Genomic DNA, 226,203 nt, shown 5'->3' on the forward strand with positions numbered 1-226,203 from the left:
CCGCTCTCGGCGGACAGCTTACGCACCGAAGGCGCGAGCGGCGCATCCGACGGCGGCACCTTGGGCGCAGCCGGTGCGGGAGCGGCGGCAGCGGCCGCCGCAGCCGGTGCGGCGGCCTTGGCGGGCGCAGCGGCAGCAGGCTTGGCCGCAACAGCGCCGTCATTGATCTGGCCGAGCAGCGCACCGACGGCGACGGTCTCGCCATCCTTGGCGATGATCTCGCCGAGCGTGCCGGCGACCGGCGCGGGCACCTCGATGGTGACCTTGTCGGTTTCCAGCTCCACCAACGGTTCGTCCACCGCGACGGCCTCACCGGCCTTCTTGAACCAGCGGCCGATCGTGGCCTCGGTCACGGATTCCCCGAGCGTTGGAACGCGAATTTCAGTCATGGTCTTTTCCCCGATAACCTTGCGGTCGTAAAACTTGTCTCGCCACCGCCGCCAAAGCGAACGATCCGGCACTCCGTGACGACAGCGCTTGTGCTGGATGACGGGATACCGGATGCCCCGCTTTCGCGGGGCATGGTGTTCGTGAAGATCGTTAGTTCAGTGCGTCGTCGAGCAGCGCCTTGAGCTGCGCCAGATGTTTCGACATCAGGCCGGTGGCGGTCGCCGCCGACGCCGGACGGCCGGCATAGCGCGGCCGCTTGTTGGCTGCGTGGATCTGGTTCAGTACCCATTCCAGGTAAGGCTCGATGAAGTGCCAGGAGCCCATGTTGCGCGGCTCTTCCTGGCACCAGACCACCTCGGCATTCTTGAAGCGGCCGAGCTCCTGCACCAGCGCCTTCAGCGGCACCGGATACAGCTGCTCGATACGCATCAGGTAGATGTCGTCGATGCCGCGCTTCTCGCGCTCCTCGTACAGATCGTAATAGACCTTGCCGGAGCACAGCACGACGCGACGGATCTTGTCGTCGGGCACCAGCTTGATCTTCTCGTCCGGCAGCATCTGCGCGTCATCGTACAGGATGCGGTGGAACGTGGCGTTCTCGCCGAGTTCGTCGAGCCGCGACACGGCGCGCTTGTGACGCAGCAGCGATTTCGGCGTCATCAGGATCAGCGGCTTGCGGATTTCGCGATGCAGCTGGCGCCGCAGCGCGTGGAAGTAGTTCGCCGGCGTGGTCGGATAGACCACCTGCATGTTGTCCTCGGCGCACATCTGCAGGTAACGCTCGAGGCGCGCGGAGGAGTGCTCCGGTCCCTGCCCTTCGTAGCCGTGCGGCAGCAGGCAGACGAGGCCTGACATGCGCAGCCATTTGCGTTCGCCCGAGGAGATGAACTGGTCAAACACCACCTGCGCACCATTGGCGAAATCGCCGAACTGCGCTTCCCAGAGCGTCAGTGCATTCGGCTCGGCGAGCGAGTAGCCGTACTCGAAGCCGAGCACCGCCTCTTCCGACAGCAGCGAGTTGATGACCTCGTAGTGGCCGGTATCCTCGCCGCCGAGATGGTTGAACGGCGTGTAGCGGCTCTCGTCCTCCTGGTCGATCAGGACCGAATGGCGCTGCGAGAAGGTGCCGCGTTCGGAATCCTGGCCGGACAGGCGCACATGATGGCCTTCCTGCAGCAATGTGCAGAACGCCAGCGCCTCGCCGGTCGCCCAGTCGATGCCGACGCCGGTGTCGATCGCCTTGGCGCGATTGTCGAGGAAGCGCTGGATGGTGCGGTGGGCGCGGAAGCCGTCCGGCACCTTGGTGATCTTGCGGCCGATGTCCTTGAGCACGGCGACATCGACCCCGGTGACGCCACGGCGCGCGTCTTCTTCCTGATCGGCCGACTTGAACCCGGCCCATTTGCCGTCGAGCCAGTCGGCCTTGTTCGGCTTGTAGCCGGCACCGGCTTCGAGCTCGGCGTCGAGCCGTGCGCGCCAGTCGGCCTTGGCCTTCTCGACCTCGCCCTCGGTCAGCACGCCGTCGGCGACCAGCCGCTTGGCGTAGATCTCCAGCGTCGACGGATGCGAGGCGATCCGCTTGTACATCACCGGCTGGGTGAACGCCGGCTCGTCGCCCTCGTTGTGGCCGTGGCGACGGTAGCAGAACATGTCGATCACGACCGGCTTGTGGAATTTCTGCCGGAACTCGATCGCGACCTTGGCCGCGAACACCACGGCCTCCGGATCGTCGCCATTCACGTGGAAGATCGGCGCGTCGATCATCTTCGCCACGTCGGACGGATAGGGCGACGAACGCGAGTAGCGCGGATAGGTGGTGAAGCCGATCTGATTGTTGACGATGAAGTGCAGCGAGCCGCCGGTGCGGTAGCCCTTCAGGTCGGACAGGCTGAAGCATTCCGCCACCACGCCCTGGCCCGCGAACGCCGCGTCGCCGTGCATCAGGAGCGGCAGCACCGAGATGCGCATGTCGGGCGGATCGCCGTGCTGATCCTGCTTGGCGCGCACCTTGCCCATCACGACGGGATCGACGATCTCGAGATGCGACGGATTGGCGGTCAGCGACAGATGGATGTTGTTGCCGTCGAACTCGCGGTCCGAGGAGGCGCCAAGGTGATACTTGACGTCGCCGGAGCCTTCGACCGAGTCCGGGTTGGCCGAACCGCCCTTGAATTCATGGAACAGCGCGCGGTGCGATTTGCCCATCACCTGGGTCAGCACGTTGAGACGGCCGCGATGCGGCATGCCGACCACGATCTCCTTCACGCCGAGATTGCCGCCGCGCTTGATGATCTGCTCAAGCGCCGGGATCAGCGATTCGCCGCCGTCGAGACCAAAACGCTTGGTGCCGGTGAACTTGGTGTCGCAGAATTTCTCGAAGCCATCCGCCTCGATCAACTTGTTGAGAATCGCCCGGCGTCCCTCCGGCGTGAAGCTGATCTCCTTGTCCGGTCCCTCGATGCGCTCCTGGATCCACGCCTTCTGCGCGGCGTTGGAAATGTGCATGAACTCGACGCCGAGCGTCTGGCAATAGGTGCGCTCGCAGATCTGCACGATCTCGCGCAGCGTGCCGTATTCGAGGCCGAGCACGTGGTCGAGGAAGATCTTGCGATCGAAGTCCGCCTCGGTGAAGCCGTAGGAGCGCGGGTCGAGTTCCTCGCGGTCGCGCGGCGCTTCGATGCCCAGCGGGTCGAGCTTGGCGTGGAAATGGCCGCGCATGCGGTAGGCGCGGATCAGCATCAGGGCGCGAACCGAATCGCGGGTGGCCTGATTCACGTCGGTGTCGGAGAGCGCGGCGCCCTTGGCCTGCGCCTTGGCGGCGAGCTTGGTGCCGACCGCCTTCTCGACCTGGGCCCAGTTGCCGTCGAGCGCCGAGGTCAGCTCATCGCGCGGCGTCACCGGCCAGTTGTCGCGGCCCCACGAGGCGCCCTCGGCGTTCTTCTGGACGTCGGTCGGGGCGTCCTTCAGGCTCTTGAAGAAATCCTGCCATTCGGCGTCGACCGACGACGGGTCCTGCTCGTAGCGGGCGTAGAGGTCGTCGATGTAGGCGGCGTTGGTACCCTGCAGGAAGGATGAGAGAGCAAAAGCGGCGTTCGCGTCTTGGCGAGACATGGGGCAGTCCTGGTGATTTTTTTCGGTTCGCGCGTGGAAGACGGCGCAAGTGCCGGTCTGAGAAGAGCGCCGGCTGGGTCGTTACCCTTTACCCTATCTAAGACAGATATTCCTGCCTAAAAGAACCAAGAAATGAATATATTTTCATATTTTATTGATCCGCCCAATCGGCGGTAAGACGCGCAAAAAAGCGCGGTTCCCGGAAGGGAACCCGCCGGAAACCGCGCCATAACCCGAAGGGAACCTCGCCGGAAGGCGGTTACTTCAGCATCTCTGCGAGCGTGTGCCCGAGCCGCGCCGGCGACGGCGACACCCTGATGCCGGCCGCTTCCATCGCCGCGGTCTTGGAGCCGGCGTCGCCCTTGCCGCCTGAGATGATCGCACCGGCATGGCCCATGCGGCGGCCGGGAGGTGCCGTGACACCAGCGATGAAGCCAACCATCGGCTTCTTGCGGCCGCGCTTGGCCTCGTCCTTGAGGAACTGGGCGGCGTCTTCCTCGGCGGAGCCGCCGATCTCGCCGATCATGACAATCGACTTGGTCTTCTCGTCGGCCAGGAACATCTCCAGCACATCGATGAACTCGGTGCCCTTGACCGGATCGCCGCCGATGCCGACCGCAGTGGTCTGGCCGAGGCCCTCCTGGGTGGTCTGGAACACCGCCTCATAGGTCAGGGTGCCGGAGCGGGAGACAATGCCGACGGAGCCGGGCTTGAAGATATTGGCCGGCATGATGCCGATCTTGCATTCGCCGGCGGTCATCACGCCCGGGCAGTTCGGCCCGATCAGCCGCGACTTGGAGCCCGACAGCGAGCGCTTGACACGCACCATGTCGAGCACCGGAATGCCCTCGGTGATGCAGACGATCAGCGGGATCTCCGCATCGATCGCCTCGCAGATCGCATCCGCCGCGCCCGGCGGCGGCACATAGACCACGCTGGCATCGGCACCGGTCTTCGCGCGCGCTTCCGCGACGGTGTCGAACACCGGCAGGCTGAGATGGGTCGAGCCGCCTTTGCCCGGCGCCACGCCGCCGACCATCTTGGTGCCGTAAGCGATCGCCGCTTCCGAATGGAATGTACCGTTCTTGCCGGTGAAGCCCTGGCAGATGACCTTGGTGTTCTTGTCGATCAGAATGGACATGGGATGCTTTCGCGAGACGAGCGGTGAAGGGTTTCAGTGAACACGCCGGTAGACGCCGGTGAGCACGTCGGCCCACCCTTCCGCGTCAGGCGAGAATTGGATTTTCATGTTGTAGGTGTTGTCGTCGACGACCTCGTAGACATGACGGGCGTTGCCGCGCAACGAACCACGCACCAGGATCAACGACTTGCCCGCCCAGCCGCCGGACGCCGGCGACGGCGGGTAGTAGCCGAGCGAATCGTGCCAGAACAATTTGTAGGCCCGATCGTCGCGGTCGTAGGTGAAGACGCCGTGGGTGGCGAAGCTCTCCTTGCCGTCGCGGGTCTGCACGCTGTCCTGGATCAGGTAGAAACCGTTGAGCGCGATGCGCGCGACGACATGCGAGCTCGCCGGACCGCCCGCGGTCCAGCGCGACGGATAGACCATCTCTTCGCCATTCCACTCGCCCGCGAAAACCGCGAGCTTGCGGTGTTCATCAAGCGGTGTCGGAGCGTCGAGATGACCGGCCATCGTTAGCCTCCCTTGACGGCTTTCACGATTTTCTGTGCAGCGTCATCGAGATTGTCGGCGGGCAGGACGTTGAGGCCGCTCTCGCGGATGATCTTCTTGCCCTGCTCGACATTGGTGCCTTCGAGGCGCACCACCAACGGCACCTTGAGGCCGACCTGCTTCACCGCGGCGACCACGCCCTCGGCGATCACGTCGCACTTCATGATGCCGCCGAAGATGTTGACCAGGATGCCCTTCACGTTCGGATCGGCGGTGATGATCTTGAACGCGGCCGCGACCTTCTCAACGCTGGCGCCGCCGCCGACGTCGAGGAAGTTCGCCGGCTCCATGCCGTAGAGCTTGATGATATCCATGGTCGCCATGGCGAGGCCGGCGCCGTTGACCATGCAGCCGATCGTGCCGTCGAGCGCGACATAGTTGAGGTCGAATTTCGACGCCTCGATTTCCTTGGCGTCCTCCTCGGTCTCGTCGCGCAGCGCGACCACGTCCGGGTGACGATAGAGCGCGTTGCTGTCGAACGACACCTTGGCGTCGAGCACGCGGAGCTGGCCCTGCTTGGTGACGACGAGCGGGTTGATCTCGAGCATCGCCATGTCCTTGGCGGCGAACGCTGTGTAGAGCTGACCGGTCAGCTTCTCGGCCTGCTTGGCAAGATCGCCCTTCAGCTTCAGCGCATCGGCGACGGTGCGACCGTGGTGCGGCATGATGCCGGTGGCGGGATCGACCGAGAACGAGACGATCTTTTCCGGGGTCGAATGCGCGACCTCTTCGATGTTGACGCCGCCTTCGGTCGACACCACGAAGGAGATTTCGGAGGTCTCGCGATTGACCAGGATCGAGAGATAGAACTCCTTGTCGATCTCGGAGCCTTCCTCGATGTAGAGGCGGTTGACCTGCTTGCCGTGCGGGCCGGTCTGCACCGTGACCAGCGTCGCGCCGAGCATCTGCTTGGCGAACGCGTCGACCTCGGCGACCGATTTGGCGATCCGGACACCGCCCTTGTCGCCCGCGGATGCTTCCTTGAACTTGCCCTTGCCGCGGCCGCCGGCATGGATCTGGCTCTTCACCACCCAGATCGGGCCGGGAAGCTGCTTGGCCGCCGCGTCGGCTTCGTCAGCCTTCAGCACCGGCACGCCGCGCGAGATCGGCACGCCGAATTCATGCAGCAGAGCCTTGGCCTGGTATTCATGGATATTCATGGATCGTCGCTCCCAAACCCTCGTGCGGCGAACTTCACGTCAGCCTTAATCTGGCATACCATATACCAAGGCTCGTGCAACTAGAAAATTCGCCGGAATTTCATCACCTTGCACCCGACAGGCAATCGAAATCGCCTATCGGGCCATTGCTAACTCAGATTACTTGCCGAGCAGATCGGGCGCGATCTTCTTGCAGGCATCGACCAGGCCCTGCACCGCGCCGACCGACTTGTCGAAGGCTTCGCGATCCTTGCCGGCCAGCTCGATCTCGACGATGCGCTCGACACCCTTGGAGCCGATCACCGTAGGTACGCCGACATACATGTCCTTCACGCCGTACTCGCCGTTGAGATAGGCGGCGCAGGGCAGCACGCGCTTCTTGTCCTTCAGATAGCTCTCGGCCATCTGGATCGCCGACGCCGCCGGCGCGTAGAAGGCGGAGCCGGTCTTGAGCAGATTGACGATCTCGGCGCCGCCATTGCGGGTGCGATCAACGATCTCGTCGATCCGCGCCTGCGAGGTCCAGCCCATCTTGACGAGGTCGGGCAGCGGAATGCCGGCAACGGTCGAGTAGCGGGTCAGCGGCACCATGGTGTCGCCGTGGCCGCCGAGCACGAAGGCGGTGACGTCTTCGACCGAGACGTTGAATTCGTCGGCCAGGAAGTAGCGGAAACGCGCGGAGTCGAGCACGCCGGCCATGCCGACCACCTTCTTGTGCGGCAGGCCCGAAGCCTTCTGCAGCGCCCACACCATCGCATCCAGCGGGTTGGTGATGCAGATGACGAAGGCGTCGGGGGCGTACTTCTTGATGCCGGCGCCGACCTGCTCCATGACCTTGAGGTTGATCGACAGGAGATCGTCGCGGCTCATGCCCGGCTTGCGCGGCACGCCCGCGGTAACAATGCAGACCTTGGCGCCGTCGAGCGCGTCATAGGAGTTGGCGCCGACCAGATTGGAGTCGAAACCGTCGACCGGCGACGACTGCGCGATGTCGAGCGCCTTGCCCTGCGGCACGCCCTCGGCAATATCGAACAGCACGACGTCTCCGAGTTCCTTGAGGCCAACGAGGTGCGCCAGCGTTCCGCCGATCTGTCCGGAGCCAATCAGAGCAATCTTGTCGCGTGCCATGGGAAATCAGTCCTTTGAACTGGGTGCAGGAGGGAGGGAAGTCGGTTGCAAGGGTGGTTATCCCTTTCGAATGATCCATTCAAGTCGCGGCCTGCCCGATTGCGGGCCCTGCCTGGAATTCGATCAGGCATGCCAGCAACATCCGTCCCGGTGACACGGAAAGTTGCTCCGAACCGCACCGCGCGCAAGACCGAATTTCGAGGCTGAATTTCGAGGCTGAGTGTCAGGTCTCGACCAGGCCGGTCGACGAGCCGCTTGCGGAGGAGTCCTTCCGGCCATGCGGCAGCGCCAGATAGGATTCCGAGCTCATTTCGATCAGGCGCGAGGAGGTGCGCTTGAATTCCATCGCCTCGATGCCGTCTTCCGCAAGGTACAGCGACACCGGATCGGCCTCGGCCGAGGCCATCAACTTCACGGCATTGTCATAGAGCGTGTCGATCAGCGAGATGAAGCGCTTGGCGGCATTGCGCTCGGCGTAGTCCATCACCGGAATGTGGTCGATCAGGATCGTGTGGTAGTCGTGCGCGAGCCTGAGGTAATCGGACGCGGCAAGCGGCTTCTCGCAGATATCTGCGAAGGCAAAGCGTGCGACGCCGTGCGACGAGCACGGCACAGTCAGCAGACGCTTCTTGATCTCGATAAGGCGCGCCTTGCACGGCGCGTTGCCGGTCATCTTGCGCCACGCCGCATTGAGCGCCTCGCGAGCCGCGTCATCCGCGGGCACCAGCCACATCTTCACGCCGACGAGCTTCTCGAGCCGGAAGTCGGTGCGCGCATCGAGCCTCAGCACATCCATGTGGTCTGATATCTGCGCGATGAACGGCAGGAACAGCGCGCGATTGAGCCCGCCCTTGTAGAGGTCGTCTGGCGCAACGTTCGACGTCGCGACCACGACGGTGCCGAGATCGAACAGCTTTGCGAACAGCCGCCCGAGGATCATCGCGTCCGCAATATCGGTGACGTGGAATTCGTCGAAGCACAGCAGCCAGGCCTCGTCGAAGATCGCCTGCGCGGTGAGCCCGATCACGTCGCCGTCCGCGATCTCGCCGCGTGCGATCTGCTGACGATAGCCGTAGATCCGCTCATGTGCCTCGGCCATGAATTCGTGGAAATGCGCGCGGCGCTTGTGCTCGACCGGGCTCTGCTGGAAGAACAGATCCATCAGCATGGTCTTGCCGCGGCCGACCTCGCCATGGACGTAGAGGCCGCGCGGCGGCTTGTCGTCCTTGTCGCCGCCGAACAGCCGTCCGAACAGGCCCTGCTTGCGCTGCGGCTTGTAGCTCGCGAGCCGCTCGTCCAGCGCGCCGAACGCTTCAGCGGCGCGTGCCTGCGCAGGATCGGCCTCGATCGCGCCGGAGGCGACCAGGGCGTTGTAGTGTTCGAGAAAGGTACTCGGCGAGGTGGACAGCATGGGCCCACCTTACGGCCCTAGTGCGCGGAAAAATGCAAGTCGGGAATTGTGCCAACGGCCATGCAGGCAACGGGTATGCAAGCGCAAGCCCTTGCATACCACGGCCGACCGCACGGGCCGCTGCCTGACACCTCAAGCCGCGGTCTGCGATGCCTTACGCGCAGAGCGCGTAGGAATCCTCGACCACGTAGGGGCCGCCGCCTGTCGACGCCCGCGACGAGAACAGCACGAAGCGGTCCGCCATGAAGCTGCGGCTCGGGAAGTAGCCGCGCACGGACAGATAATCCGCGACGTCCTGGCTCGACGCGTCATGCAAACGCGCGAGCGTGACATGTGGCGTGAATTTCCTGCCCTCGGGATCGAGCCCCATCCGCTGCATCATCCGCTCGAGCTCGGCCTGCAGTTCGATCAGCGGACGGCTCGGCTCGACGGCGGCAACCACCGCGCGCGGCTTGCGTCCGCCGAAGCTCGACAGGCCTTGCAGTTTGACCTCGAACGGCTTGCGGTTCACCCGGAACAGCATCGTTGCGATCTCGTTGGCCCACATGCCATCGATGTCGCCGATGAAGCGCAGAGTGACGTGATAATTTTCGGGATCAATCCAGCGTGCGCCGGGAAGGCCGCCACGCAAGCCGGAGAGGGTTTGGCCGATTTCGGCCGGAATTTCCAGTCCAGTGAACAGACGCGGCATCGCAATAATCCTCGATGCTTGGCGCGAGTTTTGGGAGCCCGCACCCTGTAACAGACCCCGGTGACGAATCACCGATGCCTATTTGTACCCGAGATATGTGACTCTGCGAAGCATGACCGGTTAACAGCTCGTAAACCTACGGACACGCCACGGCTCACTGCCAGCGATTCAGCTGCGTTGCCCTGATAATGCGCCGAGAAATGCCTCCACCGTGGGCAGCATGTTGTTCACGACGATGTCCACGCCCGCTGCCGTTGGATGCATGCCGTCGGCCTGGTTGAGCTTGGCATCGGCAGCAACCCCATCGAGGAAGAATGGATAGAGCGGCACGCCGAGGGATTTAGAGAGCTCCGGATAGATCGCATTGAACTTCGCTGCATAGTCGCTGCCATAGTTCGGCGGCGCCAGCATGCCGCACAAGAGCACGGCGATCTTGCGCGCCTGCAACTTTGTGATGATGTCGGAGAGCGCTGCACGCGTGACCGCGGGATCGATGCCGCGCAGCGCATCGTTGGCGCCGAGTTCGACGATCACCGCATCGGTTCCGTCAGGCACCGACCAGTCGAGCCGCTCGCGGCCGCCTGAGGCGGTGTCGCCGGACACCCCGGCATTGGTCATCTCGACCTTTATCCCCTTGGCTTCCAAGGCCTTTTGCAGCCGGACCGGGAACGCCGCCGGGCCCGGAAGGCCGTAACCGGCGCTCAGGGAATCGCCCAGGACCACCATTTTGACCGGTTTTGCCGAACCTGCCGCGGGGCCCTTCTCCGGCCCCCCCGTCTGCGCGTTTGCCGCCGTCATCAAGCCCATAAGCAACACGAGTATGTGCACGAAGATTCTCAACCGGCCCTCGACCGCAGCCGCGGAAGTGCCATATGACCGAACCATGGACAGTCTCATCGAATCCTCTTCACTGACCGACGTCGAGCCGGACACCATTGCCGTCAGGAACGTCAATCTCTCGCTCGGCACCGGCGCGGCACGGGTTCATATCCTCAAAGATATCAGCCTTCGTGTGGCAGCGGGTGAGGCCATCGGCCTGATTGGCCCGTCGGGCTCGGGCAAGTCGACCTTGCTGATGGTGATGGCGGGGCTTGAACGTCCTGACAGTGGAGAAGTGGTCGTCAACGGCACCTCGTTCAATGCCCTCGATGAAGATGCGCTGGCGCGCTTCCGCGGCCGCCAGGTCGGCATCGTCTTCCAGTCGTTCCATCTGATCCCGACCATGACGGCGCTGGAGAACGTCGCCGTGCCGCTCGAGCTCGCCGGCAATCCCGATGCCGCCGCACGCGCCGCGCAGGAGCTGCAATCGGTCGGGCTCGGCGAACGCCTGCATCACTATCCGACCCAACTGTCCGGCGGCGAGCAGCAGCGCGTTGCCATCGCGCGCGCGCTGGCGCCCGATCCCGCGATCCTCGTCGCCGACGAGCCGACCGGAAATCTCGACGAGACGACGGGAAAGCAGATCGTCGATTTGCTGTTCACCAAGCACGCCGAGCGCGGCATGACGTTGGTGCTGGTGACGCACGACCTCGCGCTGGCGCAGCGCTGCGACCGCGTCGTGCGGCTGCGCTCCGGCCGCATCGACGGACAATCCACGACATGAGCATTGCGTCCGAAGTCGCGATCCAGGGTCGCGCGTCGTCGCTTGCCTTCCGATATGCGCTGCGCGAATTGCGCGGCGGCCTGCGCGGCTTCTACGTGTTCATCGCCTGCATTGCGCTCGGCGTGATGGCGATTGCCGGCGTCGGCTCGGTCGCCGCGAGCCTCGGCGACGGCCTGTCGCGCGAGGGGCGCACGCTGCTCGGCGGCGATGTCGCGTTCTCGCTGATCTCGCGCGAGGCCAAGCCCGACGAGGTCGCCTATCTGCGCACGCGCGGCGAGGTTTCGGTCGCAGCTACGCTCCGCGCGATGGCGCGCAGCGGCGAAGGCAAGCTGGCGCTGGTCGAGCTCAAGGCGGTCGACGGCAAATATCCGTTGCTCGGCGAACTGACGCTCGAGCCGAACATGCCGGTCGCCGATCTGCTTGCCGAGCGCGACGGCGTCTATGGCGCGGCTGCCGATTCAACGCTGCTGGCGCGGCTCGACCTCAAGCTCGGCGACCGCGTCACGATCGGCAGCGCGACCTACCAGATCCGCAGCGTGGTGGCGGCCGAGCCGGACAAGCTCGCCGGCGGTGTCGGCCTCGGCCCGCGCTTCCTGATCAGCGAAGCGAGCCTGCGCGCCACCGACCTGCTGCAACCGGGCAGCCTGGTGCGCTGGATCTACCGGGTGAAGCTGCCCGACGGCGCCAACGACGATCGCGCCACCACCGCGCTGATCGACGGCGCGCGGGCTGCGGCGCCGGAGGCCGGCTGGGAGGTCCGCAGCCGCAACAACGCCTCGCCGCAGCTTGAGCGCACCATCAACCGCTTCACCCAGTTCCTGACCCTGGTCGGCCTTGCCGCGCTGCTGGTCGGCGGCGTCGGCGTGGCCAATGCCGTGAAGAGCCATATCGACCGGCGCCGCGACGTCATCGCCTCGTTCAAGGCGCTCGGCGCCACCGGCCGCGACGTCTTCACGATCTACTGCACGCAGGTGGTGGTGCTGGCCGGGATCGGTTCGGTGATCGGGCTCGTGCTCGGCGCCACGCTGCCCTTCGTCATCGTCGGCCTGTTCGGCAAGCTGCTGCCGCTGCCGGTGGTGCCCGCGCTGCATCCCGACGAGCTTGCGCTTTCCTTCCTCTACGGCCAGCTCACCGCGCTGGCGTTCGGGCTGTGGCCGCTCGGCCGGGTGCATGACGTGCCGGTCGCGGCGCTGTTCCGCGAGACCATCACCAGCGAGTGGCACCGCCCGCGCTGGAGCTATCTGGCGCTGATGGCCGTGGTGATCGCGCTCCTGGTCGGGGTTGCGATCGGACTTGCCTATGACAAGCGGGTCGCGACCGTCTTCGTCGTCGCCTCGATCGCGGTGTTCCTGCTGTTGCGCGGGATCGCCGAAATCCTGATGGCGGTGGCGCGCCGGCTGCCGCGCAGCCGCATCACCATGCTGCGGCTTGCAATCGCCAACATCCACCGGCCGGGCGCGCTGACGCCGTCGGTCGTGCTGTCGCTGGGGCTCGGGCTCGCCGTGCTCGTCACCATCACCCAGATCGACGGCAATCTGCGCCGGCAATTTTTGGCCGCGCTGCCGGACCGGGCGCCGTCGTTCTTCTTCATCGACATCCCCTCCACCGAGGCCGACCGCTTTGCCGCCTTCCTGGCGCAGATCGCGCCTGGCTCGACCGTCGAGGACGTGCCGATGCTGCGCGGGCGCATCGTCGCCGCCCGCGGCGTCAAGGGCGACCAGCTCAAGCCGTCAGTCGATTCGGAATGGGTGCTGCAGAGCGACCGCGGCCTGACCTACACCGGCGAGATTCCCAAGGGCTCGAAGATCGTCGAGGGCGAATGGTGGGGGCCGGACTACAGCGGACCACCGCTGGTCTCGATGGAGAAGAAGATCGCCGACGGCCTGGACCTGAAGATCGGCGACGAGATCGTGGTCAACGTGCTCGGCCGCGACGTGGCGGCGAAGATCGCCAACCTGCGCAACATCGACTGGCAGGGGCTCGGCATCAACTTCGTGCTGGTGTTCTCGCCGAACGCCTTCAGGGGCGCGCCGCACAGCCACGTCGCGACCCTGACGGAGCCGCATGCCGACAACGGAGACGATGCGCGCATCATCAAGCAGGTCGCCGACGCGTTCCCGATGGTGACCAGCGTGCGGGTCCGCGAGGCGCTGGAGACGGTCGGCAGCGTGGTCAGCAATCTGGTGCTGGCGATCCGCGGCGCCAGCGCGGTGACGCTGATCTCGGCGATCCTGGTGCTGGGCGGCGCGCTCGCCGCAGGTCACCGCCACCGCGTCTACGACGCCGTGATTCTCAAGACGCTCGGCGCCACGCGGGTGCGGCTGCTCGGGGCCTACGCGCTAGAGTATCTGATGATCGGTTTTGCAACCGCTTTGTTCGGGGTGATCGCCGGTTCGATCGCGGCCTGGCTGATCGTGACGCGACTGATGACGCTGAGTTTCATCTGGCAGGCCGGTAGCGCCGCGCTGGTCGTGGTCGCCGCGCTGATCGTCACGGTTGGGTTGGGGCTGGCCGGAACGCTGCTCGCGCTGAACCAGAAGCCGGCCTCGGTGCTGCGGAATTTGTGACAATTTGTAGCGGCACCGAGGCCGTTTTTCCCTATACTGTTCGCTCAGAGCGACATTCGGCCGCGCGTGGAAGCTTGCGTCGGATGTGTTAATTTCCCACATACCAATCGAGCCGGATGGTCGTCTGAATGACACGGAATTAATGTTCCGCAAACCGAGCCATCTGAGATAGATTTACGACCGGCGCCGCAAATCCCTTGCGCTCCACCGGGACCAACCACGGGAATTCGACCATGTCGGACCTAGACCGCAATTACGCTTCTCCTTTCGGCCGGGCCGCCGGGCGCATTGACGCTGCGGCCGTCGACGCCGGTCTGCGCGCCTACATGCTGCGCATCTACAACTACATGAGCATCGGCCTCGCCATCACCGGCCTGGCCGCGCTCGGCGTCTACATGGGTGCGGTGACCAGCGACCAGTCCGCCGCCGTTGCCAAGTTCGGCAACGCCTATCTGACGCAGTTCGGCTACGCGATGTTCGTGAGCCCGCTGAAGTGGCTGTTCATCCTCGCCCCTCTTGCGATGGTGTTCGTCATCTCGGCAGGCATCAACCGTCTGCAGCCCGCGACCGCCCAACTCCTGTTCTGGGTGTTCTCGGCACTGATGGGCCTGTCGCTGTCGTCGATCTTCCTGGTGTACACGCACACCTCGATCGTGCGCGTGTTCTTCATCACCGCGGCGACGTTCGGTGCGCTGAGCCTTTACGGCTACACCACCAAGCGTGACATGAGCGGCATGGGCTCGTTCCTGTTCATGGGCCTGATCGGCATCATCATCGCGAGCTTGGTCAACCTGTTCCTGGCGAGCTCGGCGCTGCAGTTCATCGTCTCGGTGGTCGGCGTGCTGGTGTTCGCGGGCCTCACCGCCTGGGACACCCAGCGGCTGAAGAACGACTACATCTACGGCTACGCCTCGCAGGGTGGCGTGATGGCAGAGCGCGCGGCAATCACTGGTGCGCTGTCGCTCTACCTGAACTTCATCAACCTGTTCACGCTGCTGCTGCAGCTGCTCGGCCAGCGCGACTAAGCGCCTCGATCGAGCCGATTGATCCAAGCCTTGTAGTAGAAGCCCCGGCCATGCGGCCGGGGCTTTTCTTTTGAGCGCGGCAAAAATACTCTCCGCACCATGTCCAATCCGGAAATCAGGCCGACCGCCGAGGCGGACCTGCCCTCGATCACCGCGATCTATGAGCAGGCGGTGCGCTTTGGCACCGCGACCTTCGAGCTGATCCCGCCCGACCTCGCCGAGATGACCCGCCGCTACAAAGCGCTGATCGATGGCGGCTACCCCTATTTTACAGCCGTGCTCGACGGCCGCGTCGCCGGCTATGCCTATGCCGGCCCCTACCGGCCGCGGCCGGCCTATCGCTTCACGGTCGAGAACTCGGTCTATCTGGATCCTGCGCTCCATCGCCGCGGCGTCGGCCTCAAGCTGATGGAGCGCCTGATCGCCGAATGCGACGCACGCGGCTTCCGGCAGATGATCGCGGTGATCGGGGATTCGGCCAATGCCGGCTCGATCGGACTGCACCGCCGCTGCGGCTTTGAGATGATCGGGACACACCCGGGCGTCGGCCTGAAATTCGGCCGCTGGCTCGACACCGTGATGATGCAGCGCCCGCTCGGCGAAGGCGGTGCGACGGTGCCGGCGGATTGAGCGACAATCCGTAGCCAGGATGGAGCGCAGCGCAATCCGGGATAATCTATCTTCCCCTTCCCCCTGAAAGGGGGAAGGTCGGGATGGGGGTCAGCCACGGGCGACGCTGTGTGCGGAGAGAGCAAATCCCCACCCGCTTTGCTCTGACGAGCAAAGCGACCTCCCCTTTTCAAGGGGAGGTGGGGCTAGACCAGCGACAGCTTGCGGTCGATCACGAACAGCACGCGTTCGAGTTCATGGCCGCGGCGCAGGATCAGGCCCGTCGCCGAAATCACGCTGTACATGCCCTGCTTGCGCGCAAGCCGGGGATCCTTCTCGATCCGGTAGATCGGCATTTCGGACGCGCGCCGAAACACCGAGAACACGGCACGGTCCTTCAGGAAGTCGATCGCATAGTCGCGCCACTCGCCGTCGGCGACCATGCGGCCGTAGAGATTGAGAATGCGGTTGAGCTCTAGTCGATTGAAGGTCACGCGGTTGGGCTGCGGGATCGCGGCGGCGGGGCGCGCCGCGGCGCGGTTCCCGCTCGGATCAGTGTCCTCCGAGATCAGACTCATCGAGCGCCTCCTGTCATCCCAGTGACGATCATGGTCCGAAAGCCGGTCCCCCCTTTTCGGGATCGTCACAACGCTGACATGATTGCGCTAAGCGAGGGGGCCTGCAAGGGGCCATTCGCGATGCAACCGGGTCTTAACCACGGTCTGACGCGGCGGATTATCCGGAAAACCAGAGAGTCACGGGAACGTTAGCGGAATCATATTGCTGCCCCACTTCCGCCCATCGCCCGCCCCGCTGCCCTGCGAAAAGAAAATCCTGCGTTGGCCCGGTCCTTTCGGTTCCGGATTCCTCAGCCCCCAGCCCCCCGGGGCCGTCGGGATCGGGCCTGTTCGCAGGGGAGTTAATCCCAACACTGGGCCAACGAAAGTTGGTCCTTTTTGTTTTTGGGAGCCTGCTCGAGGCACGCGCGATCGAGACGGGCCCAGAGGCTCACCGCGTTCGCATCAGAATATCTCTGGATTGCAGGTCGGCCGCCTCCCGCGTGGGCTGCATGACAAGCTGCGTGTCCCCCAATGGCGCGACCGACGGAAGCTGGCGCCGCAAGGCGCTAGCGAAGCGAGGTGAAAGCGGCGCCGAGCATCGGGCCCGGCTTGTCGCGATTGCCGTCCTGGACGTACACCGCCGCGGCATCGACGCCATCGCGCGTAATGTTCTCCAGCGGCACGGTCCAGCTCCCGGACGAACCGTTCCAGTCACCGACCTTCAGGAGATTGCGCACCACGTTGTGGTAGGTGATCTCCTGGCCGCGGTTCTCGCCGCGCGCGATCGAGATCGGCACCGACTTCGAGATCGAGCAGATCCAGACTTCGCCGCGCGACACTGCGGGCGACTTCGACGCGGCCACCGAAACGTTGATCTGCTTGCCGGTCAGCGTCAGCGTCACCGGCACCGACATCACGCTGCCGCTCATCTCGGTGTCCTTGATGGCGCTCTCGATGCTCGCCCGATCGCTGCCGATCACGTGCGCGGAGCCGTTGATCACGGCCTGCGGCGTGTAGACGTCGCGATCGCCGCGCATGTGCGAATAGGCCTTCTGGCGCGCGCTGAAACGGGAATCGGCCAGCGTGTCCTTCCAGCCGAGATAGTCCCAATAGTCGATCGGCATGCTCAGCGCGATGACGTTGGGGTCCTTGGCGAGATCGCCGATGATCTTGTCCGCGGGCGGACAGGAAGAGCACCCCTGCGAGGTGAAGAGTTCGACGACAGCACGCGGATCGGCGTGAGCGGGGCGGATGACCGCAACGATCGCGCAAATACCAAGAGCGCTGGACCATCGCGAGATCGAATTATAGGCCATCATCGCTGTCATACTGCGAACCAGTCGTGATGATTTCCATCCGTAATTGTACGGAGCATGAAGCCTGTCCCTGAACTTGCGTGCCCCAAAACGCGAGAAAGCGGCCTTGTCATAGGCCGCCTTCTTTTTAGTCGCCACTCACTAAGCGGTGAGGCACCGATCACAAATCCGCGTTAGAGCATGATCCGGAAAAGTGTGAAGCGGTTTTCCGAACAGATCATGCTCAAACAAAGGGCCTAGGTGGTGTGGACACTAGCGCATCCATAGAACGATGGCTGCGAGAGTGACGACGGCCCGGTAGTTCCGGGCCGTTTTTTCGAAGCGGGTTGCGACGCGGCGGAACTGCTTGAGCTTTGAGAAGCAGCATTCGACGAGATGACGCTGGGCATAGAAATGCTTGTCGAGTGGATATTTGAGCGCGCGTGACGGGTTGTTGGGGATCACGGCGAGCGCGCCTTTGGCGGCGATGGCTTGGCGCAAGTGATCGGCGTCATAGGCCGTATCGGCCATGACGACCTCGGCGGATAAGCCTTCGATCAATGCGGCGGCTTGCGGTGCATCGCCCTTCTGACCTGCGGTAAGCGTGAACCGCACCGGACATCCCAAGCCTCGAACGGCCATATGTATCTTGGTGCTCAGGCCGCCGCGCGAGCGGCCGATCGCTTGATCTTCCGCTTGATCTTCAGACCCCCCTTTTTGGCGCCGGCGGCGTGCTGATGCGCCCGAACAATGGTGGAATCGACGATCAGATATTCGAAGTCCGGATCATCGGACATCGCCTCGAAGATCCGCCACCAAACACCCTTGATGCTCCATCGACTGAAGCGCCGGAACACGCTGTTCCAGTCCCCAAACACCTCCGGAAGATCGCGCCAGGGAGACCCCGTACGCACGATCCACAGCACACCTTCCACGAACATCCGGTTGTCGCGCCCGGTGGAGCCCTTCTGATCGGGGCGCCCTATGATCAGCGGCGCTATCCGCTCCCACGCCGCGTCGCTCAATACCAAACGGTCCATCACACCCAAGGCGGCCTCCCCAAAAGCAGCCTTGAATCTGATTTGCTCCTAAAAGGGAATCCTTAGAGTCCACACCACCTAGGCCGCGAGTTTGCGCAGCACATAGTGCAGGATGCCGCCGTTGCGATAGTAATCGAGCTCGTCCAGCGTATCGATGCGGCAGAGCAGCGGGACGTCCCGCTTGGCTGCGTCGCCGGAGACGATCTCCGCGGTCAGGATCTGGCGCGGCTTCAGGTCGCCCTGCAGCCCGCGGATCGTGACCTTCTCGTCGCCCTTCAGGCCGAGCGAGGACCACGACGTGCCGTCCTGGAAGGTGAGCGGGAGCACGCCCATGCCGACCAGGTTGGAGCGATGGATGCGCTCGAAGCTCTGGCAGATCACCGCGCGCACGCCGAGCAGGCGCGTGCCCTTGGCGGCCCAGTCGCGCGACGAGCCGTTGCCGTATTCGGCGCCGGCGAACACCACCAGCGGCACTTCCTCCTGCTGGTACTTCATCGCCGCGTCGTAGATCGACATCTGCTCGCCGTCGGGCCAGTGCTTGGTCAGACCGCCCTCCGGAATATTGCCGTCGGCGCCCTTCAGCATGAAGTTCTTGATGCGGATGTTGGCGAAAGTGCCGCGCATCATCACTTCGTGGTTGCCGCGCCGGGTGCCATACTGGTTGAAGTCGGCGGGACGCACCTGGTGCTCGCTGAGGAACTTGCCGGCGGGCGAGGTCAGCTTGATCGAACCGGCCGGGGAGATGTGGTCGGTGGTGATCTTGTCGCCGAACATCGCCAGGATCCGCGCGTCGACCACGTCGATGACCGGGTCCGGCTGCTTCTTCATGCCTTCGAAATAGGGCGGGTTCTGCACATAGGTCGAGCTCATGTTCCAGCGATAGGTCTCGCTTTCCGTGGTCTTGATCTTGCGCCAGTTGGTATCGCCCTTGAACACGTCGGCGTACTTCTTCTTGAAGATCGTCGCGGTGACGTACTTCTTCATGAAGGTGTTGATCTCCTTGGTGGTCGGCCAGATGTCCTTCAGGAACACCGGCTTGCCATCCTTGCCGATGCCGATCGGCTCGACCGCCAGATCCTTCGTCACGGTGCCGGCAAGTGCATGCGCGACCACCAGCGGCGGCGAGGCGAGGTAGTTCGCCTGCACGTCCGGTGAGACGCGGCCTTCGAAGTTGCGGTTGCCCGACAGCACGGCGGCGGCAACGATGCCGTTCTCGTTGATCGACTTCGAGATGTCTTCCGGCAGCGGGCCGGAATTGCCGATGCAGGTCGTGCAGCCGAAGCCGACCAGGTTGAAGCCGACCTTGTCGAGATCGGTCTGCAGGCCGGAATTGGCGAGATATTCCGCCACCACCTGGCTGCCCGGCGCGAGCGAGGTCTTCACCCACGGCTTGGCCTTCAGGCCCTTGGCGGCCGCCTTGCGCGCCAAGAGGCCAGCGCCGATCAGCACGCTCGGATTCGAGGTGTTGGTGCAGGAGGTGATCGCCGCGATCACGACGTCGCCATGGCCGAGATCGAAGTCGCGGCCCTCGACGGCGAAGCGCTTGGATTCACCTTCGGGCTTCTTGTACTCGTTGACCAGCGCGGTGGCGAAACCGGTCGACACTGCCGGCAGCGCGATGCGGCCTTCCGGGCGCTTCGGTCCGGCCATCGACGGCACGACGTCGGCGAGGTCGAGCGTCAGCGTGGTGGTGAACACCGGATCGGCCGACTTGGCGGTGCGGAACAGACCCTGCGCCTTGGCATAGGCCTGAACCAGCTTGACGCGGTCGGCCTTGCGGCCCGAGGTCTTCAGGTAATCGATGGTCGCGGCATCGACCGGGAAGAAGCCGCAGGTCGCGCCGTATTCGGGCGCCATGTTGCCGATGGTCGCCTTGTCAGCGACCGACAGGAAATCGAGGCCCGGGCCGAAGAACTCCACGAACTTGCCGACCACGCCGAGCTTGCGCAGCATCTGGGTGACGGTCAGCACCAGGTCGGTCGCGGTGACGCCTTCCTTGAGCTGGCCCTTGAGCTTGAAGCCGACCACCTCAGGCAGCAGCATCGACAGCGGCTGGCCGAGCATGCAGGCCTCCGCCTCGATGCCGCCGACGCCCCAGCCGAGCACGGCGAGGCCGTTGACCATCGTGGTGTGCGAATCGGTGCCGACCAGCGAGTCCGGATAGGCGACCTCGAAGGTGCCGGTCTTCTTGCCGACCGTCATCTTCTCCTTCTTGGTCCACACCGTCTGCGCGAGATATTCGAGATTGACCTGGTGGCAGATGCCGGTGCCGGGCGGCACCACCGAGAAGTTCGAGAACGCCTTCTGGCCCCACTTCAGGAACTCGTAGCGCTCCTGGTTCTGCTTGTATTCCTCGGTGACGTTCTTCGCGAACGCCTTGTTGTCACCGAAGAAGTTGACGATCACCGAGTGGTCGATGACGAGATCGACCGGCACCAGCGGGTTGATCTTCTCGGCATCGCCGCCGAGGTTCTGCATCGCGTTGCGCATCGCCGCGAGATCGACTACGGCCGGGACGCCGGTGAAATCCTGCATCAGCACGCGCGCCGGGCGGAAGGCGATTTCGTGCTCGAGCTGGCGCTTCTTCAGCCACTTCGACACCGCAACAATGTCTTCCTTCTTGACGGTGCGGCCATCCTCGTTGCGCAGCAGGTTCTCGAGCAGAACCTTCATCGAATAGGGCAGCTTCGAAATTCCCTTCAGTCCGTTCTTCTCTGCCTGGGGCAGGCTGTAATAGACGTAGGACTTGCCGCCGACCTTCATGGTCTTGCGGCATTTGAAGCTGTCGAGCGAGGTCATGCGAGGAATCCCAATTTTCAGTTATACCCGGCAAGGGTAACTAAACACCGGCGAACGACACTGGCCGAGGGATGGCCTGGATGGCTTGCGGCCGCCGATTGTGTGTGCTGCATCAAGTTCCGGGCTTATAGAACCTTTCTAGAAGCACCGCCACACCGACAAGCGTGCGACAGCGTTGCGCGACCCAAAAATTCTCACGCGGTAGCGAAAGATTTCAGAGGGCTGTGACAAGACGAACCATGCAGCTCTCCGGACGAAATCTGAAATGCGTGCGCGGCGGACGCGAGGTGTTTTCCGGCCTCGATCTGTCGGCCACAGCCGGCGAGGCGCTCGCCATCACCGGCCCCAACGGCGCGGGCAAGACCTCGCTGCTGCGCGTGATCGCCGGGCTGCTGGTTCCCGCCGAGGGTTCGATCGCGCTTGAAGGCGGCGACGCCGAGCTCAGCCTGCCCGAACAGGCCCACTATCTCGGTCACCGCGACGCCCTGAAGCCGGCGCTGAGCGTGGCGGAAAATCTTTCCTTCTGGCGGGATTTCCTCGGTGGCGAGATCCGGGACGCCGGGGGCTGCCTTGCCGCCGTGGCGCTCGATCACGCCGCGCATCTGCCGGCGGCCTACCTCTCCGCCGGCCAGCGCCGCCGCCTGTCGATCGCGCGCCTGCTCTCGGTGCGGCGGCCGGTCTGGCTGTTGGACGAGCCGACATCGGCGCTCGATGCGGCCGGACAGGAGCTGTTCGTCGGCCTGATGCGCGATCACCTCGCCAGCGGCGGCCTGATCGTCGCAGCGACCCATCTGCCCCTCGGCATCGCCGCGCGCGACCTGCGGATGGGAGGCGCGGCATGAGCGCGCGACGCCTCTTGTCACTAAGCACAGGTCTCTCCGTCCCCTCCCCCCTTGCGGGGGAGGGTCAGGGAGCGGGGTGCCACACGACGCGCTCTTTCCGCCTATCCCTAAACGACGCTGGACCGAGATTGCACGAGCGAGGTGTCTATCAACGATCTCGCCCGGGGCCACCCCTCTCCCCAGCCCTCCCCCGCAAGGGGGGAGGGAGCGCAGCGAGCACGCCGCACGATGTGGATTCACGCGGCGACCACCGCGGAGGCGCGGCATGAGTGCGCTTGCCGCATTGATCCGGCGCGACATCCGTATAGCGCTGCGCGTTGGCGGCGGCGCGCTGATCGGGGTCTTGTTCTTCCTCACCGTCACGGTGCTGATGCCGTTCGCGGTCGGGCCGGATCTCGCGCTGCTGTCGCGGCTCGGACCTGCCATTCTCTGGCTCGGTGCGTTGCTGGCGAGCCTGCTCACCCTCGACCGGCTGTTCACGGCCGACCACGAGGACGGCTCGCTCGACCTCATCGTGATGAGCCGGACGCCGCTGGAACTCGCCTGCGCGGCCAAGGCGCTGGCGCATTGGATCGCCGCCGGCCTGCCGCTGATCATCGCGACGCCGGTGCTCGGCCTGCTGCTCAATCTCGACGGCACGGCGACACTTGCCGTCGCGGCGACCCTGCTGGCGGGAACACCGGCGCTGACCTTCACCGGCATGATCGGCGCGGCATTGGCGGTGACGCTGCATCGCGGCGGCCTGCTGCTCGCGGTGCTGGTGCTGCCGCTGTCGATCCCGGTGCTGATCTTCGGTGTTGCGGCCTCCCAGGCCGCGATATCGGGGCCGCTGCCCTTTGGAACACCGTTCTCGATCCTCTGCGCGCTGTCGCTTGCCAGCCTGGTGATCGGCCCGTTTGCCGCCGCCGCGAGCCTGCGGCACGGGCTGGACTGAAATGGGCAAGATCAAATTGGGCCAGATCAAATCTCGACGAGAGCAGTTCGGCCGATTGCCTGCGACACATCGGACGACTATCAGGGTGCCATGACGCTCACCGACCTCGCCAACCCGACCAAGTTCCTGGCGCTGACCGCACGGATCCTGCCGTGGCTCGTGGGCGTGACCGCGATCCTGCTCGCGGTCGGGCTGTACGGGTCGGCCATGGCGCCCGACGACTATCAGCAGGGCGCCACCGTGAAGATCATGTTCATCCACGTGCCGAATGCGTGGCTGTCGATGTTCGTCTGGGGCGTGATGAGCGTGGCCGCGCTCGGCACGCTGGTGTGGCGGCATCCGCTTGCCGACGTCGCGGCGAAGGCCGCTGCTCCGATCGGCGCCGCCTTCACCTTCCTCGCGCTGGTCACCGGCTCGCTATGGGGCCGGCCGATGTGGGGCACCTACTGGGAATGGGATGCCCGCCTGACCTCGGTGCTGATCCTGTTCCTGATGTATCTCGGCCTGATGGCGCTGTGGCGTGCGGTCGAGGACCCGTCGCGCGCGGCGCGGGCCGCAGCCGTCCTGACCCTGGTCGGCGCGATCAACATCCCGATCATCAAATTCTCGGTCGACTGGTGGAACACGCTGCATCAGCCGGCCTCGGTGTTTCGCGCGGGCGGGCCGACGCTCGACAAGGCGTTCCTCTGGCCATTGCTGGTGATGGCGATCGCGTTTTCGCTGCTCTTCATCACGCTGCATCTGGCGGCGATGCGCAACGAGATCCTGCGCCGGCGCGTGCGCAGCTTGCAGATGATGCAAGCTAATCAACGGGCGGCGTGACACGATGTCGCTTGGTCCCTACGCCTCCTTCATCGTGACGTCCTATGCGCTGGTCGCGGCGGTCGTACTGCTTTTGATCGTCTGGATCAGCGCCGATTATCGCCTGCAGCAGGCCCGCCTCAGGGAGATCGAGGCCAGCGGCGTCACGCGCCGCTCCGGCCGCAGCGCGGCGGACATCCGATGAGCGAGCAGGCGACAAACGGCCCGCCGCAAACCCGCCGCCTGCTGGTGGTGCTGCCGCTCATCTTTTTCCTCGGGCTCGCGGGGCTGTTCCTGCTGCGGCTCTATGGGGGGGATCCCTCGAAGATCCCGTCGGCACTGATCGGACGGCCCGCGCCGCAGACGGCCCTGCCCGCGCTCGACGGCCTAGTGCGGGACGGCGCGGCCGTGCCAGGTCTCGATCCCGCCGCCTTCAAGGGCAAGGTCAGCATCGTCAATGTCTGGGCGTCGTGGTGCGTGCCCTGTCATGATGAAGCGCCGCTGCTGACCGAGCTCGGCAAGGACAAGCGCTTCCAGATCATCGGCATCAACTACAAGGACTCGCCGGAGAATGCGCGGCGCTTCCTCGGCCGCTACGGCAATCCGTTCGGCATCGTCGGCGTCGACGGCAACGGCCGCGCCTCGATCGAATGGGGCGTCTATGGTGTGCCCGAGACCTTCGTGGTCGGACGCGAAGGCACGATCGTCTACAAGCTGGTCGGTCCGGTGACGCCTGACAACGTCAACACCGTGCTCAAGGCCGAGATCGAGAAGGCGCTGCGCGCGAACAAATAATCGCGTCGTCATTCGGTGGATGCGCGAACAGATTGCGCGCGAAAAGCTGCGACAAAATAATTCGACACGTTTATCTGCGGTTCATTTCGCGGCCATGGCAACGCCATGAACGCAGCCCCAACTCACTGGCGTTGACATCAACGTTCCTCTGGAGGGGACATATGCGCAAGACCACGCTCGCTTCACTGCTCGCCACCGCGCTCACGCTCGGCATGATGACGGCCACGCCGTCGTTCGCTCAAACCCCGCAGCCGGCCGCGCCCGCCGCAAAGTCCGAGACCAGGATGGCTCCCGCGCCAAAGGCGGCCGCCCCCGAATTGAAGACGACGGGCATGGCGAAGGACGACCTGCTCGACATCAACAGCGCCAGCACCGACCAGCTCGACGCGCTGCCCGGCGTCGGCAAGGCCTACTCGGCCGCGATCATCAAGGGCCGCCCCTACAAGGGCAAGGATGAACTGGTGCAGAAGAACATCCTGCCGCAGGCGACCTACGACAAGATCAAGGACAAGATCATCGCCAAGCAGAAGAGCTGATTTCTGAGGAGCTGATCTCTAAGGCCTCGGACGCAGCGCGGCGCAATCGCCCGCGCTGCGTTCGGAGTTACTTCCGCAGATCGCCCGCGTCCGCTTCGCTGGTCTCCAGCGAGACCGGCTCCAGATGATAGCGCTTGGTCAGCGGCATCTGCGCGATGGCGAATATCATGGTCAGCGGCGTGACGCCGAACACCTTGAAATTCACCCAGAAATCGGTGGTCTGCGTCCGCCAGACGATCTCGTTGAGGATTGCCATGCCCGCGAAGAACAGCGCCCAGCGCATGGTGAGGATGCGCCAGCCCTGCGGCGTCAGATTGAACATCTGGTCGAACATCACGGCGATGAAGGAACGCCCGAACAGCAGCCCGCCGCCGAGCACGGCCGCAAACAGGCCGTAGATGATGGTCGGCTTTACCTTGATGAAGGTCTCGTCGTGCAGCACCAGTGTCAGGGTGCCGAACACCAGCACGACCGCGCCGGTCACCAGCGCCATGATCGGCACGTGTTTGGTCACCACATAGGACGCGATCATCGCCGCGACAATCGCCACCATGAACGCGCCGGTTGCGACGAACAGATGGTACTTGGCGTTCGCGACAAAGAACACGAGCAGCGGCCCGAGTTCGGTCGCGAGCTTGAACAGCGGATGTGGTTGGGTCTTGTCCATCAATTCAGTCCATTGAACTCGTGTCTTGGCCATCCTTCGAGACGGCGCTCCGCGCCTCCTCAGGATGACGACCTTTCGTATCCCACCGTCATCCCCGCACAACGGCTTTGCCGTTGTTGCTGGAGGAGCGCGCACTTGCGCGCGTCTCGAAGGATGAATTACTCGATTCCAGCAATTGCCTTGGCAAAATCCTTCGCCGTGAAGGGGGCAAGATCCTCGACGCCTTCGCCGACGCCGATGAAATGCACCGGCAGCTTGTGCTTCTCCGACAGCGCGACAAGGATGCCGCCGCGCGCGGTGCCGTCGAGCTTGGTCATCACGAGGCCGGTGACGCCTGCCGTACGATGAAACGCCTCGACCTGCGACAGCGCATTTTGTCCCACCGTGGCGTCGAGCACGAGCAACACGGCGTGCGGCGCCGACGCATCGACCTTCTTGATGACGCGCACGACCTTTTCGAGCTCGTTCATCAGCTCGGACTTGTTCTGCAGCCGGCCGGCGGTGTCGATCAGCAGCACGTCGCGCTGCTGCTCTTTCGCCGCAGTCAGCGCGCTGAAGGCGAGGCTTGCCGAATCCGAGCCCTGGGCGCCGGCGATGACCGGCGACTTGGTGCGCTCGCCCCAGACCTTGAGCTGCTCGATCGCCGCGGCGCGGAACGTGTCGCCGGCCGCGAGCATGACCTTGCGGCCCTCGGCGGAAAATTTCGCGGCGAGCTTGCCGATCGTCGTGGTCTTGCCGGAGCCGTTGACGCCGACGACCAGGACGACGAATGGCTTCTTCCCGGCATCGATCTCGAGCGGCCTGGCCACCGGTGCCAGCACCTTCTCGACCTCGGTCGCGACAACCGCCTTGACCTCATCGGCCGAGATCGCCTTGTCGTAGCGGCCCTTGCCGACCGCCTCCGCGATCCGCACCGAGACCTCGGTGCCGAGATCGGCGCGCAGCAGCACATCCTCGATGTCATCGAGCATGGCGCGATCGAGCTTGCGCTTGGTGACGAGATCGGCGACCGCCGTCCCCAGCGCACCGGAGGTGCGCTTCAGGCCGCCTTTCAGGCGCTGCCACCAGCTCTGTTTTGGAGTTCCCGCAGTGGTATCGTTCATGGCGCGGACGTGTTAGCCGTTTCGGCCCATAAACGAAAGTCTCGACGAATTGATTGATGTTCCCCAATTGACCGCGGAAGAAATCTTGGGCCGCGTGCTCCACCGCGACGGACTGATGCTGGTGATCGACAAGCCGGCGGGCCTGCCGGTGCATCGCGGCCCCAAGGGCGGGGCCAATCTGGAGGCCTCGTTCGACGCGCTGCGGTTCGGCCTGCCGCGGCCGCCGGTGCTGGCACATCGGCTGGACAAGGACACCTCCGGCTGCCTCGTGCTGGGACGCCACCGCAAGGCGACCGCCTCGCTCGGGCTGTTGTTCAAGCACGGCAAGATCGCGAAGACCTACTGGACCGTGGTCGAGGGCGGGCCCGCCGAGGACGAAGGCACCATCGACATGCCGCTCGGCCGGCTCAACGCCGAGCGCGGCTGGTGGCAGAAGCCGGATCCGGACGGGCAGAAGGCGATCACCAACTGGAAGGTGCTGGGACGCGGTCAGGGCCTCGCCTGGCTCGCGATGGAGCCGGTCACCGGCCGCACCCATCAGCTGCGGGTGCATTCAGCGGCGATGGGCTGGCCGATCGTCGGCGACAACATCTACGGCAACGGCCCGCGCTTCGGCGAGCCGATCCTGCACCTGCACTCCCGCGAAATCGGCATCCCGATCTCGCGCAACAAGGAGCCGGTGCATGTCGTCGCGCCCGCGCCGGACCACATGCACGAGCGGCTCAAGAGCTGCGGCTGGAACGGGCAGTGACCTCCGTGATTTTACGGACAAGTATCCTTTACGGAACATTCAGGCCCATCCGGTAGTCCTGCAGGCGGCTTAGAAAAAGCGCGCCACCACGGCTCAGGACGAGCAATGCTGAATGCTGGGCAAGGGATTGTCGACGAGGTCGAGGCCGCGATACGCGCCGGCTCCGCCGAAAAATGCATAGAAGCGGCGAAGCGCGTCACCGGCCTTTTCCTCGCCTCCGCCGGCAGCTTCAACAGCGAACAGGTCGAGCTGTTCGACAATGTGCTCGAGCGTCTGGTGAAGACCATCGAGTTGCGGGCGCTTGCCGACATCAGCGCCCGGATGGCGCTCACCCACATCAGCGAGCAGCTCGCACCGGTCACCCAGGCACCGCCCGCGATCATTCGCCGTCTCGCGAGCAATGACGAGATCAGGATCGCCCGGCCGATCCTGCAGGAATCGTCGCGTCTCAACACGGAAGATCTGGTCGAGATCGCGAAGACCAAGAGCGAGCTGCATCTGCTCGCGGTCGCCGGCCGCTGGTGGCTGAAGGAAGTCGTCACCGACGCGCTGTTGGCCCGTCGCTTCGCGAGCGTCAGTCACCGCCTGGTCAGCAATCCCGGCGCCAAGGTGTCGGCGGACGGGTTCGCAATCATTCTCGCGCAGGCCGAGCACGACCCGGTGCTTGCGGTCCAGACCGGTATCCGCGCGGATCTGCCCCCGGAGCTCCGTGTTCAGCTGCTGCACGATGCAACGGAAGAGGTGCGCAGCCGTTTGCTGCAACGCGCGCCCTCGCATCTGTTCGAGGAGATCCGCCACGCGATCGCCGCGGTCGCCGCCGGCGTCGAGCGCGAGATGTCGCGGGCCCGGGACTTCACCGCAGCCAAGCGTCACGTCGCAAGGCTGAAGGATTCCGGCGAGCTCAACGAGGCCGCCCTGCTCGGCTTCGCCAGGCAGCGAATGTATGAAGAAACCATCGCTGCCCTGGCGGAGCTTGCGCAGGCCAGCATCGAGGTGATCCGCCCCCTGATGCAAAGCCTCCGCAGCGAGGGTCTGCTGGTGCCCTGCCGGGCCGCGGGGTTGAGCTGGGAGACGACGGCCGCGGTGATGGAATGCCGCTATTCGACCGGATCGATGGGGCCGGTCGAGCTCGCCAACGCGAAGAGCCAGTTCACGCGAATAACGCACGCCAACGCCGACCGCATGCTGCGGTTCTGGCAGGTCCGCGCATCGCAGCCGCCAAAGCCCGGCGAACGCAGCCGTTGACATTCTCGCGCACAGCGCCGGGACTGATTCAGATTCGACCTGTCAAACAGCGAATTCAGTGTCATCACCCGCGCATGCGGGTGATCCAGTATTCCAGAGACGCCCGTTGTTGAGCCGAGAGGCCGCGGCGTACTGGATCGCCCGGTCGAGCCGGGCGATGACAGCGCGGGTGCCACACACACGATCGTCGTCCTGGCGAAAGCCAGGACCCATAGCCACCGCATTTGACGATCAACGGGATCGTCGCTCCCAGCGTCGCGCAACAATTATGATTTGGGGTAATGGATCCTGGCTTTCGCCAGGACAACACCGAATTTGTTGCACGGTCTGTGAGTGATACTTCCGCATTCTCGCGACATGATTTGCCCGAGCTTTGCATTTCTTTCCGCCCTCCCTCGAACAGGGGGCGCAGGGAAAGCCGGGTGCCGATCGCACCCATGGGCCCTGTGCAACAAAAAGCACAGGGGTAGGGCCACAGGTGTAACCGGAGCAATCCGGCTTTCCCTGCGCGATGGGTTTCGGTCTGAGGCATGCTGTCATTTTGCTGGGAACCGTCGCGATGCGAAGTTCATGCGCGGAAGCTCGCCGGACTCGGCCGTCATCGACGGCTTTTGACCCATCGCGTCATTTCGCGGCGACGCCGCACTACAATCGCTTTCGGACTGAAGCGGATACAGAGCCACGCTCACCAATCCGGATTTAGAGGTACGCGTCCAAGGTCAGTCGACCCCGAACTACCTGCAGCTGCCGACGGCGCACAGCCATATTGCCGCTGTCGAACGGCGGATACGCCATCGCGTCCTGTAACAGTAGCGCGCGAACCCGCCATCTGAAGCGGATTTAACCGATGAGCCCTCTTCATCCGCACTTTGACAGCATCTTCTGGAGTATTGCCTCAACCGGCTGCGGCGAAATCCCAAGTTCGACAAGGCCAGGCATCTCCGGCGACGACACGGTATCGATCTGCATCAGCTCCACCTGATTGCGCGTGAGAATCGGGTCCGGGAGTATTTCGGAAGCCCATGCCAGGGCGTGCCAAACGGCGAGCGGGATCGGGACCAGGATGGGCGCAAGGCCAGCCTGACGCGCGATGATTCCGACCAATTCTTCGTAGGAATAAGCGCGAGGGCCGCCACACTCGAAGATCGTCGGTTGCGTCTCGGCTCGCTGGATGATCCGGACAGTCGCCTCTGCCACATCTTCCACATAGGCCGGCTGCAGTTTCATCGAGCGCGGCCGAACATCGGATAGATCGGCAGCCGGCGGAGAAGGTTGAGGATGGTCGTAAGAAACGCATCGTCCGGTCCGAACATGACGGCGGGCCGAATGATATGTGCGCCGGCAAACGTAGCCCTGACCACCAGTTCACCTTCGCCGCGCGCTCGGATGTACCGCGATTGAGACGCGGCATCGGCGCCGATGCCTGACAAGTGAACGAGTCTTTTGACTCCGGCCCGGTGCGCTTGGGCCGCTACCCGTTGGGCGGACTCGACATGAACGGAATGAAACGTCTCACGTCCGTGCTCGACGTATAGGCTGACGGTGTTGACAGCGGCGTAAGCGCCGGCAAGCGCATTTGCGACAGACCGTTCGTCGTGAATATCGGCCTGGACGAACAGAAGTTGGGAATCATGCGGGCCAAACTGACTGCGCCCGCGATCTGGATGCCTTGACGCGATCCGGACGGGAAACTCGTGATCGCGCAGATGCTGAACGATGCGGCGGCCGAGAAAACCGGTTCCGCCGAATACGGTGACGGTGCGACCGTTCGTTGCCATCCTTTGATCTTTGCCCGAGAGACCGCGCCATAGCCCGAGCCGAAGCTGACGTCAGGGCGATGGCCGTCTGTCGGAACAATACCCTCTCGCAGCGACGGTTGGAATGCAGGCCGCTTCGATCCGCTATTGGACGGAAGCCGGGAGCAAAGGTCGAGCGAAACTGAGTTCGTGGCCGTCGGGGTCAGCCAGGTGGAAGAAACGCTCACCCCATTCGGCATCGCGGGGCACAGTCGCGGGCTGGTAACCCGCCGCGAGCGCGCGTTCGTAAAGTGCGTCAACATCGGTGACGTAGAAGATGACCCGACCCCACCAGGACCAGCGTCGTTCGGCAGGTTGGTCAGTGAGGTTGAGGTAGCTCAGACCGGCTCGAAAGCTAGTGAACGACGACCATTCGCCGCCATGCAGGACCTCAAATCCCAGGGCTCGGTAGAATCGGACAGCTCGTGGCATGTCATGGGTGCCCAGCGTGAGCGCGCTGATCCCCTCGATCATGGCCAAAACTCCCCTGTTCCATCTCCCTACGCCTTTGAAGTCGCGGCGCAGAGATTAACCTCTCATGTGTGTCGAACGGTGAGCAAGTCAACGCCGAGCGCCCCTTTCCTTGCGTCGCCGCTTACGGCGAGCGGTAGATGCCCCAAACTGCTCGAACCGAAAGCGCTGACGCTCTAAACTCTCCATCGCGTCGGCCAAACATCAAGTCCAGGCGCCCACACAACCAATCGATCCCAGCGGCACCCGCGAAAAGGAGCGGAGCATGAAGGGCGATAAAGACGTTATCGAATACCTCAACAAAGCGCTGCGACACGAGCTCACCGCGGTGAACCAGTACTGGCTGCACTACCGCCTGCTCGACAATTGGGGCTACTAGGTGCTGGCCAAGGCGTGGCGCAAGGAATCGATTGAAGAGATGCAACATGCAGACAAGCTCATCGAACGCATCATCTTCCTCGATGGATCTCCCAATATGCAGACGCTGGAATCCCTTCATATTGGGAAGACCGTGAAGGCCGTGCTCGATAGCGACTTGCAAGCCGAATTGTCGGCGCACTCCCTCTACGCTGAAGCTGCGAGCCATTGCCATCAGGTCAAAGACTACGTGACACGGGATCTGTTTGAGCAACTCATGCACGATGAGGAAGAGCATATCGATTTTCTGGAAACCCAGATCGAACTCGTCGCGAGGATCGGCCTCGAGCTATATGCCCAGCGTCATATCGGAGAGCTCGACAAGGACTAAAGTGCCAACGACTGCTTTTGGCCCAAAGCCGGCATGAACTCACGTCGGCTCCACGCCCTCCTTCGAAGGTAAGGCGGACATGGCGGTTTTAGGAAGACGACGCGCTAGATAGCGTCGCCGCACGACCCAACGAGGCGCGCACCGTCATGACCCGTCACGGCGAGCCGTCGCACCGTGCCCGGCACATCATCATTGATCGCGACCGGCAGGAAGTGCTCGGTGCGGCCCTGCCTGTTGCTTTCGATCAGCACCTTGCGCGTCGCGCCGATCTCCGCGGCCAGCCGCCGCCGCAGCGCGGCTTCGCCGGCCGCGCGCAGCCGCTTGGCGCGCTCTTTGATCGCCCCGCCTGCGACCTGCGGCATCCGCGCGGCCGGCGTGCCCGGGCGTTTCGAATAGGGAAACACGTGCAGGAAGGTGAGATCGCATTGCTCGACCAGATCGAGCGAGCGCGCGAACATCTCCTCGGTCTCGGTCGGGAAGCCCGCGATGATGTCGGCGCCGAGCGCGATATCCGGCCGCAGCCGGCGCAGTTGCGCACAGAAATCGATCGCGTCCTGCCGCGAATGCCGGCGTTTCATCCGCTTCAGGATCATGTCGTCGCCGGATTGCAGCGACAGATGCAGATGCGGCATCAGCCGCGCGTCGGCGGCGACGACATCGAGCAGGTCGCGGTCGGCCTCGATCGAATCGATCGACGAGATCCGCAGCCGCTTCAGCTCGGGCACATGGCGCAGGATCTGCCGGGTCAACTGGCCTAGCTTCGGCGTGCCCGGGAGATCGGCGCCGTAGCTCGTGAGATCGACGCCGGTCAGCACGATCTCGGCATGGCCGCGCTCGACCAGCGTGCGGACCTGATCGACCACGGCGCCCATCGGCACCGAGCGGGAATTGCCGCGGCCGTAGGGGATGATGCAAAAGGTGCAGCGATGATCGCAGCCGTTCTGCACCTGCACGAACACCCGCGGCAGGCCGCGTTCGAATCCATCGAGCAGATGCGGTGCCATCTCGATCACCGCCATGATGTCGGCGACCGCGACTTTCTCGCTTCCGCCGAGATCGAACGCAGCGCGGGTCGCCTGCCAGGCAGCGCCGCGCATCTTCTCGTCATTGCCGACGACGCGATCGACCTCGGCCATCTCGGCGAACATGTCGGCCTGCGTCTGCGCCGCGCAACCGGTGACCACGATGCGCGCCGCAGGGCGCTCGCGCTTCAGCTTGCGGATCGACTGGCGGGCCTGCGCCACCGCCTCATTGGTGACGGCGCAGCTGTTGATGACGATGGTCTCGGTGAGCCCGGCCTGCTCGGCCTCGCGGCGAATCACTTCGGATTCGAATGCGTTGAGGCGGCAGCCAAAGGTGACGACATCGACGCCCATGCCCGATCTCATGATCGATCCCACGCCCGGTCAGGCGACGCTGGCGAACAGCGCCGGATCGAAGCGGCCCTCATATTCGAAATCGGCGGTGCCGGTCATCAGCACGTGATCGTCGCGCTCGCGCCATTCGATGCCGAGCTTGCCGCCGGGCAGCGTGATCTCGACGATGCGGTTGGCGCGCTTCAGCCGCGCCGCCGCCACCGCCGTCGCGCAGGCCGCCGAGCCGCAGGCCCTGGTCATGCCGGCGCCGCGTTCCCAGGTGCGGATCGTGATGTGGTCGCGATCGACGATATGGGCGAGCGTGATGTTGGCGCGCTCCGGGAAGATCGGATGGCTCTCCAGCAGCGGCCCGAAACGCTCGAGGTCGTAGGCATTGACGTCGTCGACCCAGAAGATCGCATGCGGATTGCCCATCGAGACCGCCGATGGCGAATGCAGCACCGGCTTGTCGATCGGCCCGACCTGCAGCTCGATGTAGCGGGTGTCGCGAAATTCCTCCGCCAGCGGAATGTCCTGCCAGCCGAACCTCGGCGCGCCCATGTCGACGGTGTAGAGATCGGGCGCCGGACCCTGCCAGCAATTGAGCAGGCCGGCGCGGGTCTGGAACGTCGCCGCGGTCTGGCCGGTCTTCTCAAAGATCTGACGCACCACGCAGCGCATGCCATTGCCGCAGGCGCCGGCCTCCGAGCCGTCGTTGTTGTAGATCGAGATGAACGCTTCGGTGCCGTCGAGCCGCGGCGGCTGCAGCACCATCAGCTGGTCATAGGGAACGCCGGCCGGCGAGGCCACGGCGCGCGCCTCCTCCGCCGAAACCTGTGCCTTGGAATCGCGCAGGTCGACGACGACGATCTCGTTGCCGATGCCGTTCATCTTGGCAAATGCGTGATTGGCGAGCGCGCTCATCGATTTTCCCAAATTCTGCCCGGTTATATGGCGACTGGTGGTCCATTGGCCAGTCGGAATGGCTCCGTGACACATCTGTCATGGGACGAATGCAGAACTTGCGTGTTAGGAATATCTCACCTCGCGGGCCGCGCGCGCCGGGACAGATCGAGCGGCCGTTTGAGGATGGGGATGGAGAATACCGAATGAACCGTATCAGCACGCTCCGCGCGGCCCTGGTCGCGCTGCTGCCCTTGGCCGCGATCGCACTGGCAAGCCCGGCGCCCGCCCAGTCGCCGGCCGCCTCGCCCGCTCCGGCAGCCAGCCCGAGCCCGACCCCCGCCCCGGCGCCCTCGGCCACGCCCGTCCCGCCTCCGGCCGAGACCAAGTCGCCGGCCGACAGCCCCGCCGCATCGCAGACCCCGGCGCCGCCACCGACCGCCCCGGTGCAGACCGCCGATCCGTTCGGCGAACCGTTCACGCTGGAGCCGAAGAAGGTCGTGATGCTGAAGGGCACCGCCAACTGGGATTCGGCCTTCGACGCGCTGATCGAGGCGTTCAAGCAGCTCACCGCGCTGCTCGACAAGGGCGGCATCAAGGCATCGGGCAATCCCATGATCGTCTACACCTCGACCGACGACACCGGCTTCACCTTCATCGCCGAAATCCCGGTCGATCAGGACGTCAAGAACCTCGGCAAGAACATGAGCATGGGCAATTCGCCCGACGGCAAGGCGCTGAAGTTCGTCCATCGCGGTTCCTACGACAACATGGACAACACCTATGAGGCGATCACCAATCACCTCGACGACAAGAAGCTCGAAGCCAAGGACACCTTTATCGAAGAATACATCACCGATCCGCTGAAGACCGCGGAGGACAAGCTGGTGATCAATGTTTACGTGCCATTGAAGTGAGACCCATGCCCCATCGCCTGCCCTTCGCTGCCATCCTCGTCGCGACCACGCTGCTGGCCGCGCCCGCACTCGCCAACGACGACTTTCCGCCGGCGATCTCGGTCACCGGCGAAGCCACCGTCTCGGTGGCGCCGGACCAGGCTGTGATCGACGGCGGCGTGACGACCGATGCGAAGACCGCGCGCGAGGCCGCCGACGCCAACAACATTGCGATGGCGAAAGTGCTCGGCGCGCTGAAGGGCGCGGGCATCGACGAGAAGGACTACCAGACCTCGCGGCTGTCGCTGCAGCCGCAATTCGCCAACCGCACCTCGTCGTCCCCGACTGCACCGCCCAGCATCGTCGGCTACCGCGCCAGCAACCGCGTCACCATCAAGGTGCGCGACGTCGCCAAGGTCGCCGGCGTGGTCGACGTGCTGGTCGGCGCTGGCGCCAACGAGATCGGCGGCATCAACTTCGTGGTGTCGCAGGCCTCGAAAGTGCTCGACGAAGCGCGCGACAAGGCGATCGCCGACGCGCGCCGCAAGGCGGAAATCTACGCCAAGGCCGCCGGCGTCACGCTCGGCGAACCGATCAGCATTTCCGAGGAGGGCAACGCGCCCGTGCCGATGTACCGCAAGATGGCCGCGCCGATGGCAGCCTCCAGCGCGCCGGTCGCGCAGGGCGAGGAAACCCTGTCCGTGAGCGTCAGCGTGTCCTGGGCGATCAAGGGGAAGTAATAAGTTCCCGTCGTCCCTGCGAAAGCAGGGACCCATAACCACAAATGCGAATTGTGGAGGCAAGCTGGGACCGCAGCATCGCCCAATATTTCGCATTTGTGGTTATGGGTCCCGGGTCGCGCTTCGCTTGCCCGGGACGAGGCTAGATCTCGAACACCTGCCCGGGCTTCAACGTCAAAAACTTCTCGCGCGGCACTTTTGCCGCGTCGAGCGCTTCGCCGAGGGCGGTCGCCGGTGCGTCGATCGCCTCGTCGGTCAACTGGAACGTGCCGTGGTGATGCGCCAGCGCCTGCGCGGCGCCGCAATCGGCCAGCGCCTTCACCGCGTCCTCCGGATTCATGTGCTGGTCGCGCATGAACCAGCGCGGCTCATAGGCGCCGATCGGCAGGATCGCGAGCCTTAAGGGTCCATGCGCGTCGGCAACCCTGCGGAAATGCCGCCCGTCGCCATAGCCGGAATCGCAGACGATGTAGAGTTTGCCGGCCGGCGTCTCCAGCACGAAGCTCGCCCACAGCGCCTTGTTGCGATCGAACAGGCCACGCGCCGACCAGTGCCGCGTCGGCACCAGCGTCGCGGCAAGGCCATTGCCGAGCTCGACGCGCTGATGCCAGTCGAACGCCTCGGCTTTGATCGCAGCATCGGATGCGCACATCGTGACGTCGTTGCCGAGCGGCGTGATCACGCGCGGCGCAAACGTCGCCGTGAGCTTCGACAGCGTCGCGACATCGAGATGGTCGTAATGGCCGTGCGACACCAGCACGACGTCGATCTTGGGCAGCTTCTCGAAGGCGATGCCGGGATCGTTGTGCCGCATGGGACCTGCGAAGCTGAACGGTGAGGCGCGCATCGACCACACCGGATCGACCAGGATGTTGAGACCGCCGGCCTGGATCAGCCAGCTCGCATGGCCGACGAAACATAACCGCACCCCACCGCCATCGACGCGCGGCGGCGGCGTATCGGCATAGGGGCTCGGCGCCCATTCCGGCCAGACCGCGCGCTGCCGCCTGCCCCCGAACTGCCAGCGCAACACCTCGCCGAGCGATTTCGGCGGCGAGCCATCCGGATCGAAGAAGTGCAGTCCGTCGAAGTGATCGGAGACGGGGCCGTCATAGGTTTTCATATAGGACATCCAGATCGAGGGCACGCCGATCGCCGCGGCAGCTCCGGTCAAGGTTGCGAGAAGGCGGCGGCGGGTGATGATGGGCAAGCGGGTTCCCAAATAGGAGGCGGGCGCGGCTTATATGGGTGGCATCGACGAATTCGGAACCAACCCGACAAAATGATGTGATTTCAGCGCCTTACTGTCGATGCCGCGCCGATCGCGGCGAAACTTTCCTTGACTTTGCGCCCCCGGCAGCGTTTAACGCCGCTACTTTCTCGGAAAGATCCGTCTTTTCGACCCGCCGACTGGTCCTGGAGACCAGAGGCCAACGCCCGACAGCGCGATGCGCCCTCGGGCGCGAAAAGTGTTTGGACCTTCGTCTTAGCAGGTTGCCAAGGCGGACTATGTGGTCATCACCCGCGAAAGCGGGTGATCCAGTATTCCAGAGCAGCTCGGATTGAACCGGGCGGCCGTGGCGTACCGGATACCCCGCTTTCGCGGGGTATGACGAGAAACGGGTGACGCGCGCTTACGAGCGCAACGAAGGACAACGGCATTGTTCGACAATCTGTCGGAACGGCTTGGTGGCATTCTCGATCGTCTGACGGGGCGCGGTGCGCTGACCGAAAAGGACGTCGATGCCGCGATGCGCGAGGTGCGCCGCGCGCTGCTCGAAGCCGACGTCGCGCTCGAGGTCGTCCGCAGCTTCATCGACCGGGTCCGCGAGCAGGCGATCGGCGCCACCGTCGTCAAGTCGGTCACGCCCGGCCAGATGGTGGTGAAGATCGTCCATGACGAGCTCGTCGCCACGCTCGGCTCCGACGGCCAGACCATCGATATCAACTCCGTGCCGCCCGTCCCGATCATGATGGTCGGTCTGCAGGGCTCCGGTAAAACCACCACCACCGCAAAACTCGCGCGGCGCATGGTCCAGCGCGACAAGCGCAAGGTGCTGATGGCCTCGCTCGACGTCTATCGCCCGGCGGCGATGGAGCAGCTCGCGGTGCTCGGCCGCGACCTCGACATTCCGACGCTGCCGATCGTCGCCGGCCAGATGCCGCCACAGATCGCGAAGCGCGCGTTAGAGGCCGGCAAGCTCGGCGGCTATGACGTCGTGTTGCTCGACACCGCCGGCCGCACCACGCTCGACGAAGACATGATGAAGGAGGCGGCCGAGATCAAAGCCGCCGCCAACCCGCATGAAGTGCTGCTGGTCGCGGACTCCCTCACCGGCCAGGACGCGGTTAACCTCGCCCGCGCGTTCGACGAGCGCGTCGGCCTCACCGGCATTGTGCTGACAAGAGTGGATGGCGACGGCCGCGGCGGCGCCGCGCTGTCGATGCGCGCCGTCACCGGCAAGCCGATCAAGCTGCTCGGCACCGGCGAGAAGACCGACGCGCTGGAAGACTTCCATCCGAACCGCATCGCCGGCCGCATCCTCGGCATGGGCGACGTCGTCTCGCTGGTCGAGAAAGCCGCCGCCAATATCGACGCCGAGAAGGCCGCGCGCACCGCCGAGCGCATGCGCAAGGGCCAGTTCGACCTCAACGACATGCGCGAGCAGCTGCAGCAGATGGCGAACATGGGCGGCATCGGCGGCCTGATGGGCATGATGCCCGGCATCGCCAAGATGAAGAACCAGATCGCGGCGGCCGGCATCGACGACAAGATCATCAAGCGCCAGGTCGCGGTGATCGACTCGATGACGCGGCAGGAGCGCAAGAATCCGGACATCCTGAAGGCCAGCCGCAAGAAGCGCATCGCGGCCGGCGCCGGCCAGAGCGTCGAGCAGGTCAACAAGCTCCTGAAGATGCACCGGAACATGGCCGACATGATGAAGGCCATGGGAAGCGGCAAGCGCGGCCCGCTCGCCGGCATCGCGCAGGCGATGGGCTTTGGCGGCGGCATGAAGCCGCCCTCGGCCGAGGAGATGAAGGCGCTCGCCGAGAAGATGCAGGGCGGCGCCGGCGGTGGCCTGCCCAATTTGCCGAAGGATTTGCCGGTCGGGCTGCGCGGCGGCCTGCCGAACGTGCCGGGCCTGACCGGGCTTTCCGGCAAGCCGACGCTGCCGGGCCTCGGCGGCTTCCCGGGCAAGAAGAAATGAGGAATTCGTCGCGACGGCTCAAATGCGGCCGGCGCAACGCGGAATGCCAATCAACCGAACACATCGACCTTTGAAGGAGAACTAAATGTCCGTTGTTATCCGCCTCGCTCGCGCAGGCACCAAGAAGCGTCCGGTCTATCACGTCGTCGTCGCCGACTCGCGCTTTCCGCGCGATGGCCGCTTCATCGAGCGTCTCGGCCACTTCAATCCGCTGCTGCCGAAGGACAACGAGGCGCGGCTGAAGCTCGACATGGACAAGGTGAAGGCCTGGCTCGCCAAGGGCGCGCAGCCGTCGGATCGCGTCACCCGCTTCCTCGACGCCGCCGGCGTCGTCAAGCGCACCGCGCGCAACAACCCGGAAAAGGCCGTGCCGCGCAAGGAGCGCAAGGCGCAGGCCGAAGCCGCCGCCAAGGCGTAAGCTGAACGGCTGCTGCGGTGACTGCACCGGTCTGTGTCGCCCGTATCGGCGCTGCGCATGGTGTGCGCGGCGCCGTCCGGCTATGGACCTTCACCGAAGACCCGCTGGCCGTGAAGGATTACGGCCCGCTGATGACCAAGGACGGCACGCGCCAGTTCGAGGTCACGCATGCGCGCGAGGCCAAGGATCATCTGGTGGTGACGCTGAAGGGCGTCGCCTCGCGCGACGATGCCGAACGGCTCAACGGCCTCGAGCTCTACATTCCGCGCGACCGGCTGCCGGAAACCGACGACGGTGAATACTACCACACCGACCTGATCGGGCTCGCCGCGGTGACGACATCGGAGCAGCCGCTCGGCAAGGTGATCGCGATCCATAATTTCGGCGCCGGCGACATCATCGAGATCGCCCCGCCGCAGGGCGCGACAATGCTGCTGCCTTTCACCAACGCCGTGGTGCCATCAGTCGATCTCGCCGGCGGCCGCGTCGTGATCGAGCTGCCGCAGGAAATCGACGGCGACGATCCGTCGGCGGCATGATCAAGAGACATTTTCAACCCGTCATCCGGCCCTGCTGCTCGAGCCAGTCGCAGAACACCGCGCTGTGCGGATCGTTGCTGCGCCCCGCCGGAAAATACGCAAAATAGCTCCGCGCCGGCAGGCTGATCGCCGGAAACGGCGTCACCAGACGCCCGGCCGCAAGATCATCCGCAATCAGCGCGGTCGGTCCCATCGCAACGCCGAGTCCGTCGAGCGCGGCCTGGATCGTCAGATAGAAATGATCGAAGGTCAGCGAGGCCGCCGGCTCCAGCGCGGATTGGCCGGCCTCGGTGAGCCAGTCGCGCCACAGCCGCGGCATCGACGTGACGTGCAGCAGCGTATGCCGGGAGAGATCTGCGATCTCATGCAGCGGCAATTGCGCTGATAGCGCCGGACTGCACACCGGCAGCCGCCGCTCCGACACCAGGAAGCGCGACGAAAAGCCGTGGAAGGTGTCGGGCCCACCGCGGATCACGACATCGAATGGTTCGGGCAGCGCATCCACCGGATCGTTCGATGTGGCGAGGCGCACCTCGATATCAGGATGCTCGGCGCGAAACCGGCTCATCCGCGGCAACAGCCAGCGCAGGCTGAAGGTCGCGAGCGCATTGACGCGCAGCACCGCGACAGCCGCATCGCCGCGCCGCTCGCGATGCTGCTGCACGGCTGCGGAAATCCGGTCGAGCGCGGGCGCGAATTCCGCCAGCAAGGCCGCGCCGGCCGGCGTCAGCACCACACGGCGGACCGATCGCCGGAACAGCGCCGGCGCGCCCAGCCATTCCTCGAGCAGCCGGATCTGCTGGCTGACCGCGCCATGGGTCACGCTGAGCTCGGCGGCGGCTTCCTTGAAGCTGCCGAGGCGTGCGGCGGCCTCGAAGGCGCGGACCGCATTGAGCGGCGGCAGGCTGCGGCGTGGGACGAACATGCTCCCTCATTACTAGATTTTCTAACGTATGATCCGATTATTACTGATTTGTGACAGCGGCCGATCGAGCGCATATTGCGCAGCAAGCTACTCACACATCTTCATTTTCTGAGACTGTGCTCCAATGCACCCCCGTTCTATCTTTAGATTTTTTCGCTCCGGATGGCGACAATGAGCGCCTCCGCCGAACTCGACGCATCCCGCCCCGAGCACGTCCGGGCGACGCGAACGCTGTCCGTGACCGGGCTCAACCACGCCCTCCACGACGGCTACACCGACCTGATCTACGTGCTGCTGCCGGTCTGGCAGGCCGAATTCGCGCTTAGCTACGGACTATTGGCACTGCTGCGCGGGCTCTACGCCGGCGCCATGGCCGGGCTGCAGATTCCGGTCGGGCGCATCGCACAGCGGATCGACGGCAAGATCATTCTAATCGCGGGCACGGCGCTGTCGGCGCTTGGCTACGTGTTTGCCGGGCTCTCCGGCGGCGTCATCGGACTTGGTCTCGCGCTCGCGCTCTCCGGCGCAGGCTCGAGCACGCAGCATCCGATCGCATCGGCCGCGGTGTCGCGCGCCTATGGTTCGGCGGCACGCGGGCCACTCGGCATCTACAATTTCTCCGGCGATCTCGGCAAGGCGGCGATCCCGGCAGCGACCTCGATCCTGCTGGTGATCATGTCGTGGCGGCACACGCTGCTCGTGCTCGCCGTGGCCGGCCTGCTCGTCGCGATCTGCATCGCGCTGTGGATGCCGTCGGTCGGCAAGGGCGCCGAGCGCAAGGCGGCCGCTGCATCGCGCCGCGCAAGCGCCGGCGGCGGCTTCATCTGGCTGCTCGCGATTGGAATCCTCGACACCGCGGTTCGGATGGGCTTTCTCACCTTCCTGCCGTTTCTGTTGCGCGACAAGGGCGCCGCGCTGCCGACCAACGGCCTCGCGCTGGCACTGGTCTTCATCGGCGGCGCCGCGGGAAAATTCACCTGCGGCTGGCTCGGCGAGCGGGTCGGCACGCTGCGCACCGTGCTGATCACCGAAGGCGGCACGGCGGCGCTGATCGCGGCGGTGCTGATGCTGCCGCTGGCGCCGACCATGATGCTGCTGCCGCTGCTCGGCGTGATGCTCAACGGCACCTCATCCGTGCTCTATGGCACGGTGCCCGAACTCACGCCGGCACATCAGACCGAACGCGCCTTCGCGCTGTTCTACACCGGGACCATCGGATCCGGCGCGATCGCGCCGGTGCTCTACGGCCTGCTCGGTGATGCGCTCGGCCCGACGCTCGCAACCGCAGCTACCGCGATCACGGCGCTGGCGATCTGTCCGCTCACCATCGCGCTGGCGCGGCATCTTCGCGACGAACCAACGACGGCGTGACGCATAACGCGCTTAAGCCCGGGCTACCGTCTGTCTTCTCCTTCCCCCTGAAAGGGGGAAGGTCGGGATGGGGGTCAGCCGCGGGCGACGGTGCAAGCTGACAGAGCTGATCCCCACCCGCTCTGCTCTTGCGAGCAAAGCGACCTCCCCTTTTCAAGGGGAGGTTGGAGCTATCGCCCGGATGGAGCCAACGGGTCGCGCGAACGCGCGCCCGATGACAGGCTCCGCGCAATCTGGGCCGTCTTCCGAGGAGAGTCGTTGCTTGCGTGATTCCCGGATTGCGCTTCGCTCCATCCGGGCTACCTAAGCAATGGTCTCACGGAGCATCCCAATGACAACCATGCACAAGGCCTGGCGGTTGCACGCCCACAATGATCTTCGCTTCGAGGATGTCGCAACGCCCAGCCCCGCGCCCGATGGCGTCGTGGTGCGGATCGAAGCCGGCATGGTGCTGTCGTATACCAACAGGCTGCTGTCGGGCGCATTGCCTTACAGCCTGCCGCCGATGCCGTTCGTGCCCGGCACCAACGCGATCGCGCGTGTCGTCGCCACCGGCGAGAACGTCACGCATGTGCAGAGCGGCGACCGTGTGTTCCTGAGCCCACATCTGCGCGGCGACGTGCCGGATCGCGATCCGCCGCAGATCCTGATCGGCCTCACCGCGACGGTGACGACGCCGGAGGCGCTCGCATTGCAGGCACGCTGGCGCGACGGCGTGTTTGCCGAGATCGCGCACTGGCCGGCCGCCTGCGTCACGCCGCTTGTCAATCTCGATGACAGACCGGCGACCGAGCTGATCGGGTTGGCAAAACTGATCGTGCCGTTCGGCGGATTGCAGCGCTCCGGCCTGCGCGGCGGGCAAACCATCATCGTCAACGGCGCGACCGGCTATTTCGGCTCGGGCGGCGTGATGCTCGCGGTCGCGATGGGCGCGGGCCGCGTCGTCGCGGTCGGACGCAAGCAGGCCGCGCTCGAGCAGTTGCGCGACGCGTTTGGTCCTCGCGTCATTCCCGCTGTCGTCACCGGCGATGCCGCAGGCGATCTTTCGATCATCCGCCGCGCCGCCGGCGGCAGCGCCGATGTCGCGCTTGATTTGCTCGGCGCCGCCAGGAGCACCTCGACCACGCTGTCCTCTCTGCGTGCGCTGAAGCGCGGCGGCCGGATGGTGCTGATGGGTAGCGCTGACGTGCCGCTCGAACTCTCGTTCCGCGAGATGCTCGCCAACGACTGGGAGGTGGTGGGGCAGTTCATGTATGACCGCACCGCGCCGGTCCAGCTCGCCGGCCTCGCCGCCGAAGGCCTGCTGGATCTCGGCAGGATCAACGTCGCGACCTTCGGGCTCGCCGACTTCCGCCGCGCAGTCGACGCCGCCGCCATGATGCAGAGCCTCGACCTCACGGCCGTGGTGCCGTAACCAGAGGCCATGACATTCCAAGCGACACCATGGCGCGCGACCGTGCTGACCCTGTTCCCGGACATGTTTCCGGGACCGCTCGGCGTCAGCCTGGCCGGCAAGGCGCTGGCCGGCGGGCTGTGGGCGCTGGAGGCGCGCGACATCCGCGCGTCGGCGACCGACAAGCACCGCAGCGTCGACGACACGCCGGCCGGCGGCGGTCCGGGCATGGTGCTGCGGGCCGACGTGCTGGCGGCGGCGATCGACGCCGCTGCCATTGCGCCTGACCGCCCGCGCCTCCTGATGAGCCCGCGGGGTCGGCCATTGACCCAGGAGCGGGTCGCGGAGCTGGCGGCCGGGTCCGGCCCCCTGATCGTCTGTGGCCGTTTCGAAGGCATCGACCAGCGGGTGATCGAGGCCCGGGGGCTCGAGGAGGTCTCGATCGGCGATTACGTGCTGTCCGGCGGCGAAATCGCCGCGATGGCGCTGATCGACGCCTGCGTCCGCCTGCTGCCCGGAGTGATGGGCAAGCAGGCCTCGGGAACCGAGGAGAGCTTCTCCGAGGGACTACTGGAATACCCCCAATACACCCGCCCGCAGGAGTTCGAGGGCCGCCAGATCCCGGAAATCCTCATTTCCGGTGATCACGCCAAGGTCGCGGCCTGGCGGCTGGCCCAATCCGAGGCCCTCACGGCGGACCGCCGGCCGGACCTCTGGGCCCGAAAGGCCGGCCAAAAAGCCGCTCCGCCACGGACAAAAAACACGACAGACGGGTGACAAACCCTGCGCTTTGCCTTATAGGCACGGCCTAATCCGCACACGCGCAGGATAGATGGACGTTTGCGCAGCCCGCATAGGCTGGGCGCGCCGCCGATGGAGATTTCGATGAATCTGATTCAGCAGCTCGAAAAAGAGCAGTTCGACAAGCTCGCCGCCACCAAGGTCATCCCGGAATTCGGACCCGGCGATACCGTTATCGTCAATGTGAAGGTGGTCGAAGGCGAACGCACCCGCGTGCAGGCCTATGAAGGCGTCTGCATCGGCCGTTCCGGCCAGGGCCTCAACGAGAGCTTCACCGTGCGCAAGATCTCCTACGGCGAGGGCGTCGAGCGCGTCTTCCCGGTGATGTCGCCGATGATCGACTCGATCAAGGTCGTGCGCCGCGGCAAGGTTCGTCGCGCCAAGCTTTATTACCTGCGCAACCTGCGCGGCAAGTCGGCCCGCATCGTCGAGAAGCAGGACCGCCCGACTGCCGTCGGCGAGTAATTCACCCCGAAAGGGTTGTGTGACCGAAAGCGCGGGGCCTGCCCCGCGCTTTTTTGTTGCGGCATACCTATCTAATGGACAGGCCCGCGCATCGATCGATTGTCGCGGGCGCAAGCCCTGTGTTAGAAATTTAGAATGGTTCCGGATCAAGCAAGCCAGCCCTGCCAGCGCGTCGTGATCGACGATCGCTCGCGGCTGCCCGGTCGCTTCTTCGGGCGCTTTGCGACGTCGGCAACGTCAGAGCTTACGCGCGCAGCGTAACGCTGCCTGGACGCTTTCGCCTGCTCGCGCGCCGCGGCGCGCTCACGCCATTCACCACTGAATTTCTTCTGGAGCACAAGCTCATGTCCAAACCGACCACGCTGTACGACAAGATCTGGAACGACCATCTGGTCAACGAGGCCGACGACGGCACCTGCCTGCTCTATATCGATCGCCATCTGGTGCACGAGGTGACCTCGCCGCAGGCGTTCGAAGGCCTGCGCGCCGCCGGCCGCAAGGTGCACGCACCGGAGAAGACGCTCGCCGTGGTCGACCACAACATCCCGACCACCGATCGGTCGAAGCCCAATCCCGACCCCGAGAGCATCGAGCAGATGCGGGTGATGGCGGAGAACGCCAAGGAATTCGGCATCGAGTATTACAACGAGTTCGACAAGCGTCAGGGCATCGTCCACGTCATCGGCCCGGAGCAGGGCTTTACGCTGCCCGGCACCACCATCGTCTGCGGTGACAGCCACACTTCGACGCATGGCGCGTTCGGCGCGCTCGCGCACGGCATCGGCACCTCCGAGGTCGAGCACGTGCTGGCGACCCAGACGCTGATCCAGAAGAAGGCCAAGAACATGCGCGCGGTCGTCGACGGCAAATTGCCCGACGGCGTGACCGGCAAGGACATCATCCTGGCGATCATCGGCGAGATCGGCACCGCCGGCGGCACCGGCTATGTGCTGGAATATGCCGGCGAGGCGATCCGTGCGCTCTCGATGGAAGGCCGTATGACGGTCTGCAACATGTCGATCGAAGGCGGCGCGCGCGCCGGCCTGGTGGCGCCCGACCAGAAGGCGTTCGACTTCCTGCGCGACCGTCCGAAGGCGCCGAAGGGCGCGGCCTGGGATGCCGCGATGCGCTACTGGGAGACGCTGCGCTCCGACGAGGGCGCGCATTTCGACCATGAACTGCGGCTCGACGCCGCCAAGCTGCCGCCGATCGTCACCTGGGGCACCTCGCCCGAGGACGTCATCTCGGTGACCGGCTTCGTGCCCGATCCCGACAAGATCGCGGACGAGGCCAAGCGGCTCTCCAAGCATCGCGCGCTGAAATATATGGGCCTGACCGCCGGCACCAAGATCACCGACATCAAGCTCGACCGCGTCTTCATCGGCTCTTGCACCAACGGCCGCATCGAGGACCTGCGTGCCGCGGCGAAGATCGCCGAGGGCAAGACCGTCAACGCCCATGTCAACGCGATGATTGTGCCGGGCTCGGGCATCGTGAAGGAGCAGGCGGAGGCCGAAGGCCTCGACAAGATCTTCGTTGCGGCCGGCTTCGAATGGCGCGAGCCGGGCTGCTCGATGTGCCTTGCGATGAATCCGGACAAGCTGAAGCCGGAAGAGCGCTGCGCCTCGACCTCGAACCGCAACTTCGAGGGCCGCCAGGGCTTCAAGGGCCGCACCCATCTGGTGTCGCCCGCGATGGCCGCCGCTGCCGCGATCGCCGGCCACTTCGTCGACGTCCGCGACTGGCGGTAAACGAAGTTTTCGTCTCAAGCTCGAGCCGTTGTGGAAACGGCTCGTTAACGGGGCGCACGCACACTGGCTCCTTGCGAGGACAAGCTTCGCGGGGAGTCGGACGTGGCTGACGACAAGCGCGAATTCGTCGACATGATCAGCGAGGCGACGCGGCAGAAGCGCCGCCGCGCCGCGCCACGCATCATCGATCCGCCTCCCGAAGTGAAGGAGACCTCGCGCCTCAGCCACTGGCCGCCGGAGCGCTGGACGCAATGGCGGATCGAAAACCTGACGCCGTGGAAGATCAAGCCCTGGAGGCTGAAGAATTGGGACTAGAGCATTTTCAGTTCTGATTGGATCAGAACTGAAGCTCTAGATTCTTGCGTCTTCTTCACGCGAACCGGCCTCCACTTCGCTCGAAAACGCTCTAGGTGCCTTCGCGCGAAAAGTGTCCTGACAAAACGGCCGCCGTTTGGCGCCCGCTGTCATTTCAGCCTTCACCAATAGCCATACGGCCGCCAATGGTGACGGTGATGCCAATACGGCCGGCAGATCCGGCGCGGCCCGTAATAGGTCCAGACCACCCGGCAACGGCGGTGATGATAGTAGGCCGGATAGTAGTAGGACGATCCATAGAAGTAGCGCCGGGGATGGAAGTGCCGGCGGTAGCCGTAGCGGTACCCGCCGCCATAGAAGCGGTGGTAGCCACCGTAGTGGCGATGGAGGCCGCCATGGAACGCCGGCGCGGCGCGGAAGCCGCCGCCATGAAAACCTCCGCCGCCGTGACCGCCGCCACCGTGGCCGCCGCCACCGCCATGCCGGACCTGGGTCGTCATGGCATCGGCCGCAGACTTCGCCGCGGGCACGGTGCCCGGGCTCGCCAGCGACAGCGCTTCGGCGCGTTGCTGCGCTGAAATCGACAGCGCGAAGACCGCGGCCGCCGCCACACCGAGACGGCGCACCAAGCCACGCCGCAAATACCCTTCCCTCATCTTCAGAACCTCCCTGACAACAGCAATCACACCCACGCTGCATGGCAGCCGGTTGCATTGCGTTCATTGCGGTCGCTCCCGCCGCAACGCTAGAAATCCCTGAGTGAATGCGTCATGAACGCGCAAAACGGCGCGACGAAAAGTCCGGGAGCAACGCAAGTGACCGTCTATGTGATCGTGCAACTCAAGATGACCGATCGTGCCGCCTATGATCGGTATCAGGCGCGCTTCTTCGACGTGTTCAGGAAGTTCAACGGGCGGCTGCTGTCGGCCGACGAACAGCCCGCGGTGCTCGAAGGCACCTGGGATCGCGACAAGCTGGTGCTGATGTCGTTCCCTGACGAAGCCGCATTCCGCGCCTGGTCGGAATCGCCCGAATATGTCGAGATCTCCAGGGACCGCAAAGCGGGCGCGCAAGGCACCGTGCTTCTCGCCAAGGGCTTTGCGCCCTGATGCCGTTACCCGCTACCGGCGTGAACCCTTTGCTAAGGGTTGGTGGCTAGGGTTAACGGACAATCAATCAGAAAATTCAGGACGACTTCGGTTTCCATGGCGCGGACAGCAGGACAAGCCGTGGCATCGCGCCCTCACACGTGCCTCATCGGCCGGGTGAGCCGATGGAAGCAGCAGCATTATCGTGGGACCGGAAATGACCATCAAGTTTCAGAATTTGCCCATCATTGCCAAGATCGCGGTGCCCGCGGCCATTATCGCCCTGGTCGCGATCGGCATCGTCGTCCAGGCCTCGCTCGCGCTGAGCCATTTGTCGGCGACCGCGTCCGACCTGGTGGATGGCAACGCCCGCCGCGTGCAGTACAGCCTCGAAGCCGAGAGTAACTTCAACAGCGCGGCCGTCAGCGAGAAGAATGTCATCCTCAGCGCCGCCGACACCAAGGCGATCGCCTCCAACATCGAAGCCTACAACAAGGCAACCGATGCGACGCTTGCCGCCGTCGACCGCCTGGCGTCCGTCACATCGGACGCCGGACAGCAGCAGCTGATCGACACGCTGCGCCGCGCGGTCAAGGACCGCCGCGAGGCCAGCGCAAAGGTGTTCGAGCTGGTCACCGCGGGCAAGCTGGAGGACGCCTTCGCCTACTCGCGCAATGTCGCGGCCAAGCATCGCCAGACCGCGATGGAGGCGGTCGCCAGCCTGATCGCCGCCAATGTGAAGGGCATGCAGGCCGCGCGTGACCAGGGCATCGCCACCGCCGACCAGACCCGCCTCGTGCTGCTGTTCGGCGCCGCCGCCGGGCTGCTCTGTGCCTTCAATATCCTCGCCTGGATCGCGTTCAGCCAGATCGCGCGGCCGCTGTCGCGCATGACGGAGGAGATGACGAAGCTCGCCGAGGGCGATCTCGACATCGCGGTGGTCGGCGATGACAGGAACGACGAGGTCGGCGGCCTCGCCAAGTCGCTGCGCGTGTTCAAGGAGAATGCGATCACGGCGCGCCGCCTCGAAGCCGAACAGCGCGAGGAGCAGCTGCGCAAGGAGGCCCGGCAGCGCGCTGTCGAGGGCCACATCGCGACCTTCGACAATCAGGTCTCGGAAGCGCTGAACGCCCTGACCGCGGCCTCGACCGAAATGCACGCGACCGCCGGAAGCATGTCGGCGACCGCGGAGGAAACCAGCCGGCAGGCGACGTTCGTTGCCACCGCATCCAACGAGGCCTCGGCGAACGTCCAGACCGTCGCGGTCGCAACCGAGGAACTGCACGCCTCGATCAGCGAGATCACCCGCCAGGTGACGCAGGCGGCCCAGACCGCAAGAGCGGCGGTGGACGAGACCGATCGCACCAACGCGACCATCGAGAGCCTGGCCGCGGCTGCGCAGCGGATCGGCGAGGTGATCTCGCTGATCCAGAACATCGCGTCGCAGACCAATCTCTTGGCATTGAACGCAACGATCGAGGCTGCGCGCGCCGGCGAGTCCGGCAAGGGTTTTGCGGTGGTCGCCAATGAAGTGAAGGCGCTTGCCACCCAGACCGCCAAGGCGACCGAGGACATCTCCTCGCAGATCGCGGCCATCCAGCAGGAGACCGGTCAGGCCGTCGCCGCGATCCGGGCGATCGGCGGCACCATCGGGCGGATGAGCGAAATCGCGGCGGCGATCTCCGCCGCTGTCGAGCAGCAGAGCGCTGCTACCCGCGACATCTCGAAGAACATTCAGGAAGTTTCGCGCGGCACCAGCGAGGTGTCGGCGAATGTCGGCAGCGTCAACGAAGCCGCCACCGAGACCGGATCGGCGGCCACGCAGGTGCTGACGGCCGCCGACGATCTCAGTCAGCAATCCGCAACGCTGCGCGGCAACGTCAACGCATTCCTGGACAAGATCCGCGCGGCCTGACCGGATCAGGCAGCCTCTCACTGCAAAGGGCGGCGCCGGGCGATCGGAGCCGCCCTTTCTGTTGGCTCTGCGCAGTCGCGCGCGAACCGCGGCTCACCAGAATGGGCCGAATCCGAAGCCGAAGGTGAACGGCGCCGGCGCAGCATACGGATATGGCCGGTAATAATAGGGCCGCGCGTAATAATAGGAGCCGTACGGACGGTAATAGGAGTAGGAGCGATAGTACGGCCGGTAGCTGTGGTGATAATGATGCCGATGGTAATAGTGATGATGGCGCTGCGCGCTGAAGTCAGTCGCCTTGCCTGCGTGCCGCTGTTGCGCGGCGGCCGGCGGCTTGGCTGATGCCGCAGCGGTTGCCGATGCCGGCGCCGTCAATGCGAAGGCACAAGCGACCGCGGCAACACCGATCCATCTCATCATGATCAACTCCTGCAGATTGCGATTGATACCATCTCGCGCGCGCGAATCTGCCGGTTTGATGGCTGCAAACGACAACAGGCCCGTTGCTCACGGGCCTGTGTCTCAACTGCGCTGATACGCCGCGCGATCAGCGGTGCCAGTGGCGACGATGCCCCCAGCCACGGTGATGTCCGCGACCCCAGCCGCGATGCCAGCCCACTTGCGTGGTTGTCTGATTCGCGTTGTCCTGAACCTTTGCGGCCGTGCCTGGCGTCGCCAGCGACATCGCATTTGCGCGCTCGGTTGGCGCCGCCAAGACCAGCACGGCACCGACAGCCGCGAGCCCCAGAACCTTCATCACCTTCATGAGTCTTCTCCTTGATCCCTTGATGTCACGTCTAGCAACGACGCCTCGCGTTAGCGCGCGAATCGACCGCCGTTGCCGCGACGCAGATCGCAAGCAGAGTGCGGATGACGTGAATGGGATGTGAATGACTGCGCCACGATTGTGAATGCTGCTGGCGCGCTCAAGTTCCGATGCGTCGCGCGAATTTTCGCGCTCACACGCAAAACCCGGCACAGACTATGGTCGTATCTCGCGTGCTCTCTGTTGCAGGAGGTTGCCGTGACACACACAGGCACACGCAGGCGATTGCTTCGAACCGCGCTTGCGACGCTCAGTGGTTCCATTATGCTCGCCGATGTCGCGCTCGCCTCGCAGGGACCGGGCGGCGGCATGGGAACGGCGAGCCATCTCACGCAAATGCTGATGGCCGTTGTGGTCTATGGAACGACGGGGGTGATCGCCGCTACTGCTGTGATCAGCGCGGCACGACGGCGGATGCGCAGCTAGAGCGTTTTCGAGCGAAGTGGATACCGGTTCGCGTGAAGAAAACGCGTAAAAATAGTGAGCTAGAGCTTCGGTTCTGATTCATCAGAACCGAAAATGCTCTAGCCGGGCCGCCAGAAGCAGTTCATGCGCGGGGTGATCACGGTGCCGCTCGGCCGGTGCTCCTGGACATAGGTCGCGGTGCAGTCGCGCACGGCGTTCGGACCGGGATTGTAGCGCGGGATGACATCCGGTTCCCAATGATCGGGCCGGGACCGGTAGATCGGCACGCGCTTCAGCCGGCGGCGCTCGACGACCCGCTCGCGCGCCACCGGGTCCGCCTGACCGATGCGCGCTTCAGCCGCCGCGCTCTGTGCCTGCGCCTCTCCCGCCGGAAGCGAGAGCCCGACTGCACCAGCCAACAACACTGCCGCCACGATCCGTTTCATCACGCCCACCCAAGCCCCATCCTTGAGCCCCACTGTTGGGCCGCACGGTCTCCCATTGCACCGCCAAGGTCAACTGCGCTGGCGCCGCCTGAGGCACTCGCGCTAAAGGAGTGTCATGTGGACCACAGCCAAAGCCCCCTCGCTCGCCGAGATGGAGGCCATGGCGCACGAGATTTTCGAGCGCCTGCCGGAGACGTTCCGGGCCCTCTGCGAGGGCCTGATCATCCGCGTCGACGACTTCCCGACCGACGAGGTGCTCGACGACATGCAGGCCCAGAGCGAGTTCGACCTGCTGGGCCTGTTCCACGGCATCGGCCTGCCGCAGCAGAGCTATGGCGACGTCGCCCGGCTGCCCAACCTGGTCTGGCTCTACCGCCGGCCGATCCTGGACTACTGGGCGGAGCACGATGAGACCCTCGGCCACATCGTCCGCCACGTGCTGATCCATGAAATCGGCCACCATTTCGGCCTCTCGGACGCCGATATGGAGGCGATTGAGGCCGCTGCGGGCTAGCCCTGCAGAAATGGCCCTTTTACCGCTGTCACATTCGCGATAAATAACCGCCCCTATCCCTCATTTTGACCGGGAAGTGCAACGATGGACAAGTTCACCACGCTGGAAGGCGTCGCGGCGCCGCTGAAGATCATCAATGTCGACACCGACATGATCATTCCGAAGCAGTACCTCAAGACCATCAAGCGCACCGGCCTTGGCAAGGGGCTTTTCTCCGAGCAGCGCTACAAGGATGACGGCAGCGAGAACCCGGATTTCGTCCTCAACCAGCCTGCCTATCGCAATACGAAGGTGCTGGTCGCCGGCGACAATTTCGGCTGCGGCTCGAGCCGCGAGCACGCGCCCTGGGCGCTGCTCGACTTCGGCATCCGCTGCGTGATCTCGACCTCGTTCGGCGACATCTTCTACAACAACTGCTTCAAGAACGGCATCCTGCCGATCCGCGTGTCGCAGGAGGACCTCGACAAGCTGTTCGACGATGCCGAGCGCGGCGCCAATGCGACGCTGACCATCGATCTGCCCAACCAGGAGATCCGCGGTCCGGACGGCGGCAAGGTCAAGTTCGAGATCGATCCGTTCCGCAAGCATTGCCTGATCAACGGCCTCGACGACATCGGCCTGACGATGGAGAAGAAGACGTCGATCGACACCTTTGAGGCCAAGCTCAAGGAGCGCGCCTGGGCTTGAGCGGCAGCGTGTCATCGAGCCCCGGTGCCTTGCGGCGCCGGGGCTTTTGTTTGCCGAATTGCCTCACCGCAGACTTGCTGATACCTGACGCGCATGTTGCCTGACATCGTCACCTTCTGGCACGGCTCGATGGACGCGCTGCGCCAGACCTGCCTGCGCTCGCAGGTGGCGGCGGGGCACAAGGTCACCGTCTACAGCTTCGATCCCATTCCCGGCCTGCCCAACGGCATCGGCAATGCCGAGGCAGAGGCGGTGCTGCCGCATTCGTTCTCGGAGAGGCTACGTCCGGCCGAGCCGGACGGTTCGTGGCGCGACTGGACCATCCTGCAGTTCAGCGACTTCTTCCGTATGCGGCTGATGCGGCAGCGCGCCGGCCTCTGGCTCGATGCCGATGTGCTGCTGCTGAAGAGCGTCGAGATCGATCCGGCAAAGCCCTATTTTGCCTGGGAACGGCCGCGCCAGCTCGGCAACTCGGTGCTGTATTTGCCGCCGGATGATCCGATCGTGCGCGCTTTCGAAGCGCTGATGCAGCAGGACGAACTGACCCCGGACTGGCTGGCGCTGCGTCACCGCGTGACCTTTGCGATGCGCCGGCTGCGCGGCAAATCCAATCGCCTCGCCGACATCCGCGTCGCGATCTTCGGCCCTGCGGCGCTCACCGCGCTGGCGCGCCGCGAAGGCGAATTGCAGCACGCGCTGCCGAAGCGTTCGTTCTACGCGGTGCATGCCGAGCCAAAGCTGTTCTTCGAGCCGACGGATTTTTCGAACTACCTGAACGACCCCGCCATCGTCGGCCTGCACATCTCGCCAAAGGGCCGCGGCAAGGACGCGCCGATCCCTGGCAGTCTTTATGCGTGGGCGGCGGAGAGGTTCGGGAGCTGACGCAGGCGCGGTCTTACCCTCTCCCCTTGTGGGAGAGGGTGCGCTCGCGAAGCGAGTGCGGGTGAGGGGTTCTCTCCGCACGGATTAATCTCGCGGGCGGAGAGAACCCCTCATCCGTCGCGGACTGCGTCCGCGCCACCTTCTCCCACAAGGGGAGAAGGGAAGGTCTTCGATCGCGCCTAATGCCCCATCGCAGCGATCGCGTCGGCGATCGCGATCGTACGCCTCGCCATCTCGGCGTGCAGGCGCTCCACCATGCGGCCGTCGAGCTGGATCGCACCGCGCGAGGCGTTCTCCGGCTGTTCGAAGGCGGCGATGATCTTGCGCGCCTCAGTGACCTCGGCCTCGGGCGGTGTGAAGATCGCGTTGCAGGCGTCGATGTGGCTCGGGTGGATCAGCGTCTTGCCGTCGAAGCCGAGATCGCGGCCCTGCGCGCATTCCTCGGCAAAGCCGTCGACATTGCTGATGTCGCAATAGGGACCGTCGAGGATTTCGAGCCCGTGCGCGCGGGTCGCCAGGATGCAATGCGTGATCATCGGGATCATCGCCGCGCGGCCGGGCTTCATCCGGATCCGGGTTTCGCGCGCAATGTCGTTCGGCCCGAACACGAAGCCGGCGAGCCGGGTTTCGGAATCTTTTGACGCCGCGGCGAGCTTGTCGGCGTCGAGCACCGCGCGCGCGGTCTCGATCATGGCCCAGACCCGGATCGAGGCGGGCGCATTGATGTCGCTGAGGCGGTCGGCAACCGCATTGAGATCATCGACGGTGGAGATCTTGGGAACCAGGATGCCGTCCGGCTGCGCCTTGCCGGCCATGCCGATGTCGTCGACCCACCAGGGCGTGTCGAGGGCGTTGATCCGGATCAGGACCTCGCGCTTGCCGAAGCCCTTGGCGGCGACCGCCTTGGCGATCTGCTCACGGGCCACCGCCTTGGCGTCGGGGGCCACGGAATCCTCGAGATCGAGGATGATGCCGTCCGCCGGCAGCGTCCGGGCCTTTTCCAGCGCCCGTGCATTCGATCCCGGCATGAACAACAGGCTGCGGCGCGGACGGGTCATGGTGATCTCCTCAAGGCCTCTGGCAGATTGTTGTTTAAGCATGATCTTTTCGGAAAACCGCTTCGCACTTTTTCGGATCATGCTCTAGCGAAAGTCCATTGTTTAGGCACTGATCGGCCGCGGCTTTTCAAGCCCCGGCGCTATCATTTCAGCCCCGACGCCGAAAGTCTTGTTCCGGACATGCGCTTGTGGTTAGGCAGTGGCATGCAGTCCTTTCCGAAGCAATTGATCGACGGCTACCACGCCTTTGCCACGCAGCGGCTGCCGACCGAGCAGTCCCGCTACCGGGACCTGTCCGAGCGCGGCCAGTTCCCCGAGACCATGGTGATCGGCTGTTGCGACTCCCGCGTCTCGCCGGAAGTGATCTTCGATGCCGGCCCTGGCGAGTTGTTCGTCGTCCGCAACATCGCCAATTTGGTTCCGGTCTACCAGCCCGACAGCAACGCCCACGGCGTCTCGGCCGCGCTGGAGTATGCCGTGACCGTACTGAAGGTGAAGAATCTCGTGGTGCTGGGCCATGCCCAGTGCGGCGGCATCCGCGCCTTCATCGACAAGATCAAGCCGCTGACGCCGGGCGACTTCATCGGCAAATGGATGCAGATGTTCATCAAGCCGGGCGAGGTCGTCGAGCAGCGCGAGCATGAAAGCATGCAGGACTTCGTCACCCGCATCGAGAAGGCCGCGGTGTTCCGTTCGCTGGAGAACCTGATGACCTTCCCGTTCGTGCGCGAACGCGTGGAGAGCGGTGACATGCAACTGCACGGCGCCTATTTCGGCGTCGCCGAAGGCTCGCTGTTCGTGCTTGATAAGGTCGCGAAGGAATTCGTCAGCGTTCGCTGACGCGCCGAAATCAGGCCAACAGAAATCTATTCGCCGCCGTGATGGCCGCTGCCCCAGCGGTCGGAGATCGCGAGCATGAAGGACGACACCACGAACACCAGGTGCACACCGACCAGCCAGGCGAGCTTGCTGGGATCGAAGGCGGTATCGAGGTTCATGAACGCCTTCAGCACCTGAATGGCTGAGATCGCGACAATCGACGCCAGCAATTTCTGTTTCAAGCCGCCGAAATCGACCTTGGTCATCCAGTCCGGCCAATCCGGGTGCCCTTCCGGATCGATCTTCGAGACGAAATTCTCGTAACCGGAAAACACCACGATCAGGATCAGATTGCCGGTCAGCGAGATGTCGATCAGCGAGAGCACGCCGAGGATGATGTCGGATTCCTTGGCATCCGGCACATGCAGGATGAAGTGCCACAGCTCCATGCAGAACTTGAGCAGCAATGCCGCGAGGCTGATGACGAGGCCGAAATAGAACGGCGCCATCAGCCAGCGGCTGTTGAAGAGCAGGTTCTCGAAACGACGTTCAACGCGCTTCAGCGTCGGATTGGGCCGATAGGTCCCCGGTTGTTCCGCCATGACACGCGCTTCCTGACCCGTATCCCGCGTTTCGCTGTTACGCCGCCTTCTTCTTGGCGGTGATCAGCTTGCGGTTGATCAGGACCTCGGCGATCTGGATCGCGTTCAGCGCGGCACCCTTGCGCAGATTGTCCGAGACGCACCAGAACGACAGGCCGTTCTCCACCGTCGCGTCCTCGCGGATGCGGCTGATATAGGTCGCGTCCTCGCCGGCCGCCTCATACGGCGTGACGTAGCCGCCCGGCTCGTGCTTGTCGATCACCAGGCACCCCGGCGCATTGCGCAGGATGTTGCGCGCCTCGTCCGCCGTGATCGGGTTGGCGAACTCGACATTGACGGCCTCGGAGTGACCGACGAAGACCGGCACGCGCACGCAGGTCGCGGTCAGCTTGATCTTGGGATCAAGGATCTTCTTGGTCTCCATCATCATCTTCCACTCTTCCTTGGTGAAGCCGTCTTCCATGAAGACGTCGATCTGGGGAATGACGTTGAAGGCGATGCGCTTCGGAAACTTCTTATTGATCAGCTCGTCATTGGTGTAGACGGCCTTGGTCTGCGTGAACAACTCGTCCATCGCGTCCTTGCCGGCGCCCGACACCGATTGATAGGTCGAGACCACGACGCGCGTGATCGTCGCCTTGTCGTGCAGCGGCTTCAGCGCGACGACGAGCTGCGCGGTCGAGCAGTTCGGATTGGCGATGATGTTCTTCTTGGTGAAGCCGGCGGCCGCATCCGCGTTCACCTCCGGCACGATCAGCGGCACGTCCGGGTCCATGCGCCAGGCCGAGGAATTGTCGATCACGACCGCGCCGGCGGCGCCGATCCTGGGCGACCATTCCTTGGAGACCGAGCCGCCGGCCGACATCAGGCAGATGTCGACGTCGGAGAAATCATAATGCTCGAGCGCCTTCACCTTCAGCGTGCGGTCGCCATAGGAGACCTCGACGCCGACGCTGCGGCGCGAGGCCAGCACGACGACCTCGTCGGCGGGGAATTTGCGCTCGTCGAGAATGTTGAGCATTTCGCGCCCGACATTGCCGGTCGCTCCGACCACCGCGACTTTGTAACCCATCGTTCACTCTCCGACGAAAAATGCCCGTTCCCCCGCTGGCAGCGGAAAGGGAAGAGGCAGCGCTTCTATGCGAGAAACCCCGTCAAGACAACGTTGCGTAGCTTTTGAGCGTTTTGATGCGTTTCTTTGAGGCCGGTCCGGCCGCCCCCCATCATACGAGAACTCCGTCAGCGCTGACGAGTTTCGTCGACGAAATATACGCCACGCTCTCCCGGCTGTTCGCCTATGTCGCCATGCTCGCGCTGTTCGCCGTCCTCGGCAACCATCTATGGAAGCAACTGCCGGACGCAACGGCGATGGCGGCCCCCACCGTCGCGGGCTGGAGCCTGGCCGGCCGCTCGACGCCGGCTTTTGCCATCAGCCGACTCGATCCGCGAGATAAAACAGAGACTTACGAAATCTTCCGGCACCCCGAGGGCGGCCGCAAGGACGTCTTCCGCTGGGCCGACGCCAATGGTGCGCCGGTAGCGGAGCTCGAAATCTACCGCCCCGGCGGCGAGGCCATGGGACCCGCAGTCACCGAGATCGCCGGGCGGCTCGACCCGGGCGGCGTGCGCGAGCTCGAGGCCGCCGGCATCGTCGACAGCAAGTTCGGCAGCGTCACGTTGCTGCGCCCGGCGCGGCAGGACGGCAGCCGCAGTTGCCCCGGCTTCCTCAAGCAGGCCGACGCGCCTGATCTGCGCATCTCCGGCTGGACCTGCCAAGGCGCCAGCCTGCCGGCCCAGCGCGCCGCGATCGTCTGCATGCTGAACCGGCTGACCCTGCTGGCCGCGGGCAATGACCTGCGGCTCGCTGCGCTGTTCGCGCATGCCGAGCTGCGGCGCACCGACTGCGTTACCACCGGCCCGCCGGCCCTGTCGGCCGACTGGGTGATGGGCAGCGAGAACCCGCTTCTGCGCGGCGCCCTTTGATGGCAAGACCGTGGCAAGACACTGGTTTACATGAAACTTTTGCTCTACCGGCCGCATTATCTGGGCCGGTGTGGCGCAATTGACCTAGTGACGGGCTTCCCACCAAGGCTACAATATGTTCCGAGTGATTTTGGCGGACGCGCCAGCCCCCCGAGGGGGCCGTAATGACGAGGATGCGATGACCTTGAAATTCCCTGCCGCGAACAAGCTCGTGGTATTGCTTGCCGCGGCTGCCGTCACCGCAACCGCGCTCAGTGTGACCGCAGCCAGCGCGCAGAGCCCGCGCAAGCAGCAAGAGCAGTATGACCGCGACGGCCGCCGCTATTACGGCCAGCAGGGTCCGAACCGGGTCTATCAGCAGGGTCCGCGCACCCGCGTTTACGTCACCACGCGCTCGTGGCTGGACGCCGGCACCGAAGTGCTGCCCGGCGACCGCAAGTTCAACGACTACGCCTATCCGCCGGAGATCGGCTACCCCTCGTTCGGGCGCGAGAACAACAACCGTCCGATCGATCGCCAGCCGCTCAGCCCGCCGGCCGATCTCGGCGGCTATCCGCGGAACTTCCCGCTGTACTGAGAATTTCGGCAAGCAGCCGATACGAAAATGCCCGGCTCCGGCCGGGCATTTTTGTTGATGAAGCAACTCCGGCGACGTGCGCTTCCGCTAGGGAAGCGGAAAATCCTTCTTCACGATCGGACGCAGCATCGAATACGGAATTGTGCAGGTACAGTTGCATTGTCCGTATCCTCCGAAGCCATAGGAGCCATAGTCGATGACGGCTGCTGTGGCGTCGAAACTCCAGGACTTCAGGTCTTTTGAATTCTCGCTGACTTCCGTCAGTTCGACGTCATCCCTCCAGTGATCAGCGTCATCCGATCGCTCCTTTTTCTGCTTCGCGACTTCCGATCGGCAGAATTCGAAAATCGGCTTCGCGCTGACTTCGTCGAGAAGATCGTCGAACCTCAGTTGCCGGTTCAGCGTCCTGTCGAAGTTGATGTTGTAGCTGCCCGAATCAGGATGCGCCTGCCCGAGATAGCTTCCCCTCGTCACGTGCACCGAAACCAGCCGCGAGGACGCGTAGGGAAGATCGATCTCAAGGCTGACCTCATAGTTGTCATGAGGCCCCGGATTCTCCTTTCCCGCCTCGGCGTCGAACATTGCCCTCTTCACTGCGCTGTCGATCGCCGCGTTCAGTCGCGATTGCCAATCGCCGGCGCCGACGAATTCGATAGCGCTGATAGCAAGGTCCGCCGAACCGTTCTTCGCCGGCCGGGAGATGAAAACCCGTCGAAACAAGCGGTCCGAAAGACTCCCGGTGCGCGGCCTTCCATCCAGATACCCCTGTCTCTCCCGGGATTGCACAGCAAGACACGCGGGCAAGGGCCTGATTGCGTTGGGACTGGCGCAGATCGCGTCTCGTGACTGTATCCATTCCATCTGAGAACGCCGCAATACAGCCGCTGCGTTGGCGGGCAACGAGTTGCGCAGCTGACGATATGTCTTGCCAAGCGCCTCGTCGGCGCTGCGTGCTTCGGGATCTGAGCAGATCGCCTTTTCCGCGGTGCTGTTTGCCGCCGTGCAGTCGATCGCGAGGGCTGGATGCGCGAAAAGGACCGATGCAAGAGCAATACCAACGGTGCGCACGCGTCGCCCTCCAGGGTTGCCCGACACCGCATGTTCACTTTGCGCAGGCACTCACACGCCTATCAAGGGCCGCGGCAATTTCAAGAAAAATGCCGGGATTGGCCCGGCATTTTGTTTGGTGTTGCCACACCGGGACGGATGCTTGTCGCATCGCCCCGGAATGTCAGAGCCAGCCTTACGCGTGCAGCTCCTGCAATTCCTTCAGGATCGCTTCGCCCATCTGCGTCGTGCTGACCGGCGTGGTGCCTTCGGACTTGATGTCGGCGGTGCGCAAGCCGTTGGCGAGCACGGCCGCGATCGCGGCATCGACCTTGTCGGCGAGATCGCCCATGGCGAAGGAATAGCGCAGTGCCATGCCGAACGAGGCGATCATCGCGATCGGATTGGCGAGGCCTCGGCCTGCGATATCCGGCGCCGAGCCGTGCACCGGCTCATACAATGCCTTGCGCTCGTTGGTCTTGGCGTCCGCCTTGCCGAGCGAAGCCGACGGCAGCAGGCCGAGCGACCCCGTCAGCATCGCCGCAATGTCCGACAGCATGTCGCCGAACAGATTGTCTGTGACGATGACGTCGAATTGCTTCGGCGTCTTGACGAGATTCATGCCGCCAGAATCGGCGAGCTGATGCTCGAGCGTGACGTCCTTGTATTCGCGCGCATGGACCTGGGTCATGACCTCGTTCCAGAGCACGCCCGACTTCATGACGTTGCGCTTTTCCATCGACGTCACCTTGTTACGGCGCTTGCGCGCCAGGTCGAAGGCGACACGGCCGATCCGCTCGATTTCAAAGGTGTCGTAGACTTGGGTGTCGACCGCGCGCTTCTGGCCGTTGCCGATATCGGTGATGGTCTTCGGCTCGCCGAAATAGACGCCGCCGGTGAGCTCGCGCACGATCATGATGTCGAGGCCCTCGACCACCTCGCGCTTCAGGCTCGAGGCGTCCGCCAGCGCCGGGTAGCACACCGCCGGACGCAGATTGGCGAACAGGCCGAGATCCTTGCGCAGCCGCAGCAGGCCGGCCTCGGGGCGGACTTCGTAGGGCACGCTGTCCCACTTCGGACCGCCGACCGCGCCGAAGATCACGGCGTCGGCCGCCGTGGCCTTGGCCATGTCGCCCTCCGAGATCGACACCTTGTGGGCGTCATAGGCGGAGCCGCCGACCAGCCCCTGCTCGGTCTCGAACCTGGCGATGCCCTGCGCATTCAGCCAGTCGATCAGGCGCTGTACCTCGGCCATCACTTCGGGGCCGATGCCGTCGCCGGGGAGAAGCAGCAGTTTGTGGGTCGCCATGGTTCGTTCCTCACTCAATCGGGCATGCCCGTCATCGTCAGGCGCGAGTGCTAAAACGCCCCGGGCGGATTGGCAAGGCGCCTCGGACAGGGCCAAAATGGCCCCACAGAGCCAACCGCGCCCCAAGAAGCCAACAAGACGGACCTCATGACCGGAGCCATCGTCTACGCCTTCGCCTCGGCCATTTTCCTCGGCGCAGGCGTCGTGCTGGCGCAGCTTGGCTTGCGCACTGTCGAGCCGCTGTCGGGCGCCGCAATCAGCGTGCCGTCCTTCACTCTGCTGTTCCTGCTGTTGTCGCCGCTGATCCTGCATGGCGAGCCGGTGGTGTGGCGCGGCCTGCCGATCTTCATGGCGATCGGCCTGTTCTTCCCGGCCTCGCTGACGCTTTTGACTTTCGCGTCGAACCGGTCGCTGGGACCCGTCATCACCTCGACATTGGGCAATCTGGCGCCGCTGTTTGCGGTCACCGCCGCCGTGGTGCTGCTGCACGAGCCGCTCGAGCCGCAGCAGCTCGCCGGCCTCGTCGTCGCGGTGGCGGGCGCGGCTGTCATCACCGTGACCCGGCCGCGCGACCTCGGCCATTGGCGCAGCTGGGCGCTGCTGCTGCCGCTCGCCAGCGCGCTGGTGCGCGGCATCGTGCCCCCGATTGCCAAGCTCGGGCTTGCGATCTGGCCGAGCCCGCTCTGGGCCTGTCTGATCGGCTACATCATGTCCTCGCTGGTGGTGCTGACCGTGCAGCGGATCCGCAAGGGCAGCTTCACGGTGCAGGCCCCGCGCGAGGGCCGGTTCTGGTTCGCATTGACCGGCATCAGCAACGGGCTCAGTGCACTCAGCCTGTTCGCCGCGGTCCGCAACGGCCCGATCACGCTGGTGGCGCCGCTGGCCGCGATCTATCCGCTGGTCACCGTGGCGCTGAGCGCAATGCTGCTGAAACATGTCGAGATCACGGCGCGGATCGTCGCCGGAACCCTGCTGACCGTGATCGGTGTCGCGCTGGTCCTGATCGCTTGATTGTCTGATACGCAAGACAGTGTTGCGGCCTCCGGCGCTGGGCAGCGCCGCTGCGGCCTGCCACAATGGCGGCATTGCCGGAGTGAATTGTGAGAGCCCCCGCCCCGTCCTATCCGCATCCCGCGCGGCTGATCCTGATTCTGTCGCTCGCACCGACGGTCGGTCTCGGCATCGGCCGCTTCGCCTATTCGCTGGTGCTGCCCGACATGCGCGACTCGCTGGCCTGGTCGTATTCGGCCGCCGGCTTCATGAACACGATCAATGCCGCCGGCTATCTGGTAGGCGCGCTGTTCGCCTCGCGTCTGATCCAGCGCTTCGGGCTTGCCACATCGGTGCGCTGGTCGACGCTGGCCTGCGCGCTGTCGCTGGCGCTCTGCGCCATCTCGGGCAATTTTGCCGTGCTGAGCTTTGCCCGCCTGCTGGTCGGCTTCGCCGCCGCAATCGGCTTCGTCGGCGGCGGCGCACTCGCGGCGACCATTGCGCAGTCGCGGCCGGAGCGCGCGAACTTCCTGCTTAGCCTGTTCTATGCCGGGCCGGGCGTCGGCATCCTGGCATCCGGCCTGATCGCGCCCTTCGTGCTGCAGGGCTTTGGCGCGGGCTCCTGGTGGATCGTGTGGTGGGCGATGACCTTGCTCTCCGCGATCATGACCGTGCCGCTGCTGCTTGCGCCCTTCCACGCCGGTGCGGCCGCCGCCGGTATCGTGCGGACCAAATTCGAAATCATGCCGGTCCTGATCTACCTCGCCGCCTATTTCCTGTTCGGGGCCGGCTACATCGCCTACATGACCTTCATGATCGCCTATGTCCGCGACGGCGGCGGCGGCGCGGTCGCACAGAGCGCGTTCTGGAGCCTGATCGGCGTCAGCGCATTCGTGACGCCCTGGTTCTGGCGGCGGGTGCTGGCGCTCGACCGCGGCGGGATCGCCACCACCATCATCCTCGGCGTCAACGCGCTCGGCGCGAGCCTGCCGATCTTCGGGCATTCGCCGCTGCTGCTTACGATTTCCGCGCTGGTGTTCGGCGTCGCCTTCTTCGCGGTGGTGGGGTCGACCACCGCCTTCGTACGCTTCAACTACCCGCCGCAAGCCTGGCCGACTGCGATCGCGGCGATGACCATCGCCTTCGGCATCGGGCAGACGCTCGGGCCGATCGTGGTCGGCGCGATCACGGATGCCGTCGGCAGCCTGTCATTTGCGCTGAACGTCTCGGCCGCGATGCTCGCGCTCGGCGCACTGCTGTCGGCGTTTCAGCGGAAGGTGGGGCCGTAACCTTGCTGTCGTCCCGGCGAACGCCGGGACGACGGCAAGCTAGCTCCCGCTGAATGAATTGTAGCCTTGGTCTTCCCAGTAGCCGCCCTTGTAGTCGTTGGTGACTTCCATCGAGAGCACGTATTTCGGGTTCTTGAAGCCGAGCTTGGTTGGCACCCGGATCTTCATCGGGAAACCGTAGGCGCGCGGCAGGATCTCGTCGCCGAACTTGAAGGTCATCTGGGTCTGCGGATGCAGCGCCGTGCGCATGTCCAAAGGTGAATTGTAGCCGTCCTTGTCGGCGCACTGGAACCAGACATATTTGGCGCGCGTATCGGCGCCGATGATCTTGAGGAAATCGCGCAGCGGCGTGCCGGTCCAGCTGCCGATCGCGCTCCAGCCCTCGACGCAGATATGGCGCGTCACCTGCTTGACCTGCGGCAGCTTGTACAACTCGTCCAGCGTCCACGACTTCTTGTTGTCGACCAGCCCGCGCACCTCGAGCTTCCAGTCCGCGCCCGCGACCTCGGGCGCATCGTCGAGATCGTAATAGGCATTGAACGGGAACGGCTTGGTGATCATGCTCTCGGGATACGTCGGCGCCAGCGCATCCGGATTGAACATCCAGGCCTGTACCGCGTCGTTGAACTTCGAGACCCTCTTCAGCAGCTCTTCCGCCGGTGACGAATCGACCACGTCGCAGCCGGTCAACAGCGTCAGCGCGCCGAGGCTGGTGCCCGCCGTGATGAAACGGCGGCGCGTCAGTTCCGGCATCGTCTTCACCGCGTCGCGGACCAGCAGCTTCTTGTCGACACCGGGGATCAGGAGTTTGCGCAGGCGACCCATAGCATCCTCTCAAGAGTCTCATTTTTGGGCATGATCAACTCCGAAAACCGGTTCCCACTTTTCGGGATCATGCTCTAGCGCCCGATGATCATGGCGCGCAGGCTCTTCGGCACCAGCAGTGCGAGCGCGACATGGATCACCAGGAAGGCGACGATCAGCGCCATGCAGGTGAAATGAACATAACGGGCGAAGTCGTAGCCGCCGAACAGCGTCACCAGCCAATGCAATTGCACCGGCTTCCACATCGACAGGCCGGACAGCACGATCACGACGCCGACGATGATGATGCCGGTATAGAGCAGCTTCTGCACCGAATTGTACTTGCTGAGATCGTCATGCGACAGTTTGAAGGTCAGCGCCGCCTTGGTATCGGAGATCACGCCGCCGGGGGTGATCGGCAGCAGCTTCTTGCGGAAGCGGCCGGTGGCGAACCCGAGCGCCAGATAGATCAGGCCGTTGACCATCAACAGCCACATCGCGGCGAAGTGCCAGAGCAGCGCGCCGCCGAGCCAGCCGCCGAGCGTGATGCTCCGCGAGAAGGTGAAGCCAAACAGCGGCGAGGCGTTGTAGATCTGCCAGCCGGACATGATCATCAGGATCATCGCGAATGCGTTGATCCAGTGCACCATCCGCACCCAGACCGGCTGGATCACCTTCGCCGGCGTTGCGGTCTCTGCCTGGTGGTCGCTGACGGCAAGGCTCGTCATGGCATATCTCTGCTCGTGGTCGTTACCAGCTTATACGCCGGGAACCGGGGTTCCGTTACAGGGTCGCGCCTACTCAGTTTGATATAGGCGCCCCCATCTGGTCACAAAAATGCGAGCCGGGGCGAGGCTCCGGCTCGCTGTTTCGTAAAGCGCTCAGGGACTAAATCGGGCCGCCGGGTGTTACGTCGCCGGCATCAGCACGGTGTCGACCACATGGATGACGCCGTTCGACTGGTTGACGTTGGAAATCGTCACCATCGAGGTGCCGCCCTTGGCATCGACGATCCAGACCTTGCCGTCCTGCTTCTTCACGGTGAGTTCCTCGCCCTCCGCGGTCTTCAGCTTCTTGCCGTCGGTGAGGTCGGAGGCCTCGAGCTTGCCGGGCACCACATGGTAGGTGAGGATCTTGGTCAGCGTCGCCTTGTTCTCGGGCTTGACGAGGTTGTCGACGGTTCCGGCCGGCAGCTTGCCGAACGCGGCGTTGGTCGGCGCGAACACCGTGAACGGGCCCTTGCTTTCCAGCGTGCTGACCAGGCCCGCGGCCTTCACCGCGGCGACGAGGGTGGTGTGGTCCTTCGAATTGACGGCGTTCTGGACGATGTTCTTGGACGGGAACATCGCGGCGCCGCCGACCATCACGGTCTTTTCCTCGGCGCGGACCGGGGCCACGACAGTGGCGGTGATCGCAAGCGCGCTGAAGGCGGCGGCAGCGAGATAGGCAATACGCTTCGACATGGTTTCGTCTCCCGATGAGATATCCAACCGGCGAGGCATCGCCGGCGATGATGGACAACGGCGCGTGTTGTTCGGTGTCTGCGTCGTCGTTGGCCGAGCTACGGCAGGTTTTCCCGGCGGTTTCCGGAAATAATTCTTTGTGATTCCTGAAACCGGCTGCGGCGCGCTTCGTACGCGCAGCGCAGCCCACAACTTGTCGACCATTCCATTCAGCGGAATGGACGGGTGCGCTACCGCGAGCAATTTGCTTGCCGCCATTGCCCGATTGGTTCAGCCTGAGATTGCAGCGCAGCTTCGCTAGCCAGGCGGGTGTGGGGAGGACGATCATGAGCAGCATCACGGCTGATGGCCACGCCGCGCCTGCGGCGAACGAGGCCAGCAGCGACATCGGCCCGCTCGAGCAGAAGCACCTGCAATTTGCCAATTACCGCGCGGTCGCCGGCGGCACCGAGGTGACGAAAACGCATTGGCACATCGCCACCGCCAACGCACTCGGCTGGGGTTTTGACGGCATGGACGGCGTGATCTTCGCGCTGGTCTCGCCGATGGTGATCAAGGAATTTTCGCTAAGCCTGCCGGAATATCGCTCCGGCATGCAGATCGCGCTGTTCGTCGGCATCGCCGGCCTCTATTTCTGGCCATGGCTGGCGGACCGGTTTGGCCGGCGCACGCTGCTCGCCGTCAACATCGCGCTGTTCTCGCTGTTGATGCCGGTCGCGGCACTGTCGCCGACCTTTACAGTCTTTGTCATCGCGCGCTCGTTCCTGTTCTTCGCGCTCAACGGCGAATGGTCGCTCGGCTCAATGCTGGTGGCCGAAACCTGGCCGGCGCGGCTGCGCGGGCGGGTGATCACCATCACGCGATCGGCCTGGTGCCTCGGTGCCACGCTCGCCGGCGCGATCACCGGACTGGTCGCCGCCAATTTCGGCTGGCGCATCGCAGTCATGGTGCCCGGCGTGATCGCGCTGCTCGCGATCTATATCCGCTCCACCTGCCCGGAATCGCCCTATTGGGTGCGCGCGCAGGACCGCAAGCGGCGCATCTCGGAGACGCTGGCGCGCGGCGGCACGGTCAGCGCCGACGATGGCGCCTGGTTCGGCAAGGCCAAGTCGGTCGGCATCCGCCAGGTGTTCCTGCCCGACGTGCTGCCCGCAACGCTGGTTGCGCTGTTCGTTGCCTGCGCCAGCACTTCCATCTACGGCACGGTCGGCGCCTGGATGCCGCTGTACCTATCGACCGAGAAGCATTGGTCGACGACGGAATACAGCCTGTTCTACGTGTTCTACGGCCTTTGCGGCTTCCTCGGACTGTGCCTGGTCGGCTGGCTGATCGACAAGATCGGCCGCCGGCGCGCCTTCATCATCACCTTGATCGAGGGTGCGATCTTCATGACGCTCTGGGTCTATTCCGAGGACCGCGTCCTGCTCTGGACGTTCGGGCTGCTCTGGTGCCTCGGCTTCCTCGGCTTCTGGGGACCGAGCACGACCCTGACCGCGGAAATCTTCCCGACCCGCATCCGCGGCGCCGCCAACGGCGTGGTGTGGGCGATCGCCTATTTCGTCGGCTTCGTGCTGTTCCCGTTCGTTTCGATCGCACTCCAGCAGCACACCGGCTCGTTCGCGCTGGCGTTCCTCTGCATCCCCGTGCTGATGATCGCGATGGCGGTCGGTGTCTTCCTGTGGGTCCCCGAGCATTCCGGCAGGGAGCTGAACGAGATCATCGAGTGATCGGGGCTACGTTGCTCCAACCTCCCCTTGAAAAGGGGAGGTCGCTTTGCTCGCCAGAGCAAAGCGGGTGGGGATCTGCTCTCTCCACATACACGGTCGCCTGCGGCTGACCCCCATCCCGACCTTCCCCCTTTCAGGGGGAAGGAGAAGACGGACCTAATCCCTGTTCGCCGGCGTCTGGATGAACCCGCGGTTGTGGGTCGGGCTGATCAGGATCTCGTTCATGCAGACCCGCGGCGGCATGCTGGCGACGAAAGCGATGGTGCGGCCGCAATCCTCGGGCTGCAGCATCTTGGCCTGCTCGGCTTCGCTCGGCACCACCGGCCGCTGCTTGAGGATCGGCGTTGCAACCTCGCCCGGCGACAGGCAGCAGGCGCGCAGGCCGTTGACGCATTCGTCCATGTTGAAGGAGTGGGTCAGCGCCAGCACCGCGTGCTTGGTCGTGGTGTAGGCCGGGCCCGGCATTTTCGAGACGTGACGGCCGGCCCAGGAGGCGACGTTGATGATGCAGCCGTCCTGTTGCTTGCGCATCGTCGGCAGCACCGCGCGCATGCAATAGAGCACGCCGTTGAGGTTGACCTCGACGAGCTTGTCCCAGCCTTCCAGTTCCATGTCGGCCCAGCTGCGCTTCGGCACATTGATGCCGGCGCTGTTGACCAGGAGGTCGATGCGGCCGTGTTTGGCGACGACGGTCTCGGCCGCCTTGTTGACGTCGGCCTTGTTGCTGACGTCGAGCGGGATCGCCTCGGCCTTGCCGCCCTTGTTCGTGATGTTGGCCACCACGCGGTCGAGCTCTTCCTTGCGGCGGCCGGAGACCACCACCGTCCAGCCGTCCGCAGCCAGGAATTCCGCCCCGGATTCGCCGATTCCGGTGCCGCCGCCGGTGACCCAGGCCACGCGTTTCCCATTATTTGTCATGCAAACTGTCTCCGTTGCTTTCCGAAGGGCGTTTTTGCTAATCCAGCGCTAGTGCCCCGCTTCCGAAGTTCGTGATCCGCCGCGGCAGACACTGACACGAACTTCGGAAGCTTACGGGGCACTAGCGAATCTAATTAATCTAGTGCCGCTTATCGATTTGAAGTTCCTAGTAGGACTCGCGGCGCCTGGCTAGGAACTTCAAATCGGCGGCACTAGCCTTTCCGGCTCTTTCGCCCCTCGGGGAATGTTTGCATGAACACGACCACCAACGCCAACCTGTTTTCCCGCCTGTTCGACGGCCTCGACGATCCCAATCGGCTCGCGATCGAGCAGCTCGACGGCAGCCGCATCTCCTATGGCGATCTGATCGCGCGGGCCGGTCAGATGGCGAATGTGCTGGTGGAGCGCGGCGTCAAGCCGGGCGACCGCGTCGCGGCGCAGACCGAGAAATCGGTTTCGGCTCTGGTGCTCTACCTCGCCACCGTGCGGGCTGGCGGCGTCTATTTGCCGCTCAACACCGCCTACACGCTGAACGAGCTCGAATACTTCATCAGCGACGCCGAGCCGTCGCTGGTGGTCTGCGATCCCGCCAAGCTCGAAGGCATCAAGGCGATCGCCGCCAAGGTGGGCGCCAAAGTCGAGACGCTGGATACCGGCGGCAAGGGCTCGCTGACCGAGGCCACCGACAAGGCTCGTAAGGAATTCACCACCGTGCCGCGCGGCAATGACGACCTCGCCGCCATCCTCTACACGTCAGGCACCACCGGCCGCTCCAAGGGCGCGATGCTGTCGCACGACAATCTGGCGTCGAACTCCTACTCGCTGGTCGACTACTGGCGCTTCACCGACAAGGACGTGCTGATCCACGCGCTGCCGATCTATCACACCCACGGCCTGTTCGTGGCGAGCAACGTGACGCTGTTCTCACGCGCCTCGATGATCTTCCTGCCGAAGTTCGATCCGGACCTGATCATCAAGCTGATGGCCCGCGCCACCGTGATGATGGGCGTGCCGACCTTCTACACCCGCCTGTTGCAGAACCCCGGCCTGAACAAGGACGCGACGAAGCACATGCGGCTGTTCATCTCGGGCTCCGCGCCGCTGCTCGCCGACACCCATCGCGAATGGTCGGAGCGCACCGGCCATGCCGTGCTCGAGCGCTACGGCATGACCGAAACCAACATGAACACAAGCAACCCCTATGACGGCGACCGTGTGCCCGGCGCGGTCGGCTTCGCGCTGCCCGGCGTCTCGGTGCGGGTCACCGATCCCGAGACCGGCAAGGAGCTCGCGCCCGAGACCATCGGCATGATCGAGGTCAAGGGCCCGAACGTGTTCCAGGGCTACTGGCGCATGCCGGAGAAGACCAAGGCCGAATTCCGCGGCGACGGCTTCTTCATCACCGGCGATCTCGGCAAGATCGACGGCAGGGGCTACGTCCACATCCTCGGCCGCGGCAAGGATCTCGTGATCTCCGGCGGCTTCAACGTCTACCCGAAGGAAATCGAGAGCGAGATCGACGCCATGCCCGGCGTAATCGAATCCGCAGTGATCGGCGTGCCGCATGCCGATTTCGGCGAAGGCGTCACCGCCGTGCTGGTCTGCAGCAGGGGCGCCGATGTCAGCGAAGCCTCGGTGCTGAAGGCGCTCGACGGGCGGCTCGCCAAATTCAAGATGCCCAAGCGCGTCTTCGTCGTCGACGAACTGCCGCGCAATGCGATGGGCAAGGTGCAGAAGAACATTCTGCGCGATACGTATAAGGATATTTATTCGAAGGCGTAAGGGGCGCGACGATGTCGCGATAACCGATGAACCGCAAAGAGGCTATTCGGTTGAGTGACCAGCTCATCATCGCCAACGAGGCGATGATGAAAGCCCGAACGGCTATTGCAGAACTCGGAAAAGAGGAGCAACTCGAATTCGACGGCCCGCTCTTCGAGCTTCTGGTTGAGCTGCAATGGCAAGTGATGGTGCCGCTTTACGAAAAATTCCCTGACTTGCTGCCGTCGGGGCTTCTTGACGAATTGCCTGTCCCCGCCCCCACCTCCGACGCGGCATGGAGCGACGTAAAATTGCCGCGTGGCCACCACAGCAGCGCTCGATGACCTCCTCATGTCGCTTCTGGAGCCATACTGGCAAAAGGCCGCATTGGTTCTGCTCAAAGGCACCAACCGTTGCGAAGAGCTGGGATTGCCGTTCACCTATCGCATGATGGCAGCACGTTTGCGATACCTATGGGATACCGGTCGAATCGAATGTGAGGGTGACCTCCGTTCTCCGGCCCACAGCCAGGTACGGCTGCAGGACTAGCACACAGCCCGCGCTAGTGCCCGCCGGCGAGGCTGAGCACGAACCGCCCGCCGACGATGAAGAGATAGGCCCCGAACGCCATCTCCAGCGCCCGCTTCGACAGCGCGTGCGCGACCTTCACGCCGAGCGGCGCGGTGACCAGCGTGGTCGGCATCACCAGCAGCGCGCCGATCAGCGAGACATAGCCGAGCGCGAAGGGCAGCTGCAGCGCAGTCACATCGGGGAAGCGCGCGGCGACGGGCCAGCCGGCATAGACATAACCCAGAGCACCCGGGATCGAGATCAACACCGCAAGCGCCGAGGAGGTCGCGACCGCCTGATGGATCGGGCGGCCGTAGAAGGTCATCAAGAGATTGGCGAACAGGCCGCCGCCGATACCCATCAGCGTCGACAGCAGGCCGACGAAGAAGCCATAGACGCGCATCAGGAAACCTTTCGGCACGTCGTCGCCGAACTTCCAGGTCTCGCGCGCCAATAGCAGCCGCGCGGCCGCCGACCACGCCACCATCACGAACACGATCTTGAACAGCCGCTCCGGCGCAAACCGCGCGGTGACGCTGCCGGCGGCGACGCCGATCACGATCGGCAGCCACCAGCGCTTCAATATCTCCATGTCGACCGCGCCGCGGCGATAGTGGGCGCGAAACGAGCTCAGCGAGGTCGGGATGATGATCGCAAGCGAGGTGCCGATGCACAGCGGCATCCGCACCTCGAGCGGCACGCCGGCGAGGCGAAAGCATTCGTAGAACACCGGCACCAGGATCGCGCCGCCGCCGATGCCGAATAGGCCGGCGAGAAACCCGGACAGCGCTCCGACCGCGATCAGCAGCAGCGCAAGCTCGAGCAGTTCCTTGGGATCGAGGCCGGCCATCATCCTTCCCGTCGTCAGGAGGCGTTCGCGTCAGTGCGGTCGGCCAGCCACGACGTGACCAACGCTGCCAACGGAGCAGCCGCCGCAATCAAAGCAAAGCGGAGTGGGTTTGAAGGCGTTGCGCCCTGCATCAGCAACGCCAGGACGTCGACTAGCAGGCCGGCGCACGAGAAAACAAGCAGGATGGCCGGATCGTCGGCACTGGCACGGCGGGCAGTTCTGCGCCGTTCAAGGGAATTCGGATGGAGGGACGTTGAGGCCATGTCGCGCTCCTCAAATCGTGGAGCGGACAGACTAGACCCTTCTCAAACGCGGGAGTATTGCTCCGGATGAGCAGGCTCTCTTGCGAAATGCGGAAGGATCGGGCTTGGACCAGCTTGCGGCGATGGCGGCCTTTGTCCGCGCGGTCGATACCGGCAGCCTGTCGGCAGCGGCGCGCTCGCTGCCGAGCTCGCTGACCGCGGTGAGCCGGCAGATCAGCGCCCTGGAGGAGCATTTCGGCACCCGCCTCCTGCTGCGCACCACGCGTCAGCTCGCACTCACCGACGACGGCCGCATCCTCTACGAGCGCGCGAAATCCATTCTCGGCGAAGTCAGGGAGATCGAGGCGGCGCTGGCGCGCGATCCGCACCAGCCATCGGGTCGGATTCGCATCAGCTCACCGAGCCTGATCGGGCGGCTCGTGATCGCGCCGCTGCTCAACGAGTTTCTGCGCCGTTATCCCGCTGTTGCCGTCGACCTGCTGTTGATCGACCGCGCCGTCGACATGGTCGAGGAAGACATCCATCTGGCCATTCGCATCGGCCGCTTGCGCGACTCGCAGCTGGTCGCGCGCAAGCTCACCGATCTCCAGCTGATCGTGTGCGCATCGCCTGAGTATCTCGCGCGGCGCGGCGAACCGCGGACGCCGCACGATCTTGCGGGACATGACTGCCTGGTGTTTTCCGATTCGCCTGGAAGCGCGGAGTGGCGCTTTGCTGACGGCTCGAAGACGGGTCGCAAATTCCGCATATCCGGTCGGCTCTGGATGAATAGCCTCGACGCGCTGGTTGGTGCGGCGCGGGATGGTGCGGGCATCGTCCGCGTGCCGTCGTGGCAGGTGCAATCCGATCTCGCCCGCGGCCGCCTGCAACGGCTGCTGATCGACCATGAGCCGGCGCCGACGCCGCTGCATCTGGTGCTTCAGCCGTCGCGCCTGGCATCGCCTAAGATCAGGGCATTCGTCGATTATCTGGTGGAACAGTGGGGCAGAATCGACGCGTTCCGGAGCCCGTCAGCGCGCAGCTAATCGTCCCACGCTACACGCAGATATTTTGATTCACTTCTTGGTTCATCAGGCCTTGCATCTGGTATACCACACTGCGGATCAACCAGAATTCGGCAAGTCTAACAATGAACTTCGGTTCGACCGAAGGCTATTTGACCGTTGCGCGGGCTGATCCGACTCCGTAAATAGAACTCCTCTACCGCGTTCCCCGATGGGCCGGCCGCGGTCCCTCACACCATAAAGCCCGCCGATGACCGCCAGGATCGAACGACCGCTTTCACCCCATTTGCAGACCTACCGGTGGACGCTGACGATGGCGCTGTCCATCGTCCACCGCGCCACAGGTGTGGCCCTCTATTTCGGCACCCTGCTGCTCGCCTGGTGGCTGATCGCAGCCGCCTCCGGCCCCACCGCCTATGCCAATGTCCAGGCCTTCACCGGCAGCGTGATCGGCAAGCTGATCGTGTTCGGCTACACGTGGGCGCTGATGCACCATCTGTGCAGCGGCATCCGGCATTTCGTCTGGGATCTCGGCTACGGCTTCAAGGCCAATGAGCGCGAAGCGCTGACCTGGGGTGCGCTGGTTGCCGGCATTGCGCTGACCGTGCTGGTCTGGATCATTGCCTATGCCGTTGGAGGTGGACGATGAGCGGCCCCTCTTCGATGCGCACGCCGCTGGAGCGCGTCCGCGGCCTCGGCTCCGCGCATACCGGCACCGGCGATTTCTGGCGCCAGCGCCTCACCGCGGTTGCGATGACGCTGCTGATCGTTCCGGTGATCGTCGTGGTGATCACGCTGATCGGCCGCAACCATGCCGGCGCGGCGCAGATCCTCGGCTCGATTCCGATCGCCATCATCCTGCTGCTCTTCATCATCGCCAGCACCTGGCACATGAAGATCGGCATGCAGGTCGTGATCGAAGACTACATCCACAACGAGAAGCTGAAGATCGCCAGCGTGATGGCGAACAACTTCTTCTGCGTCGCGGTCGCATTGGCCTCGATCTACGCAATCCTCAAATTGTCGTCGGGAGTATAACCCATGGCCGGTGAAGGAAACGGCAAGGCCACCAACGGTGGCCCGGCCACGAACGGCAAGGCCTACCCGATCCAGGACCACACCTACGACGTCGTCGTGGTCGGCGCCGGCGGCGCGGGCCTGCGCGCCGTGGTCGGCTGCTCGGAAGCGGGCCTGCGCACCGCCTGCATCACCAAGGTGTTCCCGACCCGCTCGCACACCGTTGCGGCGCAGGGCGGCATCTCGGCCTCGCTCGGCAACATGCACCAGGACGACTGGCGCTGGCACATGTACGACACCGTGAAGGGGTCGGACTGGCTCGGCGACCAGGACGCGATCGAATACATGGTGCGCAACGCGCCCGACGCGGTCTACGAGCTCGAGCATTGGGGCGTGCCGTTCTCGCGCACCGAGGAGGGCAAGATCTATCAGCGCCCGTTCGGCGGCATGACCGTCGATTTCGGCAAGGGCCAGGCGCAGCGCACCTGCGCCGCCGCCGACCGCACCGGCCACGCCATGCTGCACACGATGTATGGCCAGTCGCTGCGACACTCGGCCGAGTTCTTCATCGAATTCTTCGCCATCGACCTGATCATGGACGACCAGGGCGTCTGCCGCGGCGTCATCGCGCTCAAGCTCGACGACGGCACGCTGCATCGCTTCCGCGCCCAGACCACGATTCTGGCGACCGGCGGCTATGGCCGCGCCTATGCCTCCTGCACCTCGGCGCACACCTGCACCGGTGACGGCGGCGGCATGGTGCTGCGTGCCGGCCTGCCGCTGCAGGACATGGAGTTCGTCCAGTTCCATCCGACCGGCATCTACGGCTCGGGTTGCCTCGTCACCGAGGGCGCCCGCGGCGAAGGCGGTTATCTCGTCAACTCCGAAGGCGAGCGCTTCATGGAGCGCTACGCGCCGTCGGCCAAGGACCTCGCCTCGCGCGACGTCGTCTCGCGCGCGATGACGATCGAGATCCGCGAAGGCCGCGGCGTCGGCAAGAAGAAGGATCACATCTTCCTGCACCTCGATCACCTCGATCCGAAGGTGCTGCATGAGCGGCTGCCGGGCATTTCCGAATCGGCGAAGATTTTCGCCAATGTCGACGTCACCCGCGAGCCGATTCCGATCGTGCCGACCGTGCACTACAACATGGGCGGCATTGCCACGAACTATCACGCCGAGGTGCTGACCAAGCGCAACGGCGACGACAATTCGGTGGTGCCGGGCCTGATGGCGATCGGCGAAGCCGCCTGCGTCTCGGTGCATGGCGCCAACCGCCTCGGCTCCAACTCGCTGATCGACCTCGTGGTGTTTGGCCGCGCCGCCGCGCTGCGCCTTGCCGACAAGCTGACGGCGAACGCCAAGCAGCCGGAGCTGCCGAAGGATTCGTCCGACCTCGCGCTCGGCCGGCTCGACCACTTCCGTCACGCCTCCGGTGGCACGCCGACCGCGAAGCTGCGCGACAGCATGCAGCATGTGATGCAGAACAATTGCGCGGTGTTCCGCACCGGCGAGGTGCTGCAGGAAGGCCAGAACCTGATCCACAAGGTCTATGGCGGCGTCGGCGACATCTCGGTTTCGGACCGCTCGCTGGTGTGGAATTCCGATCTGATCGAGACGCTGGAATTCGACAATCTGATCGTGCAGGCGATCGTGACGATGGATTCGGCGGCCAACCGCACCGAGAGCCGCGGCGCGCATGCCCGCGAGGACTTCTCCGCGCGCGACGACAAGAACTGGATGAAGCACACGCTGACCTGGATCGATCCGGCCGGCAAGACGGCGATCGATTATCGTCCCGTCCACGACTACACGATGACCAACGACGTGCAGTACATCCCGCCGAAGGCGCGGGTCTACTGAGAACGAAGGCGAGCAAGCATGGTTGAATTCGCACTTCCGAAGAATTCGAAGATTTCCGGCGGCAAGACCTGGCCGAAGCCGGCCGGCGCCACCGAGACGCGCGAATTCCGCGTCTACCGCTGGAATCCGGACGACGGCAAGAATCCGAGTGTCGACACTTACTATGTCGACACCCATGATTGCGGCCCGATGGTGCTGGACGGTCTGATCTGGATCAAGAACCACATCGACCCGACGCTGACCTTCCGCCGCTCCTGCCGCGAAGGCGTCTGCGGCTCCTGCGCGATGAACATCGACGGCCAGAACACGCTGGCCTGCACCAAGTCGATGCACGACGTCGGCGCCGGCGGCGCGGTCAAGGTCAATCCGCTGCCGCACCAGCCGGTGGTGAAGGACCTCGTCCCCGACCTCACCAATTTCTACGCCCAGTATGCCTCGATCGAGCCGTGGCTGAAGACCACGACGCCGACGCCGCAGAAGGAGTGGAGGCAGAGCCACGAGGATCGCGAGAAGCTCGACGGTCTCTACGAGTGCATCCTGTGCGCCTGCTGCTCGACCTCCTGTCCGAGCTATTGGTGGAACAGCGAACGCTTCCTCGGCCCCGCCGCGCTGCTGCAAGCGACCCGCTGGGTCACCGACTCCCGCGACGAGGCGACCGGCGAGCGGCTCGACAATCTCGAGGATCCGTTCCGCCTCTATCGCTGCCACACCATCATGAACTGCGCCAAGGCGTGCCCGAAGGGCCTCAACCCTTCCGAAGCGATCGCCGAGCTCAAGTTCAAGCTGGTCGAACGCCAGATCTGATCCGACACGGCCGCGGCCGGCGCTGTTATCAGCGGCCGGCCGTCGCGGGCCGGATCAGGATGTCGGCGCCGACGGCATCGACGCCGGGTCGATCGAGATCGAGCACGACATCGACAATGCTGTGATCGTCCGGATCCATCGTGACGGTGAAGCCGAGATCGCGGCACATCCCGATCATCGTGGTGTTCTCGGTCAGCACCTGGCCGGACAGCCGCTTCAACCCCTCCGACTTCGCGTAGTGGATCAGCAGCTGCATCAGCGCCCAGCCTAGCCCTTTGCCCTTGAGATCGGACTGCAGCAGGATCGCGTATTCGGCGTTCTGGTACAGCGAGTCCGAATGCAGCCGGACCGCGCCCATCATCTCGCCGGTGTTCGGATCCAGCGCCACGAACGCCATCGCGCGCGCATAATCGAGCTGGGTCAGGCGCGCGATGAACGCGTGCGAGAATTCCTTCATCGCATGGAAGAAGCGCAGCCGGAGATCTTCGGCGGTCACGCGCTTGAAGAACTCGCCGACCATCGGCTCGTCCTCCGGCCGCATCGGGCGCACCGTGACGCGCGAGCCGTCGCGCAACGCGAGCTCGCCCTCCCATTGCGACGGATAGGGCCGCACCGCGAGCCGTGTCTGGCCGGCAAACAGCCGCGCCGGCTTGCGGATCGCCACCCGCGCATCGAGCGCCAGCACGCCGCTCTCGTCCGCCAGCATCGGATTGATAGCGAGCTCGGCGACCTCGGGAATGTCGGCCGCCATCTGCGCCAGCTTGACAAGGGTGAGCGGCACCACATCGATTGGGACGGCCGGCACATCGCGATAGCCGCCGAGCAACCGCGAGACGCGGGTGCGTCCGACCAGCTCACGCGCCAGATTCATGTCGAGCGGCGGCAGCGCCAGCGCCTTGTCGTTGATCACCTCGACCGCGGGGCCGCCGCGGCCGAACACGATCACCGGACCGAAGGTCGGATCGTCGGCAATGCCGAGGATCAGCTCGCGCGCCGCGCGCCGCACGATCATCGGCTGGATCGTCGCGCCCTGCAGCTTCGCATCGAGCCGCGCACTCCGTGCACGCTCCATGACCGTCCGCGCGGCTTCGACGACGCTCTCCTTCGTGCGCAGATCGCGAATGACCCCACCGACGTCGGAGGCGTGGCGAATGTCGCGCGAGAACACCCTGACCACGATCGCGCGCCCCTCGGCAAGGAACGGCGCCGCCTTCTCGGCGGCATCCTCGGCACTCTCGGCGACGATGGTCGTCACGATCGGGATATCGTAGGCCTCGAACAGGGCGACGATCTCGGGCGGATCGAGCCAGGCGCGTCCCTCCGACAAGGCCTTTACGACCACATGCCGCGCCGCGGCGGTCTCCGGCATGAACACCGATGCGATACCTGGCGGGATCGCGGCGAGCGCGGTGGAGGCCTCGCGATAGCGCACCAGATACATGAAGGCGCGCACCGCATCGTCCTCGGTCGGGAAATGCGGAATCCTCGCCGCCTCGAAGATCGCGCCGGTGCGCTCGTCGGCGCCGACCCACGCCGCGAGCACCAGCGCCGCCACTGCACTCCGCTTCGACCTGCGATCGCGAACGCATTGCGCCACGGCCTCGGCAATCCCCTCGGCCGGCGCCACCGCCATTTCCACATTCGCGACCAGCACCGCATCGCTGTTGGCGTCATCGAGCAGCGCATTGAGCGCCACCACGTAGCGGGCGGCATCCGCATCGCCGGCGATGTCGACGGGATTGGCGCACGACCAGCCCGGCGGCAACTCCTTGTCGAGCCGCGCAATCGTCTCCGCCGTCAATGTCGCGGGAACGCCGCCGAGCTCGGCCAACCGGTCGGTGGCGAGGATGCCGAGCCCGCCGCCATTGGTCAGGATCGCCAGCCGGTTGCCGCGCGGGACGAAGCCGCGGCCGAGTAGTTCGGCGCAATCGAACAGCTGGCGGAGGTCGTAGACGCGCAGCATGCCGGCGCGGCGGAACGCGGCGTCATAGACCGCGTCCGAGCCGGCCAGCGCGCCGGTGTGGGTGGCGGCGGCCTTCGCGCCCTGCGCCATCCGTCCCGACTTGACGACGATGACCGGCTTCAACCGCGCCGCGGCACGCGCCGCCGACATGAACTTGCGCGCGTCCTTGACGGCCTCGAGGTAGATCAGGATCGCGCTGGTATGATCGTCGAGCGCGAAGTAATCGAGCAAGTCGGCGACGTCGACATCGAGCTGGTCGCCGATCGAGGCGATACCGGAGAAGCCGAGCCGCCGCTCCGCCGCCCATTCGATCATCGCCGCCGCGACCGCGCCGGACTGCGAGATCAGGGCGACGTGCCCGTCGGAGGGTTGATGCGCGGCGAAGCTCGCATTGAGCTTCGCATGCGGCACCATGACGCCCATGCAATTGGGCCCGATCAGGCGCATGCCATGCCGCCGCGCCGTCTGCTCCGCGGTCTCGGCGAGCGAGCCCGCGCCGTGGCCGAGGCCCGCCGACAGGATCGCCGCACCGGCGACGCCGGCCAGCCCAGCCTCCGCCACGATCTCCGGGACCGCGGCTGCCGGCGCACTGATGACGACGAGGTCCGGTACGAACGGCAGCGACTTCAGGTCAGGAACGGTCGGCGCGCCGTCGACATCGGCATACTGCCGATTGACGACCCCGACGCGGCCGGTGAAGCCGCTCGCTTTGACGTTTCGCAGCACCGCCGCGCCGAGCGACGACGGACGTGGGCTGCCGCCGACGATCGCGATGCTTCGCGGCGAAAATACCCGCTCCAGGCCGAACGTCGACATTGCGTGGTCTCGCAGGGAACCAGCGGACGCCGATAGCGCGCCCGCGAATGAACTCTACTTCGTCATTCGGCCAGTTGCACCCATGGAGCCGGACAGTCCCGTTAGTGCAGCCCCAGCGCCTGCGCCAGATTGAAGGTCAGGAAGCTCGCAACATAGGCCAGCGCGAGCATGTAGATGAACGTCACCACCATCCACTTTGCGCTGCCGGTCTCGCGGCGGATCACCGCCAGCGTCGAGGCGCATTGCGGGGCGAAGATGTACCAGACCAGCAGCGACAGCGCGGTCGCCAGCGTCCATTTCTGCGCCAGCACCTGACCGATCTGGTCTGCCGCCTCCTTGCCGCCCTCGATCGAATAGACGGTGCCGAGCGCTGCGACCGCGACCTCGCGCGCCGCCATCCCCGGGATCAGTGCCACCGCGATCTGCCAACTAAAGCCGATCGGCTGCAGCAGCGGCTCGAGCGCATGGCCGATCATCGCCGCAAAGCTGTAGTTGATCGCCGGCCCCTCGGCGCCGGCCGGCGCCTGCGGGAACGAGGCCAGGAACCAGATCAGCACCATCATCGAGAGAATCGTGGTGCCGGCGCGGTACAGGAACATCTTGGCGCGGGTGAACACGCCGATCGCGATGCTGCGCAGCCGCGGCACCTTGTAGTCGGGCAATTCCAGCATGAACGGCGCCGGCGCATGGTCGCGCCACATCAAGAACTTTGCGATCGCCGAGACCGTCAGCGCGCTGGTGATGCCGGCGGCATAGAGGCCGAACATCACGAGCCCCTGCAGATTGACGAAACCCCACACCGTGGTCGACGGAACGAAGGCGGAGATGATCAGCGTGTAGACCGGAATCCGCGCCGAGCAGGTCATCAGCGGCGCGATCAGGATCGTGGTCAGGCGGTCGCGCCTGTTGTCGATCACCCGCGTCGCCATGATGCCGGGAATTGCGCAGGCAAAGCTCGACAGCAGCGGAATGAAGGCGCGGCCGTGCAGCCCGGCGCCGCCCATGATGCGGTCCATCAGGAACGCGGCGCGCGCCATGTAGCCGAAATCTTCCAAGAGCAGGATGAACAGGAAGATGATGATGATCTGCGGCAGGAACACGATCACGCTGCCGACGCCGGAGATCACGCCGTTCTGCAGGAAGCTCTGCAGCAGACCCCAGCTTTCCGGCAGCACGCCGTGAATCAATTGCCCGAGCGCGGCAAAACTGTCCGACAGCAATTCCATCGCCGGCTGCGCCCAGGTGAACACCGCCTGGAACATCACGAACAGGATCACGGCAAGGATCACGAGACCCCAGACCGGATGCAGCACGACGGAATCGATCCGCGTCGTCAGCGTGTCGGGCTTGGCCGGCAGCGTCACGGCGGCGGCGATGATACGGTCCGCCTCGCGCTGCGCCGCCTTGAGGTCGGCGATGGTCGGCGTGGTCCACTCGCTGGCCGCCGCCTCATGCGACCGGGCCAGGAATTCGTCGGTCCGCTTCAAGAGCTCGTCGACACCGCCTTTGCGTACCGCGACCGAGGTCACGATCGGCAAGCCCAGCTCCTGCGACATGCGGTCGATGTCGATCGTCACGCCGCGACGCTTCGCGATGTCGATCATGTTGAGCACGAGCATCATCGGCCGGCCGACGCGCTTCAGCTCGAGCACGAGTCGCAAGGTCAGCCGCAGGTTGGTGGCGTCAGCGACGCAGAGCACGAGATCGGGGACCTCCTCGCCGTCGAAGCGGCCGAGCACGATGTCGCGGGTGATCTCCTCGTCCGGGCTGCGGCCACGCAGCGAATAGGTGCCGGGCAGGTCGAGCACGGTCACGCTGCGGCCCTCCGGCGTGACGAAGCCACCGGATTTGCGCTCGACGGTGACGCCGGGATAATTGGCGACCTTCTGGCTGCTGCCGGTCAACCGGTTGAACAGCGAGGTCTTGCCGGTGTTTGGGGCACCGACCAGCGCCAGACGCAGGGATGCAGCGGTCATTCGACGATCACAGCCATGGCTTCGCTCCGGCGCAGCGCGATCGTGATGTTGTCGACGCGCACCGCGATCGGATCCCGTCGGATCGTGCCCTCATGCAGGATTTCCACGCGCGCGCCCTCGACAAAACCCATCTCGACCAGGCGCTGCTCCAGCTCCTGCGGGGACAGCGATGAGCCCGTCACGAGCGCATCGAGCCTGATGATCTTTCCGACAAAACCGCGATCCGCATGTCCGAGCCGGATGTCCTGAAAACCGTCCTGGAGATTAGCCTGGGAGCTGTTTGGATCGCCTGTCATGCGGCCTGTGTTTCAGCAGGTAGTCACAGGGTCAAGCGTTTGCCCGTGAGAGGTTTTAGAACTCCTAAAAACAGCGCCAGGAAGCGTCATCCGGGTCGATTTTCCGCTTGATTGCCGACGAGGCGCTAACGGGTCCGTGATGTCACCGGGCGGCATCGGCCCGGCGCGGCGCCGAACGCAAGCCGGCGCCCGCTTGATCGATCCGCCTCGGCCTGCGCTGCCCTTGAGCGGCTGCGGGACGGCGAAAGCGGCCCGGCGACGCACCACGCGGCGGGGTTTCGCTTCCTCCGGCGCAACGGTTTGCGTTAAGGTCGGCAAGGAGCCGGAGCGCCCGTGCCGACTGCACAACGCAATTCGCTGAGACTGCTGCAATGGATGATGGCCGCCGCGCTGGCCCTTCCGCTGGCGCTGTTCGCGTTCGCCTCCGCGATGTCCCGGATCTCGATCAATGAGGCCGCCGACCAGGAAATCCAGCGCACGCTTGATGTCGCCCACGAGCACGCGCTCAAGGTGTTCGAGACCATCGACCGCAGCCTGGCCGAGGTCACCGAGGTCATCCGCGGCATGGGCGATGGCGACATCGTCGCGCGCGACAAGATCCTGCACCAGCGACTGCGCAAGGTCGCCGAGGCGCTTCCCCAGGTGAAATCGATCTGGGTGTTCGACGCCAACGGCCGCGCCCTGGTCAACAGCCTGGTGCAGCCGGCCCCCGACATCGATTTCTCGGACCGGGAATACTTCCGGATCCATGCTCCGGGCGACATCGGCACCTATATCGGCGAGGTGCTGACGCCGCGGCCGCCCTATCTGGGCTCGCGGTTCTTCAGCGTCGGCCGGCGACGCAACAACGAGGACGGCAGCTTTGCCGGCGTGATCCAGGCCTCCGTGCTTCCGGAATATTTCGTCAATTTCTACGCGCGGATCGGCCGCGAGCCCGGCAGCTTCCTGGCGCTGATCCGGACCGACGGTGCGGTGCTGGCGCACTTCCCCGTCGTCGACCGCAACGTCAGGTTCGAGCCGGGCGGGCCGCTCGGGCGGCAGATCGTCGCCAATCCCGAGGCCGGCGCCATGACGATCCAGTCCCCGGCCGACGGCGTCGAACGGCGCATGCGCTATCAGCGGCTGGCCGAATACCCGATCTATGTCAGCGCCGGCCTCGAAACCTCGGCGATCCAGTCGCGCTGGATGTCGACCATGGCCCAGCACCTGATCTTCGGGATTCCGGCCACCGCGTTGCTGTTCGGCCTGCTCGCGCTCGCCTTCCGGCGCACCCAGCGCCTGCAGGAGGAGGCCAACCGGCGGATCGAGGCCGAGGACGCGCTGCGGCACGGCCAGCGGCTGGAGGCGCTCGGCCAACTCACTGGCGGCGTCGCGCATGATTTCAACAATCTGCTGACCGTGATCCGCGCCTCGGTCGACATGTTGCGGCGGCCGGACCTGCCGGAGCCGCGGCGGCAGCGCTACATCGACGCGATCTCCAACACCGTGAACCGCGCCGCCAAGCTGACCAACCAGCTGCTCGCATTCGCGCGCCGGCAGACCCTCAAGCCCGAGGTGTTCGACGCCAGCCAGAATGTGCGGACCCTGAGCGAGATGATCGCGACCCTGATCGGCTCGCGCATCGAGATCACAGCGCAGGTGCCGGACGAAACCTGTCTCGTCAACGCCGACGCCGGTCAGTTCGAGACCGCGATCATCAACATGGCGGTCAATGCACGCGACGCCATGGACGGCGTCGGCCGGCTCACGATCGCGGTCCGCCCGGTCAACAGCCTGCCGTCCGGCGCAGCGAACCCGCCGAGCCCGCACGGCCATGTCGCGGTGTCGGTAGCCGACACCGGCGTCGGCATTCCGCAGGATCTGTTCGGCCGCATCTTCGAGCCGTTTTACACCACCAAGGAAATCGGCCAGGGCACCGGCCTCGGCCTGTCGCAGGTGTTCGGCTTTGCCAAGCAATCCGGCGGCGAGGTCAGCGTCACCAGCGACGTCGGCAAGGGCTCGACATTCACGCTGTATCTGCCGCGTGTCGTCGGCGAGCACCGCGCGCAATCGCTGCGCACCGAGGATGCGCCTTCGGTCGACCGGACCGCGGCGTCGGTCTTGATCGTCGAGGACAATGTCGAGGTCGGAAAGTTCGCCGCCGACACGCTGACCCAGCTTGGCTGCACCTGCGTGCTGGTGGAGAACGCCACCCACGCCTTGGAAGAGCTTGCCGTCGACCCCGACAGGTTCGACCTCGTGTTCACCGACGTCGTGATGCCCGGCATGAGCGGCATCGAGCTCGCGGGGGAGATCCGCCGGCAGGGGCTCGATCTGCCGATCGTGCTCGCCTCCGGCTACAGCCAGGTGCTGTCGCAGCAGGGCAGCGGCGGCTTCGAGCTGCTGCAGAAGCCCTATTCCGCCGAGCAGCTCGCGCGCGTGCTGCACAAGGCCGCGCGCTCGCGCCGGCTGCGACGCGACCAGGCGCCGGCGTCGTGACGACGTACGATAGGTTCTCGAATCCGCTGCCACAAAATCGGTGTCGTCGCCCGGCTTGCCGCCTTCGCTAAAGCTTCGGCGTGCCTGGGATTCGTGGTCTCGTCGAAGCCTTGGCGTAGACGGGACCGGGCGATGACAGGGGTGGATGGGGATACGGTGGATAGGGATACACCTTTGCATTCTCTCGACATGATTTGTCCGAGTCATGCTCTTCGTTCCGCCCTCTCGTTTGTCGCAGCGCTTCTCCGTCACTTCGCGAAGCGCATGGCCGCTGGCTGGAACCCGTGAGGAACCGTTTGATTTGCCTGGCGTTGTCGCCGCATGGGCAAAGCTGCGGCAAAATCCGGATCTTCGCGCAGGCCGTCTTCGGACAAGACCACTTCGGACAAGACCTCTTCGCCTCGGAAGCCGGGCGCGAAACGAGGCGATGCTGACGGCAGCGGCGCTTCGCAAGGCGAAGCTGACGACAAATCAGAATTCGTCGAGATCATCGCCGAAGACGGCGATCATATCGAGCCGCCTCCGCCGGAAATCGTCGAACCCGATCCAGAACTGTCGGCCGAAGAGGCCGAACAGGCGCGCAAGGACTATTTGCTGACGCGGTTCTGGATCAGCGCGCGCGGCTACTGGGGCCGCAGCGGCGACCGGCTAGTATGGCTGTTCACGATCGGCCTGCTGCTGCTCATCGTCGCCAATGTCGCCGTCCAGTACGGCATCAATGTCTGGAATCGCGCGATCTTCGATGCGATCGAGAAGCGTGACTCGGCCGCGGTCTTCCAACTGACCGCCATCTTCTTTCCGCTCGCGGTCGGCAGCGTGCTCCTGGGCGTCGCCCAGGTGTTCGGCCGCATGGGCATTCAGCGGCGCTGGCGTGCCTGGCTGACCAACGCCGTGGTATCACGCTGGCTCACGAATGGCCGCTACTACCAGCTCAATCTCGTCGACGGCGATCACAAGAATCCGGAATACCGCATTGCGGAGGACCTGCGAATTGCGACCGATTCGCCGGTCGATTTCATCGCCGGGGTGACGTCGGCGCTGCTGTCCGCCGTCACATTCATCGTCGTGCTCTGGACGATTGGTGGCGCCCTGACGGTAACGCTCGGCGGTTCGTCCGTCAGCATCCCGGGCTTCCTCGTCATTGCCGCGATCGTCTATGCCGCGATCGCATCCGGCTCGATCATGGGGATCGGCCGCCGCTTCGTGCAGATATCCGAGGACAAGAACCAGGCGGAAGCCGAATTCCGCTACACGCTGACCCGCGTACGCGAGAACGGCGAAAGCATCGCGCTGCTCGGCGGCGAAACCGAAGAACGCGACGGCATCGACAAGACGTTCTCGAACGTGCTGCGGCAATGGGCGCGGCTTGCCGGGCAGCACATGCGCACGACGCTGGTGTCGCAGGGATCGAGTCTAATTGCGCCGGTAGTTCCCCTGCTCTTGTGCGCGCCGAAATTCCTCGACGGCAGCATGACGCTCGGCCAGGTGATGCAGGCGGCCTCCGCCTTCACCATCGTGCAGACCGCGTTCGGCTGGCTGGTCGACAATTATCCGCGGCTGGCGGACTGGAATGCCTGCGCGCGCCGCATCGCCTCGCTGATGATGTCGCTCGACGGGCTCGAACGCGCCGAGACCGGCGACGGCTTCGGCCGCATCACGCGCAGCGAGACCGAAGGCAAGGCGATGCTGAGCCTCAACGACCTCTCCGTCACTCTCGACGACGGCACCGCCGTGGTCGGCGAGACCGAGGTCGTCGTCGAGCCAGGGGAGCGCTTGCTGGTCGCCGGCGAATCCGGCACCGGCAAGAGCACGCTGGTCCGCGCCATTGCCGGGCTGTGGCCGTGGGGCGGCGGCAGCGTCAGCCTGCATGCAGACCGCCGCCTGTTCATGCTGCCGCAAAAGCCCTACGTGCCATCGGGCACGTTGGGGCGCGCGGTGGCCTATCCCGGTGCGGCGGAAGACTGGAATCTCGAGCAGATCGGGGATGCCTTGCACAAGGTCGGCCTCGACCATCTCAAGGAGAAGATCGAGGAGGACGCACCGTGGGACCAGACGCTGTCCGGCGGCGAAAAGCAGCGCCTCGCCTTTGCCCGCCTGCTGCTGCACAGCCCTGACATCGTCGTGCTCGATGAGGCGACCTCTGCACTCGACGAGAAGAGCCAGGACAAGATGATGCAGATGGTGACGACGGAATTGCCCAAGGCAACCATCGTCAGCGTCGCCCATCGCGTCGAGCTCGAAGCGTTTCATAGTCGCAAGATCGTGCTGGAGCGCCGCAAGGGCGGGGCGAAGCTGGTCAGCGACGTCGACCTGATCCCGCGCAAGGGCAAGCGAAGGCTGCTCGGTCGCTTCCTGCGGCAACGGCGGCCATCGGGCAAGGCGGCGTAACGGGTTTGTCTTCCCCTCCCCCCTGAAAGGGGGAAGGTTGGGATGGGGGTCAGCCGCGGATAACAGTGTCTACGGAGAGACCGGATCCCCACCCGCTTTGCTCTTGCGAGCAAAGCGACCTCCCCTTTCCAAGGGGAGGTGAAGCGAGAACGCGGACCAATTGCGCACAACAAGGGAGGTTGGCAATGATCCATCATAGATCTTCCCGCGACCCGCGTCGTCCGCTCCGGACGACAGACTTGTCTGCTCCTTCCCCCTGAAAGGGGGAAGGTCGGGATGGGGGTCAGCCGCGGATAACAATGTCTGCGGAGAGACCAAATCCCACCCGCTTTGCTCTCGCGAGCAAAGCGACCTCCCCTTTCCAGGGGGAGGTGAAGCGAGAGCGCGGATGCAGATGCGACACAACAGGGAAGGCTTGCGATGATCGACCATATCGGCTTTTCGGTCTCCGACTATCAGCGCGCGAAGGCGTTCTACCAGACGGCGCTGGCGCCGCTCGGCTACGGCCTGATCATGGAGGTGCCGGCGGAAGTGACCGGGCAGGCACCTGCAGCGGGCTTCGGCGCCAACGGCAAGCCGGACTTCTGGATCGGCGGCGAAGGCGCGATGAACAAGCCGGTGCATATCGCGATTGTGGCCAAGGACCGTGCCACCGTCGATGCTTTCTACAAGGCCGCGATGGCAGCCGGCGGCCGCGACAACGGTGCGCCCGGCATCCGCGCGCATTATCACCCGAACTATTACGGCGCGTTCGTGCTCGATCCCGACGGCCACAATATCGAAGCGGTCTGCCACACGCCCGGATGAGGCGCATAGGAACGCCGCGGCGCGCGATCCGTTATCGCTTCGAATTTCGATGGAGCGATCAATGAACACGACGCGACCCTGCGTCGGCGACAACGGCAAGGTCTCGATGTGATGCCGATCGAGCCTCCCGAGATCCCACCATCAACGCCGGGCACGCCGAGCGAACCGCCGCCGGGCATTCCGCCGGGAAATCCGCAGCCTGAGATTCCAGCGCCGGTGCGCGAACCCGGTGAGCCGCCGCGACCGGACGAGTTGCCCGGCAACACGCCCGACGAATTACCGGTGCGTGGACCGCCGGGACCATCAGGTCCACCACCTGCGACAGATCGACTCGCTGCGGGGTGAATCACCCCCGCGCCTCAGTTCCACATCAGTTGCAACTATGTCCGAGCGTTTCTTCTGAATGCGCAGTGAACAAGCGCGCATGCAACCCGTTATAATGTCGAAATAAACTTCGCCGATGATTCGTGGCTCGCCACAATCCGGCCTAACGGCTGGCCGTTCATCGTCCTGCCGAATTGTTCGGCTCACTGTTTTCTTTCCTGCCCAGAACTTTCCGCCCGGGGACTCCAAGACCATGACAAAGCTTCGTCTCGTGCTGCTTGCCACGACTGCGCTGACGGTGATGCAATTCGCCACCTCAGCGTCGCACGCCCAAACCTCGCCGCTGGTCGTCGCGCAGGCGCAGCCAAAGGAAGAAACCGGTCCGGACGGAAAGCCGAAGCCACGGCCCGCGCCGGGTGCTCCCGCGCATCCGGCACCGCCCGCAGCCGCGCCGCATCCGCAGGCACCACCTCCGGCAGCCGCGCCGCCTGCGCGTCCCGCGCCGCCGCCGGCCGCAGCGCCCGCGAAGCCGCCACCGCCGCCACCGGCTGCTGCTCCGGCACACCCGACGCCGCCACCTCCGCCCGCCGCTGCACCTGCGCGCCCCACACCACCCCCGCCGCCCGCGGCTGCGCCCGCACGCCCCACACCGCCCGCCGCGCCCGCACGGCCGGAGCCGCCCGCGGCTGCACCGGCGAAGCCGACCCCGCCGCCGCCGGCCGCAGCTCCCGCGCGTCCGACACCGCCGCCTGCCCCAGCACCGCAACGTCCGGCGACGCCTCCGCCGCCTCCACCCCCGGCTGCGCATACGCCGCCAACGCCTGCACCGGGCGCAGCTCCCGCAGCACGCCCCGCGACGCCGCCGCCTCCCGCGGCAGCAACGCCCGCCCCCGCAACGCCGGGAGCTCCGACAACGGCGCCCGCCGAACGCCGGCCTGGCGATCGTCCGGGTGGTGAACGTCCTGGTGGTGAACGTCCTGGCGGCGCCAAGCAACCGCCGGGCACGCCGCCCGCCGCGACATCTCCGGCAACGCCCGCGCCTTCAGCGACGACACCTCCCGCAGCGGGACAGCCGCCGGCACGACCGGGCACACCGCCCGCCGCAACACCCGGTGCGACCCCGACGCCGGGTCAGCAGGGACGTCCGGCTACACCGCCCGGAACACCGGCGACCCCAGGCGCCGCAATGGGCGCGCCCGGCGCAACGCCGACGCCAGCGGCGCCAGGTCAGCAGGGACGTCCGGCCACACCGCCCGGAACGCCGGCGACCCCAGGCGCCGCAATGGGCGCTCCCGGCGCTGCTCCCAGCGTAGCCCCGGCTCCGGGTCAGCCGGGACGCCCGGGCACTCCGCCGGCCGCTGGTGCTGCGCCCGCAGTGCCGCCCGCCGCGGGAGCCGCGATGGGCGCACCATCGGCGCGTCCAGCCGGCCCCTCGGCGCCGGGTGTCGTCCCCGGCTCGGCAGCCGCAACGCCGCCGCCCGGCCAATCGCAATACGCCCCGCCGACGGTTTCCTCGGCGTTCCGGGCCGCGCCAACGGTTTCAGCACCGCTGCCGCCGGCGCCGCGGCATGACAATCTGAGGCCGCTCGCGATCGGCGCCGCGGTCGGTGCCGGCGTGGTGGCCGGCGCCGTCATCGGCGCGACCATCGCCGACCTGCACAACCAGCGCCAGGAGGTCGTCGAAGGCGGCCGCACCATCTACACCGAGCCGGACCGCATCATCATCCGCGATCCGGGCGGACAGGCCTATGTCCGCGGCGACGATAATTATCGCTTCCGCTATGGCGCCCGCGACATCCGCACCGAGACGATCGGCGGCGAGACCCGCACCGTCGTGATCCGTCCTGACGGCAGCGAGATCATCACCGTGGTCGGTCCCGACGGGCAGATGCTGCGCCGGATCCGCAGGGATCAGGGTGGCCGCGAGCTCGTCATCATCGACAACTCCTATCGCGATCCGGCCGCGGTCGGCGGCTTCTATGTCGACCTGCCACCACCGGTGGTCCGGATCCCCTATGATCGCTATATCGTCGAGTCCGACAGCGCGGCGCCTGATGTGATCTACGACACCATGGAGGCCCCGCCGGTTGACCGGATCGCGCGGCGCTATTCGCTCGACGAAATCCGCTACAGCCCGAACGTGCGCATGTTGATGCCGTCGATCGACGTCAACAGCATCAACTTCGACTTAGGGTCCTGGCAGATTCCCCCGGATCAGGCGGCGAAGCTGCAGGCGATCGCCGACGGCCTCAACCGTGCCATCCAGCGCAATCCGCGCGAGGTGTTCCTGATCGAGGGCCATACCGACGCGACCGGCAACGACACCGACAATCTGTCGCTGTCCGACCGCCGTGCGCAATCCGCGGCCGAGCTGTTGACGCAGCAGTTCGGCGTGCCGGCCGAGAACCTGACCTCGCAGGGCTATGGCTCGCAATATCTGAAGGAGCAGACCGACGGACCGAGCCGCATCAACCGGCGCGTCACCGTCCGCCGCATCACCCCGCTGCTCAACGGCGGCACCGCCTCCGCCGCACCGCCGCCGCGCTGAGCCGGCGACATCACGATACGAAATGGCCGGGAGCGATCCCGGCCATTTTTGTTTTTCTCCTTCCCCCTGAAAGGGGGAAGGTCGGGATGGGGGTCAGCCGCAGGCGACGCTGTATCTGCGGAGAGAGCGGATCCCCACCCGCTTTGCTCTAGAGCATTTTCGGTTCTGATTGGATCAGAACCGAAGCTCGACGCGTTTTCTTCACGCGAACCGGTGTCCACTTCGCTCGAAAACGCTCCAACGAGCAAAGCGACCTCCCCTTTTCAAGGGGAGGTCGAAGCGCTTCCATGACCTCGCGACGTCACCGCGCCATCTGCTGCGGATCGTAGAAGAAGCGCTCCTCGACCAGCTCCTCGCCGCGCCAGGTCTGCCACGCGACCTCTTCCATGCTGCGGACCTTGCCGTCCTTGCCGGTGAACTCGAACCGCCAGCAGATCGCCGAATGATCGCCGTCGAGCAGCAGTGGCCCGAGCCGCGTGGTCTTCACACCGGCGACCGCGGCCAGCACCGCCGCCTCGCGCGCCGCCAGCGCCTCGCGGCCGACGCGCCATTCGCCGTCGTTCTCCTGGGTGCGGGCGTCGGCTGAATAGAAATTCCTGATCGCACCGACATGGTCGTTGGACTCGACCGTGTCAGCGAAGGCCTGCAGCGTCTTGAGCGAGGGCATCACGGCATCTCCCATTTACCGACTTGTGGTCGGTATTTATCGACTGAGAGTCGGTAAGTCAACTGGCGCCGATACGGAACCTGCGCTAGACATGCGCCATGGCAACCCAGGCCGAGCGGCGCGAGAAGACCAGAGCCGCCATCATCAAGGCGGCGCGGCGCATTTTTGGCGAGCGCGGCTTTGCGGCTGCGACGATGGACGACATCGCCGCGGGGGCGCGCGTCGCCAAGGGCGCGGTCTATCATCACTTCGCGACCAAGGAGGCGGTGTTCGAGGCGGTGTTCGAGCAGGTCTCGCTCGACCTCGTCTCCGATCTCGACCGCATCTCGCGCGCCGAGAACGACCCGCTCGCAGCGATGGCCGCGGGGACGCAGGGTTATTTCGCGGCGTGCTCGAAAGGCCCGACGGGCCAGATCATTTTGCGCGACGGCCCGGCCGTGCTCGGCTGGGAACGCTGGCGCGAGATCGACGCCAAGCATTTCGGCGGAAAATTTCCGCGCGCACTGGCGGCTGCGATGGAGGCCGGCGTGATCGCCAGGCAGCCGATCGAGCCCCTGGCGCGGCTATTGCTCGGTGCGGTGACGGAAGCCGCGGTTGCGGTTTCAGCGGGTCCCGACATCGGCAAGACCGGCACGGATTACGCGCGCGCGTTTCGCTCGCTGCTCGATGCGCTGAGGGTGAAGTAGGCCACAAACACCTCCCCGCGTCGTCCCGGCGAAGGCCGGAACCCATTACCACAGGATCGCGTTGTTGACGCGCGCTGTGGCCCCAGCGTGTTTCATAACCACGGCCGGTGGTTATGGGTCCCGGGTCGCGCTTCGCTTGCCCGGGACGACACCGAGTTTTTGGTTACGTCAATCCTTGTCGTTCTCGAGCTGGAAAATCTGCGAGCCTTCGCCGCTCGAGAGCAGGCCGGTCTTGTTGTAGAGGCCGAGCTTGGCGCGGGTGTCGGCGATGTCGAGGTTGCGCATCGTCAGCTGGCCGATGCGGTCGGCCGGCGCGAAGGCGGCGTCCTCGACCTTCTCCATGCTGAGCCGCTCCGGCGCATAGGTCAGGTTCGGGCTCTCGGTGTTGAGGATCGAGTAGTCGTTGCCGCGGCGCAGCTCGAGCGTCACCTCGCCGGTGACGGCGCGCGCCACCCAGCGCTGCGCGGTCTCGCGCAGCATCAAGGCCTGCGAATCGAACCAGCGGCCCTGATACAGCAGGCGGCCGAGCCGCATGCCGCTGATGCGGTACTGCTCGATCGTATCCTCGTTGTGAATGCCGGTGACCAGCCGCTCGTAGGCGATGTGCAGCAGCGCCATGCCGGGCGCCTCGTAGATGCCGCGGCTCTTGGCCTCGATGATCCGGTTCTCGATCTGATCGCTCATGCCGAGGCCATGGCGGCCGCCGATCACATTGGCCTCGAGGAACAGCGCGACCGGATCGGCGAACGTCTTGCCGTTCAGCGCGACCGGCTGGCCCTCCTCGACGCGCACCACGACCTTCTCAGGCTTGACGTCGCAGTCGGCACGCCAGAACGGCACGCCCATGATCGGATTGACGATGGTGATACCGCTCGAAAGACTTTCGAGATCCTTGGCTTCATGCGTGGCGCCGAGCAGATTGCTGTCGGTCGAATAGGCCTTCTCCGCGCTCATCTTGTAGGCAAAGCCCTGCGCGGTCATGAAGGCCGACATCTCGGCGCGGCCGCCGAGCTCGTCGATGAACTGCTGGTCGAGCCAGGGCTTGTAGATCCGCAACGACGGATTGGTCAGCAGGCCGTAGCGGTAGAAGCGCTCGATGTCGTTGCCCTTGAAGGTCGAGCCGTCGCCCCAGATGTTGACGCCGTCCTCCTGCATCGCCGCGACCAGCATGGTCCCGGTCACCGCGCGGCCGAGCGGGGTGGTGTTGAAATAGGTGATGCCGCCGGTCGAGATGTGGAACGCGCCGGACTGGATCGCCGCGATGCCCTCATGCACCAGCTGGGTGCGGCAATCGACCAGGCGGGCCTTCTCGGCGCCGAAATCCATCGCCTTGCGCGGGATCGCGTCGTAATCGGCCTCGTCGGGCTGGCCGAGATTGGCGGTGTAGGCGAAGACCTTGGCGCCCTTCAGCTTCATCCAGAGCAGCGCCGCTGACGTGTCGAGCCCGCCCGAGAACGCGATGCCGACTTTCTCGCCGGTGGGCAGGCTTTTCAGAATCGTGCTCATGGAACGGTCCAATCGGTCGAAAATGGGTGGTGTTTGGCAGGCCGAATATCAAATTTCGGAAGGCGGGGCACGCCTTTAATCAGGCCTCACGCTCGCTGGGCTCTTCCTTGCCCCGGCGCCAGCGCTGCATCCACCGGTAGCCGGGCATCGCAAGCCGGGTCAGCGCCGCATCGACCGCCTCGTCGGTCAGCCGGGTCGAGGCCCAGCGGTAGATCAGGGCATAGAACAGCCAGACCACCAGAAAGGATACCAGGCCCGCGATCGCGACGTCGGTGAAAAAGTGCCCGCCAAAGGCCATTCGCAAGCCACTGGTGACGATGCCGAACACGGTGGCGCCGGCAAAGGCCAGCGGCCGCCAGGCGGGCGGCGTCAGCGCCGCCGGGGCATAGGTCCAGAACGCGGTGGCGCCCTCGCCGGAGAAGAACGAGCAGTTGCGCGGGCAGCCGCCGCGCGGGTCCCACCACGGCATGAATGGCAGGTCGCCGCCGAACTGCGTCACGAACACCGGCCGCGGCCGGCCCCAATAATTCTTGAAGGTGAAATTGGTGAGGACGCCGGCCGAGAGCAGCATCGTGGTGAGCAGGAACACCGCGGCGCGGCCCGACATCAGCATCGGCCGCTCCGGGCGGATGAATTTCCAGACGATGGTCACGATCGCCGGCAGCACCAGCGCCCAGGCGATCCACATCGCCGCATCGCGCGCGAACGACGCCACCGCATCGAGCTTCAGCGGAAAGGTGTTTTGCGCGGCATCGTAGAACAAGGCCGCCAGCTTCAGGTCGAGCTCGGGATAGATCCCGAACACGAGGCCAATGATGAGCGCCAGCGCCAGCGCGATGACAAGTCCGGTCCGGTTCATGGCGCGCGGTTTAGCCGAGGCAGATGAGGCGGCGCAATCATTTCAAGTAGGCCCGAAGGGCATTCGCCGCCTCGTCAAACAGGAGATCAACGCCATCATTCTCGTTGTAGTCAAACTGCCGCGGAGTATTGAGGGCTGCAGCACCATTCTTCGACTGCGTCTGAAAGACGTTCAGTACTAACCGATCCAGAAGTTCCCGGGTCGCTCTTGGCAAGGTTGAGTCAATAGCCGGCAATTGAGCGAGGATATCTTGCTCAAGCTCGGGAAGGGACAGTTTGCCCAGCTGCGCGTTTACCACGCTTCCCAAGATTGCAGACGCCGCTCTCTGATTCGAATCCATGTTGGTATGAGCTCTCCCGACGAGGGTCACGGCTGCCGCGATTGCGACGGCAATGGCGGAGGCGGCGGCAGCGAGCGCGGCGGCTCGCGCCAGGCGCCGGCGCTGCGGCCGGCAACCAGCCAGTAGACCAGGCCGGCGACAATGCCGGCGCCGGTCATGATCTCCATGTGCCGGCGCACGACGCCTTGGAATTGCATCATATCAGGATCGAACGGAACCAGGCCGAGATAGCAGGCCGCGCCGACAATGGCGCCGCCGACGGCGTAGGCCAGCACGCTCCTGATGTAGAAGGCCTCGGTGAGCAACACCACGATCAGCGCGGGCAGCAGCGCAAAGCCGGAGATGAAGATGAAGCCGAAACCGAGCACGATGTTGACAGCGCTCTGGTCGATCTGGCCGCCGAAATCGCTGATCTCGGGATACAGCACCGCAACGACCACGATGATCCCCGCCACGAAGCAGGCCATCAGGAAACCGAAGGCAACGACGAACAGGCGGCCGATCAAGGCCATCTGATTAATCCGTCATCGCCATCGCGCGCAGCGCCTGGCGTTCGCGGGCCGAGAGCTTTTCGGTCTCCGACTTGAGCTGGCCGCAGGCAGCGAGGATGTCGCGGCCGCGCGGCGTGCGCACCGGCGAGGAATAGCCGGCGTTGAAGATGTATTCGGAGAATTTTTCGATCTGCTCCCAGTCCGAGCACTCGTAGGCGGTGCCCGGCCACGGGTTGAACGGGATCAGGTTGATCTTGGCCGGAATGCCCTTGAGCAGCTTCACCAAGAGCTTGGCGTCATCGAGCGAATCGTTGACGCCCTTGAGCATCACATATTCGAAGGTGATGCGCCGCGCATTGGACGCGCCGGGATAGTCGCGGCAGGCCTGCAGCAATTCCTTGATCGGATATTTGCGGTTCAGCGGCACCAGCTCGTTGCGCAGCTCGTCGCGCACCGCGTGCAGCGAGATCGCGAGCATCACGCCGATCTCGTCGCCGGTGCGCTTGATGTTCGGCACCACGCCCGAGGTCGACAGCGTGATGCGGCGGCGGGAAATGCCGATGCCCTCATTGTCGCCGACGATCAAAAGCGCATCGCGCACCGCGTCGAAATTGTAGAGCGGCTCGCCCATCCCCATCATCACGATGTTGGTGACGCGCCGCGTGCCGTCTTCGCGGTCGGCCCAATCATTCAACCGGTCGCGCGCCACCATCACCTGGCCGACGATCTCGCCGGCGGTGAGGTTGCGCACCAGCCGCTGCGTGCCGGTGTGGCAGAACGAGCAGTTCAGCGTGCAGCCGACCTGCGAGGAAACGCACAGCGTGCCGCGATCGGTTTCGGGAATGTAGACGCACTCGACCTCGTGCGGCCGCTCGAGCTTGTCGCCGCTCGGCAGCCGCAGCAGCCATTTGCGGGTTCCGTCGTTGGAGATCTGCTCGGCGACCACCTCGGGACGGTCGACGGTAAAATGCTTCTCGAGCTCGGCACGCATGTCCTTCGAGACGTTGGTCATCTCGGCAAAGCTTTTGGCGCCGCGGAAATACATCCAGTTCCAGAGCTGCTGGGTGCGCATCTTGCGCTGCGACGGCGAAACCCCGATCTCGCCGAGGCGATCGGCAATCTCGGCGCGCGACAGCCCGATCAGCGACGGCTTCGCCGGCGGCACATAGGTCTCGAGCGGAACCTTTTCGAGCGGCGCATTGGCGCCGGGCACAGCATTGGTGGACTGGATGTCGGTCATGAAACCTCAAATAGGCCTTCCAGCCGGTGCTGGAAAGCCACCAAATACCTCGAATTTGCCTTTCTGAGCCGGTCTTAGCGCCGGCAATCCTGCCCCAGCCGGTCAAGCGCCTGCGCCAGGCCCTTAAGTGCGAAGGTATCGATCGTCTCGGTACCCTTCGCCGAGACGGCTTTTACCGTCACCTCGGCCGATTTGCGCATGGCTTCCACCATCCGCTCCTCCTCGGCCGCATTCTTGATCCAGAGGCCGTCGCCCTGCGTGTACATCGCATAAGTCCCGCCGCCGACCTGGAGCGTTGATTCGGAGCCCGGCTTCACGGTGTAGCCGATCATGACCGAGACTTCGTTGACGACCTTCTCGGCCGGACGGGTCGAGATGAAGGCATAGGCTGGATCGCGCGGCCGGTTCGGCGGGTTGGTCTTCGACGACGACGGCTTGGCGAGCGCAAAGCACACCTTCTTGCCGTTCGGCGACGCCGTGTAGGCGCCCCAGGTGCCGAACTGGCCGATCAACGTCGGCTCGGCACCACCGGCCGCAGCCGCGGCGGGCGACGGCGCCGGCTTGGCTGCGTCCTTGGCCGTATCCTTGGCCGCATCCTTTTTGGGCGCTGCCCGCGCCGGCGCAAGCGAGATGATCCCGCACACCAGGCTACAGGCAACCAATGATGTCAGTATTTGCCGCACGGCCAACTGGTTCCCTCATCATTGTGACTGGAAGATGGCCCGGCGATTCCCCTCCGCCGGCTCGGATGGATAACCGGGAAACGCCTGTTTGGGAAGGCAGTTACGCCTGCACGCGCGCGCTGGCCGCAAGCCGCATCGCGCGTCCATCCTTTTCTTAGCGCTTGCTCGGTGCTTGTCGTCGATCGTCAGCCCTTGGCGCGCGCCGCGCGCTGCTTCTCCCACTGCGCGTCGGTCCATTGCAGCAGGTCCTCGGCACCGGAACTGCGCAAATGCGCGCCGCCGTCCTGCACCACCATCTCGCCATTGATGTAGCCGGCCTGGTCGGAGATCAGGAAGCTCGCGAGATTGGCGAGCTCCGAATGCTCGCCGGCGCGGCCGAGCGGATTGCGATGCGCCCAGCTCTCGCCGCGCCCTTCGGGACGCAATTGCCCGGTCGCGCCAGCCGTCGGAAACGCGCCAGGCGCGATCGCGACGGTGCGAATGCCCTTCGGTCCCCATTCCACCGCAAGGCTCCTGGTCATCGCCAGCACCGCGGTCTTGGCCATCGAGGACGGCACGGTGAAGGCGCGGCCGGTGATGGTCGAGGTCGAGAGGATCGAGAGCACCACGCCCTTGTGCCGGCCTTCGATCCAGCGGCGGCCGGCGGCGAGCGTGCAATACAGCGTGCCATGCAATGTCGGACCGAGGATCGCGTCCGCCGCACGGAATGACAGATGTTCACTCTGCGCAATAAAGGTTGCGGCAGCATTGTTGACGAGAACGTCGATCGGCGAGTCCTGCCACACCTGATCCATCATCGCTTCCACCGCCGCGCCGTCGCGGATATCGCAGCGCGCGGTGGAGACCTTCGCGCCGAGCTCACTGCAGAATTTGGCTGCGGTTTCCTCCAGCAGGCCCTCGCGGCGTCCGCAGATGATCAGTTCGGCGCCGAGTTCGGCAAAGCGGCGGCCCATCGCCGCGCCCAGGCCGGAGCCGCCGCCGGTGATCAGAATGCGCTTTTTCGCTAGCAGGCCTTTTTCAAACATAGTTTGATCCGTCCGCTTTGTATTGTCGCTCCGCCGCAAATCCGGCATGAAGCTTTCAGGTCTTTTTGCGTCCGAAACTCAGGTGTGTCCATGAAAGCCATCCTCTGCTCGCAATACTGTCAACCCGACGATCTCGTGCTGGCTGACGTGCCCGATCCGGTGGCCGGTCCGGGCGAAGCCGTGATCGCGATCAAGGCGGCGGCGCTGAATTTCTTCGACATCCTGATGATCCAGGGCAAGTACCAGATCAAGCCGCCGTTCCCGTTCTCGCCGGCCGCCGAAGTCGCCGGCGTGATCGAGAGCGTCGGCGCCGGCGTCACTGATCTCAAGGTTGGCGACCGCGTCGTCGCGTCGTGCGGCCACAACGGCGCGCGCGACAAGATCGCGCTGCCGGCGAATTCGATCGTGAAGATTCCTGACAGTCTCGATTACGACCGCGCCGCCGGCATCATCATCATCTACGGCACTGCGCTGCATGCACTGGAAGATCGCGCCAGCCCGAAGCCGGGTGAGACGCTCGCGGTGCTGGGCGCCGCCGGCGGCACCGGACTTGCCGCATGCGAACTCGGCAAGCTGATGGGCCTCAAAGTCATTGCCTGCGCGTCGTCGGACGAGAAGCTTGCATTCGCCAAACAACACGGCGCCGAGCTGACGCTGAACTACGCCAAGGAAGATCTCAAAGAGGGTCTGCGCAAGCTGACCGACGGCAAGGGCGCCGACATCGTGTTCGATCCGGTCGGCGGCGCCTATGCCGAGGCCGCGCTGCGCTCGACCGCATGGGAAGGCCGCTTCCTGGTGATCGGCTTTGCCGCCGGCGACATTCCGAAGATCCCGCTCAACCTCGCCCTGCTGAAGGGTTGCGACATCAGAGGCGTGTTCTGGGGCGCCTGGGCGCGGCTCAATCCGGAGAAGAACCGGAAGAACCTCGAAAAGCTCGTGCAGTGGACCGCGGAAGGCAAGATCTCGTCGCACGTCGACCGCACCTTCCCGCTGTCGCAGACCGCAGAAGCGCTAAAGGTGCTTGCCGGCCGCAAGGCGATGGGCAAGGTGATCCTGCATCCGGGAAGTTGAGGGCCGACGACCGCGCGCTCCTTATCATCACCGTCATGCTGAGGAGCGCGCATCGCGCGCGTCTCGAAGCACGACGGCCCCGGACCGGGCCGTGCATCCTTCGAGGCTCGCAAGCGCTCGCACCTCAGGATGACGGATCGAGAGCAGTAGCCCAGATGCTCCTACCTCCCCTTGAAAGGGGAGGTCGCTTTGTTCGTCAGAGCAAAGCGGGTGGGGATCTGCTCTCTCCGCGTGCAGCGTCGCCTGCGGCTGACCCCCATCCCGACCTTCCCCCTTTCAGGGGGAAGGAGAAGAGAGAGCTCACTCCTCCTCTGCTGGCACCCCGCGCTTCAGCGCGGGGCGCGCAATCGTGAGCAAACCCTGTGAACTTTCTCCGGATTTGCGCACGCTGCCGCAATCAAACCCAAATTTCTCCCGATTCGAAGCGACCAAGGTCGCTTTTTGGGCCCAATCGCAAGGCGATTAAGAGTCCGTAACGGGCGCTCAGGGACCCCAACAAGAACAACAACCAGACACCAGAGATGCCCGATTGTTGCGTCATAGTATCGGGGAAGCATCATCATGGTGGGGAAGCCAACACACGTTCACGGCAGCGATCCGCCACGCGACGCGATCAACGCTGGTATCAACGATCCTGAATTTGCACCTTATCGCTACCGGCGACCACATCGGGCAGCCATCGACATCGGCACGGACGAACCCGCCCCGCTGTTTCTTTCAAGCCCAATCGACGACGCGGACTGGCACGGGCGCACCACGATTCCACGTTCGCGCCTCCGCACCGGCCTGCTGACAATTTCGGCCGTCGCACTTGTCGCGGCTGCGGTGGTCGGGCTGTGGTCCATCGGCAGCGTGCGCGACGCGGTCCTGAGCGCCAAGGCCGCGCTGGTCGGCGTCTCGCCGATCGAGGCCCGCGCGGAAATCGCTGAAGCGGTTCGCGCCGCGGCCACCGAGGTGTCGCCCGCCACTGCAAGCCCGCCGTCACGCGCGCAGATCGCCGCCGCCTATCAGGAAGCGATCAAGAGCGACGTCGTTGCGCGCGAAACGCCTGTGGCTGCACCGATCGAGCCACCACCACCGGCGGCGCCACCGGCAAGACGCCTCGATCCGGATGACGTCGCAGGCCTCCTGAAGCGGGCCAACAGCCTGCTTGCGATCGGCGACATCGTATCGGCACGGCTGCTGCTCGAGCGGGCCGCGGATGCGCAGGACGCGGATGCGGCGCTGTTGCTGGCGCGCACCTACGATCCCGACGTGCTGGGGACCTTGGACAAACGGAGCATCACGCCCGATCCGGACGCAGCGCGCTTCTGGTATCGCAAGGCCGCCGAACTCGGCTCGCAGCCCGCACAGCAACGACTCGCGCAATTGCAGAACTAGGCTCATCTCAGAATCAAGCTTATCTCGAGGGACATATGCGACGCTTGTTTGGATTGGTCGTATTCACAACGATGATGATTTGCGGCCCAGCGGCGCGGGCCGAGCAGACCGAATTCGACCCGGCCAAGGTCAGCGACAGCCTGAAAGCGATCTTTCAGTACGGCTCGGTGAGCACCAAGCAGGCCCTCAACGCCAACACGGTCACGCTGATCTCGGGCACGATCGGCGGCACCTATGTTCAGTTCGGCGCCGATCTCGCCTCCGTGCTCGACGACGGCAACAAGTTGCGCATCCTGCCGATCGTCGGGCGCGGCTCGGTGCAGAGCGTCGCCGACATCCTGTTTCTGCAGGGTGTCGATCTCGGCATCGTTCGGTCTGACACGCTCGAATATCTCGAGCGGAAGGGCATCGCGAAAGATATCAAGAAACAATTCACCTACGTGACCAAGCTCTATAACGAAGAGATGCATGTGATCGCGTCGAAATCGATCCGCAATCTCAGGGACCTCGAGGGCAAGACCGTCAGCGTCGACCTTCCCAATGGCGGCACCTTCGTGACCGCGCTGACCGTGTTCGAGCGGCTCGGAATGAAGCCGAAGGTCGTCTATGTCGAGCAGCGCATCGCGCTGGAGAAATTGAAGGCCGGCGAAATCGACGCCGTGATCGTGTGTGGCGGCAAGCCTTACAAGTCCGTGAGCGGCTTCAAGGACGATCGGTTCCACCTGGTGACGGTCAACTACGAGAAGCCGTTGCAGGGCGACTATCTGCCCGCGAGCCTGTCGGCCAAGGACTATCCCAACCTGATTTCGGGCGAGGATCGCGTCGACACGATCGCCGTTCCTGCCGTGCTTGCGGCCTACAACTGGGCGCCGAACACCGAGCGCTACCACAAGCTGGCTAATTTCGTGGATGCGTTCTTCACCAAATTTCCGACATTCCAGAATCCGCCGTTCCATCCGAAGTGGCGGGAGGTCTCGCTGTCGGCACCGCTGCCGGGTTGGCAACGCCTGCCAGTGGCCCAGCAATGGCTCGACCGCCATGGCGTCGAAGCCGTCTCGCGCAGCCGTTTCGATGAATTCCTGAAGCAGAGCCCGGCGGCCGCACGTCTGCAGAGCGACGCCGACAAGGAGGCGCTGTTCAAGCAGTTCCAGGCGTGGGACGCAGAAAAAAACACCCGCTCCCAACTGCGCGCCGGCGAGAAACGGTAGCCTCCCGGGACCCGGATGGAGCGCAGCCTAATCCGGGCCTCGTGCGTGAGCTGACGCCGGATTACGCTGCGCTCCATCCGGGCTGCGCCTCCAACCTCCCCTTGAAAAGGGGAGGTCGCTTTGCTCGCAGAGCAAAGCGGGTGGGGATCTGCTCTCTCCGCAGATACAGCGTCGCCTGCGGCTGACCCCCATCCCGACCTTCCCCCTTTCAGGGGGAAGGAGAAGAGAGAGCGAAAGTCGCACTACGCCTGCGGCGCTCCCTCGTCCGGCACCCCGCGCTTCAGCGCGGCACGCGCGGCTTCGCGATGCTCCGGCATGATGTGGCTCGCCACCAGGCGCAGCGCGGTTGCCAGCACCGCGGCGTCATCGGTGAAGCCGAGGATCGGCAGCATGTCCGGCACGAAATCGAACGGCAGAATGAAATAGGCGATTGCGCCAAGCAGCGCCGCCTGCACATGGCGCGGCGTCTGCCGGTCGAAGGCGCAGTAATAGGCGGCCAGCAGGTCCTCGGCGAAGGGCAGGTTCGCCACCACCTTCTTGAACTTGATCCAGAAGCGGCGGCGCACGCTTTCCGGGTCCTGGGCCAGCCGGTCGGCAGGCCCAAATCCCACACCGTGTTCGCTCGATGTCATCGATGGGTTCCTCGACGTCGCGACAGTTTCGCGGCGGACACTTCGAATCTGGGGATGTCGGCCAACCGGCGCAAGATTGCGACCGGCTGGGTCAATTGACCCCAAGCTGCCGTGCGATTGCGTTCATGGCCTTGGCGAGGTCGATGTCGCGCTTGGTCACCCCGCCGACATCGTGGGTCGCCAGCACGACCTCGACGGTCTTGTAGACGTTCTTCCATTCAGGGTGATGGTCGTTCTTCTCGGCGACCAAAGCGGCGCGGGCCATGAAGCCGAAGGCCTCGTTGAAGTCCTTGAAGACGAAGGTCTTTGCGATCGCCTCCCGCCCGGCCAGCTCCGACCAGCCGGCCAGCTCCCAAAGGGCGGCCTTCCTTGCTTCCGCTGACAGCCGTTCGACCATGGCAATCCTCCCGTTTGACGCCGACCTTAGCCTAGAGCCTATTCCGTTCCGATTGAATCGGAACGGGGCTCTAGATTCTTGTTTTGACGCGTTTTCTTCACGCGAACCGGTGTCCACTTCGCTGGAAAACGCTCTGACAACCGGCCTCCGGGCGGGATCCAAGCCGAAAATAAGGCCAAAATCGCGTCCTATCGCCGCTGGTAACCATGAAGCAGATGTAACATCTGTATCTTCAGGAATTTGCTATAAATCTGGGATGTATGCGCGTTGGTAGTTTGCGAGATTGAGCCCCGACGATTGCGAGATCGATGACAGACGGCCCCGCCAGCATATCGCCCAAGCCGCTGCGTTCGGCAAAGCGGCGGCTGATGTTCGTCTTGATCGCAGGCGCGCTCGCCATCGTCGGCGCGCTGACCGCAGGTTATTATTTCGCGGTGCGCCCGGTGACGCTGCGGATCGCGGTCGGTCCCGCCAACAGCGATGACCTCAAGGTGGTTCAGGCGCTGGCGCAGGCCTTCAATAACCAGCAGCACACCCAGGTCAAGCTAAGACCGGTGCAGACCGATGGCGCCACCGCGAGCGCGCAGACGCTGGCCGACGGCAAGGCCGACCTCGCCATCATCCGCGGCGATCTCGAGGTGCCAAAGAATGCACAGGCGGTCGCGGTGCTGCGCAAGAATGTCGTGGTGATGTGGGCCCCGCCGGCGGCAAAGGGCAAGGGCCGCAAGGCCACGAAGATCACCAAGATCACGCAACTCGCCGGCCGCAAGATCGGCGTCGTCGGCCGGACCCCGGCCAATGTCAATCTGCTGAAGCTGATCCTGCAGCAGTATGGCGTCGACCCGATGAAGGTCGAGATCGTCCAGTTCCCGGCCAATGAGGCCGCCGACGCCATCAAGAACCTGAAGGCCGACGCCTATCTCGCCGTCGGTCCGGCCAACAGCAAGATCACGATCGATGCGATCACGGCGTCGATCAAGGACGGCGGCGAGCCGACCTTCCTGCCGATCGACGCCTCGGAGGCGATCGCGCAGAACCATCCCGCCTACGAGGCTGCGGAAATCCCCGCCGGCTCGCTCGGCTCCTCCGACCGGCCCGATGACGAAGTGAAGACGATCAGCTTCTCGCACCACATTGTCGCGCGAAAGGGCGTGTCGGACGCGACGGTCGCAGCATTCACGCGGCAATTGTTCGCGATCCGGCAGTCGCTCAAGAACGATTTCCCGCTCGCGGCCAAGATCGAGACGCCCGACACCGACAAGGACGCCACCATCCCGGTGCATCCTGGCGCGGCCGCCTTCGTCGACGGCGAAGAGAAGACCTTCCTCGATCGCTACAGCGACTACATCTGGTGGAGCCTGATGGCGTTCTCGGCGATGGGCTCGGCCGGCGCGTGGTTCGCCGGCTACCTCAAGCAGGACGAGCGCAACACCAACACCTCGCAGCGCGAGCGTCTGCTGGAGATGCTGAAAACCGCGCGGCAAAGCGACTCCACCGAAGAGCTCGACCAGATGCAGGCGGAAGCCGACGATATCCTGCGCCACACGCTGGACTGCTTCGAGCATGGCGCCATCGAGGAAGGCACGCTGACCGCGTTCAACATCGCGCTCGAGCAATTCCACAACGCCGTCGCCGACCGCAAGGCGCTGCTGTTGAGCATGCCGCAGAATTTGCAGCGGACTGCGAGCCAGTTCAGGGCAGCGGGGACGGCGTAGGCATTCTATCCGCGAACTCTTTTCGCCTCTCCCGCTTGCGGGGGAGGCCGACGCGCTCGGCAGCGCTCTTGCGCGCCGGGGCGCGTCGGGTGGGGGCTCTCTCCGCGGCATGACTCGTGGAGAGAGCCCCCACCCCACCCTCCCCCGCAAGCGGGAGAGGGAGCCCGGCTTGCGTGCTCACCTCACATGTGCCCGCCCCTGTAATCTCTCCGTCATGGAATTTTTCTAGGTCTTGGCACGCGTGCGGCGCATTGTCGCTGTGACCTGAGGAGGCTCCCCATGACGATCCGGTTTTCGCGAAGGCTCACCCGCCGACGCTTTCTCTCGACGGCGGCTGCGGCCGGTGCCGGTGTGATCGCGATGCCATATCTGTCGCGCGCCGCCGATCGCCCTGTGATCACCCATGGCGTGCAGTCCGGCGATGTCGGCGTTGACGGCGGCGTGGTGTGGGCGCGTGCGGACCGGCCGGCGCAGATGATGGTCGAGGTCGCCACCACTGAGTCGTTCAAGGACGCCCGTGCGCTGCCGCCGATCACGGCGCTGCCGGAGAGCGACTTCACCGCAAAAATGCTGCTGGAGAACCTGCCCTCCGGCCAGGACATCTTCTATCGCGTCCGCTTCCGCGACCTCGCCCATATCGACATCGTCGGTGAGCCCGTGGTCGGCCGCTTCCGCACCGCGCCGAGCGACCGCCGCGACGTCTCCTTCGTGTGGGGCGGCGACGTCGCCGGCCAGGGCTGGGGCATCAACCCCGACGACGGCGGCATGATCACCTTCGCCGCGATGAAGAAGCACAATCCGGATTTCCTGCTGCACTCCGGCGACACCATCTACGCCGACGGCGTGATCCCTTCCGAGGTGAAGCTTCCTGACGGCAAGGTCTGGAAGAACGTCACGATTCCCGAAAAGGCCAAGGTCGCCGAGACGCTCGACGAATACCGGGCCGCGCACAAATATAACTTCCTCGACAGCAATGTCCGCGCCTTCAATGCCGAGGTACCGATCTTCGTGCAGTGGGACGACCACGAGGTGACCAACAACTGGTCGCTGTCGAAGCAGCTGCCGGCGTCCTACAAGGAACGCGACATCAATGTGCTCGCCGCGCGCGCGGCAAAAGCCTTCCACGAAATGTATCCGATGCGCGAGAGCATCGTCGAGCCGGGCCGCGTCTATCGCACGCTGAGCTACGGTCCGCATCTCGACGTGTTCATGCTCGACGAGCGCAGCTATCGCGGCCCCAACGGTCCGAACCTGCAGGAGCAATACGGCCCCGACGCCTATTTCATCGGTCCGGATCAGATGGCCTGGCTGAAGCGCGCGCTGCTCAATTCGCGCGCCACCTGGAAGGTGATCGCCTCCGACATGCCGCTGTCGCTGATCGTCTATGACGATGCCGCCAACAAGAAGGGCTCGGAAGCGTTTGCGCAGGGCGACGGCCCGGCGCGCGGCCGCGAGCTCGAGATCGCCGACATCCTGCGCTTCATCAAGACCGCCGGCATCGTCAACACAGTGTGGCTGACCGCCGACGTGCACTATGCGGCCGCGCACTACTACAACCCGAACAAGGCCCAGTTCCAGGAGTTTGATCCGTTCTGGGAATTCGTCTCCGGCCCGCTGCACGCCGGCACGTTCGGTCCGAACGAGCTCGACAACACGTTTGGACCCGAAGTGAAATTCATCAAGGCGCCGGGCGAAGCGAACCAGAACCTGCCGCCGTCGGCCGGCATGCAGTTCTTCGGCCACGTCAGGATCGACGGCAAGAGCGGCCAGATGACGGTGAGCCTGCGCGACCGCATCGACGCCGAACTGTGGGCGATCACGCTCGACCCGAAGCCGGTGTAATCGGGTCGCAGCCGCGGCGGAACCGCACTCCCGGTCCTGCAGGCCCTTGCTCAAGGCAAGGGCGACACGATTTGGCCGGGGATGGACGTCCGCGGCCTCTTCCGGTATCGACACCACAGCCAATATGCTGGGGGCGCCCGAAGGGGGGCGGAGCATGAGGCGCTGCGAGTTGATTCGCGTGCTGGGTGGCATCGTCGCGGGGTTGCGGCCGCGCCGCCTGGTTGTCGTTGCGATTGCCGTGTTCGCGCTGCTGCCGATCGAAGTCAGCGACGCCGGCTGGCTGCCTGATCTTTTCAAGACTTCATCCAAGCACGCCAAATCGCCAAAGCGCGCGAAGTCGGCAAGGCCGGCCAAATTGGCAAGGCACCGCGCTCAGCCGAAGCACCGCGCTACGCGGCTTGCCGCCCTTGGGCCGGTCGCCCTGCCGCCGTCCGTGCTCAAGCCGGCCGCAGCCAAATGCGATCCCTCGACATTCCGGATCGTTCTGGATGTAGGACATACCGCTGAATCGGAAGGCGCGATCAGCGCCCGGAATGTCACCGAGTTCGCCTTCAACCTGCGCCTTGCGCGACTGATCGAGGAGAGGTTGAAGGCCGAAGGCTTCACTGAGACCAGGCTGCTTCTGACCGAAGGCAGGGCCAGACCCAGCCTCTTCAAGCGGGTCGCCGCCGCCAACAATCTGCACGCGGATCTCCTGCTGTCGATCCACCATGACTCCGTGCCCAACAAAATGCTCGAGGACTGGGAATTCGAGGGCAAGAAAAGCCACTTCAGCGACCGCTTCAGCGGTTACTCCGTTTTCGTTTCCCGGGACAATCCGGAGTTCAAGACGAGCCTCCAGTTCGCCGAACTGATCGCGAGGGAAATGAAGGCCCAGGGACTTCAGTATGCCGAGCAATACAGCCAGGCCATCATGGGTCGCTACCAGCACCCGCTGCTGAACAAGGAAACCGGCGTCTACAGCTATGACGAGCTGATCGTGCTCCGAAAGACCTCGATGCCATCAGTCCTGCTGGAGGCGGGCTCGATCATCAACCGCGACGAAGAACTCAAGATGGACTCGCCCGAGCGCCGCAACATCATCAGCAGCGGTGTCGCTTCTGCCGTGAAGGAATTCTGCGAGCCGCGATGGGCGCTCCTCGGTCCGCTCTGATCGCCCTGTGACGTCCCGAGCTCTCAGCGAAAACGCGGTCCGATCGGCGCCAGCCGATGTCATCCCTGCTTGCCGGTCTCGATCTCCTTGAGCCTGGCAAGCGCCTGCTCGAACTTGGCGTTGAACAGCCACATCGCATCGAGGATTTCGCGGAAGGTCGCAGACGTTCTTGCCCTGTCGGCCCGGCCGAAGGCGAAGATGCTGTTGTTTCGCAAATATCCCATGATCCTGGGATCGGAGATTCTGTAGCCGACGAGGTTGCCTGACTGCAGCGCGGCCCTGGTCGGGGTGGGAATGATCTGGATGAGCTCGAAGAGCTTCATTTGATCGATCGGATCGGGCAGGGCTTTTGCGATCGCGGGGACCTGCGGGAAAATATCCGCGTGTGCGTTCATGAGCGCATCCCGCACCGCGGTCCAGTGATTGAACCGGTGATCGAGATTGCCAGCCCGTGCTTCTTCCCTGTCGTCGCGACGGCTCAGTGCCGGATCGAGGGCTGCGATCGATCCCTTGATGGCTGACCACTTCCTTTGACCGTTGCGATCCTCGGACGGACCGGTCTGCAGGCTTCCCTTGTAGGTGTTCGACCGCGCATTGCCGGCATTTTGTTTGCCGTTCGTCTCCGCGAAGAAAAGGCCGAGGCTGATACGGCCCGCGGCGGCGGCGTTCGCGGCATCCAGCCCCCTGGCGCGCGCGATCGCGGTCGCAAGGTCGACCACGTCCTTGAACGGCGTATCGGATCCTTGTGCGCTCGCGGGCGGCGCCTCCATCACGTCAAACAGCGCCCTGTACTCATCGAGCAGCGGCTCATTGTCGGCATCAAAATAGGCCGGAGGGATGCCGAATCTGTTGGGTCTGCCGATCCTGGACGGCAGCGCATCGGTGAGATCCTTGTATGCGCTCATCATCTCGACACGGGCAAGATAGAGGGCCTGGCCCGGCAGGTTGGGCAGCGGCTGCCTGGAATCGATCTGAGCGCGTCGCTGGCGCAGGATCGAGACGAAGGTCTTCAGGGCATTGTCGTAGGTCTCGCGCACGGCCGATTGCCCGTTCGTGAGGGCGACCGGCCCCGCGACGGCTGGAGACGTGAGACCACCGATGACGGCCGAGGCCAGCGGCAGGACCGCACTGGGCCCCGTTGCAACCGGCAGCGCGAGGAGCAGCCCTAGGGATAGCGCCAGTGCGGGCGCAGCGGCAGATGTCCTGATCGCCATGACAGCTTCCCGATGCCTGTGCGTCGTCGAATCCGACACAATGGATCGTAGACGACGAACGCGCCGGCTGCGAGCACGCTCGGCCCGAAGCCGGTCCGACCCGACCACAGCGGCGACGGGATTGCTGCACTCCCTCTCCCGCTTGCGGGGGAGGGTCGGGGTGGGGGTATCACCGCGAATCACCTAGCGGAGGGAGCCCCCACCCGGATTGCATCTTCGATGCAATCCGACCTCCCCCGCAAGCGGGAGAGGTGAAGGCAGGGCCAGCGCGGCCAGTGATGAACCGCGCGAGCGGTTCGGGCGACCATATCAGGCCCAGCCGCTTCCGGGCCGGGCCTGATTGATGAGTAGCCGATTTGAGACGCGCCATGCCATTGATTGCCGCTCTTCTCCTGCTCGCGCCGTCGCTGGCGCCGGCGCAGCCGGCACAGGATGCGCAGGCGGCGAAGATCCGCGACGCCTTCACTTCGGCCTATGGCAAGGCGTTGAGCGCCGAGTTCGGTAAATCGCTGCGCGACAATGCCGATCCCGCCTGTCTTGCGAGCAAGGGCATCGAAGCCGGCCAGCTCGAGGCGCGCGGCCGCGACGTCGTGATCAAATGGGGTGCGCGGCTGATCGACGGCACCGATGCGCTGATCGACCAGAACGTCTATGCCGAGAAATTTCCGGCGGCCGCCGAGCTCGACAGGCTGCAGCAGAATGCGGACGTCAAGAAATACCTCGCGCTGGCAGCTCCGATGCAGCAGGCGAAAATCCTCGACACGGTGTTCGAGCGGTTCGACCGCTACGCGCTGGTGAGCCGGATCAAGCTCACGGCGGTCTCGCCGCTGGCGACCGGCAACGATGAATTGCTGCGCAAGAATCCGACCGAGGCCACCGAAGCTGCGCTGGAGGCGTTTTCAAAGCGCAACAAATCGAAGGCGCTGACGCGCTTCCTGGATTTGTCCGAGCAGGCCTCAGCAGTGCGATCGGCCTCGATCGCAAAGGATAAAGTGCCCCCGGGCGCGCCGCTGTCCTTCCTCAAGGGGATCGAGGCCGATCTTGCCGAGCTCTGCATCGGCTCGCGGCGCTAAAGCGCGATGAGATCTGGTCGAATCATCATCGCGCTTTGGCCTCTTGTTTGAGCATGATCTTTTCGGAAAACCGCTTCACACTTTTCCGGATCATGCTCTAAACGCCTTACTTCGGTCCGCGCCTCAGCGCCGCCTCCAGCGTTTCGCTCGTACATGGCTTGGTCAGCCGCGGCTTGTCGGCGAGCGATCCCGGCAGCCTGATATCAGCGCCATAACCCGTGACGAACGCGAAAGGCACCTTCAGCGCATCGAGCCGCTCGGCTATCGCGAACGTCTTTTCGCCCCTGAGCAGGCCGACGTCGAGCAGCGCGAAATCCGGTGCCCGTTCGGCGATCAGCTCAAGCGCGCGGGCAACGTTCGCAGCGGTTCGCACCGTGCGGGCGCCGAAGCCGAGGATGGTGTCCTCGAAATACAGCGAGATCATCGGATCGTCCTCGACCACGAGGACATCGCCGGGCATGCCGGCATTGGGTGCGAAATCCATGGCGCGCCAGTTTCCGTTTGCTAGAGCTTGTTGTTTTGACGCGTTTTCTTCACGCGAACCGGTATCCACTTCGCTCGAAAACGCTCCAAAGCATGGATGAGAGACCGGATCAGTCCGGCCGGATGGCCCGCGACCGGCGCCTGAAAGCACGCCGGCTGTTCCCTGGATGAAACCATCACATCGCGCGCTGGCGCGTCTGTTCACTAGTGAACATAAGTCCAGGAACTTTCTGGTTATGGTCCGCGTTGGGTTTGCAGGATTTTCCAATGATTGCCAAACGGACCGAGTTGGCCGGGACAAGTGACCGGCCGTTCAACAATCTCTTGCGCCGGCTGAACGCCGTGGACTACGAGCTGATCGCGCCGCATCTTGCGCTGGTCGAAGCGGCGGCCGGCGATCTGCTGTACAATCCCGGCGACGACGTTCAGATCGCGCATTTCCCATGCGGACCGAGTCTTGCCTCCTACATGGTGCCCAATGAGGACGGGCGCGATGTCGAGACCATCCTGGTCGGCCGCGAGGGCGCGGTCGGCGGCATCGTCAGCCAGGGCTTCCTGCCGGCCTATACCCGCATCACCGTCAAGTTCGGCGGGCCATTTGTGCGGCTGCCGGTCAGCAGACTCGACGCCGCCAAGCTGAAGTCGATCTCGGTGCGCAACATCTTCGCGCGCTATGCCGACTGCATGCTGGCGCAGATCTTCCAGTCGACCGCCTGCAATGCGATTCACTCGATCGAGCAACGCGCCGCGAAATGGATCATCTCGGCGATCGAGCGCACCAACGGCAACGGCGTGGTGCCGCTCACCCATGAGCAGCTCTCGACCTTGCTCGGCGTCGGCCGCAGCTACACCAGCCGGGTGATCCAGAACTTCAAGGCGGAAGGCGTGCTGGAGACCCGCCGCGGCGCGATCGTGATCCGCGCCCCGGACAAGCTGCGGCAGCGCTCCTGCCTGTGCAACGAGGCGGTCAAGGATCATTTCGAGGAGGTGCTGCGCGGGGTCTATCCGAGCGAGGACAACCCGGCGAACTAAGTCCGCTGCGGACGGCTGACTTCGCACCACAAATTCGAGGCTTTTTGTAGCTCGTCATGCCCGGGCTTGTCCCGGCCATGACGATGCGGAAAAGTCAGCGCAAGCACCAACGAAAGGTGCCGTCGGCGACGAGGGGAAAGCATCCGACTATCGCGGACCGCGAAAATCACGCTACACTCGCGTCATGAGTGGGGCAGAACTTCACGCCGTCTTTGACATCGCAGCATGGGGCGCGGCCGCGATCGCCATGTGGTGGCTGTCACGCCAGCGCGGGCTGCAGTTTCCCCGGCAATCCTTCGAGCTCTCCTATATCGCCGCGCTGGTGTTCGGCGCCGGTATCGGCGCCTACATTTTCGGCACGCTGAACCTGTGGTTCTCAGGCATGTCGGGCATCGCCCGCTCGGTCGAGGGCGCGCTGGCCGGCGGCATCGTCGCGATCGAGCTCTATAAATGGCTGCATGGGATCTCGCTGCGCACCGGGGCGCGGTTCGCGCTGCCGCTCGCGGTCGGCGTCGCGGTCGGCCGGCTCGGCTGCTACTTCGCGGGGCTCGAGGATTTCACCTACGGCACGCCGACCACGTTGCCCTGGGGCCACGATTTCGGCGACGGCGTGCTGCGCCATCCGGTGCAGCTCTATGAGAGCCTGGCGATGGCGGCGTTCGCGGCCTTCTACGTCGTGATGGTGTTGAACCGCAACGCCGCTGTTATCACCAATGGATTCTACCTCGTGCTGTTCTATTACGGGCTGCAGCGCTTCGTATGGGAATTCATCAAGCCCTACGGCGCGCTGATCGGGCCTTTCTCGCTGTTCCACCTGCTGTCGCTGTTTGTCATGGTCTATGCCGCACTCATGCTGGCGACGGCCCCAAATGTGAGCTTGAAGCATGAACGCGCCGCTGCGTAAGGCCCGCCCCTACATCTTCTGGGGCCAGACCCAATCGCTTTGCGAGACCTGCCTGACCCTGGTGCCGACCAAGATCCAGATCCTCGGCAACGAGGTCTGGTACGAGAAGCGGTGCAAGCAGCACGGCGTCCAGTCGACGCTGGTCTCGACCGATGCGGCCTATTGGCGGCTGTGCAAGGATTTCATCAAGCCCGGCGACCGGCCGCTCGCCTTCCAGCGCCACACCGAATTCGGCTGCCCCTACGATTGCGGGCTGTGCCCGGACCACGAGCAGCATTCCTGCCTGGCGCTGATCGAGATCACCGAGCACTGCAACCTGACCTGCCCGGTGTGCTTTGCGGATTCCTCGCCGGCACGCTCAAGCTTCACGCCGCTGGCAAAGATCGAGAAGATGCTCGACGCGCTGGTGGCGAGCGAGGGCGAGCCCGATCTCGTGCAGATCTCCGGCGGCGAGCCGACGCTGCATCCGGACTTCTTCGCCATTCTGGATGCGGTACGCGCCCGCCCGATCCGCCACGTCATGATCAACACCAACGGCCTCAGGATCGCGCGCGAGCCGGATTTCGTGGCGAAGCTTGCCGAGAATAGGCGCGGGCTGGAGGTCTATCTGCAGTTCGATTCGCTCAAGCGCGACGCGCTGGTCAATTTGCGCGGCGCGGATTTGCGCAAGATTCGCCAGCAGGCGCTGGAGAACCTCGAGCGCGAGGGCGTCTCGACCACGCTGGTCGCCACCATCAAGCGCGGCGTCAACGATGCCGAGATCGGCGACATCGTCCGCCATGCACTCTCCTGGAAGTGCGTGCGCGGCGTCACGCTGCAGCCGGTGCAGGACGCCGGCCGCAACGAGCATTTCAACAAGGACACCGACCGCATCATGCTGTCGGAGATCCGCCAGCGCGTGGTCGAGACCGGAGTATTCGGCGACAAGGACATGATCCCGCTGCCGTGCAATCCCGAGAGCATCTCGATCGGCTACGGCCTGCGCAATGGCGACAAGGTGCTGCCGCTGACCTCGCTGATCCCGCAGGAGCAGCTCGTCGCTGTCATGCCCAACACGATCAGCCCGGAAAAATATCCGGTGCTGCGGGAAAAGTTCGTCGACCTGTTCTCGCTGTCGTCGGGGCCGCTGAACACAAGCGAGCGGATCTGCGAATTGCTGTGCTGCCTGCCGAGCTTCGAGGTGCCGGAGGGCCTGACTTACGAGAACGTCTTCCGCGTCACCATCGTGCAGTTTCTCGATCGCTTCAATTTCTGCGTCGGCAACGTCAAGCGCAGCTGCATCCACTTCGTCACCGAGAGCGGCGCGATCATCCCGTTCGACACCTACAATCTGTTCTACCGCGACGGAAAGATCGACGGCATCCGCGCGAGCCTGGCCGGCCAGACTTATCGCGAAGCACGGCAGACCGAGGAGGTGCCACGATGAGCGACGAGAGCCGGCCCATCATGCCCGACGGATCGCCTCCACCCTCGCTGCCTCCACGGCTCCCTCCGCAGCGCGGCGGCTGCGCGACCGCATTCATGGCGCTGTTTGGCGTGGCGCTGCTGCTGCCGGGGCTCTGCGCGGTCCTGTTCGGGGTCGGCGCCTTCACCTCGGCGAGCCCCGATCCCGGGCTCCTCTTTCTGGCTTTGCTCGGGCTCGCGGTCGGCTTCGCCGGCGTGATGCTGATCCGCGCCGCGATCAAGGGGAGCTAGAGGTCGACAGTGATCAACAATTTCGACCAGACCCCACCGAGCCGACCGCCCGAACCGCGGCAACGCAACGGCTGCGCCACCGCTTTCATGCTTGTCGTGGGGGTGATCTTGCTGATCCCGGGCGTCCTGTGCGCCATCCTCAACGTCAAATACGGCGCCGGATCCGGCAGCGACCCCCTGACCTCGTTCGGGTTGCTGGTGGCGCTTGGCGGACTTGGGCTGATCTTGTTTACGCTTACCCGGTAACATGGCCGAATCAATGCCGAAAAGTCCCTCAAAACCCGCCTTCGGGACCAAAATCAGGCTCCCAAACGGCCAATAAACCGTTGTTTTTTGGCGATTTCTGACTATATTGCGCCGCAACGCGCAAGGTGCCCGGTCCTCTGACCGGGCTTCCTTTTTGGGGTGATGCGTCCCCGTCAAATTTCTTGGGTATGAGCGTGATCCGGGCCCGGTAGGGCCACGTGAGCGAGCGGCCGGCCAAATTGGTTCGGCGAGATCGCGCATCTGACCATTGCACGACCAGAAGAAGAGCCATGAACCTTCGCAACGTCGCCATTATCGCCCACGTCGACCACGGCAAGACCACCCTTGTCGACCGCCTGCTGCAGCAATCCGGCACCTTCCGCGAAAACCAGAAGGTCACCGAACGCGCCATGGACTCCAACGATCTGGAGCGCGAGCGCGGCATCACCATCCTGGCCAAGGCCGCCTCGGTGCAGTGGAAGGACATCCGCGTCAACATCGTCGACACCCCGGGCCACGCCGATTTCGGCGGTGAGGTCGAGCGCATCCTCAACATGGTGGACGGCGCGCTGGTGCTGGTCGATGCCGCCGAGGGCCCGCTGCCGCAGACCAAGTTCGTGGTCTCGAAGGCGCTCAAGATCGGGCTGAAGCCGATCGTCGTCATCAACAAGGTCGACCGTCCCGACGCCCGCCCGACCGAAGTCATCAACGAGGTGTTCGATCTGTTCGCCGCGCTCGACGCCAGCGAGGAGCAGCTCGACTTCCCGATTCTTTATGGGTCGGCCAAGCAGGGCTGGATGGCAGAGAGCCCGGAGGGTCCGAAGGACCTCGGCATGCAGCCGCTGTTCGACCTGATCGTGCGCCATGTCGAGCCGCCGAAGGTCGAGGAAGGCCCGTTCCGGATGATCGGCACCATCCTGGAAGCCAACCCCTATCTCGGCCGCATCATCACCGGCCGCATCTCCTCCGGCTCGATCAAGCCGAACCAGCAGGTCAAGGTGCTGTCGGCCGACGGCAAGCAGATCGAGACCGGCCGCCTGACCAAGATCCTCGCCTTCCGCGGCCTCGAACGCACTCCGCTCGAGGAAGCCGAAGCCGGCGACATCGTCGCGATCGCGGGCCTCACCAAGGGCACCGTCGCCGACACCTTCTGCGATCCCACGGTCGAGACGCCGCTGCCGGCGCAGCCGATTGATCCGCCGACGGTGTCGATGTCGTTCATCGTCAACAACTCGCCGCTCGCCGGCACCGAAGGCGACAAGGTGACCTCGCGCATGATCCGCGACCGCCTGCTGCGCGAGGCCGAGGGCAATGTCGCGCTGCGCGTCGTCGAGGCCTCCGACAAGGACTCCATGGAAGTCTCCGGCCGCGGCGAATTGCAGCTCGCGATCCTGATCGAGACCATGCGCCGCGAGGGCTTTGAGCTCTCGGTGTCGCGCCCGCGCGTCGTACTGCAGAAGGACGAAGCGACCGGCGCCTGGCAGGAGCCGATCGAGGAGGTCGTGATCGACGTCGACGAGGAGCATTCCGGCGTCGTCGTCCAGAAGATGAGCGAGCGCAAGGCCGAGATGATCGAGATGCGCCCGTCCGGCGGCAACCGCCTGCGGCTGGTGTTCTACGCGCCGACCCGCGGCCTGATCGGCTATCAGGGCGAACTGCTCACCGACACCCGCGGCACCGCGATCATGAACCGCATCTTCCACGGCTACGCCGCCTACAAGGGCGAGATCCAGGGCCGCCGTAACGGCGTCCTGATCTCCAACGACCAGGGCGAAGCGGTTGCCTACGCGATGTTCAAGCTGGAAGACCGCGGCCCGATGATGATCGAGCCGGGCTGGAAGGTCTACAAGGGCATGATCGTCGGCGAGCACACCCGTGACAACGACCTCGAGATCAACGTGCTGAAGGGCAAGCAGCTCACCAACATCCGCACCACCTCGAAGGACGAAGCGGTGCGCCTGACGCCGCCGATCCGGATGACGCTGGAAAAGGCGCTCGCCTATATCGAGGACGACGAGCTCGTCGAGGTGACGCCGAAGTCGATCCGGCTGCGCAAGAAGCATCTCGATCCGAACGACCGCAAGCGCGCCGAGAAGGCCAAGGAAGCCGTCGCCTGAGCTGTAGCGTAGTCAGCCTGTCGTGCCCCGGCTTGACCGGGGCACCCAGTACGCTGCGGCCTATCAGGCCAATCATCGCTGCCTCTGGAATACTGGATCACCCGCATTCGCGGGTGATGACAGTCATGCATGTGGCGGCTTCAGGCCCGGCGGCGGACGTGCTAGAGCCGGAACATGAGTTCGCTTCCCTCCACGATCGATGTCGCCATCATCGGCGCCGGCGCGGCCGGCCTCGGCGCCGCGCATGCGCTGAAGGATTCCGGCCTCTCCACCATCGTTCTGGAAGCCCGCGACCGGCTCGGCGGCCGCGCCCATACCATTCAGGCCGCGCCCGACGTGGTGTTCGACGTCGGCTGCGGCTGGCTGCATTCGGCCGACCAGAACAGCTTTATCGGCATCGCCCGGCAGCTCGACTTCGAACTCAACAAGGACCTGCCGCCGTGGCGCGAGCGTGCCTATGGCAAGGCGTTCCCGCAGGCCGAGCGCGACGCGTTCATGCTGGCGCTCGACGAATTCTACGACCGCATCGAGCAGGCCGCACACGGCGGCCAGGACAGTTCTGCCGATCGCTATCTCGAGCCCGGCAATCGCTGGAACCCGATGATCGATGCGATCTCGACCTATGTGAACGGCTGCGAGCTCGATCAGCTCTCGATCCTCGACTTCGACGCCTATCAGGACAGCAACGTCAATTGGCGTGTCAGGCGCGGCTATGGCGCGCTGGTCGCGGCCTATGGCGCCCAGGTGCCGGTCGCGTTGAACTGCGAGGTCCGGCTGATCGATCACACAGGCAAGCGCATCCGTATCGAGACCTCGCGCGGCACCTTGGAAGCCGACAGAGTGATCGTCACCGTGCCGACCAATCTGATCGCCGATGAAGCGATCCGCTTTTCGCCCGCGCTCCCCGACAAGCTCGAAGCCGCGCGCGCCCTGCCGCTCGGCCTTGCCGACAAGGTGACCTTGGCGCTCGCCGAGCCCGAGGCGCTGCCGAAAGAGGGCAATCTGCGCGGCGCCACCATGCGCACCGAGATGGGCACCTATCACATCCGTCCGTTCGGCCAGCCCTGCATCGAGGGCTTCTTCGGCGGACGTTTTGCGCGACAGCTGGAAGATGCCGGCGACGGCGCCATCGCCGCCCACAGCATCGACGAGATCGTCTCCTTCCTCGGCAACGATTTCCGCCGCAAGCTGAAGCCGCTCAGCGAATCCCGCTGGGCGCACGACCGGTTCGCCCGCGGCTCCTACTCGCACGCGCTGCCCGGCCACGCCGACAAACGCGCCGTGCTGGCCGCGCCGGTCGACGGCCGGCTGTTCTTCGCCGGCGAGGCGACGTCGCCGCATTTTTTCTCGACTGCGCATGGCGCGCGGGACTCAGGTGAGCGGGCGGCAAAGGAAGTGGTGGGTGCGGCTCGCCCGAAGACCTGACGGAGACTGGACGCCACTCCCGGATTAGTCCATTTTTCGGGCATGGCCGCGGGAGAGCGCAAGAATTGGACGGATGAGGAGCTCGACCTCATCGTCGCTGACTACTTCTCAATGCTCAGCGATGAAATGCGTCATACGCCGTACGACAAGACCCGACATCGACAGACGTTGATCGGTCAAATCAACCGAAGCAACAGCTCCATCGAATTCAAACACCACAACATTTCGGCGGTCCTTCAGTTACTCGAAATCCCTTGGATCAACGGGTACAAGCCCAGAGCCCATTTTCAAAAATCGATTATGGGCGCAGTGGAACGGTACATTATCAATCATCCCGCGGTCCTTCATCCGGAGCAGTTGCTCTCGAAAGAGATCGGAGAGCGGCCGCAGCTCTTCGTAGAGCCACCGCCTGGGCTAGTGATTAAGCCGCCCCGTCCTAATGCGGCTCAGCGCCTCATCCGAAAATTCAATCCTGCCGAACGTGACCTTCTGAATCGGAAGTTAGGCCACGATGGTGAGCAAATCGTCTTTCATTTTGAACAACAGCGGCTCCGAGCGCTCGATCGATCTGACCTTGCTAAGAAGGTGAGGTGGGTTTCGATGGAGGATGGCGATGGTGCAGGCTACGATGTCTTGTCGTTCGACGCTCAAGGCAAAGAGAGATTTCTGGAAGTGAAGACTACGGTCGGCTCACAAACCGCGCCGTTCTATGTGACCCGCAATGAGCTTTCATTCTCAAGAGAGCGACCCAAAGAATTTCGAATTTGCCGCTTGTATGATTTTTTGAAGGCCCCAAAGATGTTCGAATTGGCACCGCCGCTCGAGAAGTTGGTATCGCTCGAACCCCTATCGTATGAAGCTTCGTTCGACAGGCGTGATTGAACACTTCTACTCCAGCACCCTCGCCTGCATATCAGCATCCGGCACAAAGCACGTCTCGTACTTCCCGAATATCTTGTAGCGGTTGCGGGCGATGAGGCTGTAGACCGCGTCGCGCAGCGGCTTTGGGACCGCGAACAGCGCGCGGGTCCATGCCCAGCCGGGGAGATGGCTCAGCACCGTCAGCGCGGCGTCCGACTTCATCCAGGCGACGCCGCCATGGACCACGGCGTTGGTGTCGGGATCATCGGGGTCGATACCAAAGGTCTTTGCCAGTCGCGTGCCATAGTCCGACTGGATCGGCGTGAAGCGGAAGCGGCGCGCGGTGTCGCGGGCGATGACGAAGCGGACCCAGCGCGAGCAGAAGACGCAGACGCCGTCGTAGAGGATCACGTCGTCGTCGGGCCAACTACTCATCTTGATTTCCTTCGACGCATTTTCTTCACGCGAACCGGTTCCCACTTCGCTCGAAAACGCTATCGGTTATCCAGGATCAAGAGTGCGACCAGCATCAGCACGATCGCAGGCCCGGTCTTCACCAGCGCGCCGAGCGGCTCGATCCAGAGGTCGGGGGTCAGGATCGCCGATCCCATCATGTAGCCGAGCGAGGCGACGATGCCGGCAACAAGACCGAACGCCGCGGTGCGGCGGATCGCGATCACCACGCCGATGCTCATGTCCATCAGGCTGGTCAGCACGGTCACCGGCCCGACCAAGGCGGGCGGGAAATGGTGTGCGCGCAAGATGCCCGCGGCGGCGTCATAGGAGATCACAAGGGCGATGAAGCCGGACGCCACCCAGAACAGCACGAGGCTTGCGAAGATCAGCGCCTTGATCAGGAACAGCCGCGCGAACCACTTGTCCTGAATGGTCGCGGGACGGCTGCCGACCGCTTGCGCGGTGGTCTTCGGCACGATGCCGGTCGCTGCCATCCAGGCCGCGGGATTACCGGTGACGCCACGGCGCAATTCGGCGATCGCATTGGAGCGCAGCGGCGGCATCCAGCCGAGGCGGCTCGAGAGATCACCGAGGCGCGCGCCGAGGTCGATCAGGAACGACGGCGTCGGAAGCCGGAAATCTTTCGCTGTGCCGAACGACCAGCGGAACTGGGCGATGACGCCGCCGAGCGAGATTGGCTGCTGCTGCATCAGGTCCCATGTCACCGTTCGCACGCGCTCATCGCCGATCTCGCGCGAAGCGAGCCAGGCAATGGTGGCAGCGATATCCTCGACTGCGACCGGCTGGAACGGCGTCGCCGCCTCATCGGCCGGCAGATCGACCGGCAGCGCCGCCAGCGCACGCAGCATGGCGCTGCCGCCATAGGCCGACGGCGCGATGACGAAGCCGGGACGCAGGATCGCGTAGGCGATGCCGGACGCCGCGATCAGCCGTTCGGCCTCACGCTTGGTGGTGCTGAAGGCGGTGCGGTCCTCATTGGCCGCGCCGGGAATCGAGATATGGACGAGACGGATGGCGCGGTGGCTGTCGCTGATCGCCTGCAGCAGCCGCGCCACGAAGTCGCGATGCACCGCGCGGGTGTCGCTGCCCGGACCGTCCTGCAGCACGCCGAGGCAGTTGACGACGACGTCGGCCTCATGGGTGCGAAGCAGCTGCGTCAGCGCCGCAGCATCCATCGACATGACAGGCAGTTCGAGGTCGGCGGCGCTCATCTTTTGTGCAGGCGTGAAGTGACGCGCGATCCCGATCACGTGAAAGCCGCGCGCCCGCAGATCGTCGGTGACGTAGCGCCCGATCAGGCCGGAGGCGCCGAGCACGAGGATGTTGTGTGATGCGCCGTCACTCATGGGAGTCCTAAGATGGCTTTGCAATCATCAGCCACAGGATGATCATCACCGATCCGAAGCCGGGAATCCCGAACAGGAACCAGCGGCGAAACAGCGCAAAGTAGCGCGGCGGCAGCGGGTGGCCCTTGTCGGCCGCCGCTTGCGCGAGGTCGCGCATCTCCCTCTGCATGAAGATGACGGGAACCCAGAACACACCGGCCAGCGCGTAGAATGCGAGCGAAACCAATAGCCAGCGCTCGGTAAGGCTCGTTGCCGACAGCATCATCAGCAGTCCGCCGCTCACCGGCTGCAGCAGCACGGCGCTCAGCGTGAAGATCATGTCTGCGATCACGACGATCGACGCCGTTCGTGCGATGAAAGCCGCATCATGCGTGCGATGCGCCATCAGCATGAAGAAGGCGATCCCGGTCCCGGTGCCGAGGATCACGATGGCGCCGAGCACATGCAGATATTTGATCAGGAAGTAGAGCGTCATCGCAGTCCGCTCGTGATCAGGCCGGTTTCGGCGCGCACAGATACCGCCGCTGCCATAGGCCGGACGGGCGCAAAAATCCACTGTGACGGCGCAGGCGCGGAAGGATCGATGCACCCGCGGCACGCTTGGATTCGCTTGCGGAATCCCGCCAGCGAATCAAATCCGGGTGGGTTTTTTCTGACCTGCGGCATTGTCATAGAGCGCTGGCTATCCACGCTTTTGCACAGCACCGGATCGGCAATTGGTCGCTTGAGCCCGGCGAGTGTCCTCTTTCGGTACAAGTATTCATGACACTGATGCAAAAAATCCACACGTTAACCGATAATTAACGATGGACCTTGAAGGCAGCCCTCCGACTTGCTTTGATTACGTCCATGAGCACAACGCTAATCGAGGTCCGGCCGGCCAAAGCTGCAGACGCGGCTGCGGTGGCGTCTACCCACGACGAAGCCTGGCGCTCGGCGTATCAGGGAATCATCCCCGGCGCCGAACTCGAAAAGCTGATCAATCGCCGTGGCCCGCAGTGGTGGGATAGCGCGATCCGCAAGGGCAGCCGCGTCAGCGTGCTGGTGTTCGGCGACAGGATCGCGGGCTACGCCAATTACGGCCGCAACCGCGCCCGCAGCCTGCACTTCGAAGGCGAGATCTACGAGCTCTATCTGCGGCCGGAATTCCAGGGCCTCGGCTTCGGCCGGCGCCTGTTCGCCTCCGCCCGCCGCGACCTCCTGCAGAGCGGCCTCAAGAGCATGGTGATCTGGGCGCTCTCCGACAACGAGCCGGCGACCGAATTTTACCGTGCGCTGGGCGGCCGGATGGTGGCGCGCTCCTCGGAGCGGTTCGGGCCAAAATCGCTCGACAAGGTCGCTTTCGCCTGGACCAACTGAAAATCCTGCTTCTCTCGCAGCTGCAGCAAGGCTAAACCAGCCTGAGCGTTGCACGCGACGGCCAGCCCGGCCTTACGGCCGGGCCCGAGGTTGTTTCGCGGCCCGGCGGCGCCAATAAAAATCACACCGTCCTCAACTTCCAAAGGCCACGCGGAGCAATCCATGCGTATCGACGCCATATCGATCGGAAAAAATCCGCCCCACGACGTCAATGTCATCATCGAGGTTGCTGTCGGCGGCGAGCCCATCAAGTACGAAATGGACAAGGAGGCCGGCACGCTGGTGGTGGACCGCTTCCTCTACACGCCGATGCGCTATCCCGGCAATTACGGCTTCATCCCGCACACGCTATCGGGCGACGGCGATCCCTGCGACGTGCTGATCGTCAACACCCGCGCGATCGTGCCGGGTGCCGTGATGAGCGTCCGCGTGGTCGGCGTGCTGCTGATGGAGGACGAGGCCGGCGGTGACGAGAAGATCATCGCGGTGCCGTCATCGAAGCTGACCCAGCGCTACGACAAGGTGCAGAACTACAACGACCTGCCCGACATCACGCTGCAGCAGATCCAGCACTTCTTCGAGCACTACAAGGACCTCGAGAAGGGCAAGTGGGTGAAGGTGCTGCGCTGGGGCGACGCCGACGAAGCCCGCAAGCTGATCCTCGAAGGCATCGAGCGCGCCAACGAGAAGAAGTAACGGCACACTGCCTGGGCTCCCTCGCCCCGCTCTTGCGGGGAGAGGGTTGGGGTGAGGGGCTTCCCTCCGCGAGTTGCGAACGTCGAGAGACCTGTACCCCCTCACCCGGATTGCATCTGGCGATGCAATCCGACCTCTCCCCGCAGGCGGGGCGAGGTAAGAACTACACCGCCGGCGCCGGCAGGCCGGCAATCGCGCAGGCGGCGCGCAGCGTGTTGACCAGCAGGCAGGCCACCGTCATCTGGCCGACGCCCCCCGGCACCGGCGTGATCGCGCCGGCGACGCCGAGCGCTTCCTGGAATGCGACGTCGCCGACCAGCTTCGGCTTGCCGCCGGGCACCGGAATCCGGTTGATGCCGACATCGATCACGGTCGCGCCGGGCTTCAGCCAGTCGCCCCGCACCATCTCGGGCTTGCCGACCGCCGCATAGACCAGATCGGCCTGGGCGCAGAGCTTTGGCAGGTCGCGCGAGCGCGAATGCGCGATCGTCACCGTCGCATTCTCGTTCAGCAGCAATTGCACCAAGGGACGGCCGACCAGATTGGAGCGGCCGATCACGATCGCGTTCATGCCCTCGATCGAGGCGTGCACGCTCTTGGTCAGGATGATGCAGCCGAGCGGCGTGCAGGGCGAGAGCGCAGCCAGGCCCCCGGCGAGCCGGCCGGCATTGTTCGGATGCAGGCCATCGACGTCCTTGGCCGGATCGATCGCGTTGATGATGGTCTCGGTGTGCAGCGATTTCGGCAGCGGCAGCTGCACCAGGATGCCATGCACCAGCGGATCGCGGTTGAGCCGCGCGATCAGCGCCAGCAGATCCGCCTGCGACACGTCCTCGGGCAGCTTGTGCTCGAACGAGGCCATGCCGGCGGCCTGGGTCTGGGTGTGCTTGCTGCGGACATAGACCTCGCTCGCCGGATCATGGCCGACCAGCACGACGGCAAGCCCCGGCGTGAGCGCGTGGTCGCGCTTGACGCGGGCGACCTCGTCGGCGACGCGGGCGCGGAGCTCGGCGGCGATGGCTTTTCCGTCGATGATGCGGGCAGTCATGTCAGTCCTTCGTCTCCTGGTTCGGCCCGGCCGCCGTCAACTTCCGCAATGTTTCGCCAAGCCCTTTCGGGTCGCCGTCGACGGCGACCTGCTTCAGCCGCGAGGTGGCGCCGGACAACAGCTTCACCCTGGCCTTGGGCACGCCGAGCGCCTTGGCCAACAGCTCGGTCACGGCGCGGTTGGCCTCGCCGCCTTCGGCAATGGCGCGCACCCTGACCTTCACCACCGAGCGACCGTTGGCCAGCGTCTCGATCCCGTCGATGTCGTCGCGGCCGCCGCGCGGCGTCACGCGCAAGGCGATGCTGATGCCCTCGGTGGAATAGCGCCAAGGCTCCATCAGCGAGGCTCCATCGCGAAGGATCAGATCACGTTGGGATAGATGTAATAGGCGATCACCCGCTGGATGAACATGATGATCAGGATCACGATGATCGGCGAGATATCGAGCCCGCCGAGATTCGGCATCACGTTACGAATCGGCCGCAGCACCGGTTCGGTGATGCGGTACAGGAACTCGGCCACCGCGGAGACGAACTGGTTGCGCGTGTTGACGACGTTGAAGGCGACCAGCCAGGACAGGATGGCGGAGGCGATCAGCAGCCAGACATAGAGGTCGAGGATGATGATGACGATGTCGAGAACAGCGCGCATATGATGGGGGCTCGCGGGTGGGACGACCAATTGAGGCGCAACGAGACCGGACTGAGCCGCCATCGCGCTTCTTGTTTGACCAGGATCTTTTCGGAGAACCGCCGCACACTTTGCGCTGGCGCGGCCCGCCGGGTCCGGATCACGCTCTAAATATCGGTTCATCCCCCCGCAAACAAGGGAAGTTCCCGGCGGGAAAGGCCGAAAACCGCTGTCTCAGCGTTCTTGACTTGGCCTTGGGCGGGACTGTAAATGGCGCCCGACTGACGGCCGGGATACTCAGCAACACCCGGCCGCAATGGGGCCATAGCTCAGCTGGGAGAGCGCGTCGTTCGCAATGACGAGGTCGGCGGTTCGATCCCGCCTGGCTCCACCACGCTTCGCCCTTCGGGCTACGCGTGGCGCAGCCGCGCAGGAGCCTGAAGGGCGAAGCGTGGTGTCCGGCGAAGCCCAAAGGGCGAAGACGGACCGGTTCAGCAAGCCCAACCCTCCCCCTCACGTCCCGGTAAACCTTGGCGGGCGCTTCTCCACAAAGCTCGCGACGCCTTCCCTGAAATCATTGCCCTTGAGCGCGATCTGCATCTCGCGGTTGGCGTCGATGGTGGCTTCGGCGAGTGTCTGGAACGGCACGTCATAGACCTGGCGCTTGATCACCGCGATCGCGCTCGGCGAGACGAAATCGGCCAGGTCGCGGGCATAGGCATAGGTTTCCTCGCGCAGCTTCTCCGGCGAGGAGAGCCGGTTGACGAGGCCGATGCGCAGCGCCTCCGCGGCCGACACGCGACGCGCCGACATCAACAGATCGAGCGCGTTGGCGTGGCCGACAATGCGCGGCAGCATCCAGCTGATGCCGTGTTCGGCGATCAAGCCACGCCGCGCAAAGGCCGTGGTGAACACCGCGCTGTCGGCCGCGAAGCGCAAATCGCAATAGAGCGCGTGGACCAGGCCGATGCCGGCCGTGGCGCCGTTGAGCATCGCGATCACGGGCTTCTTGATGGCGGGGTAATAGGCGTAGCGCGTCTGCCAGTCGGCGCGCCGGTTCATGTCGAACGCAACGCCCTCGCCGCGCCTGACCTCGTTGGGATCGATCCCCTTCAACGCTTCCATGTCGGCGCCGGCGCAGAAGCCGCGGCCCGCGCCGGTCAGCACGATAACGCGAACATTGTCGTCATTGGCGGCAGCCTCCATCGCGTGGCGCACGTCGCGCTCCATGATCGCCGTCCACGCATTCATGCGGTCGGGCCGGTTCAGCGTGATGGTCGCGATCCTGTCGCTGACGTCGTAGAGGATGTGTTCATAGCTCACGGCGATCTCCCTTTGCTTGTTGTTATGTTTGTCTTGTTCTGATGAACTCGCGCGGCCATGCCGCCGCGCGCTAAAGCCGCGGCGAGACTAGCACATCGGCGCAAATGAAAAGGCGGCGCGAAATTCCGCGCGGCGGCTATTCCGCGGCTTGCAGCATCACCGGCTGTGGCACGCGCGCGATCCAGCCATCGATGAAATGCTTCAGCCAGGCGCGCTCGGCGGCATCGTGCACGGCGCGCTCAGTGAAGTGCAGATGGCCCGGTTGAGCGCCCGGAGAATCCATCCGCGCGCAACCGCGTGTGGTCCAGCGATGCATCATCGCGTAGGTCACATCAGGATGGAATTGCAGGCCGACGGCATTGCCGATCTGGAACGCCTGCACCGGGAAATCACCGCCCGCGGCGAGCAGCTCCGCGCCGTCGGGCAATCGAAATCCTTCGCCATGCCAGTGATAGACGCGCGCCGGCCAGTCCGGGCACAATGCACGGCCCGCGTCCGTCGGGCTGATCGGGTAATAGCCGACCTCGACCCGGCCTTGCGGATGCGGCGCGACGTCGGCGCCGAGCTGCCGCGCCAGCATCTGCGCGCCGAGGCAGATCCCGAGGAACGGGCGCTGCTCCCGCAGCGGAACGGCGATCCAGTCGATCTCGCGCCGCACATAATCGTCGGGATCGTTGGCGCTCATCGGGCCACCGAAGATCACCGCGCCGGCATGCGCCTCGAGCGTGTCGGGCAGCGCGTCGCCGAAGCGCGGACGGCGGATATCGAGGGGGTAGCCCAGAGCGCGGAGCGCGTTGCCGATCCGGCCCGGAGTCGATGTCTCCTGATGCAGCACGATCAGCACGGGCCGTAACGACGTCTGATCCGAAATCTGATCCTTGGGCGTGACCGCGGCCGGCCTTCGGCTCGCGAAGGGCACCACGACACGGCTTTGGTCAGACCGGAACGACATTGCCTCTGCTTGAAGATTTGGCCTCTGCTTGAAGATTCGGCACGTAAGGCGCGATCATAGCTAAGTGGTCGTTAACATCGTGTGAGTTTGCGCACACACGGCACGAAGCAAATCGCGGGCCAGAAACAGCCTAAAGGCGATGCTGGGTGTGTTTTGGAAGCTCTACCGCTTGCGCAGCTGAAAACCGCCGACCGCAGTCAGGATGAAGGAGCGCGGAAACAGCCGGAGCAGGAACGGCACCAGCTTGATGAAGGCGCCGGGCAGCACGGCGCGCTTGTTGGCCATCAGGCCGCGATAGGCCTGGCGGGCGACCTCCGCGGGCGCAACGTTGAGGATGGCAGAATCGAATCCGGGGGCAAAGCCGGCGCGGTCCTGGAACTCGGACGGCACCGGACCCGGGCAAACCACGGTGACGCGCACGCCCTTCGGCGCCAGTTCACAGCGCAACGCCTCGGAAAACGACAGCACATAGGCCTTGCTGGCGTAGTAAACCGCCATTCCGGGGCCCGGCAGGAATCCGGCGATCGAGCCGAGATTGAGGATGCCGCCGCGATTGCGGATCAGCTGGTCCGCAAAGCGCAGCGTCAGGTCGGTCAGCGCCCGGATGTTGACGTTGATTATGTTGAGCTGTTCGGCACGGTCGCGCTCGACGGCAAGGCCGAACAGGCCGAAACCGGCATTATTGACCAGATATTCGACCTCGACGCCTGCCTCGGTCAGGGCCTGCGCGATCCGATCGCCGGCATCGGTTTGCTGGAGATCACAGGGGATCAGGATCGGCGCCGTGCCGCCCTTAGCCCCGAGTTCGTCGGCGAGCGCCTTCAGGCGATCGGCGCGCCGCGCCACCAGCGCCACGCGGTGACCATTTGATGCAAACACGCGCGCCAGTTCGGTGCCTATGCCCGCCGATGCCCCGGTTATCAGCGTCACACGCTCAGCCACGATCAAACTCTTACTGCAAATTCTAGTGAGGTCCCCAACAGGTCGACGAGAGCATAGGCATGCGGTGGGACGCAAGCCGTGTGTAAGCTTGTGGACAGCGGCTAGGCGCTGGTTTGGCGATGAAACGCCAGATTTTCAGTCGGATTGCCCGCAATCGCGGCGGACATTAAAGTTTCGTCATCCGCGACGCCGGAAACGGGCCTCCGCTTGCGCCGGCCATCGTGTCAGATTGCCGCGTCCGCGGTGCCCCAGGGGCCTTTTGGCAGCGCCGCCTGCTTCTCGGCGACCCGATGCTTGAGGTCGATGCGGTCGCGCGAGGAAATGCCGAGCAGATCGGCGGCGCGCCAGACCACATTGTCCTCGAACTCGCTGACCTGGCCGTCGGCATAGACCAGCTCCCACATCATCTCGACGATGCGCAGCCGTCCTTCCTCATTCACCGAGCGCATGATCACGCTGGTAAAGTGATAGAGATCCACGGCTTCGCCCTCGACCCGCATGGCGGAGGCGATCAGCTTGTCGGCGGTGCCGGGATCGAGCTGAAACCGGCTCTCGATCAGGCTGTGCAATTTGCGCTTTTCGGCCACCGTCGGTTCGCCGTCGAGCGAAACGACATGCACCAGCAGCGCGGTCGCCGCCAGCCGATAGTCGCCGTCGTCGAAGCTGCGGTCGGCCTGTGCATCGGGGGAAACGATTTCGGCAATGAATTGGCGGAGTCCGTCGAGCATCGCTCTCTCTGTGGAATGAAGCCTGGTTGATTTGAGCATGATCTATCCGGGTCATGCCCTGTTGAAATCTATATGGCGTGGAAACAGAACCGGCGCAATCGGCGCGGGTTCCCGCGGCGGCATTACGTTTCGGCAAGCATTACGTTTCAGCAATATGACTACGGTATCTCGTACACCACGAGCTTGTCGGCAATGCCGCGCAACGCCGCTTCCTTCTGGATCGGCTTGATCGCCTCGCGATCGAGAATGCCCGCGACCTCCGCCGATTCCATCACCGGCTGGGTCAGATGGATTTCCTGCGACGTCGACAGGCTCTGCACCCGCGCGGCGATATTCACGGTCTGGCCGAAATAATCCTGCCGCTCGTTCAGCGTCACCGCGAGGCACGGTCCCTCATGGATGCCGATCTTGACGATCAGATCTTCCTTGCCGCGCTCGGTGTTGAGCTTCTTCATCGCGGCGCGCATGCGCAGGCCTGCCGACAATGCGTGCTCGGGCCGGATGAAGGTCGCCATCACGGCGTCGCCGATGGTCTTCACGACAGCGCCGTGCTCGGAGGCGATGATCTCGAGCAGCGCGTGGAAATGCGCACGCACCAGATCGAATGCGGCGAGATCGCCGACCCGCTCATAGAGCGCGGTCGAGCCCTTCAGATCGGTGAACAGGAAGGTCAGCGCGGTGATCTTCAGCCGCTGGTCGACGGTGAGGTTGTCGGCCTTGAACACGTCGCGGAAGGTCTGGTTCGACAGCATCCGCTTCGCGGTCAGGATCGGCTTGCGCTTGCCGAGCAATTTGTGCAGCGGATCGCCCGCGATCCACACCGAGGGCAGCACGCGAACGTCGGCGTGATTCTCGAGCGAGAGCCGCAGCGGCCCCGGCCGCATCGTCGAGGTGCCGGTCGGCGCATGCGACTTGTTGAATGCGATCGAGAACTGCTGCCGCTCGGTGGTGGGCTCGCCCTCGACGGCAAAGAAGTGCGCAGAATGCGTCACCGGCTCGAACACGATGACGAATTGATTGGGCAGATTGAGCGACAGGATCGCCTTCTCGCCGGGCGGCAATTCGAGCCCCTCCAGCGTCACCTCGTTGATCAGGGTCGACACCGAGCTCTCGTCGAACTCGATCCCCGAACTCCAGAATATCTGCCGGAAATATTCCCAGATCGGCAGCGTGTTCGGCTCGTGCGCAGCGATGTGACGGACCCGCGGGCTGACGGTGAAGGCAACCTCGACCAGCTCGTCGACGGACGCCTCGTAGCCGGCCGCGCAGAGCGCGCAATTATAGTCGTCATGGCGCAGCGACTTCAGCGTCGAATGCGCATCGAGCACGCCGCCGCAGCCCGGGCACAGCACGTTCCAGCTCATGTCGAACAGGCCGAGCCGCGACGCATGCAGGAAGCCGGAGATCACCTTCTCCTGATCGAGGCCGGTGCGATTCGAGAAATCCAGAACGTTGATGCGGTTGAGCTCGCGATCATGTCCATCCGCGATCAACTGCTGCATGGCATCGACGACGGCCGGATCGGTCGTCTGCCTGAGGACTGAGAAATGGGCCTGCGTATCGCTCATGGTGAGCACCTAGGTCAGCATTGGGACACCGCCGCGCAAGATCAGCGCGGCTTGATCGTGAACACCGGGGAGCGGTTCGGCTGCGTCGTCACCACGCCGATCGGAAGCACCGGATCCTTGTCGGCCAGCGCGACGTGGAACGCGCCGATAAGCTTCGCAAGCGCGAGCGTCGCCTCGACCAGCGCGAAATGCGCGCCGATGCAGACCCGCGCGCCGACCCCGAACGGCAGATAGGCGAAGCGATCGGGCGGCGTCTCCGTCATGAAGCGCTGCGGCACGAACGCATTCGGCTCGCGCCACAGTTTTTCATGCCGGTGCAACAGCCACGGCGCAATCAGGATCACGTCATGCTTCCTGACCGAACGGCCCGCGATGGTGTCGGGACCGCCTGCCGCGCGCGCGATCAAAAACGCCGGCGGATAGAGCCGCATGGTTTCGTCGACCACGGCGCGGGTGAATTTCAGCCGCTCGATGTCGAGCGCGCCCGACGTCGTCGCACTCCTGACTTCTGCTGCCAATTGCTCCTGGGTCTCGGGATCGAGCGCCAGCAGATAGAGCGCCCAGAACAGCGCGGTCGCGGTCGTCTCGTGGCCGGCCAGGATCATGGTGGCGACCTGGTCGCCGAGCTGGGCGTCGGTGAAGGCCTGGCCGGTCTCGGGATCGCGCGCGGCACCCATCAGGTCGAACAGGTCGCGGCCTGGCGCGTTGTCATCCTTGCCGGCGGCGCGGCGCTCGGCCATCAGCATGCCGACAAAAGCAGTCCAGCGCTTGCGGAAACGGGCGCGCCGGAAATCCTGCGGGGTCGGCCAGCTCAATGGCAGCACCAGGTCGAGCATATGCGGCCGCGCCAGCGTGTCGCCATACTCCATCACGAAGTCGCGCAGCGCAGCACCGTGACGATCCATGCCGAACGAGAACATGGTGCGGCCTGCGATCTCCAGCGTCATGTGCTGCATCGCCTCGCGCAGATCGACGGGACCGCCGCTCGCCGCATTCAGCTTGGCAACGGTCTCGTCGACTGCCGCGATCATGTAGGGAATGAGCGTCGTCACCGCGCGCGGCGTGAATGCCGGCGCCAGCGTGCGGCGCTGATGCTTCCACGCGCGGCCCTCGGCGATCAGCAGCCCCTCACCCAGCATCGGACGTAGTACGCGCAGCCCTGCCGGCGTGCGGGTATAGTTTTCGTAATTGTCGACCAGCACGTGGCGGATCGCATCCGGCGTGTTCAGAATGAAGCTCGAGTGGCGGAGAAAACGGCCCTGGACGATATCGTCCTCATAGGCGCGCTGCCCCCAGGTCTCGATCGGCGAGTTGCGCATCACCCGCATCCGCTGGAGCGCGGTCATATCGTCGGGCGCGCGCGGCGGCGCCGGCGGGACCAGGGGCCGCCGCGTGACCGTGATGTCGTAGACTTCGGCTATGCTCATGGTCCTCGCTTCCTGCCTCACGCAACGGCCGATCTGGCCACGCGATCCCGGCGCCATGAAGGCGCGCGGACCTTCACCAGACCTAATAAGTCAGCTCGGCAACCGCAATGCGATTCTCCGATGCCGGCCAGCTCCGCATCACGATGCGTTCCTGGTTGAAGATCGCAGCCACCGGACGGCCGATATCGGCCGCGGCAAGCCGCAAGGTCGCCACCGAATCCGCCGGCACGCCGGGTTTGACGTCGGCCGGCTCCTTGCCGTCGAACAGCACGATATCGCGCGGTAGCCCGAAATAGCCGCGCGGCCGCGACATCAGCACGATGGCGCCTGCCCCGGCATCTGCGGCGAGCTGCGGCCGCGCCGCGCGCAGATGCACGATTTCGGACGAGCGCGGAAACGGCGAGCGATAGATGTGCGTCGTCACCGCATCGGGCGAGGTCAGCACGAATTCGAGCGGCCAGGACGGATCGACCTGCGCCGGGCCCCAGCGGCCGTCGGCGCTCGTCTGCGAGCTGTGCAACGGGCCGCCGATGCGCTCGCCGGTCTCCGCCGACACGTGATAGATGTCGACCGTGGCGCCCGGCACCGGCCGGTTGGTCTGCACGCCGCCGGGCGTGCCGGTGACAAGGCCGCTCAGCCTTACCGCCGTTTCCGGCACGATCTCGATCCGCGACGGCTCGTGCCCCGCGATGAACCGGTAGATCTCGCGGAACGCGCGCGGATGAAATCCGGTCTCGCGATGATCCACCGCGCCGAGCACCAGATTGGTCGCGCCCTTCAGCGCCGGGCCTTCCGCCGTGACGTTGGTCGGCGTGCCCGGCTTGCCGACGAAGCGGCCGTCGGCCTGGGCATATTTGTCAAAACCGTCGCTGCGCAAGGTCAGGAACGCGGTGCCCGCCGTCACCTCGCTGTCGCCGTCGTTGAGCCCGCGCAGGAAGGGACCGCGTCCGTTGAATTCGTTGCCGAGTCCGTCGTCCCATGCATACAAACCGTGATTGGGCGTGCCGCACAAAACTGCGTGGCTGATGTCGCCGCCGCCACCGTTCTTGATGTAGTTGCGGATCGCGTTGCCGCCGCGGGAATTCCCGACCAGCGCGATGCGCGCAGCGCCACTGTTCTGCTTCAGCTCCCTGACCGCCTCGGCGAGCTCGCGGCGCTGGTCCTCGGTCGAGGAGCGGTTGGCCTGCTCGACCTTGTCGTCGGTGCGCGCCAGCGGGTCGGTGAAATTGAGCGCGACCAGGCGCTCGCGCGGCACGCCGTTCGTCTCCATCCGCCAGAGCGTCGTCATCCAGAGCGGCGCGTGATCGCCATTGCCGTGCACGAACAGGATCGGCGGGATGTCGCCGGCCGGCGCCGGCTGAGCCAGGGCCGGGGCGGCGAGCCGGCCCGCCAGCAGGGACAGCGCGCCGGCCCCTTGCAGAATTCTCCGCCGCGACAGCGCCATTGATTCCCCTTCCCCAAGCCTTTCAGGGCTTTAGCTGTGCCCTACGCCCGCCAAGGATAGCGTAATTGCTGGACAGGACACGCGTTTCGCGGGCATCAGTTGATGCTGCCGGAATCATTCAACAAGCTATAGCAGGCCAAGCGGAACCGGATATGACCGAAGCGCGGAAGCGTCCCGACAGTATCACTGCACCGTTGCGGCATTCAATCTTCAGGCGAATCTGGCTGGCCAGCCTGCTCTCCAATCTCGGCATCCTGATCCAGGGCGTCGGCGCCGCCTGGGCGATGACGCAGATGAGTTCGGAGGCCGACAAGGTCGCGCTGGTGCAGACCGCGCTGATGCTGCCGGTGATGCTGATCTCGATGCCGGCCGGCGCCATCGCCGACATGCATGACCGCCGCATCGTGGCGCTGGTGTCGCTGACGATCGCACTGGCCGGAGCCACCACCCTGACGGTGCTGGCCTGGCTGAACCTGGTGACGCCGAACATCCTGCTCGCGCTGTGCTTCGTCGTCGGCAGCGGCATGGCGCTGTTCGGTCCGGCCTGGCAATCCTCGGTCAGCGAGCAGGTGCCGTCGGAGACGCTGCCCGCCGCGGTCGCGCTGAACGGCATCAGCTACAACATCGCACGCAGCTTCGGTCCCGCGATCGGCGGCATCGTGGTGGCCTCCGCAGGCGCCGTGGCGGCCTTCGCCGCCAATGCCGTGCTGTATCTGCCGCTGCTCGTCGTGCTGTTCCTGTGGAACCGCGTCAGCGAGCCGTCGCGGCTGCCGCGCGAACGGCTGAACCGGGCGATCGTCTCCGGCGTGCGCTACATCACCAATTCGCCGTCGATCAGGATCGTGCTGACCCGCACCATGGTGACCGGCATCATCGGCGGCTCGGTCTCGGCGCTGATGCCGCTGGTCGCGCGCGACCTGCTGCATGGCGGCGCGCAGACCTACGGCATCATGCTCGGCGCGTTCGGGATGGGCGCCGTGATCGGCGCGCTCAACATCAGCGAGATCCGCAGCCGGCTCAGCGGCGAGGCTGCGGTGCGAACCTGCGCGCTGTTGATGGGCGCTGCGATCGCAATCGTTGCCGTGAGCAAGGAGCCGGTGATCACCGCCGCGGCACTTGTGGTTGCCGGCGCGGCGTGGATGCTTGCAATCGCGCTGTTCAATATCGGCGTGCAGCTTTCGGCGCCACGCTGGGTCGCCGGCCGTTCACTCGCCGCCTTTCAGGCCGCGATCGCCGGCGGCATTGCAATCGGAAGCTGGGGCTGGGGCCGAATCACCGACGCGGGCGGCGTCGAGATGGCGCTACTGATCTCCGCCGGATTGATGCTGCTGTCGCCGTTGGTCGGCATCTGGCTGCGGATGCCGCCGATTGGCGCGCGCAACGAGGATGCGACAGATACGCTGGCCGATCCCGAGGTGCGGCTGCAACTCACTGGACGCAGCGGTCCGCTGGTGGTCGAGATCGAATACCGGGTGGCGCAGGAGAATGCCCGCGCCTTCCACAATGTGATGCAGGATGTGCAGCTCAGCCGCCAGCGCAACGGCGCCTATGGCTGGTCGATCGCGCGCGACATCGCCGATCCCGAATTGTGGACCGAGCGCTATCATTGCCCGACCTGGCTCGATTTCCTGCGCCAGCGCAACCGCGCCACCCAGATCGAACGCGAATTGCATCAGAAGGCGGCCGACTTCCACATCGGCGCCGAGCCGGTTCGCGTGCGCCGGATGCTGGAGCGACCGTTCGGCTCGGTGCGCTGGAAGGACGAGACCCCGGACCGCGCCGCCAAGGAAGTGATCCCGGTGGTCGCAACCGCGGCGGGAAGTAGCACGTAGGTCTAGATTGTCATTCCGGGGCGATGCGAAGCATCGAACCCGGAATGACAACGAGATCATTTATTGCCCGTTATCGGCGAGCGTCTGCTGACAGGCCTTGCTCAGGCGGCTGCGATGCTCCTTCAGGCAGGCCAGCACGACCTGATCGCCCTCGCTGAGATGGGCGCGGCAGAACCGCGACGCATCGCGTGAGCAGGCATCACGCCCCTGCTGCTGTGCCGAGGCGGCCGACGTCAACAAAACCAGCGGAACGACGGCGAACAGAAATCGGGTCATCTCTCAAAGCCTCTACAAAAGCGTTTTCGAGCGAAGTGGGTACCGGTTCGCGTAAAGAAAACGCGTCAATACAAGAATCTGGAGCCCCGTTCCGATTCCATCGGAACGGACAAGGCTCCAGCGAATGCGACGCTGGTCTATAGCGTTTCAGTGCCGCGGAGAAGCTTGAAACGGCGGAGCGCGCCGGTTCCGCCGGAGGCGGCCGCCCGGGGCAGGCCTGCGTCTCGTCGCCGCAGGCGTGCCCGCTTCGATGCGGCGCCAATCACCCGGCGGCGGCCGTGCGCTGCGCGGCGAGATCGCGATCCAGCCGAGATCCCGAACATTCCGGGGATCACCGCCTGCATGGTCAAGAATCGCTCCCAGCTGAGCGGCGGCTGGGCAAGGCCCGCTTTTTCTTGCCGTTCCGGCGCCGTGTTGGGATCGCGTTAAGACCTTGTTGGCATTAATCGCTCGTTACGGCTGTGGCGTATCCCGAGTTCCGAGAGAGTGTTAGCGATGCGTAGTGCGTTGGGCCTGATGCTGGCCAGTGTTGTAGCGGCGATCGTGATCGCCGGTGTGTGGTTCTGGACCTCCTCCCCGCGTGCCGACGCGGCTCCTCCGCAAACCACGGCCGCAGCCAAGGCCGAGCCGCTTCCGGCGGCGGCGAAACAAGCCGCCAGGGACGATGTCGAGACGACCGCGGCACTGTCGAAGCGCGCCGATGCCACCCAGGCGGCAGCCCCGGCCGCGGCCCCCGCACCGGCGCCGATGCCGGCTCCCGTCGCGGCCGCGCCCAAATGCGCCAATCCCGATGCGCTCGGCATCAGCCGCACCGTCGTGGTCGACACCAATGGCGGCCCGGGCTTCGGCTTCCTGCAGTACAAGCAGTATGACTTCCTGACCGACAAGGAGGTCGTGCTGACCTTCGACGACGGTCCGTGGCCGACCACGCCCGCCGTGCTCAAGGCGCTGGCGGATGAATGCACCAAGGCGGTGTTCTTCCCGATCGGCCTGCACACCACCTATCACCCCGACATCCTCCGCCAGGTCGCCGCGGCCGGTCACACCATCGGCGCGCACACCTGGTCGCATGCGCATCTGGCGAGCAAGAAGCTCACCGAGCAGCAGGCCAAGGACGAGATCGAGAAGGGCTTTAGCGCGGTGAAGCTGGCGCTGGGCGCCAACCCCGCCCCGTTCTTCCGCTTCCCGGCACTGGCGCATACGCCGGCGACGACAGCCTATCTCGGCACCCGCAACATCGCGATGTTCTCCGTCGACGTCGACTCCAACGACTTCAAGTCCAAGAGCTCCGACGAGGTCATCAACAACGTGATGACCAAGCTCGACAAGGAGCACAAGGGCATCATCCTGATGCACGATCTGCAGAAGCACACCGCGCAGGCGCTGCCGACGCTGCTGCGCAAGCTGAAGGCAGGCGGCTACAAGGTGGTCTGGATGAAGGCCAAGACCCAGCTCGAGACGCTGCCCGAATACGACGCGATGATGGCGAAGACCGAGAAGCCGATCGCAACGGGCCGGCCAATCGGCAACGTCGTGCAGACGGTCGCCGAGTAACGTAGCGGACGCACTCTTAACGCAAAGCGCCCCTGGATCCGATCCAGGGGCGCTTTCGCTTTCTGATCGCAGCCACCTTCTGCTGGTCCGCCACGGCCGGACGACGTTGAACGCTTATGCGCCTTCGAGAGTGGCACCATCACGCCCGGTGGCTGCGGCTCCCACCAAAATATCGAAAACAACCCCATGCAAAGTAGCTGGCGGGTGCCGGCGCTCGACAAGGCAACTTGACCCGTCGGGCAAATCAGGGGCATTCTTCCAATATTCCGAAATCGCGCGCCGCAGCAACGCCACCACCTCGGCGACGTCATGGACAGGGTAACATCCGCCGTCCCCGCCTTGCAGCAGTGTTGATCTGGATCAACGGCGGCTTTCCAATGGATCGCTCAATAGGATTGCAGGTTCCGTTCGTTGTCCAAATCGCATTTGCTTGCCTGAATATTCCCAGCCCAGCGCGGCTATCATGAAGACCTTCGATATCACCTATCGCTATAGCAGCGACGATGGCTCGATCAGGCCGACCCCGCCCGACAGTAAAGCGGCTTTGCTCCGTCTAGAGCAGGGCAACAAAAGCTTCGCCACACTCCTTGACCACGATGAGGAAGCGGGCGGGGTACAGCAGATCATCCCGGTCGATCTGCGTGACCTGGGGGTGCTGGCTGACAGCGCCGTACCGAAGCAAAGACCGTTTGCAGCCGTGCTCGGCTGCTCCGACGCCCGCGTCCCCGTCGAACTCATTTTCAATGAAGGGCCCAATGATCTCTTCGTGGTCCGCGTCGCAGGCAACGGCCTCGGAATAGAGGTGCTTGGAAGCCTCAAATACGCAGTCGAGAACCTTGGCGGCAGCCTCAAACTCATCGTCGTACTCGGCCACAGCGGATGCGGCGCGCTCACGACAGCCGTCGATGTATTCCTGAATCCGCGTGAATACTTGCCGCTCGCGACCAAGCGTTCGCTCCGCAGCATTCTCGACGGTGCGCTGGTCGTGGTCCAGGCTTCCGAGAGAAAGCTGGTCGCCGCGTTCGGGCCGGCCGTCGTGCACCGCCCTGGATATCGAAAAGCCCTGATTGAGACGTCTGTCGTCACCAACGCCGCGCTGGCGGCTTACTCGATCCAGGAAGAACTGAGGACCAACGCCTACACCGGGATCGAAGCGGTTTACGGCGTCTATCTTCTGGAGTGCGCGGCGGCGATCAGGGTGAGACTCCAGCGACAATCAAGGTGAGACTGCGCCGATGGGGACGGACCGAAGGGAGGGCGCAGCCCGACCGGAGGACCGTCCCCATCGGCGTCGCGCGTTTTTGGACCCGTCTGGCGGCCGGGTGCGGCTGGTGCAAGCTGTTGGTTCGTCTCGACAAGAGGGAATCGATGCCTTGCCTGGCCTCCACATCACCGACCACCAGATGAGGCTGTACATGACGTACCGACTGACACTGTCCCCCGAGGCCGCCGCGGCCAAGGCGGGGTTCTCGAAGGCAAGCGCGTATCGAATCGAGGGCGATTGTCGCCCGCCATCGCAGAAGAAGACGCCGAGGGGCCGGCGCCGGTCCGATCCGCTCGGGCAGTATTGGGACGCCGAGATCGTTCCGATCCTGAAGGCTGCGCCCGGCATCCGCGTGATCGGCGTGCTGGACGAGCTGCGCCGACGGCATCATGACTTGAACCCGAACATCCGCCGCACGCTGGAGCGGCGCATCAACGCCTGGCGGGCGCTCAACGGCCCCGAACAGGACGTGATCTTCCGCCAGCAGCACGAGCCCGGCCGCCTGGGTCTGTCCGACTTCACCGACGTGAGCGCGCTCGGTATTACCATCGCGGGTGAGCCGCTCGATCACCGGCTCTATCACTTCCGGTTGGCGTTCTCCGGCTTCGAGCATGTCCATGTCGTGCTCGGCGGCGAAAGCTTCGTCGCCCTGGCGGAGGGCTTGCAGAACGCGCTGTGGGCGCTTGGCGGCGTGCCGCGGGAGCATCGCAGCGACAGCCTGTCGGCAGCATTCCGCAATCTGGCCGCCGACGCACGGGGGGATCTGACGCAGCGCTACGCCGGGCTGATGGGCCACTATGGCATGGCGCCAACGCGCAACAATGCGGGCATCGCACATGAGAACGGCTCGATCGAGAGCGCGCACGGCCATCTCAAGCGGGCACTGGAAGATGCGCTGTTGCTGCGGGGGACGCGCGAGTTCGCCAGTCTCGATGCGTACCGGGCTTTTGTCGACGAGATTGTCGGCCGGCGCAACGCCAACCTCGCCAAGCCGATCGCGCTCGAGAAGGAGGCCTTGGCGCCGCTGCCAAAAGGCCGCACGACCGACTTCGAGGAGAAAGTGATCCCGGTGACGTCGTCAGGCGGCTTCATCCTGCGGCGCGTATTCTACACCGTGCCTTCAAGATTGATCGGCCATCGCCTGCGTGTGCGCATCTTCGACGACCGGCTCGAATGCTTCCTTGGCGTCACGCCGGTCGTGACGCTGCGGCGCGGTCGGCCTGTGTCCGAGAGCCAGGGCGGTCATGTTGTGGATTACCGGCACGTCATCCATGCCCTGCGGCGCAAGCCGATGGCGCTCCTCAATCTCGTTTATCGCGACCAACTCTTCCCGCGTGCAGCTTACAAACGTCTGTTCGAGACCTTGCGGGAGCATGGTGATGACCGGCGCGCCTGCAAGGTGACGGTCGAGCTTCTGGCGCTGGCTCACGAGCGCGCCTGCGAAGCAGAACTCGCCGAGGTGATCGCGATGGATCTGGACGCCGGACAGTTACCCGATCTTGCCGCGCTGCGCGACCGCTTCCGACCCGAGGCGGCCTCGATCCCGCGTGTCGCCGTCAAGCTGGCGCCGCTCGACGTCTACGATGAACTCGCCTCCGTCAGCGTCATGTCGGGCCGCTCGAACCTGGGAGAGGCAGCATGACCGGTATCGCTACCTCCGTCGATGCTGCCCGTGTCGAGCTGCTTCTCAATGAGCTCCGCCTGCCGGGCGTCAAGGCGATCTGGCCGAAGCTCGCCGCACAGTCGGACAAGGAAGGGTGGCCTGCCGCCCGCTTCCTCGCCGCCCTTGCCGAGCACGAGGCGGCCGATCGCACCCGCCGTCGGATCGAGCGACACATGGTGGAAGCGCGTTTGCCCGCCGGCAAGACGCTCGCCACCTTCGACTTCGAAAGCGTGCCGATGCTATCAAAGGCACAGGCGATGGCGCTCGCCGCTGGCGACGCCTGGTTGAAGGCCGGCGCCAATTTGCTCTTGTTCGGTCCACCGGGCGGCGGCAAGACCCATCTCGGCACGGCGATCGGCCTGGCTCTCGTCGAGAACGGTTGGCGCGTTCTCTTCGCGCGCACCACTGATCTGGTGCAACGGCTGCAGGTCGCGCGGCGCGAGCTGGCGCTGGAGTCCGCGATCGCCAAACTCGATCGCTATGACCTCCTGATCCTCGACGACATCACATATGTGAGCAAGGATCAGGCGGAAACCAGTGTGCTGTTCGAGTTGATCGCCGCCCGCTACGAACGACGCTCGCTGCTGATCACGGCCAATCAGCCATTTGGCGAATGGGGGCGTATCTTCCCGGACCAGGCAATGACGTTGGCTGCCATCGATCGTTTGGTCCACCACGCCACGATCCTCGAGATGAACGTCGAAAGTTACCGTCGAAAAGTTGCCCTCGATCGCAAGCGCGGTCCAGGCCGGCCACCTGTTCACACGACCCCCAACGAACTCGACAAGACTGTGATTGACGCTGGCAGCGCCGCTTGATTGTCGCGCAGCGTCAATCAACGCTTGCCAAGTAGGCGGCCAGCGTCAATTATCTCCTGACTCGGCCGCCTCGTCTCATCTTGATTGACGCGCCGCTCTCATCCTGATTGTCGCGCTATACTGGAGAGCCGCGCGATATGGGCCCCCCGTTCCGGTGATGCCGACGGGATGGGGCTGGCGGCGGCACCTCAAGATCTTGCAGCGTTCGTGGATCTCGGAGACGCCATCGTGCAATCGCGGCGCATTGAATCGCTTGTCGGCGCGAAAGAATGATCTGAGGTGTCTTCCCCTCCCGGTCCGAATGAGATCAAGCCCTTGCCGGGAGACCAGCCACGTCGGGCCCAGGATCTTGCGAGGTGCATCACGCCGGCAGGGCAGTAGCTGCCAACGGGGTGGCATGGTCCAGTCGGATTGTTGGAACTCGGTCCTATCGGTGGGCCCTTATCACTATACGGTTACGCGCCTTGAGACATGGTCTCGGCGCAACGCCGTTTGCCCGTGCACGCCAGCGTCTACAGCACTAGCTTCTGTGCCACGCCTCCGACGATGACCCGGGAATAGATTCGTCGGTTTGGCTCTCTCCTTCGCACGATGCCTGAACTCTGGAGAACTCAGTGAGTTCATTTGAACAAGGTCGCGTACGGCCCGGCGATGATGGCTTGGCGAATACGGCCGCCGAAAAGCTCCGTTCGATGATCCCGGCGGCTGGAGCGATCGCCTATCCGTTCCTGCTCGATGCATTCCACCTCGCGGTCTCTCCCGCTGATGGCCCGATGTCGTTTGGGCGACTGGCTCTGGCGGCGCTTTGCCTGCTGGCTGCGACGGCAGCACCCTTGCTCGGTCTTGCCTGCGCCTGGTGGATGACGACGGCAGCGCCTTCGTCCTTCGAGCTGCGCGCCCGGCGGCTCGCCTATATCTGCATCGCCGCGCCGCCCTTGTTCGTGCTGACCGGCGTCGGTCTTGGACTGCTGCACATCCATGTGAGCGACGAACTGGTCTGGGTCGCCGGCTGGTCGGCGGCTTGTCTCTATGTCCTGCTCGCCGGCGAGCAAGGCCTCGACGCGTTGTGCAGGCGAGGCTGGTTGTTGGTGGACGCAACTTACCAGCACGTCGACAAGAGCAAGCGGCGGGATGAAAAGATTGTTGGAGACTAAACGGCAGAATGGACGCCATGCTAGTTTCTCCTGGTGCTGTGCCTATGAATTTACGCCGCCAAATGTTTTGGTTTAATGAGGCGAGCGCGAACACCAAGGCTGTCGTGTTCAAATTGAAGTTCGGCATTCAGCCCATTTGCCAAAGCCCGCATGAGCTGGAAGCCAAGCCCCCCATCCGACGCAGGATCGAAATTTTCCGGGAAACCGACGCCGTCGTCCGTCACTTCCACCATGAATGATCCATCGTCATTCGCCTCGCAGCGTATGTTGACCTTCACGACCAAGCCCGCCGGATGCGCATACTTGCTAGCGTTTGTAAGTAGCTCGGCGGTAATGAGTCCGGCGTGAAGTGCGTGACGCGGGTCGATGTAGCCGTCGCAAGCATTATCGACCGTTAAGTCCATCCTACCGTCCGGGCTGAGCCTGCTGATCAGCACGGAAATTTCTTCCAGGAAATCGCCGAGGTTTACTCCATTGCCGTTGACGGCCTGCGCCAACGACTTGTGGAGTTTCGCCGTGACCTCAATGCGCGCGTCAATGTCGTCGAGCAACATGCAAACCTGCTCGGTCGTAAAGGTTCTGCCGCTTTTGGAAATAGCTTTGCGCTGGCCGCGAATAACACCGCTCAGGCTGGCCAAGTTGTTCGCGATCCGGTGGTCGGCCTCGGCCACCCCTACGCTTCCATATTCGATCTGAATTGACATTTTTCGCTCCCTTCAAGCAGACAGATTGCGCTTCGAAGGACCGGAAAATCAACAAAATGATAGTAAGTTCAATATGTTACATGCACATTGGATGCCTTTGTGGTTCTAATTACCTAGCACCAAAGATGAGACTAGTGAGTATAAACCGTACGGAACTAATTATTGGCTTCTTACGTTTTAGGAGTGAGTTTTCACGGGAGGGCTCAGATGGGTGAACTCAGTCGAGGCGAGCGGCTCCAAATTATGCTCACGCACGCGGAACTCCGGATCGTTGATACGTGGCGCTTTGCAAAGCGGATGCCGAGCAGGGCGGCGGCAATACGGGAGTTGCTCAAACGCGGCATGGCTGCGGAGGGATTTGCGGAAGTCGAGGATGGCCAGAAGTCGAAGGACTTCTCTGTTCTTTCAGACAATGCAGCCGAGTAGCTCGCGGACCATTTCGTGCGTGGCTGTCGGGGCCTCCCAACCACGCACGACTCTTTCAGTTCGGGTCCTGCTGGTAGCTTCAAAACGATGACCGCCTTGGGTCACACTCGGAAGTCGGAACGCACAACCGTGAAGTCCGCTTCACCCCCGACACCGGACTTTCGATCGCCAGTGCGGCACGTCCGAAAAGGGCCAATTCCGGACTTGTGCTCATTCCGATCCGGGTCGATCTTGTCACCGGCAATTTGGGTGAACCAAGAGACCGCGATGTGGCTGTCATTTGATAGAGGACGAACGATCGGAAAATCCGGCTCTGAGACAGGCGCCATTCTGCTTGATGAGGAACACGCCAACGGAGCGAGGATCACCCTCGAAGGCGGCGGTAGGGTTGCGTCGTTTGCGATCACTTGCGGTATCTATGGCTGGATGGTGCACACCCGCTTCTTTGCCAGCGAAAAGGAAGCGCGTCGAGCTTACGAAGACATGAAGCCGGCGCTCGACGAAATTATTCGATCCATACCGTTGGAAAGCGACCCGGATCACGACAAGAAAATAAAGGCTACCACGCAGCGGATCGATGAATTTGTGCAGCGCTATCCTTGATCGTGCTCCAAGGCAGCCTGTCGTTACCGCGACAGGGCGGGTTTGGGTCACTTTCGGAAGTTTGGCCTCGTGACAGAGATGTCCGGTCCGCCCTCGGAAGCGGACATCGTCAGGTGAAAACGACAGGTCCGAAAAGGGCCAATTCCGGACCTTTGCCCTTACTAAGCGCCTCAACCCGCACTGGCCTATAGCGAATCCGCTAATGCTCTAAAGCTTTCGGCGGCATAGCCGACATGGCCGGACTTGCCGCTGGGTCGCCCGTGTAGCGATTGACCCAACTGCGACATCTGCAAGGCTGCCACAAACAGAGACCCCAGCTCTGAGGCCGGGGTTCTAATGGGACTTATCCGCACTATTTTCACCGCCCGGCATCCGCAGTTTTCACCGCCCGGCATTCCGCAGCCTGACGTCATTTCAACTTCTCAACGTCGCCAGGCTTCCAACTCTTGTCGATGGCGGCTTCGGTCGGGCCGTAGAGCCGGATGATGGCGAAGTATCCTCTGCCCGGCACGGTGGCGCGCCAGTTGCCCCGTTTGCCCTCGGGTGCCTGGGGTCCGAGGAAGATTTCCGTGCTGCCGTCGGCGTTCTGCGCCGGCTTGTCCTTTGAACCGAGCGACGGGAACGGCTGGCCGTTGGCGAGACCCGAAGCGTTCTCCGCCTCGTAGAGCGTCACCGACCAGAACAGGCGGGCCGGGATGTTGGCCGGCAGATTCAGGCGATAGCTGCTGCCGCCCACCAGGGGCGTGCCCTCGCTGTCAGTGAAAGCGATAACATACATGGCGGCCGCGCCCGGACTTTTGGACACCATCCCGGGGCTGATCGAGTAATAGTTGGTGAACATCCAAATCCGGGCGTCGAGGTCCAGATACGGATACGTTCCAGCGACATTCTCCCAAGCCAGGTTCAAAGTTCCTGTTGGATTGGCGGGCGTCCCGTCTGGGAATGGATTCACCCAGCGGCGGTCTGAATACATGCGATAGGAGTTGCCACTGACCTTTTCTTCGAAGCCGATGACGCGACTCATCTTGTAACCGGTCTTCGCGGCCCGCTCGAGGATCTCGCGGCTGTGCGCATCCGGAGTGAACGGCTGACCCTTGACGATGCCGATCGCCGCCAGCATGCCGAGCCAATCCGGACCGGCGAGATTGTTGCCCTCGCTGTCCACAAGCCGCTTGAGCTGCTCGAAGGCGCTGCCATCGCTCATCGGCAGCATGTTGACCTGGATGCCGGAGGCGTCGGGGAACTTCATCGCCTTGGCGCCGGTTTCGCCGTTCAGTGGATAGATTCTCGTCTTTTCAAGGTGCGCGTCGGCCGGCGTCAGATTCTTCGGGTCCTCGTAGAACCCGCGCAGGAAGATGAAGACGTTGTTGGTCCCGGAACGGTAAACGAAGTGGCCTTGCGGCACCTCGCCTTTGTAACCGGGTGGGAGGATCAAGAACTTGCCGCCCTTACCGGCATCCGGCCCGAAGAGCCCGACGTCACCAAAGAACTTGCCACCATCGACCGGGATGGGGCGCTGCCAGTAATCTAGCAGGATGCCTTGCAGCATGGGTGGGGCATCCATCACCAGCGGCCCATCTTTGCCCAGGTCAACATAGCTCATCGCGTAGAGGAGGTCGGAGTTGGGAGTCGTCACCAGCGTCTTGGCGTCGAGTCGCTGCTTCCAGATCGGCAGGACGTTGTACCCGGCGCCGAAGTGCTTTTCCGACCCGACCTGCATGCCGAGCGTGTTGATCAACGGCAACGCCCAGAGATAGGTCTGCGTTGCCCGCTGGAAGAGCAGTTCGTCGCGCAGTGTCTGCGCGGTCTCCTTCGTGGGCCGGCCTTCCGCGAACGGGAGGTTGGCCAACTTATCGAAGGAGGTCTCCTGAGCGAAAGCCTGCGCAGCAAGGCCGTTCATTGCAAGACCGCCAGCCAGCGCGGCGGCGAGGTGGCTGATGCGATGGCTTGTCATTGTCGCGTCTCCTCTGCACTGGCTCAGTTTATCATCTTGATGGTCGGCGGCTGCCATGTGGCGTCGATGATGGCCTTGTCGGGCCAGTAGGCGCGGATGTAGAGCGAGAACGTTCCTTCAGGCGCCGGCAGCCAGTTGCTCTCCTTGTCCGTGCCGGGAGACTTCGCGCCGGCATAGAGCGTCAGCGATCCGTCCGCGTTGTACTTGAGGGTCTTGTTCTTGGTGCCGAGCGAGTAGCGTTTCAGCGGGTTCGGATTGAAGAAATGGACATCGTTGTACAACGTGAGCGACCAGAACCCCTTGACCGGCGGGACCTTGGCAAAGGTGACCGCGTAGGTGTTCTGGCCGTTGAGCTGTTTTCCCGAACTGTCATCGTCTGTGTAGATGTACTTGGTTTCCGTCGCCAGGTTGTCGAACATGTTCGATTTCGCCGTGGCGGTGCGATTGAGATAGTCCGTTCCCCACTCCGCATTATTGACCGGCGAGTTCCAGCCATTGCCGGCGGAGCGTCCGTTATAGCGCCACTGCAAGAAAGGTGTGACCATCTCTCGGTCGGCGGCGACGGCGGTTTCGGTCAGCGTCTTCTTGATCGCCGCGTCCTTGGCCGCCGCATCGAGCACACTGCCGATCGACGCATAGAGAGCTTCCTCGCCCGGTAGCGGGGGCACGCTTTTCATCACCGCCGGCAGCTCATCGAAAAAAGTCTCCGGGTTCACCCACTGAACCTCGCCTGCGCCACTGGACTTTGGCGCGGGGAAGTGGGGGAGCTTGCTCCAATCCACCGTCTTCATTTGCCCGTCAAAGCGCGAGAGCGGGTAGAAGGCGATCTGATTGAGCAGCGGTTGGATGGCGGCGTGATCCTCCAGCGTGTCGTCCATGAAAACACGCGGGATGACGAAGACCACCGTCGTGGAAGATCGCAACGCCGCCGTAATTCCTTTCGGCGTCTCACCCTTCCAGTTCGGGCCGACCACCATGTACAAGCCAGGCTTCGTGCCGTATTGCTTGCCGATGTTCGAGAGTTGGTCTGTACGCATGTCATAAAGCGCATAAACCCAAAAGCGGTCGCCGAAGTCCGGCACCTGGAAAACAATTGGAGCGTTATCAAGGTTGTCGAGGAAGCCGGCCCCGTACGCGACATCCTGGTTCGCGCAGGCGATGATGCGCTGGTCCGGGCTGATATAACCGGTCAACATCGCGACCGCGTTGTGCGCGACCGGCACCACCCCGCCGATCAGGCCGGGTTCGGGCGCCTTCTTAAAATCCGCGTGGCGGTTGGCCATGTTGACCAGCGCGTAGCCCCACAGATAGGCCGCACGCCCAACCGACTGGACGTAGGCCGTAGTCATTGCGGTGCCGCTCGGCGGGCCGGGAACTTGGGCGGCGGTTGTGGGGATCGGGACCTGCTGCGCCAGAGCCTTACCTGACAACATCAGGAAGGCCGTCCCGGCGCCGAGTAGAGGGATTAAGGATCGGCGATCAATATCCCCGACCCGGTAGTGACATCGGTTGGTGTCGCAAAGCTCCTTGGACATGTTTAAGCTCCTGCCAGCGCATTGCAGGGCAAACGTAGCGCAAGCATCGTAGCCACCAGTATTGACCTAAAGGGCAATAGTTGGCTTCGGACGTCATGACCGCTTTGGGTCAAACTCGGAAGTCGCGCCGCTTTCCGCCGACGTCCGCTCGACCCCAGCGAGCAGACGTCCGCTGATCACCTGGCGACGTTGGAAAAAAGCCAATACCGGAAGCGGGAAGCCGTCCGTCTCGATGGCGAGCCGAGGGCTGTGCGGCCCTCGGCTCGTGGTAGACCATCGATCACTTCGCGTCCTGGGCGGAGCGATACGCATCCGCCAGCTTCTTATCGTCGTCCGCCGTCAACTTCGGTGGCTCCACAGAGATCGTCACCTTGTTGATCTTGCCTGTGAACGTGAACGGCACTTGATAATCGCGATCATCCACCGGCGTACCTGTCTTCGAGCCGACGTCGAAGGTTTCGTCGACCGGCAAGATCAATGGCACGGTGCGTTCCATTTTCTGCGTCGCAACAACCTTGCCATCTACAGCCAATGTGCCGGTGCCGCTACGGCCGATGCCGCTCATGTTGTTGAAGGCAAGCGTAGCGAAACCGAGACCGTCGTACTTGAAGTCGAACGCGATGGTGTGCTTGCCGAGCGAAAGCGCTTGCTGGCCTTCCCAGCGGATGCGGCCAAGACCAAGCAGGTTCCAGGTGAGGACGGGCTTGCCTTTCAGAAGGTACAACCCATAGCCGCCGAACCGCCCGCCCTGAGTGACGATCGACCCATCGCCGCCTCCTTGCGGCACCTCGACATCCGCAGTGATGGTGTAGGACGTATTTAGGAGCGACGGCACTACGCTGTCGGGCAGGCCGGTTATCGGAGTCGAGTAGTTAAACTCCTTTCGTCCTGCGGTCACCGAGGGACGAGCCGAAGCAAGGCGCGTCGCTGCCGAAGCATCCAGCGGCAGTACCTGATACTTAGCGAACTCGCCGAACATCAGGTCCCTCATCTCCTGCACCTTGCGCGGATTGGCGGCCGCGACATCGGTGGTCTGCGACCAATCCTTGCCCACTTCATACAGTTCGAATTTGAAGGCGCTGGCAGGGTCTTCGACCGCCTTGCCAGCCAGATCCCACGGCGATCGGATCGGGACTGCGCTCAGCATCCAGCCGTCGTTGTACAGACCCTGCACGCCCATCATTTCGAAGTACTGCGTGCGATGCCGCGTCGGAGCATCGGCATTCGCCTTGTCGAAGGTGTAGGCAAGACTGACGCCCTCGATCGGCTTTTGCGCGATGCCATCGACCATGACCGGTGCGGGAATGCCCGTAGCCTCCAGGATCGTCGGCACGACGTCGATCACGTGGTGAAACTGCCAGCGAATGCCGCCCTTGTCAGCAATGCGCGCAGGCCAGGAGATCGCCATACCGTTGCGGGTCCCGCCAAAGTAGGACGGAATCTGTTTCGTCCACTTGAATGGCGTGTCGAAAGCCCACGCCCACGGCACCGCGTAATGCGGGTATGTTTCATTGCTCCCCCAGGCGTCATAGAACTTCAGATTTTCGGCGACCGTCGGATTGATGCCGTTAAACGGTACGAGTTCGGCGAACGTGCCGTTCACCGTTCCCTCCGCGCTCGCACCATTGTCACCGCTAATGAAGATAATGAGCGTATTGTCGAGCTTGCCCATATCCTGCACCGCTTGGACGACGCGGCCGATCTCGTGGTCGGTGTACATGAGATAGGCGGCGTAAACATCGGCTTGGCGGATGAAGAGCTTCTTCTCGTCGGCCGACAGCACGTCCCACTTCTTCAGCAAATTGTCGGGCCAGTCCGTTAACTTCGTCTCCTGCGGGACGACGCCGAGTTTCTTCTGGTTTGCGAGAATCTGGTCACGAAGTGCGTTGTAGCCCTTGTCGAAGAGATGGAGATCGGTCGCCTTCTTGACCCATTCCGGCGTCGGATGATGCGGCGCATGCGTGCCGCCCGGAACGTAGTACAAAAGGAACGGCATCGACGGATCGATCGAGTTCAACCTGTTCACCCAACTGATGGCCTCATCGGCCATGGCGGTGATCAGATTCCACTCCGGACGTCCCTCAAACGGCGCAATCAGCGTTGTGTTGCGGTACAGCATCGGCGTCCATTGACTGCTGTCACCCCCCATGAAGCCGTAGAAGTATTCGAATCCCATTCCGGTCGGCCATTGATCGAAGGGGCCGGCTTGGCTGGTCTGGTAGGTCGGCGTGTTGTGATCCTTTCCGAACCACGAGGTGCGGTAACCGTTCTCCAGCAGAATGCGGCCAATCGTGGCGGTGTCCTTCGGAAGGACGCTGTTGTAGCCGGGGAAGCCAGTAGCCTGCTCCGAGATCACGCCAAAACCTTCTGAGTGATGGTTGCGGCCAGTGATGAGGGCGGCGCGTGTCGGCGAGCAGAGCGACGTGGTGTGGAAATTCGGGTAGCGCAGCCCGTTTGCCGCAATCCTGTCCAAGGTCGGCGTTGGGATAACCCCGCCGAAGGTCGAGGGGGCGCTAAAGCCAACGTCATCGGTCATGATCAAGAGGATGTTCGGCGCGCCCTTCGGCGGCACCACGCGCGCCGGCCAGGCCGGCTTCGACTGGAGGGCATTCAGGTTGATCTCGCCCTGGAACGGCGGAGGCGGCGGCGGCAGATAGCGGCCATCGATCGTGGTGGTGGCTGCGGGCGAGCCGGGCGCGCCGGTTGTCTGCTGCTGGGCGAATGCTGCCGGAGCCGTCGAGGTCAACCACGCGGCCACCAACATCGTGACCGTTCTGATCTGAAAGCCTGGATTGGTCTTCATGCTCTGGTCCTTCCACCGCCGTTAATCAGTTATCGCGACCGATGACGGTCAGCCACAGATGGGCGGGACGGAACAGCTCTGGGTTGATTTAGATCAATACATTTCCGCTACGGGTCAAAACCGGAAGTCGGAACGCACAACCGTGAAGTCCGCTTCACCCCCGACACCGGACTTTCGATAGCCAGTGCGGCACGTCCGAAAAGGGCCATGAAGAGACATATCCACGCGCTCGCTAAACAGCGTTAGCGCCGCCGAACGGCGGAATTGTAAACGCGAACATCGATAACTGCACGTCGGGGGAGAATACGAACGGCGTCATGCCTATCTCAATCGCGCCGAGGTGGGCGTAGAAATCTGCCGAGTGTGGGCTCGAATAAATCAGGATTACATTTCCCGCCATCTTTCTCGAATGCTCGACTGCGGCAGCGAAAAGGCGTCTGCCAACACCGCTCCGCGAATAAGCTGGATCGACGAAGATGCCTTCGAGGAGAATTAAGCCCCCCATTCCAGTTGGTCTGAAGCTCACATAGCCGCCCGGAACGCCCTGTTGGTCCTCTGCCACATGGACCAGCCCGGCGGCGATCAGTGCAAGATTGATTTTGAGGCCTGGCATGAACCGGGAGATAGCACCGTCGTCATGTCCGTCATGTTTCGTCGCACGCACCGCAATTTCGGTGAGCCCGGCGGCGTCGTCCACGCGTGCGGACCTAATTCGGTTACAAACCATCGTAGTGATTTCCTACTCAGATAGCTGTCAGATATCCGAGGAGAAGCGAATTTCAAAGCTGAGCTACATAAGACGCGCGTGAGCGTTTCAGTTATGCCCCCCTCTTTCGTACTGGTTGTTCCTATAGTCCGCGCATGGACTGCCAAGTCTGCTAGGGGTCAGACTCGGAAGTCGGCTCGTCCATTTGCCAAGTCTACTTTACCCAGCGAACGGACATCGTCGGGCCGTCTCGGTTGGTCCGGTTTGTGCTAACTGGCGACAGGCACACCACAGCAAAAAAATCCCCGCACTTGGCCGGGATCGATATTTCACGCCTTGTTCGTTAACCAAATCGTTGGAGCTCCCGCCACTCCCGCATTCTGCATAGCATTCTTCAATTCAGCACTCTCTGCGAAGGCTTGCGCAGCTTCAATCGTGGCAAATTCGTGAGTTACTGTGATGTCATTGGGATTCTCGACTGCTCGGTAGACAGCCTCGGCTGTTACGCCCTTCGCCTTCTGGACCGGGGCAAAGTCATCGTAAGCCTTCCGCCAAGTCTTGTAGTCGGAAACCTTGTGTCTAACAAACATAGTCGTCATCAGATGTTCCTCCCTGACTGGTCGTAACAATCTTTCCACGAACGTTTGAAATAGCACTTTCCAGTAGTACCAGTATAATACTGGCCACCGCTTGGAGCTATTTCATTTCCGGGTTGCACTGATGCCATCGGACGTTTGCCCTATGTCCGATAGAACCACAGCACTAGACTTCGCGACCTACCCCTGACGAGCCCGTTTAGAGAGACGGCCTCGTCAGCCGCATGTCCGCTGGGGGGCAATCGCGTCATTTGGGCTGTCGGCCGACAACTTCCGGTCTTCCCAACGGACATGGGCGCTGGGCCAATCAGCCCAAATCGCGAAGCTAAGCAAGTCGGTCGCATCAAGCAAACAACTGCCAACAAATCAACGCCGCGCCGACAACGCCGAAAAGCACGAGCCCAGCTAAATTCATCGAAAAGATTAAGGGGTGCGCTGCGTGCAATCAGCCGATTGCCGCGAGCACGGAATGACGCGTCGCGGAACATTAGGAACATCTGCTGAGAACTGATCAAGAGGATCGCGAGCCCGGCGAGTAAAAGCAAACCCTTGACCATTGTTCGCCCCCTGTCTCTAAGCCAGCAAAGTGTTGTTCACACGACCAACGCTTCCGGTTGCCTAGACGTGGCCCCTCATTCGGGGCAGCTCTGCCCGATGGCGCGATCCCTTCGCAGGTCGGCTTCAAGCTCTTCGACAATGACCCGAAGCAAACACGCCGCAAGTGGATCAGTAACCTCCCGCGACAAAAGCTGATAATGCGCGATCTGAACCTCCTGCTCTCGGAACTGGCGATCTGTCATGGGGCTGCCCTCCGACAAACCGACGCAGAGACGGCCCAGTTGTTTCACTAAAGTTTTCGGATCATTTTCTATGGTTTCTATCTAGTAAATCCGCACACATGCCTGCCGCTGGATCGGCCTTACCGTAGGCCAATTCGGGCCACGCTCATTCCGCGATTTCTCTCGGCTCGCGAATGCCTGTTGCGCCGACCTCGATAACCTTGCGAGCGGCCATATCGCAAAGCGGGTCGTTACGATCAACCACGCCCAGCAAGTTCAGCGCGGGGCTGAAAGCCTTGTTCAAAAGCTCGATTTGTTCCGGCGTGCACTTGTCTTTCAACAACCGATTGATTGGCATTGTCCCGCCCTCAGCCCGAGTGCAAGTTCGTTCTTTGAGCATGGTTCTTCATGCTCGGTCGGAGAACTAGGAAGGAACGCTGACCTTTCACGAACGCGCTTCGTCTCGTCGCCGGGGCCAAATAGGACGGCACCGCCAGCGATGCAACCGCGGCCATGTCCAACACCGATGCCAAAACAAAGAGAGCGCCAATTGAGGCGGCCTCACTTCTTGCCATTCGAACTTAATCGGCCTTCGTGAACTTCATGAGTGATGGCTTGTCTGGTTTCGGAAGCCTCTGCCAAACGAATGTCTCTCGGCACCTTTCGCCGGTAGTAGCTCTCCGGCCATCGTCCCATACTTTGATTTCGCCGTCAGCCCCGACAATGGTGCCGGACTTCTCGGTGTCATTTCGGATCACACGGACGCCCGCGCGCAACATGGTGCGGTCTAGTAATTTGAAGTCCGTTTTGGGTTGCTGCATGGCGCCTATTTTGGTGGCCGCAGGCCGGGAGACGAAAGCCATTCCTGCATGCGAGCGGCAGCATCGGCCTTACGCGCCTGCCGGATTAGCTTCTCACGTTCGACCCCAGGTGGGGTACCCTGTGCGTGTTTACGCAGACGGATGGCCTGTTCTTCTAAGTGTTCATCCGATGGTGGATGTTGATTGAAACGGCGTCTTTTCATGAAGGCGCTCCTTTCCGACCGGCAAAGGCGGGAGCGCAATTGGCGTTCTCATCACCGATGACGGCTCAAAAGACAGTGCGGTGATAGGCCGTTAACGCTTTGGAACTCGGATGGTTGCGGCCGTTGCCGAACTGTTAATGTTCAAATTGGGCCACTACCCAAATTCAATTTGGGCTCATCTAGTGGGTAAGGCAGGCTAGCGCGCGCCACCTAGTTAGGACACTCGCAAAGTGAAATTCGGACACTTCACATAGGCGAATGCGCGCTCATTTGTCTGAAGTGCGGTCACGCTGACCTTTTATCGAGTTCGTCACATCCATCGTGAACGAAACGACGCCGATCACACGAATGGCCCCGACGATATTGCACGTCGGGGCCATTCAAGATCATCAGGCCGGTTACATCCGCCGCACCGTCCGATCAAAATCGTCGCCGATGACGGTACCGGACCATGGCCGGAAGCGGCAACCGCCCCATCGGGGTACTCACATTCAGCGCGAAATCGGCTCGCCGCCGACTCGCGCTTGCGCCAGTCGATCTGGGCCTTCTCGCGCGCCGCTGCCATCCGATGGCCCCAGCAGTTGTTTGAAACCTCCACGCGTTCATAATTCGTGAGTTGTGTTTACCCTTGATAGGCCCATGGTGCCTCAATCGATAAGGTCGCGTGTGGCCGAATTCGACATCCGCCAATGGATGCCACGTTTCGCATCTCGCCGTCACGCGACTTGTTTTGGCCGCTCGGCAACGCAATGACACGCGACGGTTCGAGCCGAGTTGACACGGTTCCAAAAGGCGTTAGTCAGCCCGACCATCCAGCTTTTTCACGACACATCGGCGCAGCTGCTTGAACCCGTCGCCATTGGTGCTGCACTACGTCAAGCTACTGCTCGTCGAAGTTTAGGCCTCGCCGCAGGCAGTCGCAGCGATCAGTGTTGTTCGCGAAGTGCCATATTTTGTCGGGTTTCTGTGGGCCTCGCGACGCCGCGATGTCCACCAATGTCTCGATCTCCGGGAGTGGAGAGACATGATGAGGCGTTCGCTCAATTTTTTCACGGTGGTTGCGGCGAGCTTCGTCGTCATATTGCAGGCTGCCTGGTTTGTTCTGGATCCTGATCTGCCTTTTGAGCAGGCTAACGCCACTACATCAACAGGCGTACCATCCGGGGTATTAGCTCCCGAGCCTTTCAAAAAGGGCTACGCAGCCAACCAAACGACGACGCGGATACTTGCGCAGGATCAGGCCGGGCAGCTCGCTTTTTGGACCTCCGTTCTGAAAAAGAAAAAGCAGGCTTGCGGTGTGGTTGTTCGGAACGTGTATCAAGGCGGCACCGAATCCGGGATCGATAGCTGGAGCATTCGCTGTCGGGACGGTAACCAGTATTCGATAAGTCTTAGCCCGGACTGGCAGGGCTCTGAGGCGGAGGTTCCGGCTTCAGGTTGCAATGGAAACGCTTTCATCCGAAGTGCTGATTAGCGCCCGTCCGACGAGGAGCATCTCAGCGCGCGCAACATCGTCTCTGTACGCCAGCAGCTTTCCGCTGCGGCGGTCGCCTCGTCGCCAACCTGCGAGTTTGAGCATGACGATGACCCGATCGCGGCGTGAAACGGTGCTTTTCAAGCACCCATTCCGGATCGCAAGCGTCGAACGATTATTACCGGCGGGCTCATACGAGGTTGTTACCGACGAAGAGTCGATGGAAGGCTTGTCATTTCCGTCCTTTCGGCCCGTTGCCACCATGATGATGGTGCCTGCGCCGCCGCCCAGCAGCTTCGTCGAGATGATAACGATCAGTTCGATCGATCTAGCCGATTCTCGGGAACCGATGCGATGGCGCTCCGACAGTGACGCGCCTGTCGACTTCGACAAGGATCGCGGGGCCGCGTCGAGGACTGACGTCCGACGGACACTGGCGGAGATCGAACGCATTGCCAAGGTGTTGCGCGGCCGGCATCGGCAGCTCGAACCTAAGCTACTCGCGACACCTGCGAAGCCACTGGTGTCCGCACTACCGGAGCTGAAAGAGCCCGGCCGGGACCTGCGCATCGATGCTTGCCGCGGAATTGCGCTCTGGTGCATCTTTCTCGACCATGTTCCGAACAACATCGGAAGCTGGCTGACGCTGCGGAATTACGGCTTCAGCGATACCGCGGAAGTGTTCATGTTCGTCTCGGGTGTGACCTGCGCGCTGGCCTACGGCAAGGCGCATGCGCGCGGCGGCTGGACCGGCGTGATCGGCCGGACGCTGCGGCGAAGCTGGGACATTTATGCCGCATTTCTGCTGCTCACGCTTGCTTGCGCCATCGTGGTTTACCTCGCAGGCGGCGGCCGGCTTGCCGACGAGACCAATACGCGCATTCTCTTGGAATATCCGGGAGCGACGCTCGCGCATGCGGCGATCCTGCAATACCGTCCCGTCAACACCGACGTCTTGCCGCTCTTCGTGGTTTTCCATCTTTTGTTCGCGCCACTGCTGTGGCTGCTGCTGCGAGTGCCGAACGTGGCGCTCGGCGCCTCGCTGCTGCTTTATTCGCTGGTGCACGTCTTCGGCTGGACCGTTCCGGCGTGGCCGAACAACGTTTGGTTCTTCAATCCGCTGGCCTGGCAGGTGCTGGTTGTGCTTGGAGCGTGGTGTATCACGGAAGGCAAGAGGTTCGGGCCGTGGATGACCTCACGCACGGCGCTTGTACTTGCTGTTCTCTATCTGGCTTTTAGCCTGACTATCGCATTGGGTTTGAGCATCAAACCACCGGAAGTGCTTGTCCCACAAACCCTGGCGAAGCTGCTTTACCTGGTGGACAAATCGGATCTCGATCCTTTGCGATTGCTGCATTTTATTGCCCTTGCTATTTTGGCGGTATGGCTCGTGCCTCGCACTTGGCGAGGGCTGACGACGCCAGTGATGCGCGGGGCGATCTCCTGCGGCGAGAACTCGCTGGCAATCTATTGCCTCGGCGTTCTGCTGGCGCTCGCAAGCCATATAGCGCTGGTCAGCATCTCGGATGGACTTGCGATGCAGATCGCGCTCAGTCTCGCTGGCATCCTGGTGATGATCGCGGCCGCAACGCTGCTGAGCTTGATTAGGATCAAACCAAGGCAGCAATCACCATTGGCATGAGGCACTGAGAATGGCAGCCGAAAGGCGCAGGAAGTCACCGATATCCCCGGCATTTCGCATTTGGGTCAGAAGCCGACCACGGCGGCCCGCTTGACCTTGGTCGGCTTCCCTCTCCAAAGCGGACATTGCAGCCTTCTGAGTAAGGGTCGGCTACGGGCCCCGAACGGACATTCATTTAATGGTTAGGCTGCGCTCACGCCTCGAAAACCAATCGAGTTCCGGTGTACGAGCGTAGGAGCTTTGTCGGCATCGCAGCCCGCGCGGTTTCGTAGAAAGGCTCCCCCGTACAATGCAGCGGAATCACGTAAGTCGGATCGATTTCCTGGAGTGCCTTGACCGTATCCCGAACGTAGTCCTCTTGATAGGGCGCGAGATGAAAGCCCCCGATCACCGCATGAATTCTTTCCACGCCGGAGGCGGCTTGAGCTTCCTTGATCGCGTTGACCACGCCGCGATGGCTGCACGAAGTTAGGACGACAAGTCCCCGTCCTTTCAGATTAAACGCCGTCGCGATCTCGTGCTGAAACTGATCCGGTACGACGGGCGCAGTACGTTCCGCCTCGCTGAGGCGCTCGGGATAACAGCCGATGCCGCGGTCGAAACCAATGGTCATTGCGCTCGGTGACAGCACCTTCTCGAAGGTCTTCTGACTGATCTGCCCCGTGGCGACGGCGTGATCCGCAACCAGGGCAGGTCTGGCTGCGACGGTTACGGCGAGGTCCACCTCCTCGAGTGCTTTGCGGTCGATGACGCCGAAGTTGCCCCGCGCCGGGGGGGCAGTCCATTCGCGCGCGCAGAAACATCCTTCGCCGCCGACAAACAACGGCAGTTTGGGCTTTAGCTTGCCGCTATGCGCCTGCAAGAAACCGACGAGACCGCCAAAGTGGTCCTGGTGCCCGTGGCTGAGCACAAGTGCGTCGATGGCCGCAGGGTCAATACCAAGCAAGCTCGTGTTGTTGAGAAGGGCTTCCGGCGTGAAACCGAAATCAACTAGGACGTTGCGCGTCTCGTTGCCGCGTCGTGACTCGACCTGCATCGCAGGGCCGAATTCGCTAACCAAAGTTTTGCGCGGCGGCTTGTCGCTAAGACCCCAGCCAAAGTGCTGGATATCGAGGTTGGGCAACTTTCTGCTCGGGGCGACAGCGAATTGATAGCTATCGATCACTATTCGAACTGCCACGCGGTCGAGCTCAGGCAATGATCCAGTGACAGCCTGCGCACTGACCGGCTTCGAGCCACTGAGTGTAGCAAGTATCATACTTAAGAGACTGGCGCCTCCGCCGCAGAGAAATTCTCGCCGCCCAACCTCGTCGCAGAAAAACTGCCGCCGAGGCGCCTGAGGACCTGTTTGTGATAGCGCGATCGAGTCTGAAAAATAATCACTACCCATTGCTACCTCCCGTTCCTGCCAACAATCAGGCCATAACCAGAAGGCGCGGGACCGCACGGACGTATTTCGTCCCAGAGGGTCGGGCGTCTAAACTAAGAAATCATCCTATCAAACTGCTCAAACTGCCCAAAAATTTGGTTTAAGTCGCCAGAGAAGCTCGCGCCTATTCACCGGGACATAACACCCACCTGATGATGATGTAGCGCGACCGCGAAGGCGTCCTGACGACCGGCCTAGCCGTAGCCGTTTCAAGAACCCCGTGTGCCAATTTCGCCGCATCGATAATTGAACAACACTTGAAGCCGTCATGGTTGCAGTTGCAGCCGCGGCACCGTGTTCTAGGTGCCACCTTCTCTTTTGCAGTGTTATTGAAAACCTGCCAATGACTTTATCATTGGCTTCGAGCACCCAAGGCCAGCGGCGTCGCGTCCTTCAGTAGTTCGGGCAAACCCAATTGCCGTAGGCGTCGTAGCCGCAGCCGCCACGGTAGTAGGCCCCGGTCGCAGCTGCGCCGACCGCAGCCGCGCCCACTGCCGCCGCACCGACACCGTAGCGATAGCCATAGCCGCGATAGCCGTAGCGCCCGCCGCGCACAGCGACAGCGCCGCCCCGGTATCCGCGAGCCGCGACCGCGCCCCCGCGGTAGCCTCCCGCTCGCACGGCACCGCCGCCGTGGAAACCTCCGGCCCGCATGCCGCCGCCGTGGAAGCCTCCGCCGCGCCCGCCGCGAGCGAACGCGTCGTCGGAATGGAAGCTAGTGACCAGCAGTATGGCCGCCGCTGCCGAAGTGATGAGAACTCGACGCAACATAGCGTCCTCCTTCTTGGAGTAGAGGGAAGCCGCGGGCACCTGCGCATCGCGGCGACCCCGCGGGTCCTCGAGCCTCGCGCGCGGGAGCTTCGCGCTATTGATCTAGATCAAACCTCCAGTTCATCTACGTGAACAACTGCTCCATCACCGTTGCAGTGACAGTTGTAAACACGGGCTGCCTGCTTGAAGGGCCAGAAGCTGGTACGCACCGTATCAAGTTAAGGATGTCGCTGATGAATGCGCAGGAACCCCGGCCTGACATCTCCTCGGCTTTGACGGTGACACAGTTTTGCCAAATGTTCGACATCCAGCCAGAGCTGTATGCCGCGCTAAAGCGAACCGGCCAAGGTCCACGCGAGGTCCGCATCGGACACTGCATTTTGATTCCGTCGGAATATGCCGCGCAGTGGCTCGTCAAGGCCGACCCACTGCAGGTGTTCGCGCAGCGCTATCTCTGCGGATGAGGTCATTGGTGCGGCTGCCGTGGGACCTCGAGGTGGGCTAGCCGTTGAACCTGTAGCTCACTGCCCTATCCTCCGGCGATCCAGCAGCGGCGGCATCCCTCCGGCTTCATCGAACCGTGCCTGCCGTTCGCGGTTCCTTGGACGCCTGCATTCCACGACTTCACGGTCGCCGGAAATTGCACGGTGTTCCGTGGCTGAACAGCAGGTTTTGCACAATCAACCGGGCAGGAGGGTCCCCGCGTGCAGAATCTTCACGTAGGTCCCGCTCTCGTGCTTCTCCAGCCAGCCATGCTCGATGGCGTATCTGAGCCCGGCGCTGTATTCGGCCGGCGATGCGCCGTCCTTGTCGAGGAAGGGATAGTTGATCTTCTCGATATAGATCCGGCCATCCTGGATCGGCTCAAATGCTCGCGCATGGTCCATAAGCCTCCGGGCGGCTTTCTCGGGATCGGAATAGGGGCGGTCTTCTTTTAATCTTTGCATGGAACGCATTCGAAAGCGCGGTCCGAGCTATTGACGCGGCGGAATGGTGCCGCTCCTCCGGATGGTCGACAAGATAATGAACCACGATTTGCCGAGGACAAGCGGCGCTCGCTTGCGTCCCGACCTCCGGAGTCGGAGCGCAAGCGCTCCAAGCAGGTTGAAGAAGCTTTCCTAGACGGATTGCGCGGTGGCTGTAGTAGCCGCGCTCAGCGTATTCGGTGATCGGCTGCGATGGCTTTTGGATATCGATGTCGGCGCCGACGGCCCCCGACCACTCCGAGAGGACCTCAAGCTCCATCTCCGAGAAGACCGTGCACTTCACCTGCGCCACGAATTGCGCGAGGGAGCTGATGTCGATGCCGAGGCCCTCGCGGCCGGCGGCGCGGGCCTCCACCAAGGTGGTTCCTCCCCCGACATGCGGGCACGAGGTCTCCGGGCTTTGTGAAAAGCTCAATGGCCGCGCGGGCAAAGATGGGCGAGAAGCGGGCCGGGTATTTGTAGAAGTCGTGGGTCAGGCCGCGCACGGGTCTGGAATCGCGCGCCGCGGCAATAAAGGCCGCTTGCGCATCGTCCGAGAGGCTCAAGAATCGAGACAGACTTTGCAGAGACATACTTCACAAGAGCGCAAGTATGGTTAACAGCCGGTTCACGCCATGAGTTGCTTTCGCCAGCAGCGAGCAGCGACTGCTCGAGCCGCCCAGGGAGGCCACGAGTGAAGAACCGCTGCGTCGCGGGCGATCTCGCTGCCTAGACACGTAACCGCGCTGCAACCCGAGAACTAAAATGGCTGACCGAAATCGGTGAGATAGGCCGAAGGCAACAAAAAAGGGCTCCAGGAAGCCCTGCAAGACCGTAGCAACTGGTGCGCAAGAGGGCATCGCACTATAGGCGCATGGTACTGATTATGCTCGCTGTTCTCTGCGCGATTTTCGAAACGGACCACGAAAAGAACCACGGAATTGCAGCGCTTACTTGCGCGCGGACCTGAGCAGATACTTATGGTGTCAATCGGCGTTCGACTGGGACCCCCTATCGGCATCCAAAAGGGACCCCTTTGATCGGCGTGCTCTGCTGGTAGCGCTCGGGTCGTCGGAGCTGGTCGGGGTTGCGGAGACGGCGCGAGCGCGGGTTGTTTGAACATCGTCGCGGCTTTTGAATCGCCAGCTGTCGTTGCCGGTCTCGACGATGTCGCAGTGATGGGTCAATCGGTCGAGTAGCGCGGTGGTCATTTTGGCATCACCGAACACACTGGGCCATTCGCCGAACGCAAGATTGGTGGTGACAATGATGGAGGTGCGCTCGTAGAGCCGGCTGATGAGATGGAACAGGAGCTGACCGCCGGATTGCGCGAACGGCAGATAGCCCAGCTCGTCGAGAACGATGAAGTCCATGCGGGTCAGATGCTCGGCGAGCCGTCCCTGCCGACCGTTGCGGGTCTCGGTCTCGAGCCGGTTGACGAGGTCGACTACGTTGTAGAAGCGTCCTCTGGCGCCATCGCGGATGCAACTTCTGGCGATGGCAATGGCCAAGTGGGTTTTGCCTGTACCGGTGCCGCCAACCAGCACGACGTTGCGTTGTTGGGCGATGAAGCCGCCGCCAGCGAGATCATTGACGAGAGTCTGATTGATCGGCGTGCCGTCGAACTGGAAGTCGGCGATGTCCTTGGCGAGCGGCAGCTTGGCAATGGTGAGCTGGTATTTGATCGACCTGGCTTGCTTCTCGTTGATCTCGGCGTTGAGCAGGTCGCCGACAATGCGTTGAGGCTCGTGCTGGCGCTTGACGGCAGTTGCCATGATCTCGTCGAAGGCAGCCTTCATGCCGTAGAGCTTAAGTTCGCCCATGAGGTCGAAGATTTGGGTTCGTTCCATCAGATGGTCCTCCGGAGGTTGTCGTAGCGGGCACAATCGGCGATCGGTGCATGACGGAGCGTCAGTGCGGCCGGCGTCATGATGTTGGCCGGTGGGGCGGGTTCACGTTGACGGGCCAGGATATTGAGAACGACATCGGCGGAATGGACGCTGTGACTGAGCGCTTCGGCACAAGCCGCTTCCACCGCGGACAGACCGTCAGTCAGCACCGCGGTGAGGATGTCGACCATCTGCCGATTGCCATCGTCGGTGCTGGCCAGCTTGCGCCGGATCCGCTCGATCGCGGCCGGCAGCACCCAGTCTTTGAAGGGAGCACCGTTGCGCAAGGCGCCGGGTTTGCGGGCGAGCACCGGCACATAATGCCAGGGGTCGTAGACGGTATCGCCGCGGCCAAAGGATCGCGGGTGCTCGGCAACGATACGTCCATCCTGACGGATCACGATGCGATCGGCATAGGCTTGAACCTCGACCGGTCGTCCGACTGCACTGGCTGCGACCGAGTACTTGTTGTTGTCGAAGCGCACCAGGCAGGTCTTCGAGACCGATGCTGTCACCGCATGGAAGCCGTCGAAGCGGCCGGCATAGGGAACGAGTTTGGGGCGTTCGGCTTCGAACACGTCCCAGATCGTCTGATCGACCAGCTCCGGATGGCGATGAGCCTTGGCGTAGGCGATGCACTTGTCGAGCAGCCAGGCGTTTAACTCGTCGAGGTTTTTGAACCGCAGCCGCGGCGTGAAGAAGCGCTCCCGGACCAGCCCGACCTGGTTCTCGACCTGCCCCTTCTCCCAGCCCGACGCTGGCGTACAGGCGACCGGATCGACCAGATAGTGGCTGCACATCTGCAGGAAGCGGCGATTGTAGAGACGGCCTTTACCGACAAAGATCGTCTCCACCGCGGTCTTCATGTTGTCGTAGATGCCGCGGGTGCAGGTGCCTTTGAACAGGGCGAATGCCCGGTCGTGGGCGTCGAACACCATCTCCTGCGTCTCCCGCGGATAGGCCCGCACGAACAGCATGCGACTGTGACAGAGCCGAACATGAGCAGCCTTCACCATCACCGTGGTGCCGCTCAGCAGGACCACCTCGTGGCTCCAGTCGAACTGGTAGGCTTCGCCTGGTGCAAAGCTCAGCGGCACATAAGCCGACGCTGTCGAGGTGCCGCGTTCCTTGGTCCACCGTCGGGCGTATCGACGAACCGCATCATAGCCGCCGGCATAACCCAGGCCGCGGAGTTCCTCGAATAGCCGGATCAGCGTCAGCCGTTCCCGCGCCGCCTTGCTCTCATTCCCTGCCAGCAACCGATCAAGCTCGGCACTCCAGGCACCCATCTTCGGGAGCGGCTGCGTCTCGCGCTCGTACCGGAACTCCGTCGCTTGAGAACGAATGACCTTGCGAACCACCTTCCGCGATACGCCAAGTTCTCGGCAGATCGCCTTGATCGGACGACCATCAACAAAGTAGGCGCGACGGATCTTACCAATCGTCTCCACCACCAGCATCCCAACCTCGGCTTCCATAACTCGATGGAAGCCACTGTGGACCCTTATCCCGGGGTCCCGATTGGATGCCGATCACCCCGAAACGGGGTCCTTATTCCATGCCGAAACACATCCTCCGGCAACGAATAGTCTTGCCTGTTGGAATTAGTTGAACGAAATCGCCATACGATTTTGACGGGCGTTACATCAAACGCCTGCACTGGATGCGCTAAGCCGGCAAACGTGAATGGATCACGATCATTTTCACGGTAAAACAAGTACACCTGTCCGACAGGACTCAAGAGTCCCTGGATGCTCGATTGCTGGAGTCGTGAGCCATTTTTGGCAAACCAGATCAAGTTATCACCTAGAAAGCGATTGTTGTAATCGTGCCCGGTGCGCCCGCCCGTACCTACGCCGCAGAAAACAAACCAATCAGGACCATAAGATGCATACCCAGTGAACCAGGGTCCTCCGGTGGTGCCCTCGGGAATCCCGAGCACAGCGAAAACGTCGCGCCTCGTATATTCTGCTCCTACATTGAATGGATACGGCGACAGTTGCTTCTGATGTGAAGCAACGGCTGACGCAAAGTTCTCCGCGTAAGTGATGAGTTCGCGAGAGTGGTGTCCAACGTGAGGCGACCCTTGCCTTGGGCTACCATCTGCCGTTGTTGCGGCACCGTGGATGTAGGCAGCGTGAAAGGGCTCGATGAGCTGTTCGGCAGCTTCATAATCCGGGACAGAGCCGATGAAAACGCATTGTGGCCCTCGAAAGGAGCGATACTCGGTGCGACCTATCGGTTGCAATGCTAGCCGCGCATCATCGTGTGAGACTGCCAGGAGAACGCGAATAGTGCCGTCGAAAAAGGTCAAGGCTTCGACTTGGCCAATATTCAACCGGAAGCCGTTCGACGCGAGCGACACCGAACGGGCCAACGGAGCGATAGTACCGGCCAACTCCCAAGAACGGAGGAGGCGATCCATGACAAGCCATCTAAGCCTGGCATCAGGCAGGACTGCTTCGATCACCTTCCGCGCAGATAGAGCCATTTGGTCGATCATGACTACCCCACTCGCCCGCGCCTCAGTCATATCGAACAAAGTGCCTTGGAGCTATGGTGGCCCAGAAGGATCCACGACTCATATTCGCCGCCACGCAAGGGATCATCTCGCGCAATTTTCTCGCTTCTGTATAATGAGTTCAGGACTTGAGAGGAAATTTGACGTCCGTTGTTCTCGCCGCCAAATCGTGCACAGGGACGCTCTTATCTGAGGACGCCAGTCATGAATACTTCGAAAGAGCTTGCATCGTGACCAACACCTATCGCATCACGCTTGAGGACGAGTCGAACGCATCGCTTCGTGAAGTCGCGCAAAGGCGGCGAATGAGTCCCGAAGACATAGCTGAGTTGTTCGTCTTATCGGGCCTTGAGAATGCGAGACTGCAAGGCGTCCGTTACCTAGCCGCCTGCGTGATTACCGCGGCAATCGTCCTGTTCGGCATATGGCTATTAGCCATCTCGTTGCCTGCGCCGAGCGTTGCTCCGCGGGTCTTCCATTGGATTAGAGAATTTGTCCTTCTATTCGCGCCGTGGCCATTCACGATACTAATCGCCCTTTGGATCCTGGCTCGCTCAAACTCTTCGATGAGCCTTCTGCTCGGTCTGCTTGGAGCGCTTCGAAAGGTCAATCTCTTTGGCGCAGAGATCGAACTGAACGAGCAGACCAAGCGACGTATCCAGAGCGCCGCCGGCGATATTGAATCGGCCTTACAAGAATACAAAGAAAGAACTGATAGGGAATTTGCTAGGATCGTTGCTCGATATCAGATTGAGCAGGCGCTTTCGAAGTTCATCGACAGTCCCGAACTGAAAGCATTCAGAAACGATCCGGACAGGGACTTTCGCTGTACAATCCACGTGCCAGACCCCATTCGCTATGATCGCCTCTATCAACTTGTAGACTATTGTCCCGACGGATCCGGCCGCGGGCGGGACTTCTCGGTGCGATACGGCATCATAGGCAAGGTGTGGCGAATGGAGAAGATGCAGCTTGCAAACGACCTGTTTCAGACGAAGAAGGCTCAGAGAACGCACGAAGAAGAGATAGATGAGATAATGAGCGACTGGGGCATGAATAGGAGAGAGGCAGAAAGTGCGCTTAAGCACCGCTCCTATTTTTGCTTTCCGCTTACTTATGAGGATCGAAAGGTCGGGCTTTTCTATATAGACGCCAAAGAAAAAAATTCATTTAATGAAACGAAGGAGGCTGAAGTTTCATCGAGGGCCCAAAAAGAACTTGCACCGCTCGTGGCTAAAGCGCTGGCCGACTCGGCGGCTCTTTCCCTTCAGCTCGGGCCGGACTGACGAATGTCTCGTGCTCTTTCATCAGCGGACAGGGTGAAGCCGCAGAGCTATAGCTCCGTGGCGGCTGAGTATTATGACGCCGAGCGTCATCCAACGTGCCGAAATTTTCGTGATGCGAGCCGCTCTCTCTTGCGGGACGCCCTCTGCATAATTCCCCGTTCAGGATCTGCTCTCGAAGTAGGAGCCGGGCGTGCTCTGCTTGGCGAACTCGCTCCCAAAGGGTTTGACCGCCTCATCCTACTCGACAAGTCAGAGGAGATGATCTCCTATTCGCGAGGGTTCAACCAAATCGCCGATCTGGTGGTCGGGGATGCACTGTCGCTCCCTTTCGAAGGAAACACATTTTCGTTGATAGTGGCTTCCCTCGCCGACCCGTTCAACGGGCCTCGTTTCTGGAATGAAGTGCGACGCACGTTAAAGTTGGGAGCCTATTGTGTCTTCACGACGCCTTCTTACGAATGGGCCTCGTCATTCAGAATGCGGTCTGCCTATGAGCAGCAGGGCGCCGCGTTCTTCCAGACACGAGAGGGCGAGCGTATATACCTTCCGTCCTTTGTTGAACCGGAGGCTTCCCAGAGGAAAATGATAGAGAGCGCTGGGTTGCACTTGCTTCAAATTACGAGCATCGGCACCGCTGCTATTCCGGAGCCACACTCTCCAAAAATACGCGGGTGCGAGAGCGTCGTATCAGGATACATTGTCCAGCGCACCTAGGTCCGGCCACCCGCTGCTGGCCCATTATCTGATCGCCGCTTACAGCAAAGTTCTCGAGTTTTTTTGCAGAGCGTGTCATATTGAGATGATTCGAACTTTCGAGCTTGGTGCCATGCCTCAGTTTGACGTAACTGCTATTTTCGGCGGGATTGGCGGTTTGGAGCTGGGGCTTCATAAGTCAGGGCACCAGACATCCCTCTTCTGCGAGTGTGATCCCGAGGCAGTTTCGGTGCTGCGAAAGAGATTTCCGGCCACGCCCGTCGTCTTCGACGTGCGCCGAACAGCCGAGCTTATCGAGAGCATCTCTGAGAAATCGAATCTCCTCACGGCTGGCTTCCCCTGCACGGACCTAAGCCAGGCGGGCACTACGCGGGGTTTCGCGGGTGGCCGCTCAAGCCTAATTCGCGAAACAATTGACCTGCTGCGAAAACGACCATTTGCAAACGTCTTGATCGAGAACGTGCCCAATTGGAGGCATCTCCACAAAGGGGACTATCTTCGCGAGGTTGTCGGAGAGCTTGAAGCCCTGGGGTATCGTTGGGCGTATCGGACGGTTGACGTCCGCGCATTCGGTTTGCCGCAAAGGCGCCTTCGTTTGTTTCTCTTTGCCACATTGGCCGGCGATCCTCGCGATGTGCTTTTCCACGGTGACTTCATTCCCGAAGAGCGCACTCTCAATCTCGATGAAGCGGCACATGGTTTTTACTGGACGGAAGGTACTCGTGGGCTTGGTTGGGGCGAAGATTGTGTCCCGACACTGAAAGGTGGATCATCAATTGGGATACCTGCCCCACCGGCAATTTTGCTGCCAGATCAAAGTATCATTACGCCTGATCTTGTGGATGGAGAGCGCCTCCAAGGGTTCCCCTCCGGTTGGACCAACTTGATTGATCGAGCCGGGGAAGTGGGGGGCGGTCGGTTCAACCAGCGCCGACGTTGGATGCTCGTCGGAAATGCAGTCAACGTTGAAGTTTCAACTTGGATTGGAAAACGCTTAGCCAGTCCAAAGCCCTTTAAGGGAAGTGAGGGTACGTCACTAGCTCATGACAGTGCGTGGCCAGCGGCCGCTTGGTTCGATGGAACTACTCGTCGCCGTGCGGACATCGGAAACTGGCCGGCAAATCGGCAAGCGAAGTCCCTTATCGATTTCCTCTCAAAGCCTGGAGCACCGCTCTCGCTACGGGCGACGGCCGGCTTCTACAGTCGGATCAAGGCGAGCAGCTTGTCTTTTAAGCCCGGCTTCGTCAAAGCTGTTGGCCAGCATCTTCGTGCGATGGAACAGCTGAGCTCGTCCGCGGAACGAAATGGGAAACAACTCTCATCTAGGGCGAAAGCGGCCTAAGAGGGTAAGTCCGCCGGTCATCGTGGACCCGGCTACCTCGGAACGTATGAGGCGCGTCCGACGGCAGGATACTGCCGCTGAACTGTTGGTTCAGCGGTGGCTTCGAATGCACGGCCAACGATATCGCAAGAGAAATCGCGATTTGCCGGGATCGCCCGATCTGGCCAACAGAAGTAAGCGTTGGGCGATCTTCGTGCATGGGTGCTTTTGGCATAGTCATCCAGGATGCAAACGAGCGACAATTCCCAAGACCAACACCGATTTCTGGACAAGAAAAATTGCGGATAACCGCGCTCGAGACGCCAGGAAGGAAGGCGACCTTATAGCACTCGGGTTCAGGGTTCTGGTCCTCTGGGAATGCGAAGCAGAACAACTCGGGATCAACGAAAGGAGCGCGAGTCGGCTATTCACTCTTCTTCATCCGCCTCAATAGGAGGAGCCGTGACTTTTTCAGGGGCCGCATCGGCCCATTCGAAGCGAGGACTATTTCTCCCATCGTAGGTATCCACGATCCTCTCAATGGCATCCGAGAACGTTAGCGTTGTAGTGGGCCGACCGTTGCGTGGCGGGGGTGACATGACGTCGAAGAATACGACGTCACCGAATCGGTCTGGATCGGTTTCATAGAGTCCAATCAGCACTCGCTCGAAGAGCATGGCCGCCTCTTTCGGACTGTCTCGACCCGATCGAAAACGAAATATTTGTACCGCTTGACCAAAGCTTGAAGGGCCAGCGGCAACCCCGCCGTCGTCACAAGAGTCAATGGGAAGAAAGATTACGGCAACCATCACTGCGTAGGGCTGTCGCTCGTGATAGTCGGACGCCTCTGCGCGCAACTCACCATCAACTCGCGTATAGTTTTTTGTGTATCTCTTCGTTCCCGGATCACGGAAGTTGATCGTTTTGATAGAAACTCCCAATCCGAGGCCTAGCTCGACCGTCGAGTAGTTTACGTCGAGCTTTTTGAATCCCTTCGAAGAGCGTACTTTTGACTCTTGGCCTTTGCCGTCAGGATCGGGAAGGATTCCAGGGAGAGAACTTCGCAATGAGTTTGCGAACGTTTGTGCAAGATTGCGGGATAAAATCTCTGCATAGTTTTTCTTCTCAGCGCGCGTGATCATTTTCGCTCGATCGCCAGCCGCCGTCAGCTCCGCATTTATGGAGTTTTCAATCTTAGTCTTTGGGGATCGCGCCATTCAGGCCGCCTCACGAATCAGGTGACGGTCGGAACTTTATCTCACGGCGAGATGAGACCGGCCCAGCTAGGGCGCAAAGAACCTGATTCAATATTGCATCAACATCGGTGAGGTTGGCAGCCACTCGTACCTAGAGCGTACCTACACCGTTCGCCAATTTAGCCAGAATGAGGGTAAGTTATTGATAAGGCTGGTGCCGCAAGAGGGACTCGAACCCCCGACCCCGTCATTACGAATGACGTGCTCTACCAACTGAGCTATTGCGGCGAACCGTTCGGCAACGGCCTGATAATTCGCGCCACCTGATATCGGGCATGACCCCGATTGGCAAGAAGATGCGGTTATTTAACCGCACAGCCGTTACCTAACCGCGAATTAGCTGCCCAAACGTGCCAGAAATCCGCGCCAGCCGCCGATCTGGGCCTTGGGCGGGCCGATTTGTTCCGCAAATTCGTCCACGGCGCCGTCCTCGTCGACCCCGGGGTCGTCGGGGGCCCTGATAATCGGGATCACCGCCGGAATGGGTGCCGGCGCGGCCTTGGGCAGGTCAGTCCGGGAGCGGAACAGGGGAGCCGGGGCCGGGGGCGCCGGTTCGGCCGCCGGCGGCGGGGCCGGCTCCGGTGCGGCGGCTTCGGCAGGGGCCGGCTCGGCCTCGATGGCAGCCTGCAGGGGGGCGTTATCCTGCACGGGCGGTGTGGCCGGTTCCTCCACGGGCTTCATCTCAACCGGCTGGACCTCGACCGGCTCAACCGGCTTTGCCGCCGGCGGCTCATCGGCCACCTCCTTGGGCGGCTCGACCCGCCGCGGCGCCAGCATCGCCTCCTCGAAGGGTGAGGGCTCGATCGCATGGCCCTTGTCGGACGGCAGCGCCGCCACCGGCGTCTGCCACTGGAAGGCATCAAGACGGCCGGTGACCGGCGAGACCGGACGCCAGCGATCCGAGACATAGCCGTCGGCGGTCCACACCGGATCGTGCAGCGCGCGCACCGCGCGCAAGGTCCAGGCCCGCGCCCGGCCGCTGTCGCCGTGCTCGGTACGCTCGATCTCCGCCATCAGCAGCGCGACGCGCTGCGTCGGCGCCGCAATGAACGGCTCCAGTGCCGCACGTGCCTTGGCGAACTCGGCCGCATCGATCGCGGCGCGCGCGATCGCCAATGCGCCTTCGATATGGCCCGGCGTCTTCGCCGCCAGCGTCTCGACGCGCACCAGGCGCTGGCGCGCGGCATCGCCGAGCCGGACATGGGAATAGGCATCGGCGAGATCCGGATGCGGTTGCGCGAGCCACGCGGTCTCGACGATACGCATCGCACGGCGCACCTGATGCGCCTCGCTCTCGAATTTGGCTGCGAGCACGGCGGCCGGAATCAATGTCGGCGCCTGCTTGACCGCCTCCATCGCGCTCGAGCGCGACAGGTCGCGATCGACGGTCTCGAACTCCAACGCGCGCGCCGTCAGCAGCACGCCGCGCTGCCGCCGATAGGTCGCCTTGTCGATCAATCCGGCGGTCTGGTTGTTGTCGATGATCGACAGCGCGCCGGCCCAATCGCCCTTGGCGCAGCAGAAGCCCAGCACTGCATGCGAGGCCCATGACGACGACGGCGACATTTTCAGCGCTTCCTCGGCGATCATCACGGCCGCCACCGGATCGTCGGCGCGCTGCGCCTCGATGAACAGGCCGCGCAGGCCGAGCAATCGCGTGTCCGGACGCTCGGCCATGGCGCGGAAGGCGCGCTGCGCACCGTCGCGGTCGCCATCGAGCTGCGCCGATTGCGCGTGCAGCAACAGCGCCAGCGGATCGCCCGCCGCGTGGCGCCGCGCCACTTCGGCATGCGCGCGGGCGCCTGCGGAATCGCCATGCCCGATCGCGAGCAGGCCTTGCGTGATAGCATGACGGCCGCGGGCGTGACGCCGTTCGCGCCTGCCACGGCGGATGTGGCCCGGGATCTTCCACAGCCCGCGCAATATGACGCCGGCGACCATCGCGGCGACGATGACGAGGCCGAGCAGGTACATCGGCTGCTTGGAGGTCAGGCGGAAGCCGCCCCATGACATCACGAGATCGCCGGGCTGATCGGCCATCCAGGCCGCGCCCGCTGCAGCGAGCGCGATCAGCAGCAGGAACAGAATGATGCGGATCATCAAGAACCTATTGCAAAGATTTACTGGTTGACCGTGGCGAGCGCCGCCATGGCGTTGTCGGCAAATTTACGCGACGCGTCGAGCGCGGCGCGGCGCGCGTCCACCTTGTTGAGCCAGGCTTGCGCCGCGGTGCGATCGGCCGGCGGCAGCGACTTCAACTCACGCTCGGTCAATGCGAGGTCATTATGCACGGCGGCCGATGTCACGCGCGCGACGATGCTGCCGCGATCGGTCCCTGTGCCATCGGTCCGCTCGATGCGGATCAGCTTGGAGGCGCCGGCCTGCAAACGATCGACCAAGCCGGCATTCGCCGTCGCCGCTTCCGGCGCCGGCGGCGCCAGTTGCGGCACGATCTCGATCAGCTCGCGGCACAGCGCGTTCGGGCTCGGCACACCTGACGTCGCGAACGTCTCGAGCGGCTTCAGCATCGCGGGATCGTCGGCGAGCGTTTTCGCGGTCTCGAGCGCGGAGGCAAAGGGATCGCCATGACGAACCGCGACGTCGAGCAGCGACGCCGCGACCACGCGGCGCAGCGGCGCATCGTCCGCCTTCGCCTCGGCCTTGGTGTCGGCGATCTTGCTGTCCTGTTTGGCGATCGCGGCGCCCTGCGCCTTCACCGCGCCCTCGACCTTGTCGATGCGCGCCGTGATGCCGGAGATGTCCGGCGCAGCTGCGCCATCGCGCGGGGCGGCTTTCACGTCGTTGACCGCGGCCGCAAGCCGGTCGGATTGCGCCCGCGTCGCAGCGAGCTCGGTGCGCAGCGCGGCGATCGATTTGTCGAGCGCCTCCAGCCGCGCCGTGGCCGCAGGATCGGCAGCCGCCGTGGCCGGCCGGCTGGCCTTTGCTTCGAGCGCGGTCAGGCGCGTGCCGAGTTCGTCGATCGTTACCGCGCCGGGCTGCGGCGTCGAGGCCGTCTGCACCGCGGGCCAACCGAGCAGCCAGCCGACCCCGATCACCAGCGCCGCCGCGACGGCGCCCGATACCGGCGCCACCACCCAGGGCGACACCGGCCGTGCCGGCTCAGTGTCCCGCGCCACGGAGGCGGTCTCGGGCTGCGGCTCCGCCTGAGGCGCAGCTTCGGGCTGGGGCTCGGCTTCAGCCGCGGCTGCGTCCGCCTCGGCAGCTTCCTTGACAGCTTCCTTGGAGGCTTCCTCGGCCCCCTCCGTTTTTGGCGGCTCGCTGGAGACCTCGGTCGCCTGAAGATCGATGGTCGGCGGCGCGCGCTTAGGCCGGGAATCCGGCGAAGGTCCTGGGTCGTCGGGCCTTTCTTCAGCCATCGCAGGGGGTCCTCAAAACTATTGGCCGCACATTCTAGCAGAATCGTCCGAAGTTCTTAGAGCACGATCCGAAAAACCGGGCATTGCCTAACATCATGTCCAGACGAAAGAATTATACCGCTCACGGCCGCAGGGTGCGGCTGAGTGCCTCGAGCAGGGCGTTTTCGTCGGGCTGTGCCGCCACCACCAGCTTGGTCGCGCCGGCGTCACGGAGCACTGCGGCAACCGCCGCCGAAATGCAGCATTGCGGCAAAGCGAGGGCCGATATCTCGACGCCATCGGCCCGTATTGCGTCCAGGAACGCCTGCGCGCTGCGGCGGGAATAATGCAGCACCGCGGTGATCCGGTTGGCCATGAAGGCGTCGCTGACCTCCCTGGGAAAGGCGGATACCGGCGCCATCCGGTAGGTGGTGTGGGTGACGACGGTCAGCCCCTTTTCGCCCAATTCGCCCGCCAGATCGCGCGAGAGGTCGGCGCCGGCGAGATGGAGCAGCGTCGCCGAGGCCTCGAGTTCGCCGGCCTTGACCCGCGCCAGCACGAGATCGCGCAAGCTGCCGGCATCGCCCTTGGCCACGATCACCCTGTCGAAGCCCCCGGCGCGCGCGGCATCGGCGGTGTGCGCCCCGACCGCAAACAGCGGCAGAGGCAACAGCCGGCTGGCCGTGAGATCGACCGCGCGCAGCGCATTGGCGCTGGTCAGGATGACGGCGTCATAATCTGAATCGTCATCGTCATGGAACGGCAACGGCTCGAAGCGCAGCACCGGCGCCGCGAGGGCGTCAAAGCCGCGTCCCCGCAGTGTCGCGAGCGTGGCGTCATTGTCCGGATGCGGCCGCGTGACAAGGATCGTCACGGTTCAGGCCTCCAGCTTTGGATTGGACCTTGGAAAATGGACCTTGCCGACCGATTGCACTTCAAGACCTCGCAATGCTACCCCGGAGGGAACACTTCTATAGGGCAGATCGGGCCGGAAACCGGTTCCGGCCCGTCCGGATCATGCTCGTAGCACAAGGGCCGAAATTGGGACACGAACCGCCGATGCTGGTGTTGGGGATCGAGACCACCTGCGATGAAACCGCAGCCGCCGTGGTCGAGCGGCAGGCCGACGGGCAGGCAAAAATCCTCTCCAACGTCGTGCGCTCACAGACCGACGAGCACGCCCGCTTCGGCGGCGTGGTGCCCGAGATCGCGGCGCGCGCCCATGTCGACCTGCTCGACGGCATTGTCGCCTCCGCGATGAAGGAGGCCGGCATCGGCTACGGACAATTGTCGGCGGTTGCGGCGGCCGCCGGACCCGGCCTGATCGGCGGCGTGATCGTCGGCCTCACCACCGCGAAGGCGATCGCGATGGTGCACGACACGCCGCTGATCGCGGTCAACCATCTCGAGGCGCACGCGCTGACGCCGCGGCTGACCTGCGCGCTGGCGTTTCCCTATTGCCTGTTCCTGGCCTCGGGCGGCCACACCCAGATCGTCGCCGTGGTCGGCGTCGGAGACTATGTGCGGCTCGGCACCACAGTCGACGACGCGATGGGCGAGGCGTTCGACAAGGTGGCGAAAATGCTGTCGCTGCCCTATCCGGGCGGGCCGGAGGTCGAGCGTGCGGCGGCCGGCGGCGACCCGACGCGGTTTGCCTTTCCGCGCCCGATGCTCGGCCGCCCGGATGCGAATTTCTCGCTGTCGGGACTGAAGACCGCGGTGCGCAACGAAGCGAGTCGGCTGGAGCCGCTCGAACCGCAGGACATCAGCGATCTCTGCGCGAGCTTCCAGGCGGCGGTGCTGGAATCGACCGCGGACCGCCTGAGCGTTGGCTTGAAACTGTTCGAGGAGCGATTCGGCACGCCGCGTGCGCTGGTCGCGGCCGGCGGCGTTGCTGCCAACCATGCGATCCGCAGCGCGCTGCAGGATGTCGCGGCAGAGGCGCAGACCACGCTGATCATCCCGCCGCCGGCGCTCTGCACCGACAATGGCGCGATGATCGCCTGGGCCGGCGCCGAGCGGCTGGCGCTCGGGCTGACCGACACGATGGAAGCGCCGCCGCGCGCCCGCTGGCTGCTCGATGCCAACGCCAAGGCGCCGGCCGGCTACGCCAACAGCCGCGCCGGACATTAGGTGCTTCGACATGGAGATGAAACGCAGAGCGAGCTCCCCTTCACCTCGCCCCGCTTGCGGGGAGAGGTCGGATCGCATCAACGATGCGATCCGGGTGAGGGGGTACAGGTCTCAACGACCGATTCGCTCGCGGATAGGCCCCTCACCCCAACCCTCTCCCCGCAAGAGCGGGGCGAGGGAGCGCAACTGAGCTAGGGGTTTTGATGCCCGCGCACAAGTCAGTCAGCGTGATCGGTGCCGGCGCCTGGGGCACTGCATTGGCCGAGGTCGCGGCGCGCGCCGGGCGCAAGGTGACGCTGTATGCGCGCAATGCCGAGCATGCGGCGCAGATCCAGGCGACGCGGGTCAATCCGAAGCTGGCTGGCATCCAGCTCGACCCCGGCATCGTCGTGACGTCGGATATCGCTACCGCCGCCCAAGCCGACGTCATCCTGGCCGTGACCCCGGCGCAGCATTTGCGTGCGGCGGTCGGGCATATCGCGCCGCATCTCAAACCTGATACGCCTGTCATCGCCTGCGCCAAGGGCATCGAGCACGGCACCCACAAATTCATGACCGAGGTGATCGCGGAAGCAGCACCTGGCGCCGTGCCCGCGATCCTGTCGGGACCGAGCTTTGCCGACGACGTCGCGCGCGGCTTGCCAACCGCCGTGACGCTGGCCGCCAGGGACGAGGCGCTGGCAGGCGCACTGGTGCAGGCGCTCGGTTCGGCGACCTTCCGGCCCTATCACACCACCGACGTACGCGGCGTCGAGATCGGCGGCGCGGCCAAGAACGTACTGGCGATCGCCGCCGGCATCGTGGTTGGCAGGAATCTCGGCGCCTCCGCGCTTGCCGCGCTGACCACGCGCGGCTTCAGCGAGCTGGCACGATTGGGCCGCGCCTGCGGCGCGCGCGCTGAAACCCTCGCCGGCCTATCGGGATTGGGCGACCTCCTGCTCAGCTGCTCGACCGCGCAATCGCGCAATTTTGCGCTCGGCCTCGCGCTCGGCCGCGGCGAAGCAGCACCGGTCGGCAAGCTTGCCGAGGGCGCGTTCACTGCGCCTGTCTTGTGCGAGCTCGCCGCTTCGCGAAAGGTCGATATGCCGGTATCGAACGCGGTTGCGGCGATCCTGAGCAACCGCCTGACCATCGATGCGGCGATCGAAGGGCTGCTGACGCGGCCGTTCAAGGCCGAAGGTTAGTCAACGCCCCGTCGCGAAGGCGACGAGGTCGTTCAATCCCGATCCCATTCCGTCAGACGCGACGCCAAGCTCCTCGACTGCCGCGTTGGCGCGGTTGACCCAGAACGTCGGATAGCCGAACCACTTCGTCCCGGCGACATCCCAGCCGGCGAACGCCGCAAAGGCGATCTCTTCCTTCGGTAGCCCGAACGCGTCGACGCCTATCTGGTAGGCGCGGGCGTCGGGCTTGAAGGCCTGAACCCTGTCGGTTGAGAGGTGAGGCTCGAACAGCCCCTCAAGCCCGGAGTTCTTGATGGCGGCATCGAGCATCGGCGCGGTGAGATTCGACAGGAACGCCATGCGAAGGCCTGCGTCACGCAGCTGCCGTAGCGCCGGCCCAACGTCAGGCCACGCCTTCAGCTCCAGATAAGTCTGCATCAGATGGTCGCGCTGCCCCGCCAACAGCTCGATCTTCATCGCCTTGGCCGCGAAGACCAGCGCGTCCTCGGTAACGCGCCAGAAATCGGCGTAGTGCCCGCCAAGCGTCCGGAGCCAGCCGTATTCGAACTGCCGCGTGCGCCACAAGGCACTCAACTCGGTGCCTTTGCCCGGAAACATTTCCTCCACGCGCGCGAATACCGGGCGCGGATCAATGATCGGAAAACCGTCGAACGCGATCGCCTTGAATGACGAACGCCCAGCTGCGCGTGCTTGGTAGGGCCGCGCTGCCGCTGTCGCGACCGAAGCTGCGGTCATGGCCGTGAACGTGCGGCGATTGAGAAGCATGTGATCTCCGTCGAACGAGCGACGACCGTTCACAGAAAAAACGCGTCAGCACAATCGCCCGATTTCGGCAGAGACCATTCCAGATTTCAAAACAATCGACGCCTGCTGGCGCGGCCGTTCGGGTCGGAGCAATAACCCTCCAAAGTGTCTCGCAAGCCGCCCTTCACGGCCTGAAGGCGCTGTACTAGCGTGGCGGCGAACCGTCGGATCCCGGTCTAACAATCGAAAAGCGGATCCCAAGGGAAAAACACATGCGTCAACCGCAACGCGCCATCGTTTCGCCCAGCCTTGTTTCGCTCAGCCTTGCACTCGCCCTCGCCGCCTCGTCCGCTATCGCTCACGCCCAGACTGCAGCCTCATACGACGACCTTGCCAGGAGCGAGGCCGCGGCCAACGCCGAGAACGGCAAGCGGGTCGCGCCGCTCAAATCGATCGGCAATCCCACCAATGACGTCTCTCCCGAAATGCAGGCGATCATCGGCGCGCCCTATCCGCCGCATTTCAACGCCGACCCGAAGACATCAGCGGAATGGAAGGAACTGATCGATCGCCGTGCCAAGCTCTTGGTCGCGGGTCTTCCGGCGATGAAGGCGAAGCTCGGCGTCAAGGTCGAGGAAACCAAGATTGCCGGCGTACACTGCTTCATCGTCACGCCGAACAAGATCGCGCTCGAGAACCGGCGCCGCCTGCTGATCCATGTGCACGGCGGCGGTTACGTGTTCGGCCCCGGCGAAGCGGCGTTGCCGGAGGCCATCATGATGGCCGGCTTTGGCGGCTTCAAGGTGATCTCGGTCGACTACCGGATGCCGCCGGACTTCCCCTATCCAGCCGCGCTTGATGATGCGATGGCGGTCTGGAAGGAGGTCTTGAGGTCGCATGAACGCCACCGGCTCGCGATCTTCGGCACCTCGACCGGTGGCGCGATGACACTCGCGATGGTGTTGCGCGCCAGGGACGAGAAGCTGCCGCTGCCGGCCGCGATCGCGCCGGGCACGCCGTGGTCCGATATCGACAAGATCGGCGACAGCTACGCGAGCAATGAGTGGGTCGACAACGAGCTGGTGACCTGGGACGGATGGCTCGGCCGCGCGGCGAAGCTCTATGCAAACGGGACCAGCCTGAAGAACCCCTACATTTCGCCGATCTACGGTGACTTCAAGGGCTTTCCGCCGACCATCCTGACATCGGGCACGCGCGACCTGTTCCTCAGCAACACGGTGCGCACGCATCGCAAATTGCGGCGCGCCGGCGTGATTGCCGACCTCAATGTCTATGAGGGGCAGTCGCACGCCCAGTACCAGATGAGCGTCGATGCGCCCGAGACGAAAGAGGCATTCACCGATATCGCCAAATTCTTCGATCGATATCTGAAACAGTGAACGTGATGGCTTCTTCATTTGACGCGCTTTCTTCACGCGAACCGGTACCCATCCCGCATCAAGTGCGGGACAGGCTTCGCTCGAAAACGCTCTGATCAGATGCCCACGCTTGTCGCGGGCATCCGTGTGCCTGTAGATTGCCGCGCAATCGGCGTTTTGGAACGGGGTAAGTTGCGATGAACTACTGGCTGGTGAAATCCGAGCCGTCGACCTGGTCGTGGGACCAGCAGGTCGCCAAGGGCGCGAAGGGCGAAGCCTGGACCGGCGTGCGCAACTTCACGGCGCGGCAGAATCTCGTCAACATGAAGAAGGGCGACAAGGCGTTCTTTTATCATTCCAATGAAGGCAAGGAGATCGTCGGCATCGCCGAGATCATCAAGGAAGCCTATCCGGATCCGACCGACAAGACCGCCAAGTTCGTCTGCGTCGACATCAAGGCCGACAAGCCGCTGAAGACGCCGGTGACGATGGCCGCGATCAAGGCCGATAAGAAGCTCGCCGACATGGCGCTGGTGAAGTATTCGCGGCTCTCGGTGCAGCCGGTGACGGCGGAGGAATGGAAGATGGTCTGCAAGATGGGTGGGCTGTAGCGTTCCTCTCCTGTCGTCCCTGCGAAAGCAGGGACCCATAACCACACGTCTCTCAGTCGCGCAGGGCAGCGTCCCCAGCGTTCTACATCTTGGACATTTGTGGTTATGGGTCCCGGCTCGCGCTTCGCTTGGCCGGGACGACGGTGAGTTGGGTGTGAAGCTTACGCCCCGGCCGCCATCACCACCTGCGCCAGCAATTGCTCGCGCTTGGACTGGGTGCGGTAGCCTCCCATCGTCGCGGCGAAGCGTTCGAGGATGCCGTCCTCGAACGCGGTGACGATGGTGTCGTGGACGTAGCTCTTGCGGCAGATCGCCGGCGTGTTGGAGAGCTGGTCGGCGGCGGCGCGGATCGCGTCCAGCACCTGGCGCTTGCGGCCGCGCTGGCTGGTGGCCGGCGTGATCCGCGACAGCGACTCCACGACGACGGCCGACGCCATCAGCGTGCGGAAATCCTTCAGCGAGATCTTGATACCGGCGATCTCGCGCAGGAACGCGTTGACCGCCGTGGTCGAGGCGGCGCGGACGATGCCGGAGCGGTCGTAGTACTGGAACATGCGCTTGCCCGGGACACCGCGCAGGATGCCGATCGCCCGCACCAGCTTGGCCGCGTCGCATTCCTTGCGCACCGCCTTGCCGCCCTTGGCCTTGAAGGTCAGCACCAGAGAATCGTCTTCAAGCGTGACGTTGGACTTCAAAAGCGTGGTGGCGCCGCGGGTGCCGTTGAGGCGGGCATAGGATTCGTTGCCGGGCCGGATCGCGGTGCGCGCGATCAGCTCGATCACCGCCGACAGCGCGAATTCGCGCGTCGGCTCGTCGCCGGACAGGAACGCCGAGACCTTGCGCCGGATCTTCGGCAGCGCCGCCACGAGCTTGGCCAGGCGATGCGCCTTGCGCTGCTCGCGGACCTTCTCCCAATCGGCGTGATAACGGTATTGCAAACGACCTGCGGCATCGCGGCCGACCGCCTGCAGATGCGAACTCGGATCGTTGGAGTAGCGCACCTGGCGATAGGCCGGGGGAACCGCCATCGCGTGCAGCCGGCGGATCGTCCGCGCGTCGCGGACGCGCGAACCGTTGGCGCGGACGAATGAATAATTCTTGCCGCGCTTGATGCGGCGGATGGTCAGCTCGTTCTGGTCACCGAGCCGCAGGCCCAGATCGCGCGCGAGATCCTCGACGGAGGTCTTGATGGGCGTGTCGAGGTTGAGCTTGGCTCGCGGCGGCTGCAACTTTGCCTGCGGCCGCTTGGGCCATTGGCCCAGCGCCTTCGCCAAGGCGACAGCGGGATCGGCGGACATGGGCCGCACAGCCGCGATGTTCTGCTGATCCATCATACTTCCAAGACGCCTTGTTCCGCTGTTCTCCCGGTAATGCCGTTGCTTCGGGCTTCGTTCCGGTGGGGCCGTCCGGCCTCGGATTGGCGATTTAGGGCGTCGGGGCCGACATTGCGAGTCGCGAATCAGTTATTGACGGTTTCTAATTACCTTTCATGGGTGCCATTCGCCCGTAACCTTGATTTTGGCCTGTCCGGGACCGGTCAAAATGGCGGGATCAATGCCCGGAACCGGCTTTGACAGGGCCGAGCAGGCCGGGCCGGACCGCGCAGACCAGGTCGGAGATCGTGCCCCTTCGTGCGCAATTCCGCGCTCAAACGCCGCCTGATGCCGGCGGCCCCCGGGCTGGCCGAACCGCTGGCCCGCGGGCAGGGTTTGCGGGGGTCACCGGCGTCGCCTCGACAAATTCGTAGCTCACGGGCCGTCGGGCCACGCCGGTCGCCGGCGGAGCAATTGTCGGCGTCGATCATCGCGGCGGCGTCCGACACTTCGTTCAACTCTGCCTGAAGCCGTCGAGCCAAGTCGGCGCCGGCGGGTCGTCATCGTGCAGCGACACTGCTGCTGTGACCGCGAGCTGCACAGAGCGCGACATCACTACGACCAAGAGACCAGTGACGCGGAGCACGCGATCGCGCATAGGTTTCGCTCGTCAACGAGGCGCGGTAAACCGCCCGATCAGATGCGGAAGCCGGTGGGATATCCGGCGGCTTCCCCGCGACGAAAGTGACAGTCCTTTTTCCTTGCCGGGCCGGAATGCGGCAACGCATAATCGCGGCAATGATCAAGACGGCTTGCCGTCGCGGCGTGTGCGATCGGCGATGAGTGGAGGAAAGCGATGTCCGAGAAGATCTATGACGTGTCGGCCGATTGGGCCAAGCGCGCCTACGTCAACGATGCCAAATATCGCGAGATGTACGCGCACTCGGTCAAGGACCCCAACGGCTTCTGGGCCGAGCACGGCAAGCGGATCGACTGGATCAAGCCCTACAGCAAGGTCGAGAACGTCTCCTTCGCGCCCGGCAACATCTCGATCAAATGGTTCGAGGATGGCGTGCTGAACGTCGCCTGGAATTGCATCGACCGGCATCTCGAGAAGCGCGGCGACCAGACCGCGATCATCTGGGAGGGCGACGATCCCTCCGAATCCAGGCACATCACCTACCGCCAGCTGCACGACGAAGTCTGCAAGATGGCCAACATCCTGCGCACCCGGAACGTCAAGAAGGGCGATCGCGTCACGATCTATCTGCCGATGATTCCGGAAGCGGCCTATGCCATGCTGGCCTGCGCACGGATCGGCGCCATCCATTCGGTGGTGTTCGGCGGCTTCTCGCCTGACAGCCTCGCCCAGCGCATCAAGGACTGCGATTCCAAGGTCGTCATCACCGCGGACGAAGGCCTGCGCGGCGGCAAGAAAGTGCCGCTGAAGGCCAATGTCGATGCCGCGATCGCCAAGACCGGCGGCGTCGACTGGGTCGTGGTGGTGAAGCGCACCGGCGGTGCGATCGACATGAACCCGACCCGCGACCTCTGGTATCACGAGGCCGCCGAGATGGTGACGACGGAATGCCCGGCCGAGCACATGCACGCCGAGGACCCGCTGTTCATCCTCTACACCTCGGGCTCGACCGGCACGCCGAAGGGCGTGCTGCACACCTCCGGCGGCTATCTGGTGTTCGCGTCGATGACGCATCAATACGTGTTCGACTATCACGACGGCGACATCTACTGGTGCACCGCCGACGTCGGCTGGGTCACCGGTCACAGCTACATCCTCTATGGGCCGCTCTGTAACGGCGCGACCACGCTGATGTTCGAAGGCGTGCCGAACTATCCGGACAATTCGCGTTTCTGGAACGTGGTCGACAAGCACAAGGTCAACATCTTCTACACCGCACCGACCGCGATCCGCGCGCTGATGCAGGGCGGCGACGAGCCGGTGAAGAAGACCTCGCGCCAATCGCTGCGCCTGCTCGGCTCGGTCGGCGAGCCGATCAATCCGGAGGCCTGGGAGTGGTACTACCGCGTGGTCGGCGACGACCGCTGCCCGATCGTCGACACCTGGTGGCAGACCGAGACCGGCGGCATTTTGATCACGCCGCTGCCGGGTGCCACCAAGCTGAAGCCGGGATCGGCAACGCGGCCGTTCTTCGGCGTGGTGCCGGAGATCGTCGACGCCGACGGCAAGACGCTGGAGGGCGAGACCTCGGGCAACCTCTGCCTGACCAAGTCATGGCCCGGCCAGATGCGCACGGTCTATGGCGACCATGCGCGGTTCGAGCAGACCTATTTCTCGACCTACAAGAACAAGTATTTCACCGGCGACGGCTGCCGGCGCGATGCCGACGGCTATTACTGGATCACCGGCCGCGTCGACGACGTCATCAACGTCTCCGGCCACCGCATGGGCACCGCCGAGGTCGAGAGTTCGCTGGTCGCGCATGAGGCGGTGTCGGAAGCCGCTGTGGTCGGCTATCCGCACGACATCAAGGGCCAGGGCATCTACGCCTATGTCACGCTGATGAAGGGCACCGAGCCGACCGAAGCGCTGCGCAAGGAGCTGGTCGCCTGGGTCCGCAAGGACATCGGCCCGATCGCGTCGCCGGATCTGATCCAGTTCGCGCCCGGCCTGCCGAAGACGCGCTCCGGCAAGATCATGCGCCGCATCCTGCGCAAGATCGCCGAGGACGAGCCGTCGAGCCTCGGCGACACCTCGACATTAGCCGATCCAGCCGTGGTCGACGACCTCGTCGAGAACCGGCAGAACAAGAAATAATCCTGCGACCGCAGTATCGGGAGATGAAAGAAGGGCCGCGCGCGATCACCCGCCGCGGCCTTTCGCTTTGCTGGAGGAGTTACGGCGCGTCTTCTTCACGCGAACCGGCGTCAGGCTTCGCTCGACGCTCCGGGATCGCCATTTCACGGGATTGTCAGAGCCACGGCGGCACTGCGGCGCGTTTGCGGCCAAGTGTTGTTTTCAGGTCATTTACTTTAATCCGAACTTTTTCTTCTCTCCGGCCATCAGGACGTGTCTCGCGGCCGGCGTGAAAACCATCCGGTTAAGACACGCGGTTAACATTGCGTGCGCGGGACCAGCGGGCCCGGTTTTTTCAGGGCTCTGCACCTTCGTTTTTGGCTCCCTCATTGGGGCCGTTGGGAAGTGGAGAGATTGATGTCGTTGAAGATTGCGGTGGCGCTGGCTGCCACCCTTGGTGCTGTTGTTTCGATGTCGCAGATGGCCGAAGCACGGCCGGAAATGGTGGGAATGCGCGGCGATGCTTATGAGCCGGGCACCATCGTGGTGAAGACCAACGAACGGCGGCTGTATCTCATTCTCGATTCCGGCCACGCGGTGCGTTATCCGGTCGGTGTCGGCAGGTCCGGCAAGCAGTGGGCCGGCACCACAAGGATCGACGGCAAGTATCGCTACCCGGCCTGGTCGCCGCCCGCCGAGGTCAGGCGCGACAAGCCGAGCATCCCGAACGTGATCGCAGGCGGTTCGCCGGCCAATCCGATGGGCGTGGCCGCGATGACACTGACCGGCGGCGAATATGCCATCCACGGCACCAACAGGCCGGGCTCGGTCGGCGGCTTCGTGTCCTACGGCTGCATCCGCATGCTGAACGACGACATTACCGATCTCTATTCGCGCGTCTCGGTCGGCACGACGGTCGTCGTCACCCGCTGATCACTACAAATCTCTCACCGAAGAAAAGCCGCGCCTACGCGCGGCTTTTTGTTTGCCAATCCTGTGCGTGGCAGTGATGGGTGCGGCTGCTGTTGCCTAACGCACAGAATTTCCGCACCAGCCGAAGCGGTGGCCGCCATTGTAGGCGCGCGCATGGCCGGATGCGAGCAGCGCAGCCGAGACGTTGTCGGTCTTCTTCGTCGCAACGTCGGCGACGACGCGTCCCTGATATTTGTCGGGACCGATATTGTAGATCGCGACATCGCCCTGGCCGAGCAGATCGCGCAGCGCGACAGTTGCCGCTTCCGCCATCTGCAGTTCGCGCTGACAGGACGCCTTCAGCTCCGGCGCGTCGATGCCGCGCAACCGGACCCGTGTGTAAAGATCAGGCCCCGGCGCGAGATGCACCCGCGCCTCGAATGTGTCGCCATCGATCGTCCTGATGACGTCAACGCTGTGCCTCACGTCAGGCGCGCCGGCACGTTGCCAGATCACGTCGGTATCGCGCGACCGGTTCAACGACCAGTGCGACGGCACCCATTGAGGCACCCATTGGCGGATCGGAAGCATGCTGCCGACCGCGATGCCGAGAACGAACACCCAGGGCAGCGCCGCCGAGACGCGCCGGCCCCAAGGTGACCTTCGGAAGGGCGGACGTCCCGTCCCACGATAAGGATTTATTCTCTCGTATGGGGACATATTCCCAGACTGGCCTGAGTCGAGACGCCGGGCAAGACTCTCCACAAGACCCCTTAAGAAGTCCGGCTCTCAGAAGTCCGAGGCGATACCCTTGGTCTCCCAATCGCCGTAACGCGTCGGTTCCGGTCCCTTCGGACCCTGGAATTCCTTCGGCCGTGCGGCCGCTTCCTGCGCGGCTAGCTCCTCGGCGGCCTTGCACCGCGCGTCGGCCTCGGCGAGCGCGCGCTGCGCCGCCGGCGTCAGCGGCTTGCGCGGCGCGGGTTCCGGCGGCGATGCAGATTTCTCCGACACAGATTTCTCAGACATGGCAGACTTTCTTGGCAAAACTTTCCGCCTGCGGTTTTCGTATCTCTGTGTTGGCTCAGCGACGGCATCACGATCGCGAAATCCCGCAGGGTGATTCTTACATTTGGCATATTCGCATGCCAGAGGTGTTCTCGAGTTGATGGGCATGAGCCGAATGTAACTCCAGCACCTTCGAGATATCTCCGCTTCATGCCTCCTTCAAGATTTGCAGTTCCTGCCGAAGTCCCCGGTCTCGCGGCGCGCCGTATCGCGGCCGACATCCTCGATGGCGTGCTGCACAAGCACCGCACGCTCGACGATCAGCTCGACGGCGCCGGCGCGCATCCCGGCCTGAAATCGCTCGCCGATCGCGATCGCGCGCTGATGCGCCGGCTGGTCTCGACCATCCTGCGCAAGCTCGGCACGCTCGGCCATCTGCTGTCGCGCCTGCTCGATCGCGGCATCCCGACCGATGCGCCGCGCGCGCAGAGCGCGCTCCTGATCGGCGCCGCCCAGATCCTCTGGATGGATGTGCCGGACCATGCCGCGGTCGATCTGTCGGTGCGGCTGGTGCAGTCGGACCGGCGCGCGGCGAAATATGCCGGGCTCGTCAACGCCGTGCTGCGCCGCTGCGCGCGCGAGGGCCAGGGCCTGATCGATGAGACCAGCACACAGACGCTGGACCTGCCGCAATGGATGCTGACGCGCTGGAACGCGCATTATGGCGAAGCCACCGCGCGCGACATGGCGCTGGCGCTCGGCCATGAGCCGTCGCTCGACCTCACGGTGAAGTCGGACGCGCCGCAATGGGCGGGCCGTCTGCATGGCGAGACGCTGCCGACGGGAACCGTGCGCACGCTGCTGCAGGGTTCCGTCACGATGCTGCCGGGCTTTGCCGAAGGCCATTGGTGGGTGCAAGACGCCGCCGCCGCGCTACCGGTACGACTGTTCGGCGACATCAAGGACAAGGCGATCGCCGACCTCTGCGCCGCGCCAGGCGGCAAGACCGCCCAGCTCGCGCTGGCAGGCGCGCATGTCACCGCGATCGACCGCTCGCCGGCGCGGGTCGCGCGGCTGCGCGACAATCTCACGCGACTGGCCTTGGAGGCCGAGACGGTCGTCGCCGACGCCGCCGAATGGCCCGCGGCAGCCGGAAGCTTCGACGGTATTCTGGTCGACGCACCCTGCAGCTCGACCGGAACCATCCGCCGCCATCCCGACGTCGCCTGGCTGCGCCAGGAAGGCGATATCGCGGCGCTATCGGCCCTGCAGAAGCGGCTGCTGCAAAAAGCCACCACTCTGCTGAAGCCGGGCGGCACGCTGGTCTACTGCACCTGCTCGCTGGAGCCGGAAGAAGGCGAGCAGGCGATCGCCGCGCTGCTGGCGAGCGAATCAGGCCTGCGCCGTGCGCCGGTCGAGAAGGACGAGGTCGCCGGCCTCGACGACATCATTACCGCCGACGGCGATCTGCGCACCCTGCCCTGCCATCTGCCCAACGCCGACCCACGGCTGGGCGGGCTGGACGGGTTTTACGCCGCCAGGCTGGTTAAGTCCTGATTTTAAACTTCAGTCTTCTAAGCTCGAAGTGATTCGTGCGGTATCAAGAGGGTGTCTTGGCCGCGTTTCCGGATTAAATAAGGATTCGTTGAAAATTCCCTCCCCGCAAGGTTAGGCGTGTCGGTCGCTCAAAGCAGACGCATCTCGACGCTGATTGCTGGCCGCTTCGCGCGCAGCGTGATCGCGCGCGCCAGCGGGAGCACGGTTGCGCTTTCGCGGCTGTGGCCCGGCCGCACCGACCGGCTGATCATCGCCCCGCATGATCTGAGGACCGCCGACGCCACCCGCGCCGCCGAGATCTATGCCGGGCGTTTCGTCTTCGCCGGCAAGATCGTCACCTGCCACGGCCGCTCGATCTTCGACCTCGAGCCGCCGTCGGAGGATTGGGAAGCCGCCCTGCTCGGCTTCGGCTGGCTGCGCCATCTGCGCGCCGCCGACACCGCGCTGACCCGCGCCAATGCCCGCTCGCTGGTCGACGACTGGATCTCCAACCAGGCGCGCAGGCGGCCGCTGGAGCGCCGCGCCGATGTCCGCGCGCGGCGCGTGATCTCGCTGTTGTCGCAGGCGCCGCTGGTGCTCGGCGATACCGACGGAAAATTCTACCGCAAATATCTGCGCGGGCTGGCGCGTGAGATCCGCTATCTGCGCTACTCCATCCTCGACAATGACGGCGTGCCGCGCCTGCAGGTCTTGATCGCGCTGTGCTACGCCTCGCTCTGCCTCGCCAACCAGGCGCGCAATATCAAGACGACCACGCGCCGGCTGTCGGACGAATTGCAGCGCCAGATCCTGCCCGATGGCGGCCACATCTCGCGCAATCCCGGCGCACTGGTCGAGCTGCTCAGCGATCTCTTGCCGCTGCGCCAGACCTTTGCTGCACGGAATATCGCGCCGCCGCCGGCGCTGCTCAACGCCATCGACCGCATGATGCCGATGCTGCGCTTCTTCCGTCACGGCGACGGCAGCTTCGCGCTGTTCAACGGCATGTCGACCGCGCCGTCAGATCTGGTCGCGACGCTGCTCGCCTATGACGACACCCGCGGCGTGCCGATGGCGAGCATGCCGCATAGCGGCTTCCAGCGGCTCGATGCCGGCACCACGGCGTTGATCATCGACACCGGCCCGCCGCCGCCGCCAAGCGTCAGCCAGGATGCGCATGCGGGCTGCCTGTCGTTCGAGCTGTCCTCGGGGCCGAGCCGCATCGTCGTCAATTGCGGCATGCCGTCGACCGGGCGCGACAATTGGCGGCCGTTCGCACGCTCCACCGCGGCGCATTCGACGCTGACCTATCGCGACACCTCGTCGTGCCAGTTCGTCGAGCTGTCGGCGATGAAGCGGCTGTTGCGCGGCGCGCCGATCACCAGCGGCCCCAACAATGTCGAGAGCTACCGCGAAGCCGTCCCCGACGGCGACGTGCTCACCGCCTCGCATGACGGCTATCTCTCGCGCTTCGGCGTGATCCACCGCCGCGTGCTGATGGTCTCCCAGGATGGCACCCGGCTCGAAGGCGAGGACTCGCTGTCGCCGGCGCCGGGCGGCCGCATCAAGGGCAGCGAGGCCGATTTCGCGCTACGCTTCCATCTGCATCCGTCGGTGAAGGCGAGCCGGCTGTCGGATGCCCGCGGCGTGATGCTGGTGCTGCCGAACCGCGACGTCTGGACCTTCGAGGCGTTGGACGACAAGGTCGACCTCGAGGACAGCGTGTTCCTGGCCGGCAATGACGGCCCGCGCCGCACCTCCCAGATCGTGATCCGCCAGGACGCCCGTCAGGCCGCCACCATCCGCTGGAGCTTCGTGCGGTCCTCGACCTCGGCCACCGCCACCAACGCGCGCCGCAACGCCCGCCGCGAGCCGGAACTGCCGCTGTAGGCGCGTACCGCCTCTATCAGAGCGACTATTCTCAGACCCGTCATCCTGAGGTGCGAGCCTCTTCGGCGAGCCTCGAAGGATCGACGGCCGCCAGCCGGGCCGTGCATCCTTCGAGGCTCGCAAGGGCTCGCACCTCAGGATGACGGGAGAATGGGCATCGGATCGTCCGCAATTTCCCGGGAATCGGCCCCGGAGACCGGTTTCGTAGGGCACCAAACCATGCTACCCGGCTGCCTTAACAGCCAGGGATTTCCTAGAATGACCGAACAGCTTCGCCGCGTGACCCGCGCTCTGTTGTCCGTTTCCGACAAGACCGGACTGATCGATTTCGCCAGGGCGTTGGCCGACCATGGCGTCGAGCTGGTGTCGACCGGCGGCACCGCCAAGGCGATCGCGGCGGCCGGGCTCAAGGTCAAGGACGTCTCCGAGCTGACCGGTTTCCCGGAGATGATGGACGGAAGGGTCAAGACGCTGCATCCGAAGGTGCATGGCGGCCTGCTCGCGATCCGCGACAACAAGGAACACGCCGCTGCGATGGCCTCGCACGGCATCGCGCCGATCGACCTTCTGGTCGTCAACCTCTATCCGTTCGAGGCCACCGTCGACAAAGGCGCCGGCTTCGAGGAGTGCATCGAGAACATCGACATCGGCGGTCCCGCGATGATCCGCGCCGCGGCGAAGAATCATGACGACGTCGCCGTGGTGGTCGAGGCGCAGGATTATCAGGCGGTGCTCGACGAGCTCGCCGCACACAAGGGCGCGACCTCGCTCAGCCTGCGCCGCCGGCTCGCCGCCAAGGCCTATGCGCGCACCGGAGCCTATGACGCCGCGATCTCGAACTGGTTTGCCAGGGAATTGAAGACCGACGCGCCGGACTTCCGCGCGATCGGCGGCCGGCTACTCCAACCGCTGCGCTATGGCGAGAACCCGCACCAGACCGCGGCGTTCTACGCCACGCCGGAAAAGCGCCCGGGCGTTTCGACTGCGCGGCAATTGCAGGGCCGGGAACTGTCCTACAACAACATCAACGACACCGACGCGGCTTACGAATGCGTCGGCGAATTCGATCCGCAGCGCACCGCGGCCTGCGTCATCGTCAAGCACGCCAATCCCTGCGGCGTCGCCGAGGGTCCCGATCTCGCGACCGCCTATGCCCGCGCGCTCGCCTGCGATTCCACCTCGGCCTATGGCGGCATCATCGCGGTCAACCGCAAGCTCGACGCGGACGCGGCGCGCGCCATCATCGGCATCTTCACCGAGGTGATCATCGCGCCCGATGCGACCGAGGAGGCGATCGCGATCATCGCCGGCCGGCGCAATCTGCGCCTGCTGCTTGCGGGCGCGCTGCCCGATCCGCGCGCGACAGGCCTCACCGCCAAGACCGTTGCCGGTGGCCTGCTGGTGCAGAGCCGCGACAACGCTGTGGTCGAGGACATGAACCTGAAGGTCGCGACCAAGCGCGCGCCGACCGACGCCGAGCTGCGCGATCTCAAATTCGCCTTCCGCGTCGCCAAGCACGTCAAGTCGAACACCATCATCTATGCCAAGGACCTCGCCACGGTCGGCATCGGCGCCGGCCAGATGAGTCGGGTCGATTCCGCGCGCATCGCCGCGCGCAAGGCGCTGGATGCGGCGGCCGAGCTGAAGCTCGCCGAGCCCCTGACCAAGGGTTCGGTGGTCGCCTCCGACGCGTTCTTCCCGTTCGCCGACGGCATGCTCGCCTGCATCGAGGCCGGCGCCACCGCCGTGATCCAGCCCGGCGGCTCGATGCGCGACGACGAGGTGATCAAGGCGGCCGACGAACACGGCATCGCCATGGTGTTCACCGGCGTCAGGCACTTTAGGCATTGATGCAAGCTGTCGTCCCTGCCTAGTGCGCAATTGCGCACGGGAGCAGGGACCCATAACCACAGGCGCGTGTTGCTAGAACAAGGTGGGGCTCCAGCGCGCTCTTCTTGAACAGCGGTGGTTATGGGTCCCGGCTCGCGCTTCGCTTGGCCGGGACGACGGCGGTAGTTTACTCGCGCACCTTCGCCAGCAACACCAACCCCACCACGAAAAACCCCACCAGCACCGCCATGCCGGCCTTCTGACTCGCGGTCGCGGCGGTGATCGCGCCGATCAAGAGCGGGCCAATGAACGACGTCACCTTTCCGGTGAGCGCGAACAAGCCAAAATACTGCGCGATGCGATCCTGCGGCGCGAGGCGGATCAGCAGCGAGCGCGAGGCCGCCTGCAGCGGCGCGCCGGTGGCGCCGATCAGACAGCCCAGCACGATATAGGCGCGCTCGGCCGCGCCCGCGAACAACGGGCCGCCAGGCACCGGCGGCGCGACCGCAATGAACAGGATGGAATCCTTGTTCACGGTGAGGATCACGACGATCGCAAACAGCAGGATCACCAGGCTGCAGGTAATCACGCGCTTCGGCCCGAACGCATCGTCGAGCTTGCCGCCGAGCCAGCCGCCGAACGTCCCGGCCACCGCCAGGATGATGCCGAAGATACCGATCCGGATGGTGTCCCAGCCGAACGTGCCGGCGGCATAGATGCCGCCGAAGGCAAATAGCGAGACCAGCCCGTCGGTGTAGATCATGTTCGCCAGCAGAAAGCGCGCCATCGATTTCTGCTTCGGCAGGCTCGTCAATGACTCCCTGAGCCCGCGCAGGCCTGCGCCGACCGCCTCGCGCAACGGACGCTTCGCCGGATAGTCCGGCGTGAACAGGAACATCGGCGTCACGAAGATGATGAACCACAGCCCGGTCAGTGGCCCGGTGATGCGATCGCCCTCATGCGTGATGGGATCGAGACCGAACAGCGGCGTGAAGCCGAACAGCGTGCGGCCGGTCTCGGCATTGGCGGCGAGGAAGCCGAGTACCAGCACGAGGCTCAGGATGCCGCCGACATAGCCGGTGGCCCAGCCGGTGCCGGACAGACGCCCGATCCTGTCCGGCGGCACCAGCGTCGGCATCATCGCATTGTTGAATACGGTCGCGAACTCGACGCCGACGCTCGCGATCGCATAGGCGAGCAGCAGCGCGGGGATGATGTCGGGATTGCCGGGCTTGCCGATCCACATCGCGCTCGCGCCGATCACCAGCAGCACGCCGAAGCCCGCGATCCACGGCTTGCGCCGGCCGCTGGCGTCGGCGATCGCACCGAGCACCGGCGACAGCAGCGCGATCGCAAGTCCCGCAGCTGCCGTGGCAAAGCCCCACAGCGCCTGCCCGCTCGCGGGATCGGGCGCGACGAAGCTCGCGAAGTATGGCGCGAACACGAAGGTCGTGATCAGCGTGAAATAGGGCTGCGCAGCCCAGTCGAAAAAGATCCAGCTGACGACGGCTGCGCGGCCCGGATAGACCTTGGTGGTGGCCTTCGCATCACCAGCGCCCGTCTGCATTGTTGCCGTCATCGCGAAACATATTCCTCAAGTCGAACCGCAGGCAGGCTTTTGCCGCTTCAATCCGTTCCCATATAGCATGAGCCGGTTTGCTGATACCGCGATGAACAGGGCAGGACATTTCGATGGCGCTGACGGCAACGATGTCGCGACGGCTGTTTGCCGTTCTCCTGGTGATTGGCATCGCGACACCGGCCCTCGGCCAGGTGCAGCGTCGCGCCTACGAGCCCTCAGCCACCGATACGATTCAAAGCATTCGCGCCGAACACGGCATGGTGGTGGCGCAGGAGAAGCTGGCAGCGCGGGTTGGCGCCGACATCCTGCGGCAGGGCGGCAATGCGGTCGACGCCGCTGTCGCCACCGGCTTTGCGATGGCAGTGACCTATCCGCGCGCCGGCAATATCGGCGGCGGCGGCTTCATGGTGATCCATCTCGCCGGACGCAATGAAGATGTCGCGATCGATTATCGCGAGACCGCGCCGCAGGCCGCAACTCGCGACATGTTCCTGAACGCAGAGGGCAAGCCCGATCCGGACAAGTCGCGCAACTCCGCGCTCGCGATCGGCGTGCCCGGCACGGTCGCGGGCCTCGCGCTGGCGCTGGACAAATACGGCTCCGGCAAGTTCACGCTGGCGCAGATCATCAAGCCCGCCATCGATCTCGCCCGCGACGGCTTCATCGTCACCGACGACACGTCGGACACGTTGTCCGACATGTATCGCCGCATGTCGCGCTGGCCGAACTCGGCCAAAGCCTTCTCGCATGCCGACGGCACGCCGCTGCGTGAAGGCGACCGCCTGATCCAGGGCGATCTCGCGACGACGCTGACGGCGATTGCCGAACGGGGGCCGCGCGGCTTCTACGAAGGCGCGGTCGCCAAGAAGCTTGTCGCCGGAATCAAAAATGCCGGCGGCATCTTCACGATCGGCGACCTAAAATCCTACCAGCCGGTGATCCGCACGCCGATCCGCGGCAGCTATCGCGGCTACGACATCGTCTCGATGCCGCAGCCGTCCTCCGGCGGCGTCGTGCTGCTGGAGATCCTCAACATCCTCGAGGGCTTTCCGATGTCCGACATGAAGCAGGGCTCCGCCGCCTCGCTGCATGTGATGATCGAGGCGATGAAGCGCGCCTATGCCGATCGCGCCCGCTATCTCGGCGATCCCGCCTTCGTCGACGCGCCGACGCAGCTGCTGATTGACAAGGCCTATGCCGCCAGGCAGCGCGCAACCATCGACCTTATCAGCGCCACGCCCTGGACCGATGTGCGCAACGCGAAACAGCCGCATGAGGGCGACAACACCACGCATTATTCCGTCGTCGATGCCGGCGGCAACGCCGTCAGCAACACCTACACGCTGAACTTCCCCTATGGGGTCGGCCTCGTCGCCGACGGCACCGGCGTGCTGCTCAACAACGAGCTCGACGATTTCACCGCGGCGCCCGGCGCCTCCAACGCCTTCGGCCTGGTCGGCTTCGAGGCCAATCTGCCGGGACCCGGTAAGCGCCCGCTGTCGTCGATGGCGCCGACCATCGTGCTGAAGGACGGTAAGCCGGTGCTGGTAACGGGATCGCCCGGCGGCAGCCGCATCATTTCGGCGGTGACGCAGATCATCGTCGACGTGATCGACTACAGGATGGATATCGCAGCCGCGGTCGCCGCGCCGCGGATGCATCACCAATGGCTGCCCGACGAGGTCCGGATCGAGAAAGGCTTCCCCGACGAGGTGCTGGCCGAGTTGAAGGCCAAGAGCCACAAACCGGTCGAGCCGCTCGGCTACTCCTCCGCGAACTCGATCGTCGTCACGACCAACGGTCTGCTCGGCGCCCCCGACCCGCGCACGCGCGGCTCGGAGGCCGCGGGGTACTAGAGAGCATTTTCGAGCGAAGCAGACACCGGTTCGCGCGAAGAAAACGCGTCAAAACAAAAAGCTAACGCAAACGCGGCTTTGCCCGGCCGGCAACATCGCGATAGATTGGCGGTCCGCGCAAGTCCGGCCGCGGATGCAAAGAGCCGGTGAAAGATTTCTCCGGGGAACGCGCATGAGCACGGCCGAATCCAAATCGATGGAAGTCGCAGAGATCGAGGACACCAGCCTCCTCGCCTTCTATCGCGACATGAACCTGCAGGAGCGGCGTACGTTCTGGGCCTGCGCCTCGGGCTGGACGCTCGACGGCATGGATTTCATGATCTATCCGCTCGTGATCGGCACCATCATCACGCTGTGGAAGGTCGATCCCGGCACCGCAGGCCTCGCCGGCACCGTGACGCTGCTGGCGTCCGCGGTCGGCGGCTGGCTCGGCGGCTACCTCTCCGACCGCATCGGCCGGGTCAAGACGCTGCAGCTCACCATCATCTGGTTCTCGTTCTTCTCGCTCGTCTGCGCTGTGGTGCAGAATTTCGACCAGCTGCTGATCGCCCGCGCGCTGCTCGGCCTCGGCTTCGGCGGCGAATGGGCGGCCGGCGCGGTGCTGATCGGCGAAGCGATCCGGCCGCAATATCGGGGACGCGCGGTCGGCTCGGTGCAGTCGGGCTGGGCGATCGGCTGGGGCCTTGCGGTGCTGGCGCAGGCGATCCTGTTCTCGGTACTGCCTGCGGAAAATGCCTGGCGCTGGATGTTCGCGATCGGCGCGCTGCCGGCGCTGCTGGTGTTTTATCTGCGCCGCTACGTTACCGAGCCCGAGATCTCGGCCGCGACAATGGCGCAGCAGCAGGCGACTGGCAGCAAACCCGCTGCATTGTGGGAGATTTTTCACGGGCCGATCCTGAAGACCACGCTGCTGGCCTCACTGGTCGGCACCGGCATGCAGGGCGGCTACTACGCCGTCACCTTCTGGGTGCCGCGCTTCCTCACCACCGAGCGCAAGCTCTCCGTGGTCGGCTCGACCGGCTATCTCGCCACGCTGATCATTGGCTCGTTCATCGGTTATCTGGTGGGCGCCTGGCTCGCCGACCGCATCGGCCGCCGCAACCTGTTCCTGATCTTCTCGATCGGCGCCATCGCGATCGTGCTGCTCTATACCCAGCTGCCGATCTCCAACGAGGTGCTGTGGGTTCTAGGCTTCCCGCTCGGTTTCTTTGCGTCAGGCTATTTCTCGGGCATGGGCGCGTTCCTGACCGAGCTGTATCCGACCCGGCTGCGGGGCTCCGGCCAGGGCTTTTGCTACAATTTCGGCCGCGGCATCGGCGCGCTGTTCCCGTTCCTGGTCGGCGCGCTTTCGACCACGACGACGCTCGCCAACGCGATCGCGATCTTCGCTGTGGCCGCATACGGCGTGTTCTTCATCGCCGCCTACGCGCTGCCGGAAACGCGCGGACGTGTGCTGCATGCGGGTGGGTAGCAGTGGCGCGATGGCCGCGACGCTTGCTCCGTCGTTCCCTCCCCCCTTGCGGGGGAGGGCTAGGGAGAGGGGTGGCCGCGAAGACGGTGTGTGTGGCTTACCCCTCTCCCCAACCCTCCCCCGCAACGGGAAGGGAGCCCTGATAGTGTGCGTCCCTAACAGGAGGCTGCCATGACATCGCTCAAAGACAAGACGCTGTTCATCTCGGGCGCGAGCCGCGGCATCGGGCTGGCGATCGCGCTTCGTGCGGCGCGTGACGGCGCCAATGTCGCGATCGCGGCGAAGACCGCCGAGCCGCATCCGAAGCTGAAGGGCACGATCTACACCGCCGCCGACGAGGTCCGCGCCGCCGGCGGCAAGGCGCTGCCGGTGCTCTGCGACATCAGGGACGAAGCACAGGTGATGGCGGCGATCGAAGCCACCGTCGCCGAGTTCGGCGGCATCGACATCTGCGTCAACAATGCCAGCGCCATCAGCCTGACCACCTCGCAGGCGACCGACATGAAGCGGTTCGACCTGATGATGGGAATCAACACCCGCGGCACCTTCATGGTGTCGAAATACTGCATCCCGCATCTGAAGAAGGCGGAGAACCCGCACATTTTGATGCTGTCGCCGCCGCTCGACATGAAGACCAAATGGTTCGAGCACTCGACCGCCTACACGATGGCGAAATTCGGCATGAGCATGTGCGTGCTCGGGCTGGCAGGCGAGCTGAAATCTTCCGGCATCGCCGTCAATGCATTGTGGCCGCGCACCACGATCGCAACCGCCGCGGTCGGCAATCTGCTCGGCGGCGACGCCATGATGCGCGCCAGCCGCACGCCCGAGATCATGGGCGATGCGGCCTATGCGATCGTTACGCGGCCGTCGCGCGAATTCACCGGCCATTTCTGCATCGACGACAAGGTGCTCTATGCCAATGGCGTCCGCGATTTCGAGCGCTACCGCGTCGATCCCTCGGTGCCGCTGATGTCGGACTTCTTCGTGCCCGACGACGACGTGCCACCGCCCGGCGTCACCGTGCAGGCACTGCCGTCAGTCGGCGGGGCGCAGACATCGCGCTGAACTAGACCGCGGACGCCTTGAGCTGCGCGCGCCAGTGCTGCACGCGCTCCTTGAGCAGCGTCTCGCGGACATAAGCGAGTTCCTCGTCCTCGATCTGCTCAAGCGTTTCGAGCGAGAAATTGTCCGCGCCATGCGCCGACCAGGCGCGCTGCAGTTCCACATTGCGGTGGCTCCCCATCCGCAGCGTGAACCAGATGCGGTTCTGGATTTTCTCCAGATCGAGCGCCTGCCCGACCCAGACTTCGCCGGTCGCGCGGCAGCGGATCGCGAACACGCCTGCGACAGCGGCGCGCTTCTTGTAGTCGGCGATGGCGAGCTTGCGGTCTTCGGTCTTCATGGCGGCTCCTGTCGTGTCGACAGACTGTTTATACCCGGGTGTTATTGACAAAGCAATTACACCCGGATAAAACTCGCCATGACCGCGGATTTATCGGCCGACCTGGTACGGCCCGCCCTTCTCCAGCGCACGCGCATAGGCCGGACGGGCGTGGATGCGCTCGAGGAACGTGACGCACCGGGGATGGCCGTCCTCAAGCCCGCCGCGCGCGGCGGCCGCCTCGAGCGGAAAGCTCATCTGGATATCGGCGCCGGAAAATTCGCTGCCGGCGAACCACTCGCTCTTGCCGAGCTCGCCTTCCCAATAGGCCATGTGCTGCTTGATCTGCGGATTGACCAGCGTGGACAGTGCCGTGTTGGACACCTTGCGCACCAGCGGCCGCAGCAGCGCCGGCGCGCGCTTCGGCATCAGCGTGAACAGCAGCTTCAAGAGCAGCGGCGTCATCGCCGAGCCCTCGGCATAATGCAGCCAATAGGTGTAGCGCAGCCGCTCCGGCGTATCGGCTTGCGGGATCAGGCGGCCATTGCCGTAGGTCGCGATGATGTATTCGAGGATCGCTCCGGATTCCGCGATCGTGTTGCCATTGTCGGTGACGACGGGCGACTTGCCGAGCGGGTGGATCGCGCGCAGCTCCTTTGGCGCCCGCATGTCGGGCTGCCGCTGATAGCGCACGATCTCGTACGGCACGCCCAATTCCTCGAGCAGCCACAGCACGCGCTGCGAGCGGGAATTGTTGAGATGATGAACCGTCAGCATGAGCGTCCTCTGAAATACCAGCGCAATCTGAAAGGTCTACCATGAATCCAGCCTATGTCGCCTTCGAAGGCGAGCATCGCATCGGGGCCGGTGACCTCCCCGAGGTTGCGCGCGCCGCCAGGCAATTGCTGGATCAGCGCAAGGACGCCGCGATCCTGGTGTTCGACGGCCGCACCTCGGCGTTGGTCGACATCGATTTTCGCGGCTCGATCGACGACGTGCTGGCGCGGCTGCCGAAGCCCGCGCCTCCGCTCGACGAGGAGCCGCCGGCGCCCGCTGTGCCACGCGGCCCGGGACGTCCGAAGCTTGGCGTCGTCGCGCGCGAGATCACGCTGTTGCCGCGGCACTGGGACTGGCTCGCCCAGCAGAAGGGCGGTGCGTCGGTTGCGATCCGCAAATTGATCGACGAGGCGCGGCGCTCCAGCGGCGACAAGGACCGGACCCGCAGCGCGCAGGATGCCGCCTATCGCTTCATGACTGTCATGGCCGGCAACCGGCCGCATTACGAGGACGCGATCCGCGCCCTGTTCGCCCACGACCGGCGCCGCTTTGCGACGCTGATCGCGGACTGGCCGGCCGACATCCGCGACCACGCGGTCAGGCTCGCCTATAGCGATCAAGCGGACTAGCGCGTTTTCGCGCGAAGTAACCGGCACTCGGCGGATCAGTGATTCGTGACTGTCCCAATTTTTGGAAGTTGAAAGTGTCCAAGCCTCCCTCCTTACGCAAAGCCTTCGTGTCGTTCCTCGCGCCGATGCTGCTGAGCAACGTGCTGCAGTCGCTGTTCGGCACCATCAACGGCGTCTATCTCGGCCAGATGATCGGGGTCGACGCGCTCGCGGCTGCGTCGGTGTTCTTTCCGGTGATGTTCTTCTTCATCTCCTTCGTGATCGGCTTGAGCGCCGGCGCCTCCGTCATGATCGGCCAGGCCTGGGGTGCCCGCGAGCCCGGCCGGGTGAAGGCGGTCGCCGGCACGACCATGACCGTGACGCTGCTGCTGGCGCTCGCGATCGCGATATCAGGCGGCCTGTTCGCCCGCCCGCTATTGATCGCGCTCGCCACGCCTTCAGATGTTCTCGACGCCGCGGTGTCCTATGCACGGATCATGATGATCACGATGCCGGTGACCTTCGCATTCCTGCTGCTCGCGGCAATGATGCGCGGCGTCGGTGACACCGTAACCCCGCTGCTCGCCCTGGCGGTCTCGACGATCGTCGGCCTCGTGGTGACGCCGGCGCTGATCCGCGGCTGGCTCGGCCTGCCGATGCTCGGCGTGGCGAGCGCCGCCGTCGCCTCAGCCGTCTCGGGCGTGGTCACGCTGCTGTGGCTGCATGTCCATATGTTGCGGCACCGGCACCCCCTCGCCTTCGACGCGGCGTTCCTGCGCGCGATGCGGCTCAACGGCGCCTTGCTGCGCATCGTGCTGCGGCTCGGCATTCCGACCGCGATCGGCATGGTGGTGGTCTCGCTCGCCGAACTGGTGCTGCTCGGCCTCGTCAACGGTTTCGGCTCGGACGCCACCGCAGCCTATGGCGCGGTCAACCAGGTGATCGGCTATGTGCAGTTTCCGGCGATCTCGATCGCAATATCAGTGTCGATCTTCGGCGCGCAGGCGATCGGCCGCGGCGACTCTCGCCAGGTCGGCGCCATCGTCAGGACCGGGATCGAGATGAATCTCGCGCTGACAGGCGGATTGGTCGTGCTCGGCTATCTCTTCGCGCGGCCGCTGATGGGCTGCTTCATCGTCGACGGCGCGGTGCTCGCGCTCGCGCAGCAGCTTTTGTATATCGTGCTGTGGAGCATGGTGCTGTTCGGGATGGCGACAGTATTTTCGGGCGCGATGCGCGCCGGCGGCACGGTGTGGATGCCGCTGTTCATCTCGATCCTGGCCATAACGCTGGTCGAGGTGCCGGTTGCGATCCTGCTGAGCCGCGCCGTCGGCATCAGCGGCATCTGGATCGCCTATCCCGTCACCTTCGCAACCATGTTCGTGCTGCAGATGGCCTATTACGCCCTGGTATGGCGCAAGCAGACCATCACGCGTCTGATTTGACATCGCGCGCTGCGGCTCACATGATGAGTATCATATTCTACCGGCGGAGCCTGCGACAGCGGGCTCATGCTAAACAAGCCGAAACTAGACACGCCGTGGGAGAGACCGCCGTGAGCCCAAATCCACAATTCCTGTTCGATTTCGGCAGCCCCAATGCTTTTCTCAGCCATGAGGCGATCCCGGCGATCGAGCAGCGCACCGGCGTCAAATTCGAATATGTCCCGATCCTGCTTGGCGGCATCTTCAAGGCCACCAACAACAAGTCGCCGGCCGAGACGCTGGCGGGCGTCAAGAACAAGCCGGAGTTCCAGCAGATCGAAACCGAACGCTTCCTCAAGCGCTTCAAGGTCAAGCCCTATGTCTGGAACCCGTTCTTCCCGGTCAACACGCTGAATTTGATGCGCGCGGCGGTCGCCGCCCAGCTCGAAGGCGTGTTCGAGAAGTACATCGAGGCCGCCTTCCATCATATGTGGGTCGAGCCGAAGAAGATGGACGACCTTGAGATCGCCGCCAAAGCCCTCACGTCGTCGGGCCTCGATGGCGCCAAGCTGCTTGCTCGCGCGCAGGACGCGGACGTCAAGGCCAAGCTGATCGCCAACACCCAGGCCGCCGTCGAGCGCGGCGCGTTCGGTTCGCCGACCTTCTTCGTCGGCAACGAGATCTTCTTCGGCAAGGAGCAGCTGCGCGAAGTCGAGGAATTGGTGTCGGGAAAGTGAGATGAGCGGACGAACAATAGCGGGTAGCGAATAGCCGGCTGATGCCCTTATCTATTCGCCACTCCCCGTCAGCTATTCGCCCCTCCCCCGGGCAACAACAAAGAAGGACAAATTCCCATGCGTGTTCTCGTGGTCGGCGCCGGTGCGATCGGCGGTTATTTCGGCGGCCGGATGCTTCAGGCCGGCCGCGACGTCACTTTTCTCGTCCGGCCCCGCCGCGCCTCCGAGCTCGCCTCGGCCGGACTCGTGATCAAGAGCCCGAACGGCGATGTCACGCTGAACAATCCGCCGACCGTGCAGGCCGACAAGCTCTCGGACAAATTCGACGTCGTGCTGCTGAGCTGCAAGGCGTTCGATCTCGAAGATGCGATCAAGTCGTTTGCGCCCGCCGTCGGCGACAAGACCGCGATCATCCCGTTGCTCAACGGCATGCTGCATCTCGATGCGCTCGACAAGAAATTCGGCGCGTCCCATGTGCTCGGCGGGCTCTGCGCGATCGCGGCGACGCTGAACGAGAAGCGCGAGGTGGTGCAGCTGCAGCCGATGCAGTCACTGGGGTTCGGCGAACGCGCGGGCGGCACGTCGGAGCGGGTGCGCGCAATCGCGGAGACCTTCTCGGCGATCAATGGCGCCAACGCCAGCGAGCACGTGATGCAGGACATGTGGGAGAAATGGGTGTTCCTGGCGTCGCTCGCCGCCTCCACCAGCCTGATGCGGACCTCGGTCGGCAATATCCTGGCGGCGCCCGGCGGCCAGGATTTCCTGCTCGGCATCCTCGACGAATGCAGCGCGATCGCGGCCGACGCCGGCCATGGGCCTGGCGGCCCGTTCTTCCAGCGCACCCGCGGGCTTCTGACCGCCGAGGGATCGCCGATGACCGCATCGATGTTCCGCGACATCAAGGCGGGACTGCCGGTCGAGGCCGATCACGTGATCGGCGACCTTATCGTCCGCGCCGACGCCGCCAAGATCCCGGTGCCGAAGCTGCGCACCGCTTACACGCATCTCAAGGCGTATGAGAAGCAGCGGCAGGCGTAACACAACTGGTGTCGTCCCTGCCTAGTGCGCAATTGCGCACGGGGGCAGGGACCCATAACCACCGACCTCAATTGTGTTGAAGGGATATCGACCCCGACCGCCCCAAATCGTGAGGCCGCGGCGTATGGGTCCCTGCTCCTGTGCGCAATTGCGCACTAGGCAGGGACGACACCGTTTTCACGGCTACAAATGCGCCAGATAATGTGCAAGCGCGGTGATCTCCTCGTCGCTCAGCGGATAGGCCACGTCGGCCATCGCGGCCTGCGCACCGCCGGAGCGGACGCCCGACTTGTAATCGTGCAGCGCCTTGACGAGATATTCCTCGCGCTGGCCGGCGATACGGGCGACCGCCTTGGTGCCGACATAGGTGTCGGTGTGGCATGAGGCGCAGCGGCGGCCGGCAGCGGCCTGCTTGCCCTTTTCGGACAATTCCGGATTGTCGTCCTTGCTGCCCTTGAACGGCGTCAGCGAGGCGAAATAGGCGCCGAGATTGCGGATGTCCTCGTTGCTGAGCTGCTCGACGATCGGCTGCATCTGCTCGTTCTTGCGCGCGCCGGCGCGGAAGAACACCAGCTGCCATTGAATGAATTGGTCGAGCTGGCCGGCCAGCGAGGGAATGTTCTCGGTCTGCGAGATGCCATTGTCGCCGTGACAGCCGGCGCAAATCTCGGCCTTCTCCTTGCCGGCGGCAACGTCGGCGGCCTGGGCGGACGAGATCAGGAGAATCGCCGCTGCTACAACTCCAAACGACGCAACTCGCATGTCAGTTTCTCCGGCTGTCATCGCCGGGCTCGACCCGGCGATCCATCGTGCTTGCTTGAGGATTCTTGTTGGATGGATGCCCGGATCAAGTCCGGGCATGACGGGTCTGTTCCGTCATTGGCTTGCCGAATCACGTGAACGGGGCTGCGGCCGCCTGATCGGCCACCGCAGCCCCGCATTGGTTCAACCGTTACTTCTTGCTGTAGCTGATGCGATAGATCGCACCGGCCCAGTCGTCGGCGACGAGGATGGAGCCATCCTTGTCGAGCAGAATATCGGCGGGACGGCCGAGATAGCCCTGGTCACCCTGGATCCAGCCGTCGGCGAAGATCTCCTGCTTGGCGTTCTTGCCGTCGGGGCTCGCGGTGATCCGCACGATGCGGCCGCCCTGGTACTTATGCCGGTTCCAGGAGCCGTGCTCGGCGATCAGGATGCTGTTCTTGTACTCGGCCGGGAATTGGCTGCCGGTATAGAACTTCATGCCGAGCGGAGCCACATGCGCGCCTAGATTGTAGACCGGCGGGGTGAACTCCGAGCACTTGTGGCCCATCGCGAACTTGGTGTCGGGCAGGTTGCCCTGGTGGCAATAGGGATAGCCGAAATGCTCGCCGATCTTCGAGATCATGTTGAGCTTGTCGCTCGGCAGATCGTCGCTGATCCAGTCGCGGGCATTTTCGGTGAACCAGTACTTGCCGGTGCGCGGATCGACGTCGCCGCCGACCGAGTTACGCACGCCGAGCGCATAGATTTCCGCGTTGCCGGTCTTCGGATCGACGCGGCGGATCTGCGACACCGAGGTCGGCGGGACGCCGATGTTGAAGGGCGGGCCGAACGGAATGAAGAACCAGCCTTCCTTGTCGACGGCGATGTATTTCCAGCCATGCGCCGCGTAGGACGGCATGTCGTCATACACCACCTTGCCGCTGCCAAGCTTGTCGAGATTTGCCTCGGCGTTCTCATATTTGATCAGCTTGTCGACCGCGATGACGTAGAGCGAGCCATCCTGGAAGGCGAGGCCGGTCGGCATGTTGAGGCCCTTGAGGATGGTCTTGACCTCTTTCTTGCCGTTGTTGTCCTTGATCGCATAGACGTTGCCGAGGCCGAACGAGCCGACGAACAGCGTGCCCTTGTCGCCCCAGGCCATCTGGCGCGCGGCCAGCACGTTCGAGGCATAGACCTCGATCTTGAAGCCCGGCGGCAGCTTGATCTTCTTCATCATCGCCGCGAGTTCGGCATCGGAGGCGCCGGTCGGCGGACCGGACGGCGGGGCCAGGCCCTTCTGCGCTTCGGTCTCGTCGCCGAGGAACCAGTCATCCGGCGGATGGGTCCAGAATTCCTTGGTGCCGGATTCGTACTTCTTCAGCGCACGGTTCTTGTCGGTTTGTTGCTGTGCACCAGCGAAGGTTGTCCCCGCCAGCAGCGCAATCGCCGCGAACGCAAGAATTGATCGATTGAAAGCCGATTTCATCGCGTCACTCCCCTATGCAAGCCGTTGCAGCTTGCCTGTTATTGATTTTGAACGCCCTGAGAGATGATGGTGGCGGTCTGTGAGGTAGGTCAGACCGCAAAATGGTAGCACATCCATCGACGCTGAAAAGCGCATGGATCAGGGTGCACTGCGGTCAAAACAAATTGAGACGAAATTTTCCTGCGCCGGCTGCCTGAGAACAAGGCATTCCGCACTGCAGCGTAATATTCGAACGAACCTAACGCTCGTGAGCGGCGATCGCGATCGCATCCGGAATCAAGAAGGCCGCCTCGAGGGGCGGCCTTCTTTCGTGCGTGTGGCCGTCAAGCTCAACGGATCAGGGCAAAAGCCCTCAGCTGAACTTGAACATGCTGGCGTCGAGCTGTCCCGGCGCGACACCGATCAGCCAAACCGCACTGCCGGCGGCGTCGGTGATGATCGTGGTGTTGATCCCGGCAACGTAGGTCTCTGCGGCCTGAACATCGGCGAACGAATGCAGCGATGTACCCGCGAAGTTGACGAAGTCATTTACTCCGCCCGTATTGAAGTCCTGGACGACCATGACCTCCTGGCTGGTGTCGCTGATGTTGAATGTATCAGCACCACCGCCACCCCAGGCATAGTCAACGCCGCCGCCGCCGCTGATGTTGTCGGCCCCGGTGCCCATCAGGAACACGTCGACGCCGCTGCCGCCGGTCACCGTATCGCCGCCGTTGGAGCCATAGACGTAGTTCTGGCCCGAACCGCCGTAGATGAGGTTGCCGTCGGTCTCGCCCGACGAGATGAAGATATTCAGGCCTGAGCCGCCGTACATCGTGTCGACGCCGGTGCCGCCGTAGAAGTAGTTGGTGCTGTTCCCGCCATAGAGGAAGTCGGTGCCGTCTCCGCCAAACATCACATTGACGTCGCTTCCACCGGTGCCTCCCGAGCCGATCAAGGTGTCGGTGCCGGCACCGCCAAACAGATAGTTGAAGCCGGCACCGCCATACATCACGTCATTGCCGTCCTCGCCCAGCAGAACGTCGAGCCCGGTGCCGCCGATCAGAACGTCGTTGCCCGCGCCGGCGTAGATGTAGTCGTTGCCGTCGCCGGCATCGCCATAGTCATCGCCGTTGCCGAGAACGAGGACGTCAGCTCCGGCACCTCCGTAGGCGGTATCGTTGCCGTCGTTGCCGTAGAGGGAATTGTTGCCGGCATTGCCCGTCAAAACATTGTTCAATGCGTTGCCGCTGCCGGTGAGATTACCCGATCCGTCCAGGATCAGATTCTCGACGTTTGCGGTCAGGCCATAGGTGATGGTGGTGTGAACGGTGTCGGTGCCTTCGCCGCTGTTTTCGGTCACCACATCGCCGGCATTGTCGACGTAATAGGTGTCGTTGCCGAGCCCGCCGACCATCGTGTCGGCGCCAATTCCGCCGTCCAGGGTGTTGTTGCCCGAGCCGCCAGTCATGAAATTTGCGAGCCCGTTGCCGGTGCCCGAAACATTGGCAGAGGTCGAAATCGCGAGGTTATCGACGTTGGCAGCCAGCGTGTAGTTGAAGGCGCCGGTGACGACCGCAGTGTCGATGCCCTCTCCCGGATTCTCGGTGATGACGTCGCCAGCATTGTCGAGAATGTAGATGTCGTTGCCCAAACCGCCGACCAGCGAATCGGCGCCGCCGATGCCGTCGAGCAGATTGTCGCCGCCGTCGCCGATCAGGGTATCGTTGAAATTCGACCCTCTCAGTCCCTCGATCGAGGTGTAGGTGTCCCCGGCAGCCTCGCCCGTGTTTGAGGCGGGAGTAGCCAGGCTGGCGAGCACGCCGACGGTGGCGTTGACATATTCCGCAACGTCATTGCCGGCTCCGCCGTCCAGCACGTCGGCACCAGCACCGCCGCGCAGATTGTTGTCTCCGCCATCGCCCGTCAGGGTGTCGTTGAACGCCGAGCCAATGATACCTTCGATCGAGGTATAGGTATCGCCCGCGGCGTCGCCGGTGTTGACGCCCGGAGTTGCGAGACTTGCAACCACTCCCGTCGCAGCATTACCGTAATCCGCGAAGTCAAAGCCTGCGCCGCCGTCGAGCGAATCGGCGCCGGCCTGGCCGCGCAGGTTATTGTTACCTCCGTCGCCGATCAGGGTATCGTTGAAGGCACCGCCCTGAATGCCTTCGATCGAGGTGAACGTATCGCCGGCAGCTTCGCCGGTGTTGGCCGCAGGATTTGCCAGATTGACGAGAACGCCGGTGGTCGCATTGCCATAATCGGCATAGTCGTAGCCTGCGCCGCCGTCGAGCGAGTCCGCGCCGGTGCCGCCGCGCAGGAAATTGGTGTTGGCATCGCCGATCAGCGTATCGTTGAATGCGGTTCCTCTTATCGCTTCAATCGAGATGTAGACGTCGCCGGCGGCTTCCCCCGTATTCAGAGAGGAGTTGGCTAGATCAGCAACGACGCCGGTTGTCGCGTTGATATAGTCGGCATAGTCGAAGCCGGCACCGCCATCCAGCGTATCGGCACCGAGACCGCCTTGCAGGAGGTTGATGTTGCCGTCACCGATCAGATGATCATTGAAGTCGCTGCCACGCAGGCCTTCGATGGAGATATAGGTGTCGCCGGCAGCTTCACCCGTATTTTGGGACGAGTCTGCCAGGTCTGCCGTGATTCCAACGCCCGAGTCGGAATAGGACGCAAAGTCGAAGCCGCCGCCGCCGTTGAGCACGTCGGCGCCGGCGCCACCACGCAGCGTATTGCCGTTGGCGTCACCGATCAGCGTGTCGTTGAACGCCGAGCCTCTGATCTTGGCGATGTTGACATATGTATCGCCGGTGGCTTCCCCGGTGTTCTGGGTGGGATCGGCGAGGTCGACCTCAAGTCCGGCGCTTGCGTTGGCGTAGTCGGCGTAGTCGTTGGCAGAACCGCCGATGATCGAGTCGGCCCCCAATCCGCCCTGCAGGAAAGAGGTGTTTCCGTTGCCAGTCAGCGTGTCGTTGAAGTTGCTGCCGATCAGGCCTTCAATCGAGGTGTAGCTGTCCCCGGCCGCGAAACCCGTATTGACAGCCGGGTTCGCCAGACTTGCTACAACTGCGGTGCCCGAGTCGATGTAGGATGCGAAGTCTTGTCCGGTGCCGCCGTCCAGGGAATCGGCGCCATCGCCGCCGATCAGCGTGTCATTGCCCTGAAGTCCCTCCAGCGTGTCATTGGTGTTCGAACCGTTAGGCGTGCCGGTAACCGTGTCGTTGCCCGATGTGCCCATAAATGTAGCCATGGTAATCCCCTTCGCGTGATCAATTGTTGCTGTGCAATGCGAGTAGTCGGCGGACTTCAGAAATCAGCAGAAGAAATCGGCGTGCGAATCGGCGAGATCAGCCGAAACGAACCGCTCGAGAGCAAAAAAAATGCGAAAGCCATACAGCAGCGGAAAAGCTGCCGGGCTCAGTCAGTGCGTCGAGCTGATCAGGTGACGGAAATCCAATCGGGGCCGTTCAGGCGGATTGGAGCGGCAAGGAAATTCGAAATGTCCCACCCCTTATGCAATGATTAGAAAAATACTAAAATAATCTGGAAGCAATCTAAGCGAGGGATTTTGGGCAAGTCAACAGCCGCCGTCGTTTCTAAAGATGTCAAGCTGTTGATTGCAACAGTTCCTTAGCCGGGAACGTGCGAACGAAAGCCGACTGTCCTGCAGACGTTCTGCACTGCACGCAATATTCAAACGACGCCAACGCTCGCGACCGTTCTATCGCGACGAGATCCGCGCCAGGCCGAGCGCCTGCGCTTTCGCTTTCGACAACGGCCTGAACAGCACGCTGCGCTTCTGCCCGCTGGAGATCGCCGCGATCTTGAAGCCGTCATCGGCGGCGATGATGTCGCCGGTGCGAAGCGTCAAATCGTTCTCGATCGCAATCGGCGAGAGGCCGGGCGTTGCGCCGGCGCGGCATGAGCATTGCGGCACGATCTCGCGCTGAAATCGAAATGCGTTTGCGAGCGTCTTGTAGGTCTCGCCCTGCTCGGTCATGGCGCTGTCGATGTCGGAGCCGGAATACAGCCTCACCTCGGCGGCGGGACAGGCCGCCTCGCATGCCCCGACATTGGCCGCCTCGCTCACGCGCGGCAGCGGGAAGAAGCGGCCGTCGCAGGTCCTGACGCAGAAGTTCTGCCGGCTGCCGCCTGATCGCGTCGTGATGTACACCCGCGGCCGCCGGCGTTCTTCGGCGGGCTCAAATTCCGGCGCGGCAGCAAAGCTGGGTGCCGCGGTATACGCCGAGTCGCTCGGCAATTGCTGTGCTGAAACCGGCGACGGTGCCCAATTGCCGACGAGCGCGACCAGCGCAGCCACGCTTGCGCGCGCCAGGCGGCGGTTGAAGACGGGATCTGGCGTCCGGCTGATCGACATCATGCACTTGCTTGCCGCATCGGTAGGCCAGCGGCAGCCATTTCAACGCCGACACAACCACAGATTTCTATCAGTTTTGCGAATGCATCGTTTGACGGTTAAGGAAGGGCCGGAGAGAGCGGCACGATCGTCGGCGCAAAATCTCTCACGCCGGTACTGCCTGACAAGCAAAAAGCCCGCTGTGACGGGCGGGCTTCATCAGGCTGTCAGCTCGGTCAGCGAGAAAGTTTGGAGCGGGCGAAGGGGCTCGAACCCTCGACCCCGACCTTGGCAAGGTCGTGCTCTACCACTGAGCTACACCCGCATCCGAACTGGCGGCGATCGCTCGCCGGCAACGGCAGACCTATGCCAAATGCTGTCTGTGAATGCAACACAAGAGCGCGGTCCGGACCTCACGAAATAGCACGGTTTCCTTAAAAATTGAGCTCGAATCGGCCGAAAATCCGGCCGGCACGATAAATTCTTCGCATATTGGCGGGAACGGGTCTCAGACCGCCATCCTGTCGCGGAGCGATTCGAGCCAGGTCTCGAACCAGCCGGCCAGCGTCCGGGCCAGCTCGGCGTGGCGGTCGGCGTCGAACACCGCCGACCATTCGATACCATTCGATAAAGGCGCGATCGCCGCCGACCGTGTCGCCGGACTTGCCCTGCTCGATCTCGCTCACCCCCTCGCCGTGGACCCAGTCCGGGTAATTGTTGAAATCGCGGATGATTTTCCAGACATCACCGGCCGGCTGCTCGAACACGGCGCTGTAATAGGCCTTTGCCATGGGCGCCCCCTGTTGCCGTGAAGGGTTGCCATGATCGGCCTGGCCGGAGCGCGAACCCACCCGATCTCCGATGGAACAGGACTGACGCCTAGCGATTGAATTTTGCCGGCCGACCGCCATTTATTGGCATGATCTTCGGAAAACCGGTTCCCACTTTTCCGGGATCATGCTCTAGCCTGACAGAACGGCTGAACGTGCCGTGCGGAGCGTGCTAGAACGCCCCCGGATTTCCGACCTCAGAAGACCAGGTGAGGACAACGTGACAATAATGGAGCAGGGCGGCCCCACGCCCCAGGCAGCGCCCGATTTGATCAAGGAGACGACGACCCAGACCTTCGTCAAGGACGTCATCGAGGAGTCGCGCCGCCAGCCGGTTATGATCGACTTCTGGGCGCCCTGGTGCGGTCCCTGCCGTCAGCTCACGCCGATGCTGGAAAAGGCGGTCCGCAACGCCAAGGGCCGGGTCAAGCTGGTCAAGATGAACATCGATGAGCATCCGCAGATCCCCGGCCAGATGGGCATCCAGTCGATCCCGGCCGTGATCGCTTTCGTCAACGGTCAGCCCGCCGATGGCTTCATGGGCGCGGTGCCGGAGAGCCAGATCAACGCCTTCATCGAAAAGATCACCAAGGGCGTGCCCGCCGCCGGCGAGCCGAATCTCGCGGAGATTCTGGCCGAGGCGGACGCCGTGCTCGCCGAGGGCGACGCCGAAGCGGCGGCGCAGATCTATGCCGAGGTGCTGGCGCATGACGCCACCAACATCGCGGCGCTGGCCGGCCTCGCCAAATGCTACATGACGACCGGCGCGGTCGAGCAGGCCAAGCAAACGCTCGCGATGGTGCCGGAATCCAAGCGCAACGATGCCGCGGTGAAAGCGGTGCAGGCGGCGATCGATCTCGCCGAGCAGGCGCAGTCGGTCGGACCGGTCGCGGAGCTGGAACAGACAGTCGCCGCAAACCCGCTCGATCATCAAGCTCGATTCGATCTCGCGACCGCGCTCAATGCGGCGGGCAAGCGCTCTGAGGCGACCGAGCAGCTGCTCGCGATCGTCAAGCGTGACCGTAAGTGGAACGACGACGGCGCGCGCAAGCAGCTGGTGCAGTTCTTCGAGGCGTGGGGCGGCACCGATGAGGCAACCGTCGAGGGGCGCAAGCGGTTGTCGACAATCCTGTTCTCGTAACGCACGCCCGTCACAGCAGCGGGACCGCAGATGCCGATCAATGCCGAATATCGCGGGCCCGGCGAGCTCCCCGAGGTGATCCCGGTGTTCCCGCTGCCTGGCGCGCTGCTTTTGCCGCGCGGCCAGATGCCGCTCAACATCTTCGAGCCGCGTTACCTCGCGATGATCGACGATGCGCTGCGCGACGGTCACCGCCTGATCGGCATGATCCAGCCCGACGTGGCGCATTCGCACAAAGAGGCGAAGCCGGTGCTGTTCCGGATCGGCTGCGTCGGCCGCATCACCCAGCTCGCCGAATCCGGCGACGGCCGCTATATCCTCGAACTGACCGGCGTCGCGCGCTTCAAGGTGGTCGAGGAGCTGTCCGTGCAGACACCGTACCGGCAGTGCAAGGTCGACTTCTTCTCCTTCGCCGGCGACTTCACCGCGCGCAAGGGCGAGGAGGCCGTCGACCGCAAGGCGCTGCTCGAGGTGCTCGCCGATTTCCTGGAAGCCAACAATCTGAAGGTCGACTGGGAGGGCATCGAGTCCGCGCCCAATGAGGCGCTGGTCAATGCGCTGGCGATGATGTCGCCCTATGGCCCGGCCGAGAAGCAGGCCATGCTGGAGGCGCCCGACCTGAAGACCCGCGCCGAAATCCTGATCGCCGTCACCGAGATGGATCTCGCCAAGAAGCGCACCAGCGGCGATCCGCCGGTGCAATAGAGCACGATCCGGAAAGGTGCGAAGCGGATTTCCCTCGCGACAAGCGCGCCGCGCTTGCGCGGAGATCATGCTCAAACAACGAGCCTTAGTCCCGGCAGCCTTCCACGTCAGCGATTGCGAAGCTGCTTGCGTCCGGTGAACATCGCGCGCACCAGGTTCTGGCGCTGCAGCAGCCCCACCACGATGACGCCGAGCACGTGCAGCCCAACCAGGACGAGGACGGCATCGGAGGCGTAGGCGTGGGTGTCCTCGACCCACCAGACGCCGAAGAAGGTGACGGTGACCTCCATCGCGCCCGTGATCGCCGAGACCGCGAGCAGGAGCAGCAGCGTCACCAGCATCACGGTGCCCGCGGGATTGAGCCCGATATAGCGCCCGGTGATGCCGCGGCGGAGATTCCAGATGTAGCGCGGCGCGGCGCGCAGCCGGACGCCAAGCCTGCCGAAGCGCGCGTAGCGGGTGCCGGCAAAGCCCCAGATCAGCCGGAACGCCAGTAGTCCGATCACGGCATAGCCCGCCAGCCGGTGAAGCCGGTCATAGGCGCTGGGCGTCACCCATGCGACGAGGACGAGGATGGCGAGCGCCCAGTGCCAGAGCCGCAGCGGCAGGTCCCAGACCTGCAGGCTGGTCGCGCTGCGCGCACCGGACGCCGCCTCGATCATCGCGCCTGCTTCACTTCGCGATCGTGTGCTTCAGGCTGAGATCCTCCGGGCTGTAGAACAGCTCGTAGAGCTTGCCTTCCTTGACGCCGTATACCTCGTAGCAGGAGCCCTCGACCTTCGAGCGCCGCACCTCGTAGCCGGCAGCCTTGGCCTTGGCTTCGGCATCGCTTGCCGGCTTCCACGACGCCTTGTCGAGCTTGGTGCAATTCTTGTAGCCGTCGGCGAGTGCCGCCGATCCCATCAGCCCCAGAACACAAGCTGCGAGCACCGCACTCGAAATCACTTTCACGCGCATCTCCCCTCCGTTTTCGATCATGCCCGCAACGCCGTCGCGCGGAGCACATGCGTGAACAAAACTGAGGTGATTGCCAAGTCAAGCAAGCGCGTTTGCGGGCTGGCTTTAGAGCTATTCTAACGGTTGCGAAAACCGCTTTGGTCTCCACGCGCAATCCGGTTTTGACCGCCTGCTGCGGCCTTACGCCTCATACGAGCCGGTCCGCTGCCGCGGTCCCGCGGTCAGGAGGCGGCGCCCGCCATTGCCAATCGAACTGCCGGGCGTTGTGCGGATGCCATGGTCCGCCCACCGATCATTTGCGCGACCTTCTCGCTTTGCACCGGCGGGCTGAAGTGGAAGCCCTGGACTTCCACGCAGGCGTCCGCGCGGAGGATGTCAAGCTGCTCCCTGGTCTCGACGCCTTCGGCCGTCGTGGTCTTGCCGAGGCTGACGGCAAATCGAACGATCGCGCGCGCGATCCTGCGCGACTCGTCGGTTGCGCCGGCGAGTTCGGACACGAAGCTGCGGTCGATCTTGACCTTGTCGAACGGAAACTTCTGCAGGAAGCTCAGCGACGAGTAACCGGTGCCGAAATCATCGAGCGCAATCCGCGCCCCGAGATCGTGCAACTGGCTGAGTGCCGCGAACACCGCCTCGCTGTCCTGAATGATCGCCGTTTCGGTGACTTCGAGCTCGAGCCGATCAGGCGAAACTCCCGCGCTCGCCAGCGCGTGCACGATCACCGGGACCAGGTCCGGGCTCCTGAACTGCACCGGTGACAGATTGATCGCGATCTTGAGATCGTCGGGCCATTTGGCGGCCTCGGCGCAGGCGGTGCGCAGCACCCATTCGCCGAGCGGCACGATCAGGCCGGTCTCTTCCGCCAGCGGGATGAACTGGGCCGGGGATATCATGCCGCGCTGCGGGTGGTGCCACCGCAACAGCGCCTCGAAGCCGCAGGTCTCCCCGCTCGCGACATTGATGAACGGCTGATAGTGCAACTCGAACTCGCCGTTGACGAGCGCGCTGCGCATGTCGCGCTCGAGGCTGCGTCGGGCCTGCAACAGCCGATCGAGCTCCGGCTCGAAGAAACGGAACGAGCCGCGCCCGCCGCTCTTGGCCGAGTAGAGCGCAAGATCGGCGCTGCGCAGGACCTCGTCGGAATCGGTGCCGTCGCGCGGGGCGATCGCAATGCCGATGCTGGTCGTGGTAGTCACGCGATGATCGCCGAGATCGATCGGCTCGCTGAGCGCCTTTCTGATCTTCTCGGCAAGCAAGCCCGCTTCCGCGACCGGATCGGTGACGTAGTCGATCACTGCGAACTCGTCGCCGCCGAGCCGCGCGATCAGTGTGGTTTCGCTGACGCACCTGTGCAGCCGCGCGGCCACCGATTTGAGCAGCGCGTCGCCCGCCGGATGCCCGAGCGTGTCGTTGACGTCCTTGAAGCGGTCGAGATCGAGCATCAGCACCGCGATGCTCGGTCCGCCGCACCGGGCGCCGGAGAGCGCCTGTTCCATCCATTCCTTGAGCAGCACGCGATTCGGCAGATCGGTCAGTGCGTCATGCTGCGCCATATGGGTGATCTTGGCCTCCGAGCGCCGCTGCTCGGTGACGTCGCGATGCGTCGCCACCCAGCCGCCGCCGGGCATCGGCTGCCGCGTCACGCAGATCAGCCGGCCGTCGGCAAGCTCGTCGACCCGGCTGCTGATCTCACCCGCCGGCAGCGCATTCAATGTCGCGAGCACCTGCGTCGCGGCGCTGTCGCTGGTCTCGCCCTTGAGGATGCCGTTGGCGATCCGATGCGTGATGATCTCGCGGTGGGCCGTACCGGGCAGCAGCAGTTCAGGCGGCAGCCGGTACATCTTGGCGTAGCGGTCATTGCACACGACGAGGCGCTTCTCCGCATCGAACATGCAGAGACCCTCGCCCATGTGGTTGATCGCCGTATCCAGCCGGAACCTGTGTTCCTCCAGCTCCTTCTGCGACGCCTCGACCTGCTGCCGCGCCAGCGAAAGCTGGCTGATGATCTCCTCGAAGCGGCGGGTGCGCAGCGCCAGGCGGCGATCCGCGAGTACGCCGACCAGGCTCATCCCGAGCACCGAAAGCGCCACGCCCGCGATCACGATGGCGAGGAAGGCCGGAGAGAGCGACAGCGCCGCAGGGGCCTGCAGCGGATCCGGAACGATCTCGACCGCGCCCATCGCCGTGAAATGATGCGACACGATCGCAAGCGTCAGCAACAGCGCCGCGGCGAGCGACATCCAGCGGTCCTGATGGCGGACCGCGATCGCCAGCGCGGCATAGCCGAACAGCATGCCGAGCACGACGGAGGCCGCTACGAGGTCGAGCGACCAGACCACATGGCCCGGCACTTCGAGCGCCCACATTCCGAGATAGTGCATGCTGGCGATGCCGGCGCCGATCACCGCGCCGCCGACCGGCGCACGCCACCGGCTGGGGTCGCTGGCGGCAAGGCCAAGGCCGCATGATGTCAGCATCATCGCCGCAGCGAGCGACAGCGCGGTCAGGACGATACCATAGCCGGTCGGCACGCCCGGCTCGTAGGCGAGCATCGCGATGAAATGCGTTGCCCAGATGCCATAGCCGATCGCAGCACCTGCGATCGCGATCCAGATCAGGCGCGTCCTCGCCTGCGTGGCGATTGCACGATGGAAGATGTTGACCGCAACGATGCTGGCAACGAAACAGACCAGTCCGGCGAGCAGGACGAGCCGCCAGTCATGCTCACCTGAAAGGCACGTAAGAACACGAAACATGCATCGGTCCATGGTTGTCCGCGCAGACACGCTAGGCCGATTGAATGTCTATCTCGATAATTTTTCTCAACTTTCGGTAGCATGGTTATCCGCGCGTAAGCCGATTCCCCACCGAAATTGATAGCTCCATCAATTTCGCGCCCATACGGCAACCGGACACCTCAACCGTCCAGCGGAACCAACACGGTTTCACCGGTTGCGACCAGCGACATCTCGCCCTGCTCGTTCTCCGCAAACAGTTCCGCGCGCGCAAAGACCTGCCTGCGTCCGGCGCGCAGCGTGGTGCCCTTGGCGATGAAGCAGCGGCCCACGGCAGGTTTGAGACAATTCATCGAGAAATGCGATGCGGTGACGGAACCCGCGATCGACGCCGCGGCAAAGCCGCAGGCGGTGTCGAGCAGGGCCGCGATCATGCCGGCGTGTAAATGTCCCGCATATTGGGTGAGATCGTCGCGCCACGGCATGCGCAGTTCCACGGCGCCGGCACCGGCGGAGACGACCTCGAAGCCGACCAGCCGGTTGAAAGCCGCCGACGCATTGGTCGCAACGAGACGTTCGAGATCGAGTCCTGGACCAGTGGTCACGCAAAGCTCCATTGCGGCGGCCGTCGCTCGAGATTCGCCCTGACGGCCTCGATGTGATTGGGCGCGCCGAGCAGAAGCGCCTGCTCGGCGGTCTCGGCCGCCAGCCCGGTCGCCGCATCGCTATCAGCCGCCAGGTTGAGCAGCTGCTTGGCGGCGCGGATCGCGTCCGGGCTGCGGTCCGCGATCGCACGCGCCGTCTCCAGCGCGGCCTCGCGCGGCCGTTCCGCAATTCGCGTGGCGAAGCCGTAGCCAAGCGCTTCCTCCGCGGAGAACACGCGCGCGGTGTAGGTCAGTTCACGGACCACGTCCTCGCGCGCGAGATGGCGCATCAGCTGCGTGCCGGCCATGTCGGGCACCAGCCCCCATTTGGCTTCGATGACGGCAAGGCGCGTGGCGGGCGCGAGGTATCTGACATCGGCGCCGAGCATGAGCTGGAAACCGCCGCCGAAGGCGATGCCGTGGACGGCGGCAATCACCGGCACCGGCAGCTCGCGCCAGAGCCACACCAGATGCTGCGCGAAATTGGCGATGCCGTGCGTCCGCCGGCCGAGATCGGCGAAGGGCAGGATGGATTCGCCCTCGGTCGTCGCGACCAGGCGCTCCATGTCGAGGCCGGCGCAGAAGGCCTGGCCTTCGCCGGACAGCACCACGGCGCGGACCTGGCGATTGTCCGCCAGCTGCGCACCGGCGTCGGCGATCGCGGTAAACATCGCGGGATCGAGCGCATTGAGCTTGTCGGGGCGGTTCAGCCTGACGTCGGCGACGCCATCGGCGATGCTCACGCTGACGCGATCATTCGTCATGATCGCCCCTCGCTAATAGCCGGCGGCCGCGAGCGCCACGACCGCGCTCATCGCCATCCAGCCGAAATGCCGGCCGCGCGTCGCCAGCGCGTTGGCCAGCGCGGCGAAGCCGAACACGACGGCGAGCGTCGCCACGATCCAGTGCCGCGCGGCATCCGACGCCATCGTAGGCGCTACGATCAGCAGCACGCCGCCGCCGATCCAGGCGACGGTGCCGGCCTGATAAACCAGGCGGAGCAGGAAGCGCAGCCGCGGCGGCTCGATCGTGGCGCGCGCGAACACCTTGGTCTCGCCGAGCACGCCATGGATCAGGCTGACCACAATGGCGAGGACGCCAGCACCCTGAAGCAAGAGATCACGCATCGGATGTCTCCATACAGTACTGTATGGATATGACACCGGCCGCTGGCGCCTGTCAATACAGTTGTGTATGGTCGGCGCGCGGACGGGGAACCATGACGGAACAGCTCTCAGTCAAGGACTGGCTCGATCAGGGCCTGAAGACATTGGCAAGGACCGGCTTCACGGCGCTCAAGGCCGAGCCGCTGGCCAAGGTCATGGGGGTGTCGCGCGGCAGCTTCTACTGGCATTTCGCCGACATCGCCGCCTACCGCAGCGCGATCCTCAGCCATTGGCGCGAGGTCGCCGCCGAGCAGGTGATCGCCGAGCTCGAGACCATCCCGAAAGGCGACGAGGCGCTGGCGCTGTTGCTGCGCCGCGCCTTCTCGGCGCCGCTGGCGCTGGAACGCGCGGTCCGCAGCTGGGCCACCGTCGATGCCGAAGCGCGCGCCGCCGTGCTGGAGGTCGACCAGCGCCGGATCGGCTACATCGAGACCCTGCTCCGGCAGGCCGGCTTCCCCGACGACGTGGCGCGCGGCCGCGCGCAGATTTTCTACTGGGCGTTCATCGGCTATGCGCTGTCCGAACAGGCGCTGCCGAAGGCGCGGCAGCAGGCCGCAATCGACGAGCTGTTGCGCATGGCGAAGCGCTGACAGCCGGTATTTGCCTGTGCTACACGATGGCTAGCCGGAGACCGCAATGAATTCCACGACCGACCATCTCGACAGCACCGCCGATCCGAAGCTGCTCGAAATCCTGGTGTGCCCGATCACCAAGGGGCCGCTGGAATTCGACGCCGCGCGGCAGGAACTGATCTCGCGGTCCGCAAAACTCGCCTATCCGATCCGCGACGGCATCCCGATCATGCTGCCGGAAGAGGCGCGCAAGATCGATTAGAGCGTTTTCGAGCGAAGTGGACGCCGGTTCGCGTGAAGAAAACGCGTCAAACCAAGAATCTAGAGCATGATCCGGAAAAGTGTGAAGCGGTTTTCCTCGCGACAAACGCGGAGCGTTTGCGCGGAGATCATGCTCCGATAAGAGGACCACATGCGCATCCTCGTCACAAGGCTGCTGCTGCTCGTCTCGCTGGCGAGCGCCGCAGCTGACGAGAGCAGGCTGCGCATCGGCCCCATTGACGCGGTGCTGACGGTCCCGCCTGACATCGCAAAGCCGCCGGTGGCGCTATTGATCGCCGGCTCCGGCTCTACCGATCACGACGGCAACGGGCCGCAGCTCAAGCCGGCAACGCTGAAAAAACTCTCCGAGCAGCTGGTCGCGCGCGGCGTCGCGACGCTGCGCTACGACAAGCGTGGCGCCGGCGAATGGAAGAAGGAATTCGGTCGTCCCGAGGACTTTCGCTTCAAGGACTTCGTCGGCGACGCGGCGGCGCTGATCGACTATCTGCGCGGCAGCGGCCGGTTCTCTCGTGTTGCGGTGGTCGGGCACAGCGAGGGCGGCCTGGTCGCGATCCTCGCCGCGCAGCGCGGGCCGGTCGACCGGCTGGTGCTGCTGGCAACGGCGGCGCGCAAGCAGGGCGATCTGCTGAAGGCGCAGCTCGAGAAGCAACTGCCGCCGGACAAATTCGCGCCGATCGGAAAGGCCATCGATGACATCATGGCCGGGCAGATCGTCGACCCGCCGCCGGCGGCGCTTGCAATCGCGCCCGCGATGCAGCCCGCGATCGCATCCGGCTTTACCGAGGATCCGATCGATCCGATGCGAAAGATCACCGGGCCGACACTGATCATCGCCGGCGGCCGCGATCATCAGCTGGCGCGGCTCGACTTCCTCGCGCTCACCACCGCCGACGTCGCGGCCAAATCATTGTGGCTGCCGGATATGAACCACGTGCTGGTCGACGTCACCGACTCGACCGACGATGTCGCGAGCTACAATCAGCCGGAACGGCCGCTCGACCCCGACCTGATCGACGCGGTGGCGGGATTCATTTCACAGAAATGATGGTGGCGTCTCGGAGCCCGGATGGAGCGCAGCACAATCCGGGGCCGCTCCATCTGCGCAGACACTGTTCCCGGATTTCGTTACGCTGCATCCTACGGTACCGCGCAAGCCTTACAGCGCCTCGCCCTTCAACAGCCGCGGCACCTCGCCGGACAGGCCCGCCGCCTGGCGGATGAACATCTCCTTCAACGGCGGCGCGCGGTCGACGAGGCCCAATCCGATGTCGCGCACGGTGCGCAGCAGCGTCGATTCGTTGGAGAACAGGAAGTTCAGCGAATTGGTGGCAACGCCCATCGCCATCGTGTCGAAGCGCCGCCAGCGCTGATAGCGCTCGAGCACGTCGGCCTGTCCGAGATCGATGCCGAGCCGCGCCGCATCGACCACGACCTCGGCCAGCGCCGCGACATCCTTGAGGCCCATGTTGAGCCCCTGCCCCGCGATCGGATGGATCACATGCGCGGCGTCGCCGATCAGCGCCAGCCGTTCGCCGATGAAGGAACGCGCGACGAAATAGCCGAGCGGAAACGCGCGCGGCTTGTCGAGCGCTTTGATCTCGCCGAGATGCAGGCCGAAGCGCTGCTCGAGCTCGGCGTGGAATTCCGCCTCGCTCAACGCGATGATGCGCGCTGCGTCCTTGCGGGTCTCGGTCCACACCAGCGATGAGCGATTGCCGGTCAGCGGCAGGATCGCGAACGGGCCGGCCGGCAGGAAATGCTCCTCGGCGCGGCCGTGATGCGCGCGCTCATGCCCGACGGTGACGACGATGCCGGATTGATCATAGTCCCAGCCATGGGTCGCAATCCCGGCGCGCTCGCGCAGCTTCGACCGCGCGCCGTCGGCTGCAACCAGCAGGCTCGCATCGATCACGGTGCCATCGGCCAGTGTCACGGTGACGCCATCGGGCCGTGACTCGAAGCTCGACACCGCGGTGGCACGCAGCTCGACGCCCTCGGCCTCGGCGCGGGTCGCCAGCGCATCGATCAGATAGCGGTTCTCGACCATATGGGCGAATGGCTCGCCGGGCTCGACATTGCCGGCAAAGGTCAAGAACACCGGACGCGTCGCGTCCTCCAGCTTGGAGTCGGTCACGACCATGTCCGTGATCGGCTGCGCGGTGGGCGCGACCTGACCCCAGACCCCGAGCGTCTCGAACAGCCGCCGGCAGGCCGCCACGATCGCGGTCGCGCGCGGATCGCGGCTCGGGCGCTGGCTGAGCGCCGGATCGGCCACAACGACCGGGATGTCCGGCCCAAGCCCCTGGCGCAACGCCACGGCCAGCGCCAACCCGGCAAATGCGCCCCCGCAGATGACAATACTACGCTGTGCCGACATGCCCTTCCTTTACGCGCCCTGCGCTCTCAGACTGTGCTTGCTACCTGATAATAGCTGGGCGAAACAGGGGGCAGAAACAAGCCCGGCTGTCATTCCGGGGCTCGCGGAGCGCGAACTAAGGTGCGCAATTGCGCATCGGGGAATCTCGAGATTCCGGGTTCGATGCTGGCGCATCGCCCCGGAATGACGCCGAGACGACAACGAAAGCCCCCATGTCCAAGAGCCTGATCGACCTATTGTCCATCCTCGATCTCGAGCAGCTCGAGGTGAATTTGTTCCGCGGCAACAGCCCGAAGACGAGCTGGCAGCGCGTGTTCGGCGGCCAGGTGATCGGCCAGGCGATGGTGGCGGCCTGCCGCACCGTCGAGGGCCGCCTGCCGCATTCGATCCATTGCTATTTCATCCTGCCCGGCGATCCGCAGATCCCGATCATCTACCAGGTCGAGCGGCTGCGCGACGGCAAGAGCTACACCACCCGCCGCGTCACCGCGATCCAGCACGGCAACGCGATCTTCTCCATCATGGTGTCGTTCCATGGCGACGAAGAGAGCAACTTCAACCATCAGGAGAAGATGCCCGACGTGCCGCCGCCGGAGAAGCTGACCGCGGAGGAAGTCTCGAAGCAGCCGATGTTCAAGGAGATGCCGGAGTTCATCCGCCGCTACTACGAGAGCGACCGGCCGATCGAGCTGCGCCCTGTCGAGCTCGGCCGCTATTTCGGCCAGAAGATCGACGACGGCCGCATCCATGTCTGGATCCGCACCGCGGCGAAACTGCCCGACGATCCGGCGCTGCACCTGTGCGCGCTGGCCTATGCGTCGGATTTCTCGCTGCTCGACGCTGTGATGGCGCGCTACGGCCGCACGCTGTTCGACAGGCGCATGATGCCGGCGAGCCTTGACCACGCGATGTGGTTTCACCGCCCGTTCCGCGCCGACGAATGGCTGCTCTACGCGCAGGATTCGCCGAGTGCGCAGTCAGGCCGCGGCCTGACCCGGGGCCTGATCTTCAAGCCCGACGGCACGCTGGTGGCGTCCGTCGCGCAAGAGGGCTCGGTGCGCGAACGCAAATAGAGATTGCGCCACGCCGCCTCGTCCGCGCGATCAATCGTGCCCGGTGTCGCGCGGCACAAATGCGATTCGAAAGTCGCTGTAGTTCTTTTCGAACGCCATCCGCAGGCAGACAATCGACCAGACCACGCCAACGACGGCGCCGGCCAGGCTGCTCATGGTTTTTGTCAGGGATGGCGGCGCACCGAACAGCCTCAACCCAAAGCCGATGAAGAATCCGAGCACAAAGCCGATCACGACTGATCCGAGAAACGACCGCCAAAGAAACAGCCAGTAGAACTTCAGCAATCTCCCGAGGGTGATGTCCAGTTCCTGGATTTTTCCCGTCCCCAGGGTTTGGTCCAGCGAGGCGTCACCATTGCCGAATGATGGATCCAGCCGGGCCGCGCCTTGACCGAAGGGCTTCGTTGGCTGTGGCGCGTTGTTCAGGAGACCGGGGACGTCACCGGCTTTGGTCCAGCTCGACATCCCTTCGCTCCAGACCAGCGTATCCGCGCTCACCTTTCGCCTGGCGAAGAGGTTGCGGAGTTCAGCGTCCGAACACGGGCCCTTTTGCTGGCCTTCGGATGCATAAAACCAGGATCGGTTCGACATTTCGTTTCCTCGAGGCGGACGCACCAGCGGAAACAGGCCAGCGGGACCGTTGGCGGGGGTGAGAAAGTCGGCATTCCGCGAGCGCCCCTCTCCCCGCAAGGACGAAGAGAGGGAGCGCCCCGCGAGCTTACGCGTTGGCGTAGGCGCCGCGCTCGGTCAGCGCGAATTGCGAGATGATCCAGTTCGCGTACCAGCGCAGCACCCACGGAATCGGGATCAGGAAGCTGCACCCGACCGCGAACACGATGGTGCGCCACAGCACCTCGAGCCCGGTCGCATTGAAGGTGACCTCGCGGCGGGTGCCTTCGATGTTGCGGCAGATCCAGCGCATCCAGGCGGTCATCACCCAGGCCCAGCCGATGATGGTGATGGCCGAGATCACCATCAGCACATACCAGCCGACATAGACGGCCGGGCTGCCCTTGAACGAGATCGGCAGCTCCTGGCCGTTCGAGCTGAGGCGGCCCGTGATCCAGCGGACGATCATCCAGCTCAGGAAGCCCTGCACCACCAGGGAGAGCAGCGAAACGATCGTGCTGTTGGCCGTGCTGGAGTAGGTCAGCAGGCCGAGGATGATAAAGACGTACCAGATGTCGAGCGGCTGTCCGGTGAAGCCGAGATTCGGCCGGCCCGGCACGCGGATGTGCGGAATGGACCAGCGATACAGGGCGGTCGCGGTCCACGGCGCGGGGATCACGAAAATCTGGCCGATGAACATCAGGAGGCTGCGTCCGAACAGGCCCCAGATCGGGAAATCGGCCGACAGCGCGCCTCCGCTGTAGCTTCCGGATGCCACCACCGGCGGCGGTCCGGCCTGCGGAAACGCCGGCGGCGCGCCCGCCGCGCTCGGAACCAGGCCCGGAATCTCGCCGGCCTTCTGCCAGCCGGCCATGCCCTCGGTCCACACCAGGGTATCGGCCCCCACCATACCACGGGTAATCAGGTCGCGGAGCTGAGCTTCAGGCAGGGGGCCCTTCTGCTGGCCTTCGGATGCATAAAACCAGTTTCGGTTCGACATTTTCTGTTTCCTCGGGGCGCGAGTGCACGCGCTGTGGCGAGAACGGGCCAGCAAGGACCGCTGGCCGGGGCGGGAAAGCCACATTGTGGCCGAGCGTTTCCATTCCGTACAGTGACGGCGCTCACCCGCTGCGCATGTTTTCCGCTTCAACCTGCAACTTTTTTGTGCCATTTGCCCAGAAAGCTGCCAGATTTGGCGGACGCGAAATGCCGGCCCGGAATGGCAATTTGCCACTCCGGGCGGCGGCACGTGCAAGCCCACGGGTACGGCATGCGCCGGCTCGAGAACGGGCGCGCACGGAAAACCTCAAGGGAATGAAGGCCTGAGCCATGAAACTCGTCGTCGCGATCATCAAACCGTTCAAGCTCGATGAGGTACGCCAGGCGCTGACCGCGATCGGCGTTCACGGCATGACGGTGACCGAGGTGAAGGGCTATGGCCGCCAGAAGGGCCATACCGAGATCTATCGCGGCGCCGAATATGTCGTGAATTTCCTGCCAAAGCTCCGGATCGAGATCGCCGTCGATACCGAGCTCGCCGAAAAGGCGGTCAGCGTCATCACCCAGAACGCCCGTACCGGCCAGATCGGCGACGGGAAGATCTTCGTGACGCCGATCGACCACGCTCTCCGCATCCGCACCGGCGAGACCGACAACGACGCGCTCTGAAGCTCAATCGAGATCGCCGCCGGCAACGACGCCGGCGCGCGCCAAATCCACACGCCAATAAATCACGTCAAGAAACCACGACACGCCGGGGAATGATGATGGGGGCACGAGCTCTTCGTGCAGCGATTTCCGCTGCGCCGATCAATGCTGCAATCCTGTTCGTATGGGGCACGCCGGCCTTCGCGCAGGATCCCAGCGCCAGCGCCTCCGGCATTAACCCCGCCGACACCGCCTGGATGATCGTCGCCACCGCGCTGGTGCTGATGATGACGATCCCGGGGCTTGCGCTGTTCTATTCCGGCATGGTGCGCAAGAAGAACGTGCTGGCGACGATGGCGCAGAGCCTCACGGCCGTTGCGATCGTCTCGATCCTCTGGGTCACCTTCGGCTATTCGTTGAGCTTTGTCGGCGACGGTCCATGGCTCGGCTCGCTCGACCGCTGGTTTTTGGCAGGCATCACCATGGACAGCGTCAATCCGGCGGCGAAGACCATCCCCGAAGCGCTGTTCATGCTGTACCAGATGACGTTTGCGATCATCACCGTGGCGCTGGTCGCAGGCTCGGTCGCCGACCGCATGCGGTTCTCCGCCTATGTACTGTTCTCGATCGGCTGGTTCGTCTTCGCCTATGTACCGCTGGCGCATTGGGTGTGGGGCGGCGGCGTCCTCGCCCAGATGGGCGTGCTGGATTTCGCCGGCGGCCTCGTCGTGCATCTGTCCGCTGGAATCAGCGGCCTGGTCGCGGCCAAGGTGATGGGCAACCGGCACGGCTATGGCAGCGAGAACCTGTCGCCGTTCGATCTTTCGCTCGCTGTGATGGGCACCGGCCTGCTCTGGGTTGGCTGGTTCGGCTTCAACGGCGGCTCGGCGCTCGCCGCCAATTCGCGCGCGGTGATGGCGATCACCGCCACCCATCTTGCGGCCTGTGCGGGCGCGCTGACCTGGGGCGCGATCGAATGGGCGACGCGTCGCAAGCCCTCGGTGCTCGGCATGATCTCGGGTGCGGTCGCGGGACTCGGCACCATCACTCCGGCATCCGGTTTCGTCGCGCCGTGGCACGGCATCATCATCGGCATCATCGCCGGCCTGGTCTGCTTCTGGGCCTGCACCTGGCTGAAGCATCGCTTCCAGTATGACGATTCGCTCGACGTGTTCGGCGTCCACGGCATCGGCGGCCTGACCGGCACGCTGCTCGCCGGCGTTTTCGCAGCGTCAGCGATCGGCGGCACGGCCGGCCTGCTCGAGGGCAACCCGAACCAGCTCCTGATCCAGCTCTACGGCGTCGTCGCCACGCTGGTCTGGTGCGGCGGCGTCACCTTCGTGCTGCTGAAACTGGTCAGCGCCTTCGTCCCGCTGCGCGTCTCGATGCAGCAAGAGCTCGAGGGCCTCGACATCTCGCAGCACGGCGAGGCGCTGCAGTAGGCGCCCGCTTCAGCCAGTTCAGGCTTGCGCGACACATAAGTACGTGCTTATGTGTCGTCATGGTCGACACCGATATCTTCAAGGCATTGGCCGATCCGACCCGCCGCAAGGTCTTCGAGAAGCTGGCAGGCGGCAGTCTGAATGCCAGCGCCTTGCGCGACGGACTTCAGATCAGCCAGCCGGCGATGTCGCAGCATCTGGCGGTGCTGCGCGCGGCGGGGCTGGTGCGTGAACAGCGGCAGGGCCGCTTCGTGAATTATGAAGTCGACCCGGACGGGATCGCCAGCATCGGGACCTGGCTTGCCCGCTACCGCGCCTATTGGCCGAAGCGCATCGAAGCGCTCTCCGACCTGTTGAAGGACATGGATCAATGAGCGACACAGTTGAGCCTGAGCACGCCGACGCCGCCCTTGTCCTCGAATACGAACTCGATGCGCCGCCCGAAAAAGTATGGCGCGCGGTGACCATTCCAGCGCTGCGCGAACGCTGGCTGCCCGATTGCGATCTGTCCGCGGCCGAACCCGAATCGTCGGTGGCGGGCGAAGAAGTGCGCTATCGCCTGCGCGATTCCAGGCCGCCGTTTCGCGAAAGCCGCGTCACCTTCCGGATCGAGCCGAACGCGGCCGGCGGCACCCGGTTTCGCATCATCCAAGAGGCCTGCGACGTCAGCGAAAGGCGGCCGCGCGCAGCCAACAGCAACGGCCGCTGCCTGATGCGCGCGGCCTGATCACAAGCTTCATCATCTACTGACATGGGAGGTCGCCGATGCGCGACATGATGCAACTCGTCCCTATGGTCGTCGAGCAGTCGGCGCGCGGCGAACGGTCCTTCGACATCTATTCCAGGCTCCTGCGCGAACGCATCATCTTCCTCAACGGCGAGGTCAATGATGCGATGTCCGGACTGGTCTGCGCCCAGCTCCTGTTCCTCGAGGCTGACAACCCGAACAAGCCGATCAACCTCTACATCAACTCGTATGGCGGCGTGGTCACCAGCGGCCTTGCGATGTACGACACCATGCAGTTCATCAAGGCGCCGGTGCACACGCTGTGCATGGGCACCGCGCGTTCCATGGGATCGTTCCTGCTGATGGCCGGCGAACCCGGTCACCGCGCGGCGCTGCCGAACGCCAGCCTCCACGTGCATCAGCCGCTCGGCGGCTTCCAGGGTCAGGCGTCCGACATCCTGATTCATGCGACCGAGATGCAGGCGACCAAGCGGCGCATCATCAGGCTCTATGCGCAGCATTGCGGGCGCTCCGAGGCCGATGTGGAACGAACCTTGGACCGCGATCACTTCATGTCGGCGGAGCAGGCGCTCGAATGGGGGCTGATCGACAAGGTCTTTGCAGCGCGGGACGCCGCCTAATGGCCCGGCAATACCTTATTTAAATACCTACCGCTGCCCCGCTGCTGGGCAGAATTGTGTCCGGACACTGACCTGCATCCGAATTAGACAGTTCTGATTATATTTTAGGCGCGACGGAATAGCGCAGGGGCACATTCCTCCCGCAAAGCGGGAAAAGGTCCGGATTCATAATCCATTAGCGAAGTCCGGCCGTTTGGCACGGCATTTGATTCTAAGGGTCCCGGCTGTGCCCGCGTAGTGGAAGTCCTCCGCGTGGTGAACCTCAGTCGAATCTCCCGGCGTTCGTTCGCGCCGGGCCCAAGCGGGGATAGGACTCATGAAAATTGTTATGGCGATCATTAAGCCATTCAAGCTGGAAGAGGTCCGTGACGCCCTGACCGCCATTGGCGTTCACGGTCTCACGGTGACGGAAGTCAAAGGCTACGGTCGCCAGAAGGGGCACACGGAAATCTATCGGGGCGCCGAATATGCCGTGAGCTTCCTGCCCAAGATCAAGATCGAGGTCGCAGTCGCCTCCGATCAGGTCGACAAGACCATCGACGCCATCACCTCCGCCGCCAAGACCGGACAGATCGGTGACGGCAAGATCTTCGTCATCAGCCTCGAGCACGCCGTGCGCATCCGCACCGGCGAGGCCGATGCCGCGGCCCTCTGATTTCGCGCTCAAACCTTAAGACCTCAGGAGTGAAATAACATGACGTTCAAGCGTCCCTATGGCGCGGGACTGGCGGCCCTCGCAGTCGGCCTCTTCGCCGCGACCGCCGCCTACGCCGAGCCAACCGTCAACAAGGGCGACAACGCCTGGATGCTGACCTCGACGGTGCTCGTGCTGTTGATGACCATCCCAGGCCTTGCGCTGTTCTATGGCGGTCTGGTCCGCTCCAAGAACATGCTCTCGGTGCTGGCCCAGGTGTTCTACACCGTCTGCATCGTCACCGTGCTCTGGGCCCTCTACGGCTACAGCCTCGCCTTCACCGGCGGCTCCGACTTCATCGGCGGCTTCTCCAAGGCCTTCCTGATGGGTGTCACGCCGGACTCCAAGGCTGCGACCTTCTCGGTCGACGCCAACATCTCGGAACTCGTCTATATGTGCTTCCAGATGACCTTCGCGGCGATCACGCCGGCCCTCATCGTCGGCGCCTTTGCCGAGCGCATGAAGTTCTCGGCCATCGCGCTGTTCATCCCGATCTGGGTCACCGTGATCTACTTCCCGATCGCGCACATGGTCTGGTACTGGCCGGGCCCGGACGCGATCCAGGATGCCGCCAAGGCGCTCGCCGCTGCGGCTGACGGTGCGGCCAAGACCGCGGCGCAGGCCAAGCTCGACGAGATCAACGCCGATGCCGGCTGGATCTTCAAGAAGGGTGCGATCGACTTCGCGGGCGGCACCGTCGTGCACATCAACGCCGGCATTGCCGGTCTCGTCGGCGCGCTGCTGATCGGCAAGCGCACCGGCTACGGCAAGGAGCTGATGGCTCCGCACTCGCTGACCATGACCATGATCGGCGCCTCGCTGCTCTGGGTCGGCTGGTTCGGCTTCAACGCCGGTTCGAACCTCGAAGCCAATGGTGGTGCTGCGCTCGCCATGACCAACTCCTTCGTGGCCACGGCCGCGGCGGCGCTGGCCTGGATGTTCGCGGAATGGATCATTAAGGGCCATCCCTCGCTGCTCGGCGCGCTCTCGGGCGCGGTCGCAGGCCTCGTCGCGGTGACCCCGGCGGCCGGTTACGCCGGTCCGATGGGCGCCATCGTGCTCGGCCTCGTGGTCGGCGTGGTCTGCCTGTTCTTCTGCACGGTCGTGAAGAACGCGCTCGGCTATGACGACTCGCTCGATGTGTTCGGCGTCCACTGCGTCGGCGGCATCATCGGCGCGCTCGGCACCGGCATCCTGGTCAACCCGGCGCTCGGCGGTGCAGGGATCATCGACTACACCGCGATCCCGCCGAAGGTTGCCGATTACGACTTCGCGGCGCAGATGATCTCCCAGGTTTGGGGCGTCTCCACCACGCTGGTGTGGTCAGGCATCGGCTCGGCGATCCTCTACAAGATCGTCGACGTGATCGTCGGCCTGCGCGCCAACGTCGAGACCGAGCGTGAAGGCCTCGATATCACCGAGCACACGGAGCGCGCCTACAACATGTGAGTTCTCCCGGGGCGCGACCTCCCCAAGCGGTCGTTCCCAGAACTACGGTCCGGGCACATACCCGGCAATGTCCGGACCGTTGAGGGGCTCCAGCGCAAGTTGGAGCCCCTTTCTTTTTTCGTCCGCTTGAGAAAATAATGTCGGAATTGCCTGCTATTGTGGAAAGATAGGCTACGGACAACAAAACCGACAACAAAAACGGGAGGACGTCATGAAGGTGCAAGGCAGGTGTTATTGCGGCAACGTGCGCTATGAAGCCGAGGGCGAACCGATGATGGCGGCGCAATGCCTGTGCTGCGAATGCCAGTACATCACCGGCGGCGGACCGAACATGTTCATGGCGATGCCGACCACCGGCTTCAAATACACCGCCAGCGAACCCAAGCAGTTCACCCGCAAGGACCTCGAGCGCGCCGTGACGCGCGAGTTCTGCCCCGAATGCGGCACGCATCTCGTGACCAAGGTGCCCGGCCTGCCCGCCACGATCCTGAAGGTCGGCACCTTCGACGACCCCAGTGTGTTCACCCCGCAGATGACGATCTACACCTGCGACAAGCAGACCTTCCACCATGTGCCCGACGGCAAGCCGTCGTTCGAGAAGTTGCCGGCGCGATAGTCGCCACACATCCGGCTACGCAGCTCAAACCTCCCCTTGAAAAGGGGAGGTCGCTTTGCTCGCCTGAGCAAAGCGGGTGGGGATCTGCTCTCTCCACATACACGGTCGCCTGCGGCTGACCCCCATCCCGACCTTCCCCCTTGCAGGGGGAAGGAGAGGACAGACCGTGACTCTCCGGCGAGCGACCGCGCATAGGCTCCACAAGTTCAAGCCGCATCGCGCGCGTGCTCGACGTGGTCGCGGCCGGATCTCTCGAATGCGGCGCAGTATCCGGCGGGCCTTTCAGTCGATCAGGACTTCCTCGGCCGGCAGCTCGCCGGGTGCGCCATCGCGCAGATATCTTTCAAGGATATCGGCGAGCGACAGCGGTGTGAGCCGCTCACGCGCTTCGGACAGATCGGCGATCGGCCACCAGCGGAAGCAATCGAGCACTTTCGCCTCGACCTTGTCGGCCATCACAGGTTCGAATCTGTCAGCGTGAACGATCCGGTATTGTTCCTTCTGGGATATTCGCCGGCCGCCCCAATTGAAGGTGTGGTGACGCCGCCAGACGGCAGGGCCGGGCGCGAATTCGGTCAGCCCCAATTCCTCGGCCAGTTCCCGCTTCAGGGTCGCTTCGGGCGTCTCGTCACCCTCGATGCCGCCGCCGGGTGCGATCCAGAAACAGTCACCGCCGTGCGGTGGGCGAATCCGCATCAGCAAGACATCGCGTTCGCCCGTGATGATGAGCGCCCTGATGGCGCGGCGATAAATCATGTCTCGGTACAATTTTTCCGGGGCAAGCGCTGATATCATGCGACAGGCCTCCGCGGCACATCGTGCCGCGCCGCCGATGGTTAATCGCGTCTTAACCTCGCCCTATCTATGGTGATTTGATCGGTTTACGGTCGGGTCCCCCTCACCCCCGACCGCAGTGAAAGTGCTGGCATTTCAATCATGGCAATGACCGCCTCATCCGGCCTGGCGCAGGGCGCCGGCGATGTCGCCTCCGCCGGCCAG

Annotated in this window: 216 protein-coding genes, 3 tRNA genes and 2 pseudogenes (2 of these 221 only partly in view); 113 read left to right on the top strand and 108 right to left on the bottom strand. The window is 64.0% G+C overall.

From position 1 onward, the window contains the following. The 9 genes from odhB to V5279_RS44445 all read right to left on the bottom strand — a co-directional run. Positions 1-389, bottom strand: the 5' portion of a protein-coding gene (gene odhB, locus V5279_RS44405) for a 2-oxoglutarate dehydrogenase complex dihydrolipoyllysine-residue succinyltransferase (RefSeq protein ID WP_338693570.1). 856 nt of this gene lie to the left of the window's left edge; 389 of the gene's 1,245 nt are visible here — the first part of the coding sequence; the start codon lies at positions 387-389; the stop codon falls past the left edge of the window. Positions 390-540: 151 nt separating this feature from the next. Continuing rightward, a complete protein-coding gene (locus V5279_RS44410) occupies positions 541-3,501 on the bottom strand; it encodes a 2-oxoglutarate dehydrogenase E1 component (protein WP_338693572.1) in 2,961 nt (986 codons plus the stop codon). Between the two features lie 259 nt (positions 3,502-3,760). Beyond that, on the bottom strand, positions 3,761-4,642 hold the full coding sequence (sucD, locus tag V5279_RS44415) for a succinate--CoA ligase subunit alpha (RefSeq protein WP_338693574.1): 882 nt from the start codon (positions 4,640-4,642) through the stop codon (positions 3,761-3,763). Positions 4,643-4,675: 33 nt separating this feature from the next. After that, positions 4,676-5,152, bottom strand: coding sequence for a DUF1579 family protein (locus V5279_RS44420; RefSeq protein ID WP_338693576.1), 477 nt, complete (start codon positions 5,150-5,152; stop codon positions 4,676-4,678). Positions 5,153-5,154: 2 nt separating this feature from the next. Further along, positions 5,155-6,351 (bottom strand): ADP-forming succinate--CoA ligase subunit beta, encoded by a 1,197-nt coding sequence (sucC, locus tag V5279_RS44425; RefSeq protein ID WP_338693578.1) that lies wholly within the window; start codon positions 6,349-6,351, stop codon positions 5,155-5,157. A gap of 159 nt (positions 6,352-6,510) precedes the next feature. Next, the gene (mdh, locus tag V5279_RS44430) at positions 6,511-7,479 is read right to left on the bottom strand and encodes a malate dehydrogenase (protein ID WP_338693580.1); all 969 of its coding nucleotides are present in this window, start codon (positions 7,477-7,479) and stop codon (positions 6,511-6,513) included. Between the two features lie 223 nt (positions 7,480-7,702). Then, the gene (gene zapE / locus V5279_RS44435) at positions 7,703-8,890 is read right to left on the bottom strand and encodes a cell division protein ZapE (RefSeq protein ID WP_338693582.1); all 1,188 of its coding nucleotides are present in this window, start codon (positions 8,888-8,890) and stop codon (positions 7,703-7,705) included. 154 nt (positions 8,891-9,044) lie between these two features. Continuing rightward, positions 9,045-9,581 carry an RNA 2',3'-cyclic phosphodiesterase gene (gene thpR, locus V5279_RS44440; protein ID WP_338693585.1) on the bottom strand — a complete coding sequence of 179 codons (537 nt, stop codon included), beginning with the start codon at positions 9,579-9,581 and terminating at the stop codon, positions 9,045-9,047. 168 nt (positions 9,582-9,749) lie between these two features. Further along, the gene (locus V5279_RS44445; protein ID WP_338701733.1) at positions 9,750-10,409 is read right to left on the bottom strand and encodes an arylesterase; all 660 of its coding nucleotides are present in this window, start codon (positions 10,407-10,409) and stop codon (positions 9,750-9,752) included. Between the two features lie 55 nt (positions 10,410-10,464). Here V5279_RS44445 and V5279_RS44450 point away from each other — a divergent pair, with 55 nt between their 5' ends. The 4 genes from V5279_RS44450 (at position 10,465) to V5279_RS44465 (ending at position 15,406) form a co-directional block, all read left to right on the top strand. After that, positions 10,465-11,184, top strand: a complete 720-nt coding sequence (locus V5279_RS44450) for an ABC transporter ATP-binding protein (protein ID WP_028336302.1) — start codon at positions 10,465-10,467, stop codon at positions 11,182-11,184. Further along, entirely contained in the window at positions 11,181-13,751 is a 2,571-nt protein-coding gene (locus V5279_RS44455) for an ABC transporter permease (RefSeq protein WP_338693589.1), read from the top strand. The genes V5279_RS44450 and V5279_RS44455 overlap by 4 nt, the downstream gene beginning before the upstream one ends. 233 nt (positions 13,752-13,984) lie before the next feature. Then, positions 13,985-14,776, top strand: coding sequence for a Bax inhibitor-1/YccA family protein (locus V5279_RS44460; RefSeq protein WP_029081319.1), 792 nt, complete (start codon positions 13,985-13,987; stop codon positions 14,774-14,776). 99 nt (positions 14,777-14,875) lie between these two features. Then, entirely contained in the window at positions 14,876-15,406 is a 531-nt protein-coding gene (locus V5279_RS44465) for an N-acetyltransferase family protein (RefSeq protein WP_338693592.1), read from the top strand. A gap of 185 nt (positions 15,407-15,591) precedes the next feature. On the opposite strand, the gene V5279_RS44470 is transcribed toward V5279_RS44465, so the two are convergent. From V5279_RS44470 to acnA, 4 genes and pseudogenes are all read right to left on the bottom strand, one after another. Beyond that, complete coding sequence (locus tag V5279_RS44470) at positions 15,592-15,963, bottom strand: DUF2794 domain-containing protein (RefSeq protein WP_338693594.1); 372 nt, start codon at positions 15,961-15,963, stop codon at positions 15,592-15,594. 548 nt (positions 15,964-16,511) lie between these two features. After that, on the bottom strand, positions 16,512-17,273 hold the full coding sequence (locus tag V5279_RS44475) for a DUF1223 domain-containing protein (RefSeq protein WP_338693596.1): 762 nt from the start codon (positions 17,271-17,273) through the stop codon (positions 16,512-16,514). Positions 17,274-17,513: 240 nt separating this feature from the next. Continuing rightward, a pseudogene (locus tag V5279_RS44480) lies at positions 17,514-18,289 on the bottom strand (IS5 family transposase). Between the two features lie 69 nt (positions 18,290-18,358). Then, positions 18,359-21,079 (bottom strand): aconitate hydratase AcnA, encoded by a 2,721-nt coding sequence (acnA, locus tag V5279_RS44485; protein ID WP_338693598.1) that lies wholly within the window; start codon positions 21,077-21,079, stop codon positions 18,359-18,361. Positions 21,080-21,318: 239 nt separating this feature from the next. Between acnA and ccmA the strand changes: the two genes are divergently transcribed. The 6 genes from ccmA to V5279_RS44515 all read left to right on the top strand — a co-directional run bounded on the left by ccmA (position 21,319) and on the right by V5279_RS44515 (position 24,987). Continuing rightward, on the top strand, positions 21,319-21,921 hold the full coding sequence (ccmA, locus tag V5279_RS44490; RefSeq protein ID WP_338693600.1) for a heme ABC exporter ATP-binding protein CcmA: 603 nt from the start codon (positions 21,319-21,321) through the stop codon (positions 21,919-21,921). Between the two features lie 265 nt (positions 21,922-22,186). After that, positions 22,187-22,855 carry a heme exporter protein CcmB gene (gene ccmB, locus V5279_RS44495; RefSeq protein WP_021078801.1) on the top strand — a complete coding sequence of 223 codons (669 nt, stop codon included), beginning with the start codon at positions 22,187-22,189 and terminating at the stop codon, positions 22,853-22,855. Between the two features lie 90 nt (positions 22,856-22,945). After that, positions 22,946-23,677 (top strand): heme ABC transporter permease, encoded by a 732-nt coding sequence (locus V5279_RS44500; protein WP_338693604.1) that lies wholly within the window; start codon positions 22,946-22,948, stop codon positions 23,675-23,677. Between the two features lie 4 nt (positions 23,678-23,681). After that, positions 23,682-23,861 carry a heme exporter protein CcmD gene (ccmD, locus tag V5279_RS44505; RefSeq protein ID WP_166300578.1) on the top strand — a complete coding sequence of 60 codons (180 nt, stop codon included), beginning with the start codon at positions 23,682-23,684 and terminating at the stop codon, positions 23,859-23,861. Continuing rightward, on the top strand, positions 23,858-24,451 hold the full coding sequence (locus tag V5279_RS44510) for a DsbE family thiol:disulfide interchange protein (protein ID WP_338693607.1): 594 nt from the start codon (positions 23,858-23,860) through the stop codon (positions 24,449-24,451). Before ccmD ends, V5279_RS44510 begins: the two co-directional genes overlap by 4 nt. Before the next feature lie 161 nt (positions 24,452-24,612). Continuing rightward, a complete protein-coding gene (locus tag V5279_RS44515; protein WP_338693609.1) occupies positions 24,613-24,987 on the top strand; it encodes a helix-hairpin-helix domain-containing protein in 375 nt (124 codons plus the stop codon). 67 nt (positions 24,988-25,054) lie between these two features. Here V5279_RS44515 and V5279_RS44520 read toward each other — a convergent pair whose 3' ends face one another. Beyond that, complete coding sequence (locus V5279_RS44520) at positions 25,055-25,654, bottom strand: septation protein A (RefSeq protein ID WP_338693611.1); 600 nt, start codon at positions 25,652-25,654, stop codon at positions 25,055-25,057. 158 nt (positions 25,655-25,812) lie between these two features. Then, positions 25,813-26,757, bottom strand: a complete 945-nt coding sequence (ftsY, locus tag V5279_RS44525; protein ID WP_166300572.1) for a signal recognition particle-docking protein FtsY — start codon at positions 26,755-26,757, stop codon at positions 25,813-25,815. A gap of 49 nt (positions 26,758-26,806) precedes the next feature. On the opposite strand from ftsY, the gene V5279_RS44530 reads away from it, so the two are divergent. Next, on the top strand, positions 26,807-27,508 hold the full coding sequence (locus tag V5279_RS44530; protein ID WP_166300570.1) for an RluA family pseudouridine synthase: 702 nt from the start codon (positions 26,807-26,809) through the stop codon (positions 27,506-27,508). 105 nt (positions 27,509-27,613) lie between these two features. Beyond that, complete coding sequence (locus tag V5279_RS44535; protein ID WP_338693616.1) at positions 27,614-28,753, top strand: DUF2336 domain-containing protein; 1,140 nt, start codon at positions 27,614-27,616, stop codon at positions 28,751-28,753. Positions 28,754-29,611: 858 nt separating this feature from the next. Here V5279_RS44535 and V5279_RS44540 read toward each other — a convergent pair. The 3 genes from V5279_RS44540 to V5279_RS44550 all read right to left on the bottom strand — a co-directional run bounded on the left by V5279_RS44540 (position 29,612) and on the right by V5279_RS44550 (position 31,023). Next, a complete protein-coding gene (locus V5279_RS44540) occupies positions 29,612-29,980 on the bottom strand; it encodes a hypothetical protein (RefSeq protein WP_338693618.1) in 369 nt (122 codons plus the stop codon). Continuing rightward, entirely contained in the window at positions 29,977-30,531 is a 555-nt protein-coding gene (locus V5279_RS44545) for an NAD(P)H-binding protein (protein ID WP_338693620.1), read from the bottom strand. The genes V5279_RS44540 and V5279_RS44545 overlap by 4 nt, the downstream gene beginning before the upstream one ends. 123 nt (positions 30,532-30,654) lie before the next feature. After that, on the bottom strand, positions 30,655-31,023 hold the full coding sequence (locus V5279_RS44550; protein WP_166300565.1) for a VOC family protein: 369 nt from the start codon (positions 31,021-31,023) through the stop codon (positions 30,655-30,657). A gap of 262 nt (positions 31,024-31,285) precedes the next feature. Here V5279_RS44550 and bfr point away from each other — a divergent pair. Beyond that, positions 31,286-31,768, top strand: a pseudogene (gene bfr / locus V5279_RS44555) (bacterioferritin). A 104-nt stretch (positions 31,769-31,872) separates the two neighbouring features. Here bfr and mtaB read toward each other — a convergent pair. Beyond that, positions 31,873-33,144: a tRNA (N(6)-L-threonylcarbamoyladenosine(37)-C(2))-methylthiotransferase MtaB gene (mtaB, locus tag V5279_RS44560; protein WP_338701735.1), complete on the bottom strand. Its 1,272-nt coding sequence runs from the start codon at positions 33,142-33,144 to the stop codon at positions 31,873-31,875. 30 nt (positions 33,145-33,174) lie between these two features. Then, positions 33,175-34,047 carry a diaminopimelate epimerase gene (dapF, locus tag V5279_RS44565; protein WP_338693623.1) on the bottom strand — a complete coding sequence of 291 codons (873 nt, stop codon included), beginning with the start codon at positions 34,045-34,047 and terminating at the stop codon, positions 33,175-33,177. Positions 34,048-34,232: 185 nt separating this feature from the next. Between dapF and V5279_RS44570 the strand changes: the two genes are divergently transcribed. Then, positions 34,233-34,943: a GyrI-like domain-containing protein gene (locus V5279_RS44570; protein ID WP_338693625.1), complete on the top strand. Its 711-nt coding sequence runs from the start codon at positions 34,233-34,235 to the stop codon at positions 34,941-34,943. 5 nt (positions 34,944-34,948) lie between these two features. Beyond that, on the top strand, positions 34,949-35,662 hold the full coding sequence (locus tag V5279_RS44575) for an SIMPL domain-containing protein (RefSeq protein WP_166300558.1): 714 nt from the start codon (positions 34,949-34,951) through the stop codon (positions 35,660-35,662). Between the two features lie 142 nt (positions 35,663-35,804). Here the strand turns inward: V5279_RS44575 and V5279_RS44580 are convergent, their stop codons facing one another. Beyond that, positions 35,805-36,785, bottom strand: a complete 981-nt coding sequence (locus V5279_RS44580) for an MBL fold metallo-hydrolase (RefSeq protein WP_414645984.1) — start codon at positions 36,783-36,785, stop codon at positions 35,805-35,807. Positions 36,786-37,323: 538 nt separating this feature from the next. On the opposite strand from V5279_RS44580, the gene ffh reads away from it, so the two are divergent. The 3 genes from ffh to rimM all read left to right on the top strand — a co-directional run bounded on the left by ffh (position 37,324) and on the right by rimM (position 39,828). Further along, positions 37,324-38,871, top strand: a complete 1,548-nt coding sequence (ffh, locus tag V5279_RS44585) for a signal recognition particle protein (RefSeq protein WP_166300556.1) — start codon at positions 37,324-37,326, stop codon at positions 38,869-38,871. Positions 38,872-38,956: 85 nt separating this feature from the next. Next, entirely contained in the window at positions 38,957-39,289 is a 333-nt protein-coding gene (gene rpsP / locus V5279_RS44590) for a 30S ribosomal protein S16 (RefSeq protein WP_029081296.1), read from the top strand. 17 nt (positions 39,290-39,306) lie between these two features. Continuing rightward, the gene (gene rimM / locus V5279_RS44595; RefSeq protein ID WP_338693634.1) at positions 39,307-39,828 is read left to right on the top strand and encodes a ribosome maturation factor RimM; all 522 of its coding nucleotides are present in this window, start codon (positions 39,307-39,309) and stop codon (positions 39,826-39,828) included. Between the two features lie 13 nt (positions 39,829-39,841). Here rimM and gcvA read toward each other — a convergent pair whose 3' ends face one another. Further along, a complete protein-coding gene (gene gcvA, locus V5279_RS44600; RefSeq protein WP_165127117.1) occupies positions 39,842-40,753 on the bottom strand; it encodes a transcriptional regulator GcvA in 912 nt (303 codons plus the stop codon). Between the two features lie 171 nt (positions 40,754-40,924). On the opposite strand from gcvA, the gene V5279_RS44605 reads away from it, so the two are divergent. The 6 genes from V5279_RS44605 (at position 40,925) to V5279_RS44630 (ending at position 46,849) form a co-directional block, all read left to right on the top strand. Next, entirely contained in the window at positions 40,925-42,124 is a 1,200-nt protein-coding gene (locus tag V5279_RS44605) for an MFS transporter (RefSeq protein WP_338693640.1), read from the top strand. Between the two features lie 331 nt (positions 42,125-42,455). Next, positions 42,456-43,538: a zinc-binding alcohol dehydrogenase family protein gene (locus V5279_RS44610; protein ID WP_338693642.1), complete on the top strand. Its 1,083-nt coding sequence runs from the start codon at positions 42,456-42,458 to the stop codon at positions 43,536-43,538. Positions 43,539-43,547: 9 nt separating this feature from the next. Next, a complete protein-coding gene (gene trmD / locus V5279_RS44615) occupies positions 43,548-44,294 on the top strand; it encodes a tRNA (guanosine(37)-N1)-methyltransferase TrmD (protein WP_338693644.1) in 747 nt (248 codons plus the stop codon). 108 nt (positions 44,295-44,402) lie between these two features. Further along, positions 44,403-44,783 (top strand): 50S ribosomal protein L19, encoded by a 381-nt coding sequence (rplS, locus tag V5279_RS44620; RefSeq protein ID WP_338693646.1) that lies wholly within the window; start codon positions 44,403-44,405, stop codon positions 44,781-44,783. 344 nt (positions 44,784-45,127) lie between these two features. Beyond that, positions 45,128-46,534 carry a 3-isopropylmalate dehydratase large subunit gene (leuC, locus tag V5279_RS44625; protein ID WP_338693648.1) on the top strand — a complete coding sequence of 469 codons (1,407 nt, stop codon included), beginning with the start codon at positions 45,128-45,130 and terminating at the stop codon, positions 46,532-46,534. 102 nt (positions 46,535-46,636) lie between these two features. Then, positions 46,637-46,849, top strand: coding sequence for a hypothetical protein (locus V5279_RS44630; RefSeq protein ID WP_414645665.1), 213 nt, complete (start codon positions 46,637-46,639; stop codon positions 46,847-46,849). A gap of 161 nt (positions 46,850-47,010) precedes the next feature. On the opposite strand, the gene V5279_RS44635 is transcribed toward V5279_RS44630, so the two are convergent. Continuing rightward, positions 47,011-47,505, bottom strand: coding sequence for a hypothetical protein (locus V5279_RS44635; RefSeq protein WP_338693650.1), 495 nt, complete (start codon positions 47,503-47,505; stop codon positions 47,011-47,013). 159 nt (positions 47,506-47,664) lie between these two features. On the opposite strand from V5279_RS44635, the gene V5279_RS44640 reads away from it, so the two are divergent. Further along, positions 47,665-47,958: a DUF1330 domain-containing protein gene (locus V5279_RS44640; RefSeq protein WP_338693652.1), complete on the top strand. Its 294-nt coding sequence runs from the start codon at positions 47,665-47,667 to the stop codon at positions 47,956-47,958. Between the two features lie 196 nt (positions 47,959-48,154). Continuing rightward, positions 48,155-49,852: a methyl-accepting chemotaxis protein gene (locus V5279_RS44645; RefSeq protein ID WP_338693654.1), complete on the top strand. Its 1,698-nt coding sequence runs from the start codon at positions 48,155-48,157 to the stop codon at positions 49,850-49,852. 93 nt (positions 49,853-49,945) lie between these two features. Here the strand turns inward: V5279_RS44645 and V5279_RS44650 are convergent, their stop codons facing one another. Together V5279_RS44650 and V5279_RS44655 are read right to left on the bottom strand one after the other, a co-directional pair. Continuing rightward, entirely contained in the window at positions 49,946-50,272 is a 327-nt protein-coding gene (locus V5279_RS44650; RefSeq protein ID WP_338693656.1) for a hypothetical protein, read from the bottom strand. Between the two features lie 127 nt (positions 50,273-50,399). Beyond that, positions 50,400-50,618 carry a hypothetical protein gene (locus V5279_RS44655; protein WP_338693658.1) on the bottom strand — a complete coding sequence of 73 codons (219 nt, stop codon included), beginning with the start codon at positions 50,616-50,618 and terminating at the stop codon, positions 50,400-50,402. Between the two features lie 258 nt (positions 50,619-50,876). On the opposite strand from V5279_RS44655, the gene V5279_RS44660 reads away from it, so the two are divergent. Beyond that, complete coding sequence (locus tag V5279_RS44660) at positions 50,877-51,104, top strand: hypothetical protein (protein ID WP_338693660.1); 228 nt, start codon at positions 50,877-50,879, stop codon at positions 51,102-51,104. A gap of 98 nt (positions 51,105-51,202) precedes the next feature. Here the strand turns inward: V5279_RS44660 and V5279_RS44665 are convergent, their stop codons facing one another. Then, complete coding sequence (locus V5279_RS44665; RefSeq protein ID WP_166300541.1) at positions 51,203-51,529, bottom strand: hypothetical protein; 327 nt, start codon at positions 51,527-51,529, stop codon at positions 51,203-51,205. 115 nt (positions 51,530-51,644) lie between these two features. Between V5279_RS44665 and V5279_RS44670 the strand changes: the two genes are divergently transcribed. The 3 genes from V5279_RS44670 (at position 51,645) to V5279_RS44680 (ending at position 53,612) form a co-directional block, all read left to right on the top strand. Continuing rightward, positions 51,645-52,043 (top strand): metallopeptidase family protein, encoded by a 399-nt coding sequence (locus V5279_RS44670; RefSeq protein ID WP_166300539.1) that lies wholly within the window; start codon positions 51,645-51,647, stop codon positions 52,041-52,043. An 84-nt stretch (positions 52,044-52,127) separates the two neighbouring features. Further along, positions 52,128-52,730: a 3-isopropylmalate dehydratase small subunit gene (gene leuD, locus V5279_RS44675; RefSeq protein WP_338693665.1), complete on the top strand. Its 603-nt coding sequence runs from the start codon at positions 52,128-52,130 to the stop codon at positions 52,728-52,730. Between the two features lie 93 nt (positions 52,731-52,823). Continuing rightward, entirely contained in the window at positions 52,824-53,612 is a 789-nt protein-coding gene (locus V5279_RS44680) for a hypothetical protein (protein WP_338693667.1), read from the top strand. A 179-nt stretch (positions 53,613-53,791) separates the two neighbouring features. Here V5279_RS44680 and V5279_RS44685 read toward each other — a convergent pair whose 3' ends face one another. Then, positions 53,792-54,670, bottom strand: a complete 879-nt coding sequence (locus V5279_RS44685; RefSeq protein ID WP_338693669.1) for a CoA ester lyase — start codon at positions 54,668-54,670, stop codon at positions 53,792-53,794. Positions 54,671-54,874: 204 nt separating this feature from the next. Here V5279_RS44685 and V5279_RS44690 point away from each other — a divergent pair, with 204 nt between their 5' ends. After that, positions 54,875-55,510 (top strand): carbonic anhydrase, encoded by a 636-nt coding sequence (locus V5279_RS44690; protein WP_338693671.1) that lies wholly within the window; start codon positions 54,875-54,877, stop codon positions 55,508-55,510. Between the two features lie 26 nt (positions 55,511-55,536). On the opposite strand, the gene V5279_RS44695 is transcribed toward V5279_RS44690, so the two are convergent. Further along, a complete protein-coding gene (locus tag V5279_RS44695) occupies positions 55,537-56,091 on the bottom strand; it encodes a TIGR00645 family protein (RefSeq protein ID WP_166300529.1) in 555 nt (184 codons plus the stop codon). Positions 56,092-56,128: 37 nt separating this feature from the next. After that, positions 56,129-57,163, bottom strand: a complete 1,035-nt coding sequence (locus V5279_RS44700; protein WP_166300527.1) for an aspartate-semialdehyde dehydrogenase — start codon at positions 57,161-57,163, stop codon at positions 56,129-56,131. Between the two features lie 116 nt (positions 57,164-57,279). Between V5279_RS44700 and V5279_RS44705 the strand changes: the two genes are divergently transcribed. Both V5279_RS44705 and V5279_RS44710 read left to right on the top strand, forming a co-directional pair. After that, positions 57,280-58,074, top strand: coding sequence for a hypothetical protein (locus V5279_RS44705; protein WP_338693675.1), 795 nt, complete (start codon positions 57,280-57,282; stop codon positions 58,072-58,074). A gap of 178 nt (positions 58,075-58,252) precedes the next feature. After that, on the top strand, positions 58,253-58,651 hold the full coding sequence (locus V5279_RS44710) for a hypothetical protein (RefSeq protein ID WP_338693677.1): 399 nt from the start codon (positions 58,253-58,255) through the stop codon (positions 58,649-58,651). 87 nt (positions 58,652-58,738) lie between these two features. Here the strand turns inward: V5279_RS44710 and V5279_RS44715 are convergent, their stop codons facing one another. Continuing rightward, positions 58,739-59,719 carry a lysozyme inhibitor LprI family protein gene (locus V5279_RS44715; RefSeq protein WP_338693679.1) on the bottom strand — a complete coding sequence of 327 codons (981 nt, stop codon included), beginning with the start codon at positions 59,717-59,719 and terminating at the stop codon, positions 58,739-58,741. A gap of 175 nt (positions 59,720-59,894) precedes the next feature. After that, positions 59,895-61,007 carry a 3-isopropylmalate dehydrogenase gene (leuB, locus tag V5279_RS44720; RefSeq protein ID WP_338693681.1) on the bottom strand — a complete coding sequence of 371 codons (1,113 nt, stop codon included), beginning with the start codon at positions 61,005-61,007 and terminating at the stop codon, positions 59,895-59,897. 147 nt (positions 61,008-61,154) lie between these two features. On the opposite strand from leuB, the gene V5279_RS44725 reads away from it, so the two are divergent. Together V5279_RS44725 and V5279_RS44730 are read left to right on the top strand one after the other, a co-directional pair. After that, a complete protein-coding gene (locus V5279_RS44725; protein ID WP_338693683.1) occupies positions 61,155-62,018 on the top strand; it encodes an EamA family transporter in 864 nt (287 codons plus the stop codon). Between the two features lie 89 nt (positions 62,019-62,107). Then, on the top strand, positions 62,108-63,286 hold the full coding sequence (locus V5279_RS44730; protein WP_338693685.1) for a YbfB/YjiJ family MFS transporter: 1,179 nt from the start codon (positions 62,108-62,110) through the stop codon (positions 63,284-63,286). Between the two features lie 39 nt (positions 63,287-63,325). Here the strand turns inward: V5279_RS44730 and V5279_RS44735 are convergent, their stop codons facing one another. The 3 genes from V5279_RS44735 to V5279_RS44745 all read right to left on the bottom strand — a co-directional run bounded on the left by V5279_RS44735 (position 63,326) and on the right by V5279_RS44745 (position 65,553). Further along, positions 63,326-64,111, bottom strand: a complete 786-nt coding sequence (locus V5279_RS44735; RefSeq protein ID WP_338693687.1) for a molybdopterin-binding protein — start codon at positions 64,109-64,111, stop codon at positions 63,326-63,328. Positions 64,112-64,185: 74 nt separating this feature from the next. Next, the gene (locus V5279_RS44740) at positions 64,186-64,818 is read right to left on the bottom strand and encodes a cytochrome b/b6 domain-containing protein (protein ID WP_338693689.1); all 633 of its coding nucleotides are present in this window, start codon (positions 64,816-64,818) and stop codon (positions 64,186-64,188) included. A gap of 180 nt (positions 64,819-64,998) precedes the next feature. Then, the gene (locus V5279_RS44745) at positions 64,999-65,553 is read right to left on the bottom strand and encodes a fasciclin domain-containing protein (RefSeq protein WP_166307821.1); all 555 of its coding nucleotides are present in this window, start codon (positions 65,551-65,553) and stop codon (positions 64,999-65,001) included. A 326-nt stretch (positions 65,554-65,879) separates the two neighbouring features. Between V5279_RS44745 and V5279_RS44750 the strand changes: the two genes are divergently transcribed. Continuing rightward, positions 65,880-67,280 (top strand): MFS transporter, encoded by a 1,401-nt coding sequence (locus tag V5279_RS44750; protein ID WP_338693694.1) that lies wholly within the window; start codon positions 65,880-65,882, stop codon positions 67,278-67,280. Positions 67,281-67,436: 156 nt separating this feature from the next. Here V5279_RS44750 and V5279_RS44755 read toward each other — a convergent pair whose 3' ends face one another. Continuing rightward, on the bottom strand, positions 67,437-68,198 hold the full coding sequence (locus V5279_RS44755) for an SDR family oxidoreductase (protein ID WP_338693696.1): 762 nt from the start codon (positions 68,196-68,198) through the stop codon (positions 67,437-67,439). Positions 68,199-68,450: 252 nt separating this feature from the next. Here V5279_RS44755 and V5279_RS44760 point away from each other — a divergent pair, with 252 nt between their 5' ends. Beyond that, positions 68,451-69,980 (top strand): malonyl-CoA synthase, encoded by a 1,530-nt coding sequence (locus tag V5279_RS44760; protein ID WP_338693698.1) that lies wholly within the window; start codon positions 68,451-68,453, stop codon positions 69,978-69,980. A gap of 26 nt (positions 69,981-70,006) precedes the next feature. Continuing rightward, positions 70,007-70,303 carry a hypothetical protein gene (locus tag V5279_RS44765; RefSeq protein ID WP_338693700.1) on the top strand — a complete coding sequence of 99 codons (297 nt, stop codon included), beginning with the start codon at positions 70,007-70,009 and terminating at the stop codon, positions 70,301-70,303. A gap of 218 nt (positions 70,304-70,521) precedes the next feature. Here V5279_RS44765 and V5279_RS44770 read toward each other — a convergent pair whose 3' ends face one another. Both V5279_RS44770 and V5279_RS44775 read right to left on the bottom strand, forming a co-directional pair. Beyond that, the gene (locus V5279_RS44770; RefSeq protein WP_338693702.1) at positions 70,522-71,382 is read right to left on the bottom strand and encodes a sulfite exporter TauE/SafE family protein; all 861 of its coding nucleotides are present in this window, start codon (positions 71,380-71,382) and stop codon (positions 70,522-70,524) included. A gap of 11 nt (positions 71,383-71,393) precedes the next feature. Then, entirely contained in the window at positions 71,394-71,642 is a 249-nt protein-coding gene (locus V5279_RS44775) for a hypothetical protein (RefSeq protein ID WP_338693704.1), read from the bottom strand. A 104-nt stretch (positions 71,643-71,746) separates the two neighbouring features. Between V5279_RS44775 and V5279_RS44780 the strand changes: the two genes are divergently transcribed. The 5 genes from V5279_RS44780 (at position 71,747) to V5279_RS44800 (ending at position 76,330) form a co-directional block, all read left to right on the top strand. Continuing rightward, a complete protein-coding gene (locus V5279_RS44780; RefSeq protein WP_338693706.1) occupies positions 71,747-72,667 on the top strand; it encodes a LysR family transcriptional regulator in 921 nt (306 codons plus the stop codon). A 229-nt stretch (positions 72,668-72,896) separates the two neighbouring features. Continuing rightward, the gene (sdhC, locus tag V5279_RS44785) at positions 72,897-73,295 is read left to right on the top strand and encodes a succinate dehydrogenase, cytochrome b556 subunit (protein ID WP_044540759.1); all 399 of its coding nucleotides are present in this window, start codon (positions 72,897-72,899) and stop codon (positions 73,293-73,295) included. Between the two features lie 14 nt (positions 73,296-73,309). Continuing rightward, the gene (sdhD, locus tag V5279_RS44790) at positions 73,310-73,684 is read left to right on the top strand and encodes a succinate dehydrogenase, hydrophobic membrane anchor protein (RefSeq protein ID WP_085964893.1); all 375 of its coding nucleotides are present in this window, start codon (positions 73,310-73,312) and stop codon (positions 73,682-73,684) included. 3 nt (positions 73,685-73,687) lie between these two features. Next, on the top strand, positions 73,688-75,526 hold the full coding sequence (sdhA, locus tag V5279_RS44795; protein ID WP_338693712.1) for a succinate dehydrogenase flavoprotein subunit: 1,839 nt from the start codon (positions 73,688-73,690) through the stop codon (positions 75,524-75,526). Between the two features lie 18 nt (positions 75,527-75,544). Then, complete coding sequence (locus tag V5279_RS44800) at positions 75,545-76,330, top strand: succinate dehydrogenase iron-sulfur subunit (RefSeq protein WP_166300497.1); 786 nt, start codon at positions 75,545-75,547, stop codon at positions 76,328-76,330. Between the two features lie 28 nt (positions 76,331-76,358). On the opposite strand, the gene V5279_RS44805 is transcribed toward V5279_RS44800, so the two are convergent. From V5279_RS44805 to V5279_RS44815, 3 genes are all read right to left on the bottom strand, one after another. Next, entirely contained in the window at positions 76,359-79,109 is a 2,751-nt protein-coding gene (locus tag V5279_RS44805; RefSeq protein ID WP_338693715.1) for a bifunctional acetate--CoA ligase family protein/GNAT family N-acetyltransferase, read from the bottom strand. A gap of 101 nt (positions 79,110-79,210) precedes the next feature. Continuing rightward, positions 79,211-81,085 carry a ferrous iron transporter B gene (gene feoB, locus V5279_RS44810; protein WP_338693717.1) on the bottom strand — a complete coding sequence of 625 codons (1,875 nt, stop codon included), beginning with the start codon at positions 81,083-81,085 and terminating at the stop codon, positions 79,211-79,213. Next, positions 81,082-81,381 carry a FeoA family protein gene (locus V5279_RS44815; RefSeq protein ID WP_338693719.1) on the bottom strand — a complete coding sequence of 100 codons (300 nt, stop codon included), beginning with the start codon at positions 81,379-81,381 and terminating at the stop codon, positions 81,082-81,084. The genes feoB and V5279_RS44815 overlap by 4 nt, the downstream gene beginning before the upstream one ends. A 333-nt stretch (positions 81,382-81,714) precedes the next feature. Between V5279_RS44815 and V5279_RS44820 the strand changes: the two genes are divergently transcribed. The 5 genes from V5279_RS44820 (at position 81,715) to V5279_RS44840 (ending at position 89,926) form a co-directional block, all read left to right on the top strand. Next, positions 81,715-83,859 (top strand): hybrid sensor histidine kinase/response regulator, encoded by a 2,145-nt coding sequence (locus tag V5279_RS44820; protein WP_338693721.1) that lies wholly within the window; start codon positions 81,715-81,717, stop codon positions 83,857-83,859. A 321-nt stretch (positions 83,860-84,180) separates the two neighbouring features. Next, positions 84,181-86,247, top strand: coding sequence for an ABC transporter ATP-binding protein/permease (locus tag V5279_RS44825; protein WP_338693723.1), 2,067 nt, complete (start codon positions 84,181-84,183; stop codon positions 86,245-86,247). Between the two features lie 420 nt (positions 86,248-86,667). Then, positions 86,668-87,054 (top strand): VOC family protein, encoded by a 387-nt coding sequence (locus V5279_RS44830; protein WP_338693725.1) that lies wholly within the window; start codon positions 86,668-86,670, stop codon positions 87,052-87,054. Positions 87,055-87,165: 111 nt separating this feature from the next. Further along, positions 87,166-87,399: a hypothetical protein gene (locus V5279_RS44835; protein WP_084518473.1), complete on the top strand. Its 234-nt coding sequence runs from the start codon at positions 87,166-87,168 to the stop codon at positions 87,397-87,399. Between the two features lie 232 nt (positions 87,400-87,631). Next, positions 87,632-89,926: an OmpA family protein gene (locus tag V5279_RS44840; protein WP_338693729.1), complete on the top strand. Its 2,295-nt coding sequence runs from the start codon at positions 87,632-87,634 to the stop codon at positions 89,924-89,926. A gap of 301 nt (positions 89,927-90,227) precedes the next feature. Here the strand turns inward: V5279_RS44840 and V5279_RS44845 are convergent, their stop codons facing one another. Continuing rightward, positions 90,228-90,593 carry a nuclear transport factor 2 family protein gene (locus tag V5279_RS44845; protein ID WP_338693731.1) on the bottom strand — a complete coding sequence of 122 codons (366 nt, stop codon included), beginning with the start codon at positions 90,591-90,593 and terminating at the stop codon, positions 90,228-90,230. Positions 90,594-90,691: 98 nt separating this feature from the next. Here V5279_RS44845 and V5279_RS44850 point away from each other — a divergent pair, with 98 nt between their 5' ends. After that, positions 90,692-91,279, top strand: coding sequence for a TetR/AcrR family transcriptional regulator (locus tag V5279_RS44850; protein WP_338693733.1), 588 nt, complete (start codon positions 90,692-90,694; stop codon positions 91,277-91,279). A 168-nt stretch (positions 91,280-91,447) separates the two neighbouring features. Here the strand turns inward: V5279_RS44850 and argG are convergent, their stop codons facing one another. The 7 genes from argG to V5279_RS44885 all read right to left on the bottom strand — a co-directional run bounded on the left by argG (position 91,448) and on the right by V5279_RS44885 (position 97,423). Further along, entirely contained in the window at positions 91,448-92,785 is a 1,338-nt protein-coding gene (gene argG / locus V5279_RS44855; RefSeq protein ID WP_338693735.1) for an argininosuccinate synthase, read from the bottom strand. Positions 92,786-92,864: 79 nt separating this feature from the next. After that, complete coding sequence (locus V5279_RS44860) at positions 92,865-93,644, bottom strand: phosphatase PAP2 family protein (RefSeq protein WP_338693737.1); 780 nt, start codon at positions 93,642-93,644, stop codon at positions 92,865-92,867. 37 nt (positions 93,645-93,681) lie between these two features. After that, complete coding sequence (locus V5279_RS44865; protein WP_166300478.1) at positions 93,682-93,984, bottom strand: hypothetical protein; 303 nt, start codon at positions 93,982-93,984, stop codon at positions 93,682-93,684. 26 nt (positions 93,985-94,010) lie between these two features. Further along, entirely contained in the window at positions 94,011-94,496 is a 486-nt protein-coding gene (locus V5279_RS44870; protein ID WP_338693740.1) for a hypothetical protein, read from the bottom strand. Between the two features lie 4 nt (positions 94,497-94,500). Then, positions 94,501-95,715, bottom strand: coding sequence for a 23S rRNA (adenine(2503)-C(2))-methyltransferase RlmN (rlmN, locus tag V5279_RS44875; protein ID WP_166300482.1), 1,215 nt, complete (start codon positions 95,713-95,715; stop codon positions 94,501-94,503). Between the two features lie 74 nt (positions 95,716-95,789). Further along, entirely contained in the window at positions 95,790-96,398 is a 609-nt protein-coding gene (locus tag V5279_RS44880) for an invasion associated locus B family protein (protein ID WP_338693743.1), read from the bottom strand. 185 nt (positions 96,399-96,583) lie between these two features. After that, positions 96,584-97,423 carry an SDR family oxidoreductase gene (locus V5279_RS44885; protein WP_338693745.1) on the bottom strand — a complete coding sequence of 280 codons (840 nt, stop codon included), beginning with the start codon at positions 97,421-97,423 and terminating at the stop codon, positions 96,584-96,586. Between the two features lie 90 nt (positions 97,424-97,513). Between V5279_RS44885 and V5279_RS44890 the strand changes: the two genes are divergently transcribed. From V5279_RS44890 to V5279_RS44900, 3 genes are all read left to right on the top strand, one after another. After that, complete coding sequence (locus tag V5279_RS44890) at positions 97,514-98,494, top strand: NADPH:quinone oxidoreductase family protein (protein ID WP_338693747.1); 981 nt, start codon at positions 97,514-97,516, stop codon at positions 98,492-98,494. 561 nt (positions 98,495-99,055) lie between these two features. After that, entirely contained in the window at positions 99,056-99,874 is an 819-nt protein-coding gene (locus tag V5279_RS44895) for a hypothetical protein (protein ID WP_338693749.1), read from the top strand. Positions 99,875-99,909: 35 nt separating this feature from the next. Continuing rightward, positions 99,910-101,082: a TAXI family TRAP transporter solute-binding subunit gene (locus V5279_RS44900; RefSeq protein WP_338693751.1), complete on the top strand. Its 1,173-nt coding sequence runs from the start codon at positions 99,910-99,912 to the stop codon at positions 101,080-101,082. Positions 101,083-101,324: 242 nt separating this feature from the next. Here the strand turns inward: V5279_RS44900 and V5279_RS44905 are convergent, their stop codons facing one another. Both V5279_RS44905 and V5279_RS44910 read right to left on the bottom strand, forming a co-directional pair. Further along, entirely contained in the window at positions 101,325-101,714 is a 390-nt protein-coding gene (locus V5279_RS44905; protein ID WP_338693753.1) for a YkvA family protein, read from the bottom strand. Positions 101,715-101,805: 91 nt separating this feature from the next. After that, positions 101,806-102,111 carry a 4a-hydroxytetrahydrobiopterin dehydratase gene (locus tag V5279_RS44910; RefSeq protein ID WP_166213205.1) on the bottom strand — a complete coding sequence of 102 codons (306 nt, stop codon included), beginning with the start codon at positions 102,109-102,111 and terminating at the stop codon, positions 101,806-101,808. Positions 102,112-102,419: 308 nt separating this feature from the next. On the opposite strand from V5279_RS44910, the gene V5279_RS44915 reads away from it, so the two are divergent. From V5279_RS44915 to V5279_RS44925, 3 genes are all read left to right on the top strand, one after another. After that, a complete protein-coding gene (locus V5279_RS44915; RefSeq protein ID WP_338693756.1) occupies positions 102,420-103,826 on the top strand; it encodes a TAXI family TRAP transporter solute-binding subunit in 1,407 nt (468 codons plus the stop codon). A 279-nt stretch (positions 103,827-104,105) separates the two neighbouring features. After that, positions 104,106-105,668 carry an alkaline phosphatase D family protein gene (locus V5279_RS44920; protein WP_338693758.1) on the top strand — a complete coding sequence of 521 codons (1,563 nt, stop codon included), beginning with the start codon at positions 104,106-104,108 and terminating at the stop codon, positions 105,666-105,668. A gap of 154 nt (positions 105,669-105,822) precedes the next feature. After that, positions 105,823-106,821, top strand: coding sequence for an N-acetylmuramoyl-L-alanine amidase (locus V5279_RS44925; RefSeq protein ID WP_338693760.1), 999 nt, complete (start codon positions 105,823-105,825; stop codon positions 106,819-106,821). A gap of 59 nt (positions 106,822-106,880) precedes the next feature. On the opposite strand, the gene V5279_RS44930 is transcribed toward V5279_RS44925, so the two are convergent. Continuing rightward, complete coding sequence (locus V5279_RS44930; protein ID WP_338701743.1) at positions 106,881-108,035, bottom strand: hypothetical protein; 1,155 nt, start codon at positions 108,033-108,035, stop codon at positions 106,881-106,883. A 368-nt stretch (positions 108,036-108,403) separates the two neighbouring features. Here V5279_RS44930 and V5279_RS44935 point away from each other — a divergent pair, with 368 nt between their 5' ends. Beyond that, the gene (locus tag V5279_RS44935; RefSeq protein ID WP_338693762.1) at positions 108,404-109,108 is read left to right on the top strand and encodes a hypothetical protein; all 705 of its coding nucleotides are present in this window, start codon (positions 108,404-108,406) and stop codon (positions 109,106-109,108) included. A gap of 106 nt (positions 109,109-109,214) precedes the next feature. On the opposite strand, the gene V5279_RS44940 is transcribed toward V5279_RS44935, so the two are convergent. Further along, entirely contained in the window at positions 109,215-109,592 is a 378-nt protein-coding gene (locus tag V5279_RS44940) for a response regulator (RefSeq protein WP_338693764.1), read from the bottom strand. 266 nt (positions 109,593-109,858) lie between these two features. Here V5279_RS44940 and V5279_RS44945 point away from each other — a divergent pair, with 266 nt between their 5' ends. The 8 genes from V5279_RS44945 (at position 109,859) to V5279_RS44980 (ending at position 117,892) form a co-directional block, all read left to right on the top strand. Continuing rightward, on the top strand, positions 109,859-110,623 hold the full coding sequence (locus tag V5279_RS44945) for a Crp/Fnr family transcriptional regulator (RefSeq protein WP_338693766.1): 765 nt from the start codon (positions 109,859-109,861) through the stop codon (positions 110,621-110,623). Between the two features lie 184 nt (positions 110,624-110,807). After that, positions 110,808-111,527: a prolipoprotein diacylglyceryl transferase gene (locus V5279_RS44950; RefSeq protein WP_338693768.1), complete on the top strand. Its 720-nt coding sequence runs from the start codon at positions 110,808-110,810 to the stop codon at positions 111,525-111,527. Beyond that, positions 111,508-112,953, top strand: a complete 1,446-nt coding sequence (locus V5279_RS44955) for a radical SAM protein (RefSeq protein ID WP_338693770.1) — start codon at positions 111,508-111,510, stop codon at positions 112,951-112,953. The genes V5279_RS44950 and V5279_RS44955 overlap by 20 nt, the downstream gene beginning before the upstream one ends. After that, a complete protein-coding gene (locus tag V5279_RS44960) occupies positions 112,950-113,222 on the top strand; it encodes a hypothetical protein (protein ID WP_224741276.1) in 273 nt (90 codons plus the stop codon). The genes V5279_RS44955 and V5279_RS44960 overlap by 4 nt, the downstream gene beginning before the upstream one ends. Positions 113,223-113,231: 9 nt before the next feature. Beyond that, positions 113,232-113,468 (top strand): hypothetical protein, encoded by a 237-nt coding sequence (locus tag V5279_RS44965; RefSeq protein ID WP_338693774.1) that lies wholly within the window; start codon positions 113,232-113,234, stop codon positions 113,466-113,468. Between the two features lie 290 nt (positions 113,469-113,758). Then, the gene (gene typA / locus V5279_RS44970) at positions 113,759-115,585 is read left to right on the top strand and encodes a translational GTPase TypA (protein WP_166300448.1); all 1,827 of its coding nucleotides are present in this window, start codon (positions 113,759-113,761) and stop codon (positions 115,583-115,585) included. Positions 115,586-115,759: 174 nt separating this feature from the next. Beyond that, positions 115,760-117,010, top strand: coding sequence for an NAD(P)/FAD-dependent oxidoreductase (locus V5279_RS44975; RefSeq protein ID WP_338693781.1), 1,251 nt, complete (start codon positions 115,760-115,762; stop codon positions 117,008-117,010). Between the two features lie 42 nt (positions 117,011-117,052). Further along, complete coding sequence (locus V5279_RS44980) at positions 117,053-117,892, top strand: DUF3883 domain-containing protein (protein ID WP_338693783.1); 840 nt, start codon at positions 117,053-117,055, stop codon at positions 117,890-117,892. A 6-nt stretch (positions 117,893-117,898) separates the two neighbouring features. Here V5279_RS44980 and V5279_RS44985 read toward each other — a convergent pair whose 3' ends face one another. From V5279_RS44985 to V5279_RS44995, 3 genes are read right to left on the bottom strand one after another with little or no spacing between them, the layout of a single operon-like run. Beyond that, the gene (locus tag V5279_RS44985) at positions 117,899-118,306 is read right to left on the bottom strand and encodes a thiol-disulfide oxidoreductase DCC family protein (RefSeq protein WP_338693785.1); all 408 of its coding nucleotides are present in this window, start codon (positions 118,304-118,306) and stop codon (positions 117,899-117,901) included. 59 nt (positions 118,307-118,365) lie between these two features. After that, a complete protein-coding gene (locus V5279_RS44990) occupies positions 118,366-119,694 on the bottom strand; it encodes an SDR family oxidoreductase (protein WP_338693787.1) in 1,329 nt (442 codons plus the stop codon). Between the two features lie 7 nt (positions 119,695-119,701). After that, complete coding sequence (locus V5279_RS44995) at positions 119,702-120,169, bottom strand: DUF2269 domain-containing protein (protein ID WP_338693789.1); 468 nt, start codon at positions 120,167-120,169, stop codon at positions 119,702-119,704. Positions 120,170-120,543: 374 nt separating this feature from the next. On the opposite strand from V5279_RS44995, the gene V5279_RS45000 reads away from it, so the two are divergent. Together V5279_RS45000 and ppa are read left to right on the top strand one after the other, a co-directional pair. Further along, complete coding sequence (locus V5279_RS45000) at positions 120,544-121,053, top strand: GNAT family N-acetyltransferase (RefSeq protein ID WP_166213193.1); 510 nt, start codon at positions 120,544-120,546, stop codon at positions 121,051-121,053. Positions 121,054-121,215: 162 nt separating this feature from the next. After that, positions 121,216-121,749, top strand: a complete 534-nt coding sequence (gene ppa / locus V5279_RS45005) for an inorganic diphosphatase (RefSeq protein WP_029081215.1) — start codon at positions 121,216-121,218, stop codon at positions 121,747-121,749. 163 nt (positions 121,750-121,912) lie between these two features. Here the strand turns inward: ppa and folD are convergent, their stop codons facing one another. The 3 genes from folD to V5279_RS45020 are packed head-to-tail and all read right to left on the bottom strand — an operon-like array spanning position 121,913 to position 123,448. Next, entirely contained in the window at positions 121,913-122,797 is an 885-nt protein-coding gene (gene folD / locus V5279_RS45010; RefSeq protein WP_166300439.1) for a bifunctional methylenetetrahydrofolate dehydrogenase/methenyltetrahydrofolate cyclohydrolase FolD, read from the bottom strand. A 1-nt stretch (position 122,798) separates the two neighbouring features. After that, positions 122,799-123,134, bottom strand: a complete 336-nt coding sequence (locus V5279_RS45015) for a DUF167 domain-containing protein (RefSeq protein WP_175619423.1) — start codon at positions 123,132-123,134, stop codon at positions 122,799-122,801. Between the two features lie 23 nt (positions 123,135-123,157). Next, the gene (locus tag V5279_RS45020; protein WP_016847252.1) at positions 123,158-123,448 is read right to left on the bottom strand and encodes a YggT family protein; all 291 of its coding nucleotides are present in this window, start codon (positions 123,446-123,448) and stop codon (positions 123,158-123,160) included. Between the two features lie 297 nt (positions 123,449-123,745). Between V5279_RS45020 and V5279_RS45025 the strand changes: the two genes are divergently transcribed. Continuing rightward, positions 123,746-123,821 (top strand) — tRNA-Ala (locus V5279_RS45025). Between the two features lie 119 nt (positions 123,822-123,940). Here the strand turns inward: V5279_RS45025 and V5279_RS45030 are convergent. From V5279_RS45030 to V5279_RS45060, 7 genes are all read right to left on the bottom strand, one after another. Continuing rightward, complete coding sequence (locus V5279_RS45030) at positions 123,941-124,750, bottom strand: enoyl-CoA hydratase (RefSeq protein WP_166300437.1); 810 nt, start codon at positions 124,748-124,750, stop codon at positions 123,941-123,943. 136 nt (positions 124,751-124,886) lie between these two features. Next, positions 124,887-125,702 carry a glutamine amidotransferase gene (locus tag V5279_RS45035; RefSeq protein WP_338693807.1) on the bottom strand — a complete coding sequence of 272 codons (816 nt, stop codon included), beginning with the start codon at positions 125,700-125,702 and terminating at the stop codon, positions 124,887-124,889. 162 nt (positions 125,703-125,864) lie between these two features. Beyond that, positions 125,865-126,644: an SDR family oxidoreductase gene (locus V5279_RS45040; protein WP_338693809.1), complete on the bottom strand. Its 780-nt coding sequence runs from the start codon at positions 126,642-126,644 to the stop codon at positions 125,865-125,867. A 224-nt stretch (positions 126,645-126,868) separates the two neighbouring features. Then, positions 126,869-127,372 carry a TerB family tellurite resistance protein gene (locus V5279_RS45045; RefSeq protein WP_166300432.1) on the bottom strand — a complete coding sequence of 168 codons (504 nt, stop codon included), beginning with the start codon at positions 127,370-127,372 and terminating at the stop codon, positions 126,869-126,871. Between the two features lie 158 nt (positions 127,373-127,530). After that, entirely contained in the window at positions 127,531-128,940 is a 1,410-nt protein-coding gene (locus V5279_RS45050; protein ID WP_166300430.1) for an adenylate/guanylate cyclase domain-containing protein, read from the bottom strand. 41 nt (positions 128,941-128,981) lie between these two features. Continuing rightward, the gene (locus tag V5279_RS45055; protein ID WP_338693815.1) at positions 128,982-130,367 is read right to left on the bottom strand and encodes a cytochrome P450; all 1,386 of its coding nucleotides are present in this window, start codon (positions 130,365-130,367) and stop codon (positions 128,982-128,984) included. A gap of 82 nt (positions 130,368-130,449) precedes the next feature. Then, a complete protein-coding gene (locus tag V5279_RS45060) occupies positions 130,450-131,811 on the bottom strand; it encodes a hydrolase (RefSeq protein WP_338693817.1) in 1,362 nt (453 codons plus the stop codon). Between the two features lie 152 nt (positions 131,812-131,963). Here V5279_RS45060 and V5279_RS45065 point away from each other — a divergent pair, with 152 nt between their 5' ends. Next, positions 131,964-133,643, top strand: a complete 1,680-nt coding sequence (locus V5279_RS45065; RefSeq protein WP_338693819.1) for an MFS transporter — start codon at positions 131,964-131,966, stop codon at positions 133,641-133,643. A 60-nt stretch (positions 133,644-133,703) separates the two neighbouring features. Here V5279_RS45065 and V5279_RS45070 read toward each other — a convergent pair whose 3' ends face one another. Next, the gene (locus tag V5279_RS45070; protein WP_029081205.1) at positions 133,704-133,919 is read right to left on the bottom strand and encodes a cysteine rich repeat-containing protein; all 216 of its coding nucleotides are present in this window, start codon (positions 133,917-133,919) and stop codon (positions 133,704-133,706) included. A gap of 495 nt (positions 133,920-134,414) precedes the next feature. Here V5279_RS45070 and V5279_RS45075 point away from each other — a divergent pair, with 495 nt between their 5' ends. The 5 genes from V5279_RS45075 to V5279_RS45095 all read left to right on the top strand — a co-directional run bounded on the left by V5279_RS45075 (position 134,415) and on the right by V5279_RS45095 (position 140,372). Continuing rightward, positions 134,415-135,473 carry a polysaccharide deacetylase family protein gene (locus V5279_RS45075; RefSeq protein ID WP_338693823.1) on the top strand — a complete coding sequence of 353 codons (1,059 nt, stop codon included), beginning with the start codon at positions 134,415-134,417 and terminating at the stop codon, positions 135,471-135,473. A 463-nt stretch (positions 135,474-135,936) separates the two neighbouring features. Further along, a complete protein-coding gene (locus V5279_RS45080) occupies positions 135,937-136,698 on the top strand; it encodes a carbonic anhydrase (protein WP_338693825.1) in 762 nt (253 codons plus the stop codon). 148 nt (positions 136,699-136,846) lie between these two features. After that, complete coding sequence (gene istA, locus V5279_RS45085; protein ID WP_422389058.1) at positions 136,847-138,379, top strand: IS21 family transposase; 1,533 nt, start codon at positions 136,847-136,849, stop codon at positions 138,377-138,379. After that, positions 138,376-139,218 carry an IS21-like element helper ATPase IstB gene (gene istB, locus V5279_RS45090; protein WP_176535476.1) on the top strand — a complete coding sequence of 281 codons (843 nt, stop codon included), beginning with the start codon at positions 138,376-138,378 and terminating at the stop codon, positions 139,216-139,218. Before istA (V5279_RS45085) ends, istB (V5279_RS45090) begins: the two co-directional genes overlap by 4 nt. Positions 139,219-139,832: 614 nt before the next feature. Next, a complete protein-coding gene (locus V5279_RS45095; RefSeq protein WP_338693827.1) occupies positions 139,833-140,372 on the top strand; it encodes a hypothetical protein in 540 nt (179 codons plus the stop codon). Between the two features lie 50 nt (positions 140,373-140,422). On the opposite strand, the gene V5279_RS45100 is transcribed toward V5279_RS45095, so the two are convergent. After that, complete coding sequence (locus V5279_RS45100; protein ID WP_338693829.1) at positions 140,423-141,076, bottom strand: sensor histidine kinase; 654 nt, start codon at positions 141,074-141,076, stop codon at positions 140,423-140,425. Between the two features lie 207 nt (positions 141,077-141,283). On the opposite strand from V5279_RS45100, the gene V5279_RS45105 reads away from it, so the two are divergent. Continuing rightward, a complete protein-coding gene (locus V5279_RS45105) occupies positions 141,284-141,502 on the top strand; it encodes a hypothetical protein (RefSeq protein WP_029085134.1) in 219 nt (72 codons plus the stop codon). A gap of 249 nt (positions 141,503-141,751) precedes the next feature. Continuing rightward, complete coding sequence (locus V5279_RS45110) at positions 141,752-142,105, top strand: hypothetical protein (RefSeq protein ID WP_338693833.1); 354 nt, start codon at positions 141,752-141,754, stop codon at positions 142,103-142,105. A gap of 409 nt (positions 142,106-142,514) precedes the next feature. On the opposite strand, the gene V5279_RS45115 is transcribed toward V5279_RS45110, so the two are convergent. The 7 genes from V5279_RS45115 to V5279_RS45145 form a co-directional block, all read right to left on the bottom strand. Next, complete coding sequence (locus tag V5279_RS45115) at positions 142,515-144,044, bottom strand: DUF1254 domain-containing protein (protein ID WP_414645985.1); 1,530 nt, start codon at positions 144,042-144,044, stop codon at positions 142,515-142,517. A gap of 38 nt (positions 144,045-144,082) precedes the next feature. Further along, a complete protein-coding gene (locus V5279_RS45120) occupies positions 144,083-145,594 on the bottom strand; it encodes a DUF1254 domain-containing protein (RefSeq protein ID WP_338693838.1) in 1,512 nt (503 codons plus the stop codon). A 280-nt stretch (positions 145,595-145,874) separates the two neighbouring features. Beyond that, on the bottom strand, positions 145,875-148,397 hold the full coding sequence (locus V5279_RS45125; RefSeq protein ID WP_414645662.1) for an arylsulfatase: 2,523 nt from the start codon (positions 148,395-148,397) through the stop codon (positions 145,875-145,877). Positions 148,398-148,629: 232 nt separating this feature from the next. Then, positions 148,630-149,094 (bottom strand): GNAT family N-acetyltransferase, encoded by a 465-nt coding sequence (locus V5279_RS45130; RefSeq protein WP_338693840.1) that lies wholly within the window; start codon positions 149,092-149,094, stop codon positions 148,630-148,632. A 338-nt stretch (positions 149,095-149,432) separates the two neighbouring features. Further along, positions 149,433-149,702, bottom strand: a complete 270-nt coding sequence (locus tag V5279_RS45135) for an antibiotic biosynthesis monooxygenase (RefSeq protein WP_338693842.1) — start codon at positions 149,700-149,702, stop codon at positions 149,433-149,435. Between the two features lie 629 nt (positions 149,703-150,331). After that, entirely contained in the window at positions 150,332-150,499 is a 168-nt protein-coding gene (locus V5279_RS45140; protein ID WP_338693844.1) for a hypothetical protein, read from the bottom strand. A gap of 145 nt (positions 150,500-150,644) precedes the next feature. Continuing rightward, positions 150,645-150,836, bottom strand: coding sequence for a hypothetical protein (locus V5279_RS45145; protein WP_338693846.1), 192 nt, complete (start codon positions 150,834-150,836; stop codon positions 150,645-150,647). 1,690 nt (positions 150,837-152,526) lie between these two features. On the opposite strand from V5279_RS45145, the gene V5279_RS45150 reads away from it, so the two are divergent. Further along, positions 152,527-152,976 carry a hypothetical protein gene (locus V5279_RS45150; RefSeq protein WP_029084704.1) on the top strand — a complete coding sequence of 150 codons (450 nt, stop codon included), beginning with the start codon at positions 152,527-152,529 and terminating at the stop codon, positions 152,974-152,976. Positions 152,977-153,079: 103 nt separating this feature from the next. Further along, entirely contained in the window at positions 153,080-154,618 is a 1,539-nt protein-coding gene (locus V5279_RS45155) for an OpgC domain-containing protein (protein WP_414645882.1), read from the top strand. Positions 154,619-154,811: 193 nt separating this feature from the next. Here V5279_RS45155 and V5279_RS45160 read toward each other — a convergent pair whose 3' ends face one another. Continuing rightward, the gene (locus tag V5279_RS45160; protein ID WP_338693849.1) at positions 154,812-156,008 is read right to left on the bottom strand and encodes an MBL fold metallo-hydrolase; all 1,197 of its coding nucleotides are present in this window, start codon (positions 156,006-156,008) and stop codon (positions 154,812-154,814) included. A gap of 432 nt (positions 156,009-156,440) precedes the next feature. Continuing rightward, positions 156,441-156,818 carry a hypothetical protein gene (locus V5279_RS45165; protein ID WP_338693851.1) on the bottom strand — a complete coding sequence of 126 codons (378 nt, stop codon included), beginning with the start codon at positions 156,816-156,818 and terminating at the stop codon, positions 156,441-156,443. A gap of 233 nt (positions 156,819-157,051) precedes the next feature. Between V5279_RS45165 and V5279_RS45170 the strand changes: the two genes are divergently transcribed. Then, positions 157,052-157,282 carry a hypothetical protein gene (locus V5279_RS45170; RefSeq protein WP_338693853.1) on the top strand — a complete coding sequence of 77 codons (231 nt, stop codon included), beginning with the start codon at positions 157,052-157,054 and terminating at the stop codon, positions 157,280-157,282. A gap of 216 nt (positions 157,283-157,498) precedes the next feature. Here V5279_RS45170 and V5279_RS45175 read toward each other — a convergent pair whose 3' ends face one another. The 4 genes from V5279_RS45175 to V5279_RS45190 all read right to left on the bottom strand — a co-directional run bounded on the left by V5279_RS45175 (position 157,499) and on the right by V5279_RS45190 (position 162,175). Further along, a complete protein-coding gene (locus V5279_RS45175; RefSeq protein WP_338693855.1) occupies positions 157,499-157,705 on the bottom strand; it encodes a hypothetical protein in 207 nt (68 codons plus the stop codon). Between the two features lie 1,064 nt (positions 157,706-158,769). Beyond that, on the bottom strand, positions 158,770-159,633 hold the full coding sequence (gene istB, locus V5279_RS45180) for an IS21-like element helper ATPase IstB (protein WP_166107168.1): 864 nt from the start codon (positions 159,631-159,633) through the stop codon (positions 158,770-158,772). Beyond that, a complete protein-coding gene (istA, locus tag V5279_RS45185; RefSeq protein ID WP_166309211.1) occupies positions 159,633-161,132 on the bottom strand; it encodes an IS21 family transposase in 1,500 nt (499 codons plus the stop codon). The genes istB (V5279_RS45180) and istA (V5279_RS45185) overlap by 1 nt, the downstream gene beginning before the upstream one ends. Before the next feature lie 44 nt (positions 161,133-161,176). Next, the gene (locus V5279_RS45190; RefSeq protein WP_338693857.1) at positions 161,177-162,175 is read right to left on the bottom strand and encodes a DUF3427 domain-containing protein; all 999 of its coding nucleotides are present in this window, start codon (positions 162,173-162,175) and stop codon (positions 161,177-161,179) included. A gap of 248 nt (positions 162,176-162,423) precedes the next feature. Here V5279_RS45190 and V5279_RS45195 point away from each other — a divergent pair, with 248 nt between their 5' ends. The 4 genes from V5279_RS45195 to V5279_RS45205 are packed head-to-tail and all read left to right on the top strand — an operon-like array spanning position 162,424 to position 165,968. Further along, entirely contained in the window at positions 162,424-163,479 is a 1,056-nt protein-coding gene (locus V5279_RS45195) for a GAF domain-containing protein (RefSeq protein WP_338693860.1), read from the top strand. A gap of 3 nt (positions 163,480-163,482) precedes the next feature. After that, positions 163,483-164,193 (top strand): class I SAM-dependent methyltransferase, encoded by a 711-nt coding sequence (locus V5279_RS47150; RefSeq protein WP_414645883.1) that lies wholly within the window; start codon positions 163,483-163,485, stop codon positions 164,191-164,193. Then, entirely contained in the window at positions 164,177-165,535 is a 1,359-nt protein-coding gene (locus tag V5279_RS45200) for a DNA cytosine methyltransferase (protein ID WP_338693862.1), read from the top strand. The genes V5279_RS47150 and V5279_RS45200 overlap by 17 nt, the downstream gene beginning before the upstream one ends. Before the next feature lie 46 nt (positions 165,536-165,581). After that, complete coding sequence (locus tag V5279_RS45205; protein ID WP_338693864.1) at positions 165,582-165,968, top strand: very short patch repair endonuclease; 387 nt, start codon at positions 165,582-165,584, stop codon at positions 165,966-165,968. On the opposite strand, the gene V5279_RS45210 is transcribed toward V5279_RS45205, so the two are convergent. The 5 genes from V5279_RS45210 to V5279_RS45230 form a co-directional block, all read right to left on the bottom strand. After that, the gene (locus tag V5279_RS45210; protein WP_338693866.1) at positions 165,943-166,731 is read right to left on the bottom strand and encodes a hypothetical protein; all 789 of its coding nucleotides are present in this window, start codon (positions 166,729-166,731) and stop codon (positions 165,943-165,945) included. The genes V5279_RS45205 and V5279_RS45210 overlap by 26 nt on opposite strands. Before the next feature lie 191 nt (positions 166,732-166,922). Next, positions 166,923-166,998, bottom strand: a tRNA-Thr gene (locus V5279_RS45215). A gap of 108 nt (positions 166,999-167,106) precedes the next feature. After that, positions 167,107-168,870: a heme biosynthesis protein HemY gene (locus tag V5279_RS45220; protein WP_338693868.1), complete on the bottom strand. Its 1,764-nt coding sequence runs from the start codon at positions 168,868-168,870 to the stop codon at positions 167,107-167,109. A 20-nt stretch (positions 168,871-168,890) separates the two neighbouring features. Next, a complete protein-coding gene (locus tag V5279_RS45225) occupies positions 168,891-170,147 on the bottom strand; it encodes a hypothetical protein (protein WP_338693870.1) in 1,257 nt (418 codons plus the stop codon). Between the two features lie 121 nt (positions 170,148-170,268). After that, positions 170,269-171,000 carry a uroporphyrinogen-III synthase gene (locus V5279_RS45230; RefSeq protein WP_338693872.1) on the bottom strand — a complete coding sequence of 244 codons (732 nt, stop codon included), beginning with the start codon at positions 170,998-171,000 and terminating at the stop codon, positions 170,269-170,271. Positions 171,001-171,185: 185 nt separating this feature from the next. Between V5279_RS45230 and tsaD the strand changes: the two genes are divergently transcribed. Together tsaD and V5279_RS45240 are read left to right on the top strand one after the other, a co-directional pair. Continuing rightward, positions 171,186-172,259 (top strand): tRNA (adenosine(37)-N6)-threonylcarbamoyltransferase complex transferase subunit TsaD, encoded by a 1,074-nt coding sequence (tsaD, locus tag V5279_RS45235; RefSeq protein ID WP_338693874.1) that lies wholly within the window; start codon positions 171,186-171,188, stop codon positions 172,257-172,259. Positions 172,260-172,462: 203 nt separating this feature from the next. Then, positions 172,463-173,443 carry an NAD(P)H-dependent glycerol-3-phosphate dehydrogenase gene (locus V5279_RS45240; protein WP_338693876.1) on the top strand — a complete coding sequence of 327 codons (981 nt, stop codon included), beginning with the start codon at positions 172,463-172,465 and terminating at the stop codon, positions 173,441-173,443. Here the strand turns inward: V5279_RS45240 and V5279_RS45245 are convergent, their stop codons facing one another. Continuing rightward, positions 173,444-174,208, bottom strand: a complete 765-nt coding sequence (locus tag V5279_RS45245) for a haloacid dehalogenase type II (RefSeq protein WP_338693878.1) — start codon at positions 174,206-174,208, stop codon at positions 173,444-173,446. 251 nt (positions 174,209-174,459) lie between these two features. Between V5279_RS45245 and V5279_RS45250 the strand changes: the two genes are divergently transcribed. Then, a complete protein-coding gene (locus tag V5279_RS45250; RefSeq protein ID WP_338693880.1) occupies positions 174,460-175,587 on the top strand; it encodes an alpha/beta hydrolase in 1,128 nt (375 codons plus the stop codon). Between the two features lie 176 nt (positions 175,588-175,763). Beyond that, the gene (locus V5279_RS45255) at positions 175,764-176,177 is read left to right on the top strand and encodes an EVE domain-containing protein (RefSeq protein ID WP_338693882.1); all 414 of its coding nucleotides are present in this window, start codon (positions 175,764-175,766) and stop codon (positions 176,175-176,177) included. A gap of 161 nt (positions 176,178-176,338) precedes the next feature. Here the strand turns inward: V5279_RS45255 and V5279_RS45260 are convergent, their stop codons facing one another. Then, the gene (locus tag V5279_RS45260) at positions 176,339-177,511 is read right to left on the bottom strand and encodes a DNA topoisomerase IB (protein WP_338693884.1); all 1,173 of its coding nucleotides are present in this window, start codon (positions 177,509-177,511) and stop codon (positions 176,339-176,341) included. Between the two features lie 835 nt (positions 177,512-178,346). On the opposite strand from V5279_RS45260, the gene acs reads away from it, so the two are divergent. Together acs and V5279_RS45270 are read left to right on the top strand one after the other, a co-directional pair. After that, a complete protein-coding gene (acs, locus tag V5279_RS45265) occupies positions 178,347-180,287 on the top strand; it encodes an acetate--CoA ligase (RefSeq protein ID WP_338693886.1) in 1,941 nt (646 codons plus the stop codon). Positions 180,288-180,683: 396 nt separating this feature from the next. Next, positions 180,684-181,199: a L,D-transpeptidase gene (locus V5279_RS45270; RefSeq protein WP_338693888.1), complete on the top strand. Its 516-nt coding sequence runs from the start codon at positions 180,684-180,686 to the stop codon at positions 181,197-181,199. Positions 181,200-181,295: 96 nt separating this feature from the next. On the opposite strand, the gene V5279_RS45275 is transcribed toward V5279_RS45270, so the two are convergent. Both V5279_RS45275 and V5279_RS45280 read right to left on the bottom strand, forming a co-directional pair. Next, the gene (locus V5279_RS45275) at positions 181,296-181,898 is read right to left on the bottom strand and encodes a thermonuclease family protein (RefSeq protein ID WP_338693890.1); all 603 of its coding nucleotides are present in this window, start codon (positions 181,896-181,898) and stop codon (positions 181,296-181,298) included. 69 nt (positions 181,899-181,967) lie between these two features. After that, positions 181,968-182,204: a DUF1674 domain-containing protein gene (locus V5279_RS45280; RefSeq protein ID WP_338693892.1), complete on the bottom strand. Its 237-nt coding sequence runs from the start codon at positions 182,202-182,204 to the stop codon at positions 181,968-181,970. Positions 182,205-182,393: 189 nt separating this feature from the next. Here V5279_RS45280 and V5279_RS45285 point away from each other — a divergent pair, with 189 nt between their 5' ends. The 3 genes from V5279_RS45285 to purH all read left to right on the top strand — a co-directional run bounded on the left by V5279_RS45285 (position 182,394) and on the right by purH (position 187,460). After that, positions 182,394-183,740, top strand: a complete 1,347-nt coding sequence (locus V5279_RS45285; RefSeq protein WP_338693894.1) for an RsmB/NOP family class I SAM-dependent RNA methyltransferase — start codon at positions 182,394-182,396, stop codon at positions 183,738-183,740. A gap of 117 nt (positions 183,741-183,857) precedes the next feature. Beyond that, entirely contained in the window at positions 183,858-185,609 is a 1,752-nt protein-coding gene (locus V5279_RS45290) for a heparinase II/III domain-containing protein (RefSeq protein ID WP_166300349.1), read from the top strand. Positions 185,610-185,867: 258 nt separating this feature from the next. Next, a complete protein-coding gene (gene purH / locus V5279_RS45295; protein ID WP_338693898.1) occupies positions 185,868-187,460 on the top strand; it encodes a bifunctional phosphoribosylaminoimidazolecarboxamide formyltransferase/IMP cyclohydrolase in 1,593 nt (530 codons plus the stop codon). A 166-nt stretch (positions 187,461-187,626) separates the two neighbouring features. Here purH and V5279_RS45300 read toward each other — a convergent pair whose 3' ends face one another. Then, positions 187,627-189,006 carry an MFS transporter gene (locus V5279_RS45300; protein WP_338693900.1) on the bottom strand — a complete coding sequence of 460 codons (1,380 nt, stop codon included), beginning with the start codon at positions 189,004-189,006 and terminating at the stop codon, positions 187,627-187,629. A gap of 125 nt (positions 189,007-189,131) precedes the next feature. Between V5279_RS45300 and ggt the strand changes: the two genes are divergently transcribed. The 3 genes from ggt to V5279_RS45315 all read left to right on the top strand — a co-directional run bounded on the left by ggt (position 189,132) and on the right by V5279_RS45315 (position 193,416). Then, positions 189,132-190,877 carry a gamma-glutamyltransferase gene (gene ggt, locus V5279_RS45305; RefSeq protein WP_338693902.1) on the top strand — a complete coding sequence of 582 codons (1,746 nt, stop codon included), beginning with the start codon at positions 189,132-189,134 and terminating at the stop codon, positions 190,875-190,877. A gap of 172 nt (positions 190,878-191,049) precedes the next feature. Next, positions 191,050-192,348, top strand: coding sequence for an MFS transporter (locus V5279_RS45310; RefSeq protein ID WP_029080914.1), 1,299 nt, complete (start codon positions 191,050-191,052; stop codon positions 192,346-192,348). A gap of 171 nt (positions 192,349-192,519) precedes the next feature. Further along, entirely contained in the window at positions 192,520-193,416 is an 897-nt protein-coding gene (locus tag V5279_RS45315) for an NAD(P)-dependent oxidoreductase (RefSeq protein WP_338693905.1), read from the top strand. A gap of 1 nt (position 193,417) precedes the next feature. Here the strand turns inward: V5279_RS45315 and V5279_RS45320 are convergent, their stop codons facing one another. Next, on the bottom strand, positions 193,418-193,753 hold the full coding sequence (locus V5279_RS45320; RefSeq protein ID WP_338693906.1) for a GIY-YIG nuclease family protein: 336 nt from the start codon (positions 193,751-193,753) through the stop codon (positions 193,418-193,420). 90 nt (positions 193,754-193,843) lie between these two features. Then, positions 193,844-194,509 carry a glutathione S-transferase gene (locus V5279_RS45325; RefSeq protein ID WP_338693908.1) on the bottom strand — a complete coding sequence of 222 codons (666 nt, stop codon included), beginning with the start codon at positions 194,507-194,509 and terminating at the stop codon, positions 193,844-193,846. A 41-nt stretch (positions 194,510-194,550) separates the two neighbouring features. Between V5279_RS45325 and V5279_RS45330 the strand changes: the two genes are divergently transcribed. The 4 genes from V5279_RS45330 to panE all read left to right on the top strand — a co-directional run bounded on the left by V5279_RS45330 (position 194,551) and on the right by panE (position 198,316). Further along, on the top strand, positions 194,551-195,138 hold the full coding sequence (locus tag V5279_RS45330; protein WP_338693910.1) for a DUF2239 family protein: 588 nt from the start codon (positions 194,551-194,553) through the stop codon (positions 195,136-195,138). A 125-nt stretch (positions 195,139-195,263) separates the two neighbouring features. Next, positions 195,264-196,562 carry an MATE family efflux transporter gene (locus V5279_RS45335; RefSeq protein WP_414645986.1) on the top strand — a complete coding sequence of 433 codons (1,299 nt, stop codon included), beginning with the start codon at positions 195,264-195,266 and terminating at the stop codon, positions 196,560-196,562. Positions 196,563-196,672: 110 nt separating this feature from the next. Then, positions 196,673-197,278 carry a 2-hydroxychromene-2-carboxylate isomerase gene (locus V5279_RS45340; RefSeq protein WP_338693914.1) on the top strand — a complete coding sequence of 202 codons (606 nt, stop codon included), beginning with the start codon at positions 196,673-196,675 and terminating at the stop codon, positions 197,276-197,278. Positions 197,279-197,395: 117 nt separating this feature from the next. Continuing rightward, positions 197,396-198,316, top strand: a complete 921-nt coding sequence (gene panE, locus V5279_RS45345; protein ID WP_338693916.1) for a 2-dehydropantoate 2-reductase — start codon at positions 197,396-197,398, stop codon at positions 198,314-198,316. 183 nt (positions 198,317-198,499) lie between these two features. On the opposite strand, the gene V5279_RS45350 is transcribed toward panE, so the two are convergent. The 6 genes from V5279_RS45350 to V5279_RS45375 form a co-directional block, all read right to left on the bottom strand. Then, complete coding sequence (locus V5279_RS45350; RefSeq protein ID WP_338693918.1) at positions 198,500-199,078, bottom strand: c-type cytochrome; 579 nt, start codon at positions 199,076-199,078, stop codon at positions 198,500-198,502. 190 nt (positions 199,079-199,268) lie between these two features. Beyond that, the gene (locus V5279_RS45355; protein ID WP_338693920.1) at positions 199,269-200,546 is read right to left on the bottom strand and encodes a PQQ-dependent sugar dehydrogenase; all 1,278 of its coding nucleotides are present in this window, start codon (positions 200,544-200,546) and stop codon (positions 199,269-199,271) included. A 352-nt stretch (positions 200,547-200,898) separates the two neighbouring features. Then, entirely contained in the window at positions 200,899-203,790 is a 2,892-nt protein-coding gene (locus V5279_RS45360; RefSeq protein ID WP_338693922.1) for a calcium-binding protein, read from the bottom strand. A gap of 471 nt (positions 203,791-204,261) precedes the next feature. Then, the gene (locus tag V5279_RS45365) at positions 204,262-204,921 is read right to left on the bottom strand and encodes a DUF2865 domain-containing protein (RefSeq protein WP_338693924.1); all 660 of its coding nucleotides are present in this window, start codon (positions 204,919-204,921) and stop codon (positions 204,262-204,264) included. A gap of 226 nt (positions 204,922-205,147) precedes the next feature. Further along, a tRNA-Gly gene (locus V5279_RS45370) sits at positions 205,148-205,222 on the bottom strand. A gap of 109 nt (positions 205,223-205,331) precedes the next feature. Next, positions 205,332-205,688 carry a hypothetical protein gene (locus V5279_RS45375; RefSeq protein WP_338693926.1) on the bottom strand — a complete coding sequence of 119 codons (357 nt, stop codon included), beginning with the start codon at positions 205,686-205,688 and terminating at the stop codon, positions 205,332-205,334. A 259-nt stretch (positions 205,689-205,947) separates the two neighbouring features. Here V5279_RS45375 and trxA point away from each other — a divergent pair, with 259 nt between their 5' ends. Both trxA and V5279_RS45385 read left to right on the top strand, forming a co-directional pair. Then, positions 205,948-206,868, top strand: a complete 921-nt coding sequence (trxA, locus tag V5279_RS45380; protein WP_338693928.1) for a thioredoxin — start codon at positions 205,948-205,950, stop codon at positions 206,866-206,868. A 30-nt stretch (positions 206,869-206,898) separates the two neighbouring features. Further along, complete coding sequence (locus V5279_RS45385) at positions 206,899-207,573, top strand: LON peptidase substrate-binding domain-containing protein (RefSeq protein ID WP_338693930.1); 675 nt, start codon at positions 206,899-206,901, stop codon at positions 207,571-207,573. Positions 207,574-207,680: 107 nt separating this feature from the next. On the opposite strand, the gene V5279_RS45390 is transcribed toward V5279_RS45385, so the two are convergent. From V5279_RS45390 to V5279_RS45415, 6 genes are all read right to left on the bottom strand, one after another. Then, positions 207,681-208,235 (bottom strand): cytochrome b/b6 domain-containing protein, encoded by a 555-nt coding sequence (locus V5279_RS45390; RefSeq protein ID WP_338693932.1) that lies wholly within the window; start codon positions 208,233-208,235, stop codon positions 207,681-207,683. 10 nt (positions 208,236-208,245) lie between these two features. Continuing rightward, the gene (locus V5279_RS45395) at positions 208,246-208,476 is read right to left on the bottom strand and encodes a PepSY domain-containing protein (protein ID WP_414645612.1); all 231 of its coding nucleotides are present in this window, start codon (positions 208,474-208,476) and stop codon (positions 208,246-208,248) included. 275 nt (positions 208,477-208,751) lie between these two features. After that, on the bottom strand, positions 208,752-211,286 hold the full coding sequence (locus V5279_RS45400; protein ID WP_338693936.1) for a bifunctional diguanylate cyclase/phosphodiesterase: 2,535 nt from the start codon (positions 211,284-211,286) through the stop codon (positions 208,752-208,754). Between the two features lie 161 nt (positions 211,287-211,447). Then, positions 211,448-211,870, bottom strand: a complete 423-nt coding sequence (locus tag V5279_RS45405) for a PaaI family thioesterase (protein WP_338693938.1) — start codon at positions 211,868-211,870, stop codon at positions 211,448-211,450. Beyond that, the gene (locus V5279_RS45410; protein ID WP_338693940.1) at positions 211,867-212,673 is read right to left on the bottom strand and encodes a crotonase/enoyl-CoA hydratase family protein; all 807 of its coding nucleotides are present in this window, start codon (positions 212,671-212,673) and stop codon (positions 211,867-211,869) included. Before V5279_RS45410 ends, V5279_RS45405 begins: the two co-directional genes overlap by 4 nt. A 12-nt stretch (positions 212,674-212,685) precedes the next feature. Further along, positions 212,686-213,036, bottom strand: a complete 351-nt coding sequence (locus V5279_RS45415; protein ID WP_166300307.1) for a hypothetical protein — start codon at positions 213,034-213,036, stop codon at positions 212,686-212,688. Positions 213,037-213,128: 92 nt separating this feature from the next. On the opposite strand from V5279_RS45415, the gene V5279_RS45420 reads away from it, so the two are divergent. The 3 genes from V5279_RS45420 to V5279_RS45430 all read left to right on the top strand — a co-directional run bounded on the left by V5279_RS45420 (position 213,129) and on the right by V5279_RS45430 (position 214,974). Then, the gene (locus tag V5279_RS45420; protein WP_338693943.1) at positions 213,129-213,665 is read left to right on the top strand and encodes a TetR/AcrR family transcriptional regulator; all 537 of its coding nucleotides are present in this window, start codon (positions 213,129-213,131) and stop codon (positions 213,663-213,665) included. 46 nt (positions 213,666-213,711) lie between these two features. Further along, a complete protein-coding gene (locus V5279_RS45425) occupies positions 213,712-213,909 on the top strand; it encodes a Trm112 family protein (RefSeq protein WP_029080935.1) in 198 nt (65 codons plus the stop codon). Between the two features lie 150 nt (positions 213,910-214,059). Then, positions 214,060-214,974, top strand: a complete 915-nt coding sequence (locus V5279_RS45430) for an alpha/beta hydrolase family protein (RefSeq protein WP_338693947.1) — start codon at positions 214,060-214,062, stop codon at positions 214,972-214,974. Between the two features lie 111 nt (positions 214,975-215,085). Here the strand turns inward: V5279_RS45430 and V5279_RS45435 are convergent, their stop codons facing one another. Beyond that, positions 215,086-216,306, bottom strand: a complete 1,221-nt coding sequence (locus V5279_RS45435; RefSeq protein ID WP_166300301.1) for a ubiquinone biosynthesis hydroxylase — start codon at positions 216,304-216,306, stop codon at positions 215,086-215,088. Between the two features lie 212 nt (positions 216,307-216,518). On the opposite strand from V5279_RS45435, the gene tesB reads away from it, so the two are divergent. Beyond that, the gene (gene tesB / locus V5279_RS45440; RefSeq protein WP_338693949.1) at positions 216,519-217,379 is read left to right on the top strand and encodes an acyl-CoA thioesterase II; all 861 of its coding nucleotides are present in this window, start codon (positions 216,519-216,521) and stop codon (positions 217,377-217,379) included. Positions 217,380-217,409: 30 nt separating this feature from the next. Here tesB and V5279_RS45445 read toward each other — a convergent pair whose 3' ends face one another. Beyond that, positions 217,410-217,970, bottom strand: a complete 561-nt coding sequence (locus tag V5279_RS45445; RefSeq protein ID WP_166300299.1) for a GYF domain-containing protein — start codon at positions 217,968-217,970, stop codon at positions 217,410-217,412. Between the two features lie 127 nt (positions 217,971-218,097). Next, the gene (locus V5279_RS45450; protein WP_338693952.1) at positions 218,098-218,988 is read right to left on the bottom strand and encodes a DUF4339 domain-containing protein; all 891 of its coding nucleotides are present in this window, start codon (positions 218,986-218,988) and stop codon (positions 218,098-218,100) included. Positions 218,989-219,317: 329 nt separating this feature from the next. Here V5279_RS45450 and V5279_RS45455 point away from each other — a divergent pair, with 329 nt between their 5' ends. From V5279_RS45455 to V5279_RS45490, 8 genes are all read left to right on the top strand, one after another. Then, positions 219,318-219,656, top strand: coding sequence for a P-II family nitrogen regulator (locus tag V5279_RS45455; protein WP_029080941.1), 339 nt, complete (start codon positions 219,318-219,320; stop codon positions 219,654-219,656). Positions 219,657-219,754: 98 nt separating this feature from the next. Next, positions 219,755-221,077, top strand: a complete 1,323-nt coding sequence (locus V5279_RS45460) for an ammonium transporter (protein ID WP_338693955.1) — start codon at positions 219,755-219,757, stop codon at positions 221,075-221,077. A gap of 59 nt (positions 221,078-221,136) precedes the next feature. Continuing rightward, positions 221,137-221,451, top strand: a complete 315-nt coding sequence (locus V5279_RS45465) for an ArsR/SmtB family transcription factor (RefSeq protein WP_029080943.1) — start codon at positions 221,137-221,139, stop codon at positions 221,449-221,451. Beyond that, positions 221,448-221,804, top strand: coding sequence for a hypothetical protein (locus tag V5279_RS45470; protein ID WP_338693957.1), 357 nt, complete (start codon positions 221,448-221,450; stop codon positions 221,802-221,804). The genes V5279_RS45465 and V5279_RS45470 overlap by 4 nt, the downstream gene beginning before the upstream one ends. Positions 221,805-221,842: 38 nt before the next feature. Continuing rightward, a complete protein-coding gene (locus tag V5279_RS45475; RefSeq protein WP_166213044.1) occupies positions 221,843-222,445 on the top strand; it encodes an ATP-dependent Clp protease proteolytic subunit in 603 nt (200 codons plus the stop codon). 316 nt (positions 222,446-222,761) lie between these two features. Continuing rightward, positions 222,762-223,100: a P-II family nitrogen regulator gene (locus tag V5279_RS45480; RefSeq protein WP_029080945.1), complete on the top strand. Its 339-nt coding sequence runs from the start codon at positions 222,762-222,764 to the stop codon at positions 223,098-223,100. 39 nt (positions 223,101-223,139) lie between these two features. After that, positions 223,140-224,588 (top strand): ammonium transporter, encoded by a 1,449-nt coding sequence (locus V5279_RS45485; protein WP_166213042.1) that lies wholly within the window; start codon positions 223,140-223,142, stop codon positions 224,586-224,588. 211 nt (positions 224,589-224,799) lie between these two features. Then, positions 224,800-225,204, top strand: coding sequence for a GFA family protein (locus tag V5279_RS45490; RefSeq protein WP_338693968.1), 405 nt, complete (start codon positions 224,800-224,802; stop codon positions 225,202-225,204). A 282-nt stretch (positions 225,205-225,486) separates the two neighbouring features. On the opposite strand, the gene V5279_RS45495 is transcribed toward V5279_RS45490, so the two are convergent. Beyond that, positions 225,487-225,900 carry an NUDIX domain-containing protein gene (locus tag V5279_RS45495; RefSeq protein ID WP_338701748.1) on the bottom strand — a complete coding sequence of 138 codons (414 nt, stop codon included), beginning with the start codon at positions 225,898-225,900 and terminating at the stop codon, positions 225,487-225,489. Between the two features lie 240 nt (positions 225,901-226,140). Here V5279_RS45495 and V5279_RS45500 point away from each other — a divergent pair, with 240 nt between their 5' ends. Then, positions 226,141-226,203 carry the 5' portion of an aminotransferase class I/II-fold pyridoxal phosphate-dependent enzyme gene (locus tag V5279_RS45500; RefSeq protein ID WP_338693970.1) on the top strand. 1,164 nt of this gene lie beyond the right edge of the window, so the window shows 63 of its 1,227 coding nt (coding positions 1-63); the start codon lies at positions 226,141-226,143; the stop codon falls past the right edge of the window.

Source organism: Bradyrhizobium sp. 26S5, from assembly GCF_036923295.1.
GTDB classification, from domain to species: domain Bacteria; phylum Pseudomonadota; class Alphaproteobacteria; order Rhizobiales; family Xanthobacteraceae; genus Bradyrhizobium; species Bradyrhizobium septentrionale.

What these genes read in the sequence shown, in the direction of transcription:
- V5279_RS44410 (WP_338693572.1), bottom strand. Translation starts at nt 3,501, where the DNA reads ATGTCTCGCCAAGACGCGAACGCCGCTTTTGCTCTCTCATCCTTCCTG.
- sucD (WP_338693574.1), bottom strand. Translation starts at nt 4,642, where the DNA reads ATGTCCATTCTGATCGACAAGAACACCAAGGTCATCTGCCAGGGCTTC.
- V5279_RS44420 (WP_338693576.1), bottom strand. Translation starts at nt 5,152, where the DNA reads ATGGCCGGTCATCTCGACGCTCCGACACCGCTTGATGAACACCGCAAG.
- sucC (WP_338693578.1), bottom strand. Translation starts at nt 6,351, where the DNA reads ATGAATATCCATGAATACCAGGCCAAGGCTCTGCTGCATGAATTCGGC.
- mdh (WP_338693580.1), bottom strand. Translation starts at nt 7,479, where the DNA reads ATGGCACGCGACAAGATTGCTCTGATTGGCTCCGGACAGATCGGCGGA.
- zapE (WP_338693582.1), bottom strand. Translation starts at nt 8,890, where the DNA reads ATGCTGTCCACCTCGCCGAGTACCTTTCTCGAACACTACAACGCCCTG.
- thpR (WP_338693585.1), bottom strand. Translation starts at nt 9,581, where the DNA reads ATGCCGCGTCTGTTCACTGGACTGGAAATTCCGGCCGAAATCGGCCAA.
- V5279_RS44450 (WP_028336302.1), top strand. Translation starts at nt 10,465, where the DNA reads ATGGACAGTCTCATCGAATCCTCTTCACTGACCGACGTCGAGCCGGAC.
- V5279_RS44455 (WP_338693589.1), top strand. Translation starts at nt 11,181, where the DNA reads ATGAGCATTGCGTCCGAAGTCGCGATCCAGGGTCGCGCGTCGTCGCTT.
- V5279_RS44460 (WP_029081319.1), top strand. Translation starts at nt 13,985, where the DNA reads ATGTCGGACCTAGACCGCAATTACGCTTCTCCTTTCGGCCGGGCCGCC.
- V5279_RS44465 (WP_338693592.1), top strand. Translation starts at nt 14,876, where the DNA reads ATGTCCAATCCGGAAATCAGGCCGACCGCCGAGGCGGACCTGCCCTCG.
- V5279_RS44470 (WP_338693594.1), bottom strand. Translation starts at nt 15,963, where the DNA reads ATGAGTCTGATCTCGGAGGACACTGATCCGAGCGGGAACCGCGCCGCG.
- V5279_RS44475 (WP_338693596.1), bottom strand. Translation starts at nt 17,273, where the DNA reads ATGACAGCGATGATGGCCTATAATTCGATCTCGCGATGGTCCAGCGCT.
- acnA (WP_338693598.1), bottom strand. Translation starts at nt 21,079, where the DNA reads ATGACCTCGCTCGACAGCTTCAAATGCCGCAAGACCATGAAGGTCGGC.
- ccmA (WP_338693600.1), top strand. Translation starts at nt 21,319, where the DNA reads ATGCAGCTCTCCGGACGAAATCTGAAATGCGTGCGCGGCGGACGCGAG.
- ccmB (WP_021078801.1), top strand. Translation starts at nt 22,187, where the DNA reads ATGAGTGCGCTTGCCGCATTGATCCGGCGCGACATCCGTATAGCGCTG.
- V5279_RS44500 (WP_338693604.1), top strand. Translation starts at nt 22,946, where the DNA reads ATGACGCTCACCGACCTCGCCAACCCGACCAAGTTCCTGGCGCTGACC.
- ccmD (WP_166300578.1), top strand. Translation starts at nt 23,682, where the DNA reads ATGTCGCTTGGTCCCTACGCCTCCTTCATCGTGACGTCCTATGCGCTG.
- V5279_RS44510 (WP_338693607.1), top strand. Translation starts at nt 23,858, where the DNA reads ATGAGCGAGCAGGCGACAAACGGCCCGCCGCAAACCCGCCGCCTGCTG.
- V5279_RS44515 (WP_338693609.1), top strand. Translation starts at nt 24,613, where the DNA reads ATGCGCAAGACCACGCTCGCTTCACTGCTCGCCACCGCGCTCACGCTC.
- V5279_RS44520 (WP_338693611.1), bottom strand. Translation starts at nt 25,654, where the DNA reads ATGGACAAGACCCAACCACATCCGCTGTTCAAGCTCGCGACCGAACTC.
- ftsY (WP_166300572.1), bottom strand. Translation starts at nt 26,757, where the DNA reads ATGAACGATACCACTGCGGGAACTCCAAAACAGAGCTGGTGGCAGCGC.
- V5279_RS44535 (WP_338693616.1), top strand. Translation starts at nt 27,614, where the DNA reads ATGCTGAATGCTGGGCAAGGGATTGTCGACGAGGTCGAGGCCGCGATA.
- V5279_RS44540 (WP_338693618.1), bottom strand. Translation starts at nt 29,980, where the DNA reads ATGAAACTGCAGCCGGCCTATGTGGAAGATGTGGCAGAGGCGACTGTC.
- V5279_RS44545 (WP_338693620.1), bottom strand. Translation starts at nt 30,531, where the DNA reads ATGGCAACGAACGGTCGCACCGTCACCGTATTCGGCGGAACCGGTTTT.
- V5279_RS44550 (WP_166300565.1), bottom strand. Translation starts at nt 31,023, where the DNA reads ATGATCGAGGGGATCAGCGCGCTCACGCTGGGCACCCATGACATGCCA.
- mtaB (WP_338701735.1), bottom strand. Translation starts at nt 33,144, where the DNA reads ATGGGCGTCGATGTCGTCACCTTTGGCTGCCGCCTCAACGCATTCGAA.
- dapF (WP_338693623.1), bottom strand. Translation starts at nt 34,047, where the DNA reads ATGAGCGCGCTCGCCAATCACGCATTTGCCAAGATGAACGGCATCGGC.
- V5279_RS44570 (WP_338693625.1), top strand. Translation starts at nt 34,233, where the DNA reads ATGAACCGTATCAGCACGCTCCGCGCGGCCCTGGTCGCGCTGCTGCCC.
- V5279_RS44575 (WP_166300558.1), top strand. Translation starts at nt 34,949, where the DNA reads ATGCCCCATCGCCTGCCCTTCGCTGCCATCCTCGTCGCGACCACGCTG.
- V5279_RS44580 (WP_414645984.1), bottom strand. Translation starts at nt 36,785, where the DNA reads ATGAAAACCTATGACGGCCCCGTCTCCGATCACTTCGACGGACTGCAC.
- rpsP (WP_029081296.1), top strand. Translation starts at nt 38,957, where the DNA reads ATGTCCGTTGTTATCCGCCTCGCTCGCGCAGGCACCAAGAAGCGTCCG.
- gcvA (WP_165127117.1), bottom strand. Translation starts at nt 40,753, where the DNA reads ATGTTCGTCCCACGCCGCAGCCTGCCGCCGCTCAATGCGGTCCGCGCC.
- V5279_RS44605 (WP_338693640.1), top strand. Translation starts at nt 40,925, where the DNA reads ATGAGCGCCTCCGCCGAACTCGACGCATCCCGCCCCGAGCACGTCCGG.
- V5279_RS44610 (WP_338693642.1), top strand. Translation starts at nt 42,456, where the DNA reads ATGACAACCATGCACAAGGCCTGGCGGTTGCACGCCCACAATGATCTT.
- trmD (WP_338693644.1), top strand. Translation starts at nt 43,548, where the DNA reads ATGACATTCCAAGCGACACCATGGCGCGCGACCGTGCTGACCCTGTTC.
- rplS (WP_338693646.1), top strand. Translation starts at nt 44,403, where the DNA reads ATGAATCTGATTCAGCAGCTCGAAAAAGAGCAGTTCGACAAGCTCGCC.
- leuC (WP_338693648.1), top strand. Translation starts at nt 45,128, where the DNA reads ATGTCCAAACCGACCACGCTGTACGACAAGATCTGGAACGACCATCTG.
- V5279_RS44635 (WP_338693650.1), bottom strand. Translation starts at nt 47,505, where the DNA reads ATGAGGGAAGGGTATTTGCGGCGTGGCTTGGTGCGCCGTCTCGGTGTG.
- V5279_RS44645 (WP_338693654.1), top strand. Translation starts at nt 48,155, where the DNA reads ATGACCATCAAGTTTCAGAATTTGCCCATCATTGCCAAGATCGCGGTG.
- V5279_RS44650 (WP_338693656.1), bottom strand. Translation starts at nt 50,272, where the DNA reads ATGATGAGATGGATCGGTGTTGCCGCGGTCGCTTGTGCCTTCGCATTG.
- V5279_RS44655 (WP_338693658.1), bottom strand. Translation starts at nt 50,618, where the DNA reads ATGAAGGTGATGAAGGTTCTGGGGCTCGCGGCTGTCGGTGCCGTGCTG.
- V5279_RS44665 (WP_166300541.1), bottom strand. Translation starts at nt 51,529, where the DNA reads ATGAAACGGATCGTGGCGGCAGTGTTGTTGGCTGGTGCAGTCGGGCTC.
- V5279_RS44670 (WP_166300539.1), top strand. Translation starts at nt 51,645, where the DNA reads ATGTGGACCACAGCCAAAGCCCCCTCGCTCGCCGAGATGGAGGCCATG.
- leuD (WP_338693665.1), top strand. Translation starts at nt 52,128, where the DNA reads ATGGACAAGTTCACCACGCTGGAAGGCGTCGCGGCGCCGCTGAAGATC.
- V5279_RS44680 (WP_338693667.1), top strand. Translation starts at nt 52,824, where the DNA reads ATGTTGCCTGACATCGTCACCTTCTGGCACGGCTCGATGGACGCGCTG.
- V5279_RS44685 (WP_338693669.1), bottom strand. Translation starts at nt 54,670, where the DNA reads ATGACCCGTCCGCGCCGCAGCCTGTTGTTCATGCCGGGATCGAATGCA.
- V5279_RS44690 (WP_338693671.1), top strand. Translation starts at nt 54,875, where the DNA reads ATGCAGTCCTTTCCGAAGCAATTGATCGACGGCTACCACGCCTTTGCC.
- V5279_RS44695 (WP_166300529.1), bottom strand. Translation starts at nt 56,091, where the DNA reads ATGGCGGAACAACCGGGGACCTATCGGCCCAATCCGACGCTGAAGCGC.
- V5279_RS44700 (WP_166300527.1), bottom strand. Translation starts at nt 57,163, where the DNA reads ATGGGTTACAAAGTCGCGGTGGTCGGAGCGACCGGCAATGTCGGGCGC.
- V5279_RS44705 (WP_338693675.1), top strand. Translation starts at nt 57,280, where the DNA reads ATGCGTTTCTTTGAGGCCGGTCCGGCCGCCCCCCATCATACGAGAACT.
- V5279_RS44710 (WP_338693677.1), top strand. Translation starts at nt 58,253, where the DNA reads ATGACCTTGAAATTCCCTGCCGCGAACAAGCTCGTGGTATTGCTTGCC.
- leuB (WP_338693681.1), bottom strand. Translation starts at nt 61,007, where the DNA reads ATGGCGACCCACAAACTGCTGCTTCTCCCCGGCGACGGCATCGGCCCC.
- V5279_RS44725 (WP_338693683.1), top strand. Translation starts at nt 61,155, where the DNA reads ATGACCGGAGCCATCGTCTACGCCTTCGCCTCGGCCATTTTCCTCGGC.
- V5279_RS44735 (WP_338693687.1), bottom strand. Translation starts at nt 64,111, where the DNA reads ATGGGTCGCCTGCGCAAACTCCTGATCCCCGGTGTCGACAAGAAGCTG.
- V5279_RS44740 (WP_338693689.1), bottom strand. Translation starts at nt 64,818, where the DNA reads ATGACGAGCCTTGCCGTCAGCGACCACCAGGCAGAGACCGCAACGCCG.
- V5279_RS44745 (WP_166307821.1), bottom strand. Translation starts at nt 65,553, where the DNA reads ATGTCGAAGCGTATTGCCTATCTCGCTGCCGCCGCCTTCAGCGCGCTT.
- V5279_RS44750 (WP_338693694.1), top strand. Translation starts at nt 65,880, where the DNA reads ATGAGCAGCATCACGGCTGATGGCCACGCCGCGCCTGCGGCGAACGAG.
- V5279_RS44755 (WP_338693696.1), bottom strand. Translation starts at nt 68,198, where the DNA reads ATGACAAATAATGGGAAACGCGTGGCCTGGGTCACCGGCGGCGGCACC.
- V5279_RS44760 (WP_338693698.1), top strand. Translation starts at nt 68,451, where the DNA reads ATGAACACGACCACCAACGCCAACCTGTTTTCCCGCCTGTTCGACGGC.
- V5279_RS44765 (WP_338693700.1), top strand. Translation starts at nt 70,007, where the DNA reads ATGAACCGCAAAGAGGCTATTCGGTTGAGTGACCAGCTCATCATCGCC.
- V5279_RS44770 (WP_338693702.1), bottom strand. Translation starts at nt 71,382, where the DNA reads ATGATGGCCGGCCTCGATCCCAAGGAACTGCTCGAGCTTGCGCTGCTG.
- V5279_RS44775 (WP_338693704.1), bottom strand. Translation starts at nt 71,642, where the DNA reads ATGGCCTCAACGTCCCTCCATCCGAATTCCCTTGAACGGCGCAGAACT.
- sdhC (WP_044540759.1), top strand. Translation starts at nt 72,897, where the DNA reads ATGACCGCCAGGATCGAACGACCGCTTTCACCCCATTTGCAGACCTAC.
- sdhD (WP_085964893.1), top strand. Translation starts at nt 73,310, where the DNA reads ATGCGCACGCCGCTGGAGCGCGTCCGCGGCCTCGGCTCCGCGCATACC.
- sdhA (WP_338693712.1), top strand. Translation starts at nt 73,688, where the DNA reads ATGGCCGGTGAAGGAAACGGCAAGGCCACCAACGGTGGCCCGGCCACG.
- V5279_RS44800 (WP_166300497.1), top strand. Translation starts at nt 75,545, where the DNA reads ATGGTTGAATTCGCACTTCCGAAGAATTCGAAGATTTCCGGCGGCAAG.
- V5279_RS44805 (WP_338693715.1), bottom strand. Translation starts at nt 79,109, where the DNA reads ATGTCGACGTTCGGCCTGGAGCGGGTATTTTCGCCGCGAAGCATCGCG.
- feoB (WP_338693717.1), bottom strand. Translation starts at nt 81,085, where the DNA reads ATGACCGCTGCATCCCTGCGTCTGGCGCTGGTCGGTGCCCCAAACACC.
- V5279_RS44815 (WP_338693719.1), bottom strand. Translation starts at nt 81,381, where the DNA reads ATGACAGGCGATCCAAACAGCTCCCAGGCTAATCTCCAGGACGGTTTT.
- V5279_RS44825 (WP_338693723.1), top strand. Translation starts at nt 84,181, where the DNA reads ATGGGCAAAGCTGCGGCAAAATCCGGATCTTCGCGCAGGCCGTCTTCG.
- V5279_RS44830 (WP_338693725.1), top strand. Translation starts at nt 86,668, where the DNA reads ATGATCGACCATATCGGCTTTTCGGTCTCCGACTATCAGCGCGCGAAG.
- V5279_RS44835 (WP_084518473.1), top strand. Translation starts at nt 87,166, where the DNA reads ATGCCGATCGAGCCTCCCGAGATCCCACCATCAACGCCGGGCACGCCG.
- V5279_RS44840 (WP_338693729.1), top strand. Translation starts at nt 87,632, where the DNA reads ATGACAAAGCTTCGTCTCGTGCTGCTTGCCACGACTGCGCTGACGGTG.
- V5279_RS44845 (WP_338693731.1), bottom strand. Translation starts at nt 90,593, where the DNA reads ATGCCCTCGCTCAAGACGCTGCAGGCCTTCGCTGACACGGTCGAGTCC.
- V5279_RS44850 (WP_338693733.1), top strand. Translation starts at nt 90,692, where the DNA reads ATGGCAACCCAGGCCGAGCGGCGCGAGAAGACCAGAGCCGCCATCATC.
- argG (WP_338693735.1), bottom strand. Translation starts at nt 92,785, where the DNA reads ATGAGCACGATTCTGAAAAGCCTGCCCACCGGCGAGAAAGTCGGCATC.
- V5279_RS44860 (WP_338693737.1), bottom strand. Translation starts at nt 93,644, where the DNA reads ATGAACCGGACCGGACTTGTCATCGCGCTGGCGCTGGCGCTCATCATT.
- V5279_RS44865 (WP_166300478.1), bottom strand. Translation starts at nt 93,984, where the DNA reads ATGGATTCGAATCAGAGAGCGGCGTCTGCAATCTTGGGAAGCGTGGTA.
- V5279_RS44870 (WP_338693740.1), bottom strand. Translation starts at nt 94,496, where the DNA reads ATGGCCTTGATCGGCCGCCTGTTCGTCGTTGCCTTCGGTTTCCTGATG.
- rlmN (WP_166300482.1), bottom strand. Translation starts at nt 95,715, where the DNA reads ATGACCGACATCCAGTCCACCAATGCTGTGCCCGGCGCCAATGCGCCG.
- V5279_RS44885 (WP_338693745.1), bottom strand. Translation starts at nt 97,423, where the DNA reads ATGTTTGAAAAAGGCCTGCTAGCGAAAAAGCGCATTCTGATCACCGGC.
- V5279_RS44890 (WP_338693747.1), top strand. Translation starts at nt 97,514, where the DNA reads ATGAAAGCCATCCTCTGCTCGCAATACTGTCAACCCGACGATCTCGTG.
- V5279_RS44895 (WP_338693749.1), top strand. Translation starts at nt 99,056, where the DNA reads ATGGTGGGGAAGCCAACACACGTTCACGGCAGCGATCCGCCACGCGAC.
- V5279_RS44900 (WP_338693751.1), top strand. Translation starts at nt 99,910, where the DNA reads ATGCGACGCTTGTTTGGATTGGTCGTATTCACAACGATGATGATTTGC.
- V5279_RS44905 (WP_338693753.1), bottom strand. Translation starts at nt 101,714, where the DNA reads ATGACATCGAGCGAACACGGTGTGGGATTTGGGCCTGCCGACCGGCTG.
- V5279_RS44910 (WP_166213205.1), bottom strand. Translation starts at nt 102,111, where the DNA reads ATGGTCGAACGGCTGTCAGCGGAAGCAAGGAAGGCCGCCCTTTGGGAG.
- V5279_RS44915 (WP_338693756.1), top strand. Translation starts at nt 102,420, where the DNA reads ATGACAGACGGCCCCGCCAGCATATCGCCCAAGCCGCTGCGTTCGGCA.
- V5279_RS44920 (WP_338693758.1), top strand. Translation starts at nt 104,106, where the DNA reads ATGACGATCCGGTTTTCGCGAAGGCTCACCCGCCGACGCTTTCTCTCG.
- V5279_RS44925 (WP_338693760.1), top strand. Translation starts at nt 105,823, where the DNA reads ATGAGGCGCTGCGAGTTGATTCGCGTGCTGGGTGGCATCGTCGCGGGG.
- V5279_RS44930 (WP_338701743.1), bottom strand. Translation starts at nt 108,035, where the DNA reads ATGGCGATCAGGACATCTGCCGCTGCGCCCGCACTGGCGCTATCCCTA.
- V5279_RS44935 (WP_338693762.1), top strand. Translation starts at nt 108,404, where the DNA reads ATGCCATTGATTGCCGCTCTTCTCCTGCTCGCGCCGTCGCTGGCGCCG.
- V5279_RS44940 (WP_338693764.1), bottom strand. Translation starts at nt 109,592, where the DNA reads ATGGATTTCGCACCCAATGCCGGCATGCCCGGCGATGTCCTCGTGGTC.
- V5279_RS44945 (WP_338693766.1), top strand. Translation starts at nt 109,859, where the DNA reads ATGATTGCCAAACGGACCGAGTTGGCCGGGACAAGTGACCGGCCGTTC.
- V5279_RS44950 (WP_338693768.1), top strand. Translation starts at nt 110,808, where the DNA reads ATGAGTGGGGCAGAACTTCACGCCGTCTTTGACATCGCAGCATGGGGC.
- V5279_RS44955 (WP_338693770.1), top strand. Translation starts at nt 111,508, where the DNA reads ATGAACGCGCCGCTGCGTAAGGCCCGCCCCTACATCTTCTGGGGCCAG.
- V5279_RS44960 (WP_224741276.1), top strand. Translation starts at nt 112,950, where the DNA reads ATGAGCGACGAGAGCCGGCCCATCATGCCCGACGGATCGCCTCCACCC.
- typA (WP_166300448.1), top strand. Translation starts at nt 113,759, where the DNA reads ATGAACCTTCGCAACGTCGCCATTATCGCCCACGTCGACCACGGCAAG.
- V5279_RS44975 (WP_338693781.1), top strand. Translation starts at nt 115,760, where the DNA reads ATGAGTTCGCTTCCCTCCACGATCGATGTCGCCATCATCGGCGCCGGC.
- V5279_RS44980 (WP_338693783.1), top strand. Translation starts at nt 117,053, where the DNA reads ATGGCCGCGGGAGAGCGCAAGAATTGGACGGATGAGGAGCTCGACCTC.
- V5279_RS44985 (WP_338693785.1), bottom strand. Translation starts at nt 118,306, where the DNA reads ATGAGTAGTTGGCCCGACGACGACGTGATCCTCTACGACGGCGTCTGC.
- V5279_RS44990 (WP_338693787.1), bottom strand. Translation starts at nt 119,694, where the DNA reads ATGAGTGACGGCGCATCACACAACATCCTCGTGCTCGGCGCCTCCGGC.
- V5279_RS44995 (WP_338693789.1), bottom strand. Translation starts at nt 120,169, where the DNA reads ATGACGCTCTACTTCCTGATCAAATATCTGCATGTGCTCGGCGCCATC.
- V5279_RS45000 (WP_166213193.1), top strand. Translation starts at nt 120,544, where the DNA reads ATGAGCACAACGCTAATCGAGGTCCGGCCGGCCAAAGCTGCAGACGCG.
- ppa (WP_029081215.1), top strand. Translation starts at nt 121,216, where the DNA reads ATGCGTATCGACGCCATATCGATCGGAAAAAATCCGCCCCACGACGTC.
- folD (WP_166300439.1), bottom strand. Translation starts at nt 122,797, where the DNA reads ATGACTGCCCGCATCATCGACGGAAAAGCCATCGCCGCCGAGCTCCGC.
- V5279_RS45015 (WP_175619423.1), bottom strand. Translation starts at nt 123,134, where the DNA reads ATGGAGCCTTGGCGCTATTCCACCGAGGGCATCAGCATCGCCTTGCGC.
- V5279_RS45020 (WP_016847252.1), bottom strand. Translation starts at nt 123,448, where the DNA reads ATGCGCGCTGTTCTCGACATCGTCATCATCATCCTCGACCTCTATGTC.
- V5279_RS45035 (WP_338693807.1), bottom strand. Translation starts at nt 125,702, where the DNA reads ATGTCGTTCCGGTCTGACCAAAGCCGTGTCGTGGTGCCCTTCGCGAGC.
- V5279_RS45045 (WP_166300432.1), bottom strand. Translation starts at nt 127,372, where the DNA reads ATGCTCGACGGACTCCGCCAATTCATTGCCGAAATCGTTTCCCCCGAT.
- V5279_RS45050 (WP_166300430.1), bottom strand. Translation starts at nt 128,940, where the DNA reads ATGAGCGATACGCAGGCCCATTTCTCAGTCCTCAGGCAGACGACCGAT.
- V5279_RS45055 (WP_338693815.1), bottom strand. Translation starts at nt 130,367, where the DNA reads ATGAGCATAGCCGAAGTCTACGACATCACGGTCACGCGGCGGCCCCTG.
- V5279_RS45060 (WP_338693817.1), bottom strand. Translation starts at nt 131,811, where the DNA reads ATGGCGCTGTCGCGGCGGAGAATTCTGCAAGGGGCCGGCGCGCTGTCC.
- V5279_RS45065 (WP_338693819.1), top strand. Translation starts at nt 131,964, where the DNA reads ATGACCGAAGCGCGGAAGCGTCCCGACAGTATCACTGCACCGTTGCGG.
- V5279_RS45070 (WP_029081205.1), bottom strand. Translation starts at nt 133,919, where the DNA reads ATGACCCGATTTCTGTTCGCCGTCGTTCCGCTGGTTTTGTTGACGTCG.
- V5279_RS45075 (WP_338693823.1), top strand. Translation starts at nt 134,415, where the DNA reads ATGCGTAGTGCGTTGGGCCTGATGCTGGCCAGTGTTGTAGCGGCGATC.
- V5279_RS45080 (WP_338693825.1), top strand. Translation starts at nt 135,937, where the DNA reads ATGAAGACCTTCGATATCACCTATCGCTATAGCAGCGACGATGGCTCG.
- istB (WP_176535476.1), top strand. Translation starts at nt 138,376, where the DNA reads ATGACCGGTATCGCTACCTCCGTCGATGCTGCCCGTGTCGAGCTGCTT.
- V5279_RS45100 (WP_338693829.1), bottom strand. Translation starts at nt 141,076, where the DNA reads ATGTCAATTCAGATCGAATATGGAAGCGTAGGGGTGGCCGAGGCCGAC.
- V5279_RS45105 (WP_029085134.1), top strand. Translation starts at nt 141,284, where the DNA reads ATGGGTGAACTCAGTCGAGGCGAGCGGCTCCAAATTATGCTCACGCAC.
- V5279_RS45120 (WP_338693838.1), bottom strand. Translation starts at nt 145,594, where the DNA reads ATGTCCAAGGAGCTTTGCGACACCAACCGATGTCACTACCGGGTCGGG.
- V5279_RS45125 (WP_414645662.1), bottom strand. Translation starts at nt 148,397, where the DNA reads ATGAAGACCAATCCAGGCTTTCAGATCAGAACGGTCACGATGTTGGTG.
- V5279_RS45135 (WP_338693842.1), bottom strand. Translation starts at nt 149,702, where the DNA reads ATGACGACTATGTTTGTTAGACACAAGGTTTCCGACTACAAGACTTGG.
- V5279_RS45140 (WP_338693844.1), bottom strand. Translation starts at nt 150,499, where the DNA reads ATGACAGATCGCCAGTTCCGAGAGCAGGAGGTTCAGATCGCGCATTAT.
- V5279_RS45145 (WP_338693846.1), bottom strand. Translation starts at nt 150,836, where the DNA reads ATGCCAATCAATCGGTTGTTGAAAGACAAGTGCACGCCGGAACAAATC.
- V5279_RS45150 (WP_029084704.1), top strand. Translation starts at nt 152,527, where the DNA reads ATGATGAGGCGTTCGCTCAATTTTTTCACGGTGGTTGCGGCGAGCTTC.
- V5279_RS45155 (WP_414645882.1), top strand. Translation starts at nt 153,080, where the DNA reads ATGACGATGACCCGATCGCGGCGTGAAACGGTGCTTTTCAAGCACCCA.
- V5279_RS45160 (WP_338693849.1), bottom strand. Translation starts at nt 156,008, where the DNA reads ATGGGTAGTGATTATTTTTCAGACTCGATCGCGCTATCACAAACAGGT.
- V5279_RS45165 (WP_338693851.1), bottom strand. Translation starts at nt 156,818, where the DNA reads ATGTTGCGTCGAGTTCTCATCACTTCGGCAGCGGCGGCCATACTGCTG.
- V5279_RS45170 (WP_338693853.1), top strand. Translation starts at nt 157,052, where the DNA reads ATGAATGCGCAGGAACCCCGGCCTGACATCTCCTCGGCTTTGACGGTG.
- V5279_RS45175 (WP_338693855.1), bottom strand. Translation starts at nt 157,705, where the DNA reads ATGGACCATGCGCGAGCATTTGAGCCGATCCAGGATGGCCGGATCTAT.
- istB (WP_166107168.1), bottom strand. Translation starts at nt 159,633, where the DNA reads ATGGAACGAACCCAAATCTTCGACCTCATGGGCGAACTTAAGCTCTAC.
- istA (WP_166309211.1), bottom strand. Translation starts at nt 161,132, where the DNA reads ATGCTGGTGGTGGAGACGATTGGTAAGATCCGTCGCGCCTACTTTGTT.
- V5279_RS45190 (WP_338693857.1), bottom strand. Translation starts at nt 162,175, where the DNA reads ATGATCGACCAAATGGCTCTATCTGCGCGGAAGGTGATCGAAGCAGTC.
- V5279_RS47150 (WP_414645883.1), top strand. Translation starts at nt 163,483, where the DNA reads ATGTCTCGTGCTCTTTCATCAGCGGACAGGGTGAAGCCGCAGAGCTAT.
- V5279_RS45205 (WP_338693864.1), top strand. Translation starts at nt 165,582, where the DNA reads ATGAGGCGCGTCCGACGGCAGGATACTGCCGCTGAACTGTTGGTTCAG.
- V5279_RS45210 (WP_338693866.1), bottom strand. Translation starts at nt 166,731, where the DNA reads ATGGCGCGATCCCCAAAGACTAAGATTGAAAACTCCATAAATGCGGAG.
- V5279_RS45220 (WP_338693868.1), bottom strand. Translation starts at nt 168,870, where the DNA reads ATGATCCGCATCATTCTGTTCCTGCTGCTGATCGCGCTCGCTGCAGCG.
- V5279_RS45225 (WP_338693870.1), bottom strand. Translation starts at nt 170,147, where the DNA reads ATGGCTGAAGAAAGGCCCGACGACCCAGGACCTTCGCCGGATTCCCGG.
- tsaD (WP_338693874.1), top strand. Translation starts at nt 171,186, where the DNA reads ATGCTGGTGTTGGGGATCGAGACCACCTGCGATGAAACCGCAGCCGCC.
- V5279_RS45240 (WP_338693876.1), top strand. Translation starts at nt 172,463, where the DNA reads ATGCCCGCGCACAAGTCAGTCAGCGTGATCGGTGCCGGCGCCTGGGGC.
- V5279_RS45245 (WP_338693878.1), bottom strand. Translation starts at nt 174,208, where the DNA reads ATGCTTCTCAATCGCCGCACGTTCACGGCCATGACCGCAGCTTCGGTC.
- V5279_RS45250 (WP_338693880.1), top strand. Translation starts at nt 174,460, where the DNA reads ATGCGTCAACCGCAACGCGCCATCGTTTCGCCCAGCCTTGTTTCGCTC.
- V5279_RS45255 (WP_338693882.1), top strand. Translation starts at nt 175,764, where the DNA reads ATGAACTACTGGCTGGTGAAATCCGAGCCGTCGACCTGGTCGTGGGAC.
- V5279_RS45260 (WP_338693884.1), bottom strand. Translation starts at nt 177,511, where the DNA reads ATGATGGATCAGCAGAACATCGCGGCTGTGCGGCCCATGTCCGCCGAT.
- acs (WP_338693886.1), top strand. Translation starts at nt 178,347, where the DNA reads ATGTCCGAGAAGATCTATGACGTGTCGGCCGATTGGGCCAAGCGCGCC.
- V5279_RS45270 (WP_338693888.1), top strand. Translation starts at nt 180,684, where the DNA reads ATGTCGTTGAAGATTGCGGTGGCGCTGGCTGCCACCCTTGGTGCTGTT.
- V5279_RS45275 (WP_338693890.1), bottom strand. Translation starts at nt 181,898, where the DNA reads ATGTCCCCATACGAGAGAATAAATCCTTATCGTGGGACGGGACGTCCG.
- V5279_RS45280 (WP_338693892.1), bottom strand. Translation starts at nt 182,204, where the DNA reads ATGTCTGAGAAATCTGTGTCGGAGAAATCTGCATCGCCGCCGGAACCC.
- V5279_RS45285 (WP_338693894.1), top strand. Translation starts at nt 182,394, where the DNA reads ATGCCTCCTTCAAGATTTGCAGTTCCTGCCGAAGTCCCCGGTCTCGCG.
- purH (WP_338693898.1), top strand. Translation starts at nt 185,868, where the DNA reads ATGACCGAACAGCTTCGCCGCGTGACCCGCGCTCTGTTGTCCGTTTCC.
- V5279_RS45300 (WP_338693900.1), bottom strand. Translation starts at nt 189,006, where the DNA reads ATGCAGACGGGCGCTGGTGATGCGAAGGCCACCACCAAGGTCTATCCG.
- ggt (WP_338693902.1), top strand. Translation starts at nt 189,132, where the DNA reads ATGGCGCTGACGGCAACGATGTCGCGACGGCTGTTTGCCGTTCTCCTG.
- V5279_RS45310 (WP_029080914.1), top strand. Translation starts at nt 191,050, where the DNA reads ATGAGCACGGCCGAATCCAAATCGATGGAAGTCGCAGAGATCGAGGAC.
- V5279_RS45315 (WP_338693905.1), top strand. Translation starts at nt 192,520, where the DNA reads ATGACATCGCTCAAAGACAAGACGCTGTTCATCTCGGGCGCGAGCCGC.
- V5279_RS45320 (WP_338693906.1), bottom strand. Translation starts at nt 193,753, where the DNA reads ATGAAGACCGAAGACCGCAAGCTCGCCATCGCCGACTACAAGAAGCGC.
- V5279_RS45325 (WP_338693908.1), bottom strand. Translation starts at nt 194,509, where the DNA reads ATGCTGACGGTTCATCATCTCAACAATTCCCGCTCGCAGCGCGTGCTG.
- V5279_RS45330 (WP_338693910.1), top strand. Translation starts at nt 194,551, where the DNA reads ATGAATCCAGCCTATGTCGCCTTCGAAGGCGAGCATCGCATCGGGGCC.
- V5279_RS45335 (WP_414645986.1), top strand. Translation starts at nt 195,264, where the DNA reads ATGCTGCTGAGCAACGTGCTGCAGTCGCTGTTCGGCACCATCAACGGC.
- panE (WP_338693916.1), top strand. Translation starts at nt 197,396, where the DNA reads ATGCGTGTTCTCGTGGTCGGCGCCGGTGCGATCGGCGGTTATTTCGGC.
- V5279_RS45350 (WP_338693918.1), bottom strand. Translation starts at nt 199,078, where the DNA reads ATGCGAGTTGCGTCGTTTGGAGTTGTAGCAGCGGCGATTCTCCTGATC.
- V5279_RS45355 (WP_338693920.1), bottom strand. Translation starts at nt 200,546, where the DNA reads ATGAAATCGGCTTTCAATCGATCAATTCTTGCGTTCGCGGCGATTGCG.
- V5279_RS45360 (WP_338693922.1), bottom strand. Translation starts at nt 203,790, where the DNA reads ATGGCTACATTTATGGGCACATCGGGCAACGACACGGTTACCGGCACG.
- V5279_RS45365 (WP_338693924.1), bottom strand. Translation starts at nt 204,921, where the DNA reads ATGATGTCGATCAGCCGGACGCCAGATCCCGTCTTCAACCGCCGCCTG.
- V5279_RS45375 (WP_338693926.1), bottom strand. Translation starts at nt 205,688, where the DNA reads ATGGCAAAGGCCTATTACAGCGCCGTGTTCGAGCAGCCGGCCGGTGAT.
- V5279_RS45385 (WP_338693930.1), top strand. Translation starts at nt 206,899, where the DNA reads ATGCCGATCAATGCCGAATATCGCGGGCCCGGCGAGCTCCCCGAGGTG.
- V5279_RS45390 (WP_338693932.1), bottom strand. Translation starts at nt 208,235, where the DNA reads ATGATCGAGGCGGCGTCCGGTGCGCGCAGCGCGACCAGCCTGCAGGTC.
- V5279_RS45395 (WP_414645612.1), bottom strand. Translation starts at nt 208,476, where the DNA reads ATGGGATCGGCGGCACTCGCCGACGGCTACAAGAATTGCACCAAGCTC.
- V5279_RS45400 (WP_338693936.1), bottom strand. Translation starts at nt 211,286, where the DNA reads ATGTTTCGTGTTCTTACGTGCCTTTCAGGTGAGCATGACTGGCGGCTC.
- V5279_RS45410 (WP_338693940.1), bottom strand. Translation starts at nt 212,673, where the DNA reads ATGACGAATGATCGCGTCAGCGTGAGCATCGCCGATGGCGTCGCCGAC.
- V5279_RS45415 (WP_166300307.1), bottom strand. Translation starts at nt 213,036, where the DNA reads ATGCGTGATCTCTTGCTTCAGGGTGCTGGCGTCCTCGCCATTGTGGTC.
- V5279_RS45420 (WP_338693943.1), top strand. Translation starts at nt 213,129, where the DNA reads ATGACGGAACAGCTCTCAGTCAAGGACTGGCTCGATCAGGGCCTGAAG.
- V5279_RS45425 (WP_029080935.1), top strand. Translation starts at nt 213,712, where the DNA reads ATGAATTCCACGACCGACCATCTCGACAGCACCGCCGATCCGAAGCTG.
- V5279_RS45430 (WP_338693947.1), top strand. Translation starts at nt 214,060, where the DNA reads ATGCGCATCCTCGTCACAAGGCTGCTGCTGCTCGTCTCGCTGGCGAGC.
- V5279_RS45435 (WP_166300301.1), bottom strand. Translation starts at nt 216,306, where the DNA reads ATGTCGGCACAGCGTAGTATTGTCATCTGCGGGGGCGCATTTGCCGGG.
- tesB (WP_338693949.1), top strand. Translation starts at nt 216,519, where the DNA reads ATGTCCAAGAGCCTGATCGACCTATTGTCCATCCTCGATCTCGAGCAG.
- V5279_RS45445 (WP_166300299.1), bottom strand. Translation starts at nt 217,970, where the DNA reads ATGTCGAACCGATCCTGGTTTTATGCATCCGAAGGCCAGCAAAAGGGC.
- V5279_RS45450 (WP_338693952.1), bottom strand. Translation starts at nt 218,988, where the DNA reads ATGTCGAACCGAAACTGGTTTTATGCATCCGAAGGCCAGCAGAAGGGC.
- V5279_RS45455 (WP_029080941.1), top strand. Translation starts at nt 219,318, where the DNA reads ATGAAACTCGTCGTCGCGATCATCAAACCGTTCAAGCTCGATGAGGTA.
- V5279_RS45460 (WP_338693955.1), top strand. Translation starts at nt 219,755, where the DNA reads ATGGGGGCACGAGCTCTTCGTGCAGCGATTTCCGCTGCGCCGATCAAT.
- V5279_RS45465 (WP_029080943.1), top strand. Translation starts at nt 221,137, where the DNA reads ATGGTCGACACCGATATCTTCAAGGCATTGGCCGATCCGACCCGCCGC.
- V5279_RS45470 (WP_338693957.1), top strand. Translation starts at nt 221,448, where the DNA reads ATGAGCGACACAGTTGAGCCTGAGCACGCCGACGCCGCCCTTGTCCTC.
- V5279_RS45475 (WP_166213044.1), top strand. Translation starts at nt 221,843, where the DNA reads ATGCGCGACATGATGCAACTCGTCCCTATGGTCGTCGAGCAGTCGGCG.
- V5279_RS45480 (WP_029080945.1), top strand. Translation starts at nt 222,762, where the DNA reads ATGAAAATTGTTATGGCGATCATTAAGCCATTCAAGCTGGAAGAGGTC.
- V5279_RS45485 (WP_166213042.1), top strand. Translation starts at nt 223,140, where the DNA reads ATGACGTTCAAGCGTCCCTATGGCGCGGGACTGGCGGCCCTCGCAGTC.
- V5279_RS45490 (WP_338693968.1), top strand. Translation starts at nt 224,800, where the DNA reads ATGAAGGTGCAAGGCAGGTGTTATTGCGGCAACGTGCGCTATGAAGCC.
- V5279_RS45495 (WP_338701748.1), bottom strand. Translation starts at nt 225,900, where the DNA reads ATGCGGATTCGCCCACCGCACGGCGGTGACTGTTTCTGGATCGCACCC.